The sequence below is a fragment of the Halomonas sp. ALS9 genome (assembly GCF_001651035.1).
GTDB lineage: Bacteria > Pseudomonadota > Gammaproteobacteria > Pseudomonadales > Halomonadaceae > Vreelandella.
The window spans coordinates 165,616-396,301 of sequence record NZ_LXRG01000110.1; the positions used below are offsets into that span (position 1 = coordinate 165,616).

Below are 230,686 nucleotides of genomic sequence, written 5' to 3' on the forward strand. Positions count from 1 at the left end.
GATGAAGGCCGAAGCGGAAGCCCAAGGCGCTAAGCTGACGCCGCTGCCGTTTATGGTCAAAGCCTGTGCCTTTGCGCTGCGTAAATTCCCGCAGTTCAATGTCAGCTTGAAGGGTGACGGTGAAACCCTGGTATGGAAGAACTATGTGCATATCGGTATCGCCGTGGACACGCCCGATGGCCTGATGGTGCCGGTGGTACGTAACGCCGATAAATTGTCCTTGATCGAGATTGCCAAGGAGATGGCGGAGCTAGGCAAGAAAGCGCAAACCAAAAAGCTTAAGCGCGACGAGATGACCGGTGGCTGCTTCACCATTTCGAGCCTTGGCTCGATTGGTGGCACGGCGTTTACCCCGATCGTCAACGCGCCGGAAGTGGCTATTTTGGGTGTTTCTAAAGCGCAGATGAAGCCGGTATGGGATGGTAGTGCCTTCCAGCCGCGCCTGATGATGCCGCTGTCGCTCTCCTACGATCACCGTGCGATCAACGGCGCAGACGCGGCACGCTTTACTGCCTTCTTGGCCGATGTACTCACCGATATTCGTCGTTTACTGCTGTAATTGGTAGCGATGAACTTTCACAAGCGGCGCCCTTCGGGGCGCCGCTTGTGTTTGTTAATAAGCAGGTTAAACCGATCACCGGGCGACCAAAGTGGTAGTTTTGCCTCACCTGACTGATTTAACGTTAAAAAAGTGACATAAAAGTGGGTCTATCAGGCTTTTGGGGAGTTGTGTCGCTTGAGAGGCGCGGTTATTGTCAGCTAACAGAATTTCAATACTCGTTTTCATATTCATTTTTCATACCTTTTTTCATACTAAGAACTTCAAGGAGCAGTGCCATGCGTTTAATCCTGTTGGGTGCCCCCGGCGCGGGGAAGGGGACTCAAGCTCAGTTTATTTGCGAGCAATTTAAGATTCCTCAGATTTCCACCGGGGACATGCTGCGCACGGCCATTAAAGATGGCACTGAGCTGGGCCTGAAAGTAAAAGAGATCATGAACAGCGGTGGCCTGGTGTCTGACGACATCATCATCGACTTGGTCAAAGAGCGCATCAGCCAGCCAGACTGCGAGAATGGCTTTCTGTTCGATGGCTTCCCACGCACGATTCCCCAGGCCGATGCCATGAAAGAGGGCGGCGTTAAGCTGGATCACGTGGTGGAAATTGCCGTACCCAATGAAGAGATCGTCAGTCGCTTAGCGGGGCGCCGTGTGCATCAGGCATCAGGGCGGGTATATCACGTAGATCACAATCCGCCCAAAGAGCCGGGCAAAGATGATGTCACTGGTGAAACGCTGATCCAGCGTGAAGATGATCAAGAAGCCACAGTACGTAATCGTTTGTCGGTTTACCACGATCAAACTGCACCGCTGGTCGATTACTACCAGCAGTGGGCTAAGCAGGATCCGCAGAGCGCGCCCCAGTACCACCGCATTGAAGGTGTAGGCAGCGTGAAAGATATTACCCGCCAAGTAAAAGAAGCCCTTAGCTGATAAGAGCCTCAAATGATAGAAGCGTTTTTCGCTTTTGCCGATGGCCCGCTTAATGCGGGCCATCGTCGTGTTAGCGTGACAAAGGTATAATGCTGCAACTTTTCTTTCGAGTGGCCATTTGCTATGCCGTTACACCTGCTTGCTCTGGACGCCTCTTCGAGCGCCTGCTCTGCAGCCTTGCTGCGCCAAGACGACTCGGGCACTGAGTGCCTGGCGCGCTTTGAGATGACGCCCCGTGCCCATACCCGTCGGCTGCTGCCGATGGTGGATGAAGTGCTTGCCGAAGCGCAGCTAACGCCTTCCCAGTTGGACGCCGTGGCCTTTGGCCGTGGTCCTGGGTCGTTCACTGGCCTGCGTATAGCGGCGGGAGCCGCTCAAGGGTTGGCGTTTGGCCTCGACTGCCCCTTGTTGGGTGTGTCTACCTTGGAAGCGTTGGCCCTGCAGGCCCATCGTCGCTACCACCTGCGCCATGTGGTGACCGCCTTGGATGCGCGTATGGGTGAAGTATACGCTGCGACCTGGCACTGTCTTAAAGACTCCCTTACACCGATGAGCAAGGAGGCTGTGCTTGCCCCTGAGACGCTGCGCCTGCCAGGCGAAGAGACTGACTGGGTCGGTGTGGGCAGTGGCTTTACGCTGTGGGAGCGTTTCACTGTCGATGTACAGCTCAGCATGCCCCAACATTTGGATGATTTAGAGCCCCGCGCCGAAGAGATGGCGTGGCTGGCGGCGCGTGATTTTGCCGTTGGGCTGGGGCAAGCGGCACACCTCGTTCAACCAGTTTACTTGCGCAACGATGTTGCTTGGAAAAAGCCTGCATGAGCTTTGTAGAGCGCTATGTTGGGAGCCTCGTTGAGGGCGACGTTGAGAGCATTGTTTTGCCTGCCGACCTGCGTTTAGAGCAGCGCGATGAAGGGTTAGTGCTGATCGGTGATGAGAAGCGCTACGGCAAGCCACTCAGCGTCGACTTTGCGGCGGGCAAAGCGGCTCATCGGCGTCGCTTTGGTGGTGGCCGTGGCCAGCTAATTGCCAAGGCCTGTGGGCTTGTCAAGGGCGTGACGCCCAGTATCGTTGATGCCACGGCAGGGCTTGGGCGTGATGCCTTTGTATTGGCCAGCCTAGGCGCCCAGGTGTTGCTAATTGAGCGAGTTGCGGCGATTGCGGCGCTGTTGGGGGATGGCTTGAAGCGTGCCTCCAGACATAGCGATACGGCGGAAATTGCTGCCCGTATGACGCTGCGCCACGGCGACGCCGCTCAAGCGTTGGCTGAACTGGTGGCCAGTGCTCACTTTTCACCGCAGGTGATACACCTGGATCCGATGTTTCCGCATCGTGAGAAATCGGCGCTGGTGAAAAAAGAGATGCGTCTATTTCGCGAGCTGGCCGGTGATGATGACGATGCCCCACGCCTTCTGGAAGCGGCGCTGGATGTCGCTACACATCGGGTGGTGGTAAAGCGTCCGCGTAAAGCGCCGCCTATTGCGGGCCCGGCACCGCAGCATACCCTTGAGGGTAAAACCAGCCGTTATGATTTGTATGTCCATCGTTCATTAGTGCGTTAATTGATGAGTTAGGCAGCTCATTAGAGCGCTAATCGGCTCGCTTTTTAGCGCTAACGCAAGGAGCATCCATGCAGAACGCGTGGCGAGAAGGTAATCGATTTACACTGCTGCCGGAGGCCACACGCTTTTTGCCCGCTATGTTTCAAGCGGTGCATACCGCACGGCACTATGTGCTGGTAGAGCTCTACCTGATGGAGTCGGGGGAGCTTGCAAATCAGGTCAGTGATGCGCTGATCAAGGCTTCCCAACGCGGAGTCTGCGTCTGTCTGCTGTTGGATGGCTATGGCTCCATGGGCCTCTCCAGTAGTGATCGCCAGCGCCTCAAGCAGGGCGGTGTGCAACTGCGCTTTTTTAATCCCATCGGCTTCCACTCCTTAGCGCTGAACTTGAGCCGTGACCATCGCAAAATAGTCGTTATTGACGGCGAGCTGGCGTTCACCGGTGGTTTTGGCGCGGTGGATGAGTTTTTGAACGCCTGGTACGAGATTGCGCTGCGTATTGAAGGTCCAGTGGTGGCCGATTGGGAACAGCTGTTTCGGCGCCTGTGGCACTCACGGCTGGCCCGTGGGGAGAAGGGCGATGGTCGCGCGGTTGCTCTCCCAGAGCGGCGTGCGCCTAAGGCGCTTGCCAATGGTGTGCCTGGGCGGGCAATGTCAGCCCGTGGCTACCGTTATCAAGCAATACGTCACTCACTGCACCACCGTGTCAGCCAGGTTGAGCAGCGTCTTTGGCTGTGTACGCCCTATTTTGTGCCCACCTTTGCCCTACGTCGGCGGTTGGTTAAGGCGGCTCGCCGCGGGGTTGACGTGCGTTTATTGTTGCCGGGGGCAAAACATGACCATCCCGGCGTGCGTTTTGCCGGCCAGCGTTTTTACCACACCATGCTCAAGGCTGGCGTACGCATTTTTGAGTTTCAACCGACCTTTATTCACGCCAAATTTGTGCTCGCCGATGAGTGGGTAAGCATTGGTTCGTGTAATTTTGATCACTGGAACTTGCACTGGAACCTAGAGGCGAACCAAGAGGCAAAGGATCCGCAACTCGCGGCTGACGTACGCGAGCTGTTTGAGCGTAACTTTGCCGCCAGCCAGGAGGTCGACGCCGCGGCTTGGGCGGCGCGACCCTGGGCGCAGCGAGCCCGAGAGTGGCTCTATGGCGTGCTGGATGCCGCAGTGACAAGACTTAAATAGTGACGCGGCTTAAGTAACGAAAAGTGCTTAGCGCTTTTTGCCCTTTGCCGGCGTTTTTTTACGCGGTTTGGGTTTGGGGGTTTCTGGCGGCACGCGGTAGTGCAGGTAAAGATCCAACACCAGTTCCGGCAACTGCACCACCAGCGACTCCTGGCGCGCTTGATCTTTCGCCAGCTCGGCCATATCCGGCTCTTCGTCGAATAGCCCAGAGAGCAACATAAACGGCAGCAGTAGCGTGGCAGCGGCCTCTTCGTCGTCCTGGAACCAGGCGCTCTCGTCACTGAAGACGCCCTCCATAAAGCCCGCACACCAATCGCCAATGGGGGTGTCTTCGGCGGGTTCGCCGCCGAGCGTTAGCTCAAAGGGGAGTTCCGGAAGACCCCCTTGTTCGAGTACCGCCACCGCGTTGTCACGCAATAGCGTGAGGAGGGTGATAATCTCATCACGCTCGGCGTCATCGGCATAGCGAGGCTCGCCCTGAAACAGCTCAGCCAGCCACTGGGTGGGCGGCACTTCGCTGGGAGCCACGGCAAGGGCCACTAAAAAGCCATGGGCGGAAATGAGATCCAGGGCGTCTTCATCGACTTGATCAGAATCGAGGAAGTCGTCCAGTCTATCCAGCTGCTCATCCTCGAGCAGTGGTTGCGGCGGCGTGTTGGTGTCGGGCGTGTCACTGCGCTCTGCCATGCGTAAAGCCTCATCTATACAATTTTTTCATTGATGAGTCGTTCATCAACGAATCGTTCATCAATGGTTATCTTTAACGGCTAGTTTATCACTAATGAAGACATTACCACTGCCCCCTTGGCCCGCCGCTGAATTGGCCGCCATGTCGGAAACAGCGTTACACCAGGCCGCACGGGCGCGCGTTGAGCAGGCGTGGCAGCGCTGCCGTGAAGTGAACCCTGGGCTGCCAGCCCCTAAGGTGTGGTTTAACCTACGCGGCGCGTCAGCGGGGCAGGCCCACCTTGGCCACGGTGGCCTACGCTTAAACCCGGTGCTGTTGAGTGAAAACCGCACGGCGTTTTTTGATGAGGTGATTCCACACGAAATGGCCCATTGGCTGGTGTTTCATTTGGACAATGGCCCGCGCTTAAAACCTCACGGCCGCGAGTGGAAAACGGTGATGCGCGATCTCTTCGGCTTAGTTCCTAGTGTGACCCATCGGTTTGATATTAAGCAGGCGCAGTCCGCACCTTATCGTTATCAGTGCGATTGCCGGTTTCATCAGTTTACCCCGCGACGTCATGCTTTAGTGGTAAACGGGCGTCGTTACCGCTGTCGACAATGCGCTAAGACGTTGGTCTACAGGCCGGAATAAGTGCTTTGATTCGTTTATAAATATCTGTTTTTTAAATGAAAAATGCTAATACCAATGTCTAAAGGGAAGCCTGCTCGAGGAGGTTTATGCTAAGGGCACATTACTGGGTGTCGATACGACCAATAACGTTCAATAATCCCTGGCACAACAGTATCGACTATTTTTTCTAGACTATATTTTCTAGAGAGTGCATTTCCACGGACAGAGGCAATTTCATGAGCAATCAACAGAACATCTATCCGGTGCGCGACGATTTCGCCGCCAATGCCTGGGCCGACCAAGCCAAGTACGAGGCCATGTATCAGCAGTCGATGGACGATCCGGAAGGCTTCTGGGCTGAACAAGCCAAACGCCTCGACTGGATTAAAGCGCCCAGCAAAATTAAAAATACCTCCTTTGCGCGTGACAATGTCGATATTCGTTGGTTTGAGGATGGTCTGCTGAACGTCAGCGCCAACTGCCTTGACCGCCATCTGGATAAGCGCGGTGATCAAACGGCGATCATTTGGGAAGGCGATAACCCCGATGAGTCCAAACATATTACCTATCGCGAACTCTATGCACGCACGAATCAGCTGGCCAACGCGCTGAAAGAGCTGGGTATCGGTAAAGGCGATACCGTCACGCTATATATGCCGATGATTCCCGAAGCGGCAATGGCGATGCTTGCCTGTTCGCGCATCGGGGCCGTTCACTCGGTTGTCTTTGGTGGCTTCTCGCCGGACGCCGTTGCCCAGCGTGTCATTGGTGCCGACTCCAAACTGGTTATCACCGCCGATGAGTCGGTGCGCGGCGGCAAGCACGTGCCGCTTAAGGAGAACGTAGACGCCGCGCTAACCCGTGACGGCACCGATGTGTGTAAAAACGTTCTGGTAGTGAAGCGTACCGGTGGTGAAATCGAGTGGAAAGACGGTCGCGATATCTGGTTTGATGAGCTAGTTGATAAGCAGTCCAGCGAGTGTGAAGCTGAAGCCATGGGCGCTGAAGACCCACTGTTCATTCTGTATACCTCTGGTTCTACCGGTGCGCCTAAAGGCTTGAAACACACCACTGGCGGTTACCTGACGTACGCAGCCATGACCCACCAGTACGTTTTTGACTATCAAGAGGGTGAAATTTACTGGTGCACCGCGGATGTTGGCTGGGTCACCGGGCATAGCTATATCGTTTATGGCCCCTTGGCCAACGGCGCGACTACCCTGATGTTTGAGGGCGTTCCCAGCTATCCCACCCATGGCCGTATGGGTGATATCGTTGATAAGCACAACGTAAATATTCTTTACACTGCGCCCACCGCGGTACGCGCTCTGATGGCCCATGGCGACAACGTCATGGATTCGAGCAAGCGCGATAGCCTGCGTCTGCTGGGCTCCGTGGGCGAACCGATTAACCCTGAAGCCTGGGAGTGGTTCTATCGCGTTATCGGCAACGAAAAGTGCCCGATTGTGGATACCTGGTGGCAAACCGAAACCGGCGGCATCATGATTGCTCCGCTGCCGGGCGCTACACCGCTTAAACCGGGCTCGGCAACCATGCCGTTCTTTGGTGTGAAGCCCGCGCTGGTGGATAATGAAGGTAACATCTTAGAAGGTGCCACCGAAGGTAACTTGGTGCTTCTTGACGCCTGGCCGGGGCAGGCGCGCTCTATTTGGGGTGACCACGAACGCTATACCCAGACCTACTTCTCGACCTACGATGGTATGTACTTCACTGGTGACGGCTGTCGTCGTGATGAAGATGGTTACTACTGGATTACTGGCCGTGTGGATGACGTACTGAACGTTTCCGGTCACCGCATGGGTACCGCCGAAATTGAGTCTTCTCTGGTTGCGCACAGTGCTGTTGCTGAGGCAGCCGTTGTTGGCTTCCCGCACGATATTAAGGGACAAGGCATCTATATCTATGTCACCCTGAACGACGGTATTGAAGAGTCAGACGAACTCAAAAAAGAGCTGACCCAATGGGTGCGTAAAGATATTGGCCCGATTGCGTCGCCGGATGTGATTCAGTGGGCGCCAGGCTTGCCGAAAACCCGCTCGGGTAAAATCATGCGCCGTATCCTGCGCAAGATTGCCGCCAACGAGTGTGATGGCTTGGGCGATACCAGCACGCTGGCGGATCCGTCGGTGGTCGATGAGCTGATTGAGCATCGCGTCAATCAATAGTGGCGACACCGATGTAGGCTGTCTAGCCGCAATAGACCATTGAAAAAACGTGCCGACCCGAGTGGGTCGGCACGACTGTGTCTACAGCTACGTGTTTACAGATACGTGCTTGTAGATATGGATTTATAGTTACGCGTTTCATTGGTATGAACTATCTATTATAAATTGTGCATGTGATGCTTGGGCATGATGAAGCCCATGGGGTACCATGCTTCACAACCGTAAGAGCCTAGCGTCGCGGCGGCAGACAACCCCGCTGCTCGAGGAACCGGAGGAATATCCATGGCAGTAGCTCATAAGTTTATCGTCGCTGACGATCACCCGCTGTTTCGTGCAGCGCTGACCCAAGCGTTACGCCAGTTGGCCCCCCAGGCGGAAATTGTCGAAGCGGATACCATGGAAGCCACCACTGACGTGGTGAATCGCCACCCAGACGCCGACTTGATTCTGCTCGATCTGCACATGCCGGGAGCCCACGGCTTCTCTGGTTTGATCCAACTGCGCGGCCAAATGCCTGATATCCCTGTCGCGGTAGTGTCTGGCAGTGATGAGCCCTACGTGGTTCGTCGTGCTATTGACTACGGCGCGTCGGGTTTTATCCCTAAATCATCGTCTCTACAACTAATTGCTGAAGCCGTTGGTGAAATTCTGCAAGGCGAAGTGTGGTTGCCTGAAGCGTTGGCCAACGTGCTGGAAGAGACCAGCGAAGAGGAGTCGCGTTTTGCCGAGGCGATTGCGTCGCTAACGCCTCAGCAGTTCCGCGTCTTGAATATGCTGACCGAAGGTCTGCTAAATAAACAGATCGCTTATGAACTGAGCGTCTCAGAAGCCACGATTAAGGCCCACGTGACCGCGATTCTACGCAAGCTGGGCGTACACTCACGTACTCAGGCGGTTATCGCAGCTCAGAAACTTGAAGTTGAGCCGCCAAAAGTCGTTTCCTAAGCAAGTAGCAAGCAACGACTGTGTTAACCGCGGCGCGCTTAGCGCGCCGCACGATTGGCCTGCAGCGTGCGCGTCAATAGCGCCCGCAGTGCCGCCGGTTTAACCGGTTTCAGCAGCAGTTGATAGCCCGCCCGCTTGATCTCCTCGGCCACTGCTTCGGTACGGTCAGCGGTAATCACAATCCCCGGTACCGCTCCTTCAAAACGCTCGCTGAGCGCTTCTAGCGCCATTAAGCCGGTGACTTCGTTATCCAGGTGGTAGTCCGCCAGAATAGCGTCCGGGTCGCCATCCATATTGCGCAGGATCGACTTGGCCCCGCCAATACTGGTGGCGGTAAACACCTCGCAGCCCCAGCCGCTCAGCATTGCGGTCATGCCTTCCAGAATCAGCGTCTCGTTGTCGATACATACAATCCGCGTACCGCTTAGCTTATGGCTACCGCGTCGGCCCTGGGGTTCAAACTCGGCACTGCTCGCTGCGTGGGCGGCAACAATCGGCACGCTAACCGAGAAAACCGCGCCTTTGCCTACCGTCGAGCGAACTTTAATGGGGTGATTCAGCACCCGGCTCATACGGTCGGCAATGGAGAGCCCAAGCCCTAAGCCTTTTTCGCTCTCTTTGTGGCGCGATACTTGATCCAAACGGCGAAATTCTTGGAAGATCTCAGTTAGTTTGGATTCCGGAATACCTGGGCCGCTATCCCAAACCTCAATCGACAGCCAGCCGTTCTGGCGGCGACAGCCGAGCAACACGCGGCCCTCTTGGGTGTAGCGAATGGCGTTAGACAAAAAGTTCTGCACAATGCGTCGTAGCATCTGAGGGTCTGAGTCGACCCAAAGCTTCGTAGGCACGACCTCTAAATCCAGCCCGCGGTCATCCGCCATCACCTCGAATTCGGCGCGAAGCGGGCGGAAGATATCCGCCAGGGCAAAGTGACTGCGCCTCGGCGTTAAGGCGCCTGCGTCCAGCTTGGAGATATCCAGCAGAGTACTCAGTAGCTCCTCGGCGGCCTGCAGCGAGTTATCGATATGCCCCACGATGCGCTGGGTATCGGTGGTGGTTACGTTTTGCATCAGCGCGGAAGTAAATAGCCGAGCCGCGTTAAGCGGTTGCAGCAAGTCGTGGCTGGCGGCGGCCAAAAAGCGTGTCTTTGAGGCGTTGGCATCTTCCGCCAACTGCTTGGCTTGGCGCAAAGCAAGCTCTGCTTCAGCGCGTACGCGGTTCTCCTGGCGCAGCGCGGCGTTAGCTTCAGAGAGCGCCTGAGTACGTTCGCGTACGCGCTCTTCCAGGGTTTCGTTGGTCTCTTTAAGGGCAATTTCGGCCTGGCGGCGCTCGGTTATGTCCTGATAAAGCGCGAAAAAACCGAGAATCGCCTGGCTGTCACCAAAGTGTGGCGTGTAGGTGACCAGCATATAGCGCATCGCCTCGTTGACCCGCAGCGAGACTTCAAAGCTGACCCGTTCGCCACTGAGCGCGCGGGACACCCAGGGGGCGCGTTCCTCCGCCTGTTTAACCGGTAGTACGTCTTCAAAGCGGCGACCAATCACTGCATTGCGGTCAATATTGAACGCTTGCTCGTAGGCGCGGTTGGTAAACAGGTAGCGGCACTCTTTATCGAAGTAGGCGATCAGGGCGGGCACGTTATCGGTATAGATACGGATATTGTTTTCCGAGCGAATCAGCGCCTCTTCGATGCGCTTCTGCTGGGTAATATCCTGATAGGTATACACAAAGCCGCCGCCGGGCATCGGGTTGCCCTGCACCTCCAGCACGCTGCCATCCTGGCGGTAGCGCACGTAGCGGTGGGGCTGGCCTTCGCGAATATTGTCGAGCAGTAGCTGTACGTGCTCCTCCGGATCACCCGGGCCGTATTCGCCGTTGTGGGCGTTGTAGCGGAAGATGCGGTCTATGGGAGCGCCAACGCGAATTAAGTGGTCAGGAAAGCGGAATAGCTCCAGATAACGCTGGTTCCACACCACCAGGCGCAGGTTTTGGTCGACCACGCTAATGCCCTGGTTAATGTTTTCAATGGTGGCCTGGAGCAGCGCTCGGTTGAACTCCAATACCTGGGAGGCTTCATCGACAATCGAAATCACATCCGAGATGCCGATGCCGCGCCCTTGAAGTGCTGAGTTAACCACGATGCGAGCCGAGGATGCGCCCAGCACCGAGGCCAGAAAGCGTTCAGTGAACTGGATAATATCGATTGAGGCGCGAGTGCCATCGTCCAACGGCTTACCCACCCGGCGGGCGTAGTCTTCAAAGGCACGATCCACCTGGCCCGCCCCCAGAAAGCGCTCGCACAGCACTTTTAAATCGCCGACTGTGGTCGCCCCGGTCCAGGGGCGGTTAACTGAGGTTTGGCGGGTTTCCACGCTATCCACAAACAGCGAAGCCTGAATACGCTCAACGACGCGCTGTGAGGTGACCTGAGAAACAAATATGTAGCAGAACAGATTAACCCCGAGGGACAGCATTACGCCGTGGGTAAAGCTGTCGCCTAAGTTGAGGCCGAATAGCGCCGTGGGAGATAACCAGTTAAGACCCAACGGACCGCCGTCAAGCCAACCGGTGGGCAGCACCCCGGCATTGATCATGGCCGGCATCAGCAGGCTATAGGCCCAGATTGCGAAGCCCGCATTCATACCGACAATCACGCCTAGCCGATTGCCACGCTTCCAGTAGAGCCCACCAATCAGCGCCGGGGCAAATTGGGCGGCGGCGGCAAACGAGAGCATGCCAATCGAAGCCAGCGAGGTAAATTCAGCAATCAGCTGATAGAAGCCGTAGGCCATGGCCAGCACGGCAACAATGGTTAAACGCCGCGCGCGCAGTACCAGGCGGCCATAATCCCGCGCCTTGGTATCAAACCAGCGCAGTCGGAACAGTGCCGGGATCACAATTTCGTTGGAGATCATGATCGACACCGCTACTGCGGCAACAATGACCATGCCCGTCGCCGCCGAGAAGCCACCGATAAAGGTAAGCAGCGTTAACCACTGATGGCCTGAGGCCATGGATAACGCGAGCACGTAGGTGTCGGGCTCTACGCCGCTTTCGGAGAACAGCAGCAAGCCAGCTGCAGCCAGTGGCACCACAAAAAACGCAATGGCCAGCAGATAAAGCGGAAACAGCCAGCGGGATTTGGTGGCGTCATCAGGATGAATATTCTCGACCACAGCCACATGAAACTGGCGGGGCAGACACAGAATCGCCAGCATCGCGAGCAGCGTTTGCGCCCAGAAACTTTGGCCAAAATCCTGATTGGCAAGCTGACGCTGGAGCTCGAGCTGGCTTTCGGCATGCCCCATCAGCTCGCCTAGGCCATCGAACATACCCCAGGTAACAAAAGCGCCAAGCACCACAAAGGCCAGCAGCTTGACCAGTGATTCAAACGCCACGGCGTGGATTAAGCCTTCGTGGTGTTCGGTGGCATCGGTATGACGAGTGCCAAATAGAATCGCAAAGATCGCCATCACGATCGCCACATAGAAGGCCGTATCGCCAAATAGCGGCGTATGGGTCACATCGGTGGCATCGGTCAGGACGCTAAAAGTGGTAGAAACCGCTTTTAGCTGTAGTGCGATGTAGGGCAGGGTGCCGACAAGGGCGACCAGGCTGGCAAAGGCGGCCAGCGACTGGGTTTTGCCATAGCGGGAGGCAATAAAATCGGCAATGGATGTAACGTTTTGGTGCTTGGCGACGCGAATCATTTTGGCCAACACCGGCCAAAACAGCAGAAACGTCAATATCGGCCCGACGAAGATGCTCGCAAACGACCAGCCCGCGGTCGCCGCTTGGCCCACCGCGCCGTAAAACGTCCACGAGGTGCAGTAAATTGCCAGCGCTAAGCTATAGATGATCGGGCGCCGACGGGTGGCGCCGTGGGTGCGCGCACGACGGTCACCGTACCAAGCAATGCCGAATAGAACGGCAATATAGAGTAACGAAACCGCTACCAGTAGCCCGCCGTGAAACATGCCTTTCTCCCCGCCAGAGTGTGGTGCGCTAATAAAAAGGCTTCATTCTAGGCGAAATGGAGGGTTCTGTACGACCATTCCCTCGGCTTGTTTACACCACAGACTTTATTTGTCTAAGTGCACACGTTGTTGAGTAGCGGTGATGTTTCGCGCAGCGTGCGGATCTCTTCCAGGATGGGGTCGCGGGAGTCTTCATCCAGCGGTACTAGCTCACGGTTATCACAGTTGAGCAGATAGTGTTGGGTGATCAATATATCGGTGTGATGACGCTCAAACTGATAAAGGATAAATTCTGCTAAACGGGCGCCATCCTGCTCGCTCATAAGAATGTTTTCACTATCGACCATGCTGAACTTGGTGATCATGGGGAATGCAAAGGTCCAGGGGCGCCACACCGCCGTGCTGCTCTCCGTTGATATCACCGTAGCGGTCTCGGGTAGCTGCGCCTGCTTGTGTTCAAACCAGCTGTACTCGACCTGTATTTGATAGCCCAACATCCCCAGCGCGCCACACACCGGCACTATCCACTTGGGCAAACGTTTGCCGCTCAACGTGCGCAGTATCAAGCCAATCCCGGCAGCCGCAAGGCCTGCAAAAACGGCGGCGATCAAATGCCAAATCATAAAATATCCTTTCAAAAAGCCGTTTATAAAAGCTATCGATAAAAAGCCATCTATAAAAGCCATCGGGCCTCCCTAAGGAAGCCCGATGGTAAGGTCAATTCCTAAGCGATATCACAACAGTGCGATAAACCGCCAGGATGGATTATGACTTAATGGTCGATTGCCATACCAGCACCTTTCGGATAGCGAACGCTTTCCACCAGATCCTGAATTTCCTGCGGCGGTGCAGCTGTCACTCTTGAAACCGCGAAGGCAACGGCGAAGTTGATCATCGCGCCTACGGCACCGAAGGAGAGCGGCGAAATACCGAAGATCCAATTATCCGGCGTGTTGGCCAGCGTGTTGGTATCGGGGATAAAGAACCAGCCCAGGTAAGTGAAGATGTACAGCAGGGTGCAAATCAAGCCCGCCAGCATACCGGCAATTGCGCCTGAATTGTTCATCCGCTTGGAGAAGATGCCCATCATCAGCGCAGGGAAGAGCGAAGCACCGGCAATACCGAAGGCGAGTGCCACCGTCTGTGCCGCAAACCCTGGCGGATTGAGCCCCAGATAGGTGGCCAGTAGTATCGCACCGCCCATGGAGATTCGCGCCGCTAACATCTCACCTTTTTCGGAAATCTTCGGATTGATCATGGTCTTGATCAAATCGTGACTGATCGCCGACGAGATCGCCAGTAGCAAACCAGCGGCGGTAGACAGAGCCGCGGCAATACCACCTGCTGCGATCAAGCCGATGACCCAGCCGGGCAAGTTGGCAATTTCAGGGTTGGCGAGTACCAAGATATCGTTATTAACGGTGAGTTCGTTGCCTTCCCAGCCACGATCAGAATAGTCGGCAGCATCATTATACATCTGGATACGGCCGTCATTGTTGAGATCATTGAAGCTGATCAGGCCCGTTTCTTCCCATGTGCGCACCCAATCTGGGCGCTCTTCGTAGAGAATCGGGTTTCGCGCAGCCTCTTCGTAGTTTTCAACCTGCCCCGCCATCTCTGGATACACGGTGGTCGCCAGATTCAAGCGAGCCATAGAGCCTACCGCTGGTGCAGTCAGGTAGAGCAAGGCAATGAAGACCAGCGCCCAGCCAGCAGACCAACGCGCATCGGCCACTTTCGGTACGGTGAAGAAGCGAATGATAACGTGCGGAAGACCGGCAGTACCGACCATCAGCGACAGGGTAAACAGCACCATGTTGAGCTTGTTATCCACGTCGGCCGTGTAGTCGCGGAAGCCGAGGGCACTGACGACGTCATCCAGTTTTTCAAGCAACGGAATGCCGGATTCAGTGTGGGTGCTGAACATGCCGAACATTGGAATCGGGTTGCCGGTTAGCTGAAAGGCAATAAACACCGCAGGAATGGTGTAAGCGATGATCAGAACGATGTATTGCGCTACCTGGGTGTAGGTGATGCCTTTCATCCCGCCAAATACGGCGTAGAGGAAAACGATCAACGCGGCTAACCAGATACCCCAGGTGTTGCTGACTTCAAGAAAGCGCGAGAACGCCACGCCCGCACCGGTCATTTGACCGATAACGTAGGTCACCGACGCCACAATCAAGCACACGATCGCCACTAGGCGAGCGGTGTTGCTGTAAAAGCGATCACCAATGAAGTCGGGCACGGTAAACTTACCAAACTTACGCAGGTAAGGGGCTAACAGCATCGCTAGGATAACGTAGCCACCGGTCCAGCCCATCAGGAAGGTGGAGTTAGCATAGCCACCAGAGGCCAGCAAACCCGCCATAGAAATAAACGACGCTGCTGACATCCAGTCCGCCGCAGTGGCCATACCGTTGGTGATGGGGTGAACCCCGCCCCCGGCGACATAGAAGTCTTTTGTAGAGCCGGCGCGCGCCCAAATCGCAATGCCTATATACAAGGCAAAGGAGGCGCCGACGAACAGTAAGTTAATTGCAAACTGGCTCATACCGGCTTACTCCCCAAGGCCAAATTTTTGATCGAGCTTATTCATCTTCCAGGCATAGAAGAAGATCAGCACGATAAACGTTAGGATTGAGCCCTGTTGTGCAAACCAGAAGCCAAGGTCAGTGCCGCCAACCGGAATGCCGGCGAGCAGTGGGCGAAACAGGATAGCGCATCCGTAAGAAACAAATGCCCAAACAACCAGGCATCCGAAAATTAATCGGACGTTTGCTTTCCAGTATTCAGCAGCATTGGTTTTGTCGTCTGCCATAGTGTTGCTCTCCACTTGTGATTTTTAAGGTTGGGAAAGTTCACGAGGAATAGCGTGTGACCCATCAGGGCAATCGCACGTCTAAAGCCACTCAATCGTAAGGAGTGGTGAGTCAGTTCCTGTTGGCACGCCACCTTATTATTCGATATGAAATGTCGAGTTAGTTAGTGACGTGCGATTACCCTGCATGACTCATTGTTAATACTGGGCAATAAACGTCAAAAAATAAATCCCAGACTTTGGTATCAATAAACAGAGTAGGGGATCTTTTTTAGCTGCATGTTGTTGAAAATAGTTGTATTTAGACGCCAGTTAAGCGAATTTTTTAGCTGTTTGCAGGGCTATGGGACAATAGTCTAGTAAGCAAATAAAGGTGGTTATTGGCTACTTTAAATACATGTACTGCGTTTAATGGGCAGTGGTGGTTAGTAACTATCGATACTTTGGTAGTGTATCAAAAGTCGCTTCGACCTTAGCGTGATAGCTAAAGGTATAACAACGTTCTACTTGCTACTTGGGAAGTGAATCCTTTATACCCGTACGGCCACCTTCATATAATAATCGATAACAGTTTTTGAAGAGCTGGAGTGACGTCGTTTATATGGGGAAATATCGAGCGGTTATACATTTAATGCTACTTATACTCTGTTAATTAGCCTTTAGTTGAACGAGGTCAAATCCCATGGTCGATGTGGATCTATCCCAGCTGCCGTTTACGCTTCTTGACGATGAGGGGCGCGAGCATATTCGCCGTGGCATTGACCTTGCCTATTTCGATCGTGACGAAATCATTTTAGAGACGGGGCAAGCAGGTGAGTTTGTTTTTCTGATTCATAAAGGCGAAGTGGCGGAAATCGACCCGACATTGCCCTCGTCTACCGCGCGTATCGGCCACTACACGGCAGGGGATCTGTTTGGCGCGATCAGTATTCTCAACGGTAAAAGCCGCTACCGCTTTAAAGCGGAGCAGGAGTGCCTGTGCTACCTGCTGCCCAAAGCGTTGTTTCAGCAGTTGTGTCGTCATTACCCCGATTTCAGCAATTTCTTTCGCCAGTCGCTGACCCATAAGGCTCGCCTGCTGACCGAAAAGCGTGCCGAAGGGGGTGTCACCATGGCGGGCTTTATGTTGGCCAAGGTGAGCGAGTGTATGCGCGAGCCGCTACTGATGGCAGCGACGACCGATATTGCCAGCGCGGTGAAACAACTCAACGAAAGCCACGCCGATAGCTTGCTGGTAGAAACCCAAGACACCCTGGGCATGGTGACCAAAACCGATCTGCTCAACGCGCTAGTGCTGGAGGGCCGCGCCGTTACATCACCGGTGGATGAGATCGCCCATGTTAATTTGGTGACCGCCGCGCCGGATCAGTATTTGTTTGAGGTTTTGGTACTGATGACCCGTCATAAAGTGGCGCGGGTGGTGGTGATGGAGCACAGCGTTTTGAAAGGCGTTGTCGAGCTCACCGATGTGCTTAGTTATTTCTCAAGCCGCAGCTATGTGGTGAGCCTGCAGGTGGAGCAGGCGACCAGCTTAGAAGCGCTTTCTGCGGCCAGTCAGCGCACTCCAGAGCTGGTCAAAGCGCTAATGGCCCAGGGCGTTAAGCTGCGCTTTGCGATGGATCTGCTTGCCGCGCTGAACGGTCGTATCATAAGTAAAGCCTGGGAGTTCACCATCGATGAGCGCTACCACGAACAGAGCTGCATGATGGTGATGGGCAGCGAAGGGCGCGGTGAACAGATTCTCAAAACCGATCAGGATAACGGCCTGATTCTGGCCGATGAAACCCAGTGGCCTGACCTTGCAAGCCATATGCAGACGCTCACCGATACGCTGATTCAACTCGGCTATCCGCCGTGCCCCGGCAATATTATGGTGTCTAATCCCGAGTGGGTGGCCACGGTATCGCAGTGGAAAGGCCATATCGCCAAGTGGGCTCGGGAGCGTGATGGCGACAGCCTGATGAAACTGGCGATTATGCTCGACGCCCATGCGGTGGCGGGTAACCCAAGCCTGCTTGAAAGCGTCCGTGATGAGCTGTTTGAACGCTGTTCGAACGATGAGCTGCTGCTCTCCTATTTCGCCCGCACGGCGCTGCGTTTCTCGACCCCGCTGACGCTGTTTGGCTCATTGAAAAAGCCCCAGCACGGTATCGATATTAAGAAAGGCGGCATTTTTCCGATTGTTCACGGTGTACGCACCATGGCACTTGAACGGCGAATTAAAGCCACCTCAACGCTAGACCGGCTTGACGCCCTGGCTGCCGATGGCCGTTTAGATCGCCGCTTTGCCGATGACTTAGGCGAAGCGTTGGCGCTGTTTTCCGAGCTGCGTCTTAAACAGCAGCTAAGTGCGTTGGAAACGTCTTCGGAGACAAAAGAAGCTAACCCCCAAAACGGCAGCCGCGCTAATCGAGTTGTAGTGCAAAACCTATCTTCCCTGGAGCGCGATCTATTGCGCGAGGCGATGCATATTGTCAAAGACTTTAAGCAGCGGCTTTCCCATCGTTATCATTTGGAGTATTCGTGAGCGGAATGCGGCTGTTAGATCGACATATGGCGCTATTTAGCGGCTCGCTGCGCACCTTATTGCGCCGCGAAAGCGACCGTCGGCGCTGTGCAGACTCGCCCTATGCTTGGCTGTTTCAGCCCTATATGGGTGAAGAGTTGGTGGCGCTCGCCTGTACGACAACGCCCACGACATCATCGCCCGTAATCAGCCTGGCAGCGGTTGTGCTAAGCCAGCAACAGGTGCGAACCAGCCGTGCTTTTGTGATGACGTTAGGCAATGCCAGACAGCCCGAGAGCGCGACGCTGCGTCGTCATCATTTGTTATGCGAGGCCGGGGAGATGCAGCCGCCAAGCAGTGATAACCTGAACGCGTTAGTCGAATTTATCGGCAATCGACCCATAGTGGGCTGGCAGTTGGAGCAGCGCATTGGGGCGTTGAATACACTACTGACTAAGCGGCTGAATTTTGCCCTGCCCAATGCCCAGGTCGATGTAGCGAGACTGCATCAGCGCCAGCTGCGGCGCTTACACCCGCAGGTAGAGGCGCCCAGCAGCTTCGCTCAGGCGTTGGCGTGCTGGCAGGTGCCCTATATGGGCGTGCAGAGCGTGCTGGGCGAGGCAACCGCCAGCGCACTGCTGTATATACGCCTGCAGCGGGTTATGGCGGAGGTGGCTTAGTAATATGGGTATTTTAAACGGCTAATGATGAGATACGAGGGGAGGTTGGAGCGAGGGTCTTTCGCCATGGCCGGAAAATGTTCCCAACAATTCCGCCATTTCCGCCATCCATGGCGGTCAGATGGCGAAAGTAGCGCCCATGGAGGGGTTCACAGCGCCCTCGCGGAAACCTCCCCTCGGCCTCGAGCTTGACGATTAGTTGGGTCAGGCGGTGAGTGTTGTTAGAATAGACACTACCTTTTTCTCTCACGCCTTCTACCCTCGGCAGTGCTTATACCATGCAATCTCTTGATCACTTTGACCCTGCTCACTATGACAACGTTATAGCCGAACCGGCTAACGCTGAGCACGACCAGCCAGAGCTGGTTGATGCGAAGCAGAAGCGCGAATTTAACAAGCTGCAAAAGCGACTGCGCCGGGAAGTGGGCAATGCAATTATTGATTACCAAATGATCAATGAAGGCGATCGCGTGATGGTGTGCCTCTCCGGCGGAAAGGACAGCTACACCATGCTGGAGATTTTGCGCAACTTGCAGCGCAACGCGCCGGTCAATTTTTCACTGGTAGCGGTCAACCTGGATCAGAAACAGCCGGGGTTTCCCGAGCACGTGTTGCCTGCCTATCTGGATAAGCAGGGCGTGGAGTATCACATTGTCGAGCGCGATACCTACTCAGTGGTGAAGGAGAAAACCCCCGAAGGCAAAACTACCTGCGCGCTCTGTTCACGGCTTCGCCGCGGCTCGCTGTATGGCTTTGCTGAAGAGATTGGCGCCAACAAAATAGCGCTGGGTCATCACCGGGAAGATATCCTCGAAACCCTGTTTCTGAATATGTTCTTCGGCGGCAATCTGAAAGCGATGCCGCCCAAGCTGCTATCTGATGATGGTAAGAATATCGTTATTCGACCGTTGGCCTACTGCAAAGAGGCAGATATCGCCGAATTCTCGCGGCTGATGGAATTCCCGATCATCCCCTGCAACCTCTGCGGCTCCCAGCCCAATATGCAGCGCCAGGTAGTCAAAGAGATGCTCGCCGAGTGGGACAAGAAGTTTCCTGGTCGCCTGGAAAGCATGTTCAAAGCGGTGACCAATGTTTCCCCATCCCAACTGGCAGACCGCAACCTGTTCGATTTTGAGGGTTTGGAAGCTAAACAGGCGGAACTGCTGGCGGGGCGCATCCAGGCCTTTAACGTCAGCTAACCGTTTGCTCTTCCTCTTCGGCGAGGGTAATCAAGCGCGGCATATCGAGAATATTGACCTCTCGCCCGGAAACCGCCACCACGCTCTGCTGCTGAAAGCGGCTTAAAATGCGGCTGACGGTTTCCACCGCTAAGCCCAGGTAGTTGCCGATATCGGCTCTGGGCATTGAGAGGCGAAAGCTATAAGGCGAGTAGCCCCGACGACGAAAGCGATCCGAGAGCGTGATCAAAAAGCTCGCCAGCCGCTGGTCGGCGGTTTTACGCGACAGCAGGCGCATCATACGCCGATCATCGCGTAACTCTTTGCTCATGCTGCGATACAGCTGGCCTCGTAGCTCGGGGATCTCTTCTGAGAGCAAATCCAAGCGGTCAAAGGGAATCTCGCAGATGGTGGTGGTTTCCAGGGCGATCACGCTACCGGGGTAGTGCTCTTCGTCAATGCCATCCAGCCCCACCAGCTCACTGGGTAGGTAGAAATTGGTCAACTGCTCGCTGCCGTTACCCTCGGCGGTGATCTGCTTCAAGCTGCCCGAACGTACTGCATAAACGCTGGTAAAGGCGTCACCCTGGCGAAACAGCGGTTCGCCTTTTTTAAGCGGCGCGCGGCGGCGAATAATCGCATCGAACTGCCCCATATCGTCCAACTCAAGGGCAAGCGGCAGGCACAGTGAGCTTAAGCTGCAGGTTTGGCAGCGCGCTTCGTGGAGTAGCGAGCGCCGACGGCTCATGGGTTCCAGCATGCGTTGCTCCTTGAGTGGGTCATGCTTATCAATTAGTAAATCCTTACTTATTATAGTCGCTTTAGCATGTTTGCCTAAAAGAGATTAGACAATTTTAGAGTAGCGCTGCCCCGTTTGCCCAGCAAGATGGGCATCAAAGGCCATGGCTAAATGGCGAATCAGCAGCCGCCCCATGGGCGTGGCATTAAGTTGATCACCACTACGCGTCAGTAAGCCATCTTGCTCGGCGCTCTGTAAACGTTCCAGAGCGGGTGCGAAATAGCGGGGGGCATCGATGTTCCAGCGCTGGCTGACCACAGAAAGGTCAATGCCCATATCGCACATCAGCCGTTCAATCACGTCCCGGCGGATAAGATCGTCGTCGCTCAACCGCACGCCGCGCAAGGTAGCAAGCTGGCCCTGATCCAGCGCCGCTTCATAGCGTGCCAGATCGCTCGGGTTCTGTGCGTAGACGTCATCAATGCGCGAAATCGCCGAAACGCCAAGCCCAATTAAGTCGCACTGCGCGTGGCTGGAGTAGCCTTGGAAGTTACGCTGCAACGAGCCGTCGCGCTGGGCAACGGCCAGGCTATCATCAGGCCGGGCAAAGTGATCCATACCGATATGTACATAGCCTGCCGCGGTGAGCATCTCAATGGTAGTGCGCAGAATCGCCAGTTTCTCTTCGCCACCCGGCAAATCATCGACATTGATACGCCGCTGGGGGGCAAAGCGCTCGGGCATATGGGCGTAATTAAATACCGAAAGGCGCGCCGGGTTTAGCTCAATCACCTGGCGCAGAGTGTCGGCAAAACTCTTTTCAGTCTGAAAAGGTAAACCGTAAATAAGATCGAGATTAAGCGAGCGAAAGCCCAGGCGGTGAGCCTCCTCCATTAGCGTTTCGGTAAGTACTCGAGGCTGAATGCGGTTAATGGCTTTCTGCACCAGCGGACTTAAGTCCTGCACCCCCAGGCTGATGCGATTAAAACCGAGGGATTCGAGGTGGCGTAGAGTAAACACATCCGCTTCGCGAGGATCTATTTCAATGGCGTAATCGCGATCCGTCGACGAGGAGAGGCCAAAGCGGGCATCCAGTCGATCGATCAGGTCGCCCATTTGGTTCAAGCTAAGAAACGTTGGCGTACCACCCCCCCAATGCAGCTGTTCTACCGGCCGTGATGTATCCAGGTGGCGTGCGGTCAGCACCATCTCACGGTCAAGCCTCGTTATGTAGGGCTCGGCCAGGGCGGTATTCTTGGTAGCAATTTTATTACATGCACAGTAGAAGCAAATCTTGCGGCAAAAAGGCACGTGAACATACAGCGACAGCGGTCGCTTACTGTTATTGCTCCGCTCAAGCGCTTGGATCAGGTCGCTGGGGGTAAATTGGTCGTGAAATGACAGCGCCGTAGGGTAAGAGGTGTAGCGTGGGCCACTGGTGTCGTAGCGGCGCAGCAGGGCTTCATCCCACACCGGCTGCGTGGGCGCTGCCGCCACAGACGAGGCAAGAGGTGAAACCACAGGGGCATGAACGGGCATGAAGGGGCGCTCCGACGTTAGGAAATGCCGCTAGCCTAACCCGTAGCGAAAACGTAAAGATTGAGCCATGTCATGCTAATGATGTGCAGTGAGCGTCCACAGTTGCCACAGCGCAAAAGCGATAATCGTTAGCGCCGCCACGCTGCGCGTCGCCGGGTGACGAATCAAGTGGCTTAGCTGGCGCGCTGCGAGGCCAGTGGCGAGCAGCGCAGGCAGAGTGCCTAGTCCAAAGGCACCCATGAGTAGGGCGCCTTGTAACGGGTCGGCAATGGCTAAGCTCCAAGCCAGCATGGAATAGACCAGCCCACAGGGTAGCCAGCCCCAAAGGGCGCCTAGCGCAAAGGCTTGAGGTATATACACCACCGGCATTAAGCGCCGCCCCACGGGCTCAATAAAGCGCCACAGGCGGCGGCCAACGGCCTCCACCTTGAGTAACCCTTTCCACCAGTTGGCGATATACAGCGCCATCAGGATCAGCATCAGCGCGGCAAATACTTGAAGCAGTAGTCGCGCCGTGGCAGAAAGCGAAAATAGCGTGCCCAGCAGCGCAACCAGCGCACCTGCGCTCATATAGCTCATAATACGGCCTGCATTGTAGCTAAGCAGTAGGCCGCCCATGCGCGCCGGATGGCGCATGCTGGGAGGCACTGCAAAGGTGAGCGCGCTCATAATGCCGCCGCACATGCCAATACAGTGGGCGCCGCCCATCAAGCCAAATACAAATGCCGCCAGCAGCGGGGGCAGATCAAGCCCTGTCGGGTTCATTGCCGACGCTCTTGGTCGTCGGGTGCGTCTTTATCTTTTGCTGCGTCGGGGTGTTGCTTGGATTGCTGTCGCTGTTGACGCTGCTCAGGACTCAGGTCGTTGTCATCCTCATCAAACAGAATGCGATGCGCCGGGCCTTCTAAGTCGTCAAACTGATCATTTTTAACCGCCCAAAAAAATGCCCATACGGCGAGGCCGAGCAAAATCAGCGAGAGTGGAATGAGTAAGTACAAAATTGTCATGCGGTTACCGGGGTTGAAGTGCCAAGCGTTGGCGCGGGCTGGGCGCGCCAACGTGACAGTCGCAGGGCATTACCCACCACTACTAGCGAACTAAGTGACATACCAATCGCGGCTAGCCAGGGCGGTACCAGCCCCATCGCCGCCAGCGGCAGCGCCGAAAAGTTGTAGCAGACTGACCAAATCATGTTCTGGCGCATGATACGCCGCGTCGCGCGGGAAATCTCGATGGCTTCAAAAATGCGCATCAGGCGGGGGCTGAGCAGCACTGCGTCGGCGCGTGTGCGGGCTAAATCCGTCGCCCCATTCATGGCAATCGCTACATCGGCACCGGCTAACACCGGTACGTCGTTGATGCCATCGCCTATCATCACCACGGTTTCGCCTGCGGCTTGAAGAGTTTTCATGCGCGCCAGCTTGCCCTCTGGACTGACTCCCGCGTGCCAGGTGGCAATGTTGAGCTGGTCGGCCAGGCTTTCCACCGCCTCCTGGGTATCCCCCGAAAGCAGCTCTACGTTTAACCCCTGGGCCTGCAGGGCTGTGATCGTCGCCGCAGCATCATCGCGAACGCCGTCGTGCAGGCCAAACCAGGCGCGGGGCGCGCCGTTTTCGCTAAGCAGCAACCACTGGCCCTTGGCAGGCGCCGCGAGAACGCTATCCACGCCGCTATTCATTGCGCTATCCATTATTGCAAAGTCGGGTTTTCCCAGACGCCAACGGGCGCCGTTTAAGCTGCCTTCAAGCCCTTGCCCGGTGTGGCTGCGAATATCGTTGGCTTGCAGCGTTGCATCCCGGAATGGCCGGAAGGCACGGGCAATGGGATGTTCCGAGTGGGCCTCAAGGGCAGCGGCAATGGCTCGGGCACGCTCAGCGGTTAATTCACCGATGGGCTGAGTTTGGGTCAGGTGCATTTCGCCGCGGGTCAGGGTGCCGGTTTTATCAAAAATTACCCGGGTAACGTTAGAGAGCGTCTCCATGGCATCAGCGCGGGTGATTAACACGCCACGCTTACGCAGTTGGCCGTGGCCTGCGGTCAGTGCCGCGGGGGTGGCCAGTGCCAGCGCGCAGGGGCAGGTCACGACCAGCACCGAGAGTAGCACCCAGAGCATCCGCGAGGGGTCGATAAACCACCAGGCGATCGTCACGCAGGCGGTCACTAGCAGCAGGCGTAGTACAAAGAGGTGGGCCATGCGCGCTGCCATCTGGGCAAGCCTAGGGCGGCTGGCAAAGGCGCGGTCGGTAAGATCGACAATGCCGGCCACTCGGGCATCGCGCCCGGCGTGGGTCACCCTGATCACCAATGGGTTTTCCATGTTTTGGCTGCCGCCGGTAATGCGGTCGCCCACCCGGCGGGTGACCGGTAGGTATTCGCCGGTCAGCATCGATTCATCCAGGCTCGATTCGCCTTCCTCGATAATGCCATCGGCAGGCACACCGTGTCCGGGCTTGATCAATACACGGTCGCCGGGGACGAGTTCACTGGCGGGTAGAATGCGCTCGCTGCCGTCGTTTTCCAGCCGCGTAGCCGAAATGGGTAACACGCCACTTAGCGCATTGCCGCTATGGCCGCTGCGGCGTCTGGCGCGGCCTTCTACGTAGCGGGCAAAAAGTAAAAAGAAGGTAAACATCGCCACCGAGTCAAAATAGACCTCGCCGACGTTAAACAGCACCGCGTAGCTGCTGGCAAGGTAAGCCCCGCCAATCGCCAGCGACACCGGCACATCCATGCCCAAAACGCCGGTGCGCAGGTCGCGTAGGGCGTTGCGGAAAAACGGTTGGGCGGAGAAAAACACCACTGGCGTGGCCAGCGCAAAGGAAAGCCAGTGAAACAGGGCGTAGAAGTCGTCGCTGATTTCTCCGGGGCCAGAGACATAAATCGGAATTGAGAACATCATCACCTGCATCATGCCCACAGCGGCGATAATAAGCCGCCGCACGTTCATGCGCTCCTCATGCTGCATACGCGCCTGGGCTTGATCGGGCTCGTAGGGCTGGGCGTCGTAGCCAATGGCGGCCAGTTCGGCCAGCAGTTGCGAGAGCTTTAGCTGCTGGGGATTCCAGCTCACGCGCAACCGGTGGTGGGTTAAATTCACCGCGCTGGAGATGATCCCCGCCATGGCATTTAAGCGGTGCTCGATCAGCCAGGCACAGGCGGCGCAGGTAATGCCTTCAATGGCGAGGGTGGCTTTGACATTGCCCTCATCGCCATCGGGGTGGACAAACTGTGCCTGCAAGCCGGGGTCGTCAAACACTGACCAGGTATCCGCTTTGGCGGCCTGGCGCTCATCCGGGCGTTCGGGCAGTTCGGTACGGTAGCGGTAGTAGCTCTCTAGGCCACCGTCGACGATGGCATGGGCCACCGCTTCGCAGCCGGGGCAGCAAAGTGGGTGGGTATGCTCATCTAGGGTAATCGACCACGGTGCCGCAGCGGGCACCGGGTTACCGCAGTGGTAGCAGGGCGCGGCAGTCGTTACATCGCTCATTCGCTTTCTGTACGCCCTCCTGGCAATAGCGCGACGCTGTTTTCATTGGGGAACGTTGCTTCACCAGTGAGACGCCAATCAGCATCTTCTTGTGCGGGCTGGATCTGCAGGTACCAGCGGTAACGCAGATTGTCGGGCCCTTGGGTGATATAGCGGCCATCACGGACGTGCTCAAGTACGAAAGATTGGTCACGGTTATCTTCGGTGGGGAAGATAAGGTCTAAATAGAGCGTATCCGGGCGCGTATCGCCGCTTAAATCGACCACGATATCGCTGGTAAGCGGATCAAGGCGCAGCTCGGCGCTCAAGTTCAGCGCGCGTGCCTGCTCCTGTTTGGCCAGCACCATGTTAATGGCTTTGCCATGTTCGTAATAATCTTCCTGAACGACCATGCCGTCGAAACTCTTGATCGACATAACTGCAAAGCCACTGCTGACAATAATCGATGAAAACAGAATGCCGAGTAAAAACCACGGCCAAAACTGCTTATACCACGGTGTTACCGGGGGGGATGACATAATCTTCTATCTCCTAATATCGCCCAGGAAGCTAGTTTCGCGCTCAAGGCGAATATCCGCATCCTGCTGAGCCTGTAGCGTAAATACAATGGCGTGGCTGGGTTGCTGTAAGTCGTCGGGGCTGGCTGTCACAGTGACCACTTCCAAGCGCGACGCCCCGGCGGGTACGCTAATTGTATGGCTATCCAGGGTTAAGCTGGGTAATCCTGCAACGCTTAGCTGGTAGGTGTGGTCTTGATCATCCAGGTTGCGGATGGTCAGACTAAATACATTGCTAATTTGACCGTCGCGGGTCATTTGGTAGAGCTGAGTGCGCTCGCGCTCAGCGTCAAAATTAAGCGGCATGCGGTCGTTAATGGCCCAGGCAAAGGTGCCCACCATCAGCACCAGAGCAGCAAAGTAGCCTAGCAGGCGTGGCCGCATAATATGGCTCTTGTTGCCCTCTAGGGCGTTTTCGGTGGTGTAGCGCACCAATCCCCGCGGGTAGCCCATTTTATCCATCACGCTGTCGCAGGCGTCGATACAGGCGGCGCAGGTGATGCACTCGTACTGTAGCCCGTCACGGATATCGATACCGGTGGGGCAGACCTGTACGCAAAGATCACAGTCGATACAGTCGCCATAGCCAGCCTCGCGGGCTTCCAGGTGGCTTAGGCTTTTCTTCCGGTGCCCACGCGGCTCGCCACGTGTTTCGTCGTAGGAGACGATCAGCGTGTCGCGGTCAAACATCACCGATTGAAAGCGAGCGTAGGGGCACATGTAAATGCACACCTGCTCGCGCAGCCAACCTGCGTTGAGGTAGGTGAACACTAAGAAAAAGCCGACCCAGAAGTAAGACCAGCCGTGGGCCTCTATGGTGGGCAGGTCTGTTACTAAATCGCGAACCGGCGTGAAGTAACCGACAAAGGTGACGCCGGTGGCCAAGGCAATCAGTAGCCAGGCGGTGTGTTTGGCCCCTTTGCGCCAGGCTTTATCAGCGCTCATCGGTTGATTGTCGAGCTTAATACGCCGATTGCGCGAGCCTTCAATACGGTGTTCAAGCCAGATAAACAGAAACGTCCAAACGCTTTGCGGGCAGGTATAGCCACACCATACCCGACCAGCAAAAACGGTAATAAAAAATAGCCCAAAGGCGCAGATAATCAGCAACCACGACAGCAGGATAAACTCCTGGGGGTAAAACGTGGCGCTAAAGATATGGAATTCTCGACTTGGTAAGTCGAATAGAATTAGTGGCCTACCGCCGATATTAATCCAGGGTAAGAGAAAAAATGCCAGCATTAACGCCCAGTTCGCACTGCGCCGTAGCTTCTGGAAAACGCCCTTGATTTCACGCACATAAATGTGGCGTCGTTTGGCATACATTTCCTGGCTAACCGTTTCACTTGAGGGGCTGTGATGCCCCACCGGGTTCGGTGTGACGTCGTGGCTTGGTATCTTTTCCATGGTGGTATTCCCGGCTCAGAAGGCAGGAGAGGTGGCACCCAGTGCTCATTTCAGCCAGATGCTAGTCGGTCTAAATATTTCGTTACTATTGTATCGGGTTGCGTAAAATCGTACTGGGTTGTGCATAAAGAAAGGGTGCGGTTTGGGGCCGCACCCTTGCTTGGCTAACGTTGCTGACATTGACCGCTGAGATCGATCGCTGTCAGTGGTCAATTAGTCCGCTAGGCGCAGGCTGTACACGTAGGCTGCGACCAGATGAACACGCTCTTCACCGATATACGCCGCTTGCGCAGGCATATGACCGTTACGGCCGTTCCGCAGCGTTTGACGGATAGAGTCGCCCACCTCTTGGCCAGGTGCCAGGTAAAGCCAGATGTCATCGGTCAAGTTAGGCGCGCCAAGTGCCGTGTTGCCAGTGCCACTGGGGCCGTGACAGGCAGCGCACACTGCCATAAAGGTGCTTTCGCCCTGTTCAGCCTGCGCCTCGTCATGCTCTTCATTAGACAGCGACAGAACATACTGGGTCAGGTTTTCAATATTGTTCTGGCCCAACTGTTGCCAAGCAGGCATGAGGCCGTTACGGCCATTGTTCAGGGTGGTCAGGATGTTTTCTGGCTCACCACCGTACAGCCAATCGTCGTCAGTCAGGTTGGGAAAGCCGTAACCACCCCGAGCGTTTGAACCGTGACACACCGCGCAGTTGTTTTGGTAGATACGCTCAGCGACCTGCATCGCCTCGGGATCTTCGGCAAGCTCAGGAATAGATACTTCCTGGTACTGGGCAAAAATAGGCGTAAAGCGCTCTTCGGCCTGGGCGACTTCCTCTTCCCATTGACCTTCCTGCGACCAGCCTAATAGCCCCGCGTAGTTGCCCAGGCCGGGGTAAAACACTAGATAGCCCAGTGCAAAGACCACTGTAAAGATGAATAGCTGGAACCACCACTTTGGCAGAGGGTTGTCATACTCTTCGATGCCATCGGCGGCGTGGCCTGTGGTTTCTACGTTTCCGTCCGCATCAGGCGTTTTGTCGGTGCGGCGGTTGGCCAGCAGTATCCATACGCTTAGCGCTATCGTGCCCAGCGTAATGATAATGATCCAGGCGCTCCAAAAGCCGGATAGGGAGTCACCCCATAAATTATTCATAACTTCTTATCTCCCCTGTCGTCGCGGGAACGCGCTTCGCTGTCGCGTTCACGCGAAGCGTGCTTGTCACTGGTCGGTAGCTCATCGTCGTCGGCAAAGGGCAAATTAGCCGCTTCGTCGAAATCTGGCTTGCGTCGCTTGGAGTACGCCCAGAGGGCAATACCGATAAACGCGATAATCAAGATCAGCGTGATGAGGCCGCGAAAAGTTCCCGTATCCATAACTTAACGAGTGCCCTCGAGCACGGTTCCGAGCTGCTGTAGATACGCGACCAGGGCGGTAATTTCCTGGGTGCCGCGGACGTCTGCAGTAGCGTTGGCAATATCTTCGTCGGTATACGGCACGCCCAGTTGACGCAGCGTACGCATCTTTTGGGGAGTGGCATCACCATCGAGGGTGTTTTCAAACAGCCAGGGGTAAGCCGGCATGATCGACTCGGGCACTACGTCGCGGGGATTGTAGAGGTGAGCGCGGTGCCAGTCATCGCTATAGCGGCCACCGACGCGCGCCAAATCTGGCCCAGTGCGTTTGGAGCCCCACAGGAAGTTATGCTCGTAAACCTGCTCACCTGCCACGTTGTAGTGGCCGTAGCGTTCGGTTTCAGCACGGAATGGACGCACCATTTGCGAGTGACAGCCCACGCAACCTTCGCGGCGATAGATGTCTCGTCCTTCCAATTCCAGCGCCGAAAGTGGCTCCAAACCTTCAACCGGCTCGGTAGTCTGCTTCTGGAAAAACAGTGGGACGACCTCAGCCAAGCCGCCGAAACTGATCGCAACCAGGATCAACACGGCAAGCAGGCCAACGTTCTTTTCGACAATCTCGTGTTTCATTGGTCTCAACTTCCCCGGTTTAGGCAGCTTGTGGCGCTGAATGGCTGATGGCCTCACGACGCTTAACGGTCATGTACACATTGAACGCCATGATCAGCATGCCGGTGACCCAGAAGAGGCCGCCGATTAAGCGAACAAAGTAGCCCGGTGCGCTGGCTTCAACGGATTCAACAAAGGTGTACATCAAGGTGCCGTCAGGGTTGATCGCACGCCACATCAGGCCCTGTAAAATACCGTTAACCCACATGGAGGCGATGTACAGCACGGTGCCGATCGTGGCTAGCCAGAAGTGCACGGCAATCAGGTTGACCGAGTACATTTCCGTGCGACCAAAGACGCGTGGGATCAAGTGATACATCGAGCCGATGGTGATCATCGCTACCCAGCCCAGCGCGCCGGAGTGAACGTGGCCAATCGTCCAGTCAGTGTAGTGCGACAGCGCGTTGACGGTCTTAATCGCCATCATCGGACCTTCAAAGGTGGACATGCCGTAGAACGACAGCGCCACCACCAAAAAGCGTAGCGTGGGATCCGTGCGCAGTTTATGCCAAGCCCCTGACAGGGTCATCATGCCGTTGATCATGCCGCCCCAGGAGGGTGCCAGCAGAATAATCGACATAATCATACCCAGCGACTGTGCCCAGTTAGGCAGCGCGGTGTAGTGCAGGTGGTGAGGGCCTGCCCACATGTAGATCATGATCAATGCCCAGAAATGGACGATTGAGAGGCGGTAAGAGTAGATCGGACGCTCAGCCTGCTTCGGCACGAAGTAGTACATCATGCCCAGGAAGCCTGCGGTCAGGAAGAAGCCCACCGCGTTGTGTCCATACCACCACTGCACCATCGCATCCACCGCACCGGCGTAGATCGAGGTGGAGTACATCGGGGTCACAGGGATCGCCGCGTTGTTGACGATATGCAGCACCGCAACGGTCAAAATAAACGCTGCAAAGAACCAGTTCGCCACATAAATGTGCGGCGTAGTGCGTTTTTTGATCGTCATTAGGAACACGATGGCATAGCTGATCCATACGACCGCGATCAAAATGTTGATCGGCCACTCCAGCTCAGCGTACTCCTTAGTCGTGGTGTAGCCCATTGGCAGCGACACGACTGCTGAAATGATGACCGCCTGCCAGCCCCAGAACGTAAAGGCCGCTAACTTGTCAGAGAAAAGCCGTGTCTGACAGGTGCGCTGGACAACGTAGTACGACGTGGCAAAGAGCGCCGAACCGCCAAAGGCGAAAATTACGGCGTTAGTGTGCAACGGACGCAGGCGCCCAAAGCTAGTCCAAGGTAGGCCAAGGTTTAGTTGCGGCCAAACCAGTTGCGAGGCGAGGATGACACCCACTGTCATTCCCACAATGCCCCACACAACGGTCATAATCGCGAACTGCCGAACTACCTTGTAGTTGTAGGTCGGGTGTTCAAATGCTGTGCTCATGTCATGTTCCCATCGAACGCGGTTAGGGGGTAACCCGTGGCATTTTGCACGGGTGCGGCCACCCGCTTGATGATGCAGGTCAAGATCCGGTCAAGATTCTAGCGCAGCAGAGGCTTAACCTGAACACACCAATTGGTTAAAGACTGAATTATTAGGAGCGGTGGGTGTCACATTACGCTTTGTCTGGATATATCGAAGTGCCTCCCCAGGCATTAAAAGAGGCCCTTAAGCGCCAGCCAAACGGCGCTTTCCTGGTGCAGGGCATGGGGCCGTTGGCCGTCCATGGTCAAGCCAGGCTAGGGCGATTGCTGTTTGCCCATGGCGCAGGGGCGGGTCAGCAGTCTCCCTTCATGCGTCAATTTGTCACCTCGCTGGCTGGTCGGGGTGTTCAGGTTTTATGTGTTGATTTCCCCTATATGCAACAAATGCAGGAAACCGGCAAACGCCGACCACCGCCTCCTATCGCCCAGACCCTCGACCAGTTTTCTCAGTGGTACGCACTGCTGAATTCTCTGTTTGAAGGGCCGTTATGGGTTGGTGGCAAATCGATGGGTGGCCGCGTGGCGACCCTATTGGCCAGTCAACCGCTAGCCAGTCAGCAGTTAGCGAGTCAACAACTAGCCAATCAACAGCGAGCCAGCAAAGAGCCATGCCCGGGTGGAGTGCCCGGCGTAGTCGTCGCTGGTTACCCGTTTCATCCCACCAAAGCGCCGGACAAGCTGCGCCTGGATCACTGGCCTGCGATTGCTTGCCCTATGCTGATTTTACAAGGCGAGCGTGACCCCTTTGGTACCCGGGAAGAGGTGGCTGGCTATGCGTTGCCGCCAAACGCACAGCTCAGTTGGTTAAAAGATGGTGACCACGATTTTAAGCCGCGGCGCTCTTCTGGACTAAATCAAACGGTTTTGATTGACGAAGCTACCCAGATTGCGGCATCCTTCGTCCGCGCTCAAACGCCAGACGCTGAGTGAAGAGCTTCGCAACTTGGATTAAAGCAACACACTGGTTTAAATAGCTGATTTTAGAAGTAGTTCTTAAAACCAGTTTTAAACACAGTTTTTGATCCAAGCAGGTTGACTTCCCTCAAGTATTCGGTAGAATGCAGCGCCACGTGACCAGCGGGTGGTTAGCTCAGTTGGGAGAGCACCAGCCTTACAAGCTGGGGGTCACTGGTTCGAACCCAGTACCACCCACCATGTTTAGTAATGACTAAAATGGGTTGGAAGCGTGTAGTGGAAAGTATGATTAAGCTTTGATGTGCATAACGGACCGGTAGTTCAGTCGGTTAGAATGCCGGCCTGTCACGCCGGAGGTCGCGAGTTCGAGTCTCGTCCGGTCCGCCAACATCAATTCATATCTGCTTAAGCTAGCTGTTTAAATGCGGTTGTTTGAAAAAGCTGTTATCGCAATTCGGACCGGTAGTTCAGTCGGTTAGAATGCCGGCCTGTCACGCCGGAGGTCGCGAGTTCGAGTCTCGTCCGGTCCGCCACGATAACTGCTAAGCTGAATTGGTAAGCATAGCAAATACTTACCAATAGATTGGGTGGTTAGCTCAGTTGGGAGAGCACCAGCCTTACAAGCTGGGGGTCACTGGTTCGAACCCAGTACCACCCACCATCGCCTACCCTTTGGAAGCGCCTCTGAACCGCTTGTAAATGTTAGCTTTGATGGTTGTTGTAGAAATGCTTTAACGTGGACCGGTAGTTCAGTCGGTTAGAATGCCGGCCTGTCACGCCGGAGGTCGCGAGTTCGAGTCTCGTCCGGTCCGCCATTAAGCATCTTGTTGTTAGCCATTTGTGTTGTTAGCAACATATCGGCATTAGCCGAACGAATCCTAAAAAGCCCGGATCATTGATCCGGGCTTTTTCGTATGTCTGCGCTTTAATTTGCCGCTTTTAGCCGGTGATAGCGGCAACGCCTGCTTTAGCAACCTGCACATCCTGGTCGGGCTTTACGCCGGAAATGCCCACCGCGCCGACCACATGGCCGTCAACAGTGATCGGGACGCCGCCGGAAAGCAGGCCTTGCAGCGGTGCGGTTACAAACGCCGTGCGTCCGCCATTGATCATCTCTTCAAATACCTGGGTTTCCTTACGACCTAGCGCTGCACTGCGCGCCTTGTGCGTCGCGACTTCGGCACTGAAAGGGGCGGCGCCATCCAAACGACGAAGCGCCAGCAGATGACCGCCATCGTCGGTCACTGCGATGGTCACCGGCCAGCTATTGCTGTCAGCCTCTTTCTGCGCAGCGTCTAGAACGTTGATCACATCGGCTTGAGCAAGAATAGCTTTTGTTTGCATGTTTAATTCCTTGTTAAGGGGGGGAGTAAAGTGGCCGCGCTGTTAAAAGTCAGCGTGGCCTAGCGTTAAATTTCAATGCTAAGTGAGCGCTGCATCGACGATCTCTACCCAATGACGTACCGGCGTGCGATGGGCGCCTGCCAAGTGGGTCTGGCAGCCGATATTTGCCGTTACGATCACCTCGGGGTCACCGGCTTCCAGTGCATTGAGCTTATTGTCACGTAGTTGGGTGGCCAGTTCAGGCTGGGTGATCGAGTAGGTGCCCGCCGAGCCGCAGCATAGATGAGCATCTTGCACCGGGGTTAATGAAAAACCAAGCTTGCTCAGGACGCCTTCAACCGCGCCGTTAAGCTTTTGAGCGTGCTGCAGCGTACAAGGGCAGTGGAACGCCAGGCGTTGTGAGGCGGTGACATTCAATGTGTCTAGCGGCTCATCGCGCAAAATCTCGACAATATCTTTGGCTAGAGCGCTGACTTTCTGCGCTTTTGCGGCGTAAGCGGGATCATCTTTGAGCATGTCGCCATACTCTTTGACAAAAGCGCCGCAGCCGCTGGCGGTTTGAACAATGGCTTCGGTGCCTTGTTCGATATACGGCCACCAGGCATCAATATTGGCGCGCATACGCGCACGTCCATCGTTCTGAGCGTTGAGGTGAAAATCAACGGCGCCGCAGCAGCCTGCTTCAGCCACCGGCGTGACGCTAATGCCGAGCCGGTCAAGAATCCGTGCAGTGGCTGCATTGGTATTGGGTGACAGCCCCGGCTGTACGCAGCCTTCCAGCATTAACACCTGCCGGGTATGGCGGTTGGTATCAGGGCGCACGCCGGCATCGACCGGGGCGGCGGGCATTTTGCTGCGCAATTTGCCAGGCACCAGCGGTTTAAAGGTTTGCCCCAGCTTGAGCAGTGCCTGAAAGCGCTTGGGGTCGACCAACATCTTGCGTAGCGCATAGCGCTGGGCACGTTCGGCCGCCGGGCGGGGCACACGGCGCTCAATTTCGGCACGGCCAATGTTGAGCAGCTTGTGGTACTCCACGCCCGAGGGGCAGGTGGTTTCACAGTTAAGGCAGGTCAAGCAACGATCAAGATGCAGGCGCGTCTCGTCGGTGACCTGATCGTCATCGTCGCGGCTCTCCAGCAGCTCCTTCATTAGATAGATACGCCCGCGGGGGCCATCGCGCTCATCGCCCAATAGCTGGTAAGTCGGGCAGGTGGCATTACAGAATCCGCAGTGAACGCAGGTGCGCAAAATGCGCTCCGCTTCCTGGATATGCGGCTTCTGAAGGTCGGCATCGGTAAAGTGCGTCTGCATGTCAGCTCTCCTGATTAAAACGCCGCATAAAGACGACCGGGGTTAAAAATGCCATGGGCATCCAGCTCCGCCTTTAGATTTCGATGATATTTTTCCACCACGGCATTGAGCGGTGTGAACGGCTCTATGGCGCCCCCTTGCGCCTGTGGGGTATAGCAAGTGGCATGACCACCCACTGCAGCACAGGCGGCGCGGAGAGTGTCGGCATCCAGGACTGTTTTCACCCAGCGCTGACTGCCCGCCCAATCGTAAAAAATATCGGTTTCGGGAATATCCAGCGCCAGCGGTGCGGTGTTAGGCGGTAGTGACAACCGCCACAGCGCTTGACCGTCGTTACAGGCAAAGAAAGCGTGAGAATGGTCGCGCAGCTCGCGCCAGAAATCGGCGCTAAGCGGTTCGCCGCCTAGGCTTGCCTGAGTCGCGCTGACAGAGCTTTTGCCGCCTTCCAAGCGCAAAAACAGTTCACCGTGGTGCCAAGCGGCAGCGGTAATCGGTAGCGGCTTTCTACCCAGCTCGGCGAGTTTTTTGAGTGCCTCATCCAGCCCCACGGCTAAGCGAAGGCTGTGAGTCGCGGTGGGAATAGGCAGCACTTTAAACGAGATGTCGGTCAATACGCCGAGCGTGCCCTGGGCGCCTGCCATCAGACGCGACAGGTCGTAACCGGCGACATTTTTCATTACTTCGCCGCCAAAGCGGAGCAGCTTGCCCTCTTGGGTGATGATTCGCGTGCCCAGCACAAAGTCACGCGCAGCACCTGCCCAGGGGCGGCGTGGGCCGGAGAGGCCGGTGGCCACAGCGCCGCCAATGGTAGACGCTTCACCAAACATGGGCGGCTCAAAGCCCAGCATTTGGTGCTTCTCCGCCAGTACTTCCTGCAAGTCACTAAGCCGCGTGCCAGCGCGCACGGTGACCACCAGCTCCACCGGGTCGTAGCTGACAATGCCACTGTGTCCGGCCATCTGTAGTGCTTGACCTTCTACCGGTCGGCCATAAAAGGCGCGGGTATCGCCACCTACAATGCGTAGCGGTGTGCGTGCGTCATAGGCGCTGCGGACCTGTTCACACAAGGCGTCAGCGATATCGCGGTCGGCAATCGCTCGTTCGGTCATGGTCTTTCCCACTATTGGTCTTTTCCATTATTCGTTTTGGCTAATTATTATCTTGGCCGTCTTTTTACTTAACTTGGCTCGTAACTAGAAGCGCGGCAGCTCTGGGTGCGGTAGTTCGTTGTTATGCACATGCATAGCGCCAAACTCGGCGCAGCGCGCCAGCGTCGGGATGTTCTTACCCGGGTTGAGCAGCCGCTGTGGATCAAAGGCGGCTTTCAAAGCATGAAAAACGCTGATTTCATCCGCCTGGAATTGGCTGCACATTTGATTGATCTTTTCGCGCCCAACGCCATGCTCGCCGGTGATCGAGCCGCCCGCGGCCACGCAGAGCTCTAGAATCTTGCCGCCCACCTCTTCGGCAAGCGCCAGCTGACCCTCTTTGTTGGCATCAAAAAGAATTAGCGGGTGCATATTGCCATCGCCGGCGTGGAACACGTTGGCTACCGACAGACCGCTCTCCTCGGAAAGCGCAGCAATGCCTTTAAGCACGCGGGGCAGCTCGCGGCGGGGGATGGTGCCATCCATACAGTAGTAATCTGGCGACATACGACCCACCGCAGGGAAGGCGTTCTTACGCCCGGCCCAGAACTTGGCGCGCTCGGCTTCATCGCGAGCCTGCTGAATATCGGTGGCGCCCGCGGCTTCCAGTACGCGGCGTACGGTAGCGCAGTCATCATCCACGTCGGCTTCAACGCCGTCTAACTCGCAAAGCAGAATTGCTTCGGCTTCCACTGGGTAGCCTGCTTTGATGAAATCTTCTGCAGCTTTGATGGCGAGTTTGTCCATCATCTCCAGGCCACCGGGAATAATGCCTGCGGCAATAATATCGCCGACGGCGCGACCGGCTTTCTCGATGTCATCGAAGCTCGCCATCAGCACTTTTGCGGTTTCCGGCTTGGGCAGCAGCTTGACGGTGATTTCCGTGACGACGCCGAGCATGCCCTCTGAGCCGTTCATCAATGCCAGCAGGTCAAAGCCCGGCGCATCAAAAGACTCAGCGCCCAGGGTCATGTTCTCGCCCTCAATGGTGAGTACATCGACGCGCATGACGTTATGCACCGTTAGCCCATATTTTAAGCAGTGCACGCCGCCAGCGTTCTCGGCCACGTTGCCGCCAATGGAGCAGGCAATTTGCGAGGAGGGATCCGGCGCGTAGTAAAGCCCATAAGGTGCCGCAGCTTCGGAAATGGCCAGATTGCGTACCCCGGGCTGAACCCGCGCCAGACGGGCATCTGGGTCGACTTTGAGGATTTTATTGAAGCGCGACATGACCAGAAGCACGCCCTGTTCCAGCGGCAGCGCGCCACCGGAAAGCCCGGTGCCCGCGCCGCGGGTGACCACCGGCACGCTAAGCGCATGGCAGCGCTTGAGTAGCGCTTGAACCTGGGCAAAGGTTTCCGGCAGCGCCACCAGCATTGGCAATACGCGGTAGGCCGCCAGCCCATCGCACTCGAAGGGGCGCAGGTCTTCTTCGCGATGCAGTAGCGTCATCTCAGGGATGGCTTGCTGCAGGTCGGTTAAGACCTCGTTTTTATCGCGCTGCACCAGTTTGCCGTCCAGGCGCTCATCAAAGAGGATATTCATTACGACATCCCATGCTTATTATCATTAAGGGTAAAGGCTGAAACGGTCTATGTGCCTGTGCTTCACGCGTCAATTCTTTCCACGTGTTTATTTTTCGCAACGTTAGCTCAATTTGGGCTTTTTTTGCTCGCCTGTCTAGGTCGTGGTGCATTGGTCTGACCAGTAATTAGTCGACTCCGTACGTTGGGAGCGAAACATAGATGTCTTCTACTGTGAGTAGTGGCAAGCTGTTAAAACAGTTTAACGAGAGTGATTGTCATGCCAGCGGAGAATCAAGCGTTGACACCCGGCCAGCGAATGCCTGAACACGTGGCCACCCGGCTTGAGCAGCTGATTCTTGATGGGGTTTTTCGCCCCGGCCAATTGCTGCCTTCTGAGCGGCGACTGTGTGACCGGCTGGGCGTCTCCCGCGCTTCGCTGCGTGAGGGGTTAAGAATCCTGCGCAGCAAGGGCATTATCGATACCCGCCAGGGCCACGGCTCGACGGTCGCCACACTTTTGCCGGTAGGCAACCAGAGCCCGTTGATGCATCTGTTTAAAGACCATCCACGCACGCTGTTTGATCTGTTAGAGGTACGCGCCCTGCTGGAGGGGGAGTCGGCGCGGTTGGCGGCAAGCCGTGGCACCTCCGCTGACCGGGTGCTGATCACCCGGCGCTATCGCGAAATGGCCGACTATGCGGAAAGCACTGAAACCATTGATGTCGAACGTCTAGCGCGACTGGATCACGCCTTCCACCTGGCGGTTTCCCAGGCGTCCCATAATCCAGTGCTGGTGCACACGCTGCAGAGCCTTACCGATTTACTGCTGAGCTCGGTATTTGCCTCGGTCAAACACCTCTATCACTTGCCAGCACCCAGGGCGATGATCAACCAGCAGCATGCGCAATTGCACGCTGCGGTCGTCAGTGGCGACACCGCGCAGGCGGAGCAGGTGGCGCTGGAGCACCTCACCAGTATTACTCAACTGCTGCGCGATTTAGAGGAGGAGCACGAACGGCTAGAGCGTTCATCCATGCGCCTTGAAGAGTGGCAGTAGTTCAAGCACTAATACATCAACAACGACCATTAATGCACCAACAACAACCATTAATAGTTCAACAACAACCCAGGAGATCAGCGTGGCCATTTACCAATACGGCGAGCACCAGCCCAACATCCATAGCGATGTCTATATTGCCGAAACCGCGGATGTGATCGGCCAGGTAACGTTACAAGCGCGCTCAAGCGTCTGGTATCAAGCGGTACTGCGCGGTGATACCGATCACTTGGAAATTGGCGAAGAGAGCAACATTCAGGATGGCGCGGTACTGCATGCCGACCCCGGTTTTCCGCTCAAAGTCGGTAAAGGCGTGACGGTCGGGCATCAAGCCATGTTGCATGGCTGCACCGTTGGTGATGGCTGCTTAATCGGTATTCAAGCGGTGGTGCTTAACGGTGCGGTGATCGGCGAAAACAGCTTAGTGGGCGCGGGGGCTTTTATTAAGGAGGGTGCGGTATTTCCGCCCAATTCGTTAATTGTTGGTTCGCCTGCCCGCGTGGTACGTGCACTTTCCGAAGACGCGGTGGCGGGTTTGAAGCAGAACGCCCAAAGCTACGTAGAGCGCGGCAAGCTCCACAGCCAAGAACTTAAACGCATCGGCTAATGCTTAAACAATCAATAAGCAGGGCTTGAACATTGAGCTAAAAGCACAAACCCCCGGGCTAACAGCCTGGGGGTTTGCGTTTGAACACTCGCTAACGAGTTTTACGGCTACATCAATGGATCCGTTACGCCAATCACGTAGAACGCCACTAGCGCGATAATGCCGGTAAAGACGAGGTAGTAGATCGTCGGCAGGATCGTTTTCCGGATCGTCGCCCCTTCACGACCCAGCAGACCCACCGTGGCGGAGGCCGCGACCACGTTGTGAATGGCGATCATGTTACCCGCCGCCGCGCCGACTGCCTGGAGTGCAATCATCATGGCCGTTGATAGGCCGAGCGTTTCCGCAACGCTGAACTGGAACTCTGCCAGCATCAGGTTAGAAACCGTGTTCGAGCCTGCAATAAAGGCACCCATCGCGCCAACTGCAGGAGCAAAGAACGGATAGATGCCGCCCACGCTATCAGCTACCGCCTGCGCCATCATCACCGGCATTGAGACCAGGTCAGCACCGTTAACGCCGGAGTTGATCAGTATGCGTACCATCGGCACGGTAAAGATCAACACGAAGCCCGCGCCAAAGATCGTTTTGGTCGATTCTGAAACGGCCGCGCTGATTTTTTGTGGGTTCATGCGGTGCAGGAAGTAGGTGACGATGACCACGGCAATGATAATACCGCCCGGCAGATAGAGCGGCTGAACGCCACCGCTGACGCCCGCTTCGCCAAGAATATTATTCCAACTCAGGTTAATCGAAGTAAGCGCTGCTTTAAGAGGCTCTATAGTGCGAGAAGCCACCAAGAACAGGGCGAGCAGCACATAGGGTACCCAGCCTTTAAAGGTCGACATTGGGGCTCTGCCCACCACGTCATCAAGTTTGATCTGCAGGTTGCCGATCCACTCGTCGGGCCAAGCGCTCTCTGCTGGAAAATCCCAGGTGTCTTTAGGCATTAGGAAGCCACGTTTGGCGGCAGGAACAACAATCGCCAGACCCACCATAGCGCCGATCATAGACGGGAACTCTGGCCCCAGCAGCACGCCGACCAGCATGTAAGGCACGACGAAGCAGATACCGGTAAAGATGGCGAAAGGAGTAATCGACAGCCCTTCTTTCCAAGACTTATTGGCACCGAAGAAGCGCACCATAACGGTCACCAAAATCAGCGGCATTAAAATACCCACGATGCCATGAGTAATCGCCACTTCGCTGGTGACTAGCTGGAAGAACACGTCCCAGCTTGAACCGACTGAATCAAGCTGAGCAGTGATGCCCGCGCGATCCACGCCGCTCCCGACGCCAACCACAATAGGCGTACCCACGGCGCCGAAGGAGACCGGTGTAGATTGAATCATCATGCCCACGACCACCGCCGCAAGCGCCGGAAAGCCAAGCGCCACCATCAGCGGTGCAGCAACTGCGGCTGGCGTACCGAAGCCTGACGCGCCTTCGATAAAGCAACCGAACAGCCAGGCAACAATCAATGCCTGTACGCGGCGGTCAGGGCTAATGCCTGAAAAGCCGTTACGAATAGCGGTAATACCACCGGAGTGCTTGAGCGTGTTAAGCAACAGGATGGCGCCAAAGATGATCCATAAAAGACCGGCGGTCTGGATCAAGCCCTGAATAGTCGACGCCGCTACGCGACTAAACGACATGTCCCAAGCGGTTAAGCCAATAATAGCGGCGGTCAGGAAGACAATCGGCATCGCTATCTTGGCCGGTATTTTAAACCCTATGAGCAAAATACCGGCCAGCAACAGCGGCAAAAAGGCCAGAAGTGCAAGTGTCGTTTCGTTCATGGAAGGAACTGCCCCTTGTTATTGATTTGGTATGCTCCGCAATAACCGTCTGACAGTCGTACCGCCAGTCGGGTGTAGGTGAAAGATACGATTAGGCTAACCATATGACTACATTGGAAAATTGGTCTTACCAGTGTAACGCTTGTTTGGCGTATCGATTTATGCCGATTTTGTTTTGGTAGGTATTTGTTTTTTAAAAAATTTCATGCGGTTTTGTAAAAGAGCTAGCAAGCAGTGCCATTAGACTAATAGACAGTACAGATGCCATTGGAAGGATAAGTACAGCGCTGGCTAGTTGCGTCGTAGCTGGCTTACGCTCATTGTTAGCGGCAGAAGTATTTTTTTACTCACTATGCTCAACCACACGGAGGTTATGACAGTGGCAATGACTCTTTATGATCTGTGCGGCCGGGATGAACGGCTACGCTTCTCACCCTACTGCTGGCGCGTGCGCATGGCGCTTGCCCATAAAGGTTTGGAATTCACCACCGTGGCATGGCGATTCCTCGATAAGAAAGCGCTTGAGTTTGCCGACTACGACAAAGTACCGGTGCTGTGCGATGGGGATCAGGTGGTTACCGATAGTTTCGAGATTCTGCGCTACCTGGATAAGGCGTACCCCGAGGCCCCCGTATTGGGCGAAGGCATCAGCTATCAACGGGCATTGTTGTTCAAATACTACGTCGAGCGAAGCGTAAATCCGGCGCTATTCCGCATTATCGCCATGGATTTATTCGCGGCCGTGCACCCAGACGACCGTGCCTATTTCCGTGAAACTCGTGAGGCGCGGTTTGGTTGCACGCTGGAAGAGTTCCACCAACCCGAACAGGGTATGCAGCAGCTTAAACAGGCGCTGGCGCCAGTGCGTGATTTACTGCGTGACAGCCGCTTTTTAGATGGTGACTCTCCCAGCGGCTCAGATTACCTGCTGTTCGGCAGTATGATGTGGGTTCATGTTGTATCTACTCAGGCAGTGGTCGACCCCGGCGACCCGGTAGATGAGTGGTTTAAGCGTATGCTGAACGTCCACAATGGTGCTGCAAGCAGTGCGCTGACTGTGCGCGATATATAGTATTTAGTGATAGTAATTAGTGATAGTAATTTGTGATAGGTACGTAGTGCTAGAAGACAGTGTTAGTACATAGTGTTAATAGCTAGTGTTAATAGAAAGTGGCGGCACAACGATGTGCCGCCTGATGTAATGCGAAAACATTGATAAGCTCACGAGTGAATCAACGTTTTCCTAAAGGAGATGGCAATGATTGACCTGTATTACTGGACAACCCCCAACGGCCATAAAATCTCCATCATGCTCGAAGAAGCCAACCTGGCGTACCGAGTGAAGCCGATTAACATTGGCCGAGGCGAGCAGTTTGACCCTGAGTTTCTCACTATCGCCCCCAATAACCGTATTCCCGCCATTGTCGACCACGCCCCGCAAGACGGCGGCCAGCCGCTGTCGATGTTTGAGTCGGGTGCGATCCTGGAGTATCTGGCCGATAAGAGCGGGCTCTTTTTGCCTTCAGCAGGGCGCGAACGCTATATCGTATTGCAGTGGCTGCACTGGCAAATGGGCGGGCTAGGGCCGATGGCAGGTCAGAACCACCACTTTTGCCACTATGCGCCGCAAAAGATTGAGTATGCCATTGAGCGCTACGTGCGCGAAACAAATCGGCTTTACAGCGTCTTGGATCAACGTTTGGCCCATCATACTTATGTGGGTGGCGATGACTACTCGATTGCCGATATGGCGATCTACCCCTGGATTGTGCCTTGGGAAAAGCAGCGTCAAACGTTAGAAGAGTTCCCAGACCTAGAGCGCTGGTTTGACATGATCAAAGCACGCCCTGCGGTGCGCCGAGCTTACGCATTGGTCGAAGATGTTAATCCCCAGACGGGCGTAGAAATGGACGAGCAGGCGCGTAAGCACTTGTTCGGTAACCGCTAATAATTGGCGGCGATTGGCCGTTCTAACGACCTGCGAGTGAGCATGCGCAGCATGAGAAAAAATCATGTTGCGCTGCACAAAAAGCACTGCTAGCTTTAAGTACAGCAGAGGTAAAAGCCTGACTAAGAACCGCCTAACCGAGGCGCGTTTATGTACTAGCTCACACCTGGAGATATACTGATGAACAGCAGCGCTAACAAAGCCAGTACCGAAAAAACCAAGCAACAGCTTGAGTCCGTTTTTGTATCACCCATGCGTTCCTACACGCTTACCGCGCTTGATTACTACGACCAGATGTTCAGTGCTCAACTGGATGCTTTCCGTGCCTACTCGGACATGGCGATTGCACAAGCGCGTACTTGGCTTGACGTAAAAGACGCTGACAGCTTCAAAAAAGCCATAGATAGCCAGCAAAAAACGGCTAGCGAATTTATGGAGCGAGTGAAGGGCGACACAGAAAAAGTCACCTCCATCAGCAAAAGCTTTGCTGAAGAGAGCCAGCAGCAAGTAGAAGAAACCACTAAGAAAGCGGTAGAGACTGCCAAGCAGTAATCGAGCAGACCGTCATCGAAAAGTAATACCGCTTAACAGCGCCGCGCCCAGAAGGGTGCGGCGTTTTTGTATACGAAAAATGATGGTTATATGCGATGTTTATATGCAATGCATAAGTCTAGGATTTTGTCGCCCGGTCAATTAAACGAAAGCGCGCAATGCGAATAATTTGCTCAATGGCCGTTTGCCGTTCGATGGCTGCGTCGTTGTTCAGGCGCTCCTCGAAGGCGGCTAATATGGCATGGCGATCCAGCCCTTTAACGGCAATGACAAAGGGAAAGCCAAATTTCCCCTTGTACGCCGTATTAAGCGTCTCAAAACGCGCAAACTCCTCGGGGCTGCACTGATCAAGCCCAGCGCCTGCCTGTTCGCTGGTTGAATCTTGCGTGAGTTCACCCGCCATAGCCGCTTTACCCGCCAGGTCAGGATGCGCTTGGATCACCTTGATTTGCTGTTCGCTGCTCGCCTGCTGCAACATAAGCCCCATAAGCTCGGCCAGTGCATCGGGGCTATCGTGGGCCTCAGTAAGACCGTGCTGCCAAGCGGCTTCGGCCACCCAGGGCGAATGTTCATACACATCCCCATAGTGATGGGTAAGCATTTCCAGGCTGCACTTGCTAGGCGCGGGTGAAAGCAGTAACGGATTAGATGTGGGCACTGAAATCTCTCCAAAGCGTAAGGCGAGTTAAAGCCTACTATGCTGGATTTGGTGTATACAATAAATAGCATCAAAGGTACTCTTTGACCAATCGGTCAAGCAATATGACAACTTGAGGAGTGGCTATGGGACGTTTAACCACCCACGTACTGGATACTGCCAAAGGCCAGCCCGGTCATGGTATTAACATTGAGGTGTTTCGCCTTTCAGGCAGCGAACGCCAGCATCTAACCACTGTAACCACCAATAGCGACGGACGTTGCGATGCGCCCATTCTAGACGGTGATGCGTTTACAGCCGGCGAGTACGAGCTGGTGTTCCATGCCGGTGACTATCTGCGTGCCCAGGGCGTTGAAGCGGCTGAGCCACGCTTTTTAGACGTGATTCCGCTGCGCTTTGGCGTCGCTGATGCCAGCCAGCACTACCATGTGCCGCTGCTGCTCTCGCCTTACGGCTATTCCACCTACCGCGGCAGTTAAGAGGGCCGAGCATGCAGTCATATATTATCGATTTTGTTAACTTGCTACTCCGCTGGCTGCATGTGATTGCCGCTATCGCCTGGATTGGCGAGTCGGTTTATTTTGTCATGCTGGATAACAGCTTGCGCAAGCCCAAAGCCGAGGAAGACCGCGAGAAGGGCGTGTTCGGTGAAATGTGGTCGGTTCACGGTGGTGGGTTTTATCACAATCAGAAGTACGCCACGGCCCCCGCCAAGCTGCCCAATGATCTGCACTGGTCGTTCTGGAAAGCCTATACCACCTGGCTTTCTGGCTTTGCACTGTTTGTTATTCTGTACATGGTCAACCCAGGGTTCTATCTGGTAAACCCCAACAGTGACTGGCAGTGGGCCGCTAATTTAACCGGTTGGCAGGCCAACCTTCTGGCGCTGGCATTCTTGCTGGGCGGCTGGGTGGTGTACAACGAGCTTTGCAAACGCATTAGCCCCAATATGGATCGCGATGGACTGCTCAGCGTGGCGGTTGCCGTGATGATGGTGATCGTTGCCTACCTCAGTACGCAAATGTTCACCGGTCGTGCCGCCTTCCTGCTCACCGGGGCGGTGATGGCAACGGCGATGTCAGCCAACGTCTTCTTCTGGATTATTCCCGGCCAGCGGCGCATGGTAAAAGCGATGAAGGCAGGGGATGCGCCCAACCCGCTGGATGGCAAACGCGGCAAACAGCGCTCGGTGCATAACACCTACTTCACGCTGCCGGTCGTGCTACTGATGGTGAGTAATCACTACTCGTTTATCTACTCCCATGAGCTGGCTTGGATAGTAATGGTGCTGTTTATCTTTGCCGGCGCCTTGATCCGCCAATTCTTTGTCCTGATGCATGCAGGCAACACCCAGCCAGCGTATCCGGCCTTTGGGGTAGGGCTTATTCTGCTAGCGTTTTGGGTGGCCGCACCCAGTGCGTCGTCGCCTGGCGGTGCTGACGGCGTTGACGCGCCCGACCAGGCACAAATCAGCACTTTAATAGAGCAGCACTGTGTTCAGTGTCATGCTCTCAATCCTGAGCATGCCGGTTTCTCAGCGCCGCCTGCAGGGTTTGCGTTGGATAGCTGGGATGAAATCCTGGGCCATAAAGGGCAAATTCAGCAGGTAGTGGCCAGCCGCTATATGCCATTAGGCAATATGACCAACATGAGTGACGAAGAGCGCGATATCATTGCCGCTTGGGAGGAGTGATCAGAGAGGCTAACTATGAGTGATACGCAGGCGCCGGAAAAGCGGCGCGCTCCTGTTAAAGAAGGCAAAGAGAGTAAAAAAGAGAGCAAAGAGGGCGATGAGCGCCACGAGGCGATCTACCGCGCGGTGAGTGACGCGATAGTTGAGCAGCGCCTTAAGCCCGGCGCACGGTTGCGCGAAGATGCGCTGGCGGACGTCTTTGGCATTAGCCGCACCGGTATTCGTAAAATACTGCAGCGTCTGGCGCTGGAACAGTTAGTTACCCTAACGCCACGCCGTGGCGCCAGCGTCACTCGGCCCACGGCTGATGAAGCCAAAGACGTATTTGATGCCCGCCAGTTAATCGAGTGCGGGTTAATGCCCGATGTAGCGCGGCGCATGGGTGAAAAAGAGGCGGCAGAACTGCGCGAAATGGCCCGCCAGGAGCGCCAGGCGCTGCGCAGCGGCCAACAGAGCGTGGCTATTCGGCTGTCGGCAGATTTTCATGTGCGTCTAGCCCAGCTCTCAGGCAACGCCACCCTGGCAGAGTTTGTCGAACGGCTTTGCTCGCGCTCATCGCTGATCCTTGCCGTCTACGGTCACCCCGGCCACCTGGGCTGCGAATCCCACGACCACGATGACCTGATCGGCTATCTAGAAACAGGCAATGGCGAGCGCGCGAAAGCCTTTATGAGCCGCCACCTAAAAGCCATCGAAGCCTCGCTCTCCATGGTTGAAGAGGAGGAGAGCGCACCGGATCTGCAGCAGATATTTGGCGGGTAAGGGCGGTTTCTGATCGCTAAAAAACAGCGTCTGGGGCTTATTAAGAAGAGCTTATTAAAGAGGCCTTACATTAAGCTCCAGAACGCATCGACCAAGGGGTTTTTTAGGTTTTTCTTTAGGGTAAACAAACCAATATCGTAGGGCTCTAGTTCCGGCGTTACGTCGAGTACACGAATGCGATCCACCAAGGGGCTGTTGTCGAGGACGATTTTGGGCACCACGCCAATGCCAAAGCCCAGGCTCACCATACTCACAATGGCTTCATTACCGGTGACCTGCGCATAAATGCGCGGGGAGACATCCAACTGGCGAAACCACTCATCCACGCGGGCTCGCGATACACCACTCTCCGATAGGATCATTGGAATATTCGCCCATTCGGCTGGTGTGATGGGCGTGTTGATGGGCACATTCGGCACCTGCTGCTCAAGAGGGGCAATAAACAGCAAAGGCGAGGTGGCGATGGGTTTAAACGCCAGGCCACGGGGCAAGTGGGCTGGCTGGGCCGCAATGCTAAGGTCTTCTTTACCATCCAGAACATGCGCAATCGCGTGTTCAGGATCCCCCGTGCGCAGCTTGATTTCAATGACCGGGTAGGCGATACGAAAGCGGCGTAATAGCTCGTGTAAAAAGCTGTAGCTGGCGGTGACGGAGCCATACAGGCTGATTTCACCGCTTAATTGATCAGGATTGTCGGTTAATTCATGACGAATCAAATGCCATTGGCGACTGGCATCACGGGCGTACTTGAGAAACTTTTGCCCTTCCTGGGTCAACACCACGGTACGGTTGTCGCGATTAAACAGCGACACTCCCAGCTCCTCTTCTAAATGACGGATGTTGCGCGACAGGGCAGAAATGCTGATATAGCACTCATCGCTGGCGCGCCCGAAATGTAGGGTTTCTGCCAAAGCGAGGAACTGTTTTAACGTTTTAAAATTCATAAACGCCATACTAATTGAGTTTTGCAAAAAATGGGATGCGCTGTTGCAAATATATCAATTTAAGAAATGGTCACTCTTGTATAGATTGTCCCTACTCACATGCCGCTGAATCTCGCATTGAGCGGCTATGTCTCTCTTTTTCGTGTCGGTGTGTCTCACATCGATATTGTGATCATAAATATTTAGGATGTTAACGATGGCTAACTACTTCAATACCCTGCCACTCCGCGAGCAATTAGCTCAACTCGCCAAATGCCGTTTTATGTACAGCTCTGAATTTGCCGATGGCGTAGAAGCGCTTAAAGGCAAGAAAATGGTAGTGATCGGCTGTGGCGCCCAAGGCCTAAACCAGGGCTTGAACCTACGCGACAGCGGCCTGGACGTCTCTTACGCACTGCGTCCTGATGCCATTGAACAAAAGCGCCAGTCGTGGAAAAACGCCACCGAGAACGGCTTCGTGGTAGGCACTTATGAAGAGTTGATCCCCACAGCAGACGTGGTGTTGAACCTGACGCCCGATAAGCAGCACACCGCTGTTGTAACGGCGGTAATGCCGCTGATGAAAGAGGGCGCCTGCCTATCCTACTCCCACGGTTTCAACATCGTGGAAGAGGGCATGAAGATCCGTGAAGACTTAACCGTCATCATGGTGGCGCCTAAGTGCCCGGGTTCAGAAGTTCGCGCTGAATACGTGCGTGGTTTTGGTGTTCCCACCTTGATCGCTGTTCACGAGGACAATGATCCCAAAGGCGAAGGCCTTGCCCTGGCAAAAGCCTACGCGGTGGGTACTGGCGGCCACAAAGCCGGTGTATTGATGTCTTCGTTCATCGCCGAAGTTAAATCCGACCTGATGGGTGAGCAGACGATCCTCTGCGGCATGCTGCAAACTGGCTCTATCCTTTGCTTCGACAAAATGATCGAAGAAGGCATCGAGCCTGGTTACGCCTCCAAGCTGATCCAGTACGGCTGGGAAAACATCACGGAAGCACTGAAGTACGGCGGCGTGACCAACATGCTGGATCGTCTCTCTAACCCAGCGAAGATCAAAGCCTTTGACCTTGCTGAAGAGCTGAAAGAGATCATGCGTCCGCTCTACAACAAGCACCAAGACGACATCATGAGTGGCCACTTTTCGCACACCATGATGGAAGATTGGGCAAACGATGACGCTAACCTGCACAAATGGCGTGCAGAAACAGCCGAAACCAACTTCGAGAAAACGCCTGCTGGTGATGTAGAAATCACTGAACAGGAATATTTCGACAACGGCATTTTGATGGTAGCGATGGTTAAAGCGGGCGTTGAGCTTGCTTTCGAAACCATGACCGCGGCAGGCATCATCGCTGAGTCGGCTTACTACGAGTCGCTCCACGAAACGCCGCTGATCGCCAACACCATCGCGCGCAAGAAACTGTATGAGATGAACGCGACCATCTCTGACACGGCGGAATACGGTTGCTACCTCTACAACCACGCCTGTGTGCCGCTGTTGGCTGACTTTATGAAAGGCATCAAATCCGACGTTATCGGTAAAGGCCTGGATGTAGATGACAACGGCGTTGATAACGCGCGGTTGATCGAAGTCAACGATGCCCTGCGCGCTCACCCGGTTGAAGCCGTTGGCTCAGTGCTACGTGGCCACATGGCGGATATGAAGAAAATCGTTTAATCGGCTGATTAAATGATAGACCGCTAAGTCATCTAAAAAGCCGAGATATCGCCACGATATTCTCGGCTTTTTTGTCTCATCTCATGCAAATACTGACTTTTCCCCAACAATAAGGAACACATTGATGGAGCCTTCAAGCCGCTTAGCGCGTATTCAGCTAAACAACGCGACGATCAGTTTTGATGATCGCTTCACCCTAAGCGAGATTGATTGGATCATCGAGCCTCACCAGCATTGGGTCATTACGGGTACCAATGGCTCAGGCAAATCGGCCCTGGCGGCGGCGCTTGCGGGCGTTGGTAAAATTGAAGCGGGCAGTGTGCAAGGGCTGCCCAAAAACATCGGGTTGGTTTCTTTCGAAGCGCAGGCCGAACTCATCGCCAAAGAGCTGAAAAAAGACGATGCCGATATCATGGATGTCATTTCACTCGGCACCCCCGTTAATGAAATGATTTTCGAGCAGTGCCAAGACCCTGAACTTGCAAGCGAACTGGTAGAAAAGTTCGGGCTGACGAAACTCCTCGACCGTGCTTTTCGTAAACTCTCCACCGGCGAAACCCGCAAAGTGATGCTAATTCACGCGCTGGCGAGCAAGCCGGACTTGCTGATTTTAGACGAGCCGTTTGATGGGTTGGACGTCGACACCCTCGCCATGCTGCAAGCCCATCTCGCTTCCATCATCGACACCGTTCCCATGGTATTGGTGCTGAACCGCTTTGATGAGATGCCGGACTTCATTACCCATGTGGCTTATCTAGATAAGGAACGTGGGGATAAAGAGCGCTTGGAGAAAAAGAGAGGCGATAAGCAGCGGGGAGATAGCGGGCGATTAGTGCTCACGGTAGACCGTCAGGATGAAGCTGCCTTCAATGAGCTGTACCAACTGCTGCATTTAAAAACCACCGACCTAAGCGTGCCCGAAGCCGACCCTGCCACTAAATTACCCGCTCTCGACCCCAGCCAGCCGCTAGTGAAACTCAAGCAAGCGACGATCCAATACGGCGACACCGTGATTGTCGATAAACTTGATTGGACGATAGAGCAGGGCCAGCACTGGCAACTAAGTGGCCCCAACGGTAGCGGCAAAACCTGCGTGTTGTCGTTGATCACCGGCGATCACCCTCAGTGCTACACCAACGATATTTTCGTGTTTGGCTTCCAGCGCGGTAACGGCGAAAGCATTTGGCAGATCAAACAGTTTATCGGCTATGTCTCCACCGCCCTGCAGTGGGAATATCGCGTCAGCACCAGCTGTAAAAACGTGATTATTTCCGGCTTCTACGACAGCATCGGCGTGTACACAAAAGCCACCGATAACCAGAAACACATTGCCGACCAATGGCTCGAACTACTGGGTATGAAAGACCGCGCCGACCAGCCCTATAACAAACTCTCCTACGGCGACCAGCGTCTGCTACTCATCGCCCGCGCCATGGTCAAGCACCCACCGCTGTTGATTCTAGACGAGCCCTGCCTCGGGCTAGACGATATGAATCGCCAGCTGGTGCTAGCGCTTATCGAGAAAATTTGTGCAGGCAAAGAAACCACCGTGCTCTACGTCAATCACCACACGGAAGACAAGATAAAAGAGATAGACAATCATTTGGCGCTGGAGAAGAATCACTAGTTGTAACCTCCGCTCGCGATATGCACCGAAAGGAGAGGGCTGTTTATGAGCAAGCTAAAAAAGATGCCTGAGTTCAAAACCGAGGCCGAAGAACGAGAATTCTGGGAAATCCATGATTCCTCCGACTATTTGGACTGGAGCCAAGCAAAATCTATTTCTTTCTCGAAGCTGAAGCCCTCAACCAAGACTATTTCACTCCGCTTGCCGGAAAATTAGGAGCGTAGCGATTAATTTTTCCGAATGCAGCTACTTGTTGGGGGCAAGGGCACGGGGCTTGATGGAGATCTTGAAGCAGCGCCGAAAATATAGCTCCCACTACTCCAGAAGCCTTTCCGGTGCATCCATGTCCTCGTGAAGCACACGAACAACGAGCACTTTCGATTTATACAGTTGATAAAAAACAGCGTGGTGCTCGACCTGTAATCTTCGATACCCAGAAAAAACATGGTCGTAGTTCGCGCCAAGTGATGGATGATCAATCAGCCGTTTCATGCCGGTCTCAAGCCGATCCAGGTAATTATCCGCCTGATCAACGCCCCATTCCTCACAGGTATATACCCAAATTCCGATGAGATCTGATTCCGCCTTTGGCGTGACATTCAACTCAAGCACTAATCAACCGCCTTGATCCGCTGACGGCCAGCCGCCTTGATAGCCGATATATCCAGGGGTTTCGGGTTCCCGCTTGACTCACCCTCGACGAGGGCTTGCCTCAGTATGGCAAGACGTTGTTTGGCCTGCTGATCCCTTCGGATGAGATCGCGGATGTATTCACTATCGTTGCCAAAGTGGCCGCTTTCAATCTGGGCTTTCACCCAGCCGTCTTGCTGTTCAGTCAGCGTGATGGTTTTCCGGTGCATGCTCATGGCTGATGCTCCAAACATGGGAAAGGTGTGATATTATCATGCCCAGCTCGCCCCCTGAATCAATGCTCTTATTACGCCGCGCTCTGCGGTAAATTTGGAGCGCAGCGGAAATGTTAGAGCAATCACATTGGACTCTTAAACGGCGAGTGTGCATGCCTATATCTTGGCTCTTCTTGTTTGGGGCTATAGGCTCTGGCTTTTGTGTCTTCAGCTACTCGACTACCTAGAATATCTCTGGCCTCACCAAGAGACCAAACCGTGGATAAATCTTGAGTAAGATTTCTGTAGACTGCACGGAACCCCCTGGGCTGCCGTAGGTTGTAAAAGAACTCAGGAACCTTAACTTTAAAGTTATATCCTGGGACTTTAGGAAGACTGTTCAGCGCCGCATATGTGTTATATACATGCACTAGTTTAGTTACGGGAACACCTTGACGAGTTTGGAGGCCATACTTGATGCGTATATCATTGGAGGCCTTTCCGATGTCTTGAATTATGCCCGACACAGCCCTATTTGCATCTGCAATATCCTGTTCGTCAAATAGCCTACGCACTTCTCTCATTTTTTCTCGCGCTTCAACAAACTCTGGGTTGTCTCGAATGTTGTAGGCTGCCTGAACAATTTGAGCTGGATCACCAGTTTGCTTTGCCAGCCAAGCTGAGAAGATGGGAAGCTCAGTTGAGGTTGAAGTAGTCAATCCTCCACTATGTACATCCATCAAGTCTGTACTTAGCGAAGTCGAGAAGTGTTCTACTATGTGTTTCGCATAATCAAAACCATAGTGGCAAGTCTGACTAATATAACTTTGCTGATAAGCCTGTCTGATTGGGTAGAGAAATGTGTCAGCTTGCAAATATTTGGCTGTTAAAGAATAGAAAATTGAGCGGTTGGCAAGCCAAACTAAAGACGCCACGAACGCTTTAATCGCGCCTGATGCCTCTCCACTTGATGTTCCATCCCCCCATTTAGCCCCAGGTACTTTGTACCCTCTCCCAATAGGATGTCCAAACCGATCAACTAATTCGACATTACCACTAGTTCTCTTCCCAGCGTCACTTGCATCACCGAGTTCAGCAAATATTGAAGCTGCGACAGTTCCATATCTATCAAATTCTTGCGGATTGTCAGAAAGGCTTTTAAGCGTAAGATGATAAACACTTGAGCTAATATCCCACGTGCATACAATGTGCGTCTGTAGAAGTTCAATTAGCTTCTTAAAATCATCGTTTACGAACTCACCACCTTGAAGCTTTGGTTGTAATTGATTTGCTTTAGCTGTAGCGGTAGCTTCAATTTCATCTAAATTGAAATCAGATTTAGTGAGGAACGTTATATCAGGGAATGAAGCAATTCTTGCGTCACGATGCGCATGAATATAATCATCTATCGCTACCAGTCTGTCATAAAATAGAATGGCTTGGATGTAATTCTCAAAAGCAACAATATCAGTGTCGACTGAGTCCCTTGACTTAGTCAGGACTTGCCCTGTCAACCTTTGAACAGCAGTTAACGTCGAATTATCGATCAATGCGTAGGTCAATTTATTTCCTCAATTGCCGACAAGCTCTAACGCTCAAAGCAGCGGCGCATTTATTATGCGTCCGACTGGCTTTGCTTGTTATGAGGTTTTAGACTACCAACTAAATTTGCAATGTAGTTGGCCGTTGACTCACCTAAACTTTTAGTTAACTCGTAGATTTCGTTATTTTTACTCATTCTCTCTTTCGTATCCACGGTTAAAAAACCTATCACATCTTCCGACTTAGGATCCTTTACAGGAAAGACCCAAACAGATAAATATTTTGACTTCCAATTCTCGTTACTAGTGTTGTAGTAAATCGCTTCTTTAGGGCTAGAGAAATTTTCAATGAAAACCGGCTGTTTTCTATACAGCGATTCCATGAAGAGCTTGTTCTCCGCGATTGGGTACACGTCCCTCAGAATCTCTCTGTTATTGGAGTTGTTAATATCTCGTAGGTATGTACGTATATTTTCGCTACCATCTCCAACAAATATTTTGAAGCTTGCAGATGCACCAAAGTCATGCTCATCGTTGATAATTTCACTTAGCCTGCTTAATGTTTCTTGTATTGCCTTAGATGACTTGTATATGTCTTCTTTATCAAGATTGGCGTTTAATACTTTTCGATAATACTGGTTGATTAGCGAAAGCTTACGCTCTTTCCTATCTATGGTTTTTCTTGCAGCGTAAAGGGAATACGCCACAGCAGCCACGCTAAGCACTACCGACAAATACGGTAGATAATTTTGTAGAAGTTCGATGTATTCAGACATCCTTCTCTACTCCCACACCAAGAAATATTTCTCCGTCGTTAACGTGACGCATGTATCTCTCGATAGTATGGACTATAAAAAATGCAATGATTGCGATTAGTGATGATGTCGGCACATCAAAGTTAGCTGTCGTCCCTGCCTTAAGGAAACCAAATGAACATACTGAGATCATTGAAACGAGCAGGGAGACTCCTAATATTGGCAACCAATTCGAGGATACACCAATGGCTATCGTGTACATGGCAGCGGTAATCGCCCAGGTTTCATTTGCGACTGAGCCTGTTAATAGCTTTTCTACTATCAAAGGCAATAGGGGTAACGTTAAGTGAGCAATTATGGAAAAAATGAACTGCTCCCATTTCTTATTCATGTTGTACTCTCCGAATACACGGTGCATTCTTCATAACAGTTTATTAATGCGCATGCTCGTTTTCCTGAGAATCCAAAATATACTAATAATTCGCAAATGACTGATATAGAGTAAAAAACTCACTCTATCTCGCTTTAGGCCACCAGAAAATTGCGCATAAATACACATAACCTTTTTACAGCTCATCGTTTGTAATAATTTTAATGAAATGCTATCCAGAAAAAATAGCACATGTTCCTCAGAGTCTACCAGAAAAGCGCGCACGACAGATCGAAAATATCTCACTCTGCTGAGTTTTGATACCGCTAAATACGTTGGTTGGTAGAGCCATGCCAGGATGCTGGCAGGTTCCAAACTGAACGCACCAGACCGAGATCCAAAAAAAGCGCCATCGGCAAAACCGATGGCGCTTGTATTAGCTTCTAATCAGCTAGTTACGGGACGCTTGTCTACTGCTGAGCCAACACAGGTGCTGCCTTAAACTGCTTCATCAAGCCGTAGTAGAACAGACCGCCCAGACCAGCACCGATCAGCCAGCCGTAGCCGCCCAGGCTGGATAGGGCAGGGACTAACACGGTAGATAGCGAGAACAGCGCCGCCACGCCAAAGGCGATAAGCGCGCGGGTGTTCCAGCCGTTGACGTAATAGTAGGCGCCGCCCGGGGCTGATGAGAATAGCTCCTGCATATTTAAGTGCTGGCGCTTAATCAGGTAGTAGTCGACGACGATAATGCCGTAGAAGGGCGCCACGACTGCCCCCAACGCATTCACAAAGCCGGGAACGCCGATCTGGCTGATCACCGAAAGCCATAGCGCACCGACGAAGAACGCGATCACCGCGGTAATCAGGCCGCCCATTTTGAAGCTGATTTTGCTGGGGAACAGATTGGCCAAGTCGTAGGCAGGGGGAATAAAGTTGGCGACCAGGTTGATGCCCACCGTGGCGGCAAAGAAGGTCAGGGCGGCGATAATCGTCAGCGGCAGCGAGTCGACCCGCTCAACGATATCGGCGGGGTTGGTCAGCGCCTCGCCAAACAGCACCAGGGTGCCTGCAGTAATAATCAGCGCGATAAACGAGAAGAACGCGACGTTAAGCGGTAAGCCCAGCAGGTTGCCCAGCTTCATCTGGCGCTCGGTTTTTACAAAGCGGGTAAAGTCGCCGAAGTTGATCACCACCGCTGCGAAATACGCCACCATGGTGCCCACAATCGCCATAAAGGCCGCGATTGAACTGCCGCTCGTTTCACTGCCACCGCTAAAAATAGTGCCAATGGCGGGAATCAGCTCGCTGCCTGCCTGGAACCAGACAATGATCATTAGCACCAGCATCACCACGTAGACCAGCGGGCCTGCCCAGTTGAGGAAGTGTTTAATACGCTCAATGCCCTGCCAGAAAATCGCGATCTGAAACAGCCATACAATCACAAACGACACCCAGGCCACGCCTGAAAGGCCTAGGAAAGTGCTGCCATCGCCTGCGCCAACAAAGGCGGTAATCAACAGGGTGACGGCGGTTGAGGCGAAGTAGGTCTGCACGCCGTACCAAAAAATCCCCACGATAGCGCGCAGCATCGCGGGCAGGTTGGCGCCGCGTACCCCCATGCTGGCCCGCACCATCACCGGAAACGGAATGCCGTATTTAACGCTGGGTTTACCGGTCAGGTTAACCAAAAACATCACGATCACACCGGCCAGAATAATCGCCGCCATCACCGCCCAGCCGTTGAGGCCGTAGGTTAAAAACAGCGAGGCGGCCAGGGTGTAGCCGAACAGGCTCTGAATGTCGTTCGACCAGACGTTAAAAATTTCAAACGCGCCCCAGTTACGATCCTGGGGTTTCAGTGGTGCCAGATCCTCGTTATATAGGGTGGGATCGATGTGCTTGATATCTAGGTCGCTCACGTCGTTGCTCTCTTTCATTGTATTGGCTCGCAGGTTGGCAAAAAGGGATTACTGGCTAAAGCGCTGGCAGGGTGCCCAGTACTTCATGAGCAGGTAGTAGCTAACGCCTGCGGGTATCAGGCTGGCGTACCACGAGATCGCCGAGAAAGAGAGTGCCGCCGCAATACCGATAGCAGTGGCGATAAACGCAGCGAGGTTGACGCCTTGGTAGGGGCCGTTGGCGTCGTATAGCTTGTCGATATCCAGCGTGCGGCGGCGAATAACGTAATAATCCACCACCAGAATGGCGAAGATGGGGCCTAGAAAAGCGGAATAGGTCTGCACAAACAGCTGCAGGCCCGCCGCAGAGCCCGGCTGCACCAGTTTCCAGGGGAAAGTGGCGAAAGCCAGTAGCCCCACGATCACTGTGGCGACCGAGAACTTGATTTTGAATACATCCATTAGCACGTAGGTCGGCGGCACCACGTTGTTGAGTACGTTGGTGGTGACCTGGGCAAAGGCGATGAAGAGCAGAGTGGTCATCAGCAGCGGGGTGTTATCCACCGCGTTGGCAAACACCTGGATAGGATCGGCGGTGCCGGTGGCCTGGGAGACCATATAGCCGATCAAGCCCATAAAAAGCGTGCAGGGTAGAATCGACATGGCATAAATAGTGGTCAGCAGGCTTTGGGCGGTGCCCTTTTTATGCTCGCGGGAGTAGTCGCTAACGTTGAGCATCATGGTGCTGTAGATGCCCAGAAACAGCATGGTCGCGCCCCAGAACGGCATGCCCCAGGAGCCTTCCATGGTCAGCAGGCTGGCGGAAAGCTCATCGCCATAGCGCTGCACCGTGGCGTAGAACATATACATCAACGAGACGAGGATAAAGGCGCTGCCGATATTCTCTAACCACTTGATGCCCTGAAAGCCCATTACCGACAGGCCAATTTGCAGAAACTGGAAGGTAATAAAGTAGAAGATAAGGTTGTCGAAGCCGAACAGCGTGGCCGACACCATATTGAGTGCCCCAGCGCCAATCCAGCTTTGAAAGCCGTACCACACTACCGCAGGCACCGCGCGGACTAAGCCGGGTAGCCGCGTGCCGGTAAAGCCAAAGGCACTGCGCGCCTGCACCATAAACGGGATGCCGTACTTGTAGCCAGCGGCCCCGTTAATGGCCAGCGCTATCCCTATCACAAAGCAACCAATGGCGATGGCCAGCGTCGCTTGCAACAGGTTCAGGGTGCCGACCACGCTTGAGCCCATGGCGAAGGTGCCAATGGAAACGCAGCCGCCGAACCAGGCCAGAAAATAGGAGCCGCGCCCCATAATTCGGGTGTGTTGCGGGGCTAGGCTCTCTGCCCCTAATGCCTTTGATCCGTCATCGGATCGGTCTTCTGACGCAAGAGCGGAGGTTGAAGCGCTCATGGTATCGTCCTCGCAAGATTATCGGTTTTATTAATCCCCGACTTAGCATCGGGAAACGCTTGCGGCGTGGCGTGCTACTGGACGTTCGTGTTTCTTAATCTGTTGTTATTAAATGTTTTTTCGAGTCATGCTTTTTTGGACATGCTTTTTTGAGACACTGTTTTTAGGCTTTATGACTTGAGCGGTAGCGCAAGATCAGAAAGCCCGGAAAACTTACCGGTGAAGGTTTTTGGCCGGGGGTAGTCAAGATCACCATGCTTACTGGTATGCAGTCCTAAACTGACCAACGATTCGGCCAGTTTGAGCGCGGCGGTGACACCTTCTATGACTGGCAGGCCGACTTCGCGGCTGATCTCTTGGGTCAAATTCGCCATGCCGCCGCAGCCTAAAACGATGGCGCCAATGCCGTCTTCATCACGGGCGCGGCAGCACTCTTCAACAATGCGGGTAAACGCCGCTTCAGGGTGGTGCTCAAGATCCAACACCGGAATTTCAGCGGCGCGAATGCGGCGGCAGTGGTGGCTAAAGCCGTACTGCTGAAGCAAGTGCTCGGCAATAATGCCGGTGCGGCCCAAGGTGGTCACAATAGAAAAGCGGGTGCTCACCAGCGTGGCGAGATGAAACGCCGCTTCGGCAATGCCAATCACTGGCGCCCGGGTAAGTTCGCGGGCAGCGAGCAAGCCGGGGTCGCCGAAACAGGCCACGATATAAGCATCGATGCCGCCTTCGCGCTCGCCTTTAAGCATCTCTTCGGCAACCCCAACCGCGCTGATCGCTTCGTCAAAATGGCTTTCAATGGAAACCGGGCCCGCGTCAGGCTGTGAGGCGCTAACGGTTGTTCCCGCGGCTGCCTGCTGCTGCGCTGCCTGACCCATCGCAGCGGTCATGGAAGCCGTGGTGTTCGGGTTAATAAGGCGTATATGCACGTTAAGAAATCCGTATGTAAACAATATAAATTTTCTTGTATACAAAAATAGGGCGGTTTCTAGCCTTGCGCAAGCTTCTGGGCGTGAATAGACGATAAAAATGTCGCTATAAAAGTTTGACCAATCGTTCAGGATTCAACGACTTAACGGCATTTAAACTAAAAAACGCTATGAGAGACAGGGGATTAGCGTCTGGCCGCGTTGCGGTTCGTTATTAATCTCGCTATTTTGTATACAAATAATTTTCTGTATCGCTGGGCTGCTTATTCGCCAGAGACGAGCCGGAAATAGGCATACCGGGAATAGGCATACTGGAAATAGATATAAAGGGAGCTAGCTATGTCGTCATCCTCTAAGGGCCACTACCCACGCGACTTAATCGGTTACGGGCGCAACCCGCCCCATGCCAACTGGCCCAACAAGGCCAAAATTGCCGTTCAGTTCGTGCTCAACTACGAGGAGGGCGGCGAGAACTGCGTGCTGCATGGCGACTCGGGCTCCGAGCAGTTTCTATCGGAAATTATCGGCGCACCGGCTTATCCAGATCGCCACTTGAGTATGGAGTCGATCTACGAGTACGGCTCCCGCGCTGGGGTTTGGCGTATTCTTCGTGAGTTTGAAAAACGTGATTTGCCGCTCACGGTGTTTGGCGTGGCCATGGCGCTGGAACGCAACCCGGATGTTGCCATGGCGTTTAAAGAGCTCGGCCACGAGATCGCCTGCCACGGCTACCGCTGGATTCACTATCAGGAAGTCTCTGAGCACGTTGAGCGGCAGCACCTTCAGCAGGCCATGGATATTTTTCAGCGGCTGTATGGTGAGAAACCTCAAGGCTGGTACACCGGTCGCGACAGCCCCAATACCCGGCGTTTAGTGTTGGATGAAGGCGGTTTCCTTTACGATAGCGATTACTACGGCGACGATCTGCCCTTCTGGACGCAAGTCACCGATAGTCAGGGCAGTGAGCATAACCATTTGATCGTGCCTTATACCCTGGATAGTAATGATATGCGCTTTGCCGCGCCGCAAGGTTTTAATACGGCGGATCACTTCTTTACCTACCTGCGCGATGCCTTTGACGTGCTCTACGCGGAAGGGGAGGAGGCGCCCAAAATGTTCTCCATCGGTATGCACTGCCGTTTATTGGGGCGCCCGGGGCGTTTTCGCGCGCTACAGCGCTTTTTGGATTACATCGAAACTCACGACCGCGTTTGGGTTGCTCGGCGGGTCGATATCGCCCGCCATTGGGCGGAGCACCACCCGCCCTCAACCCGCTAAATCAGATAGCTCAATAGGATGTTATGACGCCGCATATCGGACAGCGTATTACCGCCCAGTTTGACGCGCTAAGTGCCCAGGAGCAGCGGGTGGCGAGCTTTATCCTCGATCACTTTGATGATCTAGCGGTGTACAGTGCCGCTGATTTGGCGCGTTTGACCGGGGTATCCAAATCGACGGTCAGCCGCCTGTTCAAGCGGTTGGGGTTTGAGAGCTATCGCACGGTTAAAGATCATGCCCGCCAGCTGCGCAACCTGGGTGTTCCGTTGGTGATCGATGCCAACGCCATGCAGGAGGAAGCCGGCGCGCCGTTTCAGCGCCATTTGCAGCGCGAGCAGGAAAACCTGCAGCGCTGCTTAAACGGCATTGCGGCGGATCAATTTGCTGCGCTGGTAGAGCGCCTGGATAGCGCGCGTCATGTAGTCGTTATTGGTTTTCGTAACAGCTATCCGCTAGCGCTGCACTTTCGCCAGCAGTTGATTCAGGCGCGTACCCAGGTTCGGGTGGTTCCTCATCCAAACCAGTCGTTAGCGGAAGAGATTGTCGATCTCACCGAGCAGGACGTGGTGGTGTTGTTTGGTTTTCGCCGCCGCCCAGCGGCCTTTGCTTCGCTAATTGATGCGCTTGAGCGCTCACCTGCCAAGGTAACCTTACTGGCTGACCCCACCGCGGTTAATTTCGCCTCAAAGGTAACGTGGTTTTTTGAAACGCCGCTGGAAAGCCTCTCCGCCTTCGATAGCTACGCCGCTGCCAATAGCCTGATCTGCCTGATTGCCAACGGCGTTCTGCATCGGCGTCTGGCAGAAGGTCGAGAGCGCATCAGCGCGATCAGCGATGTTTACGCTGAGCTTAGTGAGCTGGAAGCGCCGACCATGAGCGTTGATTGGAATGCCCAGTAGGCTTTGCCGCCTAACATGGTGCATTTCTTCGTCCTGATGGGTTAAAGCTGCACCAATACGTTGCATTTATTTTTATTCAAACTCTCCTCCCGATGCGATTTCCACTGCGTTGCGGCTACCTGTGCTCGCTAAGCTGCTGTTATAAAAAATCTTAGTGACTTCTGGTATCGCGATTGCTCTTAGGTGATTAAGTGAAACGAAAGTTTCTTTGTTAGATTTTATGCAACAAAGCTTTCATTCGCTTTGCTTCCACTGCCAAGACCACCACTGATAATTAGCCAGCCAATTGTTTCTAGCAAAACCAAGAGTTTGCAGAACATGCGTCTGCCAGGAGAGTTTTATGAAATCGTTATCGCACCGCGTCAGTCACTCCCTTACCCGCCGCTTCAAGTGTCTGCAGTCCAGCGTTTTAGCCACGGGGCTGAGTGCCGCCGTCGCACTGGGGGCATTCGCCACCAGCCCCAGCGTTCAGGCGGATGCCCTTGAGGATATCGAGTCTCGCGGCACTATTCGGATTGCCGTGCCCCAGGATTTTCCGCCCTTTGGCTCGGTGGGTACCGACCTGCAGCCGCGCGGCTACGATATTGATATGGCCCAATACCTTGCTGATGAAATGGGCGTTACGTTAGAGCTGATTCCGGTAACTAGTGCCAACCGGATTCCCTATTTACAGACCGGCCAGGCGGATTTGGTGATTTCCAGCCTGGGTAAAAATCCTGAGCGCGAAGCGGCAATCGACTTTTCTGATGCCTATGCGCCGTTCTTTTTAGGGGTGTTCAGCGCTGATGAAGATGAAAGCGTGGATGGCCCAGAAGGCTTAGCCGATAAAACCATCGGGGTCACCCGCGGTGCCGTGGAAGATATGGAGCTATCAGAGATTGCCCCAGACTCCACCACCGTTCAGCGCTTTGAAGATAACGCCACTACCATTTCTGCGTTTCTGTCTGGTCAGGTTGATTACGTGGCTACTGGGAACGTGGTTGCCGCCGAGATCGCCGAGCGCAATAGCAGCCGTGCGCCCTCGTTGGTGTACCAGCTTAAAGATTCGCCCTGCTACGTGGGCATGAACAAAAATGAGCCCGCGCTGTTGGAAGAAGTAAATCGCCTGATCGCTCAAGGTCTGGAAGATGGCACTCTGAATGAGCTGTCCCAGCGTTGGTTTAGTGCTGACCTGCCTGAAAACTTCGGTAGCTGAGGTTCATTATGGGGCCAACACTCGACTTTCTTACCCTGTTGCCCTACGTCAGTGAACTCCTGAAAGGTCTTACCACCACGGTCATTTTGACCGTGGTGACCACCTTAACGGGATTGGCGCTGGCAGTGGCGGTAGCGTATTTACGTGTGAACGCGCAGCCATGGGTGCGTTGGGGGCTGGGTGGTTACGTTGAAGTGATCCGTAATACGCCCTTTATTGTGCAGCTGTTCTTTATCTTCTTTGGCCTGCCGGGGCTGGGTATCAAAATTGATGCCATTACTGCGGCCTTTATTGCCATGACCCTTAACCTGGCCGCCTACAGCGCCGAGATTTTACGCGCCGGTATTAGCGCCACGGCAAAAGGCCAACTGGAGGCCGGGCGCGCGCTGGGCATGACCACGCTGCAAAGCTACCGCCATGTGGTGCTGGTGCCCGCTTTTGCGCGGGTTTATCCCGCGCTCATCAGCCAGTCGATTATCGTCATGCTGGGTTCGGCGGTGGTGTCGCAGATTTCGGTATTTGATCTGACCTACGCGGCTAACTTTATCCAGTCGCGCAACTTCCGCAGCTTTGAAGTTTATCTACTGATCACGCTGGTCTATCTGCTTCTCGCCTTTGGTATGCGGCGCAGCTTTATGCTGGTGGGCAAGCGCATATTCGCCTATCAGCAAGGAGAGCAACGATGATTGAGTTCACCTTCTGGGATATTTTGCGCAACCTATTACTAGCGGCTCGCTGGACGGTGGTGCTGTCGCTAATTGCTTTTGTAGGCGGGGCGACGGTGGGGCTGCTATTGACCTTTATGCGTCTCTCCAGCAACCGCTGGCTGCAGCGATTAACGTCACTCTATGTGGATCTGTTCCAGGGTACGCCGCTGCTGATGCAGCTGTTTTTGATCTTCTTTGGCGCTGCCGCCATGGGGCATCCGATCTCTGCCTGGCTGGCCGCTTCCATCGCACTCACCCTGTTTACCAGCGCCTTTCTGTGTGACATCTGGCGCGGCTGTTTAGAGGCGGTGGCCAAAGGGCAGTGGCACGCGGCGCGGGTGCTGGGCATGAATTATTTCCAGACCATGCGCCATGTGATTCTGCCCCAGGCGCTGCGGCTATCGATTCCGCCCACGGTGGGTTTTTCGGTACAGGTGATTAAAGGCACGGCGCTTGCCTCCATCATTGGCTTTGTCGAGCTGACCAAAGCGGGCACCATGCTTAATAACGCCACCTTTGAACCCTTCACCATCTTTGCCCTTGTGGCGCTGCTTTACTTCGCGCTGTGCTTCCCCCTTTCCTGCTACGCGCGCTATCTGGAGAAAAAGCTCTATGACGCTGGTTTACGTTGATAACGTGCATAAAGCCTTTGGCGATCTGGAAGTGCTTAAAGGCATTAACCTTTCGGTCGCACAGGGCGAAGTCGTAGCGATTATTGGTCGCAGCGGTTCGGGTAAAAGTACCCTACTGCGCTGCCTGAATCAGCTTGAAAAACACGACAGCGGCCAGATCACCATCGCCGATAAGCAGCTGGATGCGGCGTCAATGTCGCCCAAAGAGTTGAGCGAAAACGTGGGTATGGTGTTTCAAAGCTTTAACCTGTTTCCGCATAAGACCGTGGGTGAAAACGTCTGCTTAGCGCCACGGGTGGTGCGCGGTGAGGCGAAAGCTGATGTTGAGAAAATTGCTCGGGAAGTGCTTGAGAAAGTCGGCCTCTCGGACAAATACGATGCCTACCCGGCCCAGCTCTCCGGCGGCCAGCAGCAGCGCGTGGCGATCGCCAGGGCGCTGGCGATGCAGCCCAAAGTGATGCTTTGCGATGAGGTGACTTCAGCGCTCGACCCCGAGCTGGTCGGGGAAGTGCTGCGGGTGCTGGAAGCCTTGGCAAAAGAGGGTATGACGCTGATTCTGGTCACCCACGAGATGAGCTTCGCCCGCGATGTGGCCGACCGCGTGGTGTTTATGCACCAGGGGCGCATCCATGAAGAGGGCGCCCCCAGCGAACTGTTCAGCAATCCACAAACGCCAGAGCTAAAGCAGTTTATCTCTGCGGTTCTTTAGCTTAGCACCGCCTCATACAGATGAGGCGGTGGTCTAGTCACTTATCCGATCCATTGCGCTGCCTGAGCAAAAATAAGGAAGCCCAGGGCGATCAGAATCCATACGCAAAAAAGTGGAAAGAAGAACTTGACCCATTTTTGCCATGGAACGCCAGCGAGCGCTAGGGTAGCCATAAAGTAGCCCGAGGTTGGGTATAAGATATTGCCAATGCCATCGCCAAGCTGGAAAGCCAATACCGCCGTTTGTCGCGTTACGCCAATGATGTCGGAGAGCGGCGCCATCAGGGGCATGGTGACCAGGGCCTGGCCGCTACCGGAAGGCACAATAAAATTGAAACCGAGTTGGGCGAAGAACATGCCAATAGCCGATAGCAGGGTGGGCAACTCCCCCACGAGATTGCCAAGCCCAAATACCAGCGTATCCATGATCTGGCCATCTTCCAGCATCACGGCAACGCCCCGTGCAACGCCTGCGATCATGGCCCCAACCAATACATCGCGGAAGCCCTGGTTGAAGCCTGCACATATTTCGTCAGTGTCGAGGCCTGCGATAAGGCCCACGACAATGCCCATGATGATAAATAGGCCCGCCATTTCCATCATGAACCAGCCTTGTTGCAGGACGCCATAGACGAGTACCGCGAAGAAGGCGAACGTTGCGATGGCGGCGAGCTTCTGGCGAGCAGTGGCGATTAATGCAGGGCTATTGTCAGCGTGTTGGTAAAGCGTGCGTTTTTCGGTTTCCCCTGTGTCGTTGCTCAGTAGGCTAAGCGAGGGTGTCTGGCGCACTATGCGGGCGTAGCGCATGACGAAGAAAATGGCCGCAGCTAACATGACTATAAACGCCATGACGCGCAGGCCATAGCCGGAGTAGAGAGGTAGGTCTGAGAGTTGCTGTGCAAGGCCGGTGTTGATGGGGTTGAGCACACCCGTTGTGAAGCCAACGGTGGTGGCGCAAAGTGCCACCGCGGCTGCAGTGACGGAATCAAAGCGCAAAGCAATCATTAACGGCAAGATGACCGGCACATAGACCAGCGCCAACTCTTGGGTACCGATCACGGTTGCTATCAGGGCAAATACGGTCATCAACACCGGGATAGTGAGCAGGCTCTGTCGCGCAAAGCGCCGCGTCAGCTTATCAACACCTATTTCTATAATGCCGGTGCGCCTTAGCACCATAAACATACCGCCAATCATAAAGGTGAAAAAGACAACTTCACCAGCACTCATCAAGCCATTAGGAATCGCCAGCATAAAGTCGACGATACCAATCGGGGTGGAGACGATCTGTTCATAAGAGGTTGGGTCAATGGTGATACGCCCGTTCGGGCCCGGAACGCGCTCGAACTGACCAGCAGGCACAAAATGCGTTGCTATCGCTGCCAAGGCGATAAAAACGAACAAAACCGCGTATATATCTGGTATCCGGCACCAGCTTTTCTTGGGTGTGGGGCTATCTGGGGAAGACGAAGAGGGGGTGTGTTGGGACATGCTAAGCCTCGCGTTATAGAGCTGCCATGCAGGATGGCTGTTGTTATAAATTGCTGACCCAGGCAACGATAGGGTTCGTGAGCGCAACGGTTTGCGGAAGCCAATTCGTGTCGAGGGTGCTGTTTGTGGACATGTTCGTATGGTTTTAGAATTATGAAACGAAAGTTTCTAAAGAAGTTACTATTGGGAGGAGTGTTTCACAAGCGTTTTGCTTAAGCGCTTCGCCAAAGATCGCTTTAATATGGTTCGCTAATATTGTATACAAGATAAATGTCTCTTGTTTTTACTAAGCAATATAGGTTTAAAAATGCCAGCTACTTACTACGCCCCCACCGGCGGGCACCCGCCGCAAACCCAGATCACTGCCGATCGTGCGGTATTTACCGAAGCCTATGCGCTGATCCCTAAAGGCGTCATGCGCGATATCGTTACCAGCAATCTGCCGTTCTGGGAAGGCACCCGGCTATGGGTGCTGGCGCGTCCGTTGTCGGGGTTTGCCGAGACGTTTTCGCAATACATTATGGAAGTACAGCCCCAGGGCGGTAGCGATAAGCCCGAGCCAGATCCCCAGGCCGAAGGCGTGCTGTTTATTGTTGAGGGTGAGTTAACGCTTACTTTGTCGGGTGAGCGCCATACCCTGCTGCCCGGCGGCTATGCGTTTATTCCCCCCGGCAGTGATTGGCTGGTGCGCAACGAATCTAACGCGCCGGTACGTTTCCACTGGGTGCGCAAGGCGTATGAGTTTGTCGAAGGGCTAGACGTGCCGCAGGCGTTTGTTACCAACGAGCAGGACATAGCGCCTATCGAAATGCCGGGCACCGAAGGACGCTGGGTCACCACGCGCTTTGTCGACCCCGCGGACGTCCGTCACGATATGCATGTCAATATCGTGACCTTTCAGCCCGGCGGCGTGATTCCCTTTGATGAAACCCATGTGATGGAACACGGTTTGTACGTGCTTGAAGGCAAAGCCGTTTATCACTTAAATCAAAACTGGGTGGAAGTAGAGGCCGGAGACTTTATGTGGCTACGCGCCTTCTGCCCTCAGGCCTGCTACGCCGCTGGCCCTGGGCCGTTTCGGTATTTGTTGTATAAAGACGTTAATCGCCATGCGTCTCTTAAACTGTCATCTCGCTAAGGAGCTGCAATGCTTGAGCTTAAAGCCGAACCGTTAACAGCAGAAGCCTTTGCCCCTTTTGGCGATGTGATGGATGCGCGTACATCAACGTCGTTTCCCATTAACGCTGGGCGCACCCAGCGCCATCACGATTTGGCGAAGGTGGAAACCCTGGGCGAAAACGCCCACACGCTGATTAATATCTTCGTGAGCCAGCCGATTACACTACCGCTGGAGCTAACGTTTCTGGAGCGTCACCCCCAGGGCAGCCAAGCCTTTATGCCGCTTCATCAGGAGCGTTTTATTGTCGTGGTGGCGCCACCCGGTGAACACATCAATCCAGAAGATGTACGAGCCTTTGTCACCGATGGCCGCCAAGGTGTGAACTACCGCGCGGGTACCTGGCATGCCATTCAGTCGGTGCTGGAGCGCGAAGGCGAATTTTTAGTGGTGGATCGGGGCGGTGATGGCAATAACTGCGATGAGTTTCCCCTCGCGATCACGGTGACATTGAAGTAATCAGCGCTTGAGTGTTGCACTGCTGTCATGTCGCACGCGTTAAACTGATAAGCTAGGGTGGAGAAATAAGGTCACTCTAACGAGTCACTACACGTTAATTCGCATGGTTGGAACATTATGAACGCACTGCACTACTCCTCGATCCGTCGTACCAAAATTGTCGCCACTCTTGGGCCTGCCAGCGACCGGGAAGGCGTGTTGGAAGCCATGCTCAAGGCGGGTGTCGATGTGGTGCGTCTTAATTTCTCCCACGGCACCGCCGATGACCATCGCCGCCGCTTGACCGAGGTGCGTGAAATCGCCGCCCAGCTAGGTCGCAGCGTAGCGGTTTTGGGTGATCTGCAGGGCCCCAAGATTCGTATTGCGCGGTTTAGGGATGGTGCCGTGGTGCTCAAAGAGGGCCAGCCGTTTATTCTCGATATGGAACTCGATGGCGATGCGGGCGATGTACACCAGGTAGGCTGTGACTATAAGACCTTGTCCCAAGACGTCACCGCCGGAGACCGCCTGCTGTTAGACGATGGGCGCTTGGTGCTTGACGTGGCCCGCGTTGAAGGCCAGCAGGTGCATACCACCGTGGTCGTGGGCGGCAAGCTTTCCAACCATAAAGGCATTAACAAACAGGGCGGCGGTCTCTCTGCTCCGGCATTGACCGATAAAGATAAGGTCGACCTCAAAACCGCTGTTGAGATTGGCGTCGACTATCTGGCCATTTCCTTTCCCCGCCATGCGGAAGACATGCTGGAAGCTCGCCGTTTGCTGGGCGAAGCGGGTAAGGAAATTGGCTTGGTGGCCAAGGTTGAACGTGCAGAAGCGGTCGCTGATGACGCCACCCTGGATGGCATTATCGAAGCGTCTGAAGCAGTCATGGTGGCGCGTGGCGATCTAGGTGTAGAAATTGGCGATGCCAAGCTGGTCGGCGTGCAAAAGCGCATGATCAAGCGCGCCCGCTCGCTCAACCGTGCTGTCATTACTGCCACACAGATGATGGAAAGCATGATTTCAGCGCCGCTACCTACGCGTGCCGAAGTCTTTGACGTCGCTAACGCGGTATTGGATGGCAGCGATGCGGTCATGCTTTCGGCAGAAACCGCCGCAGGTGACTATCCGCTGGAAACTGTAGAAGCGATGTCGCGTGTGTGTTTGGGCGCCGAGCGTGAAAAGTCCGCCCAGGAGTCTGGCCACCGTATGCATGAGGGCTTTACCCGTCCGGACGAAACCATCGCGCTTTCCGCCATGTATGCTGCCAACCACATGACGGGCGTCACCGCGATTGCCTGTATGACGTCGTCGGGCTATACGCCGCTGATTGCCTCGCGCATTAGCTCTGGCTTACCGATTGTGGGCCTGGCGCATAACCCCATCGCCCAGCGGCGCATGGCGCTCTACCGTGGCGTTGTCTCGCTGCCGTTTGACACCTCTGAAATGAGTGCCACGGAGCTAAACGGTCGCGCCCTTGAGCTACTGGTGAAGATGGGGATCTCCAAAGCAGGTGACCATGTGATCCTTACCCGCGGTGACCATATGAATGCTCACGGCGGTACCAATACCATGAAGGTAATGGAGATTACTGACGAGCATGCTAAAAGCTAAATTAGCGTATGGGTGGCTGCTAGCCTGCTCGCTTCTGATAGGCGCCCCCGCACAAGCGGGGGCGCCTATTGTGGCGGCAGCGTCTGATCTGCAGTTTGCGCTAACAGAAGCCGCCGAGCAGTTTGAGCAGCAAACCGGCCATGCCCTGCGGCTCAACTTTGGTTCGTCGGGCAACTTTCGCCGCCAAATCGAACAGGGCGCACCTTTTGAGCTCTATCTCTCTGCTGACGAGCGCTACGTTCAGGCGCTTTATGAAGAGGGCCACACCCAGGACGAAGGCGTGATCTACGCCATTGGCCGGTTAGTGTGGTTGCAGCGCAGCGGGCGTGACGATTTGCCTAGCGGGGATGCTCCGCTGGCGGCAGTACAGGATGCGCTGACAGCTCACGCAAGTGGCACCACTGAACGCATCGCCCTGGCGAATCCAGAGCATGCGCCCTACGGCGTGGCGGCGCAGCAGGCGCTTGAGCACGCCGGGCTTTGGGAGCCAACCGAGCCACTGCGGGTGCTGGGCGAAAACGTCTCCCAGGCGGCGCAGTTCGCGCTTTCCGACGATGCGCGCGGTGGTCTGGTGGCTTACTCCTTGGCACTGGCCCCCGCGTTGAGTGAGCGAAGTGAGTACGTACTTATCCCAGAGGGTTGGCATAGCCCACTACGCCAACGCATGGTGTTGACTAACCAGGCAGGAGACATCGCTAGCGATTTCTATCAATGGCTGCAAGAAGACGAAGGGCAAGCCATTCTGCGCCGCTACGGCTTTAGCGCCGAATAATGGCTGGTTCATGATGGGCTGCTCGTAATGGATGGTTCTTAATGGATTGGTCGGCGCTTTCGGTCTCGCTTCGCCTTGCCGGGTTTACCTGCTTGATTCTTATCCCTGTCGCCATCTGGCTAGGCCGCGCTCTGGCCTACGCGCGTTTTCGGGGCAAAGGTCTATGCGAAGCGCTTGTAGCGTTACCGCTGGTATTGCCGCCTACCGTCCTGGGCTTTTATCTGCTGTTGAGCTTTGGCCGCGATGCGCCGGTGGGCTCGCTTTGGGCAAACATCACCGGCAGCGGGCTGAATTTCACTTTCACGGGCATATTACTGGCCTCCCTGATCGCCAATTTGCCGTTTGCCGTACAGCCCATTCAGCGCGCCTTTGAGCACGTGCCCCACAACCTGCGGGAAGCGGCATGGTGTAGCGGGTTGAGCCCCTGGCAGACGCTCTTGCGCATCGAATTGCCCTTGGTGTGGCCAGGGATCATGTCCGCGGCAGCGCTCACGTTTGCCCATACACTGGGGGAATTTGGGGTGATTTTAATGGTGGGGGGCGCTATCGATGGCGAAACCCGCACCCTTGCCATTGCGATCTATGATCGCGTTCAAGCCTTCGATGAACAGGGCGCTGCACAAATGTCGGCGCTGCTGCTGCTGGTGTCGTTTATTACCTTGGGGCTTGTCTATGGATTGGCTGGGCGCAGACGGTGGGTACGTGGCTGATTCGCGCATCAACGTGCCGATCGAAGGACTAGACGTGGCGGTCCACCAAACGGGGCCGATTCCGCTGGCAGCCGATTTTGTTTGCCAACCCGGCGAATTGCTGGCGCTGGTAGGGCCGTCGGGTAGCGGGAAAACCACGCTGCTGCGCACCATTGCCGGGCTTTATCGTCCCCAAAGTGGGCGAGTGGCGTGCGCGGGAGACGTTTGGTTTGACGCCGAATGTAAGCATTCACTCTCGCCCCAGCGTCGGCAAGTCGGCATGGTGTTTCAGGACTATGCGCTGTTTCCGCACCTCACTGCGCTGGAAAATATTCAAGTACCCCTTCGTCATTTACCTCAACCCAAGCGCCGTGAGCAGGCTGAACAGTGGCTGGCCAAGGTGCGTTTAGACGGGCTGGGCAAGCGCTATCCCAATGCGCTTTCAGGCGGCCAGCGCCAGCGGGTGGCGCTGGCCCGCGCCTTGGCCCGCGACCCGAAAGTGCTATTGCTCGACGAACCGTTTTCAGCGGTTGATCAGGTCACCCGCCGGCGGTTGCAGCGCGAGCTGGCGCTGCTCCGACAGCAAATTGAGATCCCTATCGTGCTGGTAACGCATGACCTAGAGGAAGCCACTGCGCTTGCTGATCAAATTTGTGTGCTGCATAACGGTGTCAGCCTGCAGCAAGCCGCTCCCGAGGCGCTGTTTAGGCACCCTGCATCGCCTCTGATTGCTCGTTTGTTAGACAGGCATAATCTGTTTAAAGGCACCGTTGTCGAGGTAGCAGGGCAGCGCCGCCTGCAGTGGGGGAAAACTTACCTGGAAGTCGCCGAAGGCCTTGCCAATCTGCCGCTGGGAGAATCAGTGGCTTGGTATCTGCCACCGTCGGATATTGTGCTTCACCGCCGCGACCGGCCTTCGCAAGGCGAACGTGAGAACCCGCTGGCTGCCGCGGTGGAAGAGTTAGTAGTGCTTGGGGGCATTACGTCAGTTTCACTGCGCGTCAATCATGGCGATATGTTACGTTTCGATATCGCCACCCATGCCGCACGGCGTAACCAGTTAACCCGCGGCGCAGTGGTGAACGTTTCGTTGCTGGCGGCAGGCATTCACCTGATGCCAGGCCACCGAGTTCGCGCAGATGCGCATGACAAAAGGAAGTAAGCATGGATCCCACGCGTCGCACGCTGCTCAAAGCGTCGTTACTGTTACCGCTGGCGGCACTGCTGCCGATGTCGCTAATCAGCTCGTTTGCTTGGGGGCAGGCGACGGCGAAAGAAATGCAGACGTTGGCGCTGGCTATTCACAGCGAGGGCGGCCCACATCGTTTAGAGGTGGAAGTGGCCGAAACGGCTTCCCAGCGTCAGCGTGGATTAATGGGGCGTGAGAGCTTGCCGGAAGCGCGCGGTATGCTGTTCCGTTTTGAGAGTGAGCAGTCAGCCAACAATGCCTTTTGGATGTATCGCACCCTGATTCCCCTCGATATTGCGTTTATCGATAGCGACGGACGGATCGTGGCGATTAATACCATGCAGCCCTGCGAGTCCTCGTCGCCGAGTGACTGCCCCTCCTACCCGGCGGGTGCGGCTTACCATTCAGCGCTAGAGGTCAATGGCGGCTATTTTGCCGAGCGCGGCATCACCGTGGGTGACTGCGTGTCGATCCCTGATGAGGCCGGTTTCTGCCAGCCTGCCGATTAAGCAGGCTGTGGACGGCGGCGAAATCTAATCACAATTAGCGCAATACCCGCGACCACTAAGCCGCCGCCCACCAGTTTATGCACGCCTAGGCTGTCCCCCATTAACAGTGCGCCCAGACCGACTGCCAGTACCGGTACGAGTAGCGTCATGGGCACCACGCGATTAACCGGGTGGCGGCGCAACAGCGCGTACCAAATCCCGTAAGCAACAATCGATGACATCACGGCGGTGTAAATCATCGCCCCCCAGCCTAACCAAGTTGCCTGCTGCATCGCCTGCCACTGACCGCTCTCAAACAGCCATGAGCCTAGCGCTACCTGGGGCACTGCAAACAGGGCCATCCAGCCTGCCAGCGCCATCGGCGCAATCGGCGGGCCACGCTTGATCAATAGCTGCGATACCGCCCAGCCCATGGCACTGCACAAAAGAATCGCCAGCGGCAGCGGAGAGGGTAACGTTGGCCCACCCGCCAGCACGACGACCCCGGCAAACGACAGCAGCAGCCCGGCGATACGCTTGGGCCCCAGCTTCTCTTTTAGAAAGATCACGGCCAACAGCGTGGCAAAGGGCGTTCCCATCTGCACTAACAGCGCCCCGGTACCGGCCTCTGCGTGCTCCAGGCCAATAAACAGCAGAGCAAAGTGCAGGCTGCCAAACGTCACTGAGAGCAGCAGCAAAAAGGGCAGCTGTACCCGCGCCACTGGGTAGAAAGGCACCAGCAGTGCCGCCACTAACATAAAGCGCAGCGTGGTCATCAGCAGCGGTGGTAACTCCGCCACGCCGACCTTAATCACAATGATATTTAGCGCCCAAATGGCGATCACAAACAGGCCGAGCAGTAAATCGCGTAGTGGCACGTTGATGTCCGTAGGTAGAAGGAAATGATAGCCATTGTACCAGCTTGGCTGATGGCAAAAATAATAGTGCGACGAACGACTGTTTAGCATCGCAGCTGTGTGATACCAAAGTATTAAGTTTTTCTTTAATAGTCTATAAGTTGTTTATAACCAACTAGTTGTGAATTGATTTATGAGGGTGTTAAGTTTTTTTTGGCATCTTTTAAGCAGTAGAGCAGGCGGCTGGCTTGCACATTTAACTAAGATGATCTAAAAAAATGTAACCGATTACATTTTTGCATCGGCGCTTTCACAACCTATAACAATTCAACAACAACGAGGTGGATATGGATACCCCGCGACGTTTAAAACGTATGAGTTCACATGCTCTATTGGCTGCCAGCGCTGTGGCGCTGTCAGCGCTAAGTGCACCTGGCTTTGCCCAAGCACAAGGCAATTCAGCCGAGCTACCCATCGCCGTTCAAATGTACACGCTGCGTGATTTTGGCAGTTTGGAGGAGCAGTTAGCCGCCGTGAATAGGGCGGGCATTTCGGCGATTGAAACGGTGGGCACCCAGCAAGTAACGGCCGAAGAACTCAATGCGTTGTTAGAAGAGCACGCGCTTGAAGTGATCTCAAGCCACGTGCAACTGGATGACCTGCGCAATCGTTTAGATGAAACGGTGGCCTTTAATCAGGCGGTGGGCAACGACACCTTAACGATGCCTTATTTAGCCGAGGACGCACGCCCTAGCGACGCAGAAGGCTGGCAAGCGCTGGGTGAAGAGCTGGGTGAGATTGCCGCTGAACTAGATGCCGAAGGTTTCCGGTTGGCATATCACAACCATGATTTCGAGATGGAAGTGTATGACGGTAAAACCGCCTTGGAGCATCTGTTTGATGCGGCCGGATCTGACCTATTGGCGGAATTAGATATCGCCTGGGTAGCGCGGGGCGGGTTTGACCCGGTCGAGTACGTAACGCGTTTTGATGGGCAACTGTTTGCTGTACACGCCAAAGATAACGCGCCAGAAGGCACCGCTGAAGATGAGGGTGGGTTCGCCACGCTTGGCGCAGGCGTGCTGGATTGGGACGCGATACTGCCTGCTATCGAAGCCACTGATGTGGAGTGGTACATCATAGAACACGATATGCCGCTAGACGCTGAAGCGGTGATTACAGAAGGAAATAGCTTCCTAGCGGAGAAATTGGCAGCGCTTCGAGAAGAGTAATGCACGCATAGGCCATCTCATTTAGATGACAAACGCGAGGATGCTTTATGAAGCGCTACCTTATTGATCGGCGCAGCCTGCTGCGCCACTCCGTTACAGGTGCTATCGGCCTGGCTGGACTACCGCATCTTGGATCTAAAGCCCTAGCTGACGACACGCCTGAACCGCGGGCTTTAAAGGGCAATATCCACCATTCTGTCGCCCGCTGGACATTCGATTTTCTTTCGCTAAAGGAGCTTTGCCAGCTTTCAAATGAGTTAGGTATTAAGGCGATTGATCTGGTGGGCCCCGAGGAGTGGCCCGTGCTTCAGCGCTATGGGCTCGACTCTTCCATGTGCAATGGCGCCGAGCTGAGTCTTGAAGATGGCTGGGGCGATAGCCGTTTTCATGCCGAGCTGATTGATCGCTATCGCAGCCATATCGATTGGGTCAGCCAAGCGGGTTACGCCAACTTAATCTGCTTTAGCGGTAATGCCCGGGGCATGACCCCTGAGCAAGGTCTGGACAATGCTGAAGTGGGTTTAAAGCAGGTGATCGCCCATGCGGAGTCAAAGGGCGTGGTGCTGCAAATGGAGCTGTTCAACAGCAAAATCGACCACCCCGATTATCTGTGCGACCACTCTGCCTGGGGCATTGAGCTTTGCCGCCGCCTTGACTCACCCAACTTCAAGCTGCTCTACGACATCTATCACATGCAGATTAGTGAAGGTGATGTCATTCGCACTATCCGCGAAAACCATCACTTTTTTGGCCATTACCATACGGCCGGTGTGCCTGGGCGGCATGAAATAGATGACACCCAAGAGCTCAACTATCCGGCGATTTGTCGCGCCATTCGGGATACCGGCTTTAAGGGCTATATCGCCCAAGAGTTTCTCCCTGACCGGACTAGCCAACAGGCAAAGATAGCATCACTGCAGGCGGCTATTCAGCTCTGTGATGTGTGATTCGACGCCAACATAAAATCCCAATAACAACACAGTAAGGAAGATGACAATGCCAGATAATCACTACGATGCCATCGTGGTTGGTTCAGGTATTAGCGGCGGTTGGGCTGCTAAAGAACTCACCGAGAAAGGCTTAAAAGTATTACTGCTTGAGCGTGGGCGCAATATTGAACACGTGAAGGATTACCACAATGCCCATAAAGAAGCGTGGGATTATCCTCACCGCAATGAGCCTACCCAGGAGATGATCGCCAAGCATCCAGTGCTCAAACGCGACTACCCTCTCAATGAAGCTACCATGGGCATGTGGGCGGATGAACAGGCCAATCCCTACGTGGAAGAGAAGCGCTTTGACTGGTTTCGCGGCTACCACGTAGGCGGGCGCTCACTGCTGTGGGGGCGGCAAAGCTACCGGCTAAGCCCAATGGATTTTGAGGCCAATCAGCGTGAAGGCATCGCTATTGATTGGCCGATTCGCTACGAAGATATTGCCCCGTGGTACGATTATGTGGAGCGTTTTGCCGGTATCGCGGGCACCCAGGAGGGGCTGGATATCCTTCCCGATGGTGAGTTTCTACCGCCGATACCGCTTAACTGTGTGGAAAAAGACGCCGCCAAGCGCATTAAAGAGGCGTTTGGCGGCCAGCGCCATCTTATCCACAGCCGGGTGGCCAATATTACCCAGCCAAAACCGGAACAGAATCGAGTTAATTGCCAATACCGCAATAAGTGCTGGTTGGGCTGCCCCTATGGCGCCTATTTCAGCACCCAGTCCGCCACGCTGCCTGCGGCGGTAGCCACCGGTAATCTAACCTTGCGGCCCTTCTCGATTGTCAGCCAGGTGCTGTACGACAAAGACCGCCAACGGGCGCGAGGCGTTGAGGTGATTGATGCCGAAACTCATGAAGTCCACGAGTACACGGCCGACGTCGTATTCCTTAATGCCTCGACCTTCAATACCACCTGGATTCTGATGAACTCTGCCACCGATGTCTGGGAAGGTGGCTTGGGCAGTAGCAGCGGTGAACTGGGCCACAACGTGATGGATCACCACTTCCGCTGCGGTGCCAGCGGCGATGTGGAAGGCTATCTGGATAAATACTATTTTGGACGCCGCCCCGCAGGCTTTTACATCCCCCGTTTTCGCAACGTAGGCGATGAGCAGCGCAGCTATGTGCGTGGTTTTGGTTATCAGGGCGCAGCAAGCCGCCAGGGTTGGGATCGCGAAATTGCCGAGCTCAATATCGGCGCTGATCTAAAGCAAGCACTCACCCAGCCAGGCGGTTGGACGATCGGCATGACGGGCTTTGGCGAAATGCTGCCCGACCACGATAACCGTATTTCTCTGGATCATAGCGTTCGCGATAAGTGGGGGCTGCCGGTGCTGTCGATCAATGTGGAACTCAAGCAAAACGAGCGCGATATGCGCCGAGACATGGTTCAGGATGCGGTCGATCTGCTAGAAGCCGCTGGCGTAAAAAACGTCAAAGGCGACGTAGGTGATTACGCGCCGGGCATGGGCATTCATGAAATGGGCACTGCGCGGATGGGCCGTGACCCGAAAACATCCGTGCTGAACAGCCATAACCAGGTGTGGGACGCGCCCAATGTGTTCGTGACGGATGGTGCCTGCATGACGTCATCCTCTTGCGTGAACCCATCTTTGACCTACATGGCACTTACCGCTCGGGCGGTGGATTATGCCGTGGAAGAGCTTAAGCGGGGGAACCTGTCATGAATCGTCGCGAATTACTCAAAATGATCGCCCTGACGACCGGTACAGCAATGATCGGCGGTAAATCCCTATTTGCCTTTAGCGATGCTGGTCAGTCAGGTCACCCCTTTAGCAGCCAGGATGTAGAGCGACTGGACGAACTTGCCGAAACCATTCTGCCCAAAACGGATACTCCCGGCGCTAAGGACGCAGGCGTTGGGGAGTTTATGGCCGTGTTTGTTAGCGACTGCTACACGCCCTCTGAAAGAGAGGTGTTTTATTTTGGTTTAGCGCAGCTTGAGGCGCGTAGCCGCGCGGCCTATCAGCGTGATTTTATGGCGTTAAGCAATCAGCAGCGCTTAGAACTGGTAACGGAATTAGACCGGGAAGCGATGGCGCACACCGAGCAACAAGCCCGCAAACAGCCAACTCCCGCTGAAGCACTGACGATAGAAACCCAGACCGCTCAAAATCAAACCGCAGAAACCCTTGCATCCCAAGAGCATGCGGAGAGCGAGGAAGCACTGCCACACTACTTCACCATGATGAAGCAGCTAACGCTGTTCGGCTTCTTTACTTCTGAAGTCGGCGCGACAGAAGTCTTGCGCTACGAAGCGGTGCCGGGAAGCTACGACGGCTGTGCGCCTTATAACGGCGAGCCCGCCTGGGCAACCTAACGGAGCGGAGAGCATTGATGAAAAATCAGCATACTTACGGTCAAAAACCGCGTTTCTGTGCCCCGACGCTTTGCTTATTGGCCTGTGGAAGTTTATTGCCCTTCGACAGCGTGGCGCAGGAAGGCGCCTCACAAGAGGCATTAACACCCGAACAGCAATCTGCCAAAACCGAAGTGTGGGAACCAGTACCCACTGTCATTTCGGTACCCGAAACCGGCGCACCATCCGATGCGATCGTGCTGTTCGATGGCACCGATTTAGAGGCCTGGGAAGGCGAAGAGAGCGGGCCGGCTGAGTGGCACGTGGAAGAGGGCGCCATGACGGTGAATCGTGGCACGGGAGGCATTCGCACGCGTCAGGATTTCTGCGACGTGCAGCTCTACCTGGAGTGGCGAGCGCCATCTGATATCAAAGGTATGGATGGTCAAGATCGTGGCAATAGCGGCGTCTTCCTACAGGAGCGTTATGAAGTCCAGGTGCTGGACTCCTACGACAACCCGACTTATCCCAACGGCCAAGCGGCATCCATCTACAAGCAGAATATTCCGCTGGTCAATGCATCGCGCCCGCCGGGTGAGTGGCAGAGCTATAACATCCTCTACACCGCGCCACGCTTTGATGATGAGGGAGCTCTTGAATCTCCCGCCTACGTCACAGTTCTGCATAACGGGGTGGTGGTTCAGCACCATGCAGAAGTGCAAGGCACCACCGAATGGATTGGCGAACCCAACTACGACGAAGCCCACGGCTGCGCGCCCATTTACCTGCAGGATCACGATGCGGACGTTAGCTTTCGCAATATATGGGTAAGAGAGCTATAGCAGGGCGTTTATAGTCACTCTAAGCGCAAGCCCAGCCCGCTGATGCTATACAGCATCGGTGGTCTGGGCTTTTATGTTGCAGGGTCTGCCGTTAATTGGTGTATGTTGAGTTTTCCTTTTCGATGCTTGGTGCTGATGAAATATGAGTTTAGTGCCCTCTTTTTTAATATGTAAGCGCGTCGTGCAATAATGAGATGTTCAGCATAATCATTGCGAGCTACTACGGTTCACGCTGTCTATTACCCTAGTGGGAAGGTTGATCAGGCAATGGAGAGGAGTCGGCATTAATGCAGAACGCTCTATTGCTTTTTCGCTGCTCGTAGCTCCAAATTAACGAGTGATAGGGCGAGGAAAAATGAATATACACCCATCAATTGCAGCAGTGCTGTGCCCTATTCTGGGTTTGGTTGCGATCTCACCTTTTATTTTCTTCTCAACAGTAGCCGGCTTTATCATCGCTTTATTCTGGGTAAATGTTCTATTCGTTTGCTTGCTCGCCTATCCGGTCATGCTGTTTACCCACAGCTACCTTGTGTTTAAGGCTGCGTCGGGATACTGGCAATATAGTGCTATTGGATGTGCTTTAGCTTTTCCAGCTGTGGTCTTTTTGATTTTGGCCAAATCACCATGGGAGGCTCCTGTTCTGATTGTAGTCTGGGTGGTTCTCTCTTTTGTAATTTTTCGGGCGTTGGTGGGGCCTCTTTCGGGAAATTCTGCACGTGTCGAGCCCTATTCAAACGTTAAATGAGTGCATCAAAAATGTACTCTGCATATTTCTAACGATAGGGTTTAGTATTGTTAGCGAACCGAAAAAAAGAAGCTAGCATTCCATAGCTCTGGATTTTTCTATAGTCTTGAAACGTTTATACGAAAAGGAATTTTATGGACGGGTTTTTTGAAGAGATAGGCAAGGGGTTTTTTAGGGTAATAGGTTACATACTTGCAGAGATATTCTTTAGAACAATTTGTTACTGGGTTGGTTGGCCAATCTGTAAACTAGTTACTTTTGGTAAATATCCTTCGGTTACTAAAGTGGTATATCTTGAACAGCATAGGCATCGAGATGACGGCGTTTGGTGTAGCGTCGTTGGCTTGATTACACTGATTGTGTTGGGGTTGTATTTGCTAGGGCAGTTTTCGTACAACACATAATTAGCCGGGTGCTTTTAAAGCGCCCGGCTAACTTAATGCTCTATCACCTTAAACGTCAGGCTTAGTCGTTACGCTTTTATCATCTTTAAAGGTGAGGAAGAACAGCACCAGTACCGCGATAGCAAATGCCGCTGGGAACATCCAAATACCCTGCCAGTCGTGGGCGCCGTTGGTGGAGAAGTGGTCGGTAATCTGACCCGCGACCCAGAAGCCTATCAGCATGCCTACACCGTAAGTGGCCAGTGTGATCATGCCTTGGGCAGAGCTTTTGAATTTTTCACCTGCGCGGGCATCGGTATAGATCTGGCCGGTTACGAAGAAGAAGTCATAGCACACCCCATGCAGGGCAATGCCGATCAGGAGCATAAACACCATCTCATCGGCGTTACCGAAGGCAAACAGCGCATAGCGCAGCGCCCAGGCCAACATGCCAATCAGCAAGGTTTTCTTGATACCAAAGCGATGAATAAACACCGGTAGCAGCAGCATAAACAGCACTTCCGATACCTGACCCAAGGTCATTTTACCGGTTGGGTTGGTAACGCCGATTTCGGCTAGGAAGGGGTTAGCGTTTTGGTAGTAAAACGCCAACGGAATGCAGATCAATATCGAGGCAATAAAGAAGATGGCGTAGTTGCGGTCTTTCAGCAGGGCGAGCGCATCGAGCCCTAGCACTTCTTTTAAACCCACGGGGCCGTCTGCTTTAGGCGGCGTCGCGGGCAGGCTGAAGCTGTAAAGACCAAGGGCTAATGACGCGATGGCGCACATCAGGAAGGTGTTACGCAGCATGCCATCGGCAATGCCTTGGGATGAATCCCAGGCGAACAAGTAGCTTATACCCAGGCCGGCGATTATCCAGCCAATGGTTCCCCATACGCGGATTTTGGCAAACTCCTGGCCAGGGTCGCTCATTTGGCGGAAAGAGACCGAGTTGACCAGCGCCAAGGTGGGCATATAAACAATCATGTACATCAGCACCAACGGGTAAAAGGTGCTGAAATCGCTGGCCGTATAGAGGCCGTACATTAGCGCTGCGCCTGCTAAGTGCAGCACAGCGAGAATGCGTTCAGCGTTAAAATAACGGTCAGCGATCAAGCCGATAATAAAGGGAGCTATGATGGCGCCCCAGGATTGGGTGGAGAAGGCCATGCCAATTTGGCCACCGCTGGCGCTGAGGTTATTGGCCAGGAAGGTACCCAAGGTGACAAACCAGCCTCCCCAGATAAAGAACTGCAAAAACATCATGATGCTTAGTCGTGTGCGTATCATAGCCATGACGTGATCCTTTGTTGTGGTTGTGGTTGAGACTGCGGACGTGATTGCTGCCTTGATTTAAAACAATCAATTAGCGGTGTGGAGGAAGACCGAGAATTCGTCGGTTGCGAGAAGGGCTGGCAGCAACACCGGCAAAGTCGTCAAAGGCGCGACCGGCAGGTTGAATCAGGTGCGCCTCGATAAAAGCCGCGCCTTCTGCGGCGCCTTGGGCGGCATCCTTAATACAGCACTCCCACTCAAGCACCGCCCAGCCATCGAACCCGTACTGCGTTAAGCGGCTAAAAATCCCGCTGAAATCCACCTGTCCATCGCCTAATGAGCGAAAGCGGCCGGGGCGTTCTACCCAGCCTTGGTAGCCGCCATAAACACCGCTGCGGCCATTGGGGTTAAACTCAGCGTCTTTAACGTGGAACATGCCGATGCGCTCATGGTAGCGGTCGATAAAATCGAGATAATCCAGCTGCTGGAGCAGTAAATGGCTGGGGTCAAAAAGAATTTTTGCCCGTGGATGGTTGTCCACTGCGGCCAGAAAGCGCTCGAAAGAGGCGCCGTCGTGTAGGTCTTCACCGGGGTGGATTTCAAAGCACAGGTCAACGCCTGCTTCGTCAAAGGCATCCAGAATGGGCCGCCAGCGCCGGGCCAGCTCATTAAAACCTTCTTCGACTAGCCCCTCGGGACGCTGGGGCCAGGGATAAAAGAAGGGCCATAGCAGCGCCCCGGAAAACGTCGCGTGGGCGGTTAAGCCCAGCCGTTGGCTGGCTTTGGCAGCGAGTATCAGCTGCTCAATAGCCCATTCGGTGCGCGCTTGAGGGTTGCCGTGCAGTGTGGCGGGGGCGAAATCATCAAATAATTCATCACAGGCGGGATGCACAGCGACCAGTTGGCCCTGCAAGTGAGTAGAAAGTTCGCTGATCACAACGCCAGCCTTTTCACAGCGGGCGTTTAGCTCGTCGCAGTAAGCCTGGCTTTCAGCTGCTTTATGCAAGTCGATAAAACGACTATCCACAGTGGGTAGCTGAATGGCGTGATAACCCTGTTCGGCCGCCCAGCGGGCGATGCTGTCTAGGCTATCGAAAGGCGCTTCGTCGCCGATAAATTGGGCCAGGAAAATGGCCGGCCCGCGGATGCCTTGAAGAGTGTTTTGCATGGTTAAGCTCCAGGCAGGTTAGTGGTGGGCAGTGGCGTCCATTTCTGTTCGCTTTGGGCGCTGGTGGTGACGGCTTCGATAAACGCCATACCGCGTAGCCCGGAGGCCATGCCGGGAACACCTTCAACGTCGCCTTGCTGGCCCTGATAAATCGCCTGGGCAAAGTCGCGGTAGAGGTTGCCGAGTGCTTCCAGATAGCCTTCGGGGTGGCCGCCGGGTAGGCGCAGGCGCTGCATCGCGCTGGGGAAAAGGTCGGGTTGGTCGATGCCCGCACGGAGCGTGCGCATGGGGGCTTGAAGTGGGCGGTAGAACAGGCTGTTGGGTTCCATCTGGTGCCACTCCAGCGCTCCTTTGTCGCCGTAGATGCGTATTTTGAGCGCGTTCTCTTCACCGCTGCAGACCTGGCTGGCCACCAGGGTGCCGCTGGCGCCCTGGTCGGTGCGCAGCAATACATCGCCATCATCGTCCAATTGGCGGCCGTCAGCGTGGCTGGCAAGGGAGGCACACAGCTCGCTAATCCGATGCCCGGAGATAAACTCGGCAAGGCCAAAGGCGTGAGTGCCAATATCGGCCATGCAACCACTGATACCAGCGAGCGCCGGGTCGGTGCGCCAGGCGGCCTGTTTATTACCCTGCTGTTCTAAACGTTCACCTAGCCAGCCCTGGGGGTACTCAACATGAATTTTGCGGATGCTACCTAGTTGCCCAGCGCTGATCATTTCCTTGGCTTGCCAGACCATGGGGTAGCCTAAGTAGGTATGCGCCAGACCATAGAGGCAGCCGCTGGTTTGCCAGCTTTCTGCTAAGCGCTGGGCTTCGCGTAATGACACCCCTGCAGGCTTTTCGCAGAAGACGTGAAAGCCTGCCTGCATTGCCGCCTCGGCGATGGGCACGTGAAGGTGATTAGGCGTTGCGATCACCAATAGCTGCATGCGCTCTTCTGCGGGAAGTTGCTGCTCACTAGCCAGTAGCTGCTGCCAGTCGGCGTAAATACGCTCGTCGGGTAGGTGGCACGCTTCGCCGGTCAGTTGGTTGTTATCCGCTGAACGGCTAAAGGCCCCACACACTAGCTCACAGGCGTCGTCAAGGCGTGCGGCTAAGCGGTGAACCTGGCCTATAAAGGCCCCTTGCCCGCCGCCGATCATGCCGATGCGGGTACGTGATTGCTCGGGTCGCGGCATAGGTAGGCTCCTGTTTTAAATATTACGTTTGTTTATATGCGCGGTTATTGAAACTGTTCTTAACAGGGTTGTTAAAACCGTTATTAAAGCTGTTCGTAAAACCGTTCTTAAAAAAGCAATGTAACCGGTTACATTAAGGTTGAAACTAGGCCGCCACGCTTTAGTCGTCAATGCGACAAAGGTCTATCAGTGTTGGAGGAGTGTTGGAAAATAGCGCGCTGAGTTTAACGCTGGGATGCGTTAAGCTGAGATAAATAATGCCGCGCAATCATCTGCTAACGGCGATTAGATAACGTTAAGAGAGACCATGACCAATATACGTAAGGTTGCCGAGTTGGCGGGGGTGTCGGTAGCAACCGTATCGCGGGCATTGAAGTCGCCAGACATTGTCTCGCCCGCCACCCGTGAAAAAGTGCTCAAGGCAGTTGATCAAGCGGGCTATAAGCCTAACTTGATGGCGGTACAGTTTCGTTCTCAGCGCACTTATAATTTGGTGGTTTTGGTACCCACCATTGCCAACACCTTCTTTGCGCGGGTCATTAGCGGCATCCAGGAAGCTGCCCAAGAGCGTGGCTACGGCGTACTGCTGTGTAATACCCTAGGCGATGAGGCGATGGAAACCCAATACGCCAGCTTAGTGACGACGCGCCAGGCGGATGGTGTGATTCAGTTGCGCGCTTTCAATCCGTTTTCTGACAATGCCTTTCCCGCTGCGGCAGCATTGCCCATGATCAATGCCTGCGAGGTGCTGGACGACGCGCCATGTCCTACCGTCAAACTGGATAACCGTGCGGCGGCGCGTGAGGTCACCGAGCACTTGATCGCCTTGGGGCATCGACGAATAGGTATGATAAAGGGCCCACGACGCAGCCCGTTAACCCGCGACCGGCAACTGGGGTATCAGGATGCGTTGAGCGCGGCGGGTATTGCCTTGGATGAGCGCTTGCTGTGTCCTGGCGATTTCACCCCTCTTGCGGGTTATCAGGCGGCTGAAACGCTGATCGCGTTAACAGAGCGGCCCACTGCTATTTTTTGTGAAAGTGACGAGATGGCAATAGGCGCCATGAGTCGCATCAAAGAAGCAGGACTACGCGTGCCGGACGATATTTCAGTGGCGGGATTTGATGATATAGCGTTCGCTTCTTACACGGATCCACCATTGACCACCATTGCTCAACCGGCGGAAGCGTTTGGGCGCGAAGCCGTCGCGATGTTGATTGACGTGCTGGAAGGCCAAAAGGTCGATAACCTGGTGATGCCTTACACCCTGCTAACCAGGGCGAGCACTGCACCATGCCGACCTTAGGTGTGTTTCTTTCGCGCACTAAGTGCATACAATAAGTTGGGTTTCTTCAAAAGCCCCCTCATAAAAATAGCTAAAAAAGGATCTACCATGACGCTGACACGCTCAATAGCTCACTTTACCGCCGGCTTGGCCGGTGCGGCACTGCTGACTGCTTCCCTTTCTGCCCAGGCACGCGAACTCTCGGTTTCCACCGTTCTGTCTGACGCTTTCCCCTGGGGGCAGGCGGCGGAGAAATGGGCTGAACTGGTGAAAGAACGTAGCGGCGGTGAGTTAACGCTGCGGGTTTATCCGAATTCTCAACTGGTTTCCGGCGACCAGACCCGGGAATTTTCCGCGATGCGCTCTGGGTTGATCGACGCCGCGGTAGGTTCGACTATCAACTGGTCGCCCCAGGTGCCGGAGCTTAATCTATTCTCTTTGCCGTTCTTTATTCCCGATGAAGCCGCCGTGGATGCGGTCACTGGTGGGGAAGCGGGTGAGTTGGTCTTTGAAGCGATTGAGTCCCGCGGCGTTATTCCGCTGGCGTGGGGGGAAAATGGTTTTCGTCAGGTCTCCAACTCCCGCGGGCCGATTAGTCAGCCGGATGACTTGGACGGCCTGAAAATTCGTGTGGTGGGCTCGCCGCTGTTCCAGGACACCTTCTCGGCACTCGGCGCTGACCCGACCCAAATGAGTTGGACGGATGCGCAGCCCGCGCTGACCACCGGCGCGGTAGACGGTCAGGAAAACCCACTTTCAGTGTTTGATGTGGCGAGGATCGACCAAGTAGGCCAAGAACATTTAACACTTTGGAACTACATGAATGACCCGCTGATTTTTGCGGTCAATCAGCAGGTATGGCAAACATTGAGCGAAGAGCAGCAAACCATGCTGCGCGAAACCGCCCAGGAAGCCGGTGAGTGGGAAGTCGCCATGACCCGCGAAGAAGAGGGCGCTCGCCTAGCGGCGATTAAAGAGCGCGGCGTGACCGTGACTGAATTGACTGATGAGCAGTATCAGGCATTTGTTGAAGCCACGCAGTCTGTCTATGAAAAATGGGCGCCGCGGATTGGTGATGAGGTGGTCAACGCCGCTCAATCCGCAATCGACGCGCGCTAATCACTCTTGATGTTCAAGCTCCCGGCCCTTGGGGCTGGGAGCTTTTTGCTGTGAGGCTGCCATGAAAGGCTTTCCTGATGCGCGCCCTGAGCGCTGGCTGGGCGCGCTGGCGTTAATCATTATTTCTTTGATTAGTTTAGGCAATGTCATTACACGCTACTTAACCGGCGGCTCTTTTTCATTTACCGAAGAATTTTCCGTATTTCTGCTCGTGGTGCTGACTTTTGCTGGCGCTTCCGTGGCACTGCGGCGTAACCGGCATATTCGTATCGGCTTTCTGGAGCGGGCACTGCCGCCCAAGTACCGCCGTGCGTTGATTCTGTTTCAAGCGCTTTGCGGCGCCATCGTACTGGGATTGATTACTTGGTACGGCTGCAAGTTAGCCTGGCAAGAGTATCAGTGGGAGTCGCTTTCGCCAGGGCTTGGGCTGCCCCAGTGGTGGTATTTAGTCTGGCTGCCGGTGCTTTCCGCGGCCATGTTCTGGCGCCTGTTCCAGCAAACCGTTGACCGTTTGACCGGGAGGCTCACCGATGAGCCCTGATATATGGATGATTCTGGCCTTTGCGGGGCTGCTGATAGCGGGTGTGCCGGTGGCGTTTTCATTGGCGCTTTCCGGGGCAGTTGGCATCGTGCTGGGGTTGTCGCCCGATATGCTGGCCACTATGGGTACCAACACCTACAACAGCATCGCCAAGTACCCGCTCATTGCGATTCCGCTGTTTATCTTAACGGGGCTTATTTTTGAGCGCTCCGGTGTGGCGCTGCGCTTGGTGCGTTTTGCTCAGGCCTTAATTGGTCCGCGCCATGGTGGTTTGGCGCTGGTCGCGGTGCTGGTGTGCATGATTATGGGTGGCATGAGTGGGTCAGGCCCCGCAGATGCGGCGGCGGTTGCTATGGTGATGCTGCCGAGTATGACCAAAGCGGGCTACCCCAAGCCGTTTTCCGCCACGCTAATAGCCGCCTCGGCGTCTACCGCTATTTTGATTCCTCCTTCAGTGGCGTTGATTCTCTACTCGATTGTGGTGCCGGGTGTCGATTTGCGCGCACTTTTCGCAGCGGGGCTATTTCCCGGCATTTTGGCGGGGCTGGCGCTGCTGGTGCCCGCTATGCTCGTTTCCAAACGCTACGGCTGGGAGGGCGGTACGCCGGTAGAGGGCGCCGAACGGCTTAGCGTACGCACTACGTTTAAACAGGCGATACCGGCGCTGTTTGCGCCAGTGCTGATCTTGGGTGGTTTGCGTTCGGGCCTGTTTACCCCTACCGAAGCAGCGGTCGTAGCCGTGGCTTATGGCGCGATTGTCGGGCTGTTTTTGACCCGCGAGCTGTCGCTGCGCGATTTATGGGAGCTACTGGGTGAGGCAGCGATTATTTCTGGTGTGGTGATGCTGATTATTGCTCTAGCGGGTATTTTCGCTTGGGCGGGCACCATGCTGGGTACTTTCCGCCACTTGGCCGAGTGGATTATCAGCCTGACCGATAACGGCGTGCTGCTACTGATTTTGGTGATGCTGGCGGTGCTGGTCGCCGGAATGCTGCTGGATGCGATCTCGATTTATCTAATCATGATGCCGATTCTGATTCCTGTGATGCAGCACTTTGAGTGGAACCCGGTGTGGTTTGGGATTTTATTGGCGATGAACATTGCCATTGGCCAGTTTACCCCGCCGGTGGCGGTCAATTTGATGGTGACCACTGAAGTGGCCAAAATTCGTTTGGAGCAAACCATCGGGTGGGCGCTGCTGTTTGTGGTCGCCATGGGCTGTGCCTTGGCATTGGTGGCTATATTTCCGGCCATCGCGCTGTGGCTGCCCAGCGTGCTGGGCTATAACGTTTGATGGAGGCCGCTTAGCCCATTGCAACGGTGGCATAGTAATTAACGCTCCCTAAACGATGAAGACCGCTACACTGAGTATTAGACGTCAGCGAAGCGCATTTTTTAGCGCATTACATTTCGCTAATTAGGTTTTTTTCGCTAAAGTAGGGATATCAGGTAGTCCGAGGGATGCCTGTAACAGCTTGTCTTCAAAATAGATTGTCTTAAAAAAAGATCGTCTTAAGAAGCGTTTTGGAGCAAGGCCACCTGGGGAACGGTTCATCAGGTGAGACCAAAGCGCACGATGCTTGCACTGTCCAATACGCTCATAACATCAATATAAAGAGGTGTGTTCATGAAACGCCATGTATTTTCCACTACTGCCTTCTCCGGTGCGCTACTTGCCGCCGCTGCCTTTGCCTCACCGGCAATGGCACAGGATAACGAGCAATTCATCACCATCGGCACCGGTGGCCAAACAGGTGTGTATTACGTGGTCGGTCAGTCGATTTGTCGTCTGGTAAATCGTTTGGAAGACTCCAATATCAAGTGTAATGCACCTTCCACTGGCGGTTCCGTCGCCAATATTAATGGCATCAAGTCCGGCGAGTTGGACATGGGTGTCGCGCAATCCGATGTGCAGTATCAGGCCTACAATGGCACTGGGAATTTCGAAGGCGACGCCTATGAAGACCTGCGGGCCGTGTTCCGCGTTCACGGTGAGCCTTTGACCCTGCTAGCGCGTGCTGATTCAGGCATCGAGACCCTTGATGATTTGGAAGGCAAGCGCGTCAATATTGGTAATCCAGGCTCAGGCCAGCGCAACACCATGGAAGTGGTGATGAACGCCAAGGGCTGGACCGAAGATACCTTCTCGCTGGCATCTCAGCTTGATGCTGCCGAGCAGGCTGCGGCACTCTCCGACAATAATGTCGATGCCATGGTGTATGTGGTTGGCCACCCCAATGGCTCCATTCAGGAAGCGACCACCACCGTTGATTCCCGCCTGATTCCGCTGAATGACGAAGACATTCAGGGCATTGTTGAGGAATACCCCTATTACTCCGCATCGGTCATTCCGGGCGGTCTGTATCGCGGCAATGACGAAGATGTCGAAACCTTTGGTGTGGCAGCGACCTTTGTAACCACCGCTGAGGCCGATGAAGAGATTATTTATCAGACCGTTAAAGCGGTTTTTGACAATTTTGATCGCTTCAAGCGCCTGCATCCGGCCTTCGAAAACCTGGATCCGGAAGAAATGGTGACTCAGGGGCTTTCCGCACCGTTGCATGATGGAGCGGCGCGTTACTACCGTGAACAAGGCTGGATCGAGTAATCCTGTAGCCTGAGGTATTGCTACCTTTGTAAGGAATGCGCGGTGACCCGAGGGTGCCGCGCATTTTGGTTTTGAATGTTGATGGGGCATTTCGATATGGCAATTAAGCGTCAATCGACTCGGAGCAGGGCAGGCATATGACAGACGATAAGAACAGGCCTTCGGGAGCCGGAGTAGACTTGGAGGATATGGTCGCCTCCAGCGACACGGGAGCCCGTAAACCAGCCGGTATGCCTGGGAAGCTATTGGTAAGCATTGCGGCAGCGTGGTCTCTTTTTCAACTGTGGATCGCTTCCCCAGTGCCCTTTATTCTGGGTTTTGGTGTCTTTAATGCCACGGAAGCCCGCTCTATTCACTTAGCCTTTGCGCTGTTTCTGGCGTATATGGCCTATCCGGCACTCAAGCGCTCGCCTCGTGACCGTGTGCCAATCCAGGATTGGGTGCTTGCCGCGGCGGCGGCCTTTTGTGGCGCTTACATGTTCATGTTTTACGAGCAGTTATCTCAGCGCCCCGGTGCGCCGATACTGCAGGACGTCATTATTGGTATAGCCGGGATATTATTATTACTTGAAGCGACGCGTCGCGCGCTTGGCCCGCCGTTAATGATCGTGGCGTCGGTGTTTCTTATCTATAGCCTGGCTGGCCCTTGGATGCCGGGTATTCTTTCCCATGGTGGGGTAAGTCTCTTCGGCTTGATTAACCACCAGTGGTTGACGACACAGGGGGTCTTCGGCATTGCCCTAGGGGTCTCAACCAGCTTCGTTTTCCTGTTTGTACTGTTCGGTGCTTTGCTCGATAAGGCTGGCGCCGGTAACTACTTTATCAAGGTGGCGTTCTCGCTGCTCGGGCACTATCGCGGCGGGCCAGCGAAGGCCGCTGTGGTGGCCTCGGCCATGACCGGGCTGATTTCCGGCTCTTCGATTGCCAATGTGGTGACCACCGGTACCTTTACGGTGCCGATGATGAAACGTGTCGGTTTCTCAGCTGAAAAGGCCGGTGCTGTCGAAGTAGCGTCATCGGTCAACGGGCAGATTATGCCTCCGGTGATGGGGGCGGCCGCTTTCCTAATGGTCGAGTATGTCGGTATCTCTTATGTTGAGGTCATCAAACATGCCTTCCTGCCAGCGCTAATTTCCTATATTGCACTGGTCTATATCGTTCACCTGGAAGCCCTAAAGGCCAATATGCAGGGGCTTCAAAGCAGCAACCCCCCTAAGCCGCTGGTCAACAAAGTGATCGGTTTTCTCGGTGGTTTACTGCTCATGATGGTCACCGCCCTGGCGGTCTATTACGGCCTTGGCTGGCTCAAGCCGGTACTGGGCGATGCGACGCCCTGGGTGGTAGCGGTTGGGTTGACGGTCATCTATATCGCCCTGCTCAAGCTGGCGGCGGGTTACCCCGAACTCGAGCTTGATGATCCTAACGAGCCGATCTTTTCGCTGCCGCAAACCAAGCCGACGGTACTGGTGGGTTTGCAGTACATCCTGCCGGTTGTTGTGCTGGTCTGGTGTCTGATGGTAGAGCGTTTGTCCCCAGGGCTGTCGGCTTTCTGGGCCACGGTGTTTATGATCTTTATCATTCTCACTCAGCGTCCTATCACTTCCATCTTCCGAGGTCGCAGCGATATGCGTGCGGATCTGCGTGAAGGCGCTATGGATCTATGGAGCGGCCTAGTCACCGGTGCCCGCAACATGATCGGTATCGGCATCGCCACGGCCACCGCCGGTATTATCGTTGGGGCTGTATCGCAGACCGGGGTGGGGCTTGTGCTGGCTGAAGTGGTAGAAACCCTTGCTATGGGCAATCTAATGCTGATCTTGCTGCTTACTGCAGTGCTTAGCTTGATTCTCGGCATGGGGCTGCCCACGACGGCTAACTATATCGTCGTATCGGCGCTGTTGGCGCCGGTCATTGTCAGTTTGGGTGCTCAAAACGGCTTGTTGGTACCGTTGATTGCGGTACACCTGTTCGTGTTCTACTTCGGTATCATGGCTGACGTTACGCCGCCGGTGGGGCTTGCGTCCTTTGCAGCGGCGGCTGTATCGGGTGGCGATCCGATTCGAACCGGTTTCCAGGCGTTCTATTACAGCCTACGCACTGCGGCACTACCGTTTTTGTTCATCTTTAATACCGACCTGCTGCTCATTGATGTGACCTTCCTTCAGGGGGTGCTGATTTTTGTGGTGTCGACCATTGCCATGCTGATCTTCGCCGCGGCGACCCAGGGCTTCATGATTACCCGCAACCGCTGGTATGAGTCTGTCGTGTTGCTGCTGATTGCGTTTACGCTGTTCCGGCCCGGTTTCTGGATGGATATGATCCATGATCCCTACGAATCGATACCGCCTGCGCAGTTCGTCGAAGCGCTGGGCGAGGTCGACGAAGACTCCACCTTGCGCTTGCAGATCGCGGGTCTCAATGATTATGGCGATCCCATGACTACCTACATGACTCTACCGGTGCCTGATGGCGAAACAGGCCAGGAGCGGCTCGATAACCTGGGCATGGAGCTGTTTATTGAAGACGGCAAGACTACCGTTGATATGGTGACCTACGGCAGCCAGGCGGCAGAACTTGGTTTCGATTTTGATCAAGAAATCATCGAAGTACTGGCTCCCGTCGACCGCTGGACGAAAGAGCTCATGTGGATTCCTGCCTTCCTGGTCTTTGGGTTGATTGTTTTGATGCAGCGCCGACGTCGTGACAACACGTCAGCCACTGCCACTGCATGAAGGAGAGGGCTATGTATAGCAAGATCATGTTGCCGGTGGATCTGAACGAGGAGTCTTCTTGGTCGAAGGCGCTGCCTACCGCCCTGACGTTATGTCGGACGTTCGGTGCCTCGCTGCATGTGGTGACGGTGCTACCTGACTATCGCATGCCCATGGTGGGCTCCTATTTCCCCAAGGACTTCACTGAAAAAGCGCATGCGGCGATCACCGCGGCGCTTCACGCCTTCATCAAGGCGAATGTGCCTGACGACATTCAGGTACAAAGTGTCATTGTGGATGGTTCACCCTGGGAGGCGATTATTAAGTCAGGCAAAAAGTTGGATGTCGACCTGATCGTTATGGCCTCCCATACCAAGCGAAAATTTGTCGATTACGTGCTCGGCCCCAATGCAGAGCACGTGGTGCACCATGCCAAAATGTCGGTAATGATTGTGCGCTAGAAGCCGCGATTGTGCAGAGCGAACCGCATAGGAAAAACCAAGAACTCCGGGCAGCTAGCTCGGAGTTTTTTATGGCAGTCGATAACGCTTTTTGACTATATCTGTTTTTACTAACGCAGCAATTTAATTGGTGCTTTGTGGGCATTTCGTGGATTTTTTGTACGTGTATCTCAAAGTGCCACTCATTGAGAGCCCTGTTCAGCTACATTAATAAGGTATTAAAAGATAATGTTTAGCCATTAAATTGGCATTAATACCGTCAGCGGGTAACCAGCGTTGATGTGTTTGAGGTAAATCCTGAATCCAGGATCTATATCAGGAACAACAGGAGTGATGCCATGAATGCGGCTACAACAAAAACAAATCACCATGCGGATCAGCCCAGCGTTAAAATCAGTATCAATAAGGTCGGTTTGGATCGCCCCAGGGCGTGGTTGGCTGCAGGCGTCGAGGATTTTCGCCATGCGACGGTAGTGAGCCTCTCTTATGGCATGTTTTGGGTGGGCCTTAGTATTGCGATTACCCTCGGTGCTTTCACAATGGGATATTGGTACTGGCTGCTGCCCATGATTGCAGGGTTTATGTTTATTGGCCCGTTGGTAGCGGTTGGTTCTTATGGTATCAGCCGGGCATTGGAGCGAGGTCAAGTGCCTAACCTCGGTGATGCATTTGGCAGTTGGAAGCCCCATGCAGGGCAGTTGGCGATGATGGGCGTTATGATGATGATCTTCTTCCTCGCCTGGATTCGTTTGGCCACGCTGCTATTTGCGCTATTTTTTGGTTTTGAAGTGCCCAGTCCCGCTTCGCTCTATACCGCGTTACTGACCACCTCAGAAGGTTTGGGTATGTTGGCTGTTGGCACGGTAGCTGGCGGCATTCTTGCCTTTGGTGCTTTCGCTATCAGCGTTGTAGCGATCCCTACGCTGATGGATCAAGACTTAACCTTTATGGAGGGTATTGAGGCCAGCGTTCGTTGTGTCGCGCGTAATTTTCGCGTGATGCTGTTGTGGGCAATAATTCTTACCCTGTGTGTGTTGGTGGGTGTGATGACGTTCTACATTGGGTTGGCGTTGATCTTGCCCGTATTAGGCCACGCCAGCTGGCACGCCTATGAGGATTTAGTGCGCATTGAACCGTTTGAGAAAATTAAATCGTAACCCAACAGTAAACAGTTAATAACGCTCTGGTTGCTAAATGTAGCGCCGAAAAACAGTATTTACCCTGACCTTTTCAAGAAGATAGCGTAGTCTTTACGCTATCTTCTTCTATTGCCCCTGGCTGGTAAAACCAGAGGGTGATCTTGCCTGAGGTGTGCACTGTGAAAGCGTTGTTAATGGGGTGGGTCGTGCTGATGTTCAGCACTCCCCTGGCGGGGCTTGCTGAATCAGCCGACCACTTAAACGTGCCTGACGGGCCCGTAATATTAAGCGTCAGCGGTAATATTGAACACACGAACGTTGGTAGTGAGGCTCAATTTGATCGTGCCATGTTAGCGGAATTACCACAGCATGAGTTTGAGACCACCACGCCATGGACAGAGGGCAGTAGTCGCTATAGTGGCCCTTTAATGCGTGATTTAGTGGCATTGTTAAACCCAGAGTGTGATGCCGTTCACGTCTCCGCGCTGAACGGCTATGAAGCCGAAATCCCGGTCAGTGATTTTAAAGATCACGATGTCATTTTAGCCATGACAAAGGATGGTGAGGCGATCCCCATTCGGGAATACGGTCCTCTATGGGTGCTTTACCCCTTCGATCAAGATGAAACGCTATTAAGCGAAAAAATACGCTTTAGAGCGGTATGGCAGGTTATGCGTATTAATGTTCTCTAGTGCTTCTAATGCGCAGGCCTTGAGCCTACTGCGTTATCCCCGTCGGTTTAAGCTCGTTGCCATTATTGCGGTGTTGCTGTTTGCTGCGGCACTGGTCGTTGCCACCTTGGCTGCGTGGCGGCAGGAAAATCTCACTCAAAGCTTGCGGGAAGACACCGCTTGGGTTGTCTATAAGTTGGACCGCGATGCGGTACAGCTACTGAACCATTTATTGGCAGTGGCTCGGGAGCCGTTATCGCCTAGGGAACATGAAGAGCTAAATCTTCGCTTTGAGTTGCTCTATAGCCGCATAACGCTGCTTAACGATGGTGAAGTCAGCAATCTTATGCAGCAGATTGATACTGCCCGTGAACTGCTGAGCCAAATCCACCAGCAGCTCGATGTGCTGGATATTATGTTTACTCCCTACAATGCGCTCGAGCTTAATCAGTTGCCTGTAGCGGCGTTGGAGGATGAGTTACAGGCGTTAACGCGGCTAACTGAACGGTTGGTTATTGCGATTAACGGCTATTTAGCTGAATCGGCGACGGAAGAGCGTGCTCAGCTTAGCCTGCTTTACAAGCTACTCATGAGCCTGATTATTGGCATGAGCTTAGCGGCCTTCCTGGTGATTGCCTTTTTGGTACGTGAAATGCGTGAAAGCGCGGCGATTAGGCGGAGTCAGGAGCAGCTAGGCCGCCAGCTGGAAGTCACCGCCAAACAGGCCCAGGCGGCGAATCAAGCCAAGTCTGACTTTTTAGCCATGGTCAGTCATGAAATTCGCACGCCGCTCAACGGCGTTATCGGCATGAGTGAGTTGTTACGCGAATCAGCGAGCCCTGCCCAAGTAGAAGATTACGCCCATACGATCCACGATAGCGCCAATCAACTGCTGGCGATGATCAATGAGATTCTTGATTTCTCAAAAATCGAAGCCGGTCACTTAACCCTTGAAACATCGCCCACGGAACTCAAACCGCTAGTTGATAGCGTAGTGGTGCTATTTGCGCCACGAGCAAAAATGAAAGGGCTGGCGCTGACGGTTAACGTGGATACGCTGGTGCCAGCTTGGGTGCTAGTCGATGCCGGTCGATTGAGGCAAATTTTACTTAATCTTATTGCTAATGCGATCAAATTCACCGATCACGGTGAAGTCAGTGTGCGAGTCTCCTCAACGGTGGAGCAGCTACTTTTCGAGATCAGTGATACCGGCTGTGGTCTAAGCGAACAGCAACAGCAACGCTTGTTTGAGCCCTTTCAGCAGGCGGATGCGTCGGTGGCTCGTCGGTTTGGGGGCACGGGGCTAGGGCTAGCCATTTGCAAACGGCTAAGCGAAGCCATGCAAGGGCGCTTAGGGGTAAAAAGTGCGCCAGGCCAAGGTAGCACTTTCTGGTGCGAGTTGCCCTTGATCATCGCTGACCCCGTAACAACATCACTGCCCCCAGCACCCAAGCGGGACTTTACTGGCACGACGCTATTGCTGGTAGAGGATAACGCTGTTAACCGCAAAGTCGCGATGGGCCTATTGGCGCGCTTGGGTTGTGATATTGTCTGGGCTGAGAGTGGTCATGATGCCCTGGCCATGGCCCAGTCGCAGCAGGTGCATCTGATATTTATGGATATTCAATTGCCCGATATGGATGGCCTGACGGTCACTAAGCGTTTGCGCGAACAGGGCGGCTGGTTAGCCAATGTGCCGATCGTCGCCATGACGGCCGGTGGCGCCGAAGATGACCGACAACGCTGCCTGGCCGCGGGTATGAATGATTACATCACCAAGCCGCTGTCGCTTTCTGCATTAAGTAACATACTGGCATTACAGCTTTTTGCGACCCCGGATGCATCTTTAAGGGCGCTAGCGGCGTCTCCGACGCTATCCGGGGAGCACTCGTTGCTTAATAGCGACACCCTATGCATGCTGAAAACGACGCTGGGGGAAGCGAGCATGATCCAGCTAATCATGCTTTACCACCAGCAGGTAAGCGATTACTCCGCTCAATTGGCGGCGTGCTTGGCTGCAGCCCCCTTAACACCAGAACAGCAACAGCAGGTCGTGCGACTTGCTCACCAGTTGCGCGGCGAGTCACTGAGTATGGGGGCCGACCAGCTTGCCGAACGGGCAAAGCAGCTTGAGCTATTAGCCAAAACGCAGCGGGCCACAGCCACGCAGCTTGATGAAGTATTCAGCACATTAAGGCTCGCAGCGGCGCATACGCATGCTGCACTGGAGAGGTGGAGCCGTGACCACGTATCAGGCTGAGCAGGGTATTCTCACTGCGACCAGCCAGCAGACCAATGCTGACCAGGCCGCGCCGGAGCTAGCCGACGCTTTACGCCACGAATACTTGGGTTTCGTGCTGTTTTTCTGTAGCGCAGAGTATGATTTAGCGGCCCTGGCCGACGCACTGGAAAGCTGCTTCCCCACCACGCCGCTAAGTGGCTGTACTACTGCTGGAGAAATAACGCCTGCCGGGTATGATCGCGGCTCCATCGTGGCCATAGGATTTGATCGCCGCCTGTTTGCCATTGAAACGGCGCTGATTGATGACCTTGAGCATTTTGAACTGGCCAACGCTCAACCGCTGGTGGATACGCTGTTGGAGCAGTGCCGCCAACAGGCTATTGCGCCGATTAACGAGCATAGCTTTGCGCTGACCCTGCTGGATGGCTTATCCAGTCGTGAAGAACAGGTGCTCGCTACCTTGGACGCCGCGCTAGGGCGTATCCCCAGTTTTGGCGGCTCGGCGGGCGACGACAACCACCTTAGCCATACCCATGTGTATACTGCTGGGCGCTTTCATACCCGTGCAGCGGTGGTGGTGATGATCAATACTCGGCTGCCTTTTGAAGTTTTCTCAACCCACCACTTAATCCCATTGACCCACAAGCTGGTGGTAACCGAGGCTGATCGTGAGCAGCGGCGGGTTATTGAACTCAATGGGTTACCCGCCGCCCAGGTTTATGCTGAGCTGGTAGGTATGGCGCCTGCGCAGCTTAGCCCCGCCGTTTTTGCCCGCCACCCACTCGCCGTACGCATCGGCGGGCAGCACTATGTGCGCTCCATTCAGCGCGTTAATAGTGACAGTAGCTTGAATTTTTACTGCGCAGTGGAAAAAGGCATTGTGCTCACGGCCATGCAACCAACACCGCTGTTGGATGATCTCAAAGTGATGCTCGCCGGGGTGAACGCCAGGCTGGGAGCACCGAACATGATTATTGGCTGCGACTGTTTTTTGCGCCGCATGGAGCTTGAGGCGCTGCAGCAACTGGATCAGGCATCGCAACTGCTGCGCCAAGCAGGTGTCGTGGGCTTCAATACCTATGGCGAACAGCATCACGGCATGCATGTGAATCAAACGTTTACGGGGGTGGCGTTTGGATCTCTTCCAGCTAACGACAACCACTGACGCGGCTGAACGCGCAGTCGCTGCAGAGGGTACGAATGAGACGGACGTTGCAGCGCTGCAGGAAGAGAACCGCCGACTGCGTAAAGTGTGCCAAGCGCTGATGGAACGGGTGGAAACCGGGGGCGGTGCTGATCCGGCCCCCTATGCGGCGTTTGAGCGCTCTGTGTTACTTGCCGAGCAGGTGCGTGAGCGCACCGACGCGCTGCACCGGACCTTGGACGAACTGAGCCAAGTCAATACGCGCCTACTGGCCGCGAAAGCCGAAGCCGAAGCCGCTAATTTATCCAAAACAAAATTCCTGGCGGCGGTCAGCCACGACCTGCTACAGCCATTAAACGCTGCCCGGCTGTTCGCCAGCGCCTTAGAGACGCACTCCCTGCCGGACGCTTCGCAAGCCTTAGTGGGCCATATTGGGCGCTCGCTAAAAGATGTTGAAGGGCTTATCGGCACGCTAGTGGATATTTCGCGCCTGGACGCTGGGGTGCTTCACGCCGATAAAGCGCCTTTCGCGGTGAGCACGCTGCTTGATGCGCTAGCCGAAGAGTATCGCCAAGTGGCGGGGGTGCGGGGCCTGGCGCTTCATTATGTGCCTTCCAGCGCGGTGGTTGAGTCAGATTTGGCGCTGCTGGCGCGGGTGATACGCAACTTCTTAAGCAACGCAGTACGTTACACCGAGCAGGGCCGGGTGCTGCTGGGCTGTCGGCGCAGGCGGGATGGCCTGGAGATTATGGTGGGCGATACCGGCCCCGGCATTCCCGAACAGCAGCGCGACGCCATTTTTCTTGAGTTCCGACGCGCTAACCAGCCTAACAGCGCCCACAGCCGCGGCTTGGGTCTGGGACTGGCTATCGTCGATCGTATCAGCATCATGCTGGAGCAGCCGATATCGCTGACCTCACGCCCCGGCGTGGGCGCGCTATTTTCGATTACCGTGCCCTATGCAACGGCGTCGATTCCCTCAGTGAGCAACACGCCTAGCGCGATGCTGCCTGCTACTGGCGAGGATGCGTTGAGCGGCTGTGTCATTTGGGTAATTGATGACGACCTGGCCATTATTGAAGGCATGCAGGCGCTGCTGGGCAGTTGGGGGTGCAGGGTGAGGGCGGCTGCCACGGTAAGTGCATTGGAGGCTGCCAGCGACGGTGAGCGCCCGGCAGTATTACTGGTGGACTACCATTTGGGCGAGCATCGCGAAACCGGTATTGAGCTGGCCGCACGCTTGCAGCGGCGTTACCCAGGCCTGGCAGCGGTGGTGATTACCGCCAATCACGAGGCGGAAATTAAGCGTGCCACCCGTGAAGCAGGCATGCACTGCTTGCTCAAACCCTTAAAGCCCCTGCGGCTGCGCATGCTGCTTGGCACACTGCTCAATAAAACCTAAATAAAGACTAATAGCGCAGCCTAACGATCACGGTTGGCCCGGTGAAAGCTTAGATCCTCCTCGCCTGCGATAACGATCGCGTGAACCCGGCTAGTGGCATTCAGCTTACGTAAAATCGCCGAGACATGGGTCTTAACGGTGGTTTCGGCAATCAACAGCTCCCGGGCAATATGCTTGTTCGACATGCCGGTTGTCATGCACGCCAATACCTCTAACTGCTTATCCGTTAAGCGCGCTAAGCGCTCGCTGGACGTCGAAATTTGGGCGACGGGTTGTGCCAAAGCGGCGCGCGGCGCTGGGCGGCGCATAACATCGGGCGGTAAATAAAGCTGACCCTCAAGAATCTGCGTTAGTGCGGCCAGCAGTGTCTCCCGTGGAGTGGATTTGGGAATATAGCCCACCGCGCCCAAGGTGATCGCATCGAGCACCAGCTGGCGCTCTTGATGCGCGGACACAATCGCCACCGGCAGCCAGGGAAATTTCTCGCGCAGCTGCGTTAGTCCCTCCAGCCCCTCGGCATCCGGCAGGCTTAAATCCAGCAGCAGCAAGTCTAACTCGGTGTGCGCTTCAATCAGCGCTATGGCGTCAGCGAGACTATCTGCTTCGAGTAGCTGGCTACCTGCCAAGCCCCCGCTAATCACGGCTTGCAGCGCGTCTCGGAACAGCGGATGGTCATCCGCCACCAACAGGGAATACATGGCGTCTCCTACCAAGGGATGAGGGCTAATCCTGCCATCGGGCTATATCGCCATTTGCTTTAGTGAACAACACTGTCAATGCACCTTAAAAAAGCACCTTTAATAATCATAATACTCAGGAGCATGACAATGATCTACGCCAACCCTGGTGAAGCCGGTTCTGTGGTGTCATTTGAAAAACGCTATGGCAACTATATCGGTGGCGAATTTGTCGCCCCGGTGAAAGGCCAATACTTCGATAATATTAGCCCCGTCAACGGTCACGTTTTCTGCGAAATTCCCCGCTCCACGGCAGAAGATATCGATAAAGCCTTGGATGCTGCCCACAAAGCGGCACCTGCCTGGGGAAAAACCTCCGTTCAAGAGCGCAGCAATATTCTGCTGAAAATCGCCGACCGCATTGAGCAAAACCTGGAAATGCTTGCCGTTGCGGAAACCTGGGATAACGGCAAAGCAGTACGCGAAACCCTCAACGCAGATCTTCCGCTGGCGGTTGATCACTTCCGCTACTTTGCGGGCTGCTTACGCTCGCAGGAAGGCACAGCGGCGGATATCGATGCCAACACGGTGTCTTATCACTTCCACGAGCCACTGGGCGTAGTGGGCCAGATTATTCCCTGGAACTTCCCAATTCTAATGGCGGTTTGGAAGCTGGCGCCTGCACTGGCGGCGGGTAACTGCGTGGTCTTAAAGCCGGCTGAGCAAACGCCCGCGTCAATTTTGAAAGTGGCCGAATTAATTGGTGATCTTTTACCGCCTGGCGTACTCAATATCGTCAATGGCTTTGGTGCTGAAGCAGGTCAGGCGCTGGCAAGCAGCAAGCGCATCGCCAAAATTGCCTTTACCGGCTCTACGCCGGTTGGCTCGCATATTCTTAAATGCGCGGCGGAAAATATTATTCCTTCCACCGTAGAGCTAGGCGGCAAATCCCCCAATATTTACTTTGCCGATATTATGAACGCAGAACCGACGTTTATTGATAAAGCGGTAGAAGGCTTGGTGTTAGCGTTCTTTAACCAAGGCGAGGTATGTACCTGCCCCTCTCGCGCGTTGATTCAAGAGAGCATGTACGAAGAGTTCATGGCCAAGGTGATCGAGCGCACGAAAACCATCAAGCGCGGTAATCCGCTGGATACCGATGTACAGGTGGGTGCCCAGGCTTCCCAAGAGCAGTTCGACAAGATCATGTCGTACATGGATATCGCTCGCGACGAAGGGGCGGAGTTCCTCACCGGCGGCAACAAAGAGACCATGGACGACAGCCTTAACAGCGGTTACTACATTCAGCCCACGCTGTTGAAGGGTACCAACCAGATGCGCGTTTTCCAGGAGGAGATCTTTGGCCCGGTAGTGGCAGTAACCACCTTCAAAGACGAAGAGGAAGCGCTGGCGATTGCCAACGACACCGAGTTTGGTTTGGGCGCAGGTGTGTGGAGCCGCGATATCAACGTTGCCTTCCGCATGGGCCGCGGCATCCAAGCCGGACGAGTCTGGACGAACTGCTACCACCAGTATCCCGCCCATGCAGCCTTCGGTGGCTATAAGAAATCCGGTGTTGGCCGCGAGACCCATAAAGTGGCCCTTGAACATTACCAGCAAACCAAAAACCTGCTGGTCAGCTACGACATCAACCCACTGGGCTTCTTCTAAGCGTTCTGCTAGCCATACCGCCCGGTACATTCACCGGGCGTTTTTGTCAGTCCCCCTGACGCTGACTCTACCGATAAGAGCCGTTGTTAAATGGCCGTATTGACAACTATTAGGAGTTGGATCATGGATAGCACAATGCGCGCCGCGGTGGTTCGTGAGTTTGGCCAGCCGTTGGTCATAGAAGAAGTCGACGTGCCCCGCCCCAAGCAGGGCGAAGTGTTGATGAAAGTGGCGGCCTCTGGGGTTTGCCATACCGATTTACATGCCGCCCATGGGGATTGGCCGGTGAAACCCTCGCCGCCGTTTATTCCCGGCCATGAGGGCGTTGGGCATATCGTGGCGGTGGGTGCCGGTGTCACCCATGTCAAAGAGGGTGATCGCATCGGCGTACCCTGGCTCTACTCGGCCTGCGGCTACTGTGAACACTGTTTAGGTGGTTGGGAGACGCTTTGCGAGTCCCAGCAAAATACCGGCTACAGCGTTAACGGTGGGTTTGCCGACTATACCTTAGCGGATGCGGACTATGTCGGGCGCTTGCCGGATGCCATCGATTTTATCGAAATAGCCCCGGTGCTGTGTGCGGGTGTCACAGTCTATAAAGGCTTGAAGATGACCGATACCCGCCCCGGTCAGTGGGTGGTGATTTCGGGTATTGGTGGCCTGGGTCATATGGCGGTGCAGTACGCTAAAGCGATGGGGCTGAATGTGGCGGCTGTCGATATCGATGACAGCAAGCTAGCCTTGGCCGAGCGCTTAGGCGCTACGGTGACGGTTAACGCCATGAAAACCGACCCAGCTGCCTACCTGAAGAAGACCATTGGCGGTGCTCATGGGGCACTGGTTACCGCAGTATCGCCGAAGGCGTTCGATCAAGCGCAGAATATGCTACGTCGCGGCGGCACGCTGGTGCTCAACGGCCTACCGCCCGGCGACTTTCCGCTGCCGATCTTCAGCACGGTGCTCAACGGCATTACCATTCGTGGCTCTATCGTCGGTACGCGCAGCGATTTGCAGGAAGCGCTGGACTTCGCCGCCGAAGGCAAGGTTAAAGCAACGGTTGCGACCGACACGCTGGACAATATCAACGACGTTTTCCAGCGCATGATCGACGGCAAGATCGAAGGCCGTATCGTGCTTGATATGGCGAGCTGATAGCTGGCTATATCAGCAACCAGGGGAGGCAACTCCCCTTTTTAATGCCGACGTTTTCATTGCACCGCCGCTATTAAGTTCCCGCGGTTACCTCGCTGCTATATCTCCGGCCCAACCAACGTCGCGACATGCGCTCAGCGTGGGCAAGGTGGCTGACGACCGCTAACTTACCCGCTTCGCGCTTAATGCCCGCGCGTTTAATTTTCAGCGCCATACGCGGTGGCAGCCCAACAAATATAACGCCTACGTCTTGCTCGCCCAGTTCCCGACGCAGGCTGTCCAGCGCCACCATGGCGGTGGTGTCCAGGCTGGGCACATCGCGCATATCCAAAACGACAACTCGAACGCCGTGATCAATCACCCGCAGCGTGGCAATCGCCTTTTCTGCCGCACCAAAAAATAGCGGGCCACTGATTTTGTAGAGTGCTACTTCGGCGGGAAAGTGTTGGTCGGAATCGGGTGTGGCTAAACGCTGGGTATGGGTTAGCTGTGCCATACGGCGGATAAATAGTGCCGCCGCAAGGCCAATACCGACGGCCACCGCGATCACCATGTCGAAAATCACCGTGAGGGCAAAGCAGATCACTAGCACTGATACATCGCTGACGGGCGCGCTTTTCAGCGTATGTACAAAGTGGCGTGCTTCGCTCATGTTCCAGGCAATGATAAACAGCAGGGCAGCTAAGGCGGCCATGGGCACATACCCCAGTACACCCGCCAGCGCGACCACGGCAAGTAACACCACCAGCGAATGCACCACCGCGGCGACAGGTGAACAAGCACCGCTTTTGATATTGGTCGCCGTGCGGGCTAGGGCTGCCGTGGCGGTAATGCCGCCAAAGAAGGGCACCACCATATTGCCCAGCCCCTGACCAATCAGCTCCGCGTTAGGGTCATGACGGGTGCGGGTTAGGCCATCTGCTACCACGGCGCATAGCAGCGACTCAATGGCCGCTAAAAGCGCAATCGCCAGTGCCGGGCCAAGCAGCGCCTGAATCAGTGCAAAGTTGATCTCAAGTGGGGTGCCATCCGCGCCGGGTAAATGCCACGGCGCGGTAAAACTAGGCGCAAAGGGCGGAATGCCACTGCCGCTCTCACCCTCGAACTCCCAGCTAAACCGTGAAGCGATGGTATCGACTTCCACACCACTCATCAGCAACAGCGCAGCCGCCACCGTGCCCACCGCTAAACCTACCAGCGGGGCAGGTACGGGCGTATTCAAGCGGGGCCAGATTAACAGCGTCGCTAGGGTTATAAGCCCAATACTGATCTCTGCTGGTGAAAGTGTGGGTAGCGCCTGGCCAATCAGCATTAGGTTCTGCAGGGTGCTATCGCCAAGCTCGACCCCGGATAAACCGAGAAAGTCCGGCAGCTGTAATAGCGCAATCACCACGCCGATACCCGCCGTAAAGCCAAGAATCACTGGGTAGGGCACGTACTGAATCAGGCTGCCCAACCGAGAAAGCCCCAGTGCGACCAAGATAGCGCCCGCCATCAGCGTGGCAATCAGCAGCCCGCCCAGGCCATGGTTGGCCACGATGGGGAATAGGATGACCACAAAGGCGGCGGTGGGGCCGGAGATATTAAACCGCGAACCGCCGGTTAAGGCGATCACTGCCCCCGCAACGATGGCAGTGTAAAGCCCATGTTGGGGCGGCACACCGGTGGCGATTGCCAGTGCCATGGAAAGCGGTACTGCCACCACGCCAATCGTTAGCCCCGCCATCACATCACGCTTTAATTTGGCCAGCGTATACCCTTCACGCCAAGCGCTGACTAGCGCACTGCCAGGCAGCGGAAAAACGTAACCCGAAGAGCGATGGGCGCGGGACATGGAGCCGTCTCCTAAGAACAGTGAAAACAAGCCATTACGCTACGCCTGCGGTGAAATTTGCACAACAAGGCGTTAGTCGCGGGGAGAATTCGCGCAAAAAAAATCCCGGCACGCAGGCCGGGATTCGTCTTTTAGATTAAACGCTAACGCCGTTACATCTGCGAGTCTTCCGGCGGTTCGCCGATGGTGCCAGGCATTGCCTGCACATGGCCCATCTGCTGACCCGCCAGCGTCAGGAAGTGCAGGTGGCGCTCATACTCGGCTACTAAATCACCAATTACCTGACCACGGGTATAGCCGTTAAGGTCTTTATCCTGTCCACCTTCTGCCAGGTACACATCCAGACGCACATAAAAGTCATCGTCCGCCGGTATAAAGCTCGGCGTGCGCATGCGGTGAGGGCAGACTTGGTAGACAAAGCTGGTCGCTTCGCCGAAGTCGACCTGGAGCATCAGGTTAGGTAGCGATTCGCCCTCAACGTGCTCTTCGGTCACATTGGCGGTCTGGCCACGGCTCTCAAGCTCCTGGGCAAACTGGGTCATGGCCGGGCGAATAGAGTGTTCAAGGGTTGCCGCCGCACCGGCTCGCGTGGAGGTATCCAGGGCGCGATCCAGGCGCTCCTTCCAATCGCCGCCAGGGGCACCGCCGGCAATCATGCGGCGGGCATCGGCTTTTTTGCCTTCCAGTTTCAGCGCTTTATACATACCCACCATCACCGCAAAAATAACCAGAGAGAAGGGCAGTGCCGTGATAACGACAGCGCTCTGAAGTGCGTTTAAGCCGCCGGCCATGAGCAGAGCAATAGTGATCAAACCGATGACTGCCGACCAGAAAATACGCAGTTTTACCGGCGCATCGTGGTTGACGTCACTCAAAATAGACGTGAAGTTAGCCAGCACAAGCGCACCGGAATCCGCTGAAGTAATAAAGAACACGATACCCAAGACGGTGACCACCGCAGCGGTAAGACCTACATAGGGGTAGTACTCAAGCAGCGTGTAGAGCGTGGTTTGCGGGGTGTTAAGTGCCTGCTCACCCAGTTCGACAACCCCTTGGTTGGCCACCAGCTCTATACCGCTATTACCAAACACCGACATCCACACCATCATAAAGGCGAGCGGAATAAACAAGGCGCCTGCGACAAATTCACGAATGGTACGGCCACGGGAGATGCGCGCCAGGAACAGACCAACGAACGGTGTCCAGGCAATCCACCAGCCCCAGAAGAAGATCGTCCACCACATTTTCCACTCTTGGGCGCCTTCATCGGCAAAGGCGTAGGTGTCAAAGCTGGCACCGACAAACCCTGATAAATAATCACCGGCGTTATTAACCACTTTATCCAGCAGTACCAGCGTGTCGCCTGAAAAGAGTACAAACAGCATCAGCGCCAATGCCAACAGCATGTTGAACTCAGAGAGGCGACGAATGCCTTTTTCAACGCCGGTCACCACAGAAATCGTCGCTAATACCACCACCAAGACAATCAAAATCACCTGCACGGTGAGCGTTTCCGGCACGCCGAACATATAGGTAAGGCCGTAATTGAGCTGCATCACCCCAATACCCAGGCTGGTAGCAATGCCGAACACGGTGGAGATCACGGCTGTAATGTCGACAGCGTTACCAATGGGGCCGTGGATACGCTTGCCCAGAATCGGGTATAGCGCGCTACGAATCGCCAGCGGCAGGCGGTGACGGTAGCTAAAGTAGGCCAGCGCCATACCCATCAACACGTACAGCCCCCAGCCGGAGAGCCCCCAGTGCAGATAGGTTTGAACGACGGCGTTACGCATCGCTGCCTGACTCTCCGGGGTTAAATCCGGCGGTGCCAAATAGTGGGCAACCGGCTCGGCAACGCTGAAGAACAGCAGGTCGATACCGATACCCGCGGCGAACAGCATGGCCGACCAGGAGAGCAGCGAAAACTCAGGTCGTGAGTGATCAGGCCCCAGGCGGATACTGCCAAAGCGCGACATGCCAATCGCAATGACGAAGACCAGGTACGCCACAATGGCGAGCATGTAGTACCAGCCAAAGGTTTTGCTTACCCAAGCGAGGCCAGCATCAAAAAAGGCACCGGCTTGCTCTGTAAACAGCATAGTGAGCACAAGGAAGATGACAATACCCGCCACACTGCCGTGGAAAACCACGGGGTTGAGGCGGTCTCGGGAGGGGAGGGTGGGGTTGTCTTTCGCCATGCAGGCGGACTCCTGTTGTTGAAAGATGATTTTATTTTGAATGAACGTTCAAATAAAATACGCGATTAAGCGTCCTCCTTCAAGTTAAGCCCCCCTATTTGAGTTGAATTAGCGTGAAGTTAGCAATGCGCTGACGAACGTGCAGACGCAAAAACGCCCGGGAATACCGGGCGTTGGCTCGATTTTTGATGATTTACCCGCGTTTATTCACTGTCAGCACTCTCGTCTCTATCACCACTGTGGTGGCCACCCTTGCCATGTTTGCCACGATACTCTTCATGGGCTTCTTGCATGGCATTGCGCAGCGCTTCCTGCTCTTCTTCGGTGAGAATCTCGGCCACCCGCGCGTGATGCTCTTCACGCAGTGCCTGCATGGCTTCGCGATGTTCGGCGTGTGCTTCATTGAGCTCAGCCTGCTTCTCTGCTGAGATATCTGCGCGCTCGTACACCTCTTGGCGACGCTCCTCCATGCGCTCTTCCATACGTTCGCGATCAGGGCCTTGGCCTTCATGGTCACCGTGGCTATGCGCTTGAGCGGTAAACGCTAATGGCATAATGGCGATAGCCAGCAGGGCAGGGGCAAACAGTTGGCGAATTGAAACTTTGCTGGCGTTTGAAGTTTTCATAAATTCTCTCCTGGTGAGTTGACGATGCCAGTATTACCAGTCGGCGTGCAAACCGTTTGCAGATAGTGTGCAACAATCATGATCTTATTGGCTTGCTGCAGGTCGTAGTTAGTCGTTGAGAGTGGTAGGTGAGGGGTCACCTATTTATCCAGGAGATGCATAATGTCGCGTACCAAGCTAATTCGCGAGTGGCAACAGCATGGAGTGCTTCCCACCCTACGCCGTGCTACTGGCCTTGGGGCGGTTGTATTATTGCTGAGTGGCTGCAGCGCTGCCCAGCACGTTAGCCAAGGTGAACCCGCTGTTGAGAGCAGTGCGCTGCGTGCCCCCCAGCCCTTTACGCGCTTGGCGCCAAGAGTGTACACGCCAGAAGCGTGGCCCCAGGCGTTAATGGCTGACGTTTATCTCCCCGACGACCCGAGCGATGTGCGGCGACCTGCTGCCTTAGTGGTACATGGCGGCGGCTGGCGCAATCGTACGCCAGAAGATATGCATGGCATCGCCGAGCAGTTAGCCGGGCAAGGCTACGTGGCAGTGAATATTGAGTACCGTTTTGCGCCTGAGTATCGCTTCCCTAGCCAACTGCATGATTTGCAGCAGGCGATGGCCTGGATTCACGGCAATGCCGACGAGTGGCAAGTAGATACAAGCCGCATTGTAGGGGTGGGGTTTTCCTCTGGCGCGCATTTAGTAAGTTTACTGGCGGTGGCAGGAGCAGAAGGGCCGCTGTCCGAACCTTACGGTGGCGAGCAAAGCCGTTTAGCCGCGGTATTGGCTGGAGGGCTGCCGAGTGATTTGCTCAAATTTGATGATGGCCGCTTGGTCGTCGATTTTATCGGCGGTACCCGCGCTGAAGAAAACGAAGCGTATCGCCTAGCCTCACCCGCACGGCAAATTACCCCTCAGGCGCCGCCGTTTTTTCTGTTCCACGGCAAGTGGGATCAATTGGTGCCGGTGGATCACGCCACAGACTTCTACCAAGCACTGCAGGACAACAACATTGAAAGCGAGCTGTATCTGCAGCGCTGGCGCGGCCACATTACAAGCTTCCTGCTGCGCGGTGGCGCCATTGAAGCGGGCATCGCGTTTCTTAATCGGCAGGTCAATCCTTAATGCCCCTTAACTTCATCAAGCCATGGCCAACGACACCATTTCGATAACAGCGCCATCATCAAGATCCATCTGAGCGACAAGTTTGTTTAGTTGGCCCATGGCTTCTTGAAGAGCACTATTAAGGCTATTGATTTCTTGTTGCAGAGCGTCGAGTTTTACTTGGCGCTGTTCATCGCTCAGGGACTGGTCGCGCATAACATCTTCCAGTTCCTGCTGTTTCTCTTTTAATTTTTCTCTATATTCAACAATTCGCTTTAGTAGCTCCTTAATTTCCATTGGAAAATCACTTTCATCAATTTTGGCGTTCTTCGCTTCCTGGGTACTGCCAGCCTTTTCTGAGGCAGAGGCGATGCCTCTGGCTAGGGGTGACAGATCCAAATGAATGCTGGTATCGGCTTCCTTTGGGACAGCGTTAGACGCGGCCGGTGTTGACGTTACTTTCTCGACACTTAACGGCTCACTACGTAAAGAATATGCATCTAAAGAGGCACTTCCGGTAGATAAAGAGATGGTCATGGCAATCTCTCGATAGTATGAAAGGCTATGTAAAGCAGGCGCTATGGCGACTGCACAGGCTAGCTTAGGGAGATGGGTTCTAAGCAGGCTAATAGTGTTATCGACAGTTTGAGACGATACTTTAGCTTACGCTGATAAGGGTGAGTATCTCGCCTAGCTAATAGCCTTACCCCTCCGGCTGATACTTATAGCCTACACCGTATACCGAGCGGATAATTTCCAGTTCAGGGAGCGCTTCGTGTATTTTCTTGCGCAGCTTTTTAATGTGGCTGTCCACGGTGCGCTCCGAGACGATGCGATTGTCACGATACATGTGATCCATCAACTGTTCACGACTGAAGATTCGCCCCGGCGCCTGCATCATCACCCGCAGCAGCTGGAACTCCACTGCCGTCAGGCCTAAGTCCTGCCCGTGGGCAAGCGCCTGCCAGCCATCTTCGTTTAGTACCACCGGTGCATTTTGCACCTCAGCAGGGGCATCGGCCGCCGCTTGGCTGCGGCGAAGTACCGCCTTAACCCTGGCCACCACTTCCCGGGGGCTGAATGGTTTGCAGATGTAGTCATCGGCACCCAGTTCCAGCCCTAGCAAGCGGTCAACCTCTTCTACCTTGGCGGTGACCATAATGATCGCAATGCCCGGCCACTGCTGGCGTATTTCCCGGCTTAGGGTAAGACCATCTTTGCCTGGCAGCATAATATCGAGTAGCACCAACGCCGGGGAGTGGTGCGCCAGCCACGGCATTACCTCATCGCCGTGGCCTAGGGTCGTCACCTCAAAACCATGCGTGGTTAGGTAGTCCGCCATGAGGCGGGCAATCTTCGGTTCATCCTCAACAATCAGTAAAGAGGTAGCGTGCGACATAGCGGTAGACTCGCTTAACAGTGAACGTGAAGGCGTGGATTAACGGCTATTTAAATATGAGTGCTTGGTACATTAATCTGTTTTTAACAGTGGAAAATGCAGCGTCCAACGTAGCCCACCTAGCGTTGAGCTAGCGGGCGTCAGCGTTGCACCGTGTGCATTGACTAGGGCGCTGGCGATAGAGAGCCCCAACCCGCTGCCGCCGCTGGCACGGCTGCGGGAGCCTTCGACGCGATAGAGCCGCTCGGTCAAGCGGGCTAATTCACCCTCCGGCACGCCAGGCGTACTGTCTTCCCAGATGACGACGGCCATTCCCTGCTGAGCGGTAAGCGTGACGCGTAGCTCACCCGGCGGCTGGGTATAGGCGCAGCTGTTATCCAACAGGTTGTTCCACAGCTGGCGGAGGCGCTGGGCATCGCCACGAATCATAATGCCAGGTTCAATCTGTTCGGTCAGCGTTAACCCGCTTTCGACCAACCAGCGGTCGGCGTCGGCCAGGCGGCTGGCGAGGCAGTCGCTTAGATCCATCGGCGCCAGCTGGATATCCAGCGCGCCCGCGTCGCTCTGCGACAGCAGGCGCAAATCCGCGACTAAGCGCTCTAGCTGTCCCACCTCTTGGGCGAGGGAGCTTAGGTTCTCCTGGTTTAGCGGGCGAATGCCATCCTGCATGGCTTCGATCTCGCCGCGCAGCACCGCCAGCGGCGTGCGCAGCTCGTGAGCGGTGTCAGATACCCAGCGGGCGCGGGCATCGCGGCTAGCTTCCAGCGTGGCGGCAAGCACATTAAAATCCCGCGCCAAGCGCGACAGCTCATCGTGGCCACGTTCAGGCAGTCGGGTGCGATAGTCGCCTTCGGTAAGGCGCAGCGTGGCGCCCGCCAGTGCTCGGGTGCGCCGCCCCAGCCACCAGGAGAGACCGCCCGCCAACAGCAGTGAAGCAATGCAGAGGGAGACCACGATAAGCACCAGGTTGCGCTGCTGTCGCTCCAGAAAGCGACTCTCCATGCGCTCCATCATTTCTCGGGGAGGTCGAAAACCCAACGAGCCGATATGCGTATCACCGCTATGCAGTGTCAGCCAATGCCAACTGCCCGAGCCTTCCCGCCCACTTCTGGGCGGTACTACAAAACGGCCATCCGCTGCGCGCAGGGTGAAGTCACGCGCCTCGCCAAGTGGGGAAGGTCGGTCGCGGTGCTCTTGACCCAGTTCAAAGCGGACAATAAATGGCCAGCGTTCCGGTGACTGCTCCAGCCACTCCCAGCTTTGCTGAGTTTCCCAGCGTGTGACGAGTCCGTCAGCCAGCAATGTGGCGCGGCGCTCCTGGGCCTGGTTGAGGTAGTCGAGAAAGCCGCGGTCAATACTGTAAGAGACGGCCAGAAACATGCTGGCTGAAATCGCCACATTGACGCTGAGAATAATCACAAACAGCTTGAGCCCTAGCCGGGAGGGTCGCCATTGACGTATGGCGGTTAGTAAGGCCATCAGCGGACTCCCTCTGTTTGGCGAGGCTCTTTTTTAGTTGGATCAGGCTGGCGCGGCGCGCTGAGCCGTTCGCGAACATTCTCCATACCCAGATATAGGCAGGGCACCAGGATCAGCAGGATAACCGTGGCGAACAGCATGCCAAAACCTAGCGAAATTGCCATGGGGATCATAAAGCGCGCCTGCCGCGAGGTTTCCAAAATCATTGGCGCCAAGCCGAGAAAGGTCGTCAGCGTGGTCATCATAATTGGCCGTAACCGGCGAGTGGCCGCCGCCACAATGGCTTCCCGGGGGGCCATGCCTTCGCTGCGTTTTCGGTTGGCGTAGTCGATCAGCACTAGTGCATCGTTAATCACCACCCCGGAGAGCGCGAGCATCCCCAGCAGGCTGATAATTGAAAGCCCGAAGCCCATGATCATATGCCCAGCGACGGCGCCGACAATGCCAAAGGGGATCGCGGCCAGCACCAACAGCGGCTGTAGATAGCTTCTGAAGGGAATAGCGAGCAGGGCATAGAGCGCCGCAATCATTAACCACATTGAGGTTTTTAGCGTGGCTAGGTTGTCGGCGGTGTCCTGCTGACGACCGCCCATGCTGACTTCCAGCCCTGGCCAGGTTGCTTCCAGGTTGGGGAACTCCTCTTCCTCTAGCGTGGCAAGCACTTGATTGATGGCTAGATCACTTTCCGAGTCGGCGGTGACGGTAATAATCCGCCGCCCGTTAATGCGTTCAAGGCTGCTGGAGGCTTGGCTGATGGTAATGTCAGCGACCCGCGATAGCGGTACACTCAGCCCATCGGGCGTGCGCACCGGCATGCGGTAAAGCTCGTTCAAGCTGTCGCGATTATCGTTGGGCAAACGCACCTCAACGCTGATTTCGCTGCGCCCTACGTATTGCTCAAGCGCGGTGGCGCCCTGGAGCGGGCCGCGCAGGGCCTGGGCTAAGTTATTACCCGTGAGTCCCAGGGCGCGGCCCTCGGCAGAAAGGCGCATCTCTAACTGCGGTTTGCCGTCGCCCAGCCCACTGTCGATATCCGTGAGTCCGTAGCCGCCCAGTGTTTCCGCTAGCCGTTCGGCGGCGGCTTCAAGTACCTGGGTGTCCGGGTGGGAGAGTCGCAGGCTGAGCGCCGCGCCACTACCAGGGCCGCCGACGTCGGCTTCAAAACGTACCGACTGAGCACCAAGCAGATCGCCAGTGAGATCGCGCCACTCGCGGGCAATCCGCGAGGGTGGCCAAGCTTCCAGGCTCTCGCTAGCAATATCCAACCGTACTTCCAGGCTTTCGCCGTCCAGGCGGCTGCGTGAACTGCTGAAGCTGAGGGTCTCTTCGCGCTCGCTGAGGGCCTCGGCGGCGTCGAGTAGCTGTTGGCTTAGCTCGCGGCTAACGCTGATATTGCTGCCAATGGGCAGGGTGACCGTGGCCTGTACCTGATCCGATTCAACCCGAGGCATCAGCGAAAAGCCCAGCCGCCCGCTCATCGCCCACGAGAGCGCGATGAGCAGAATCGCGATTCCCAGTGAAATACTCAGCAGGCGTTGGTTAAGGGCGCGCTGCAGAAACGGCTCGAACTGGTGGTAGGTGAAGTGGTGCAAGCCGCCCTGAAGCCGCTGGCGCAGCGCTTCAAGGGGGCGCTGCCACGCCGGGGTTTGGCGGGGTTTACGGCTATGTGCCAGGTGGGCGGGCAGAATCACCAGGGCTTCCAGCCAGGAGATTAAAAAGACGGTGACAACGACCACCGGCACAGTGGCAAAAATCAGTCCCAAAAAGCCGGGTAGAAATAGCAACGGCAGGAAGGCGACGATATTAGACAGAATCGCAAAGGTGAGCGGGGTGGCGATTTCGCTGGCGCCTTTGACCGCCGCATCGCGCAGCGAATAGCCCTCTTCACGGTAGCTGTAGATATTCTCGCCAACGATGATGGCGTCATCGACGACAATCCCCAGGGCGATAATAAACGCGAACATCGACATCATATTGAGCGAGACGCCGATCCAGGGCAGAAACAGCATCGCGCCGAGAAACGCCGTTGGAATGCCCAGGGTGACCCAGAATGCTAACCGCGCTTCCAAAAACAGCGCCATCAGTACCAATACCAACGCTAGCCCCATCCAGGCATTTTTTAGCAGTAGACTGAGGCGGTCTTCGTATACTTCTGAGCTATCTCGGGAAATGTCCAGACTGACGCCTTCGGGCAGGTTCGCGCGCAGGCGCTCAAGCTCACCGTTGACCGCTTCCGAGATACTGGTCGGGGTTTGGTCGCCAATCTGGTAAACGTCCACAGAGAGGCCGGGCTGGCCGTTATAAAACTCCTCGCGGTCGGTTTCGGCAAAGCCATCGCTGACCTCGGCGATATCCCCAAGCGTGATGGGCGTGCCTTGGGTGCTGGTCAGAATCGGCAGTTCGGCAAAGGCCTCGGCGCTGTTACGCCGCCCCTGATAGCGAATCAGCCATTCGCCTTCGGCCGTCGTGAGCTGGCCGCTGGCAAGATCTAACGCCTCTTCGGCGATGCGGCTGGCCAATTCTTGGTGGTCAAGGCCATAGCGCTCAATGGCCTCTTCGTCCAGGTAGACTTGAATCTCCCGCTCACGGTTGCCGGATAGCTCCGCACGGGAAATGCCGGAGGTGGCTTGGAGCTCGCCACGTACATCTTCGGCCGCGTCGTGGAGTGCTTCCAGGCCGACTGGGCCGTAGACCTGCAAGCTCAACACGCTGCGAGAGCGCCCAGCAAGGGTAAAGCGTGGCGGGTCGGCAGCGCTGGGCAGGGTAGTGATGGCGTTTACCGCCTGTTGAATATCCTGATAGGCGCGCATCACATCCACGCCGTCAATCAGCGTGGCGTTGACGCTGGCGCTGCCTTCACTGGCGGTAGCGGTCAGCTCATCAATGCCTTCTACATCGGCAATGGCGGCTTCCATCGGTAGCAGCAGGCTCTGCTCCACATCTTCCGGCGTGGCGCCGGGGTAGCTGATAGTAACTTGAACGATTTCGGTGTCGAATTCGGGGAACACTTCTTTTTTAATCGCCAGCGAGGCCATTAGACCGCCGACGATAAACAGCACCATCAGTAAGTTGGGGGCTACCCCGTGATCCACCATCCAAGCTAACGGGCCGCGTGGCACTTTCATGACTTATCTCCCGGTTCATCTTCCGCTTGAGCCGGGGTGTCGTTGGGGCGGCGGATGCGTACTAGCTGACCCTCCCGGGGCTGAGCCAAGCCCGCGGTGACGACCTGCTGGCCGGTTTCCAAACCGCTACGAATCAAAGCGTCATCTTCACCGCGGAAAGCCAGGGTGACCGGCGTTCGACGCAGGCGATTTTCCTCATCTACCCGCCACGCCACGTCGCCTGGGCGCAGAGCCGCAGACGGCAGAGAAATAAGCTGCTCCTGAATAGCCGGTTGAAATGAGGCGCGCAGAACATCACCCAGGCGCAGGGCAGGGCCGTCGGTCTCCAGGGCGAGCGGGTCGTTAACGGCGATCAACAGTTGAGCCTGCAGGCCATTCTCTTCCAGGCTAGGCAGCATCGAGACCAGTGTCCCTTGGCGCGTGGCGCCTTCGGGCCAGCCGCGGCTGGTTAAGGTGACGGTAGTGCCCGCTTCCAACCACTCAGTCCACTCTGCAGGCAGCGAAGCGCGCACCCAAAATTGCTCGACACCCACAAGGTGCAGCACTTCTGTTCCTTGGCTGAGCAGGCTACCGGCGCCTACCAAGCGTTCTTGCACCATGGCTCGCCAGGGTGCGGTGAGGGTGGCGCGCTGCACATTGAGCGCGGCCTGGTCGCGTGCCACTCGCGCTTGGGTGACCTGAGACTGGGCTTGGCGCAACTGCGGTTCGCGCAGTACCAGCGCCCGCCGTTCGGCAGAGAGCTGGCGGCCAAAGGATTCGTACTCACTACGGGCCCGCTGCTGCTCTGCCTGCTCAAGTGCTAGCTGCGCTTGGGCGTTGGCTAGCTGCGCCTCGGCATCTTCCAGGGCTAGCTGTAAATCGGCTTGGTCAATATAGGCTACTGGGGCTTGCTGCTCGACCACCTGACCGGGCACAACGCCATCAGCGAAACGCTCCAACTGTCCCGCCACGCGGCTGGCCAGCATGGTCTCCTGCTCTGCTTCAACACGGCCAAAACCGTATAAGTTCGGCGCCTGGGCACTAGCGTTCACCGTGACAACATCGACCACACTAGGCAGAGGCTCAGGCGGTGGGGTACGCTCTATACGCGGCGGCTGGGTAATAATCCACCATGCCAGCGCCAATGTGGCAACAAGAATCAATAATGCAACCACGGCACCTAAACGAATGCGGCCATGTTGATGCGTAAGGTCATAGCGAGAAAGAATCATTACCGCGCGTCATCCATTGGGAGCGAAAATTCCAGAAAAATAAGCGTATGATGCTAGCATCGCGCATCGTTAAGCAGCCATTAGTCAAACAATGTGCAAATAACATGCAACTGCCACTTAGCTTGGTATCCGCTGGTTTGGTTTTAGCTTAACTTGGCTTTTATTCACTTGGTTCTCTCTTTTGGTTCTTTCACTTGAAAGCAATAGACTGACTGGTCTACTTTAAGATTATGAAAAACAACGCAACCCGTGACAAACTCATCGATAGTGGCGCCCAGTTGATTAGTCAGCAAGGCTATAATGCGACGGGCATTAATGCCGTGTTAAAAACCTGCGGTGTGCCTAAAGGCTCCTTTTATCACTACTTCTCCAGCAAAGAAGATTTCGGGCTGGCGGTGATCGAACGCTTTGCCAACCGCTATGATGAAACACTGGTAGCGCTGCTGGAAGATAGTGACACGCCTCCACTCGAACGCCTAAGACGTTATTTCGCGGCAGGGCGTGAGCATATGCATGAGTGCGACCATGCCACGGGCTGTTTGATTGGTAACCTGGGCCAAGAACTATCGGGCCAGAGTGATACCTTCCGTGATGCGCTAAATCTCGTCTTTCAGCGCTGGGAGCAACGCTTTGTGCACTGCCTGAAAGATGCCCAGGCGCAAGGAGACATCGCCATCCACACCACGCCGGAAGCCCTTGCCAGCTTTATTCTTACCGGTTGGGAAGGCGCTATTCTACGTGCCAAGACGTTGAAGTCCGTCGAACCCATGGTGCACTTTGAAACGATATTGTTTCAGCAGGTGCTGGTGCCGTCGCCTTAGCGCTTCTCTCGCAACTCACTTGTGCTCTAGTGGCGAGCACGGAAGTGATGCTCTTCAGCGGCCACATCGTTTCGGGTTGCGGCTATTAGGGCATCATTGAGCGAAGGATCATCTAGGGCTATTAAACCGCACTGGGCCAGCGCTTCGCGTAGGCTGACCTGTTCATCCAGGCGCTGATACACCACCCGAACACAGCAGGGCATGCGCTCGCTGTTATCTGCCACGCCCATTTTCAGACCGGTTAAACGCGTCACCTGGCTCTGAAAACTCGGAAATAGAATCGTCTGAGTGATCTCATGACCGTTAAGGGTTTCGTGATCGATTAAAAAGAGCCGATCTGCAAGTTTCACCGCGGTGCCCACATAGCGGTTGTGACATGAGCGGGCGCCGGGTACGGTCTGCATCCGCTCGGTGCGCTGATAAACCACGCCACCTTCACGCTGTTCTAGGCAAACCAAGGTACGCATTAACTGCCCCGGCCGGGACATTGAGTGATAAAGCTCAAAGTAGCGGCCAATATAGCGCTCCATGCCTTCGCTGCCGCGCTGAACCAGCGCGTTAGGCCAAGGCAGCGTTGCAGGGGTTGCTTCTCTATTGAGCTGGCCGGTTTGTACTAGGGCACGAAAATCGTGATGGGGGAGCGCGATGTCCTCCGCGCTAACGCCAAAAAAGTGGCAAATACGCTGAAGAGCGGCGTGGCTGGGGTGATAGCGTCCACTCAGGTAGCGGTTAAACTGAGCTCGGTTGATCGCTAAACGCCGACATACCTCAGCAATTGACGGATAGTAGCTGCAGAGCAGGCGCAGGTTGGCCACGAAATCGTCATGCATGGGTGACTCGTTTCTCTTGGTGTCGTGGCCGCCTAATGTGATGCTTTGTGCTAAAGAGTGCAATGCTTTCCCACTGCCGGATCACCCTTGCCGTCGCGGCTCCCTGGCGTAAAAAGCTATGCTATATAATAGATAGCTACATTACTAATAGGCACAGCAAAAGCTTTTACAGCAAACCAGGAGTACGCCATGTTTCATGGGTTTGAAAAATTGCAGCGCCAGGTTAACGGCGTCGAGATCGCGTTTCGCAAGGGCGGCAGTGGGCCTGCGTTACTATTGCTTCACGGCCACCCCCAGACCCATGTAATTTGGCACAAAGTCGCGGAAGAGCTGGCCCAGCACTTCACGGTGATAGCGGCGGATCTGCGCGGCTACGGCGACAGCAGTAAACCCGACGATGACCCTGAGCACATCAATTATTCCAAACGCGCTATGGCCAACGATATGGCCGAGCTGATGAGCGCGCTCGGCTTTGAGCGCTTCAAGGTGCTTGCCCATGATCGCGGTGCACGGGTAGCCCACCGTTTAGGGGTTGACCACGCGGCGCGCGTCGAGCGCATGGTGCTGCTGGATATAGCCCCCACACTGGCCATGTACCGCGGTACCACGGAGGCCTTTGCCCGCAGCTACTGGCACTGGTTCTTCCTGATTCGCCCTCAGCCGCTGCCGGAAATGCTGATCCAGAGCGACCCTGCTCAATACCTCAAAAGCGTAATGGGTGCCCGCAGTGCCGGTATGGCGCCTTTCTCCTCGGAAGCGCTAGCGGAATACGAGCGCTGCCTCGCGCTCCCCGGTACAGCCGCCGGTATATGCGGCGACTACCGCGCCAGCGCCACGATTGATTTGGCGCATGATCAGGCGGATATCGATGCGGGGGTAAAACTCACCTGCCCGTTAAAAGTGATGTGGGGCGCTGAAGGGGCTATTGAAGCCTGTTTTGATGCGCTCGGCGAGTGGCAAAAAGTGGCCACCGATGTAGAAGGCAAAGCGCTTCCTTGCGGTCACTATATTGCCGAGGAAACCCCTGAAATATTGCTTGAGGAAGCGCTGCCGTTTTTACGTCAATCAGGATGATGGCTGACGGCAGATCGGTTTATATACTTTCGCCATTAACGTTCCATACTGCTAATGATAAGCGCTGCATTGACGCCACCAAAACCGAACCCGTTGCACAAGACATGCTGGGTAATGTGCTTATGATGAGTTGCCGTGACGAAGGTTAAATCCTGCATATCCGCATCGCAGTGCTCAAGATTGATGGTAGGTGGCAGTGTCTGCGTATTGACGGCCAATACAGAAAAAATACTCTCTATGCCCCCCGCTGCACCTAATAAATGGCCTGTGGCGGCTTTCGTTGCCGAAATCGGGATGGCGGGCAAGCGCTCACCGAATACATTACGCAATGACGCAATTTCAGCCCGATCGCCAACGTGGGTCGAGGTGGCGTGGGCATTGATGTGATCAATAGCATCAGTAGATAGGTTCGCCATCCCTAGCGCTGCTTGAATCGCTGCGGCTGCGCCAGCCCCATCTTTTGGGCCTGCCGTCAGGTGGTAGGCATCCGCGCTGGTACCGTAACCACTAATCACCGCTAACGGCGTGGCACCCCGCGCGAGGGCATGGTCAAGGGTTTCGATCACCATAATGCCAGCGCCTTCTCCCATTACAAAACCGTTACGGGCTTTATCAAAGGGCCTGGACGCGCGTTCAGGGGCGTCCGCTTCTGTGGAAACGGCCTTTAAGGCGTTAAAGCTGGCGAGCGAAAGAGGATCAATGCACGCCTCGGCACCGCCTACCAGGGCAACATCGGCTTCTCCATTGCGGATGATGCGCATACCGTCGCCAATCGCCTGTAGCCCCGCTGCGCAAGCCGTTACTGGACACCCCAGTGGGCCTTGAAAGCCATAACGAATCGACAGATTGCCAGCAGCCAAATTGGCCAGAAAGGCGGGTACCGTGAAGGGGGAAAGTTTGCGATGGCCGCGCTCGGCAAGGGTTTTTTGCGCTTGAGTAATGGTAGGGAAACCGCCAATGCCAGAGCCAATAATGGTCGCCGTTCGACGTTTTTGCGCTTGCTCAACGGGGAACCAATTGGCTTGTGCCAGTGCCTCTTGGGCTGCCGCTAACGCATAAAGGCTGAACAGATCCATTTTGCGCTGCTCTTTGGGGTCGGCTATCTCATTCAGGTCAATTCCGCCACTGGGGTCATGGCTAATGCTTGGCACCACCCCGGCAATTTTGATCGGGATATTGCTGGTGTCAAAGCGCTCAATGGTGCTGATGCCAGACTGGCCGTTAACCAGTCGCTGCCAACTTGTATTGACGCTATTGCCTAGCGGGCTGACCATGCCCATGCCGGTAATCACGATAGGTGAGTGCATAGTGACTCCTAATTTATTGATATGGTCACCCTAGCAAGGGGCAGTATATGATCAAGATAATATTTAGCTGACGCACGACGAGGTGAATATGCCTTACCCCAAAAGCCATAAATCGAAAACCAAAGAGCGCATTTTGGCTTCGGCGACAGAGCTATTCAGCCGCAATGGGTTTCAAAAGGTGTCGATTGGCCAGATCATGAAGCTAGCGAAGATGACCCACGGCGCCTTTTATGCCCATTTCGCTTCAAAAGAGGCTCTTTACCATGAGTCTGTTCGCCTGACCATTGATAACAGCCGGGCGGCTAGATTGGTAAAAGGCCCGCTTTCGTTACAACACCTTACCGAATTAGTCGCCAACTACTGCAATCTCCAAGAGTTGGAAGCGAAGCATAAGCCGGGGCCTGAAGCGGTACTGTTCAACGAAATAGGCAGTGAAAAAGCAGAAATCCGCACCCTGTTTGAAGCGTCATATATGAGTATGAAAAAGATGCTTGAAACCCGGTTGATAGCGCTGAGTAAGCTGAAGCAACTCCCCTTTGCCACTGACCGCAACGCGATTGCTGATAAATCCCGGGTCATATTGGCCTCCTTGATAGGCGCTGTCGCCATTGCCAAGAGTTTGCCGGGGGAGGCAGAGCGAAAGCAGGTGTTGATAGCCACACAACGCCAGATTTTACTAATGCTCGGGGTCAGCGAAGCTGAGGCAGAGCGTATGATGCAAGCACAGTAACTCCTGCCTCTACTGAAATAATCTCTTAAATGCCTTAGAGCAAGCGCTGCTGTTCTTACCCAGCTTAGGGTAGGCGGTTCGAGAGACTCCCCAAGACGAAACGGGTAAAAAACTGGATAATGGCTGCCATTCGCCTACCGGCTTAAGTATTTAACGGCCCAGGCACACTCATTACCCCGGACGCCCGCTCATGGAAATCAAAGTTAACTATCTCGACAACCTCCGTCTGGAGGCCAAGTTCGACGATTTTACCGTTATCTCCGACCAGCCGATTCGCTATAAAGGGGACGGCTCGGCGCCTGGCCCGTTCGATTACTTCCTGGCCTCATCGGCGATGTGCGCCGCCTACTTCGTCAAGGTGTACTGCAACGCGCGGGATATCCCTACCGAAAATATCCGTCTTTCCCAGAACAACATCGTCGACCCGGAAGATCGCTATAAGCAGATTTTTAAAATCCAGGTCGAGCTGCCAGAAGATATTTCCGAGAAGGATCGCCAGGGCATTCTGCGCTCCATTGATCGCTGCACGGTTAAGAAAGTGGTGCAAACCGGCCCTGATTTCCAGATCGAGACGGTAGAGAACATCGACGAAGACGCCCAGGCGCTGCTGATGGGCGCGCCAGAAGGTAGCAGCACCTATATTGAGGGCAAAGACCTGCCGCTGGAGCAGACCATTGCCAACATGAGCGCGATTCTGGCGAATCTGGGCATGAAGATCGAGATCGCCTCCTGGCGCAATATCGTCCCTCACGTATGGTCGCTGCATATCCGTGATGCGGCCTCGCCAATGTGTTTTACCAACGGCAAAGGCGCGACCAAAGAGAGCGCGCTGTGTTCGGCATTGGGCGAGTTTATCGAGCGTTTGAGCTGCAACTTTTTCTACAACGACCAGTTCTTTGGCGAAGAAATTGCCAATAGCGAATTCGTTCACTACCCCAATGAGAAGTGGTTCCAGCCGGGCCCAAACGATGAACTGCCCGATGAGATTCTCGACGAGCACTGCTTGGCGATCTATAACCCGGAAGGCGAGCTTTGCGGTTCCAACCTGATTGATACCAACTCTGGTCGCGAGGATCGGGGCATCGTCTCGCTGCCTTTTGTGCGCCAAAGCGATGGCGAGACGGTTTACTTTCCTTCCAACCTGATCGAAAACCTGTTCCTCAGTAACGGCATGAGTGCGGGCAATACCCTGGTGGAAGCCCAGGTGCAGTGCCTGTCGGAAATCTTCGAGCGGGCGGTAAAGCGTGAAATCTTGGAGCAGGAGTTGACCCTGCCGGATGTGCCGCAGGAGGTGCTGGCGAAATACCCCAGCATTGTCGAAGGCATCAACGCTTTGGAAGCCCAGGGGTTCCCGGTGCTAGTTAAGGATGCCTCCATGGGCGGGCAGTTCCCGGTGATGTGCGTCACCTTGATGAACCCGCGTACCGGTGGCGTGTTTGCCTCCTTTGGTGCCCACCCAAGCTTTGAAGTGGCGCTGGAGCGCAGCCTGACCGAATTGCTCCAGGGTCGCAGCTTTGAAGGCCTGAACGACTTGCCGTTACCGACCTTCAACTCGCAAACCGTGGCCGAGCCGAACAACTTCGTTGAGCACTTTATCGACTCGGTAGGCGTGGTCTCCTGGCGTTTCTTTAGCGCCAAGCCTGACTTTGAGTTCAGCGAGTGGGACTTCTCCGGCAGCAATGAAGAAGAAGCCGAGACGCTGTTCGGTATCTTTGAAGACCTGGGCGCGGAAGTGTACATGGCCGTGCATGAAGACCTAGGCGCGCCGGTGTGCCGCATTCTGGTGCCGGGCTACTCCGAGGTGTATCCGATCGAGGATTTGATCTGGGATAACACCAACAAGGCGCTGGATTACCGCGAGGATATTCTCAACCTGCACCGCCTGGATGACGATCAGCTCACCGATCTTGTGGAGCGGCTGGAAGAGAGCCAGATGGACGACCACGCCGATATCATCACGCTAATCGGTATCGAGTTTGATGAAAACACCGTGTGGGGCCAACTGACCATTCTGGAACTGAAGCTGCTGGTTTATCTAGCGCTACAACGCCATGAAGAAGCGCTGGACTGCGTACAGATGTTCCTGCAGTACAACGATAACACCGTCGAGCGCGGCCTGTTCTATCAAGCGGTCAACGCGGTGCTGGAAATTGAGCTGGATGACGAGCTGGAGTTGGACGATTACTTGTACAACTTCCAGCGTATGTTCGGTGAAGAAACTATGACGGCGGTTGTTGGCTCGGTGGAAGGCTCCGTACGTTTCCATGGCTTAACGCCCACTAACATGCAGCTAGAAGGCCTAGAACGTCATCAGCGCTTGATCGAAAGCTATAAGAAGCTCCATGCGGCAAGGACAGCTAAAGCAGGTTTAAACAAGTAGCTGTAAACTTGTTTGGGCCATTAACTCAGTGGTTAGAGTCACTGTTTAATGGCCCCGATACTGCTATGCGTAGACTTTAGTTAAGGAGGTCTTCAATAAAAATTGCCAAGTCTTGGTTGAATCGGGCGCTCTCTTCTATAAAAGGTGCATGTCCTGAGTTTTTATAGATGAGTGTTTCGACATTGGGATTCACCTCTTTAGCCCTGTTGATTGACGCATCCACCTGCACCAATGCATCTTTTTCGCCATACAACATCAGGACGGGTTTATTTGTTCTGCCAAGCCCCGCAAGTGGAATGCTCATGGACAGAACGCTCTCTTTCATATCCCAGGAAGCTAGTGCTGCATTCGCCAGCAGTAGCTGAAAAGTGGCACTTTCTGGTTGCTGGTCAAAGCAAAGGCGTAGGAAAGCACGCGTTGCCTCTAAGTTGGTTTTCAGGTTTTCAGAGACCATTTCCTGATAAATTTCAGGGTGAGAAGTGATCAGTTCAGCACTGAGTTCGACAACGCCATCAACATACACTGCACCACTGATGTCGCTGTCATCGTAATAGTTCAGGTAGTTAGAAATGACCGCGCCTCCCAATGACCAGCCTACCAGTATGGGCTGCTGGGCGTTTGTGGCTTGGATGACCGCTGCAAGGTCATCTGCCCAACGGCGCCCATCGCTGTAAGCGATGGCTTCCTCTGGTTTGCCGGATAAACCATGTCCGCGAAGGTCATAAGTAATGAGCCGATATTTCTGCAGAAGCTCGCTATTGACCTGTGGCTGCCAATTGAGATGGCTGCCCAGATACCCGTGAATGAAGACAACCGGTTGCCCTTCAGGATCACCGGACTCTTGCACGGCAATTGAAATGCCGTCGGTTGAGGCCACCTCGTATTGGATTGTTTCTGCAGGCGCCGTTAATGAAAACGCTAGCAATAGACTTGCAGTCATCAATGTAAAAATTGCGCGATAGAACTTGGACACAGACATCCTTAACACCTCTTGGTTAATTGGTAGAGGTGAGCGTAAACTGTGACATTAGTGTGAGGGTCAAGCACTCAATGAGGGAGAAGGTGGTCTTGAAGAAAAGTAGTGTTAAATCGCCGCTCAAAATTGGTCAGCTTTCTCGGGAAACGGGTGTCAGTATCCGCTCGATCCGGCACTATGATGCACATGAGCTGCTTAATTCTTCGCGTTCAGAAAATGGCTATCGGGTGTTTTCTGTTATAGCAATCACACAGGTCAGGCAGATACAACGACTGATTAATAGTGGGTTCAACCTTAAAGAAATCAGTACGTTTCCGGAGTGTATGCGGCTGAAAGAAGGGGCAGCTTTTTGTCCGGAAACCATTGCAACACAGCGTCAAAGATTAACCAAAATCGAAGACCGAATTGCTGACTTGGAGGCTATCAGGAAGGAACTTTTAGACTCTATTCAAGCCAGTGAAATAAATGGCCCGTTTCAGCCATTATCTGTGACAAAAGATATTAACGCAGAAACCTGACCGCTGTTTAATGAGGTCTGTTCCTAACGGACAGCCTAACCAGCAGAGTGGAACCAGCTTTGGTGGCTGAGGAATTCGATTAACTCGCTTCGAAACAGCTTGGCCCGCGCTGAAAGGCTACGCCGGTAGGGCCATACCAAGAAGATCTCTCGGTGGCGCCCCCGCCATTCAGGGAGTACCCGTATTAACTCTCCCGTTTGTAAGCTATTCGCGACCATACTGGCGGGCATTAAGGTGACGCCTGCGCCCGATTTAGCGAGATTGAGCACAATATTCATATCGTTACTGATGTGAAAGTGGTTCTTATGACAAGCGTGCTGACTACCCGTTTGGTGGAACAGCTGCCACTCGCTAAACATCTTTGCTGCCACGCTGGGGCACGCCTGCAATTCTTCAACCGTATGGGGAAGAGAGTGCTTCATCGTCGCTGACGCCACCAAAATCGGCTCTATATAGCCTAGGTATTTCTGGATCAGGGTTGAATCTTTTTGTGGCCCAGAGCGAAGCGCAATATCCGCCTGATGGTCGCGAATATCGACCACGTTGTTATCGAGTTCGATCGTCAGTGCAATCTCAGGGTAGCGATCAATAAAGTGTCGCCAAAACACATCTAGCGGCCCGCTGCCCAGATTGACGGGTGCCATAATCTTCAACGGCCCGCTTAGGCTATGTAGTGCCTGATCCAGATCCAAAATACGCTGATCAAGGGCGAGCACCAGTTCCTCGCACTCGCGATAATACGACTCGCCGTGGGGCGTTAACGTTAACCCTTTGGTTGAGCGATAGAGTAGCTCTACGCCTAGCGTGGCCTCCAGTGCACTAATGCGCCGCGACACGGTAGCAATAGTCATCTTCAGCGTTGCCGCCGCTGCGGTAAGGCTGTGCTGATTGGCAGCCACGATGAAGATGTTTAGATCATCCAAAGACGGTTTGCGCATTTTGCAATTCTGTAAAATGGTTTCTTATATATTGGCATATATTACCGTAATAGGTATTTGCTAGCCTTGGCGCAGGTAAATAATGCTCTTAAGGATGCCCCATGAAACATAGAATTATTTTCGCGCTACTGATGTCTTTTACCCTCTCACTGATTATGTCGGCGTGGGTGACTTACGTGAATATCGGTGCTCATTCCGATTTTGTGGCTATTTGGATGCATGCATGGCTCCTTGCTTGGCCTGCCGCTGGGATCATCGCCTTTATCAGCGGCCCCTTTATCCATAAGTTAGCCCACCGCATTGCCGAGAAGATCTGATCGCGTGACTGATGCACTCTGGCGCACCCGCTGATGCAGTGAGTGCACACAACTGCACCGCTGCGCCAAATTTAATCCTGCCCCACGCTTGGTAAAACATTCTCCGCGGCGCGAATTCCAAACGCGCGATCTTAAAAGCGACGCGAATTCCAACATAACGCTAATACAAAAACGCGGAGAGAATCACATGCTCGATATGCTCAATGACCTCCTTTGGGGGAAGGTTCTGCTAGTGCTGCTGGTGGGCGTTGGCATCGGTTTTACCGTTGCATCCCGCTTTGTGCAGTTTCGCTATTTCGGTGAGATGTTTCGTATCCTGGGTTCCGGCCAAGCCTTTAAACGCAACCAGCACGGTCACTTAAGCTCGTTTCAGGCGCTGGTGCTTTCGGTGGCCGGGCGAGTAGGTGGCGGCAACATCGCCGGTGTCGCAGTGGCGATTACGCTGGGTGGCCCAGGGGCGATTTTCTGGATGTGGCTGGTGGGCTTGATGGGCATGGCCACCAGCTTCCTGGAGTGTACCCTGGCACAGACCTATAAAGAGGCCGAAGGTGATGGCACTTACCGTGGTGGCCCAGCGTACTATATCGTTAAAGGGCTAGGTAAGCAGTGGCGTTGGCTGGCAGCGTTCTACTCGGTATTGCTGCTGTTGACCTTCGGCTTTGCGTTTACCGCGCTGCAATCATATTCGGTAGCGACCTCTTTCGGTGACGCTTTCGGCGTGCCGGTGCTGTATAGCGGCATTGGCCTGGCCATGCTGGTCGGGCTGATTATTTTCGGCGGTATTAAGCGTATTGCGCGTATTTCCGAGGTATTGGTGCCCTTTATGGCGGTGAGCTATATCGCCATTGCGCTGCTGGTTATCGCCATGAATATTACTGAAATCCCTGGTGTGATAACGCTGATCGTAAAAAGCGCTTTCGGCCTTGAACCGCTGATTGGTGGCGGTATCGGCGCGGCAATCATGATGGGTCTGAAACGTGGCCTGTTCTCAAACGAAGCGGGTCTGGGTAGTGCGCCCAATGTGGCGGCAGTGGCTTACGTACCGCACCCAGCGAACCAGGGCATCGTGCAAGCGTTTTCAGTCTTTATCGATACCGTGATTATTTGTTCTGCTACGGCTTTTTTGATTCTACTCAGCGGTGTGTACGACCCTGCTGCGGGCGCTGGGGTTGAGGGCATCGCCCTGACTCAGGCAGCGTTGGCCGACCATGTGGGCGAATGGGGCCGCACCTTTGTCAGCCTGGCACTGCTGCTGTTTGCCTTCAGTACGATTCTTTATAACTACTACCTGGGTGAGAACAGCCTCAACTTCTTCAGTCGCGACAACCAGAATCTGTTTAACGCCTTCCGCGTCGCCATTGTGCTACTGGTGTGCTGGGGCGCGACCACCGATTTGGGCACCGTATTCGGTTTTGCGGATGTCACCATGGGGCTATTGGCGGTCGTTAACCTGTTTGCGCTGATTCTGCTGTTCAAGTGTGGCCTGCGCATTTTGAAGGACTTCGATGTGCAGCGTCGGCAGGGCATCAAACAGCCGATTTTTGATGCTAACCAGCACCCAGATCTCGATTTGGATCCCAAAGCCTGGGAACTGGACCCTGAAGAGGCTGCAGCGTTAAAACAGCGACTGGAAAGCGCCTCTGCTAAGTAAGTGAGTATCTAGATTGTATTAATAAAGAAAGGAGTGCCCATGCCCCGCGTACTGATGCTCTATACCGGTGGGACGATTGGTATGCAGCCATCGCCACAAGGCTACGTGCCCTGCGCGGGGCTGGCCGAACGTCTATCAACGCATTTGGCCCTGAGTGACCCTTATCGGCTGCCAGCGTTCGATGTGCTGGAAATGCAGCCGCTAATTGATAGCGCAGAGTTAATGCCCGAGGCCTGGAATCGCCTGGTGGCGCTGCTGGAAAGCCACTGGCCGCGCTACGATGCGTTTGTGGTACTCCACGGCACCGATACCATGGCTTACAGCGCTGCCGCGCTTTCGTTTATGCTCGGTGCGTTGAACAAGCCGGTAATCTTCACCGGCTCCCAAATTCCACTGGGTGAGCCAAGAAGCGATGCGCTGAATAATGTGGTCAGCGCGCTGCAGCTTGCGGCTCATCCCGCGACCCCTTGCGAAGTAAGCCTGGCATTTCACGACCGCCTGCTGCGTGGTAACCGGGCGCGCAAGGTGCGCACTCAAGGCTTGGATGCCTTCGACTCACCCAACTTCCCCTGGCTTGCCGAGCTGGGCATTGGTGTAAGCTTCCCCCAGCCCTCGGCACTGCTGAGCGGTCTACCCAATTTTGCGCCTATTGAGGTGGACGACGAGGCTGTCGCAGTACTGCCGCTGCACCCAGGGATGTCGCTGCGCCGCGCGAAAATGCTGCTGGAAGATGAAACGCTAAAAGGACTGGTGCTGCATAGCTACGGGGTGGGCAACCCGCCTAGTTTTGAAGGCGAGCTGCTTAACGCCTTGAAGACGGCCACCGAGCGTGGCGTAGCGCTGCTCAATGTGACTCAGTGTGCCCAAGGCGAAGTGGTACAGGGGGCTTACGCCACCGGCGCCGAGCTTAATCATGTGGGCGTTATTCCTGGAAGCGATATCACCCTGGAAGCCGCTATCGCGAAGCTTACTGTGCTGCTAGGTCGTGGGTTAGCTGGCGGGGCTCTTCGGCAGGCCTTGAAGAGTGCTATGCGGGGCGAGTGTAGCGCATTAGGTATTCAGTCTCAGCTTACCCAAAAAACCAATAGCACACAGCAATAGCAGTGGTAATCCCTGCGAAGTCAGCCACCAGCGCGCAGCCTAGCCCATGGCGAATGCGCGTGATGCCCACCGCGCCAAAGTAGACGGCTAACACATAGAACGTGGTTTCAGTGCTGCCCTGCATGGTGGCTGCGAGTAGGCCTGGAAAGCTATCGACGCCGAAGGTGTCCATGGTTTCGATCATCATGGCGCGGGCGCCACTGCCGGAAAGTGGCTTCACAAAGGCGGTAGGCAGCGCATCCACAAAGCGGGTATCCCAGCCAAAGCCCTCTACCAGCCAGCGGATGCCGCTAAGTCCCGCGTCTAGCACGCCACTGGCGCGCAGCACGCCGACCGCCACCAGCATGGCAATCAAATAAGGAAGCAGCGTAATGGTAAAGCTCAGCCCCTCTTTAGCACCTTCGATAAAAGCGTCATACACCCTTACACCACGCAGCGCGCCGACTACCAGAAACATCATCACGATGCTAAAGAGCGTCAGGTTGCCGACCAGTGTAGAGGCCGCGGCCAGCGCTTGAGCGGACATTCCCGCTAGCGTGGTAATTAAAAGCCCCAAGGCAAGTGCAGCGGCGAGTAAGTAAGCCAGCACGATGGGCTGCCATAGCTTTAAGCGCTGCATTACTGAGACAGCTAGCAGCCCTGCAAAGCTAGAGGCGGTTGTGGCTAAAAGAATAGGTAAAAACACCAGCGTGGGGTCGGCAGCCCCTTGCTGAGCGCGATACATAAAAATGGTTACCGGTAATAATGTTAGCGATGAGGTATTGAGCACCAGAAACAGAATTTGCGCGTTGCTGGCGGTCTCGCTGCTGGGGTTAAGGCTCTGAAGAGAGTGCATCGCCTTGATGCCAATCGGCGTGGCGGCGTTATCCAGGCCCAGGATATTAGCCGCGAAGTTCATACTGATTAGCCCCATAGCAGGGTGGCCGCGGGGAACCTCAGGCATTAAGCGGCAGAACAACGGGTCGAGCACCCGCCCCAGCAAGCGAATCAAGCCGGCTTTTTCGGCAATCGAAAGAAACCCCAGCCATAGTGTCATGGTGCCTAGCAGCACCAGAATAATATCGACGCTCACTTTCGCCATATCGAACAGCGACTGCACCAAGCGGGCAAACACCTCGCTGTCGCCACCTACCAACCACTGCCAGAGGGAGGCCGCAAAGGCCGCGATAAAGAAGCTTAACCAAATTCCGTTGAGCATAGGGGGCTGGCATCCAGGGCGGTGATCGGTTAGACAGGCAGTGCTGCTTATCCTAACCAATCAATGCACAACATCGCTAACCCGACAGCGAAAGAAAAAACAGAATCAGTGGCGGTGATAGCAGCGAGAGAATAAACCCGCTGACCACGGCAATAGGAACGCAAGCTACGCCGCCGTGCTGCTGAATGACGGGCAGGGTGAAGTCCATGGAGGTGGCGCCGCCGTAGCCAATCGCCAGCGCGGTGTGGCGGTGTATGACCAGCGGAATCAGGATAAACGCCAGCAGCTCACGGGTGAGGTCGTTAAAAAATGCCACGCCGCCCATTAAAGGGCCCAGCTGGTCGCCGATCAAGATGGCGGAAAGCGAGTACCAGCCAAAGCCTGACGCCATCGCCAAGCCTTCGTTCCAGCTTAGCGAGAGCAGCGGCGCGGCGGCTAAGCCTGCCAACAGCGAACTGATTGCTAGTGTTACCGCAATTGCCAGCCCCATGCGGTTGAGCAAAATCTGTTTGAGCGGCATGCCGGAATTTCGCAGTTGGCAGCCAATCAGCGCTAGCAGCACATAGAGTACCCATTCGGCCAATACGTCTGCGGTGTTGAAAAGCTTTTCACCCAGGTGTGGCCCCAGCAGCAGGCCAGCGATAATACCCCCAGCCACTACGGCGACCAATAACAGTGAACCCTGCATGGCCGCTAGCTTGCTGGTGGGAGCGTCTTTTATCACTGGCGAGTTGCCTGCCTTAAGTGTTAACCGGCGCGATAGCCACCATAGCGCTGCTAAGTTAAACAGCGTGGTAATGCTAAACAACAGCAAAGCGTTGCCGCCCAAACGCGAAAGCTGACTAGACAGATTCTCAAGGCCAGCAAGGCTTATTCCCATGAACAGTAGGATCAAATAGACCGAGCTATTGACTGCGCTGTTGATTAGGCTCTGTAGCTGAGCGGAGCGAACACGAACCAAATAGCCGAGTAAAAGCGGTAGTAGAACAATCAATAAACCCGATAGCATTTAGGGCGTCGCGCCCCCGTTTGGTTGGAAGTTAGTCAGTGTGAGCTGAGTTTCACGGCTGCCTTCTTTTTGGTACACCACCGATAGAATCAGGCCGGGCCAGTCAGGGTGAAAACGGATCTGGAGAAGACGGTCAGGCTTTTCAACATCAATCAGGGAGACGTTTAGCGCTTCAAACTCGTCGCCGGACATGCCAATGCTGCCGGGATCAGTTATCCGTTGTTTATCAACATAGTATTGGAAATGCTCATCACGCCCTTTGTGATCGACAAACTCAATGTCGCAGGGGGCGCTTTCCGTGCAGTTTTCATGCCCTGCTCGGCGCGAAAGGTCAAATAGCGCTGTTTGCCGGTCTAATGTGGGAATATCCCGCTCGCTCAATTGATAGCTGTCACCGACGCCGAGCAATGAATAGCTACTGCTATAGAGCAATGCGTGGGTATCATTATCATTTAGCGAAAAACGGCTGAACTCCTGTCCACGCGCCACAGTGACCGAAAAGCGCATATCGCTTAACCAGTGATTCCCTTCGTTAGAGAGGCGATGGGTAATGGTAGCCCCTGGCCAACCGCGAACCTCAAGCCGGTACTGTGCTTCAAAAGGCCTGGGGGCTTCAAAGAGCTGCGGGTCTTTGAGTGTGTTTGCTGCTAAGGCAATGTCGCTAGAACACAAGACGGCAAAACTCAGCCCCAACCCTGCTAGCGCGCGGCCAGACAGTCGTACGAGAACATTGACCAAGAGCCTTTCCTCCATAAAAACGTATCTTCCTAAGAGCCTTTAGGCTGCACTTGGTTCCCAGCGCGCCAGTATAGCCCGGGTGGGGGCGTCAGTAACCTGCCTCAGGGTTGATCGTGGCAAGTTTTTCACCCGATTCAAAGGCATGCAAGTAAGAGATCACTTGGTCAATGGCATCGTTAAGCGGAGTAGGCGCGGCCATGTGCGGCGTGACAATGACCTTGGGGTGTTGCCAGAGCGGATTGTCAGTGGGCAACGGCTCTTCATGGAATACATCCAACAGTGCACCCCGCAAGTGCCCCAGCTGGTGTCCACTACCCAGTGCTTCCAATAGTGCCTGTTCATCAATCAGGCTGCCACGGCCAGGGTTAATCACGCTGGCGCCTTGGGGCAGTTGGGCCAGCCGCTCGGCGTTGAGAATGTGTCGAGTGGCGGCGGTGTCGGGGAGAATAGTGATCAGGCTCTGTACTTGGCCAAGCAGTTCGTTGAGCCCATCATCGCCGTGAAAACAGCGTACTCCGCTGATCTGCTTGGGTGAGCGGCTCCAGCCCAGCACTGGGAAACCCGCTTGCTGCAAGGCGCTGGCGACAAAGCTGCCAATCGCGCCCAGACCTAATACGCCCACCGGCCACTGGGACTTCTCCACGACCTCTTGCGGCTTCCAAATGGCGCTTTGCTGCTGTTCCGCGTAACGATCCATGCTGCGGTAGAAGTGCAGCACGCCATAGAGGGCGTAATCGGCCATCAGCTCGCCCATGCCCGCATCGCGTAGTTTTACGATTGGCACACCGCTGGGCAGCCCTGGGGTTTTTAGCAAATAATCCACCCCCGCACCCAAATTGATGATGCCTTTTAGCTGGGTCTGCTCTTGCAGCAAATGCTCGGGGGCCTTCCAGATAGCGAGATAGTCGGCCCCTTTACGCTCATCCGCTGGCGCTTTGCTGGTCAGCACGGTGGCTTGGGGCAGTGCCTCAGCAAGCGCTGCTTGCCATTGATCAGCCTCATCAATATGCACAACAATTTTCATCCCGCACCCCTCTTCTAAAAGTATTATCACTGCAGGTTATCATGGTGAGTGGTAAAGGCTGTTGCAAGCTTGCTTAGTGCAAATAACGAGGCCGTATGCACTTTTTGTCATAAAGCCTTTGACCGCTGACCAAGGGTCGGTGCTAGTATCGGCTTAAGACGACATTGGCGGGCCTGCTGCAACGGCAGCAGATGCAACCCCGACGCCTGATCGGTGGTGGCCAGGTCGATCCTGTGGCCCAGCGTTGCGTGCCTATAGTGGGCAGTGCGCTGGCTCTTGGTGATCTTTAATGGCGAGTTGGCCGATGACTCAGGTTTCCCTGCCTTTCACGCGCGAAGAGTACGCTACACGCCTGTGGAAAGTGCGTGCTGAAATGGCCAGTCGTGGCATTGACGTATTGATCGTCAGTGACCCTTCCAATATGGCTTGGCTAACCGGCTACGACGGTTGGTCGTTTTATGTGCATCAGTGTGTGCTGGTGGGCCTTGAAGGCGAGCCGGTATGGTTTGGACGGCGCATGGATGCCAACGGTGCTCTGCGCACCTGCTGGATCGACCCTGACAATATTACCTACTACCCGGATTACTACGTACAGAATCCGGACATGCATCCGATGGAGTATCTGGCGCAGTCGATTATGCCTGACCGCGGCTGGCATTTGGGTGTGGTGGGTATGGAGATGGATAACTACTACTTCTCCGCCAAGGCCTATCTAAGCCTACTTAAAGAGCTGCCCCATGCGCGCTTTATGGATGCCAATTCGCTAGTGAACTGGTGTCGGGCAATCAAATCGCCCCAAGAAGTCGCCTATATGCGCATTGCCGCCAAAATTGTGGAAGGCATGCACACGCGTATTCTGGAAGTGATTGAACCAGGCTTGCCCAAGAGCAAACTGGTATCGGAGATTTATCGCGTTGGCATCGAAGGCTTTGTGGATGAGAACGGCAAAGTCTTTGGCGGTGACTATCCCGCCATTGTGCCCATGCTGCCCACCGGCAAAGACGCTGCGGCGCCGCACCTGACTTGGGACGACACGCCGTTTCGCAAAGGTGAGGGCACGTTCTTTGAGATTGCCGGGGTGTTTAAGCGCTACCACGCGCCGATGTCGCGCACGGTCTTCCTGGGCACTCCGCCTATGGACTTTATTCGTGCGGAATCCGCCCTTTTGGAAGGCATCGAAAACGGCTTGGCGGTGGCCAAACCAGGGAATCGCACGGCAGATATCGCCATGGCGCTGGGTGCGGCGATGGATAAATATGGCTTTGACCGTGGCGGCGCTCGTTGTGGTTACCCCATCGGCATTTCGTACCCGCCCGACTGGGGTGAGCGCACCATGAGCCTGCGCCCCTCGGATGACACCATTCTGCAACCGGGCATGACGTTCCACTTTATGCCGGGGCTATGGGTGGAAGAGTGGGGCCTGGAAATTACCGAAAGTATTTTAATCACCGAAGACGGCTGCGAAACCCTGGCCAATTTTCCGCGCCAGCTGTTTGTTAAATAACCGCCTATACGAACACCGAAGGAAACCGTAATGACCCAGCGACCCAGCCCTATTTCTGCCACCGTGGATTTTGACGCCGATGGTGTACAGCACGGTTTTTTAAAGCTGCCGATCTCAACCGATGAATCTGCTTGGGGCGCGGTGATGATCCCCGTCACCGTAGTGAAAAATGGCGACGGCCCCACGGCGCTTTTGACCGGCGGTAACCACGGCGATGAATATGAGGGTATTACCTCGCTGTTGAAGCTCTCTTCAACGCTGAAAGCAGAGGATGTCACGGGCCGGGTAATTATCGTGCCGTGCATGAATACCCCAGCGGTGATGGCGGGCAAACGCACCTCGCCGATGGATAAGGGCAACCTAAATCGAAGCTTCCCAGGTGACCCCAACGGCAGCGTGACACCGCAAATTGCCGACTACTTCACCCGCGTGTTGGTGCCCATGGCGGATGTAGTGCTCGATCTGCACTCCGGTGGGCGCACGCTGGACATTCTGCCCTTTGGTGCGTCCCACGTGCTGGACAATAAAGCACAGCAGCAGGCCGCCTTGGAAGGTGCCAAAGCCTTCGGCGCCCCTTACGCCATGGTGATGTTCGAATTGGATGCGGAAAGACTCTTTGACACCGCCTGCGAGCGCCAGGGCAAGGTATTTGTGGCTACTGAGCTGGGCGGCGGTGGTACCTCGACGCCCCAGAGTATCGCCATTGCTGAACGCGGTGTGCGTAACTTCTTAATTCACTACGGTCTGGTAGAAGGCGAAGTGGAAATGCCCGCAGGTGGGCAGATGTACCTCGATATGCCGGATGCCAGCTGCTACGTGCAGAGCCAACACTCTGGTGTTTTAGAACTGTTAGTGGCGTTAGGTGACGAAGTCAAAAAAGGCCAAACCATCGCCTACGTGTACGACATGACCCGTAGCGGCACCGACCCGGTCGCTTACAAAGCGGAGCGCGATGGCATTCTAATGGCCCGGCGCGCGCCCTCGCTGATCAATATGGGGGATACCCTGGCGGTGATTGCCGATGTTGTTGAACGCCTGGAGGCGTAGCCCTCGGCATGATGAAACTTGACCGTTACGATCTGAAAATTCTCGACATCCTCTCCCGCGATGGGCGAATCACCAAGTCGAAGCTGGCCGAGGCGATCAACCTCTCGGTCAGCCCCTGCTGGGAGCGGGTAAAGCGGCTGGAAAAAGCTGGGGTGATCCAAGGCTATAGCGCACGCATCAATACCGATGTGCTGGTGCCCCGCAACCCTGTATGGGTGCAAATCGAGCTCAAACAGCACAACGCCGAAAGCTTCACCCGCTTTGAAGCCCTGGTGATGCAAACCCCGGAAGTTACCGAGTGTGTGGCGGTAGGGGGAGGGGTGGATTACCTGGTGAAATTTGAAGCGCGCACCATCGATAGTTATCAGCGTTTGATGGATAAATGGCTGGTCTCCGAGGCTGGTATAGAACGTTATTTCACCTACATCGTGACGAAGACCGTTAAGCAGGAGCCGTTGGGAATTGAAACCGACGGCTCTATGTAGGGCTTTAAACCTCAGTAAGCTTTAATGCTAAGTGTCTATTTCTTTGTTTTCCAGGTATCCAGCCATGCTTGGAAGCGGTTTCGTTTTCTGGAGATGGCATCGCCTGCAGCGCTAAAGTTATCGCTGACCCCATCAAAAGCGGGCGATAAGCGGTCACGGCGAAAGCGTCTCCAGCGGTAGTAGCCGTATCCAAATAGGCCGCCAAAGGTGACCAGAAAAAGTGTCGAGAACCAGTTAAAGGGCTTATCTTCAGGGCCATCAACGGGCGTAATTGAAATGGCGTTGGGGAAAATAGAAAAGAAGATGCTTCTCCAGCCAAAGTATCTGACAGCAACCCACTGGGGATCTGTTTTGGTGGAGACTAGGTCGTTGGCCTCGGTGTAAAGGTTCGCCGTATCGAATTTGAAATAGGGTGGCCAGCCCCAGCCGGTATCCTCATTGCGGTACACAATGGTACGACCGTTACTCCGTACACCCTGAATAAATTGCACGTCACGGTTCATCAGCCGCTTCGACTGGGCGGTTGGGTCAGACCAAAAAATCCGTGTCCAATCATCCAGGTCGATACGCTCTTCGTGGGTGTTGACGATACGCACCACATCATATTTGGGTAAGCTGTAGTGTAAAAAGGCAGCGAAAAGTGTCCAGAAGGCAAGCAAAACAAACCATTTAACATAGACCATCAGGTCTCCTCACATGTAATTGGTAACGTAGAGGGTAAGCAAGATGGCACTTGGCGGTATAACGTAGACCAAGTGGATCAGCTTGCGTCGTAAAGAGCGGTCGTACTGCTGCATACCTTGGCGTATAAAGCTGGCACGACATGTGTTTGAAGCTTTTCGCTCCCAACGCTTTTGTAGTGCTAAGCGATGCCTGAAACGCATATAGACGGCGAGTGCGTTATACAGAAGCGCCAGTGTCAAAATGAACGTCAGAACAAGTCGCATAAAGGGCAACACCGAGTGCTCCTCCGTAGAGCTTGTAAACGGAGGCGCAACATCATTCGTCTGCACCGAAAAGGTATGCACGTGCGCCGGCCTTATCAGGTGCATACTCGCGCGAGAGAAAGTCGCAGCAGTAGGCTTGTTTCGCCTCAGGCCAAGTGCGGTATTGACGGTAAAATTCGTTTTTATGGCAGATGAACAGCTGGCGGGTATCAAGGGGCGATAGCTCGGCTAGCAGCATATTGACGAGGTCTTTGTTCGCCGTGTTCGTCGCACGCATCAAGTAGAAATAGCTGGGGTGTTCCATCTCGATTCTGGGTTTGGCGCCGCGGGTTTCGGCCCACCGCATCATAGCCGCTAGGCCATCGTACTCATGGGGTAGCTCGCTTGCATAGCGTGAGGCGCGGCGCCGCATATCTGTATACGAGAGGCCCGTTACGTCCATTCCCTTTTGCGTTAGGATTTCTGCCAGTATAAAGGTGATTTTTTGGCGCAGGATATCGACTTCCTGGGTATCTCGCCCTTTGATAATGGGCTCGGCAAGCTGATTGTCTTGTAAAAATTGCCCTATCTTCTTGCGCTCATCCAGGCTCATTATTTGCTTAACTGGAAATTTCCCTAACGGTTTTTCGGTGCTGGCGATTAAAGCCGTGCTATCGATATCTTGAAAGAGATAAAGGCCGCCGAAATGCGCCGTCCAGAAGTTCTTTTGCTCAAATGCCGCATGTTCCAGTCGCACTGGGTTGCGTGAAATGTTGCCCGTACGCTTGACGGTATCGACCATATCGTCAATCAGGTCGTTATCGAACCAGCTGTCCTCTTCCTCCATAAAGCGATCGATTAGGGACTCCAAGCGCTCAGCTTCTGCGATGGTGCCCGTGGTCGTGTCGGCCTCAATGACGATGCGTCGAATATCAAATAGCCGTTCTGGTATAGCAACATCCAGCACAGAGTTTTCCAGCTCGCCCGCCACCGCATCGGTTGCTGTTAAGGCAAAAAGCTGCTGTTCGTTAGCATCGATAAAACGGCGCAGTATGTCTCGGTTGGTAGAGAACTTGGCGTTGAGAAGTGGGCAATACTTCTGCTCGATCGAGAGCAGGATAAACTGCCGATTGACGCCGCCGTGATTCAAATAGTAGTGATCTTCTAGCTCATCACCGATCTCCGGCGAATAGCCGGAGATATCGATATGGAACTCTGTCAGCGCAGTGGTTCTCCCGGTGAGATGCTGCAGTGCACGGCCATAACGCTCGACCAGCGCTTGCGAACTGACATGAAAGAGGTTGCCAAACATCAGCCCCTTTTCGATCAAGCGTTTCATGTTTGCTGCTCCTCCAGGTAGCGCCGACGCGCCGCTTCCTGAAGACCTAGGTCGCGAACCATGGTGTCGATGGCAGCAGCATCGGATTTACCTGCATAACGGAATTCGCTGTCGGCGTAACGGTTGATCTCCTGTAGCACCATATCGGTGGTAATAGGAACCCTCAGCTCGGTAATCATGTTGGATTTTGTATCGTAATCTTTAAACAAGAAAAGCTCTGGGTTCTCCATCCATTCGTCCGGGAGCTCGAAATCCATCGAGCGCACCTTGACGGCATCAGTGATGTTCTTGATAGCGCGTCCGGTGAAGCGCTCGTCGGCCTCCTGAATGGCTTTCAGGTACGTGCCGAGCTTGGCGATGGTATCAAGCTCGCCGACTTGCGAATGAACACGATCAAAGACCGCCAGCAGTGCCTCTTCTTGAGGGCGGCTATGGGCTTGAAAAGAGTTGGCCACTGCCTTCTGGATTTCCTGGGCAGCGTAAAGCGCGTGCTCGCCCAGCGGTATCTGGTGATCCTTACCTAGCAGAAGGTGAAGAACGTCGATGTAATCTTCGCGGGTTTGCGGGCCATCGACCAAAAAGCGCGCACCGGAACGTTGGCGCAAGGCATCGTCGACGTTTTCGGGGTAGTTAGAAAACATGCCGAAGGAACAGTTGCCGCGCACGACCGTGTTAGCGCCCGCAAAGGCATCCATCAACACTGCAGTCACTTCCTGTTGGCCTGCGGAAGATTGACGATCTCCACGTTTTCCCGCGATCTGGTCGATATCATCGACGGTGCCGAAGCCGATAACACCTGGATCCATCAGGTTGCTGATGAATGCCTTAGCGTTTTGGCCGGATTTCCCCTGATAGCTGTCAATGTTGTCGATACCGAAATTTTGATAACGAAACGGATACCCAGCCGCCTGGCAGTAGTCGTTTAGTAACCCTGCCATCATCTGAATCAAAGTGGTTTTACCTGTCCCTGGCTTACCGTCACCCATAAACGTGAAGATAAAACCACCCATCTCGGCGAAGGGGTTTAAGCGGCGCTCGAAATCGTAAGCCATCAACATTTTGGCGAGCCGCAGCGACTGGTATTTGGCAATATGGTTGCCCACCACCTCATGAGGCTTTTTGAAGGTCATGGTTAGCGTGGTGGATTTAGCTTTGGTGGCAGGCTCAAACCCACGCAGCGTCAGGTCATCGGCCTCTACACGCCAAACTGCGTCGCTAAACGGTGAGAGTCGCGGTGCACTTTGTGCGCGCAGCGCAACTTTTTCCATGCACTGCTCTGCAAAGGCACTGAGCGCTGCTGGCAGTTGGCTCTCATCGGTGGCATGCAGCGTAAGCTTTTGGTCGAGTTCCCAGAGCGTTCCGTTCAGGGCGAGGGGCGCATTGTCAGTTAGTAGCTCCGCTACCTCACCAATTTCGACGCTGGTCTCGTTAGTATGAGGTGCCATCAGGAAGGCCGTGGCATTGGCAAATACGTGCACGACAGCAAGTGCTTCGCCTGCCAGTAGCTGCGTAAATTCAGTTTTACGTGCGGTGTCCAGGGTGCCTGCCAAATTAGCCCGCTTAAGTTCGCTAAGGCCTGATGAATCAGCGTAGGCTTCGCCCACCGCCAATGCGATAGCCAATGCCCGTCTCAGTTGATGGAGAGCGGTGGCTTGGAGCGGTGAAACAAAAGGATCGTCTGTTTCGACCCCTTCGATGCGTGCGCGCAGATGTACGCCATCGGGGCGGGCGGTTGAACGGGTCACCAAGCCAGGCGTGGTTGAGCGCAAACGGCGAGTCTGACCGATACCGGGTGAGCGCTCTGGCGCTGCTGTTTGTTCTGAGGCCTGGGGTTTGGCCAACCGTGGCGTGTGGTCTATTCCTTCTAGCATCGTGGTGGCGGTGCCGTAATGCTTGCGAATATCCTCTTCTCGAAGTTCCATCTGGTCGCTGGTAAAACTCATGACATCCTCGGTTATAGGGCTATCCTGCCCTAATGACATTGCTTCAATACCGTTAGCGCGCAACATTGCTGCTTGTATCTGTGGGCGCCAGGATCGGTAATTTTGATTTGCGGTAATTTAGTAACTCAGTACTTGCCCCTTCGGGCTAACCACAAACTTGCGCACATCTAGAAAGCCAGGGGGATCAAGCTCGGCAAGCACTTGAAAAGGGTGCTGCGGCAATATAATGGCGCGCTCTGTGCGCGTGGCACCGGTATCAACTCCTCGACTGCCGAAGGGGTCAAGGGCAAAAACTTCGCGCTCTACTTTGCTGAACCAACCAGCGCGCTCCTCGCGCACCTGTTCGCTATTTAATTCTTCAAGCGTCCAAGCGAGCGCCCAGTCTTGGCCCTCCTGGGTAGCTGCCTGTTCAAGCACTTGATGCAAGGGGCCTGACTGCTCGGTATAAGCCGACGAGTACATCGGGCCTAGGTGGTAGCGGCTCAACTGTTTGGGGTGAAGGTCACTGAAATCCTTATCGAAGCCCTGCGCGATAGTAAGTAGCTTCAAACCCACTAAAGATTGCGACATAAGATGTGACTGCACCTGGGGCCAACGGCTTTGATCCTGGGGCAGGGGCGTCTTGCCACTATCTTCCAGCTCTACCAAATAGATGACGGGTAGGTTGACTTGGCTGTCGTAAACCGCCCAATGGATAAGGAATTGGCGGCGGCCATTGTCGCTGGTGCCCTGCCAAACAAGGCTTGGATCATTGCGTGCCCAAAACAGGCCGCCTTTCGTCAGCGTCTCATAGTAAAGACGCTGCGACAGCGCAAACTGTAGCTTGGTGGGTGTTTGTCGTTCAGTAAGAATGGTGTGAAGCATTTGCTTCTTCAGGGACTTCTCAGAAGGCAGGCTGGCAAGATGAAGCGCCGCTTGATGAACATCATTGCCCATGGTTAACAGTTCGGATGCCACCGGGAAGCCGCTGTCCCGCTTATCCATCGTCAGGCTATCCATCGGAGGGCCTTGCTCATTGCCGACGAGTAGATATTTCATGCTCAATGCCTTAAAAGTACGGTTCAGTCTAATTAGATAGTCCGTTAATACCTTGGCATTGGTTTTGGTAAGCCTTCCTTCTGCCTGCAGCGTGACCGCAGTTCTAGCGAGGTAATGGATAATATGCTCGAACTTGCGAAAATAACGACGCGAGGCAAAAGGGTCTGCCAAGTCAGTATGATCGCGGCTAAGCTCTGTCATTGGTTTCCCTCTCGAGAACAGGCGTGTTCTCGATCATCCTTTCGTTGACTAAGAGCGCCAATCGGCGCATTGGGTGGTATTCACCCAATGCTGATTGATCACTCTGTTAATAAGCTGTGTTGGGGGCAAAGATTGGGCGAAGATTAGCCCCCGTACAGGTTCTTATCATGCTTCTCAACGATGGCGGAGAAACGACGGGCAAAACGGTCGTCGGCTTTGGCTTTTTTCTCAATAATGTCGCGAGCAAATACCATGCTGTCTTCATGCGCTTCCATCATGTCGGCCATGCGCTGATTTGTAGCTGCACCAATACCCGCCATCGCTGTTTGTGCTTCCTTGTCGGTCTCAACACCGATTTCGTTGATGCGGTGGGCGACTTCCTGTTGCTGGGCCGTTTTGAGCGACTTCGTCAGTGCGTCATAAAGCACAACGCGCTGCTGGGTATCCGTCTGTAGTTTATTGATTAGCACCATTTGGGTAGCCGCTTGGTTTTGCAAGCTATCGACCCAGGTTTTACCCTTTTCGACATAGCGCTCAAGCGTCTGAGATTTCGCGATTTTGACCTGCTCTAGCTGTACCAGCGCATTATATTTTTCGTTCAGACCGGCCAGTTCAGATTCAAGCTGGGTGCGTGAAGTAGCATCCTGCTCTACAGAGATTTTGTTTTCCAACTCAACAATTGCTGGGTCAAGTTTCACTAACTCAGCGCGAGCGGCTTCAAGCTCGTGTACCGTCGCCTCGCGGTCGTCAAGAGTGGAAGTGAGGTTTTGTTGAACTTTTTCCTGCTGTTCTTGTAATGTTTCTAGCTGGTCTTTTAATAGGCTGACAATAATGTCTGATTTAGAAATCAGGTCTTGCAGCTTATCGTCGATATTTGCACCACGAATACGCTCTTGACGCAGTGATTCAGACTTTCCTTTACTGAAAATACCGACAAAGTTTTCCCAGCTTGATTTCGAACGCATGCCGTCAAAATCTTTCGAAAATGCCGCGGTGGTATCGTCCAAACCCATAATAAGTTCGGCGATGTTGGCGTTCATCAGATCAGCGTGAGCCTGCACATCATCAAGAGTGGCATTCTCGATATCAAGACCAATATCTTCACCAGCCTCAATTTTTTCTCGCGCGGTGTCCAATTGCGATGTCACTGCAGATATCTTGGCTTTGGAAGCCTTAACAGTATCTTGCGAGTCCTGGATCATTTTGTCGAATTGAGATGCACTCATGATTTCGTCCTTAATGAAGTATGGTGAAGATCCTTATAAAAGAGGCTTTATAGGTGATTTTAGTTTCACATGTCAATGTTATACAGCTTAAAAAGGTCGATGAAATCCGGGCAATTAGTTGCCCGGCAATGAAGCAATAAGCGTATATCCGTAATAATAAAGGCGTGGAGTAACGGCAGAAAAAAAGTCTGTTTATACTTCGTTTACAAAAAAAAATGCAATTTTACGCAGTCTTTTCAAAAACACTTCGTGGCTCCTCTCCGTTAACCTGGGGGCATTCGAGGGCAAGGCTAATGAGCGCTTGCTAGCAATGCCACACAGTTTCTGCAGCGCTAGGTTAGCCTGACTGCATTTAAGGAGAGGTTCCCATGACCACACTTTCGACCACGCTCGCCAAGCGCCTGGAAGATCCGCGTCTGTTCCGGCAGTACGCCTACGTGAACGGCAAGTGGACCCACGGGGAAGGCGGTCGCGAAGAGGCGGTGTACGACCCCGCTACCAATGAAGTGATTGGCCATATCCCGCTTTTAGAAGCCGAGCAGATTACCGCTGCGGTCGATGCCGCGGAAGACGCATTTGTGCAGTGGCGGGCACTGCGCGCGGATGAGCGTTGCGAGAAACTGTTGGCATGGTATGACTTGATTCAAGCCAACCGCGAAGACCTGGCTACCATCATGACGCTGGAGCAGGGCAAGCCGCTGCCCGATGCCCGTGGTGAGGTCGAGTACGGTGCCAGCTTCGTGCGCTGGTTCGCTGAAGAAGGTAAACGTACTTACGGCGAAACTATTCCTAGCCATATCCCCAACGCATCACTCGGTACCATTAAAGAGCCGGTCGGCATTGCGGCGATGATTACGCCGTGGAACTTCCCGCTGGCGATGATTACCCGTAAAGCCGCTGCGGCGCTGGCGGCGGGCTGCCCGGTGATCGTCAAACCCGCCAATGAAACGCCATATTCTGCTTTAGCGCTGGCGGAGTTGGCCGAGCGTGCGGGGATTCCAGCGGGGATTTTCAACGTGGTGCTGGGCGACCCGGCGGAAGTCTCGAAGATTCTCTGCGCTGAGTCGCGCATTCGGGCGTTGTCATTCACCGGTTCCACCCGAGTCGGTCGCCTGCTCATTGAGCAGAGCGCCAACACCGTCAAGCGGCTCTCCCTGGAATTAGGTGGCAACGCGCCCTTTATCGTGGGGCCAGATATGGATCCTAAAGAGGCGGCCTTCGCAGCAATCGACGCCAAGTTCCAAACCGCGGGGCAGGACTGCTTGGCCGCCAACCGTATTCTGGTTCACGAATCCATCCATGATGAATTTGTCGAGTATTTCAGCGAGCGTATGCTGGCGCTAACCTTGGGCAACGGGTTGCAGAGTGAGATTGATCTTGGCCCGCTGATTCACCGCCAGGCGGTGGAAAAAGCGGCCGCGATTGTCGATGACGCTGTTTCCAAGGGTGCCACTATGATCGGTGGTGATCAAAGCCAGGCGCCCGGTGAGAACTTCTTTATGCCGGTGATGCTGACCGGCGTAACGCCAAAAATGAAGGTATGGCGGGAAGAGAACTTCGCGCCGGTGGCTGGTATTACCGCTTACAGCACCGATGACGAAGTGATTGAGATGGCCAACGACACCGAGTACGGCCTCGCTGCGTACATCTACACCCACGATATTCGCCGCATCTGGAAGCTAATGCGCGCGCTGGAATACGGCATGGTCAGCGTCAACTCCGTTAAGATGACCGGCCCGCCAGTGCCGTTTGGCGGCGTAAAGCAGTCTGGCCTTGGCCGTGAAGGCGGCGCTACCGGCATCGATGAGTATCTGGAAACGAAGTATTACTGCCTGGGCGCGCTGGGTTCCGTCTCCGGTAGCTAGCGGCGCTTTTATTCCCAGCCGTAAGCAAACCTTTAAAATGCCCTCCCCAAACATTGGGGAGGTTTACTGTATAGAGAGAACGCTATGAGCTTGCATCAGGATTTAATCGAACGCGACCGTAAAGTCACTTTTCACGCCTCTACCCACCTGCGTGATTTCGCCCATGGCGATTCGCCGGGCCGCGTAATTACCGGCGGTAAAGGCATCAATATCGTGGATAAAGATGGCCGCGAGTTTATCGACGGCTTCGCTGGGCTTTACTGCGTCAATATTGGCTATGGTCGCACTGAAGTCGCCGAGGCGATCTACAAGCAAGCCTTAGAGCTCTCTTACTACCACACTTATGTGGGGCACTCCAACGAGCCGCAGATTGAGCTTTCCGAGCGCATTCTGAAAATCGCTGGCATGAACATGTCCAAGGTCTACTACGGCATGTCCGGCTCGGATGCCAACGAAACACAGCTCAAGATCGTGCGTTACTACAACAACGTGCTGGGTCGCCCGCAGAAGAAAAAGGTCATCTCACGCATGCGCGGTTATCACGGCTCGGGCATCGCCTCGGGTTCGTTAACCGGCCTAAAAGCGTTCCACGACCACTTCGATCTGCCCATCGACACCATTCGTCATACCGAAGCGCCGCACTACTACCTGCGTGCCGCTGAACAGCACGGTATGACCGAGCTCGAGTTCTCCGCGTTTTGTGCCGAGAAACTGGAAGCGATGATTCTGGAAGAAGGCCCGGATACCGTGGCCGCCTTTATCGGCGAGCCGGTGCTGGGTACTGGCGGTATCGTACCGCCGCCGGAAGGCTACTGGGATGCCATTCAAAGCGTGCTGGCGAAATACGACGTGCTACTAATTGCCGATGAAGTGGTGTGTGGTTTTGGCCGTACTGGCTCTGATTTCGGCAGCCACCACTACAATATGAAGCCTGATCTGGTCACTATCGCCAAAGGCCTCACCAGCGCCTATCAGCCGCTTTCTGGCGTGATTGTCGGTGAGAAAGTCTGGCAGGTACTTGAACAGGGCACCGGTGAATACGGACCCATCGGCCATGGCTGGACTTACTCCGGTCACGCTTTGGGCTGCGCAGCGGGCCTTGCCAACCTGGATATCATTGAACGTGAAAACCTGGTCGGTAACGCGGCAGAAACCGGCAGTTACTTCCAGCAGCAGCTAAAGGCTCACTTTGGAGGTCACCCGCTGCTAGGCGACGTACGTGGCGTTGGCCTAATGGCAGCGTTGGAATTCTCGCCAGATGCCAAGCAGCGCCTGCATTTCGACCCGGCCCTCAAAGTTGGCCCCCGAGTTGCCGCTGCCGCCATGGAAGAGAATCTGATTGCTCGTGCCATGCCCCAGGGCGATATTCTCGGTTTCGCACCGCCGCTGACCATCAACCGTGATGAAGTGGACGAGATGATTGGCCGTGCCAAGCGTGCCATCGACCGGGTGACCGATGAACTGGTTCGTTCCGGCGATCTGAAAACTGGCCAGCAAGAGGCGGCATTTACCGTTTAATAACAGCTTGAAGCCTTATGAGCGCCGCTGCCTGTGCAGCGGCGTTTCTGTTTTTGAAAGGGGCAGCTATGCTTAATAGCATGACGCTTGAGAGCGTTATAAGTCATTTAATAGTTAAGGAGTAGCCACTGATGCAGCCGGTCTTAGCCTTCGATGTATACGGTACGCTGATTGATACTCAGGGCGTTACGGTTGAACTGGAGCGCCGCTTAACGGATGCTTCCAAAGCAGTTGACTTTGCCCGCCGCTGGCGGGAAAAACAGCTGGAATACAGCTTTCGTCATGGCCTGATGGGCGCCTACGTGCCGTTTTCGGAGTGTACCCGCGAAGCGCTGGTGTTTGTCGACCGCGCCCTGCAAACAGGGCTTTCGGATAACGATCATGACCATCTGATGGCGGTGTACGGTGAACTGCCCGCTTTTGGTGATGTAATACCTGCGCTCGATCAGCTTCGTGATGCGGGCATACGCTGCGTGGCATTTTCGAACGGCACCGCAGAAGCCGTGTCCAAACTGCTAACGCGGGCGGGCGTTGAGAGCCATATGGACGATGTGATCAGCGCCGATGAGGTAAAACGCTTTAAGCCAGACCCAGCGGTTTACTCTCATCTGCGTAGTCGCTTAGAGACGCGCCCAGAGCACACATGGCTAGTGTCCAGTAACTCCTTTGATGTGATTGGCGCCGCCCATGCAGGGTTACGCAGTGCCTGGATACGCCGCAGCTCAGATGCCCCCTTTGACCCATGGGGAGTCGAGCCGGATATGACGGCTACCGATCTAGAGACATTGGCGGAACGCATCATCCGCTAGGTTGTTAACCTACGTCGACAAGCCGCATAATGACGCACGCTTAACGACTTAGGAGATGAGCATGTCAGAAAAAATTTACTGTGTTGCCGGTTTTAAACCCAAACCGGGTAAAGAAGAAGCGGTATTCAAAGCGCTTCAGTCGTTAGAGCCGAATACCCACCGTGAAGACGCGTGCATTCACTACACCGTGACCCGGCAGATCGATAATCCCTTCGCCCAGGGCACCAGTTACCCGATTGTTTTTCATGAAATCTGGGCCAGTCGTGAAGAGTTTGAAGCGCACTGCCAGCGCAAAGAGATTCAAGACTTCTTTGCCAAACACGTGGAAGCACCGGATGGCGATATCGAAGACGCCAATGTGTGCGTTTACACCGATGAGCCATGGAATTTTGACGCGCCCAAGGTATAAGCTAAGAAGGAGCTAACATGACCGATAAAAAGATGAACGTTGAGAGCTTTAACCTGGATCACACTAAGGTAAAAGCCCCGTACGTACGGTTAGCCGATATCAAGGAAGGCCAGAATGGCGATCGTATCCATAAATACGACCTGCGTATCTGCCAGCCCAACAAAGCGCATATGGATATGCCCGCGCTGCACTCCCTTGAGCACTTAATGGCTGAGCTGTCGCGCAATCACACCGATAAAGTGGTTGATATAAGCCCCATGGGCTGCCAAACCGGCTTCTATATCGCGATGATCAACCACGACGACTACGACGGCGTGATCACCATCATCGAACAAACTCTGAACGATGTGCTAGAAGCCACCGAAGTACCTGCCTGCAATGAAATGCAGTGCGGTTGGGCCGCCAGCCACAGCTTGGAAGGTGCCCAGGAACTGGCCCGTAACCTGCTCGCCAAGCGCAGCGAGTGGACTGAAGTATTTGCTTAAGCGTTATGTGAAACTGCTAGCGTAGTCATCAAAACGCCTTCCTTGTGTCAGATATAGCAGGGGAGGCGTTTTTATTGTCTGGGCATTAACGAATGGATAACGCCCACCAACGGTGACATGCTGGCACAACGCACGCATTTTCCAAGGGTGAGGCACCAATATGTTGTTGGACACTTGGCTTTTATACCTAATTGCCTGCATTGGCCTGTCGCTTTCACCCGGGCCTAACGGTCTGCTGGCGCTGACCCACGGCGCCATGCATGGCAGCCGTAAAACCCTGTTTACCATCATCGGCGGTGCGACAGGGTTTATGCTAATTATTGCCCTGTGCATGTTTGGGATTGGGGCGCTGCTTAAGTCGTCGGTGGTATGGCTGACAGTGCTGAAGTGGGTCGGCGGGGCCTATCTTATTTGGCTGGGGATTCAGGTATGGCGCTCACCGCCGATTACTGGCGAGCTTGATATGAAGGCAGGCCAAGCAAGCGGCTGGCAGCTTTATCGCCAAGGCGTACTGGCATCGATTACCAACCCCAAAGTACTGCTGTTTTTCAGCGCTTTTCTATCTCAGTTTATCGACCCGCAAAGCAGCTTGATGCTGCAATTTTTCCTGCTGGCTGGCACCTTTGTCGTTATCGAGTGCGTTGTAGAAGGTTTGCTCGCCAATATGGCCAACCGTATTCGTCACTGGTTAAAGCGCGTGGGCCGCGGATTCAACCGCACCTGCGGCGGCATCTTCATCGCTATTGGCGCTGCGCTGCCGCTTAGGGCTTGAGGTTGAGAACACGCAATCGGTAAAAGCATCTATATAGAGTGCTCTTCTAATAAGCTCACGCTTCAATCTCCCCTTGCTGATTGGCCTCGTTAATATGCATTGTTGTTAACTAAGCTTTTACGCATATATATCCTTCAGCTATTTCTACACTTAATTAATTAGCTTGTTAATTAGCTACTTAGCTAAAGTATTAATTACGATTCCCTTATGTAAATATAAATTGTTTTTATTTACATAGTGATTACCTTTTGGTAGTTTTGCCGCAAATAAAACAACACGGCATTCCCTTTAGTGGAACAGCGGTGGAAACGTCTGGGTTGGCTCATCGACGTTAATAAGATTCATCTAAGGGAATAAAAAAGCATGCTAACTATTAAGAAAAAGGCGCTACCCTGCGCGATTGAAACGCTCGCTTCCAAGCCCCGCTATTTCTCGTTTAATCGTAAGCTGCTCGCCGCCAGTGCCTGCATGCTGACCGCGATGAGCGTCAATGCACAGGCGCAATCCGACGATGCCCCAGCGGCGGAGCTGAATACCGTAACGGTAACCGGCTACCGTGGCACCTTTATGGATAGTGTGAAGTATCAGCGGGATGTGCTGGAAACTCCCCGTATCGTTACAGTGCTGACGAGCGATCTACTCGAAGACCAGAACGTTACCGAGTTACGCGATGCGTTACGCAACGTGTCGGGCATCAGCCTGCAGGCCGGGGAGGGCAATCCGCCCGGTGGAGACCAACTGAAGATTCGTGGCTTTAATGCCCGCGACGATATCAATGTGAACGGCTCGCGGGATTTGGGTAATTATTTCCGCGATCCGTTCTACGTTGATCAAATCGAAGTGATTAAAGGGCCTAACTCTGCGTTCTCTGGCCGTGGTTCTGCGGGTGGTACGATTAACTTCGTCACTAAACAGCCTTTGATGGAAGACCGCAACCGTTTGGAAACCTCCGTTGGGTCTGATGAGTTGTTTCGTGTCACCGGTGATTTTAACCGGCGTATCGACGATAACAGCGCGCTGCGTCTGAATGTGATGAGCCACACGCAAGACAATCCTGGCCGGGACGTGGTGGATCAAGAGCGACAGGGTGTTTACGCCGCCTATGTCTGGGGCCTTGAAAGCGATACCCAGGTTGAAGTCGACTTTTTACATACTCGGCAAAACAATACACCCGACCAAGGTATCCCCATTGATCGGGAAGGGTTTAGTGGCGACACCAGTCAGCTGGGCTCCAATGGGCGTACCTCGGGCGGCCAGCGTGCCAGCGACGGCTACTATACGGGAGCATTGCCGCCAGGCATTGATTACAGCGACTATTTTGGCCATGTCGATGACTACCAAGATATCGATGTTAACCAGCTAGGGCTTGCCGTTGAACACCGATTTAGCGATAGCCTGAGTCTGCGTAACCAACTGCGGGTAAGTCGGGTCGAAAATGATTCATTAACCTCATCGCCGCGTTTAATTGTTCCTGAAGCAGCCTTTGGCAGCGGTGATTTTTCCCAGGTTCAGGTGCGCGGCGATTTAAAACCACGCGACCAAACGGATACGTCGTTCTTCAACCAAACGGACTTAACCGTCAACTTCGATACAGGCTCGCTGAAGCATGATTTAGTGCTGGGTGCGGAAGTTGGCTATGTCGATATTGAAAACCGTCGCCGCCCCGACGTTAGAGGCCCAGCCACTAATCTTTATAACCCCACACGCCGTACCCGGCCGGAAGTGCCCTATGATGGCACCCGTCACCGCTTGGAGTCTGAGCAGCTTGGCCTTTATGCATTAGATACCATCGCCTTTTCGCCGCAGTGGGATTTACATGCCGGGGTGCGCTGGGATCACGTTGAATCAACCGCGATGGATTACGGCTGGGAAGACCCAATAGGCCCAATTTCGCGTACCGACAGTGAATGGAGCGGTAATCTTGGCCTGGTGTTCAAACCCACCGATAACGGCACGCTGTATGCCTCGGTAGGGACGTCGTTCGATGTCACCGGCACTTTTGACCGCGGTCTTGTCCAGCTTGCCGGGGGTGGCAGCGCCTTAACCGGTAACCGAGAAGACATTGTCGATCTCGATGCTTTCAATACCGACCCCGAGCAAACGGTGGCTTATGAGTTGGGCACCAAGTGGAATGTTGCGGATAACCTGTTAGTCAGCGCGGCACTGTTTCGCACCGATAAAACCAATGCGCGTACCCCCGCTGTGGGTGGCGGTGACCTGCTCAACGTGCTGGATGGCGAGCAGCGTGTAGAAGGCTTTGAAATTGGTGCCATGGGTAGCCTGACGCCCGAATGGAAACTATATACCAGCTATACCTTTATGGACTCCGAGGTGCTTAGCTCTAATAACCCATGGGAAGTAGGTTCACGCCTAGGCGGTACGCCTGAGCATACGTTTAACCTGTGGAGCGATTACGCCGTTACCTCTCAGTGGAGCATCGGTGGGGGCATGGAGTACGTCGCTGATCAGGTCAATAACGTCGCGTCTGAGCCGGGAGCACGCCGTCGGCAGGTGGAAATTGATAGCTACACGTTGCTCCATGCGTCGACCGCATACCGCTTTAATGAGGAGCTACAGCTGCGTATTAATGGCTTTAACCTAGCGGATAAAGAGTATATCTCCCAGTTGGCGGAAGGCGGTGCTCAAGGCATCCCCGGGCCGGGCCGTCATGTTATTGCCACGCTACGCTACGACTTTTAAGCATTAGCGTTTAATCAGGTGACATTATGATTGTCAGTTTTGAAAATATTCTGACACCTGAAGAACTGGCGGCGGTGCGCCGCCAGTTGCACAGTGCCGAGTGGGCGCGTGGAATCAGTGCCGGCCCGCAGGCCAAACAGGTGAAAAAGAATCTGCAAATGCCTGAAGGCTCTGAGGTGCTTAGAGAGCTGCGCGTACTTGTGATGCGAGCGCTTAATCGTACTCCTGAGCTGATGAGCGCGGTGATGCCGTTTAAGATCATCCCGCCCAACTTTAACCGTTACACCGTTGAAGATAGCCACTACGGCAAACATATCGACAGTACGCTGCGCTCGCTGCCTGATGGCAGCTACCTGCGTACCGATGTGTCGGCCACGCTGTTTTTGTCAGAACCGGATGAATACGAAGGCGGTGAGTTAAAAATCATCGACACCTTTGGTGAACAAACGGTGAAATTACCCGCAGGCAGCCTGGTGGCATATCCATCAGGCTCGCTGCATGAAGTCACCCCGGTGACCAAAGGGGAGCGCTTGGGCTGCTACATGTTTATGCAGAGTCTCATCCGCGACACTGAGCAGCGTCGCTTACTTTATGAGATGGATACATCGCTGCGTAAGCTGCGTGCTCAATATGGCGAGCAGAGCACCGAGCTTGTGCAACTAACAGGTACTTATAATAACTTGGTTAGAATGTGGTCTGAGTGCTGATGTAAAGGTGTTAACTGTTTCTATCTCTTGGCCAGCAAATAGACGTGCTGGCTCTTTTATTGCGATTAAAAACATTTATTGACAAAGATTAGCCATGCTCCTATAAACGCCTTATAACCCATCACCCTAGGCGACCATGTTCCTCCTGATCTCGATTGCTACACTAGCGATTGCCCTGTCTTTTTTGTGTTCCATACTCGAAGCAGCTCTTCTCTCTATAACGCCCAGCTATATTGCGAAGCTAAAAGAAGATAACCCCAAGCTACACGCCTCGCTGACCAAGCTGAAAACCAATATCGACCGGCCGCTTGCGGCTATTTTGACGCTTAATACGATTGCCCATACCGTGGGGGCTACAGCGGTAGGTGCTCAGGCCGCGATCGTGTTTGGTGAAGCCTCTATTGCCATTGTCTCAGCAGTAATGACGATGCTGATTTTGATACTGTCGGAAATTATCCCAAAGACTATTGGCGCGACTTACTGGCGCGGTTTATCACCGTTTCTGCCACGTTTTTTAAAGCCGATGATTATAGGCCTGCTGCCTTTTATCTGGATGTCGGAGCAGATCACTCGCCGACTAGGTAAGTCGGAGCACGATGTTGATCTCCGCGATGAAATTAAAGTACTGGCCCGCGTCGGACTAGAAGAGAAGGTGCTGGATGCGGACGAGTCGCGCACCATTATAAATATGCTAAACCTGCACGATATCGTGGTTAGCAAAGCGATGACCCCGCGCACGGTATGTGAAACCGTGCTACCGGACATGACCGTGAAAACGTTCGATGAACAGTATGGCAAAGCGCCGTTCACGCGTTTCCCGGTGATGGACAACGGTGAGCAAGCCTTTGGCTATGTACATAAAGCGGATATGTACCACGCCGACGATGCCAAAACGATGCGCGAGCTGATGCATCCGATCGGCAGCGTGGACGTCTCACATAACGTTGAGCAGGTATTCACTTCTATGCTGAAAGATCACCTGCACATGCGGGTGGTCTACGACGAGCACGGTACCTTTGTAGGTTTAATCACGTTAGAAGACATTATCGAAACCATTTTGGGACAAGATATTGTCGATGAGACCGACAACGTGGCCAATTTACGCCACTACGCAAAACAGCAGTGGATCAAGCGGGTTAAGCGGGAAGATAAAGACGCCACAGCAGAAGAGTAATCCCTAACAAGGGCCTCACTGTTTGTTGATCTAAAGCGGCGCCTTTGGGCGCCGTTCTGCTTTTTTACAGCTAGTTATATTCAGGCTTTGGCGCCGTTGGGCTTCGCTTGGCTGAGCGATTGAACGTTGTGTTACGACTCGCTGTCTTAGCGCAAAATGATCTATAGTGAAGGTGCTGTAAGTCAATTAAGCTATTAGGGCACCCAATGCCCATTAAGGAGGAAAGCATGTCATTACGTATTAATGCCGTCGTGCCCGATTTCGAAGCGGAGACTAGCCAAGGGCCGATTCGTTTTCATGACTGGATTGGTGATAGCTGGGCGATCCTGTTTTCACATCCTAAAGACTTCACCCCGGTTTGCACGACGGAATTCGGTGCCGTTGCGCAGCTGAGTGCCGAGTGGAAGAAACGCGGTACCAAAGTAATCGGTGTTTCCGTGGATGGCGTTGAAGACCACAAACGCTGGGGCAATGACATCCAAACCGTTAGCGGCAGTGAGGTCGATTTTCCGATCATCGCCGATGACGGCCTAACGGTGTCAAAGCTTTATGACATGCTGCCGGAAGATGCCTACCTGCCTGATGGGCGTACACCGGCAGACAGCGCCACGGTGCGCTCGGTATTTATTATTGGGCCGGATAAGCAGCTGAAGCTATCCATGACCTATCCAATGACCGTAGGGCGCAACTTTGCGGAAATCCTACGTGCTCTGGATGCGCTGCAAACCACGTCGAAACACGGCGTTGCTACCCCGGCTGATTGGACAATAGGTCAGGACGTGATTATTCCGCCTAGCGTCTCTGACGCGGATGCCAAGCAAAAGTATGGCGATTACGAAACAGTTTTGCCCTACCTGCGTAAGACGCCGCTGCGTTAATCAAGAGTGGTATGAAAAGCGAAAAGCCAGCGCCGATGCGCTGGCTTTTGCATTGCGCCATCAAGCGGATTCGAGAGCCAGCTGCTCAATCGAGGTCGAAACACTGCGCGCCCCGGTGAGTATCTCATTGACGATAATTTCAATTTCACCAACGCTGACTTGGCTCGATTTGCCTTGTTCCACTACCTGTTGCATGGCCTGGGTAGTGCGTTCCACTAAGGCGCTGTTCTCTTTCAGTACCCGAGTAATATCCTCCACCGCTTCACTCGACCCTTTGGCCAAGCGGCGCACCTCGCTAGCGACCACCGCAAACCCGCGACCCTGTTCGCCTGCACGTGCGGCTTCTATCGCTGCATTGAGTGATAGCAGGTTGGTTTGATTGGCGATTTTGGCAATTGACTCGGTAATGCTATTGATACTCTGTGCCTGCTTGTTAAGCGCAGCGATTAGCTGCTGCGCTTCAGCCAAGGTTAGCGCCGCCTGCTCAGAGTCACGTACCACCCGCTGTAGGTGGCTAAGACCGTTTTGGGCGATCTGCTCTGTTTGCGAAGAGGTGCTTTGGGCGGCAGTGACGGCGCGAGTGGCGGATTCAGCTGCCTGAACGGAACGGGTAATATCGGTGGCGAACTTGACCACTTTTACTACGTTTCCATTGCTATCTTGAATTGGATTATAAGTCGCCTCTAGCCACACGCTGGTGCCACGAGAATCCAAACGCTCGAACTTACCCTGCATGTATTCGCCTTGAGCAAGCCGTTCCCAGAAACGCGGGTTGGCTTGAGAGAAGTTGGCGGGACAAAACATTCGGTGGTGTGCACCCACTAATTCATCATTTCGATACCCCATCGCCTGCTCAAAATTTGAATTCGCATTGAGAATCTCACCGCTGGGGGTAAATTCAATCACCGCCATGGAGCTATTTAACGCGTCTAGCACAGCGTTTTTGCGTTCCGCCTCTTGGTGGGCAGCGGTAATGTCATTGGCAATTTTGAGCACCTCGACAACCTTACCGCGCCGATTACTGATCGGTATGTAGGTGGCCTCTAACCAGATTTCCTCTCCCAGGGCATCCGAACGCCGAAAGCGGCCATGCTGACTATGCCCTGCTGCCAGTGCTTGCCAAAACGCTCGGTACTCTTGGCTATTGCTCTCTTCAGGAAAGCAGAATACACGGTGGTGTTGACCCTTCACTTGGTCAAGGGTGTAACCGACGACGTTTAGAAATTGCTCACTTGCCTTCTTGATAACCCCTTCAGGTGTAAAAGAGATACAAGCGGTATGTTGGCACAGTGCACTGTGTAAACCATTAGAAGCGAGGCGCGTGAACATTGCTAATCCTGTCAAAAAGGCTATTTGAGTCATTTGTACAAGGTTAGAGCAGTCCCGGTTTGTAAGCATCATTTTGTATCTGTATGACACAAAATGTTGCAATTGTGGGTTTTTAGGTGTTTTTTGACATAAGTTTCGGCTAATCATCAGGGCATCTAGCCAGACTGTTCATGATAAATAGCGTTAGCTGATGTCACCTGAAAAGCTGCTTGTTCGAGCAATTTGGAAAAAGCAGTGGAGGCCAACCGATTCTTTTAACTTCTTGTACAGTATGTGTATAATTTTAATTGTAGAGAAAATTCTAAACAAAAGCACTTCAATGTATAGATTTTGTATAATATTTTTGTTGGGCGCACGCAAGTTTCTGCTGATGGGAAGCGTAAGAGGGGCGTGAGGTGGTTTGCAGTGCCTGGTTGAAGGGGCTAATCGTCTAACGTTTGGCGAGAATTATACTGGCAGGCCGGATGATGTTTGCCAGCTTGATGCAACAGGTCGAATTGGCGGGCGCAGGTGCGGCAGGCCTGGCACATCGACAGGTGAATACGCAGCGCCATCTTTTCACGTAACGTTAGGGTTTTGTCCTGCTTTAAGGACATCAACGCCGTGGCTTCGCGGCACATAAGCATATCAGGCTCCTTTTCAACTAATTTAACCAACCATGATCCAAGCACTCTCTTAGCCGCAAACGCGCACGGTGTAAGATAACCCAGCAGTTGGTTTCAGTAATGCCGGTTTCCTTACAGATATCAGCGGTGGAAAGCCCCATGAGTTCACGCAGGGTAAATACCCGTGCAATGCTTTCCGGTAAGGCGATTAGGCAGGCATCAAATACTTGCCAAAAACGCTGGTTTTCTAATACCTGCCCAGGCTCGCCCCAGTGGCTAGGGCGGGCAGCGCTCTGCCAGTGACCATCCTGTTGAAATAGACGATCAAGGGTATCGTCGTCTAAGTCCTGGTCTAGCGGTTGCCAAGTCCCTTGACGGCGCTGCTGACGCAGTTGATCCAGAATTTTGTACTTTAAAATGCCAAATACCCACGTCTCGAACTCGGAGCGACCTTCAAAGGTAGCGCTTTTCTCAAAGGCGGTGAGCAAGGTTTCCTGTACCGCATCTTCAGCGGCGGTTGCATCACGTAGCTGCAACCGCGCAAAGGCCACTAAGCGAGGTCGTAGCTGGGTAAAGTGGGCGGCGGCTAAGGTAGCGGAAAGAGGCACAAGGATCCCTTTATTGATGTCCCCAGGGCACGCACTGACATCGTGCTGATGAAGGCCATCATTATTTATTCATTAGGTGTTAGTGCGTTAAAGTACGTGTTGAGGTCACGTTAGACAACAACGTGGCGTTCTCTTTGATGCCTTTCTGTTTGCCAATTGAGTTTATGCTGTCCATGGAAAATACATTGTTACTGGGGTTTTTGGGCAGCTTAATTGCCGGATTGTTGACGGCGGTGGGCGCACTACCGGTGCTGCTAGGTAAAACGCCTAGTCGAGGCTTTCGCGATTTAGCGCTGGGCTTTGCGGCGGGGGTAATGCTGGCGGCGTCATTTTTCTCACTGATTATCCCCGCCCTGGACGCTGCAGAAATCTACTATGCCGGTGGCCCCGTGCCCGCTGCAATTGTCTGTGCGGCTATTTTGCTGGGCATGGGCGCCATTGCGTTGCTTAACGAGCACCTTCCTCATGAGCATTTTGCCCAAGGCCGTGAGGGCCCTGAGGCCGCCTCATTGCGCCGTGTCTGGCTGTTTGTATTTGCCATTACTATCCACAATCTGCCGGAAGGAATGGCAGTGGGGGTCGGCTTTGGCGCCAATGGTTTAGAAGGCGGCATGCCGCTGGCGATCGGTATTGGGCTACAGAACATGCCGGAAGGCCTGGCCGTAGCGGTCGCTTTGATGGGAGAGGGCTACTCGAAATGGCGCTCCTGGTCGATTGCCGCCCTGACCGGTCTTATAGAGCCCGTCGGTGGGCTGTTTGGTGCCAGTATTGTCAGCGTTTCGCAAATACTGTTGCCCTGGGGGCTGGCGTTTGCCGCCGGTGCCATGTTGTATGTCATCAGCCACGAAATCATCCCCGAAACCCACCGCTGCGGGCACCAGAAAAAAGCCACCTTCGGTTTGGCGATGGGGCTGGTGATTATGCTGTTTTTAGATGTGTGGCTGGGTTAATCCAGTTTAACTCACCCCTAGCCGATGACATCCGCGCCACCGTGAGGCTCCACTTGATGGCACAGCCGGTGGTCGCTGAGCACGTCAATGATATGGCACTGGCCAACACTGCCCCCTGCGCACTGGTTGATCATGCGTTGGAGCTCATCGCGCACCGCGGTGAGTCGCGCAAGACGTGCCTCGACTTCGGCAAGGTGACGCTTCGCCAGCGTATCCACCTCCTGGCAAGGCATCGCTGGGTGGTCGGCCATTTCCAGCAATTCCCTTACCGCTTCCACCGAAAAACCAAAGTCCCGTGCATGACGAATAAACGTCAAGCGGCGGATGGCGGCCGTGGTGTAGCGCCGCTGGTTACCTTCATTGCGCGGCGCTGAAGGTAGTAGCCCAATCTGTTCGTAATAGCGCACCGTTTCGGGCTTGCAGCCGGACTCCCGTGCCAGTTCGCCAATGCCAATATAGCGCTCAGTAGTGGATGGCGCTGGTTTTTGCTCTTTCATTACTTGAACCTCTAGTAACTACAGGTATTACGCTGCTCCTAAGATAGACGAACTTGGAGCACCGTGCGATGAGTAACTCAAAATCCGCTACGACGACCACCCTGCGTGTGCAGGGCATGGACTGCGGCGGCTGCGAACGTAAAGTCGAATCAGCGCTAAAGCGCTTAAACCACGTTGATCAAGTCTCCGCGAGTTCACTGGCGGGGTCGGTACAACTCACCCCATCGCCAGGGCAATCGCTGGCACGCACTGAAATTGAGGCGACGATTAGCGCTCTCGGTTACCGGGTGTTAGATGAGTCGGCGGACACGGCTGAATCGAAAAAATCGCCTTCTTGGTGGCAATCGCCAAAAGGGCGACTGGTGATAGTCAGTGGCGCATTGCTGGCGCTTGCCTGGGGGCTTAAATTTGCCTGGCCTGCGCTGGGCAGTTGGCCCTTTATCGCGGCGACGCTGGTTGGCCTGGTGCCGATTATTCAGCATGCCTGGCAAGCGCTCAAATTGGGCAACCCCTTCACCATTGAAATGCTGATGAGCATTGCCGCCGTGGGGGCGCTGGCCATTAACGCCGCAGCTGAAGCGGCGGTGGTGGTGTTTCTGTTTGCCGTGGGTGAGCTGCTGGAGGGTGTTGCTGCTGCTCAAGCCCGGCGCAGTATCTCGGCACTTTCCAAGCTGACGCCCTCCAGCGCGCGATTACTCGATCAGGGCGAAGTGCGCGAGATAGCCGCTGCTTCGCTTCAGCTGGGGCAACGGGTACAGGTACGCCCCGGGGACAGGCTGCCCTGCGATGGGCAAATTACCGCCGGCCGCTCCTCAATCGATGAGTCGCCGGTCAACGGCGAGTCGGTGCCACGGGAGCGTGGCGAAGGCGATACGGTGTTTGCTGGCACCGTCAATCTAAACGGTGTGCTTGAAGTCGAGGTAACCCGCAGCGCTGAAAATAACACTATCGCCCGGGTGATTAAGCTAGTCGAAGAGGCCCAGGCAGCGAAAGCGCCGGTGGCGCGCTTTATTGACCGCTTTGCGTTTTACTATATGCCTGCGGTGGTGGGTGTGGCGCTGCTGGTGGCTATCGTGCCGCCGCTGGTGTCGTCGATGCTATGGTCAGAATCCATCTACCGCGCCTTAGCGCTGCTGCTGATAGCCTGCCCCTGTGCGCTGGTGATTTCGACGCCCGCGGCGATTGCGGCGGGGTTATCGGTGGGTGCCCGCAACGGCCTGTTAATGAAAGGTGGTGCGGTGTTAGAGCAGCTAGGCAAGCTCAAACGGGTTGCGCTGGATAAAACCGGCACGCTGACCGCGGGCAAGCCCATGGTAACGGATGTAGAGAGCTTTAATGGCGGCCTTGCCGTTAAAAACAGTAGCGATGAAATAGTGCGCCTAGCCGCCGCCCTGGAGCAGGGGTCAAGCCACCCCCTTGCCGTCGCTATTAGCGACTATTTTCATAAGGTCTGTTTTCAAAATAATGGCGCCCAGCAGCCAGAAGCTATGTTGCCCAAAGTAGACGGCGGACGGGCGCTAGCGGGGCAGGGCGTAGCCGGGCAGGTGGAAGGGCGTGAGCTGATGCTCGTTAGCCCACGCTACTTGCAACGTTCAAGTAATTCAGCACATGAATGGAGCGCACGTATCGAGGCATTGGAAACTCAAGGTAAAAGCCTCGCGGTATTGGTAGAAAACGAACGGCCTATTGGGTTGATCGCCCTGCGTGATGAGCCTCGTGAAGATGCACAAAAGGGTCTTCAAGCGTTAGCGCGCTTAGGTGTTCAAGCCGTTATGTTAAGCGGAGACAATGCCCGCACCGTAGCCGCTATAGGTGAACAGTTAGGCATTGAAGCGGAAGGCGAGTTAATGCCCGAAGACAAAGCTCAGCGCGTGCGCCAATGGCAAGCACAAGGGCTGGGGCCAGTTGGCAAAGTAGGCGATGGTATTAACGATGCACCGGCACTCGCCGCGGCAGAGGTGGGCATCGCCATGGGCAGTGGCACCGATGTGGCGCTTGAAACCGCCGACGCCGCGCTGCTTAAAAACCGGGTAGGCGGGATTGCCGAAATGATCGCTCTCTCCCGGGCCACCATGCGCAACGTCAAAACCAACGTGGCGTTGGCGCTTGGCTTTAAAGCGCTGTTTTTGGTCTCGACGGTGCTGGGGTTTACTGGGATGTGGGTCGCGGTAATGGCAGACACTGGGGCGACCGTGTTGGTCACCCTCAATGCGTTGTACCTATTGCGTTACCGCTTTAATGACCTGGGCTAGCAAGTGATCGGTTAGAAAGTGATCAGCTAGAAAGAGGCGGACTAGTTGCTCTGTACGCCTTAGCCCTGAACGTATTCCACCAGCGCCTGGGCGAAGGAGTCGGTAGAGCCAGTGCCGCCCATATCGGGGGTGACCATATCGCGGCGAGTTTCCAGCACGGTACGAATACCCTGGCGGATAGCGGTACCTTTCTCCGCCATGCCCAGGTGATCAAGCATCTGGGCAGCGGCTAGCAGCAGCGCGCAAGGGTTGGCGATATTTTTGCCTTCGATATCCGGTGCTGAGCCGTGCACGGCCTCAAATATCGCCGCCTTTTCTCCGATGTTCGCACCTGGGGCCAAGCCCAAACCGCCCACTAAGCCAGCGCAAAGGTCAGAGAGGATATCGCCAAACAGGTTGGTGGTGACGACCACATCAAACTGATGCGGGTTCATTACCAGCTGCATGCAGGCGTTATCGACGATCATCTCCTGGAATTCGATCTCGGGGTACTCTTTGGCGATTTCGCGCGCCACGTCCAAGAAAAGGCCAGAGCTGGTTTTGATGATATTGGCTTTATGTACCGCGGTGACTTTTTTGCGACCGTTGCTTTTGGCCAGTTCAAAAGCGTAGCGAACAATACGCTCAGAGCCTTTGCGAGTGACTTTGATGACTGAAATACCCGTATCGCCGCCGTCGATCATCTCCTGGCCGTCGGAAAGATACGCGCCTTCGGTGTTTTCGCGCACGGTGATCATATCAATGTCGTCGTAACGCGAACGGGTGCCGGGGAAGCTAATCGCCGGGCGCACGTTAGCGTAAAGATCAAAGTGACGACGCAGCTGTACGTTAATCGAAGAGAAGCCTTTGCCAATCGGCGTAGTCAGCGGGCCTTTAAGCGCTATGCCGTATTTTTCGATGGCATCTAACGATTCTTGAGGGATCAGCGTGCCATGTTGCTCAAGTGCCCCTAAGCCCGCATCAATATGCTGGTAGGTTAAGCCGCAATCTAACGCGTCGAGTACACGCAGCGTGGCATCCATAATTTCTGGGCCGATGCCGTCGCCCTTGATGACTGCAATAGATTGGCTCATGTACTGCTCCTCTTTAATCGACTTATCGGCGGAAAAACCGTGCCGCTTCAACGTGAATAGTTGGCAATCAACGTCTCTTTTAACGGCGCAATGATACGTCAAAAGCGGGACTAAGGTCACTCTTCCTTAAGTAGGAGGATTATTTACTAAACGCGGGAACTTATTCGGTTACGTTAGACGTTAGGTGCAATGCAACACGATTGCTGGTAGGATACGCCACTTTGTCGCACCGTGCTTTCTGCAATGCTCTGTTCGCAACACTCTTTTGTAACAGGAAAGAATCTTGCCAATGACCATATTCACACAGCGTTTCTCTGGGTTGATGACTCCACCCTAGCCCTCCAAGCCCCCCTTTAAGGTGCTGATAGTGCTTTCACTGCTCTGTCATAGCTTTCTGGTACTTGTTTTTAGCGGCCAAAGTTCTTAACGGCTAGTTTTTAACGCTCAAATTTCAAGCACCTGAATTTAGCCGTACCTAACGCTAGCTCATCATTATTTAAAATAAAAAGCTGATCATCCCAGCGTGCCAATGTGTTGGCGGTGCTTCCTATAGTTGGCTGCGCTGTTCTACTGCTTTTGGCCTGTTATTAACCTAAAACCGTGGACCCCTCGCATGTACGAAAAGTTTAAACAATCTTGGCTCTCTAACCTCAAGGGCGACACCCTTGCGGGGATTGTCGTGGCGCTAGCGCTTATACCCGAGGCCATCGCGTTCTCGATCATCGCAGGCGTTGACCCCAAGGTCGGCCTTTACGCGTCCTTCGCTATCTGTGTGATTATCGCCTTTACCGGCGGCCGTTCTGGCATGGTGTCAGCGGCAACAGGCGCCATGGCGTTACTGATGATCACACTGGTGAAAGAGCACGGTTTGGAATACCTGCTGGCCACCACGATTTTAACCGGTGTGTTGCAGATTATTGCTGGCTATCTAAAGCTCGCTGAGTTGATGCGCTTTGTATCGCGCTCGGTGGTCACTGGCTTTGTCAACGCGTTGGCTATTCTAATCTTTATGGCCCAGTTGCCAGAATTAACCGACGTTACTTGGCACGTTTATGCCATGACCCTTGCAGGCTTAGCCATCATTTATGGCTTTCCTTATGTGCCGGTCGTCGGCAAAGCAATTCCTTCGCCACTGGTATGTATTGTTGTTCTTACCGTCGTGTACATGATGACCGGTATGGAGATTCGCAGCGTTGGCGATATGGGTGAATTGCCGGATAGCCTACCGATGTTTTTGTGGCCCGATGTGCCGCTAAATCTCGAAACCTTGATGATCATTCTACCGACCGCACTGATGCTAACCGTAGTGGGCCTGCTTGAGTCCATGATGACCGCAACAATCATTGATGACTTAACCGATACCAAAAGCGATAAAAACCGCGAGTGTAAAGGCCAGGGTATTGCCAACATCGGTTCAGGCTTAATTGGTGGTATGGCAGGCTGTGCCATGATTGGTCAGTCGGTGATCAATATTAAATCAGGTGGTCGTCGTCGTACCTCAACGTTAATTGCCGGTATTTCATTGTTATTGATGGTAGTTTTCCTGGCCGACTGGGTATCACAGATTCCCATGGCTGCTCTTGTAGCGGTAATGATTATGGTGGCGATCGGTACCTTTAGCTGGGAATCGATCCGCGATCTGAAGAAGCACCCCATGAGTACTAACTTTGTCATGGTGGCTACCGTTATCGTGACTGTCGGTACTCACAACTTGGCGATTGGCGTATTTGTTGGCGTGTTACTAGCGGCAATGTTCTTTGCCAACAAAGTTGGCAACATCATGTACATCGGCTCTAAAGAAATTGAGGCTGGTAAAGAACGTGAATACGATGTTGTGGGTCAAGTGTTCTTTGCTTCATCCGAGCGCTTTATCGCCGCCTTCGACTTTAAAGAGAGCATTGATAAAGTCACCATCAATCTTTCCCGTGCGCACTTCTGGGATATCACTGCCGTTCAGGCGCTGGATCGCGTGGTGATTAAATTCCGCCGTGAAGGTACCGAAGTAGAGATGGTGGGCTTGAGCGAAGCCAGCGCGACGGTGGTGGATCGCTACGCGGTACACAATGACCCCGAAGCGGTTGAAAAGTTAATGGGCGGCCACTAATCAAGACAAGGAGAGCGATATGTCAGAACAGGTATTAGCCGCCATTGACGGCTCCCAGTTTTCCGAAGGTGTGTGCGATTACGCCGCCTGGGCAAGCTTAGCCATGGATGCACCGTTAACCTTTGTGCATGTGGTCGACAACCACTCAGAAGTACCCGAAGAGCAGAACCTTTCCGGCAACCTGCGTTTCGGTGCCCGCGAACGGCTGATGAAAGAGCTTTCTGAGCTTGATGAGCAGCGCGCTAAGGTCAATCGCGAACAGGGCAAGCTGATGCTGGAAGCGGCCAAAGCGCGAGCTTTGGAAGATGGGATCAGTGATCCCATTACCCGCCAGCTCAACGGTACTCTGGTTGAAACGCTAGTAGAACTTGAAAAAGACGTACGGTTGCTGGTGGTGGGTAAGCGCGGAGAAACTGCACACCAGGCCAGTGGCCACCTCGGCTCTAATCTTGAGCGGGTAGTGCGTGAAATGCACCGCCCGATCCTCATGGTGCCGAAGACTTTCAAGCGTCCTGAAAAGATCCTGATGGCCTTTGACGGTAGCAAAACCGCCCGCAAGGGCGTTGAAATGCTGGCGCGTTCACCGCTATTTACAGGCACTGAATGCCACGTGCTCATCGTGGGAGCAGAGACGGCTGAACGCCGCTCTGAACTTGAGTGGGCGTTAAATACATTACGTGACGGCGGTCATCAAGCCGAAGGCGCGATTCGTGCCGGTGAAGTAGACGAAGCGCTACAGGCTTACGAAAAAGAGCACAGCATTGATCTACTGGTGATGGGTGCCTACGGGCACTCGCGTATTCGGCATCTACTGGTTGGCAGCACCACCACGGCGATGCTACGCGGCAGTCGCATACCGGTGCTGATTCTGCGCTAAGACGCACTGAGAAAAGCGCGAACAATTTTAGCTCGCATTGCGTAATTTACCCCGCAGCCGGCCCTCACTTATTGAGTGTGCCGGCTTTTTTGATGAGATTAGAAAATTAAGCCGCTTGAGTTAGGTGTTCAATAAAATGCGAGGGCTGATCATGGTAAGTCAGGTCAAGCTGGTGCATCGCCCGTGTACAGGCCACGTAGAGTAAGTTGCGCTCCATATCCGTTGCGTAATGGGTGGCCGTTACCTCGGGCACAATCACACGGTCAAATTCCAAGCCCTTCGCCATATGGGCAGTACAGATAATAATGCCTTGCCCAAAAGCAGTGCTTTGCTCAGTGAGTAACTGTAGCTTATCGAATTGTCCTTCTAACGCTTTAAAAACGAGACTGGCCTGCTTTTGGGTTTTGCACACAATACCTAAGGTGTTATGCGTTGAGGCTGTAAACTCATGGGCTAGTTGCTGAATGGCAGTGTGCGATTGCTTACGCGATGAGCAGCGGTGAATGGCAGGCGGTTTGCCATGGCGCTCGATCGGTTCTAGATCGGGGTTATAGGCGATATGCTGGGCGAAGCGGGTTATTTCGATACTGGAGCGGTAACTTTTATTCAGCGTCACGTACATGGACTGACGCAGCACCTGGCGTATCTGCTCGGCTTTCGAGGCGCTATAGGGGTTAACCGATTGGTAGCTATCGCCTAGCACGGTTTTTTTGCAACGAAACAGCTGACCAATCACCGCGTACTGGACTGGCGTATAGTCCTGCATTTCATCGATTAACAGATGCTTGGCATTCCGCCAGCGGGAGTGCACGCCCTCTAAGCGCATCTTTAGGTAGATCAGGGGGAAAACATCGGCGTACTCAAGGCGCCCCCGGGAAGCCGTTTTGAACAGTTCGGGTTTTCCCAGCCAAGTGTAAAACTCCTTATAGGTCTCGCGCAGGGTTTTCTGTTTTAGCATACCCTTAATGGTGGCTTTTAACGTCTTGCGCTCGTCGGGCTCTAAATCATAGTTATACTGATTGCCTATTTTTTGCTCTATTTCCCAGCTCACCTGCCTGAGTCGCTCATTGGTGGGTAGGTTGCGATGCTTTTTAAACACCTCCTCCAGTAACCAGCCAGGCACCAATCGCCGTGCAATCCAAATATCTTCAGCCGTGAAACGCGTTGCCTCTACTTCGGCTGCATAACGATCGAGCTCCTTAAGGAATTCTGGTGAGGCTTTGAAATACAGGCGTGCTTTCATGGCCTCGTCATTCTTTTCCAGTAGTGCCGTGGTTTGCTCAAAGAATGTCTCAAACCGGTACTGACTGCTGAGAAGCTCATCGGCCAGGGTTTCCATACCCACCTGATTAACCGTCTCTTCCCCCAGTTCGGGTAGCACGTTGGCGATGTAGTCGGAAAATACTTGGTTGGGCGAGATAATCAAAATATCTTCGGAGGTGAGCGTGTCTTTAAATCGATACAGCAGAAAAGCAATTCGATGTAGCGCAATCGAGGTTTTTCCGGAGCCTGCTACCCCTTGAATAATCAAGGTATGGGCTTCGTCGTTACGGATAATCGCATTTTGATCACGCTGAATAGTGGCGACGATGTTCTTCATGGTGTCGTCAGAGGCTTGGCTCAGCGTGTCCTGAAGCACGTCATCGACCACATGCACATCGCTATCGATCATTAGCTCGATGTTGGCTTTTTTGATTCTGAATTGACGCTTAAGGGTGATGTGGCCACTAATCTCCCCCTTTGGGCTCTGATAGCTGGCGGGCCCGGTTTCGTAATCGTAAAACAGTGATGCAATGGGTGCCCGCCAGTCATGTACACGGCTGTGACCGGTCAAATCATCATAAAAGTGGTGAATGCCGATATAGATAGGCGTGGGAGCTGCGTCAGAAGTGCCTTGCCGGGAAAAATCGAAACGCCCAAAGTAGGGAGAATGCCTGAGTTTTTCGAGCTTATGGCGACGTGCCAGCGCATTATCGCCGGTCATCACCGCCTGCTCAATGGACTCGCGGGCGGAGATCTTCTCGATGTGATCCATTTCATCCCGGCTTGTCCATAAATACTCTTTCTGGGCCTGTATATCCTCTGCATAAGCCGCTAAGCGCTGATTAATTTCTTCTATGTTAAGGTCAATGCGTTCAAGGGTGTGCATTAATTGGCGGTGTTCGGCGTCGCGTTGGGAGGTCTCAGTTTTAGTATCCATGGTGCCTGTTAAGTAAGAAAATAGTGATGTTGTATCGGACTAGAAAGGCCGTTAGAAAAGCTTATTCATCCATGTAACGCCAAGCCTGCACGCCGCGTACCAAGGCGCGGTTGGTAACGCTCAAAAACCGCCCGCGCTCTAAAATAGCCGATGTCACGCCAGCTCCATGGATATCGCGATAAACCACAAGCAGGGGTGCTTTGGCGTTGGTGGGTAAATAACTGTGCACGCTAGTCCACTCAGTGGATGTTGTTAATTCGTCGATGTTGGGGATAAAGGCGTTTTGTACTTGCATGGTCGCTCCACTCACAGGTCGTTTTGGCAAAGTCATTGCGTTTTGAAACGCAATGAATGCATAGCGTTGTCTGGATGGAGTAGCGCTAGGGTGGGGTAGGGCAGAAGCCGTTGTGTAACCGTGCCATTGAGTTGCCTCATGCAGTTACCAGCGACCTTAAGCAAAGGTATCTGGGGTAGGTTGAAGGGTCGACTCGTTAAAATTGACCGCTAGACAGGGCCGACGTTCATAAAGATGATTCTGTGCGCACGATGGGAGCTGTTCAGGTTGCCGCTGAGCCGTGATAGTTATGCTCGCGGCTCCCCGGCTTAAGTTGTTAGCTAATGCGGTTATAGCCACCGACGACACCCTTTTTACTGAGCACAAACTGCCAAAGCTGTATTTCACGTGCACGAAATGCGCCAGCACAGCTCAGCAGGTAGTAACGCCACATACGGTAAAAACGCTCGCTGAATTGGTCTTTAAACTGGGGCCAATTGGCTTCAAAGTTATCGTGCCAAGCCATCAGTGTGCGATCGTAATCCGCCCCGAAGTTGTGAACATCCTCCACCACAAACAGCGATTCCGCTGCGTTAGTCACTTGGCTCAGGGCTGGGAGTTCGCCATTGGGGAAGATATATTTATCAATCCAGGGGTCGGGGGAGGTGTGGCGCACATTTTTGCCAATGGTATGCAGTAAGAAGAGACCGTCATCTTTTAAACAGCGGTTAGCGACTTTCATGTACTCACGGTAGTTTTTACGGCCCACATGCTCAAACATGCCGACGCTGACAATGCGGTCAAACTGCTCTGTCTCATCGCGATAATCTTTTAACCGGAACTCAACGGGAAGCCCGCTCTGCATTAGCTGTTTGCCGTACTCGGTTTGCTCTTTTGAAATCGTCAGGCCCACGCACTCAACGCCGTAATGTTCGGCGGCGTAAGCCATAAAGCTGCCCCAACCACAGCCAATATCCAGCACGCGCATACCGGGTTTTAGTTCGAGCTTGCGGCAAATTAGATCAAGCTTTGCTTCCTGGGCTTCGTCGAGTGTCTTGGCATCTTTCCAGTAGCCGCAGGTATAGGTCATGCGCTTATCGAGCATGGCAGCGTAAAACTCGTTGCCAAGGTCGTAATGCGCTTCACCTACTTGAAACGCACGTTTAGCGGTTTGTAAGTTAACTAAACGTGTTTTTAGGTGGTGAAACACCAATTTGCTGTGATTGACCTGATCTGGCAGCCGTGCACGCATCAGTTTGAAAAAGAACTTGTCAAGCTGTGCAGCGTCCCAATCACCGTCCATATAACGCTCGCCGAGGCCGAGATTGCCTCTTGCTAAGGCGTCTTCTATCACCCCATGGGCATTTAGCTGCATATCCCAGGGACGATCACCATTGATCTGAATATCTGCTTTTTCAAGCAGGCTAGCCACAAACCGCTGGGAGGAGGAGGTTTCGTCGAAGAATGCCGTATGGGGGATGGGTAAATTTTGCAATTCGATAGCCTTGTTTGAAGATTAAAAAAACTTACCAATCAAGGGGTAAGCGCTTTTAGTCTGAGTGGTCAAACAAAGCTTAGGGAGGGTCAGTAGTCATCATTGCCAGCACTTATTGCATTTGCCAATAAATAACTGATTGTTTTTCATGTGATTAGACATGAGAAACAATCAAGCGGAGTGCATAAATGTCAGGCAATCAGCTAGGGTGGAGTCATCAACCCTGAGAGTAGGTGGGGCATGTTTTATGGTCCTGTTGATGTTCAATCGACAGCGAAAAATCTTCGCTAAAGAAGCCTGTTAGCCAGGAACCGCGACAATAATGTTAGCAGAATAAAGATCCGTTGGCACCCTGGGGTCGCTTAAGTATAGGTACCATAGTGGGTAACTATTTATGTGCTGGCAGTCCCTTACTGGGTAGCTAGCCAGGGGAAGCCAGCATGCCAGCGCTGCGTTAAAAGACATCGCTTAGAGCTTGTAGGGTGTCAGTCGTCTCCATCAAAAAATGCTTATATTGCAATGCGCTTCTATGCTGATAGACAGGTTGTGATCCATTCACTCACAGGAATAGCGCGAGGAGCCTGCTGTGAACATGCCTATGTTGGAAAAACCACCTGTTGGCTTCGATGGAGCGTCGACTTCTCACCGGTTTGTTGCCGATTTGCTGGCCCAGGCCGATATTCAGCTCGACGGCAATCGCCCCTGGGATATGCAACTGAAAGCGCCTGGCGTTATCGATAGCGCCCTTTCGCGAGGTAATCTTGGGCTTGGCGAAAGCTACATGAAGGGGGAGTGGGACGCTGAACGACTGGATGAACTATTCTATCGGTTAATGCGTGCTCGGCTTGGGCAGCGCATCAAGCCTACCCAGTTGGTTTATCACTCGCTGCGGTCGCGTTTGCTGAATCGTCAAACGGCTAAGCGCGCCTGGGAAGTGGGCGAAAAGCATTACGATCTTGGTAATGACTTCTACGCTGCCATGCTAGACCAGCGCATGACCTATACCTGTGGCTACTGGAAACATGCTCAAACCTTGAACGAGGCCCAGGAAGCCAAACTCGACTTGGTCTGCCGTAAATTGCAATTAAAGCCTGGCATGCAAGTGTTGGATATCGGCTGCGGCTGGGGGAGTTTTATGGCCTACGCTGCTGAGCATTATGGTGTTGAGTGCGTGGGTCTGACGATCTCCAAAGAGCAAGCTGAGTTCGGACAGCGACTGATCAAAAAAGGGTTGCCGGTAGCGTTTCGCTTGCAGGATTACCGTAATGAGAGCGAGCAGTTTGACCGTATCGTTAGTATCGGCATGTTCGAGCATGTGGGGCATAAAAACTACCGTGAATATATGAGCGTTGCTAACCGCTGCTTAAAAGATGAAGGGCTGTTTTTGCTGCATACCATCGGCAAGAACGTAAGCCACACGGTGACTGACCCCTGGATTGATAAGTATATTTTTCCCAATGGTGAACTCCCCACTTTGGGGCAAATCACGGATGCCGCTGAAGCGCTGTTTGTGGTGGAGGATGTTCATAACTTTGGGGCCGACTATGACCGAACTCTAATGGCTTGGCACCATAACTTTGAGAAGCATTGGCCGTCATTTAAAGCCCAGTATGGCGAGCGTTTTTATCGCATGTGGCGCTACTACTTGCTTATGTGCGCAGGGGCTTTCCGGGCCCGGGAGCTTCACCTTTGGCAGTTGGTGATGAGTAAGCAGGGTGTGCTGGGAGGATACACTCGCGTTAGCTAATGGCTATTTAACCTTAAGCTTTTCAAGCTAGGGTTTTGGCAGTAACTTACTGGGCACCCAGCGTAAGAACGCCACCATGCCAAATAGCTCAACCAATGATTGAAACACAATCACCACGACAGCGGCCTGCCAGGCGCTAGGTAGCGTCAGGGCGATAGGCAGCATCACAAAAGAGTTACGCGTACCAAAACTAAACGCCAGGGTTCGGGCGCTAGTGGTTGGCAGTTTAAACAACTTGCCAAGCCCCTTACCCAATAGTGCTGCAAAGAGTAGAAAGCCGATAAAAATAAACACAACCTGAACTAATACCTGACTAAGTCCCAGCACTGTTTTAATTTGCGATGCAGCGATGATGAACACCACTAACGCCAATAAAGGTACCGGCAGTAACCCCAGTTTATGCACGCTACGTTCAACTGCTTTATGTCGTTGGGCGGCGTATTCCGTTAACCAGGCTAGCGCTAAGGGCGTAAGGATAAGCCCCGCAAAAGCGCGAAGCAGCTCGGTTGAAAGCGTTAACTGAAACCATTCACTGCCTAAAAACAGCCATAAATAAACCGGGAGTGCGATCATCTGCACCAGTAGCAGTAGCGGAGTGGCAGCAACCGCCCGAGCGGTATCCCCTTTGCCTAAATGCGTGAAAGTAATAAACCAATCGGTGCAGGGCACCAGCAAGACCAGTAAAACGCCAGCCAAGACAGGAGGGGAGAGCGGTAACCAAACTACTAAAAGCGCTAAAAAGGCTGGAATGGCGATAAAATTACCGACCATCAGCGCAGCCATAAAACGCTTATCTTTCATGCTCTGAGCAATATGCAGCAGCGGAATTTGGGTAAACGTGACGTACAGTAATAGGCCAAGGAGCGGCCATAGTAGTTGCTGCAGCGTCGCAGATAGCGCTGGCAGCCCACTACCCAGCGCGAGCCCCAGGCAGATAAAGCCCAGATAGATCCAAGACTGCTGCTGTTCTAACTGGTCGCGCATAAACGTTGCTTCATTGGAGGTTAAGCTTGCCGATGAGCAAGCGCGATACGCTCGCCGACGATAGCTGCTAGCAGCCATAAAGGTAAGCTGATTGCGATGTATATAAGCGCCATCCCCAACTGGTCTTGCGCTATAAAGTGCATGGTTTCTAAGCTAAACAGTGAAAAGGTAGTAAAACCGCCGCAAAACCCGGCCACCCAGAAGGGCTGCCAGCGAGTCATGCTGCTGTGAGGGCTGCGGCTAATCCTTGCTGCCAGCCAGCCAATCAGGCAAGAGCCCAGTACGTTAACGGCTAGCGTGCCCCAGGGAAAGGCCCCTCCAAGCGTTGCAAAAGCGCCAAGCGAGACACCGTAACGCAATACGCTGCCAAGTCCACTGCCCACTCCTACGGCTAAATAGGCTTTCCAGACGCTCATAGGGAGCCTCCAGTGACCAGCCAGCCTAATGCTACCATGGCTAAACCGAGCAGCAGGGTAGCGCCCACATTGAGCCCCGCGCGCAGCGCTTGGCCGCTCTGCCATAGCTCAATGGTTTGTAGGCTAAAAGAAGAAACCGTGGTGTAGCCCCCTAGCAGCCCGGCCACCATAAATAGCCAAATAAGCGAAGGTTGCTCGCTGGGTATGCCCTGGCTGCCTAATAAACAGCCTGCGATAAAGGCACCGCTGGCGTTAACGATTAGTGTTCCCCAAGGAAAGGCTTTACCGCACCAGCGCGCCATCAGGTTAGAAATGCCAAATCGCCCCATGCCACCGAGTGTGCCGCCCAACGCCACTAGCAGTACGCTTATTAAGCCATGCCCCATGCTCGCGCCCCCTTCGATCACTTAATGAATAGGTCACTCAATGAATGAGTTACTCAGTTAATGGGCTGCTAAATTAATAGGCTGCTAAGTGTAGCATGCACGTTTTAGAGTGTCCGAACAGTACGAAAGAACGTTTTAGACTGTCGCTGGTCAATGAGTTCGTGTAGAAAAGGATGAGAATATAACAACAACGTTGATGCACCCGCTCAAGGAGAAGTAATTCATGTCAGATCGCGTGTTGGCAGCTATTGATAGTTCTCAATTTTCAGAAGGTGTGTGTGATTACGCGGCCTGGGCCGCCAAAGCGCTCAACGCCCCGCTCAGTTTTATTCATACGGTAGATAACCATGTCCAGGTAGCCGAGCCCGATTTAACCGGTAATCTAGGCCTGGGTACCCGGGAACATCTGCTGGAAAAGCTCTCCGGCATTGAAGAGCAGCATGCGAAGGTTTCCCGTGAACGCGGTCGCCTGCTGTTGGATGCCGCCAAGGAGCGTGCGGCCAACGCCGGTATTGCTGACCTTTTATGCTTGCAGCGCAATGGCACCCTGGTGGAAACCCTGGTTGAGAACGAAAAAGAAGTGCGTTTGTTGGTGGTGGGCAAGCGCGGCGAGACGGCGCACCAAGCCAGCGGCCATTTAGGTTCCAACCTTGAGCGCGTGGTGCGGGAAATGCACCGGCCGATTCTTATGGTGCCCAAACAGTTCACTCAACCGCACAACGTGATGATGGCCTTCGACGGCAGTAACACGGCCCGTAAGGGCGTCGAAATGCTGGCCAAAAGCCCACTGTTTGAGGGTGCCACCTGCCATGTGGTGATTGTCGGTGCAGAAACCGCTGAAAACCGTTCGCAGCTTGCCTGGGCACTGGAAATCCTGCGTGAAGCTGGGCACACCGCGGAAGGAGCCATACGCGCAGGCGAGGTGGAAGAGACGCTGCGTACCTATAAGCAAGATCACGATATCGATATGCTGGTGATGGGGGCCTATGGTCACTCGCGGATTCGCCACCTGTTAGTTGGCAGTACCACCACCACGATGTTGCGTAAGGCGCAGCTACCGGTGTTGATTTTGCGCTGATTGAAGAAAGCTACTGCTCAGCCGTGATGTTGGATGCTTCCCGTAGTACGCGCTGGGCCAGTAACCAACCGGCGATGATAAACCCCAGCATGCCTAATAGAAGTGCATGAAACGGAGCGCCTGCGCTGATGGCTAACCCCAGCACAGCAGGCGCGATGCCGGTGGAAAATACCATGGCAGCGCTAAGCGCGGAACGTACCCGACCCAGATGCTCAGCCCCCCATAGCTTAATCAACAGGCCAGAGGCAATCAGCTCCTGCGCGCCCATGGCTAAGCCACCGCCCACCATCAGCGCCCAAATACTGATATTTCCGCCGATGGTTAACGCCATTAGCATGGCGATGGCGTAGGGCAGCAGGTACAAGCGCGCGAGCTTCACCGGGCCAAGTTTATCTACCCAGCGGCCGCCCAATAACGCCCCTGGGAGTTTGGCGATCCCCATGCCAGTTAGCGCCAGGGCATAAACGGCCAGCGAGCTATCGAGGGCTGCGGTCAATTGGGCCTGATAAATAAACAGCCCGGTCATGGTGATAGGCAGGGCCATGAGCAGCGGCATGAGCAGCCAAAAGCGTTTTTCCCGAAAGGGGCGAGGGCCGTGGGGCGTTTGTTTTGTCGGTTTAACGCCCGGTGCGCTGGGCCATGGCACTTTGAATAGTAGCCACAGCCACGGCAGGGCGATAACGCCACACATCAGCCACCAGAAGGTTTGCCAACTGCTCCAAATAAGCGCAGCAGCTACCAATGGAGGTAGTAGCGCTTCACCCAGTGGGATTCCCAGGTTAGCCAGCCCAATGGCGCGGCCGCGCATGGTGGAAAACTCACGCGCAGCTAGGGTATTGCCCAAGTGGGTCAACATACCCTGGCCACATAGCCGTACTATGCCAAGGCCGACTATCCCTAGCCACCACCAGGGCGATAAGGTAAGCAGCACAACGCCGGTTAATAGCAGGGTTAAAACGATGGCCGCAAAGCGCCGGGGGTTAATCCAGTCAATGGTAGGCCCAAAGCGCAGCATGCAGAACCCCGCTATTAGGGTAACCACGGCATAGGCAGTGCCGAACTGGCCAACGCTGAGCCCGAGGCTGTCTGAAAGGGGCGCTTGAAAAAGGCCAATAAAATAGCTCTGCCCAAGGCTAGAGCTAAACATTGCTAGAAAAGCGATACTGAGTACGCTGCGGTGATCGCGCAGCAGGGTGCGATAGCCCATCGTAACGTTCCCTTCGCGATCAAATAATTAGTAGGTTAACGATTGTTGGTTAATGATTGTAGGCTAACTGGAGGCGCAGATGAATCACCCTGAGGTGGATATAGCCGTTATCCGTGAGAAATTGCTGTCGCTAGATGCCACGCTGCGCGAGGAAAGCGCCAGCAGTGAAGACTCCCGGGATACGGTGATGTTGGATCAAACGTCGGTAGGGCGGCTGTCGCGGATGGATGCGATGCAGGGGCAGGCGATGGCTAAAGCAGGCGAGCAGCGCCGCCAGTTAAAGCTGAAGCAAATTGCCTCTGCCCTGCAACGCATTGACAGTGAAAGCTTTGGTGAGTGTATCGAGTGCGGCGAGTGGATTGGAGCCAAACGCCTCACCTGGGATCCGTTAGTGCTTAAGTGTATTGAGTGTGCTGATTAATCCTTAAAACTTAGTCCTCAAAACTTGATCCTTAAAACTTGGTTCTTAAAACTTGGTTCTTAAAACTTAGCCCTGAGACCTTAGCCGCCTAGGCTTCGGCAGCCGCTTCTTTATGCTGGCGCTTTTCCACTGTTAGGGCTGAGTTAATGCCTGACAGCAGCGCTTTGAGCGATGCGCTTACTGTGTCGCTATCCTCGGCCACCGCACAGAGCCGCTGGCCATCGATATTGAGCTGAACGAAGGCGATCGCATTGGCTTCGCTGCTGGCACCCAGCGAGTGCTCGCTGTAATCGATAATCCCCACGCTGCTGCCGGAGTGGCGCTGCCATGCATCGGTAAACGCGGACATGGCACCGTTCCCTTTGCCTGAGAGGCGCAGCGTTTCGTTACCCTGTTGCAGCGTGACCTCAATGCCTTCCTGCTGACCTTTGGAAAGCCGATAGTCGACAAGCGTGAGCGGCGCCTCTTGAGTGAAATTATCGAACATCACCTGGCGAATTATTTCGCTGGAAAGCTCGCTGGCGCGCTGTTCGCTCTCTTGCTGCACGTAAGGCGCCAAGGCGAGCATCATCCAGCGCGGGAGGTTGATGCCGTAATCGCGCTCCAGCAGGAAAGCCATGCCGCCCTTGCCGGACTGACTGTTGACGCGAATCACCGCCTGGTAGTCGCGGCCGATGTCATGGGGATCGATGGGCAGATACGCCACTTGCCAGGGCTCGTCGGGCTTTTGATGCTTGAGGGACTTACGAATCGCATCCTGGTGGCTGCCCGAGAAGGCGGTATACACCATTTCACCTACCCAGGGGTGGCGCGGGTGCATGGTAATACCGGTGCACTCGTGAACCACCTGAATGATTTCATCGGGGTTGGAGAGATCCAGTTGCGGGTCGATGCCTTGGCTATAAAGGTTCATGGCCAGGGTAACGATATCCATATTGCCGGTACGCTCGCCGTTGCCCAGTAGGGTGCCTTCCACCCGCTCGGCACCCGCTAGCAGGGCGAGTTCAGCCGAGGCGACGGCGCCACCGCGGTCATTATGGGTGTGCACCGAGATAATTACGCTGTCGCGGCGGCTGATATGCTGGCAGAAGTACTCTATCTGATCGGCGTGATGGTGCGGCCCCGCCACCTCCACCGTGGTGGGCAGGTTGAGAATACACTTGTTATCCGGCGTTGGCTGCCAGACATCCATCACCGCTTCGCATATCTCCAGCGAGAAATCGATCTCGGTACTGGAAAAACTCTCTGGGGTGTATTCGAAACACCATTCAATGTCTGGGTACTGATCGGCGTAGGTTTTGACCCAGGTGGCCCCTTGCACCGCGATATCGACAATCCCGGCGCGATCCATCTCAAACACCCGCTCGCGCTGAATGGTCGAGGTAGAGTTATACAAGTGAACAATGGCGCGCTTGGCGCCGACCAAGGAGGCAAAGGTCTTTTCGATCAGGTGTTCACGGCACTGCACCAGTACCGCAATGGTGACGTCATCGGGAATTTGATTCTCTTCGATCAGCCAGCGCACAAAGTCGTAGTCGGGCTGGCTGGCGGAAGGAAAGCCGACCATGACTTCTTTGATACCCACTTTAACGATCTGCTGCCAGAAGCGCTGCTTCTGCTCAACGGTCATCGGCTCAAGCAGCGCCTGATTGCCGTCGCGTAGGTCTTCGCTCACCCAGATCGGGGCGTGATCTAGATCACGATCCGGCCATTGGCGATTGAAGGCAGGCACACGGGGCGCAGGACGATATTTGCGATGATCGAAAGCAGACATTGTGAACTTCCTGAAAGTAGTGGTCTTCCTGAAATAACCGTTTTATGGATCGCGGCTGCTTGTGGCGGCCGTACTGAGTGATTGGCTGCTTTTGGCAACGGGTACAGTGTAAAGGGTTTGCTGCGCTAGGTTCTTGCGAAGATAGGGTGTGTAAGGCAATATTTGGCAGGAAGTTTCTTCTATATTTTATTTTTTGGCAGGAGATGCCTTTTATGTCGATATCGCCACTGGTGTTGGATCGTTTTGATCGCCATATCTTGGATATTCTCCAGCAAGAGGGGCGCATCAGTAACCAGGAGCTGGCTGATCGAATCGGGCTTTCGCCTTCGCCCTGTTTGCGCCGGGTGCGGGCCTTGGAAGAGCACGGTTTAATACTGCGCTACCGCGCGGAGGTCGATACCCGCCAACTGGGCTACCAGCTAATGGCGCTTCTGCATATTTCCATGGATCAACACACGCCGGAGCGCTTCGATAATTTTGAACGCCATATTCGCGAGATACCTAACGTTGTCGAGTGCCTGATCATTACCGGCCAGGCGGCTGATTTTCAGCTCAAAATCCTGGTGCGCGATATGGACGACTATCAACATCTGCTTCTACATGTGATTAATCGTATCGAGGGCGTGACCGGCGCCCATACCAGTTTTGTATTGCGGCGGGTATTTGAACATCGTCCGGTACCGACGGATCGGGTTTGAAAAACGTGCCATAGCCAACCACCGGTGTGGCGGTTTAGACTGCTTTTTTTCAACCTGTTAGGAGTTTGCACTATGACTATTCAACGTTACGATACAAAAGCCCGCATGAGTCGTGCGGTAATTCACCAGGGCGTGGCTTATCTGTGTGGCCAAGTGACTGGCCCTGAGGCCCGTGACGGTGATATCACGGCCCAAACCGAAAGCATGCTGGCGCGGGTGGATGCGCTGCTGAAAGAGATCGGTTCAAGCCGTGAGCAGCTGCTTAGCGCGACGATTTATCTTAAGCATGGCAGCGACTTTGCCGCGATGAATGAGGTATGGGACAACTGGGTGCCAGAAGGCTACGCCCCAGCGCGCACCTGCGTATGCGCGCCACTGCCCGCTGATGAGCTTAAAGTGGAAATTACCGTGACTGCCGCAGTGAGCTAGCCCCTCACACCTCACCATTCACCCCTCACTATTTTCCATTCACTTCCCAGGCTTTTCCACCGGAAAGCGGGTATCGCGCAGGCTGTCTTTGATTTTCTTAAGGTGGGGTAAAAAGTCTTCACCACGCCTTAATGTCACCCCAGTGGCCAGCGCATCAATCAGGGTTAGCTGAATCACTCTCGAAGTCATCGGCATGTAGTGGTCGGTGTCTTCGGGAGTGGCGACTTCAAGCGTGGCGGTACACTCGCTAGCCAGCGGTGAATTGGGCGCGGTAATACCAAGAACGACCGCCCCGGCATCCCGCGCCAAACGGGCGATATCCACCAGCTCCCGGGTGCGTCCGGTGTAGGAGATAATCACCACCACATCCCCGGTATGGCAGGCGGCGGCGACCATGCGCTGCATCAACACATCAATATAGGCCATCACCGGCAGGTTGAAGCGGAAGAACTTGTGCTGGGCATCCTGGGCCACCGCCCCGGAGGCGCCCAGGCCAAAAATGTGGATCTGCTTGGCCTGGGTGAGGTAGTCGACCATGCGTTCGACGGCGCCCATATCGATTTCGCGCTGGGCTTCATCAAGCGCGGCGATGGTGGCGCCAAAAATTTTGTGGGTGTACTGGGTGGCAGAGTCACCGGGCTCCACCGCACGGGTTACATAGGGCGTGCCACCGGCTAAGCTCTGGGCCAGTTTAATTTTGAAATCGGGATAGCCCTTGGCACCAAAGTTACGGCAAAAGCGGTTAACCGTGGGTTCGCTGACGCTAGCCGCCTGAGCGAGGCTGGCAATGCTTAGGCTGGTGGCGACCGTCGGGTCTTCAAGAATTACATTGGCGACTTTACGCTCCGAGCGGTTGAGTTCTTCTAAACGTTCGCGTAAGCGGTCAAGTAAGTCATGAGCCATTAACGGTCTCCGAAGGGGGGGATGGAAAGTGGAGGTGTAGAAAGCAGTGGCTTCCATTCGCTACACCAGGTCACAAATGCCTCAGCGGGCAGCGGGCGGGCGTAGAAGTAACCTTGCGCGGCTTCGCAGCCGATAGAGCTTAAATAGGCCGCCTGGGCTGAGGTCTCGATGCCTTCCGCCACCACATCGCAGCCCACGCTGTGGGCCAGCTGGGTAATGGTGTGGGCCAGTTGGCGATCAATCGCGCTGGTTTCCAGATCCATCACAAAGGCACGATCGATTTTCAGCGTCGAAAACGGTAGCGTTTTAATATACGCCAGTGACGACTGACCGGTACCAAAATCGTCGATGGCGACGGCAATATTCATTTCGGCCAATTGGGCAAGCTGCTGGCGAGCGTGATTCATATCGCTCATCAGACCCGATTCGGTCACTTCCAAGGCCAAAAAGCGTTGGGGAATTTGCCGCTGCTCTAGGCGAGCAAGCAATTGATGGGCAAAGTCTTTGCGGCTCAATTGGCGCGCGGCTACATTCACCGCGATATGAAAATCGTCATTGAGCAGCCCTTGTGCCCGCCAGAGGCTGATGTAGCGCATGGCTTCATCTAGCACCCAGTCGCCGATCGAGAGAATATCACCACTGGCCTCGGCCAGCGGAATAAATTCGCCGGGAGAGATAAGCCCGAATTCCGGGTGCTGCCAGCGCAGCAGCGCTTCTGCGCCCAGAATTTTGTGGTCAGCTAGCGATAGTTTGGGCTGGAAGGCGAGTGACATCTCGCCGCGCTCGGTGGCACCGCGAATCGCCTGTTGCAGTTGCAGCCGGTGGCGTTGCTTGGTCTCAAGCGCCGGCGTGTAGAGTTGAACCTTGAGCGATTCCAAAGACGGCAGCGCTAACGCCGCCATATGTACCAACCGTTCTGTCTCAAAATAGCCTGCTTCGGCGCTAATGCCGATACGTGCACTGAGGGGAAGTAAAAGCTCCTCCAGCGCCTGATCCTGATCGAAACAGTCAAGCAGTTTCTCGGCCAGGTGCAACAGCGTGGTTGGGTTTGCTGTGGGGGAAATGACCAGCAGCTCGCTTCCCCCCCATAAGCCGAGCAGATACTCGACGTCGAGCTGTTGACGAAGCCGTTGGCTAATGAGTCGCAGCAGTTGGTCGGCCACCCGGTAGCCATGCAAGCGCACCACATCATCGAGCTTATCAATAGCGATAAACAGTAGCCCAGTGCCCGAGGCCTGGAGAGCAGCAGCGTACAGCGCTTGGCTTAACCCACGTCGGTTGGGGAGCTGGGTAATGGGGTCTGTGCGAGACTGGCGGTCTAACTCTTGAGTGCGCTTGGCAACCATTAGCTCTAGGGTGTCGACCTGCTTCTCGCGCACCTGATAGCGGTGCTCAATGTTTAAGGTGTTGCGTATGCGTTGTAATACTTCATCCTGCTTAAACGGTTTGGTGATGAAATCACGTACGCCCATACTCAGGGCCCGCTGGCGGGTTGTGTCATCAATTTGCGCCGTTAGCACGATAATCGGCGGCATCTGCTCGGCGAAGTATTCACTTAATTCTTCAATCACCGCGTAGCCGTCTAGGTGCGGCATACGGATATCCAGCAGCAGTAGATCCGGCAACTGCCGCTGGCAGTGAGCAAGCACCTGACGTGGGTCGTTGATACCATGGATGTTCTCGAAGCCATACTCGTCAAGAAGATCAAACATGAGTTCAATGTTAACCGTGCTGTCATCCACTATGAGCAGGTGTTTTTCAGTAAGGCTCATGGTTCCTTCCCCGACGCGGTCTGCATAAACTGAGTAATGGTGGCTTCTAGTTTATCAAGTTCAAGCGGTTTCGTGAGGTAAGCATTAAAGCCCGCTTCCAGACCGCGCTTGATGTCGCCAGGCATGGCATTGGCCGAGAGGGCGATCACCGGCAAGGTTTGCAGCTGTGGGTCGCGGCGCATTGCTTCTAATGTCTGGTAACCGTTCATACCCGGCAGGTGGACATCCATGAGTACCAGGGCAGGCGAGCAGTGACGCATTATTTCCAGGCCAATTTCAGCGCTGGACGCAATCTGCAGCGTTATCTCGCCCATCTCTTCAATGATATCTTCCATTAGCCGCTGATTGGCGGGGTTGTCCTCAATATACAGCAGTGTAAAGGCGTTGCTGGGCTGAGCATGAATCGGATGGGTCGCAGGATGCGCGTCGGCGCTAGTGTCTGCGTTAGCGCCTGGGCTAGCAGTGGGCAAGGTAAACCAAAAGGTGGCGCCTTGGCCGGGCTGGCTGTCTACCCCCAGCTCGCCGCTCATGCGCTCGACTAGCTCGCGGGTAATCGCCAGGCCAATACCGGAGCCTTCTATGCTGCCCCCTTCGGCATCCAGGCGATTAAAGGGCTCAAATAGTTCGTGCTGGCGTTCCGGGTCAATGCCAGGGCCTGTATCGGTTACGCTGATACGCACATGATCGACTAAATGCGCCACGCTAATATCGATTGAGCCGTTGGGGCTGTTGTACTTAATCGCATTAGAGAGCAGGTTTAAAAGAACCTGTTTGGTGCGCGTGTAGTCGGCGTTTACTTGCCAGCGATCATTTGGCGAGGTGTAGCGAAGCTGGATGCCTGCCGCCTCGGCGCAGTCTTCTAAAGTGGAGCAGGCGTCGTTAAACACATTGGCGAGAATGATAGGTTCGATGGAGAGCGTCATGTGACCTGCTTCGATTTTAGCCAAATCAAGTACTTCATTAATCAGGCTGAGCAGGTGCTGGCCGCTTCTCTCGATTTGGGAGACCTGGCGTTGCTGCTTAACGCTAAGTGGTTCTCGGCGGCTATTAGCCAAAATCTGCGAGAACCCGATAATCGCATTTAGCGGGGTGCGCAGTTCGTGGCTCATTGATGAGAGAAATTCACTTTTCGCCCGGCTGGCGGTTTCCGCCTGGTCGCGGGCGGCGGCCAGATCGAGCATGACCTGTTCGCGCTCAGCCATTTGGCTGTAAAGATTGATCAACAGCGAGCAGGTGTCAGTAAACGGTTGTAGCCAATCCAGCAGCGCCTGGTTCAGTGGCTGCTGGCTATTGGCGATGGCGTACATACCAATCAGATGTTCGCCGCTGAAAATAGGAACGCCCAGGTAGTTATGGAACGGCGTGTCCGCGATGGGAAAACCACTGCGTTTAATATGAGGGGCAATGTCGTCGGCAATGATCACTTCACCATAGGCAAAAACACGCCCTAACATTGAATCTGGGTCGGTGAGTTTTAAACTGCCATTACGCAGTTGGTCTACCAGACTACGTGATTCTTCGTTCCAAGTGAGGTGGGTAATCGCATGAACTTTAAGTGCGTTGGTGGCGTTGGACGGCAATACCTCGCCAATCAGTGCGTAGTCACTATCGGTGAGCTCACGCAGCGCTTCCATCAAAAATACCCAAAGCCGTTTTTCCGACATCAGCGCCTGATAGTCGGTAATACCTTGATGGAGAATTTTGAGCAACTGCTGCTCTTTTTGCATCATGCTAGCGGTCTGGGTGAGTTCCACCTGCAGCTTGTGTTGGCGGAGTAGCTCTTCAACCTGCCCCGCTAAACTGCCCAGTCGCTTTAAATCACGCTCGCTGAACTGACGCGGCTGGTGGTCAATAATGCACAGGGTGCCAATGGCTATGCCTTGGAGTGGCCGTATGGGGAAACCCGCGTAAAAACGGATGTTCGGCGAGTCTATGACCAGTGGGTTGTCTGCAAAGCGCTTGTCCTTATGGGTGTCTTCGATGACCAGCGGCCCATCGATGACGATGGCATGGGCGCAGAAAGAGAAGGCCCGGTCGGTTTCACACACCTCAAGCCCTTGGTGTGATTTAAACCATTGCCGTTCTTGGTCTATTAACGACACTAAGGCGATAGGCACATCGAACAGGTCGCGGGCGAGTTGCGTCATGCGCTCAAACGCCTTGTCACTGGGCGTATCGAGTATCTTTAAATCATGCAAGGCCGCCAGGCGCTGTGTTTCATTTTGAGGGATGTCTGGGGCTTGCATGGCCATTCCAAAGTAGAGAATTATTAAAACATTCTAAAAGGTCGTTAGACCAATAGGTAATTACCTATCGGTTATTAATCTATCAGCTTTAGCCAAGACCTATAAGTTTTATTAGCCAGCGTCGGTAAGGTGGGTAAAGTAGTCGGCTCGTGGCTCGTTTAGCCTGATAAAAAACGCCGCGCAAGTGGCTAAAACGCTCAAAGCCGTGGCGCCCATGGTAAGCCCCCATGCCGCTCTCACCGACGCCGCCAAAGGGCAACGAAGGCACTGCGTGATGGAGCAGCGTAGCATTAAACACCAGCGCACCAGAGCGAGTTGCTTGCAGCAACTGCTGCTGTAAACCCTTTTCATGTGTGAAGGCATACAGCGCAAGGGGGTGAGGGCGGGCATTCACATAGCGTATTGCCGCGGCCATGTCACTAACGCCAATCACCGGTAGGCAGCGGCCAAAAATCTCCTCGCGCATCACCTGAAGCCCCTGGTGGGGGTCGATAATCAGCGCCGGGGCATAAGAGCCGTGATCAATAATTCTGCAGCCGTGGTCATGGGCTTCTTGTAGCATGGCATCCAGCCGTTGCTGATGGGCCGCATTAATCGCATGGGTGGCCGCGTTGGCAGAGGGGCGCTGCTGTTGAATAGCCTCGCTTAACGCTTTAACCAAGGCACTAATATGGCGGCTCTCAACCAGCACGTAGTCGGGGGCGATACAGGTTTGTCCGCCGTTCATGCCTTTCCCGAAAATAATATCCGCTGCCGCTTTAGCGAAATCTGCATCGCCTGCCACAATAGCAGGTGACTTTCCGCCCAGCTCTAGTGTCACCGGGGTTAAATTCGTGGCGGCCGCCTGGGCGACTTGGCGGCCCACCGCCGTAGAGCCAGTGAATACCAAGTGGTCGAATGGTAGCTCGCTAAAGCGACGTGCTACTTCTATATCGCCTTCGATTACTTTGAACTCTTCATGGGTGAAGTATTGCGGCACTAGGCGCTTTAGCAGAGCGCTGGTGGCGGGGCTGTGCTCGCTGGGCTTTAGCATTACCACATTGCCCGCTGCAAAGGCATCCACGACCGGCATGAGTGCCAGGCTCCAGGGATAGTTCCAGGGCGACATCACGCCGACCACGCCCAGCGGTTGAGGTGCGATGCGGGCCCGGGCAGGCATTAAACGCCATGGCATACTGGCCGAACCAGGGCGCATCCAGCGCCATAGATGCAGTCTGGCGTGGCGAATAGCGTGGAGCACCGCGCTAATTTCAGCCATGCGTATTTCCACGTCGCTGCGCTGACCAAAGTCCGTTTGAATCGCGCGGATAATCTCAAGCTGATGATGCTTGGTCATGCGCGCTAGGCGGGCTAACCGTTCACGCCGCAGCGTTAGCGTCGGGTAGGGCATTTGATCGGCAGCTTGGCGCTGCGTTTGAAAATCACCGGTCAGATCACGCGTCATGGCCTTTCCTTATATGCCGTTACCGGCATGGCGTTAACGTTTAGTACGGCAGTTCAATCGCCGCATCTGCTTTCGTTGGCATAGCCCGTTAATCTAGCCCGTTAATCTAGCCCGTTGATTTATCCCGTTGATCTAGCCAGTGGGTATAGATGATGAGTGTAAACGGTTTATATAAACAGTTAGTGTAAAGTGGTCTTTTCGCTTCTACACGCTCGGGAAGGTGCTATGCCGTTACCCCCACTGTCGATCACTATTCTACCCACCATTGAGGCCGTTACAGCAAGCCAGTGGGATGCACTGGTAGATGACGATCAACCTTTTTTGCGTCACGCGTTTTTACACGCCCTGGAGGCCAGTGGATCTGTTAGCGAGACCACGGGTTGGGAGCCTTGTCACCTGAGTGTATGGCAAGACGCACAGCTGGTCGCGGCGATGCCGATGTATCGCAAGCATCACTCCTATGGTGAGTATGTGTTTGATTGGGGTTGGGCGGAAGCCTTAGAGCGTGCTGGCGGCCGCTATTACCCCAAAGCTCTCAGCGCAGTGCCGTTCACGCCGGTGCCCGGCGTTCGTACGCTCATCGCCAAGCACGCCGATGCCCGAGCCGTTCGCGCTCTGCTGGCCGACGCTTGGCGTGAACAGTGTGAAAGCCTTGATCTGTCTAGCTGGCACTTGCTGTTTGCCGATGAAGCGGACGTCGCCGCCTGGCAGGCCCAGTGCCCCGAGCTGATCAGTCGCGAAGGTGTGCAATTTCAATGGCGTGATCGCGGCTTTGGTGACTTTGAGGGCTTTCTGGCCAGCCTTACCTCGAAACGGCGTAAGATGATCAAGCGCGAGCGGCGCTTGGTCGCCGAGCAAGGCTTGAAGGTTGCCTATGTAGAGGGCGATGCGATTACCCCAGCGGATATGGCGCATTTCTATCGCTGCTATGCGATTACCTACCATGAGCGTGGTCGCCCACCTTATTTAAACCATGACTTTTTTGAACGCCTGCGCCAAACCATGCCCGAGGCAATGGTGCTGGTGCAGGCCTATATTGAAGATCGCCCGGTGGCGGCAGCGCTCTATTTCCGTGGCACTGAGTCGCTTTACGGACGTTACTGGGGAAGTGAAGTGGTGGCTGACTGCCTACACTTTGAGGCGTGTTACTACCAGGGCATTGAGTACTGTTTGCAGCATGGTTTAGCGCTATTTGATCCGGGTACCCAGGGTGAGCACAAACTGGTGCGCGGCTTCGCTCCCCAGCGGGTGCGTTCGCTGCACTACATTAGCCACCCTGGGCTGGCTGCCGGTGTCGCCCAGTTTTGTCATCAAGAAGGCGAACATGTCAGCGCCTACCGCGAAGCGGCCCATCAAGCATTGCCATTTAAGCTGTTATTTGAGCTGCCATTTAAATGACGCGCGGCTCGCTGGTGTTGCGCCTTGATGGCATAATGCGCGCCAATCAGCGCGTCTAGTGGAAGCAATTGCTGTTTTAATACGTCTTTTTTTATATTCAGCCTATTCAATCAGTTCTAAGGGATAGGCTGGAAGAGATAGGTTATCGGAGAGCAGTGATGCGCAAATGGTTAGTAATGACATTGCTCGCTGTCTTGGCGCTGCTTCAATACGAGCTATGGTTAGGCAATGGCGGCTGGCGCGATTTGCAGCGCGTGGAGCAGCGGGTGGCAGTGCAAGAGGCGGCCAATGTGCCTATGCGCGAGCGCAATGCGCGGCTGGCGGCCGAAGTAACGGATTTAAAAACCGGGTTAGACGCCATTGAGGAGCGGGCGCGAAGCGATATGGGCATGGTTCGCACCGACGAACAGTTCTTCTGGGTGCCGGGAGTCGCTATTCAAAATGAGCTGATCGGCATCAATGCCGGGTTGGTCGCACCCCAGGGGCCGCGTCAATGAGCCAAACTTGGCTAATTGTTCCCGCGGCGGGTCAAGGTCGCCGTATGGGGGCCGATAAGCCCAAACAGTACCTGAGCTTAGCCGACGAGCAGCCGGTGCTGGCGCATACCTTGGCGCGTCTTCATAGCGCTTTTCCAGCCGCTCGTTTGATGCTCTGTTTAGACGCCAGCGACCGCTGGTTTTCGCCACACTGGGTGCCTTTCGCAAAGTGGCAGCGGGTGCCGGGTGGCAGCGAGCGAATGGACAGCGTATTAAATGCGCTGCATGCCATGGCGGCTGCAGATGATGACGTTGTGATGGTGCACGATGTGGCCCGCCCCTGTATTACCGTGGGCGACCTTCAGGCGCTTTATCAAGCGGTGGCGACACACCCCGCGGGTGCGCTCTTGGCGATGCCAGTCGCTGATACCATGAAGCGTGCCGATGACCAGTGCCTAAGCGCGCGAACCGAACCCCGGGATGGCTTGTGGCACGCGCTAACGCCCCAAGGCTTTCGCTATGCACTGCTGCGACGAGCCCTGGAAACCGCTCGCCAGAAGCAAACGCTGGTGACCGATGAAGCCTCGGCGGTTGAAGCCTTGGGCGAGCATCCGCAGTTAATAAGCGGGCGCCGTGACAACCTTAAAATTACCCACCCGGACGACTTGGTGCTAGCAGCCGCGATTATGGCGGCCCAAACCGCTAACACTCCCGGCGGGCTTTAATCACTAGGAGCTTAGTAATGCGTATCGGCCACGGATTCGATGTACACCGCTTCGGCCCCGGTGATCATTTAATGATTGGTGGCGTTAAGCTGCCGTTTGAACACGGCTTCGTCGCCCACTCCGACGGTGATGTACTGCTCCACGCGATTAGCGATGCGCTGTTGGGAGCCTGCGCGCTGGGCGATATTGGCCGCCACTTTCCCGATACCGACCCGACGTGGGCCGGCGCCGACAGCCGCGAGTTGTTGCGTCATGTGGTCACGCTGGTGCAAAAACAGGGCTATGGAGTCGTCAATATCGACACCACGCTGATGGCCCAAGCACCTAAAATGGCGCCGCATATCGAAGCCATGCGGGAAGTCATTGCCGCTGATTTAGGCGTTACGCTTGGTCAAGTCAATGTTAAAGCCACCACCACCGAACGATTAGGTTTCACCGGGCGTGGTGAAGGCATTGCCGCGGAGGCGGTGGTACTGCTTAACCGTGCTGAGGCGCTGAATGATTAATATGCCTGAGTGGCAGCGCTGCCTGGATGCTCATTTCGGCCCACCCAAACCGGGCCAGTACCGTGCCCAGCCGGAGGACTTCTGGGTCGATGAGCAGCTTGATTTTACTCCGGAGGCACACGGTGAGCATCTATGGTTGCGCGTTGAAAAGCGCAATCAAACCACGTTAGATGTGGTTAAGACCTTAAGTCGGCTTTGCGGCGTGACGCCCCGTGATATTGGTTACTCGGGCATGAAAGACCGTATTGCCGTCACCCGCCAGTGGCTGAGTGTGCATTTGCCCGGCCGTGACGCGCCGCCTGAGCTTGAGCAGTCGCTTACGGCGCTGGGCATCACTATCGTTGAGCAGGCACGCCACCCCCGTAAGCTGAAACGTGGCGTTCACCGCACCAATCGGTTTGTTTTGCGCCTGAGCGGTGAGGCCGTTGAGGCTGAAGATTTTGTCGGCCGCTGGGAAGCCCTTTGTCAGCATGGCGTGCCTAACTATTTTGGCCCCCAGCGCTTTGGTCTTGAAGGACGTAATCTTCAGCGTGCCGAAGCACTACTTAACCGAGGTTGGCGCAAACGCGACGATCGCCAGGGTATGATGCTCTCCACGGCGCGCAGTTTTCTGTTTAATGAACTGCTTAGCGCGCGAATAGTGGATGGCACCTGGGCGCAGCCGCTGGCGGGCGATACGTTAATGCTGGACGGCACGCAAAGCGTGTTTCGTATCGACGCCTGCGATGCGACGCTACTGGCCCGCGCCGCTGAGCTAGATGTTCATCCCACCGGTGTGCTCTGGGGCGTTGGCGACGCTGGCGAAGGCGACGCTGCTGGTTATGAGGCGCGTTTGTTGCAGCACTACCCTGGGCTATGTAATGGCTTAGAACGTAGCGGGGTCAAACAGGCGCGCAGGGCGCTGCGCATGCGGTTGCTGGATTCCCAGATTAGCTGGGAACCTGGGGCTGTCCGGCTTTCGTTTTCACTGCCGCGGGGCAGTTTTGCCACCGCCGTGCTGGGTGAGCTGATGTTAGCGAACTGATGCTATGAGCTGAATTTTGAGAATTGATAGCGGTGGGCTGATCCAGTCGTTAGTGCCTGTTTAAATAATAAGGCCTAGAGGTTAGTAAAAGTGATGGATATAAGCCGCCTCGTTACGAGCTTATGATCAAGGAGACCCGCCATGCGGCGACTACTGCTTTCAAATGATGATGGTGTGCACGCACCTGGACTGCGTGCGCTGCACGATGCGCTGTTGGCCCATGCCAATATTCGCGTAGTGGCGCCTGATCGAGACCGTAGCGGTGCCAGCAACTCGCTAACTCTGTCACGGCCACTCTCGCTGACAGCATTGGATACCGGCTTTTATAGCGTCGATGGCACGCCCGCGGATTGCGTCTATTTGGGCGTGCATGGGGTATGGGACGAAAAGCCCGATTTAGTCATCTCAGGTATTAATCACGGCAGTAACCTGGGGGACGATGTGCTTTATTCAGGCACCGTCGCGGCGGCGATGGAGGGGCGCAACTTGGGAATGACGGCGATTGCCATGTCGCTATGTGGCGAGCGCCATTTTGCCACTGCCGCTAGAGTGGCCGCTACCTTAATCGGTGCTGCGGATCAGCTCTCGCTACCGCCGCGGACGCTGCTGAACGTCAATGTGCCCGATGTACCCTGGGAGGAGATTAAAGGCGTTAAAGTGACTCGCTTAGGCTATCGTGGGCCGGCAGAAAAACCGTTAGCAGTGCAAGACCCGCGCGGGCGCACGCGCTACTGGATTGCGCCGGTAGCGGCCAATGCTGATGACGGTGATGATACTGATTTTGCTGCTGTCGAGGCGGGCTATGTGTCAATTACCCCCCTTCAAACAGACCTAACGCGGCACCCCGCGCTTAACGATGTGCAGGATTGGTTGGATGTTTTTGCCTGATATCTCTCCAGGAGAGCTGCGCGGTCGCGGCATGACCTCCCAGCGCACTCGTGACCGTATGGTCGAACGCCTCATGCAACAAGGCATCAGCGATGCCCGGGTACTGGAGGTAATGGCGGGTGAGCCGCGTCACCTGTTTGTTGATGAAGCGCTGGCCCATCGCGCTTACGAAGATACCGCGCTACCGATTGGCTTTAGCCAAACGCTGTCGCAGCCGTTTATTGTGGCGCGGATGACCGAGCTTGTGTTGCGGGCCTCGCCGCGCCGCGTCTTGGAGCTGGGTACGGGGTCTGGCTATCAGACGTTAATACTGTCGCGATTGGTAGAAGAGCTCTACTCCATCGAGCGCATCAGCGCGCTACACGAGCGTGCGGCAGAGCGGTTAAGACGGCTAGCAGCACCTGCCACGCTGGCGGTGGCTGATGGCGGCTATGGTTGGCCTGACGCCGCACCGTTTGACGTTATTTTGCTAACCGCTTGTGCTCAGACACTGCCGACAGCGCTGCTAGAGCAATTGAGCCACGACGGGGTGCTGATCGCCCCGTTAGAGGAGCCTGACGGTAGCCAGTGGCTTACTCAGGTAAAGCGCATCGGCAGTGCCTTTGAAAAGCGTCGGCTTGAGCCCGTGCGTTTTGTACCCTTACTGCAAGGAGTAGTGGATTGAAGCGGCAACCCTTAGGAATATTTTTACGCGGCGCAGGGATGGGCGCCGCCGACGCGGTGCCTGGCGTGTCGGGAGGAACAATTGCGTTTATTAGCGGTATTTATGAAGAGCTGATTAACACCATCAAACAGTTTGGGCCCAGTGCTATTGGCGTATGGCGTCGGGGTGGCTGGCGGGCCTTGAGCCAACATTTAAACCTCGCCTTTCTGGTGCCGCTGCTAGCGGGGGTTGCTGTTAGCCTGTTTAGCGTGGCGCATTTAGCGCTCTGGTTGATGGAAGCGCACCCGCTGATGCTGGATGGATTCTTTTTTGGCCTGGTGGCCGCCTCTGCACTGGTGGTAGGGCAGGCGAGTAATGGCTGGAAACTGTGGTATTTAGTGCCGCTATTGGTCGGGCTGGTACTAGCTCGAGCGTTGCCAGGCATGATGCCGTTGGTGTTATTAATGGGTAATGAAGCATTGGTAGTAATGGTGGCAGGCTGTATCGCCATTAGCGCCATGCTACTGCCGGGCGTGTCAGGCAGCTTTCTATTGCTGACCATGGGTCTCTACGGCACCATCATGGGCGCAATTCGCAGTTTCGATTTGGGCATTATCGTGCTGTTTGGCATGGGCTGTGTAGTGGGCTTGGCGCTGTTTTCACGGCTGCTGTCCTGGCTGTTACGGCGCCACCACACCCCAACGATGCAACTGCTATTGGGGTTTATTGTCGGTTCGCTACCGGTTCTCTGGCCATGGCGGGAGCTGTTACGCTACCAAATAGGGCCAGAAGGGCAAATGATTCCTCTGGAGTACCGCTATTTATTGCCCGCTGACTATGCCGTATTGACCGATGCTTCGGCTCAAGTGGTCGGTGTTGTCGCGCTAATGGCCGTGGGCGCACTGATTGTCGTGTTACTTAACCGACATGCGGATCGTCGGCCAATCGATACCCAGCTTGGCGCTGAAAAGGAGTAAGGTTTTTATGTGTAAAGGTTATCTACCTAAAGTACTGATGATGTCGGCGCTGGCACTCGCAATTGCTGGCTGTGCCAGCCAGCAAGGCGGAAGTCCCCAAGTGCGGGATTTAAGTCAAGCACGCCAGGCAGTGGAAAACTCGCCCCAATATACGGTCAAAGCAGGCGATACCCTGTATGGCATCGCGTGGCAGCACAATTTGGATTATCGCCAGCTCGCGGCGATGAATAACATTAATCCGCCTTACCAAATTCGGCCAGGGCAAACCATTGCCCTGCGCGAAGGCGCCGCGTCAGTGGCCAGCAGTAACCAGCCCGCTACGAGTGCCTCCGGTGGCAGTAGCGCTGTGGCGAGGGGGCTGAGCCCACAGACCGCTTCGGTGGCGAGTGATGACCAGGAGCTGGATTGGCTGCTGCCCGATGAATCGGCAATTCAGCGCAACCAGCGCCTAACGGCTGAACGCAATGCTGCAGATCAGGATGCGTCGTCCTCAACGCCTCAGCCTGAAGTGGTCGCGGCGGCTGATCCTGAGCCCGCCCAACAGCCCACACCTCAACGATCACCAGAACCCGAACAAGCGCCAGAGCCGCAGCCAGTATCGGAACCTGAACCAAAACCCGAGCCGAAACCTGAACCGCAGCCCGAAGCTGCTCCGGCTCAACAAAGCGCCAGCGTAGACCGCTCTTCGCGAACCTATACGCCCGCTGAAACCATCGCCTGGCAGTGGCCTGCGAACGGCAATGTGGTCGGGGCATTTGGGCAAGGTAATAGCATCACCGCCGGGATTGATATCGCCGGTGAAAAGGGGCAACCTGTTAAAGCAGCAGGCCCTGGAATCGTGGTCTATGCGGGCAGTGGCGTCAGGGGCTATGGCAACCTCATCCTGCTCAAGCACAACGATCAATTCCTGAGTGCGTATGCCCATAACGACAGCTTACGAGTCAGTGAAAATGACGTGGTCGAGGCTGGTGAGGTGATTGCCACAATGGGGGATAGCGACGCAGAAAACGTCAGGTTACATTTTGAGGTTCGCCGTGATGGGCAGCCTCAAGATCCCATGGACTTTCTGCCTTCCCGCTAGTGCACTCACCAAAAGAGTGAGCAAACAGCGTTTAACTTGGACGTTGCCCGAATGGCTGTATTCGAGCGTCATATAACAATCGTCACATAACAATAGGGTGTGTGTCCTAGAACGCACCCCTTTGATTTTTAAATGGCGGGTAGGCGACAAACGAGGGGTAAGGCCATGAGTATGTTGGAGAAGGATCTACAGGAGGTTGACCTGGATGCTGTTGAGGAGGCGCTTGATGAAACCGATGACGACATCACGGTAGAAGAAGACGCTTTCGAGAAAGCACTAGGGCGTGAGGATCGTCAATCGACTCAAAGCTTGGATGCGACGCAAATCTACCTCAACGAAATCGGCTTTTCGCCACTGTTAACGCCAGAAGAGGAAGTCTACTACGGCCGCCTGGCCCGCAAGGGTGACCCACTGGGTCGCTCGCGGATGATTGAGTCCAACCTGCGGCTGGTAGTGAAGATTGCCCGCCGCTACCTCAACCGCGGCTTAACGCTGTTGGACTTGATCGAAGAGGGCAATTTGGGCTTGATCCGCGCGGTGGAGAAATTCGACCCCGAGCGGGGCTTCCGTTTTTCAACCTATGCAACGTGGTGGATTCGTCAGACCATCGAACGGGCGCTGATGAACCAAACACGCACGATCCGACTGCCTATTCATGTGGTCAAAGAACTCAATATTTACCTACGTGCAGCGCGGGAATTAACCCAGAAGTTTGACCACGAAGCCACCGCCGAAGAGATCGCTGATCATCTCGATAAACCGGTCGATGTGGTCAAAAAGATGCTGGGCCTTAATGAGCGAGTGTCGTCGGTCGACTACCCCATGGGAGGCGAGAGCGATAAGCCGCTGATTGATACGCTGGCTGACGATGAAGTGCAGGGCCCAGAAGCGCGCCTGGTGGATGGTGATGTCAAAGAGCATGTGGATCTGTGGCTTGATGAGCTGAGCGAAAAGCAGCGCGAAGTGGTGGTGCGCCGCTTTGGCTTACGCGGCCACGAGTCGGCTACCCTGGAAGAAGTGGGCGCCGAAATCGGTTTAACCCGTGAGCGGGTGCGCCAGATCCAAGTCGAAGCACTTAAGAAACTGCGCCGTTCACTGGAAAAGCAGGGTCTTTCTCTGGAAGCTCTGTTCGAGACCTAAAGACACATAAGCGAGACCACGCATGCGCCCCCTTGTGGCTGATATTGACCTGGACGCGCTGCGTCATAACTATCAATTGGCGTGCCGCTGCGCGCCACACAGCCGCTCAGTGGCGGTGATTAAAGCCGACGGCTACGGGCATGGAGCCTTGGCCTGCGCCCAAGCGCTGGAAAGCCAAGCACCGGCGTTTGCTGTCGCCTGTATAGAAGAGGCCCTTACGTTGCGCCAGGGCGGCATTAACCGCCCCATTATCCTGCTGGAAGGCATCTTCAGCGCTGACGAACTGGCGCTAGTCGATGCCCATGGCTTTTGGATCGCGGTACACAGCCAGTGGCAGGTTGATGCGCTGCTAGCCGCCACACTTCAGGCGCCTATTCCGGTCTGGTTAAAAGTCGATTCAGGGATGCACCGTCTGGGGTTTGCCATCGACGAAGCCGCCGCCATCTGGCGCCAGCTCAGTGATTCGCCGAGTGTGGCCTCGCTCCATCTGATGAGCCATTTTGCCAGCGCCGACGCCCAAGACAATCGCTACTTCAACCAGCAAATGACCCGGCTCAAGGGGCTGGCCAGTGAGCTAGACGCGCCGCTGTGTCTGGCTAACTCACCGGCTACCCTGGCGTGGCCGGTGTCCCACGGCGACTGGAACCGACCGGGCGTGATGCTCTACGGCAGTGACCCTTTGGAAGTGGCCAATGACATCACCCGGCAGCTGCAGCCGGTAATGACCCTGCGCTCGCAAATTATTGCCCTGCGCGAGCTGGAAGCGGGTGAACCCGTGGGCTATAGCGGCCGCTGGCGAGCGCAGCGGCGTTCACGTATTGCCGTGGTCGCCTGTGGTTATGGCGATGGCTATGACCGTCATGCCCGCGATGGTACGCCGGTACTGGTCAACGGCCAACGTTGTGCCATTGCCGGTAAAGTCTCCATGGATATGCTCACCGTTGATGTCACGGACGTCCCCGACGCAGTGATTGGCAGCGACGTTGTGCTGTGGGGCCGGGCCAGCAACGGCGAAGTGCTGCCGGTGGATGAAGTGGCCCGCTACTGCGATACCATCAGCTATACGCTGCTCACAGGGGTACTGCCTCGGGTGCCTCGGCGTTATCATGGGCGCTCTGTTTAAACGGTTGTTTGCATGTCGAAATCACGTTATCCGCGCTCTTTCGCCCATCCGCGATATTGGCCCACCTGGCTGGCTATTGGTGCGATGCATGTTGCTGCCTGGCTGCCTTGGCGATTGAAAATGGCCATCGGTAAAGGCCTTGGTTTACTTGCCTGGCGGTTTGCCAAACGGCGTCGGCGTATTACTGAAACCAATATCGCGCTGTGCTTTCCCGAAAAGAGCCCAGAACAACACCATCAGTTGGTCAGAGATACCTTTATTGCCAATGGCATCGGCCTGATTGAAACCGCCACTGGCTGGTGTCGCGATGGCGAAAGCCTGCGTCACCGGGTTGCTTACATCGGCGAGGAGCATATGGCCCGCGCCGAGGCCCAAGGCAAAGGGGTAATTGTCGTCGGCGTTCACTTTTCGACACTAGACTTAGGTGGTGCTCTTCACGCGCTGTTTTTCTCTGCTGATGCAGTCTATCGCCCGCATAATAACCCGCTATTTGAGCGCTTTATGACCCGCGCCCGGGGGCGCAACTTTGGCGTCGCCATTGACCGTTACGACCTGCGTGGCGCGGTGCGTCAGCTCAAAAAAGGTCGCATGGTGTGGTACTCACCGGATCAGGATTTTGGCCGCGATGTGAGCGTATTCGCGCCACTATTCGGCCAGCAGGCTGCTACCATTCGTTTAACGGCCAAGCTGGCGCGCATGACCGGCGCGCAGGTGGTGCCGATGATGTTTCACCGCAACCCGGATAACACCACTTATACGATTGAAAGCCTGCCCGCATTGGAAGGCTTTCCCAGCGGCGATGAAGTAGCCGATGCCAAGCGGATCAACCAGTTTATTGAACTGGCCATTCGCAAGCACCCCGAGCAGTACCTGTGGCTGCATCGGCGTTTTAAAACCCGTCCTGAAGGTGAGCCCAGCGTTTATTAAGTAATAGCCGCCATAAAAAAAGCCAGCATTAGCTGGCTTTTGGCGTTCTGGTACTGCGTTTGGTTTAGATTTGGGCTTAGTCCAGATTACGGGAGTAGAAAATTTCCAGCATCTCTTTACGCAGACGGCCTTCAATGTCGCGGGCTTCTTCAAAGGTTATGTCGCGACGCGACGTGCCGAACAGGTAGTTATCCAGCGCAAAGTCTTTGAGCAGCATTTTGGTGTGGAACATGTTTTCCTGATACACGTTGACGTCCATCATCTGATACGCATGCTTGGTGTCTTCAGCAAGGTAGTCTTGGATGGAAGTAATACCGTGATCGATAAACAGTTTTTTGCCATCCACATCGCGGGTAAAGCCGCGCACCCGGTAGTCCATGGTGACAATATCGGAGTCGAAACTGTGAATCAGGTAGTTCAGTGCCTTTAAGGGGCTGATATGACCACAGGTGGAGACATCGATATCCAGACGGAAGGTGCTGATGCCGTTGTCAGGGTGTGACTCAGGGTAGCTATGCACGGTGACGTGGCTTTTATCCAAATGCCCAACCACCGTCTCCGGCAGCGGGCCAGGGCCCGGCTTAACTTGCTCAGGAGCCGCCTCGTCAAGCTCATGCTCGGCAATCAATATCGTCACGCTCGCGCCATGGGGCTCGTAGTCCTGACGGGCGATATTAAGCACATGGGCGCCAATAATATTGGTGACGTCTTTCAGTATCTGCGTTAAGCGTTCGGCATTGTAGAGTTCATCGATATAGTCGATGTAAGCTGCCGTTTGCTCTTCAGTTTTGGCATAACAGATATCGTAAATATTGAAGCTTAATGAGCTGGTTAGGTTGTTAAACCCGTGGAGTCGGAGATTGTCGGTCACGTCCGAACCTCGTCAATAATCTCAAAGGAGTGGGTGATCTTAACGCCGCCGTTAACAAGCATGATTGATGCACTGCAGTACTTTTCAGCGGAGAGTTCAACTGCGCGGGCCACCTGTTTCTCTTTCAGCGCGCGTCCAGTGACCACGAAATGGACGTGGATCTTGGTAAATACGGCGGGCACCTCATCGGCGCGTTCGGCGTCTAGCTCAGCGACGCAGTCGGTCACATCGGCACGTGCTTTATCCAGAATATTCAAGATATCAAACGCGGTGCAACTGCCCATGCCCATCAGCAGCATTTCCATTGGGCGAGGCCCTGTGTTGCGGCCACCGTGGTCGGGCGGGCCGTCGATCACAACGCTGTGCCCGCTGCCGGATTCCGCCACGAATTGGCGGCCTTCTGTCCATTTTACCCGTGCTTTCACGTTGCTCTCCTCATCTAGGCGACGAAAGGTAAGTCGCGCAGCATAACATTTCTTGGCCTATGCGCCCCACCAATTGCTCAGCCCTGTAGCTGGCTTTCCAGCGCGGCTAGGCGTTCAGGGGTACCCACGTCGACCCAGGGCCCTGTGTAACGTTCACCGCTTACCCGTTGGTTATCAATAGCGGCTCTGAGCAGTGGCGCCAAGGCAAAGGCACCCTGTGGCTGACCGGCTAACAGGGCAGGGTGAATCACACTGATGCCTGAATAGGTCAAACGCTCAGTGCTGGTTTGATTAACGCGCCCTTCCACTAGGCCAAAATCCCCATTCGTGTGGTGTGGCGGATTTTCCACCAGCACCAGGTGCGCCAGGTCGTCGCCTTGCAACGCCTGTGGGCCAGGAATTGCTGCGCACCAAACGTCACCGTTGACGAGCAGAAACGGCGCCTCGCCCAGCAGCGGCAGCGCTTGCTGAATACCGCCGCCGGTTTCCAGTGGCGTTGTTTCCCGGCTCCAGTGAATGCGCAGCCTGTAGGCGTCACCATCGCCGAGTGCTTCGATAATCTGCTCAGCACGGTAGCTAACGTTGATGACTACCTCATGAATACCCGCCTCGCGAAGTCGTTCCAGATGGTGCACGATTAGCGGCTTACCCGCGACGGGCAGTAGTGGCTTAGGGCAATGGTCGGTGAGCGGGCGCATGCGCTTGCCCAGGCCTGCGGCTAAAATCATCGCTTTCATGACGGCATTTCCGCTAGTCGTTGCATGATGGCAGGCCGTAATGTGAGCTTCACCCACTCAGCAAACTCAGCCTGGTCGGTCAACAATGCAAGGCTGTCTTCCAGATGATCCAGGAAGTGCGGTAAGCGCTCTAGGTAGCCACTTTTTTGATCGCGCAGGGTTAAGCGGCAGAAAATTCCCAGCACTTTTAGCGAGCGCTGGGCGGCCATGGCGTGGCACTGGTTCAGAAAAGTGGCAAAATCTACGCTGCCGGGCAAACGGCCATCGCTGCGGGCCTGGTGATAAAAGGCATCAACAAAGGCGGCGAACTGCTCGCTGCTAAAGCGGCAGTAGCGCCCCCGCAGCAGCGAGATAACATCGTAGCTGATTGGGCCCGCCACCGCGTCCTGAAAGTCGATCATAAACAGCCGCTGGTCATGCACCATCAGGTTCATGGCATCAAAATCACGGTGCACAGTGACCACCGGCTGCGCTAAAGCGTGCCGGATGAGTTGCTCGCGAACGGCGTGCCAGCTAGCTGGCGGTGGCAGCGTTAACCAAGCGCTGAGACACCACTCGGGAAACAGATCGAGCTCGCGGCCCAGCAGTGCCGTATCATAAACAGGCAGTGACTCAGGGCCTGCACGGTTTTGCAGCTCGGCAATCAGCGTGAGAGCCTGGGCGTGATAAGCCTGTGTGGTAGCGTCGTCGCTAAATAAACGCTGCAGCGGCGTATTGCCCAAGTCTTCAAGCAGCAGAAAACCATCCGCCAGGTTGGTCGCGTGCACCTTGGGAACCGGCAGCCCGGCGCTGCGCCAGCGCTGGGCGATCGCCACAAACGGCTGGGAGTCCTCTTGCTCAGGCGGGGCATCCATGACCACTTGGGTGGTGCCGTCGGGCAGCGTGAGGCGAAAATAGCGCCGAAAACTCGCATCGCCCACGGCGGATGAAAGTGAAATATCGGCCTGGGAAAGGCCATTTTGTTGGGCAGCCCACATGGTGAGGGCGTTAATCCGATATGAGGACATGCAAGCTCCTTGCTGGTCGGGCATCATGCGGGCTGTATAATACCGATTCTGGATGCCAAGGATAACGAACATGGGCAAGCGATTTTCGCGCACCTTGCCGGTTGCGCATACGCTGATGGGCAGTTTGCTTGCTGGCGCCTCGTTTACGGCGGTGGCTCAGGGTCAAACCATGTCCGCTGAAGCGTTGGATTGGCAACCCTGGGGGGAAGAAGAAGCGGCTAACCAATTGTGCCGTGGGCGCTACGTCATGCCCAGCTACCGCTTGCCAGCGGAGGATAACCCGGAAACGCTCTCGCTTGAGGCCAGTGACGTTGATTACGCCGCTAATGGCGAGGCGTTGCTGCGTGGTGATGTTGTTCTGCGCCGCGGTAATGAAGAAGTGGAAGCGGAGCGGGTCTTTTTACCCGCTGACCGCCAGCAGGTCGATGCTGAAGGCAACATTGCCATACGTGACGGGCGCGCTTTAGTGCGTGGCGAGCAGGCGATGCTACGGTTAAACGAAGACCGGGCCACGCTGGGCAACAGCCACTTTGTGCTCTACGAGCAGCATTTGCGGGGCCAGGCCAGTCAGCTAGAGCAGACCGGAGAAAATGAGTACCGCCTGCAAGACGCCAGCTTTACCACCTGCGACCCGGGCGCCAATAGCTGGCAATTAGTCAGCAGCGATATTCGGTTGGATCAAGCCGCCGGCTTTGGTACAGCCCGCCATGCCCGCCTGGAAGTGAAAGACGTGCCGGTATTTTACTGGCCATGGCTACGCTTTCCGATTGATGACCGCCGCCATACAGGGTTGCTCTCCCCATCGATTGGCTTTTCAACGGACGGTTTTGACTACGCCCAGCCGTTCTATTGGAATATCGCCGCTAACCACGATGCGACGATCACGCCGCGCTGGATGAGCGACCGCGGGCTGTTGATGAACGGTGAGTACCGTTACCTGTTTGAGGAGAGCGCGGGCATCGTTGAAGGCGGCTATCTAAATAGCGATGATGGCGGCTCTGGCGGCGGAGAAAATCGCTTTGAGGGCGATGATCGCTGGTACGTGGATGCCCGTCATGCAGGGCGGGTAAGTGAGCGCAGTAATTATCAGCTGCGCTACGGAGCCGCCAGCGACGGGCGCTATTTTGATGACTTTGGTGGCGAGTTTGGCGAAAGCGAGCGCGCCAGTATGGAACGCCTGGCCCAGGTCGATTACCGCGGCCAGCGCTGGCAGTTAGACGCCCGTGCCCAGGGCTTCCAGCGTTTGGAAGACCCACTTAGCGATAGCGATAAGCCCTTCTATCAACTGCCGAGTCTGAGCGCGAATGCCAACTGGCAGTTCGACAATGGGCTATATACCCAGTGGCGATCTAACGCGACTTATTTTTGGCGCGACGTGGATGAGCGCCGCGTGCCAGAGCGCGAAGCGGCCACCGGGAGCCGTTTACACCTTATGCCTGCGGTTGGCTGGCGTTATGAGCGGCCCTGGGGTTACCTTGAGCCGCGCACCGAACTGTGGAATACCGCCTATGAGCTGGATTACGGTGAGCGCGACACAGAGCGTAGCGATTCACCCAGCCGCAGCGTTGCGCTGACCTCCATCGACAGTGGGCTCGTCTTTGAGCGTGAGCTGGCACTCGGTGGGCGCGACTACCGCCAAACGCTAGAGCCACGCTTGAACTACGCCTACGTGCCGCGCACCGATCAGACTGAGTTGCCCGACTTCGACAGTCGCGAACGGGCTTTCTCCTGGGATCAGCTCTGGTCAGCCCAGCGCTTTTCCGGCACTGACCGGGTGGGTGATCTCAATCGACTCTCGTACGGCGTGCAGTCGCGCTTATTGGAAGATGCGTCTGGCCGTGACCGGCTCTCATTCGGGGTAGGTCAAAGCGTTTACTTCGCTGACCGCCGAATCGATAGCGAAGGCGATGCTGATACGCTGCCGGATCGACCGGAAGACAACGCTAGCGTCAATCCGGAAAGCCGCTACCAGGCTACCCGGGATCGTTCGCCGCTGGTGACCCGTCTTGACTGGCAGATCAATGATCGTTGGAGCAGTGGCGCAGAGTGGCTCTACGATGATCACCGGGAACGCACCGAACGTTCAAGCGTTGACGTAGGTTATCGGCACCCTGAAGGGCACGTAGTGAACCTTGGCTACCGTTGGGAGATCGAAGGGTTCGACCCAGGCGTATTGCCGGGCGATGATGGCTTTCGCGACTATAACCGCGAAGAGTGGGATCTCTCGTTTGCCTTGAAAGCCACCACCAACATTGATTTGATTGGCCGCTACCTGCACGATCAAGCCAATGAGCGCTCCCTGGAGCAATTGGCCGGCGTGCAGTGGAACAACTGCTGCTACGGTCTGCAGTTGGTGTGGCGCGAATGGGTAGACGACAATGACACCGCCCGCATTAATGATGACTTTAATGATCGTGGGCTATTTTTGCGCTTCGTTTTCCGTGGTTTAGGCGGCGTTGGTCAGGATGCGGATAGCTATTTTGAACAGACCATTCCTGGCTATCGTCCGACTGCCCTGTAAATGACTTCCATCTAATGGCGAATGAAGCTAATGAAAGAGACGTTTGATATGAAAATGAGAAAGCCCCTGCTAGGCCGTATGAAGCAGCTCTCTGCTGGTAGCCTGCTCGCGTTGTGTCTAGGTGCAGGCCTTGCGCTGGCCCCACTAACGGTACAGGCGCAGAACTTCCAGTCCACTCAGCGCCAGACGCTAGATAGCATTGTGGCTGTTATCAATGACGGTGTGATTATGCGTAGCGAATTAAATGATCGCATGACGCAAATCGAGCAGCAGGCGCAAGCCCAGGGCGGCAATCTTCCGCCGCGCTCCCAGTTGGAGCGGCAGGTGCTCGAGCGCATGGTGATGGAAGAAATTCAGCTGCAAATGGCCAAAGATGCCAATTTGAGCATTGATGATACCGAGCTCAATGGGCAGGTTCGCTCGATTGCTGAATCCAACGGCATGACACTGGACGAGTTTGCCGATGCTGTTGAAGCTGATGGTATGACATTGGCTGGCGTGCGCGAAGATATTCGCCGCGAAATGCTCATGCGTCAGGTGCAGCAGCGCCAGATTAGCAACCGGGTATCGGTCAGCGACCGCGACGTTGAGCGCTTCCTAAACCAGCAGCCCGGCCAATCCGGCGAGCAGAATTTTATTGAAGAGACGCGTGCCCGCCACGTGCTGATTGCACTGACCCCTAATCGCGATGAGAACCAAGCCCGTGCACGAGCGGAGGAAGTGCGCCAGCGCCTTGCACAAGGCGAGGATTTTGCCTCTCTAGCGCGTGAGATGAGCGACGATAGTGGCACTGCCCTCAACGGTGGTGAGCTGGGCTGGGTTCGCCCAGGGCAGACCGTTCCTGCCTTTGAAGAAGCGATGCGCGAACTAGGCGTTAACCAAGTATCTCAGCCGGTTCGCTCTCAGTTTGGCTACCACGTGATTGAAGTGGAAGAGCGCCGTCGTCAAAATGTCACCCAAGAGAGCCAGCGTGAGCAGGTGCGTCAAGCGATCTTCCAGCGTCGCGCTAACGAAGAGTTAGAGACATGGCAGCAAGAGATCCGCTCACAGGCCTTTGTTGATATTCGTCTCTAATGGTAGCGGGCGCTTTATCATCCGGCAGCACTTTGCCTGATAGCACTTTGCCTGATAGCACTTTGCCTGATAGTACTTTGCCGGTGGTCGTCACCACCGGTGAACCGGCAGGTATCGGCCCGGAGTTAACGCTGATGCTGGCGGCTCATGGCCAGCTCCCAGCGAATACGGTGGCGATTGGCGATCCTGCCATGCTGCGCCAGCGGGCAGTTGCCTTGGGGCTTAATGTCAGCGTGGTGGAGTGTGCACCAGGCGAGTTTCCAAACGGCGCCAAGGGCTTGCCGGTTTGGCCGGTTAAGCTGAATCAACCGGCTACGCCGGGCGTTCTCGATCCGGCTAACGCCGATTATGTCTTGGCCACTCTGTCGCTGGCTGTCGATGCCTGTCAGCGGGGCCTCGCTGCTGCCATGGTTACAGCGCCGCTGCACAAAGGCGTCATTATCGAGGGCGGCCACCCAGGCTTTACCGGCCACACCGAGTGGCTGCGCGATGCCTGTGGCGTCGATGAGGTGGTGATGATGCTGGCCACCGACGCGGCGCTGCATGCCAGCGCACCAAGCTGGCAAGGCAGTGGCGATCTGCGTGTGGCGCTGGTGACCACCCACTTGCCGCTGCGCAACGTTGCCGACGCCATTACTTTTGGGCGGGTAACGCGTATCAGCCGACTGCTAGAGGCCGATTTGCAGCGCCAGTTTGGGATTGCCAAACCACGCATCGCAGTGTGTGGTTTAAACCCCCACGCCGGTGAAGATGGCCACCTGGGGCGCGAAGAGCTGGATGTGATTATTCCCGCCCTTGATGCGCTACGCGCGGAGGGTATTGATATCCTTGGCCCGTTGCCCGCCGACACGCTGTTTACTCCCAGGCACTTGGCAGGTGTCGATGCGGTATTGGCGATGTATCATGACCAGGGTCTGGCGGTGTTAAAATACGCGGGCTTTGGTCAGGCCGCTAACATTACCCTGGGCTTGCCATTGGTACGCACTTCGGTCGACCATGGCACCGCGCTGGATCTAGCCGGTAAGGGCGTGGCAGACCCCGGCAGCCTAAAAGTCGCTATCGACCTTGCGCGCCGTTTGGCTGTCCAGCGGTTGTCTGTAAAATCTCCCGATTGAATCCGCACTCCAAGGAACACCGTTTGATGTCTACTGTGCCCCAACACCGCGCTCGTAAACGCTTTGGTCAGAACTTTTTACGCGACCTTGGCATTATCTCGCGGATCGTTCGCGCCGTTGGCCCGCGCTCGACGGATCGTCTCGTCGAAATTGGCCCAGGCCAGGGCGCGCTGACCGAGCCGCTGCTAGAAGCCGCGGGGCATTTAGAAGTGATTGAACTCGACCGCGACCTGATCCCGGGCCTGAGAGTGCAGTTTTTCAACTACCCCGACTTTGTGATTCATGAAGGCGATGCGCTGAAGTTTGATTTTGCCGCGCTGAAAGGTGATGGGCCAGCGCTACGTGTGGTGGGCAACTTGCCCTATAACATCTCAACACCGCTGATTGTGCATCTGTTAGCAGCAGGCAGTGCCATAGAAGATATGCACTTTATGCTGCAAAAAGAGGTGGTTGAGCGCTTAGCGGCAGAGCCCGGTGGCACGGATTGGGGGCGTCTGTCGGTGATGGCCCAGTACTACTGCCAGGTCGAACAGCTGTTTATCGTGCCACCGGAAGCCTTCGTGCCACGGCCCAAGGTCGACTCGGCCATCGTGCGGCTAACCCCCCATGAAACGCTGCCCCATACCGCGGATGATCCAGCGCTGCTGTTTGAACTGGTCAAGCTCGCCTTTGGTCAGCGACGTAAAACGCTGCGCAATAATTTCAAAGGGCGGGTGAGTGCAGATACTTTGGAAGACCTGGGCATTGACCCCATTCGCCGTCCGCAAACCTTGACCGTGGCGGAGTACGTGACTATTGCCAACCGTGTCGCTGCCGACGAGCAAGCGAGCGGTGAGCGGGGCAGCCAAACGTGAGTGACCTGGCGATCAATATAAGCGTTGTGCCTAGCTATCGTGCCGATGAGTCTAACGACGGCGAGTCGCGCTACGTGTTTAGCTACACCGTAACCGTGCACAATCAAAGCCCCCACAGCGTTCAACTGATGGCGCGTTACTGGAAAATCACCCAAGGCGGAGGCGAGTACCAAGAAGTGCGCGGCAAAGGCGTCGTCGGCCAGCAGCCGCTGATCGGCCCTGGTCAAAGCTTTCGCTACACCAGCCGGGCGATTCTCCAGACGCCGGTGGGGGTTATGGAAGGCGCCTATACGCTGCTAGACACCTCCACCCAGCGTGTTTTTGAGGCGGAGATCAATCCATTCAGGTTGGCCGTGCCAATGCAGCTGCATTAGGCACTCTGCGTTAGTCTATCCTCCAGATGGTCGCAAAGCCGCAGCGCCAACTGTACAAGGGTTAACGTGGGGTTGGCGTGCCCCGCGCTGGCAAAAACGCTGGAACCCGCCACGTAGAAGTTGTCCTGGGCAAACAGGCGGCAGTCAGCGTTAACGATACCTTCCTCGGCATTTAGACTCATGCGCGTGCCGCCCATATGGTGACGCCCGGCAAGTTCGCCGTCGGTGGGCAGCTGCACCGGCGTATCGGCGAGCCAATCAGCCAACTGCAGCCTACCCACCTCGTTATCGCGCAGATACTCTCCTAGTAGCAGCATACTTTCGCGAATAGTGCGGCGATCCAGCTCAGATTGCCGCCATACCAAGCGGCTTCTTGGTACCCCTAATTTGTCCAACTCATCGCTCAGCTCAATACGGTTATCATAGCGTGGTTCCTGCTCCCAGGCGGCTCTAACTACTGCGCCGTGGATTACCCGACCTTGGGCCTGCCAAACACGCAGTCGGCCAGCCAGCGTTGGCGCCTGATCGGCGAGCTCGTCAGCCAGCTCCTGAGTAGCCTCTGGGTTCATGCGGTGCAAGCGCAGTCCGCAATTCAGTATTTGCCGTGCGTTGATGGCGTCAGCGGTGGGGGAGAGGAACACATTGTACTCGTCGTCCAAGCCCAGTGCTGCGGGCTCGAAAAGCAACGCTTTGCCCACCGTGGCGTGGGGGTGCTCCATCCAGTAGCGCCCCAGGGTGTCGGCTTGAGGTATTAGCTGGCCATTTAACTGCTGGTTGCACCACAGCAGCAGGCGAGAGTTTTCGATGCCGCCGCAGGCGAGCACGAAGTAGCGTGCCTGCACTTTGCGATAGTCGCCCTGGTAATTGCTGAAAGTAGCATTGGTGACCGCGCCGTCATGGGTTTCCAGCGCCACCAAGTTAGCCGTTAGGCAGCACTCAAGAGTGGTCGAATCGCTCAGCGTAGCGGCATGCTTCTCCTTCATGCGGGTGGGGTGGCCCAGCGAAAAATAGATGCGCTTGAGCCCTGCGTCAGGGATCAAATGATCGTCGGGGGTAGGCTCCAGACCGAGCGTGTTAACGGCTGCGCTGTAGTAAGGCGCCAGCGCATCGCGCCCTATAGGCCAGGCCGTTTCGCTGGCGGCTGCTTTGGCATTGAAGTCGTAGCGATCCAGGGGGCGACAAATGCCGCCCCAGTGATTGGTCGACCCGCCCAAATGGCGCAACCGAGCGCCATACAGGGGTATGTAGGGGTCGCCGACGACTTCGCCTTTGTAGCACTCTTGGGAGCGTTCGCTGTAGTCCGCATCACCACCTTCGCAGAGCAGTACGCGGTGCCCCCGCCCCGCCAGGGTAACCGCCATAGAAATGCCCGCGGCCCCCGCGCCGATAATGCAGACATCCCAGCTGTCGGTGTGTTCGCTGATATCCTTAAAGTCGATATACATCAGCGGTCACTGCTGCGCAGTAGCCAACCATTAACCGTCACCGCAACGGGCGGCGGGGCAAGCTTGGGAACGGCGGCTTGCGCGCTTGGTAGTAGCGCTGTGCCAGGCAGTATGAGTGCGCCAAGGCCTGCCAGCGTTGCCGCTCGCAGCAGCCCGCGTCGAGAATGATCCATTGTCATAGGCGTATCGTTTTCCTTAACAGTGATGGCGAGGTGGGTAAGTTGGCGAGAGGCTTAATAGCGCCAAAGCGTACTTTTATAGTGATCCAGGCTGGTCATTTTCACCAGCGTTAATCATCAACATAAACCGCCAACGACAGGCAGAGGATGTCGCTGAAGTGATAGTATTCAGATCATTCACTTCATTAAAAAGGCCCTACGCATGAGCACTTATGCGATCGGCGATCTGCACGGCTGCCACGCCGAATTTTTAGCCTTGCTTGAAAAGCTCAGTTTTAACCCTACACGGGATACGCTATGGCTAGTGGGCGATTTGATTAATCGGGGCCCAGGGTCGTTAGCGTGCCTGCGCGAAGTACGCGCGCTGGGTAGCGCCGCACGCAGCGTATTGGGCAACCACGATTTTCATTTGCTGGTCGTGGCGCGCGGCGGCGGAAAGCTGAAAAAAAACGACACCCTGAGCGATATTCTTGACGCCCCAGACCGCGAAGCGTTACTGGATTGGCTACAGAGCCAGCCGCTTAGCGTGTTTGAAGACGCTACGCTAATGACCCACGCCGGGCTGCTTCCCCAGTGGAGCGTTCCCCAGACGGAGGCGCTTGGGCGGGAAGTGCAGGCGGCGCTTGCCAGCGAAACATCCGGTGAGTTTTTAACCCAGCTATTTGGCAACCAGCCGGATGTCTGGCGTGACGACCTCGACGGCATGGATCGCCTACGTCTGATTGTTAATGTACTCACCCGTATGCGCTTTATTGATGGCCAGGGGCGTTTGGATTTTGCCGCCAAAGAGGGCCTGGATAGCGCCCCAGAGGGCTTTCTGCCCTGGTTTCAATACCCGCGTAGCGATGACGCCCAGTTGCTCTTCGGCCACTGGGCGGCGTTAGAGGGGCGTACCCCCGAGGCACAGGTGCCCGTTGAGGCACTGGATACGGGCTGCGTTTGGGGCGGTCGATTAACCGCACTCAATCTGGATAGCGGCGAGCGAACCAGTGTGCCCAGCCAACAGGGAAGATAAAATCGTAATGGAAAAAAAAGTTACTCAACAAGGCGCTGATTCTCGCTTGGCGGGACTAAACGTCTATCGGGTCGGCGGCGCCGTGCGCGACGCGCTGCTGGGCTGGCCGGTTTACGACAATGACTGGGTCGTCGTGGGCGCCACGCCAGATGCTATGCGCAAGCGCGGCTTTAAACCGGTGGGGCGTGACTTTCCGGTCTTTCTGCATCCGGATACGGCCGAGGAGTACGCTTTGGCCCGAACCGAGCGTAAGTCTGGACACGGTTATGCTGGCTTTGAGGTTCACGCCAGCCCCGATGTGAGCCTGGAAGAGGATCTACTGCGCCGCGATCTAACCATTAATGCCATAGCCCAGAGCCCTGAGGGCGAATTAACCGACCCATTTAATGGCCAAGGCGATATCGAACGGCGCGTACTTCGGCATATTTCAGCCGCCTTTAGCGAAGACCCGCTGCGTGTGCTGCGTACCGCGCGCTTTCTGGCCCGCTATGCCTCGCTGGGCTTCACCATTGCCCCTGAAACCCTGGCGCTGATGCGCCAAGTGAGCCAGAGTGGCGAACTTGAGCACCTGGCCGCCGAGCGGGTGTGGGTCGAAACCGAAAAAGCGCTAGGCGAGCCAAGCCCCGCGATCTATTTCACCACCCTTGAACGCTGCGACGCCCTCTCCGTATGGTGGCCAGAATTGCTGGGCGGATCGCTAGAAGAGGGCCTGGAGGCATTAGCTCAAACGCCTTCCAGCAGTGCTCCGGCGTTGGCCCACTGGCGCTATGCGCAGCTGGTATCGCCGCTAAACGCTGAGCAGCGTGATGTCCTGGCGCAACGACTCAAGCTACCCAATGCCGTTGCTCAGCTTGCCCGCCATACCGCGCTGACACATGCGCTATTGGCCGTTGGGTTAGAAGGTTCGAAGGTGTTGCATTGGCTGGAGCGTTTGGATGGCTGGCGTAAGCCCGAGCAGGTCGAGGCGCAACTGGCGTTAGTCAAGGTGTTGGCGCCTGATCAGCTTGGTCAGCTTGAAAGCGCTTGGCAAGCTGCCCTAAAGGTTAGCCCCCGGGTGTTGATTGCCGAAGGGTATCAAGGCGCGGCGTTAGGAGAAGCCTTGCGTGAGCGCCGCGGGCAGGCGGTAACGACTGCGCTAGCGGATTAGTCGTCGAGAGGTTTATCGGCGTGCCGCCGCCAGTAGAGGTTGTTGATCTGCTAGCGAGATCCAGCGGCCACGCCAGCTGAAATCCACCGCCCAGAGGCGTTGACTGCCTAGCTCGAAGGCGCTCCATAGCGCGGCATAAGGGGTGCCGCAGCGAGGGTGGCGCTGCTCGGGCAGCAGCTCCGCAAGTGGCTGTAGTACAAAGGCGTTGTGGGTAATTTCGCTGCGCGGTAGGGCAATGTCGTCAACCGTGCCACACAGGTTGCCCACGGTGAGCAAGTCGATGTCCAGTGCGCGGGGGCTGAATTTGGCAATATCGGGCAGGCGACCATGCTCAATTTCGAGCTGTTTGCCCCACGCCTGCAGTTCGCCTGGCGTCCAGGTGCTGCGAAACGCCACCACCAGATTATAGAAATTGCGGTTGTCGGTGAAACCCACCGGCTCGCTTTCAAACACCCGGGATATCTGCAGGGGCCCGAAGGTATCGGCAAGCGCATCGAGGCAGCAGCGAATATGCCGTGTGGGGTGGATATTGCTGCCTAAACTGACCGTCACCAGGTTCATGCGCTGACCTCCTGGGTTGCCTCCGGCAGGCTGCCGCGGGTAATTTCTAGACCGACACTGGCAGCGTTGGGGACTGCCCCTGGTTTGCGCACCGTTAAGCGCAGCCAGGTGATCGGGAACTCCGTGCGCAGGCACTCCGCGAGGCGCTCGGCAAAGGTCTCTACCAGGGCGAATTGATGTGCGTCGGCAAATTGCTGGATGCGCTGGCAGATAGCGGCGTAATCCAGGGTAAGGCGTAAGTCGTCGGTGGCTGCCGCCGAACGGATATCGGTCGCCAACACCAAGTCTAGGCTTAGCGACTGTTGAATCGAGCGCTCCCAATCGTAGACACCAATGACGGTGTCGACACTTAACGCTTCAATAAAAATGCGATCCATCCAGCTTCCCCCTACGGTAACAAGCGGGCGATTGTACGTTAGGATGGGGCTAAACGACAGTAAGCCGGGCTATCGAGACGGCCTATAAAGCGAGCATATAGCCATGGGTTGGATAGTGGTGGGGTATTTAAGCGGCAGTTGGCTGGCAGCGTTGAGCGTTTGCCGCCTGGCTGGCGTGGGTGACCCACGCCAATATGGCTCATTTAATCCAGGTTTTTCCAACGTACTGCGCCTATACGGCCCTCGCTTAGCGGCAGCGACGCTACTGTTAGACGCCTTAAAAGCCATGCCCGCAGTGCTGGGCGCCAAGCTATTGGACTACCCAGTCTGGCTGCAGGGGCTGGTGGGGTTGGCAATATTACTAGGTCATAGCTTTCCGTTGTGGCACGGCTTTCGTGGCGGTAAAGCGGTCGCCAGCGCCTTCGGCGTGCTGCTGGTATTGGTGCCTCAGGTGGCGCTATTGAGTGCAGCGATATGGGCGCTGCTGGCGTGGCGACTAAAAACGGCGGCGTTGGCTTCGTTAGTGAGCGCACTAGTGGCGCCGCTGGCCTGTGGCTGGCTAGCGCCGGAATACGTCATGGTGGTGGTTGGGTTCAGCCTGCTGGTGTTGGCCCGCCACGGGCTCAATATACGCCGACTGCGGCGCGGTGAAGAGCCGCCGTTTGGCGACTCTTAAGGCGCAACTAGGTTAAGGGTACTACTCGCTATTAGAGGTAGCCGGGGGGCTCAGTTGATCCAGTGGCCAGCGGGGTGTTGCCTGCATCATGCCGGGGGTGTCGCACTCTCCCGCTGCCAGGCGTTGAGCACCTACATAGGCAATCATGGCGCCGTTGTCTGTACAGAACCGCCCGCGCGGGTAGTAGGCGCGGGCTTGGCGTTTTTCACACTCAGTCTGCAGTCGTTCGCGCAGGCGATGATTGGCGCTGACCCCGCCCGCCACCACTAAGCGCTTCAAGCCGGTTTGATCCAGCGCCCGACGGCACTTAATCACCAGCGTATCGACAACGGCCTCTTCAAAGGCGCGGGCAACGTCGGCGCGGGCCTGGGCGTCGAGTTCGTCGGCTGTTTCCAACTGACGAATGGCCGTCATGGTGTGGGTTTTAAGCCCTGAAAAACTAAAATCCAGCCCTGGCCGGTCGGTCATGGGGCGCGGAAAACGAAAGCGCTTGGGGTCTCCCTGTTCTGCTAGCTTGGCGACCTGAGGGCCGCCAGGGTAGGCCAACCCTAGCATCTTGGCGGCTTTGTCAAACGCTTCACCTGCCGCGTCATCCACCGATTCGCCGAGCAGTTGATAACGCCCCAGCCCCTGCACTTCGACGAGCTGGGTATGGCCGCCGGAGACCAGCAGCGCCACGAAAGGGAACTCGGGTGGCTCATCTTCCAGCATGGGTGCCAGCAGGTGACCTTCCATATGGTGTACGCCGAGCACCGGGATGTTTAGGGCGCGGGCCATGCCGTGTGCGGTGCTGGCACCCACCATTAATGCACCGACCAAACCTGGCCCGGCGGTGTAAGTGATGCCATCCAAGTCGCGGCGTGTCAGCTTGGCATCGCTGAGCACTTGCTCAATCAACGGCAGCAGTTTGCGAGTGTGATCGCGCGAGGCGAGTTCGGGAACCACGCCGCCAAACTCAGCGTGCATGGCGATTTGGCTATACAGCGCGTCGGCAAGCAGCCCCTTGCCACCGGTTAACGAGGTGTCATAAAGCGCGACACCCGTTTCGTCGCAAGATGTTTCAATGCCCAGAACTCGCATAAAAAGGGACTCTCAAAGGCTATTTTAAAAGATGAAAAAGTGAAAAACACAACCGCGCTAGTTTAGCATTGTCACTGCAGTTCAGCGTAAGCATTTGCAAACAGGGTCAACGACGACTAAACTACTGTGCGCTGTAAAACTGGGTCGTACACCGCTTTGTTAGTCGCAATATGAACCGCGATATCGCAGTGTACGTACTATCCGAACTCAAGACTCCTTAAGGTAGGTGAGTGCTTAATGCCTTCTGTAAAAGTACGTGATAACGAGCCGTTTGACGTCGCCCTGCGTCGCTTCAAGCGTTCTTGCGAAAAAGCCGGTGTTCTTTCTGAAGTACGCCGCCGCGAGCACTATGAGAAGCCGACTGCTGAGCGTAAGCGCAAAGCGGCAGCTGCCGTAAAACGCCACGCTAAGAAAGTTCAGCGTGAGCAAAAGCGTTTCGAACGGCTCTATTGATCCGTACCCGAGGGGGCCGGAGCAGTTAGCTGGTCGTCTCAAGAGGGATGCCAAGCGGCCGCCACTAGGTGGCCGTTTGTTTTTGACTGTTGTTTTTAAAGTCGTCGTTCAAGACCGTCGCTGTTTACGATGATCTGATCTGGAAATGGGTCTGATGACCTTAGGCAGTGCTTAAAAACAGAGCTTTTAAAACAGAGCTTTTAAAACACAGCTTTTAAAACACAGTCTCGAAAGTTAGCGCTATGCGCGAGGATGCCCGTAGTTCATGGCAGGCCAAATTCCACAGCGTTTCATTGATGACCTGTTAGGCCGCGTTGACGTGGTCGAGGTGGTTGGTGAGCGTGTGCAGCTTAAAAAGGCTGGCCGCAACTATTCCGGGCTATGTCCCTTCCATCAAGAGAAGACCCCATCGTTTACCGTCAGTGCTGATAAGCAGTTTTATCACTGCTTTGGCTGCGGAGCTAATGGTAATGCACTACGCTTCTTGATGGAGTATGACAAGCTGCCGTTTCCTGAGGCGGTCGAGCAGCTAGCCGGGCGATTGGGGATTGAAGTGCCGCGTGAGGGCGCTGATGACCCGCGTGCTCAGCAGCGTGAAAAGAAGCGCAAAGAGGGCGTTAACCTACTCGAGCTTGCCGCCAGCTTTTATCGCGAGCGATTAAAGATGCAGGAGGGGCAGTCCGCCCAGCGTTATTTGTCGGGTCGTGGACTCTCGGACGACGTGATCAAGACCTATGGCATTGGTTACGCTCCGGCAGTCTGGGAGGCGCTGAAACAGCACCTCAGCGAGCGCGGTATTGGTGAGCCGGTTCAGGTCGAGTACGGCCTGTTGATTCACCGCGAAGATACCGGACGTACCTATGACCGTTTTCGTGATCGGGTAATGTTCCCGATTCGCGATTTGCGTGGTCGCACGATTGCTTTTGGCGGCAGGGTGATGGGTGATGATCAGCCCAAATACCTGAATTCGCCGGAAACGCCCGTGTTCCATAAGGGCCGTGAACTATACGGTTTGTATGAGGCGCGCCAAGCCTCCAGCAAGCTTGAGCAGCTGGTCATGGTCGAAGGCTATATGGATGTAGTGGCGTTGGCGCAGTACGGTATTCATAACGCTGTAGCGACACTGGGTACGGCCACTACGGAAGACCATTTGACCCGCCTGTTTCGGCTAGTGAGTCGCGTAGTGTTCTGCTTCGACGGTGACCGTGCGGGAAGGCAGGCGGCTAGCCGGGCATTAGAAACCGCGCTGCCGCAAATGATTGATGGCCGAGAGGCGCGCTTTCTGTTTCTGCCCGAAGGTGACGACCCGGACACCCTGGTGCGCCGTGAAGGCACTAAGGCGTTTCAGGATCGCGTCACGTGTGCCATGCCGCTGTCGGAGTTTCTATTCGAGCAAGCCGCCCAGGGGCGCGACTTAAAAACAGTGGAAGGGCGTGAGCGATTTGCCAGTCAGGTGCTTGAAGCATTGAACAAAGTGCCCGAAGGAATGCTCAAATCGTTATTGCTGGAGTCACTGGCGCAGCGTAGCGGGCTAGCGCAAGAGCAGTTAAAAGTGCTGCTCGAAAAGCGTGCCCAGTCATCGCAGCGGGCTTTATCCAGGGGCGATGTTTCCCATGGGCAGGCAGAGCAGGGAGAAGTTGATCCGGCGTCATCCGCGATGTCCGGAGCTGTTTTAGCAGCGCCAGCTCAGACGTCGCGTTCACGCTCTCGGGCGCTCTCCCCGGTTGGGCGTATTGTGCAGCTGTTGTTGCATGAGCCCAACCTGGTGGCCACGCTTCCTGAGCAGATGGAGTGGTTGCCGGAAGATGACGATGCGCCGCTATGCCGGGAGCTGATTGAGTTGCTCAAGGCGGGGCGCTACCGCAGCCCTCAAGTGGTGTTGGCGCATTTTCAAGGCAGCCAGCAGGGGCAGGCCTTGGCGGCCTTCGCTAAGCGCGAGCTGTTAATTCCCAAGGCCGACCGGGAAGCGGAGCTGAAGGGCTTGGTGGAACACTTGCAGTATGTTCAGCGTCAGCGTTCTCCCCAAGAGGAGTACACGGCGTTGCTGGCGCAGGAGCGCGCCGGGCAAAAGTTAGATAAGGAGCAGCGCCAGCGTTTGGCAAGTTTGGTAATGGAGCTTGCCCAGCGTCAATGAGGCGGTGTCTTGGGCGATGGGGGTTGAATTCCTAGCGTTTTAGCACCAGATATAGGGCTAGCCACCGAGCGCTGGCCTAACCGAACAAACTAACACACCTGAATTACCGCGCAAATACGTCTAGCTGGAAAAATTCCTGCTATTTACGCTATACTGTACGGCTTGTTGAGTTTAATCGATTCAGCGCTCCAGGTGTTTCATTCTTCTTCGTCGAGATAGGGTTTCTATGGCTGGAAATGCGCAGCAGCAGTCGCGTCTGAAGGAGTTGATCGCTCGAGGCAAGGAACAGGGTTACCTGACCTATGCCGAGGTCAACGACCATCTACCTGAGGATATCGCCGACCCGGATCAAGTGGAAGACATCATTGGCATGATCAACGACATGGGTATAAGTGTCGCTGAAGAAGCGCCAGATGAAGACACTTTGATGATGTCGGATCAATCCACGGACGAGTCCGCTGCGGAAGAGGCCGTAGCGGCCCTTGCCGCCGTGGAAAGCGATGTAGGCCGCACCACTGACCCCGTTCGCATGTACATGCGAGAAATGGGCACGGTTGAGCTTCTGACCCGTGAAGGCGAAATTGAAATCGCCAAACGGATCGAAGAGGGCACCCGTGAAGTGATGTCGTCTCTGGCCTATTTGCCGGGGGCCGTCGCGTCCATTCTGGACGCCTATGACGCCACCCAGGACGAAGAAGCGCCAGGGCGTCTTTCGGATCTGTTTTCTGGTTTCATCGATCCTGATGAGGGCATCCCCGGCGTCGCCGAAGCAGAGGTGCCCGAGCCAGAGCCTGAAACCGACATTGACGACGACGTTGAGAGCGACGGCGACGATGAAGACGAGGATGCTACGGCCAGCGAAGGTGGCCCGGATCCCGAAGAGGCGCGTGCGCGCTTCGAGCAGATTCGCGAGCAAAACGCTTTAGTCGAAGCGGCGTTTGCCAAGCATGGCCGTGGCAGTGCCGAGCTAAAAGCGGAACAAGCGCGTTTAGCCGTGCTCTTCTCGCCGATCAAGCTGGTGCCCAAGCACTTTGAACGCCTGGTGGGCCAAGTGCGTATCAGCGTTGAGCAGGTGCGCGCCCAAGAAAAAGCGGTCATGCAGCTATGCGTGAAGAAAGCTAAAGTGCCGCGCAAGACGTTTATTAAGTCGTTTCCGGGTAACGAATCGAGCAAATCATGGCTCGATGAATTCCAGGCAGCGCAAAGCAAGTATGCCGACCGCCTTGAGCCGCTGCGCGCTGATATCGCCCGTGCCCAGCGCAAGATTGCCTTTGAAGAAGATATGGTGCAGCTGTCTGTTGCCGATCTCAAAGAGGTCAATCGCAAGCTCTCTATTGGTGAGGCGAAAGCTCGCCGCGCCAAGAAAGAGATGGTCGAGGCTAACCTGCGCTTGGTGATCTCGATTGCCAAGAAGTACACCAACCGCGGTTTGCAGTTCTTGGATCTCATCCAGGAAGGCAACATCGGCTTGATGAAAGCGGTCGACAAGTTCGAATACCGCCGTGGTTATAAGTTTTCAACCTATGCTACTTGGTGGATTCGTCAGGCAATCACTCGCTCGATTGCTGACCAAGCGCGCACCATCCGTATCCCAGTGCATATGATTGAGACGATCAACAAGCTCAATCGCGTATCACGCCAGATGCTGCAGGAAATGGGCCGCGAGCCGACGCCTGAAGAGCTCGGCGAGCGTTTGGAGATGCCCGAAGATAAAGTACGCAAGGTGCTCAAAATCGCCAAAGAGCCGATCTCCATGGAGACGCCGATTGGTGACGACGACGATTCACACCTGGGCGACTTTATCGAAGATGGCACTATGCTACTGCCCATCGATATGGCCACCGGTGAAGGTCTTATTGAAGCCACGCGCAACGTGTTAGGCGGCTTGACTGCCCGCGAAGCGAAAGTGCTGCGCATGCGTTTCGGTATTGATATGAATACCGACCATACGCTGGAAGAGGTGGGCAAGCAGTTTGACGTGACGCGTGAGCGAATCCGTCAGATTGAAGCCAAAGCGCTGCGCAAGCTGCGTCACCCCAGCCGCTCGGAGCCGCTGCGCTCGTTCCTCGACGAGTAAATGGCGTGATTGGTGAGTAGTAAATGATGAATAGAGAGCGGTAAGTAAAAAGTAGTCGCCGCTAAGATCAAAAAGCCCGCCGTTCTATGAACGGCGGGCTTTTTGCGTTATGCCATACTCCTATAGCGTGTAATAAGTGGCAGAGCCTGGGCCAACGGGTAGCCCAAGCACGAACACCCACACGAAGAACAGCAGGCTCCAGCCAATCAGCATAAACAGCGTGTAGGGAAGCATAAGAGCAACCAGCGTGCCAATGCCCATATCTTTCCGGTAACGGCTTGCTACAGCTAGGATCAGGCCAAAGTAACTCATCATCGGGGTGATCAGGTTGGTGACTGAATCACCAATACGATAGGCTGCTTGAATGACTTCCGGAGCGTAGCCCATCAGCATTAACATGGGCACAAAAATAGGCGCTGTTACCGCCCACTGTGCCGAAGCGCTGCCCAGCGACAAATTGACGAACGCACACATAATAATGAACAGAGCAAACAGGCCTGGGCCGCGTAGCCCTATAGACTCCAGTAGATCCGCCCCAGCTATCGCGGTCACGGTACCAAAGTTACTCCAGTTGAACAGCGCCACGAACTGAGCGGCGAAGAACACCAGGACGATATATAAGCCAAGGCTACTCATGCTTTTAGCCATGGCGTTTACCACGTCGCGGTCATTGTGCATGGTGCCCGCTAGGCGGCCATAGACGAAGCCTAATAGGGTGAATGACACCGCTACAATCACAACAATTCCGCGTAAAAACGGCGAGCCGCTTATTAGCCCCGTTTCAGGGTTGCGTAGTATGCCGCTTTCCGGGACTACCATTGCAGCGACCAGCGCGATTAATGCCAGTGTGGCTAAGCCGGTACCTTTTAGGGCGCGTTTTTCCGTTGCAGAGAGACCGCCCATACTTTGATGGTTAATATCGCTATCGGCTTGATCAGAGTCGAATTTGCCCAGTTTGGGTTCTACGATACGCTCGGTGACTAAGCCACCAATCAGCGTCACAAAGAAGGTGCTGGCGAACATAAAGAACCAATTAGCTTCGGCGCCCACTATATAAGCAGGATCGAGAAGTCGTGCCGCTTCCTGGGTAATACCTGAAAGTAATGGGTCAACTGTGCCGATTAGCAGGTTAGCACTGTATCCTCCAGAAACACCACAGAACGCAGCAGCTAGGCCCGCAAGGGGATGCCGGCCCAGCGAATGGAATATCATAGCGGCAAGCGGAATCAGTACTACATAGCCAAGCTCTGCAGCCATATTAGACATAATGCCTGCAAAGACTACTGCGTAAGTAACAATTCGGGGTGAGCGGTTGAGCACTAAGGCGCGCATGCTTGCGGAGAGTAGTCCTGAATGCTCGGCAACGCCTACGCCCAGCATAGCTACCAACACGGTGCCAAGTGGGGCGAAGCTGGTGAAATTGGTAACCATTTCAGTGACTAGTCGGCGTAAACCTTCGGCATTAAGCAAAGAGTTAACGGCGATCCATTCGCCTTCATTAGCAGGCCGAGGGTCAGCCACGGAAATCCCAAAAGCTGCCGCGATCCCGCTAGCAACAACTACTAATACGCACAGTATTGCAAATAGAGTAACGGGGTGAGGAAGCAGGTTGCCTAGCCACTCAACGCTATCTAGAAAACGGGTGAAAAAACCACGCTGCAGGTTTTTTTCATCTTGTTTGATTTTATTCATGAGGTTTATGTCGTCAATGTAAGGGTTTTTGGTAAAAGATATTGCTTTGAAGCATAGCGAGCGACACTACGTTGAAGCGCAGCGGGTCGCAAACGGCTTTTTGCATAACGAGATTTGAAAAATGAAACGCCGCCTTGCTACGCAAAGACGGCGTTTGTCAGTGATTATCTGGGGGAGGGGCCAGCAAGCGGGAGTAGGTGGGTGTTAAGACGACGTTTGCCGAGCTTTGTAAATACGCCGGGCCAGTAGCAATAGCTCCAGGGTGGCAATCAAAATTAAGCTGTAACCGAGCAGTTCAACGACTTCCTCGGCAACGCTTTTGAAGGTACCCGAGTAGCTGTCTTCCAGAATGGCTTGCCAGAATTCCTGCCGTCCATATAAGCGCGAGAATATATAAGTGGTCAGCACGCCAGCTGCAAACAAACCAAAGGCGAAGGTGTTGCTGTAATGGGTGAACTCCTCAAAAAAGCGTTGACGTTGTTTAATCACCCAGAAAAGCGAGGGGAAAATAATCAGCGCAACAAGTACCTTCCAGGTATTGTCAGCGACATAGGTATCTAAAAAGTGATCTTGCTCACGCACTAGCGAGGCGGCCAAAAACGCTAACAGTAGCAGCGTGACGTTGGGCCAGACTCTAAGCACCTGGCGAATATAAATCAGCATGGTACAGCATATGGCCAGCATCAGCGTTTGGGTAAATTCAGTGAAGCCCCACTCGGAAAAGCGTACTGAGGACAGATAAAGAGCTTCTAGATAGGTTCCTTGGGTAATCGCAGCGATAAACAGTACGTAGAGTACGGCACGCACTAAGAGGGTTCGAAAGCCGATAGGCCAGGAAGGGGGAGGAGACATACCAACATCCTTTGTGGGTAGGCAGCGGCGCTGTTCGCAGACACAAACATGCATGGGTGAATGTTCATTATATCGTCACAGTTATTTGTTAGCACGTCGATATTGCGGTTAAACACTCGACGTTTGGTCATCGGCGCTGCAAAGTGACTAATTGGCAGGTAATAACAGCGTTGTGAGGCGCAAAAGATATGGCTATTAGTGTGTTTGATCTTTTCCGAATTGGCATCGGGCCATCAAGCTCCCACACGGTAGGGCCAATGCGCGCGGCGCGAGACTTTACTTTGGCCCTTGGCGATATCCGCGTTACCCGGCTGGTGGTAAGGCTACATGGTTCACTTGCCGCCACTGGGGTGGGGCACGGTACTGATCAGGCAGTGATCATGGGGCTAATGGGCGAAGCGCCAGAAAGTATCGACCCGGATACGATAGCGTCGCGCTTAAAACAACTTGCTGAAGGTGAACCGCTGCTATTGGCCACTGGGCAACAGATTACTTTTGACCCCTCTGTTGATGTGGAGTGGGATGATACCTGCCTGCCGTTTCACCCCAACGCCATGGTATTGAGCGCTTATTGTGATGATGCACTGGTGGCGACCAATACCTTTTACTCCCTTGGCGGCGGTTTCTATGTCGATCAAGCAAAAGCAGATCAAGGTGAGGTTGGCGAAGACGCCACTGAACTACCTTTCCCCTTCAATACCGCCGCTGAGCTGCTCGCACTATGCCAGCAGCACCAGCTGCGCATTAGCCAGTTAATGTTGGAAAATGAGAAAGCCTGGCGTACTGAAGCGACCATTCGTGAAGAGCTGCTAACCATTTGGCACGCCATGAGCGACAGTATCGAGAATGGCCTACGTGCCACTGGGCATTTGCCCGGCGGATTAAATGTACGTCGGCGTGCACAGCCACTCCATCAGCAGTTGCTTCACCCGCCGGAAAACCAGCGGCTGATTGTGTCGAGTTTTACCGTAATGGATTGGGTCAACGTGTTTGCGCTGGCGGTGAATGAAGAGAACGCCGCCGGACGACGCATGGTCACTGCACCCACCAACGGTGCGGCAGGTATCGTCCCTGCGGTGTTGGCGTACTACCTAAAATTCGAACCTGACGCCAGTGAGAGTGATGTGGTCGATTTTCTGCTTACCGCGGGGGCGGTGGGCATCCTATGTAAAAAGAACGCCTCCATTTCCGGTGCAGAAGTTGGCTGCCAGGGCGAAGTGGGCTCTGCCTGCGCCATGGCGGCCGCTGGGCTTGCTGAGGTGCTGGGCGGGACGCCGGGGCAAGTGGAGAACGCCGCCGAGATTGGCTTGGAGCATAACCTGGGGTTGACCTGCGACCCAGTAGGCGGCTTGGTTCAAGTACCTTGCATTGAGCGCAATGCGATTGCCTCCGTCAAAGCCATTAATGCCGCGCGTATGGCGATGCACGGCGATGGCGAGCACTTTATATCGCTGGATAAAGTGATCCGCACCATGCGCGATACTGGCCGCGATATGCAGGACAAATACAAAGAGACCTCTAAAGGCGGGCTCGCGGTCAATGCTATCGAGTGCTAGGCAAGCGGATTGCTGGGTAGCAGAGTGTCTATATGAGCGACCAGGTAGTCGACCAGCTGGCGGATTTTGGGTGACAGGTGGCGGTGGCGGGGGTAAACCGCCCAAACGGCGGTATCGTGGTGCTGAAAAGGTTCAAGCACGGCCACCAGCTCACCGCTGGCCAAGTAGGGAGTAACGTAGTAGTCCGGCAGTTGTGCAAGGCCGAGCCCCTTGCGTGCCGCATCCAGCAGCGCTGGGCCAGAATTGCCCGTCCAGCAGCCCTCGACACGCACTTCACGGCGTTGCCCGTTGACTTCAAATAGCCAGTTGTGCCGTGAGCCAATCAGGCAGCGGTGCTGGCTAAGCTCTGCCAAGGTGTGGGGGCGCGGGGCTTGGCGAAAGTAGCTTTGCGAGCCGACGATATACTCGCGACGGTCGCATAGGCGTCTGGCGATCAAGCTGGAGTCCTTTAATACCCCCATCCGAATGGCAATATCGTAGCCCTCTTCGATAAGCTCCACGGGGCGGTTAGTGAAGTGCATATGAACATCCAGCTGCGGATGCAAACACTGAAAGTCATTCACCAGCGGGGCGATAAAGCGCTCGCCAAAGGTCGTGGCCGAGGTGAGTTTAAGTAGCCCGCTGGGTTTGGCCTGGAGTTCGCTAAGCGCCTGCTCGGCATCCCGCAGCCCGTCAAATAGATGGCGGCAGTGCTCCACGTAGGTGGCACCCGCATCGGTTAAGCGGATCTGGCGGGTAGTGCGGTAGAGCAGCTGTACACCTAACTGGTTTTCGAGCTGACTAACCAAACGGCTAATATGCGAGGTCGACACCTTCAGGTGACGGGCCGCAGCAGAGAAGGTGCCTAATCGCACCACTTCAACAAAGGCTTCGATACGGCTCCAGTGCTGCATGCTAACTCCTTGGTCACGAGCAATTGTTGCTGTGTAGCAATAATCTTATGAGTGTATCCCGGTTTATCAAGAGCGCCTAGCTGGCCTACACTGCAACCATTGAAAACATACCGAGCAGCAGGGAAATGCCTGCTGCGGGCGATGCAAAAAAGGAGCAGGCTTAATGAAATCACGCGCAGCTGTAGCATTAGAGGCGGGTAAGCCGCTGGAACTGGTTGAGATTGATGTGGAAGGCCCGAAGGCGGGGGAAGTGCTGGTTAAAATGGCCGCTACCAGCGTCTGCCACACGGATGCCTACACGCTCTCCGGCGCTGATCCGGAAGGTAACTTTCCTGCCGTGCTGGGCCATGAAGGTGCTGGCGTCGTTCAGGAAGTCGGCGAGGGAGTTACTAGCCTTAAGCCGGGTGACCATGTGATTCCGCTCTACACCGCCGAGTGCGGCAAGTGTAAATTCTGTCTGTCGGGTAAAACCAACCTGTGTGGCAGCGTGCGCGCTACCCAAGGTAAAGGGGTAATGCCCGACGGTACCTCGCGGTTTTCACTTGATGGCAAGATGCTGCATCACTATATGGGCACTTCTACCTTTAGTGAGTACACCGTATTACCCGAAGTCTCCCTGGCGGTCGTCTCTAAAGACGCCCCCATGGATAAAATCTGTTTGCTGGGCTGCGGTGTGACTACCGGTATCGGTGCGGTGCTCAATACTGCCAAAGTAGAGCCGGGCGCCACGGTGGCGGTGTTTGGTCTCGGGGCTATTGGTTTGGCCGTCATTCAAGGCGCGGTAATGGCCAAGGCGGGGCGTATTATTGCCATCGACGTTAATGCCGATAAATTCGAGCTGGCCAAACAGTTTGGTGCCACCGATTTTGTGAACCCGAAAGAGTACGCAGATCCGATCCAGCAGGTGATTGTCGATATGACCGACGGCGGTGTTGACTACTCCTTTGAGTGTATCGGCAACGTCAATGTGATGCGTTCGGCGTTAGAGTGTTGCCACAAAGGTTGGGGCGAGTCGATCGTGATCGGTGTCGCCGGTGCTGGCGAGGAAATCTCCACACGTCCGTTCCAGCTGGTCACCGGGCGGGTCTGGAAAGGCTCTGCTTTTGGTGGCGTAAAAGGACGCAGCGAACTGCCGGGCTATGTTGACCGTTATATGAACGGTGAAATCAATATCGACGATTTCATTACTCATGATATGCCGTTTGAGAAGATCAACGAAGCGTTTGAGCTACTGCATGCGGGCAAGAGCATTCGTACCGTGCTGCATTACTAGGTTTTGCACGGCTAAGTGCCAGGGCAGGTTTCCGCGAGGGCGCTGTGAACCCATCCGTGGGCGCTACTTTTGACATCTGACCGCCATGGATGGCGGAAATGCTGGAATTGTCAGGAATACTTTCCGGCCCTGTCAAAAGACCCTCGCTACAACCTGCTCTGGCACTCCGTTATCGGCAGTTTTACAGTCAGCCATTTGCTCTGTGCGTTAGCATGACTAGGCCTAGCATTATTAAGTAGTATACAAAGCACGTTTGAAACGCTAAAACGCGGTAGGGTAGACCTGCCGCGTTTGTTGCATTTAAAGGAACCTGCCCATGAGCATGAGTGAAACGCTAGAACTGGTGTCCGCCAACCGTAGCTTCGGTGGCTGGCATAAACGCTACCGCCACTACTCCCGTGCGCTGGACTGCGACATGATCTTCGCCGTTTACTTGCCTCCCCAGGCGGAAAACGAGCGCGTACCGCTGTTGTGGTGGCTCTCGGGGCTGACCTGTAACGACGAAAACTTTATGCAGAAAGCCGGTGCTCATCGTATCGCCGCTGAGTTGGGGGTGGCCATTGTTTGCCCTGACACCAGCCCACGGGGTACAGACTTGCCCGGTGAACACGAAAGCTTTGATTTGGGCTCCGGGGCTGGGTTTTATGTCAACGCCACCGAGTCGCCGTGGAAGTCGCACTACCGCATGTACGATTATGTGATTGAGGAGCTGCCTTCCGTGGTGCGTCAGCACTTTCCGGTCAACGGCCGCGAATCAATCAGCGGGCACTCCATGGGTGGGCATGGCGCATTGATTCTGGCGCTGCGTCATCCTGGGCGTTTCCGCTCGGTATCGGCGTTTTCGCCGGTGGTCAACCCGATGAATAGCCCCTGGGGGCAACAGGCGTTTACCGCTTACCTAGGTGACGATCAGTCTCGCTGGCGCCAGTACGATGCCTGCGAACTGGTGGCCAATGGTGCTTCCCGCCAGCGGCTGTTTATCGACCAGGGCGAAGCAGATCAATTCCTGGAAGAGCAGCTTCAGCCTGAGCGTTTAGAGGCCGTTTGTGAACAGCACGATCATCCGTTAACGCTGCGTCGTCAACCGGGCTACGATCACAGTTACTTCTTCATTGCCTCGTTCATTGAGGATCATCTGCGCTATCATGCAGACCACCTCATGAAGCGTTAAGGATAACGGGATGCTCAATCGCTCGCTGCGCCGTTTTATGCGTCTGCTATGGCGGATTATTTGGCGTGGCGTCTTAGCCTTTGTGCTGCTGTCAGTCGCGCTGGTACTACTGTTTCGCGTCGTTCCGCCACCGGGGTCGATGGTGATGGTCGAGCGCAAAATACAGAGCTGGATCAACAGTGAGCCGATTCGTATACAGCGCGAGTGGCGAGGCTGGGATTCGCTCCCCGTTAACGCCAAGCTGGCAGTGATTGCGGCAGAGGATCAACGCTTTCCCCACCATAGCGGGTTTGACCTGGTCGAATTGCAGCGTGCGTGGCAGGCCAGCCAAGATGGGGGGCGGTTGCGCGGTGCCAGCACCTTAAGCCAGCAAACGGCCAAAAACGTTTTCCTATGGACAGGTCGCAGTTGGACGCGGAAGGGGTTAGAAGCGTGGTTTACGCTACTGATTGAGATACTCTGGAGCAAGCAACGTATTCTGGAGGTCTATCTGAATGTCGCCGAGTGGGATCGCGGTGTATTTGGCGTAGAAGCCGCTGCCCAGCACTATTTTGGCGTCTCTTCCAGTTCGCTGACTGAGCGACAGGCAAGCCTGCTTGCGGCTATATTGCCCAGCCCGCTGACGCGCAGTGCCGCACGTCCCGACGCCCAGGTTGAGCGACGAAGCCAGTGGATACGCCAGCAAATGCGCAATTTAGGCGGTGCTGATTATTTGCAACATCTGTAGCCACTTCCATCCACGCTAGTCGTATTTGGCGTCGTCAATTTCCGCAAGTGCTTCCAGGTTCGGGTGGGAAAAGTAAAAGCCTTGCTGCATAGGAATACCCAGTGCTAGCAGGCAGCGCGACTCCTCGCGGGTTTCCACACCCTCAGCAATCAGCTGTGTTTCTAATGTACCTGCTAACGCCACCAGGCTACGTAGTATGGCCTGGCGGCGCTTGTTGCTGTCGCACGCCATTACCAAGTCGCGATCGATTTTCAACGTATCCGGGCGTAGATCGGTTAGTAGATCGAGGTTGGCATAACCGTTACCAAAGTCATCCAGCGAGGTGGTAAAGCCCATCTCGCGGTAACTCTCGATAATAGTGCGCATATGGAGGCGGTCTTTGACCCGCTCGGTTTCGATAATTTCGAAATTGAGCCGCTCGGTGGGCCAGCCAACGCGGTGCGCTGCTTCGAGAGTCGCTTGAATGCACGCCTGAGGCTCATAAACTGCATTAGGCAGAAAGTTAATTGAAAGTCGTTCTTGCATGCCCAGTTTGCTGGCTAGTTCTATGGCTTTGATACGGCATGCCTGGTCAAAGCGATACATTAGCTCATCCGTTACTTGGCCTAGTATTGAGAAAGCGGATTCACCATTGGGGCCACGTACTAATGCCTCGTAGTAAATAATTTTCCGTTTACTCACATTAACGATTGGTTGAAACGCCATCGTAAAGGTAAAAGGTACCGGTGAATCACAACGATTACAGTGGTCGTTCACCCTGGCACAGTGATGTTGTGCTGACATGTTATCCAAGCCCTGTTATGCAAATCTCGTTATCGTCGAGTCGCCTTAATTAGGCGGGTTTTCGAATAACCATCACCACCCCAGTGATGGCGACCAACATCCCCACAAGCCCTAGCAGGGGAAGACGTTCGTCAAATAGCCACCACGCCTGAAGCGCCGTGACCGGCGGCACAAGATAAAAAAGACTCGCCACACGCGAGGCTTCCCCCTTTTTAATCAAGGCCATGAGTAACAGGATAGCGGCAATTGAGAGAATCAACACCAGCCAACCCAGCGTCAGCACAAAGGTGCTGCTCCACTCCACTTGGCGAGTTTCAAACAGCAGGGCGCCTATCCCGAGCAGAGCGACCGCCGCCACGTACTGAATAACCGCCCCAGAAAGCAGTGGCATACTGGTGCAATATCTTTTCTGATACAGAGTGCCTATGGAAATACCGATCAAAGCGGCGGTGACACACAGCAGAGCACTAATCCCGAAGCCATCAAAGAGTGACTCACCAATCTCAAGCTTACTGCCGAGCACTAAGCTGATGCCAATCAGCCCCAGACCTAAACCGAGCCACTGGCGCCAGGAGAGCTGCTCACCTAATAACGGCCCGGCAAAGGCCGCGGTCAGCAGTGGCTGAAGCCCCACCAGTAATGCCGCTAAACCGGCCGGCATGCCAAGGTAAATACCGTAGAAGACGCCACCTAAGTAAGTGCCGTGGACTAGAGAGCCTGATATGGCGATGTGTGTCCATAACCTGGGTGATGTAGGCCAGGGTATACGCATAACGATGACCAGTGGGATCAGTAGCAGCAGCGTGAGGACAAAGCGAATAAACAAAAACGTAAAAGGTTCTGCATAAGGCAGGCCAAATTTGGCGCCGATAAAGCCCGTACTCCAAAGCAGCACAAAAAGTATAGGCATGGCGGCCAATCCTGCCGAGGATAGATCATTGGTACGTAACTTGTTGAAAAAGCTTGGCATGTCGTTTCCATAGTAGAGTAATTTAGCTATTTTTCTGATACATAAAGTTCTTATTGTTACTATGTTTTACATAATAAATTGAACCTGCTTGAATTAGGCGCGTCACAGTGGGCACATACATAACGCAATATTGAGGTTTCTTACTATGCAACGTATGACTGCTCTGTTCTCCGCTGCCCTGCTCGCCACTGGTCTGATGACGGCTACTGCCCACGCCCAGGAAGAGCAAGGCGCTGCACAAGATCCAATGGCAACCCAGCAAGCGCCCGCCCAGGATTTTTCTGATGACCAGCTCCAGCAGTTTGCCGATGCTTCTCAAGAAATTGCGGTTATTTCTCAGGAATATACCCAGCGTCTGCAGGAAGCGGAAGATGAAACAGCGCAACAGGAAGTGCGCACTGAAGCTAACGACCGCATGATCGAAGTGGTCGAAGATAGCGGCCTAGATGTTGATACTTTCAACGCTATCGGTCAATCCATTCAGCAGGATCCAGAAATGATGCAGCGTGTGCAGGAAATGGCTAGCCAATCGTAAGCCATATCGCTGACAGTGTCTGATTTTGATTTTGCTAACACAGTATTTACTAACATAGTAACTGTTATTTAGCAGAGTGATTATCAGCATGGCTTCGGCCAACAAAGCCCGGTGCATAACTGCACCGGGCTTTTTTTTGACGGCTCGCTTCGCCAACGATTCGTTTTATTATGCTTGTTGGGGTTTACCTAACTTAACCTTCCCGCCACACTTTAGGTTATCTACCCCGACACGCCCGAGGAGTCCGTATGGATGTCGAACTGTTAGAAATACGCCAGCATATGGGCCGGTTCCCCCCGTTTGATGGGCTGTCGGATGATCTTCTCGATGCCATTGCTGAACAGGTGGAAGTGAGCTACTTCAAAACCGGCAGCAGCATTTTAGCCCTAAACGATATCCTCAATGATCTATGTTATATCCGCAGTGGCGCTGTGGAGGTCTATCGCAGCCAGGGGGAGCTATATAACCGGTTAGGTGAAGGCGATATTTTCGGCCATTTCAGCCTGCTGCGGAATCATAAAGTGCGCCTCCCTGCGAAGGCGATTGAAGATACCTTGCTCTATTTTATCCCTAAAGCGGTCTTCCAAAGGCTGTGCGATGAGGATGAGCATTTTGCCGATTTTGTCGAGTTGGAGCGGCCGCGGCTAGAGAGCGCCGCCGAGCAGCAAAAGAAGTCCAACGACATGATGGTGACGCGGATACGTAAGCTGCTGACCCGCTACCCGGTAATGGTGGAAACGTCTACCAGCGTTCAGCTTGCCGCGCAGCAAATGAGCGACGCCCAAGCCTCCGCGCTGCTGGTAATAAAAGAGGGCAGCGATAACCCGCGCTACAGTTTTAAAGATAGCGAAGGCCAAACCTGGCAAATGTGCGGGATTTTAACCGACAGTGATTTTCGTACCCGCATTGTCGCCGAGGGGCTATCGCCACAAACCTCGGTCGGCGAGGTTGTTTCCTCGCGGCTAATTACCATTCAATCGGACGCCTCTGTTTATGAAGCCATGCTGACGATGCTGCGCAGTAATGTGCATCACCTGCCGGTGCTTTATCGTCAGCGCCCGGTGGGCGTGGTGCACCTTTCCGATATTATCCGCTACGAAACCCATAGCGGTCTTTATTTGGTCAGCAATATCTTCAATCAGTCCAGCGCCCAAGGGCTGGCGCGTTTAGCGCCGGATGTACGCGCGGCGTTTGTGCGCATGGTGCAAGAGGGCGCCAATTCTCAGATGGTAGGTAGCGCGCTCTCTACCATCGGGCGTAGCTTTACACGCCGGTTGCTGGAAATGGCTGAAGCCGAGCTCGGGCCGCCGCCGGTGCCTTACTGTTTTATGGTCAATGGCTCCATGGCGCGCAACGAGCAGAGCATTGTCACCGATCAGGATAATGCGCTGATCCTCTCCGACGAGTTTAATCCTGAAGAGCATGACGACTACTTTTACGCCCTGGCAAAAATGGTTAGTGATGGCTTAGACGCCTGCGGCTATACCTACTGCAAGGGCGATGTCATGGCGACCAATACGCAATGGCGTCAGCCGCTCAGCGTTTGGAAGGGGTATTTCCAGGATTGGATGGCCAACCCCACGCCCGAACGGCTGCTGCACAGCTCGATTTTCTTTGACCTGGATAGCTGCTACGGCGAAGACCTCTTTGTGGAAACGCTACAGGATTTGATTGCCGAGACAGCGCCAACATCACCACTATTTTTAGCCGCCATGGCGCGTAATGCCTTAAACCGTACGCCACCGCTAGGGTTTTTCCGTACCTTTGTGATGGAGCAAGATGGTAAGCACAATAACTCCATTAACTTGAAGCGCCGCGGTACGGCGCCAATGGTGGATTTGGTGCGGATTCATGCCTTGGCCTGCGGTTCCAAAGCGCAGAACTCCTTTCAGCGTTTGAATGACATCAGCAAGACCCAGCTGTTGGCGACCGGCATGAGCGACAAGCTAAGCTATGCGTTTGAGTTTTTATGCATGTCGCGGGTTCGCCATCAAATGATCGATCTGCAAGAGGATCGCCTGCCGGACAACAATATCGAGCCTGAAAACGTTGCCGATAGCGAACGGCACACCCTCAAAGACGCTTTTCAGGTGTTGAGCAACGCGCAAAAGTTTCTCAAATACCGCTACCCTATGCCCGCTCAGCGGCAGGGGCGTTAAGATGTTCGGTATACGCCCACGTCAGAAAATTACCCAGGCCGACTGGAAGGCCTATATGGCTCAGCAGGCTCAGCGGGTGAAAAATCCCGCTATCCAACAATTTTTTGGGACGCCATTGCCTGACCCTGAAACACCCATTTCCGAGGTACCTATGGTGGCGCTGGATATGGAGACCACCGGGCTGGATGAGCGGCGTCACGCGATTGTCAGCGTTGGTGTCGTCCCCTTCACGTTAAACCGTATCAAGTTAGCCGAGCGGCGCTATTGGGTCGTCAAACCGCCCAGGCCCCTTGATGAAGCCTCGATTGCTTTCCACCATATTACCCACTCAGAGATCGCCCAGGCGCCGGATCTAGACGACATCCTTGATGAACTACTGGCTCAGCTAGCGGGGCGATTGGTGGTCGTACATTTTCGTAATATCGAACGACCCTTTTTAGATGCAGCGGTCAAAGCCCGTCGTGGGGAGGGAGTGCTGTTTCCGATGATTGATACCATGTCGTTGGAAGCGCGGTTGCACCGCCAAACGCTATGGGCGCGCTTTCGCCGCTGGCTGGGACGCCCGCCGGTTTCCATCCGCCTGCACGCTAGCCGTAGACGCTACGGCTTACCCGCTTATCAAGGGCATCATGCTCTGGTAGATGCGCTGGCGACCGCGGAGCTGTTGCAGGCGCAAATTGCCACCCACTATCAACCTGAAACGCCACTTAAGGATATATGGTGTTAAAGGCTATCTTTCAACATATCGACAAAAAAACGGGCAACCCAGTGGGTTGCCCGTTTTGCTTACTAAACCAAAAGATCGGTTTAAAGCAATGCTAGACGGCTTTGGGTTCGCTCATCAGTCCCTTGATGATGGCATAGCAGGCCACCAGCAAGATGATGGTGAACGGGAAGCCGGTAGACACCGCCATGGTTTGTAGCGCGGTCAGGCCACCGCCGAGCAGCAGAGCAATCGCAATCGCGCCTTCAATGATCGCCCAGAACACACGCTGTGGCGTCGGTGCATCGACCTTACCGCCTGCGGTAATCGAGTCGATCACCAGCGAGCCGGAGTCAGATGAGGTAACGAAGAATACAATTACCAGCACAATGGCGACAAATGAGGTGATTTGTGACAGCGGTAGCTGCTCCAACATAACGAATAGCTGCAGGTCGACACCCGCATCACGTACGGCTTCAATGCCCTGACTCAGATATTGGTCGATTGCCGTGCCACCAAAGGTGGTCATCCATAGTACTGATACTGTGGATGGCACCAGCATGACCGAGACCAAAAATTCACGCACTGTGCGGCCACGGGAAACCCGCGCGATAAACATACCGACGTACGGAGACCAGGAGATCCACCAGGCCCAATAGAAGGCTGTCCAGCCTTGGCTAAAGTTAGCATCTTCACGGCCAAAGGGATTCGACAGCGCAGGTAGATGAACCGCATAGTTCCACAGGTTTTCAAAGAAGCCCGTGGCAATCATTAGGGTAGGGCCAACTGCAATCACAAAGAAAAGTAGGATTGCCGCGAGGACAATGTTGATTTTGGAGAGCAGCTGTACGCCCTTATCAACGCCCGCAATGATAGAGCAAATGGCAATCATCGTAATGCCGATGATCAACAGGATCATGGTGATATCACTTTCCGGCGCGCCAAACAGGTAAGTTAAGCCCGCTGCAGCCTGGGTGGCACCTAGCCCTAGAGAGGTAGCCAAACCAAACAGCGTGGCAAACACGGCCAGAATATCGATCACGTGACCCGGCCAGCCCCAAACGCGTTCCCCCAAAATGGGGTAAAACACCGAACGCATGGAGAGCGGCAAGCCCTTATTGAACGAGAACAGCGCTAGCGAAAGCGCCACGACGGCGTAAATCGCCCAAGGGTGTAGGCCCCAGTGGAAGATGGTGGCCGCCATAGCCAGTGCCGTCGCACCGTCAGCGTCGCCTTCCGCGCCTGCTAACGGTGCCCAGCTGCCGCCGTCAAAGGATGTGCCAAAGTGGGTCAGTGGCTCATTGACGCCGAAGAACATCAGGCCAATGCCCATGCCCGCTGCAAATAGCATCGAAAACCAACCCATATAGGTAAAATCAGGTTTGGCATCAGCGCCGCCAATGCGAATTTTACCTAAAGGGGAAAAGATCAGGCCAATACATAAAATAACGAAGATGTTCGCCGCTAAAATAAAGAACCAGGATAGATTGCCGGTCAAAAAGCTGAAAATATTGTCATAAATAGGTGCAATCGTATCTTGCAGCGCGAGGGTCAGCACCACAAACAGCAGCACGATAACGGCTGATATACTAAATACCTTGCCGTGCAGGTCTAGATTGAGACCCATGGTGTTAGTGGTGATGTTGTCTTGGCCGATGACATAATCGGTATCAATCAGGTTCGCCGGGCCATCTGGAGCAGGTATGCCCTCAGAGACCGGCTCTTCAGGGGGACGTTTATCGTCGTGGTTATCCACAGTAGCCTCTCTATTTTTAACAGCAGTCTGCTGAACAGATACATGTCGAGCAAAGGGATCGTTATAACGACAACAGAGGGCCGAAGCCCCCCGTTGTATTGCTTACTTGGATAGCTTAGCTATTGAGCCACTGCTCAACGACGTCCTGGTTATCTTCAACCCACTGCTTAGCATTCTCGTAGGGGTCGCTGCCATCTTCCTGGTTCATCAGCATGACTTCACCCATCTGCTCAGGCGTCCACTCGAAAGCATCGAGAATAGCATAGGCTTCCGGCATGTCATCTTCCAGCCCTTGACGAACGGCCGTATGGATTTGCTCCGCACCACCATAGACATTCTCAGGATCTTCTAGATATTTGACATCAAAGCGAGCAAACATCCAGTGGGGCGTCCAGCTGGTAACAACAATATCTTCTTCGTTATTAATCGCGCTGGCGAGTGCAGCCGTCATGGTCGCACCACTGCCGCTACGCAAATTCAGCTCAAGGTCATAGGTATCCACAACCTCTTCAGTGAGGCTCATGAGGCCTGCACCGGGGTCAATACCGATGATCTCGCCATTAAAGCGGTCGGCGTTATCGTTCAGATCAGCAATCGAGTCGACGTCGGTGTATGAAGGAACAACGAGGCCTAGCTTGGTGCCGTCCAGGTTAGGGCCAAGATCCTCAATACTATCACCCAGTCGCTCCATGTAATCGGCGTGAGTGGTCGGCAGCCAAGCGGCAACGATGGCATCCGCATCGCCAGTCGAGAGTGCTTGGAACATGGCCGCTGCTGAGAGTGATGTTAGGTCAACCTCATAGCCTGCTTGCTCAAGTACCGCGGCAATGACGTTAGTAGAAGCGACTTCTGAAGACCACTCCACGTAGGCCAGGTTAACTGTGCCTTTCTCTTCTTCGGCTTGCGCCGCGCTGCTGACGGCAACGCCGGCACCCGCTAACAGTGCCAGTGAAGCAAGACGGATACGGAGGTTCAATGTGCGATTTTTCATTCACTTTCTCCCTTGGGTATAAATTTTAATGTGGTAAATGTTTACTGCTCAATACAGCATGAATAGCCAGAAGCGACTTAGCAAACGCGTGGCTCAACGCAGCCGCTTCAGTTGCTTTGCCTTATTTGCGCGTTTTGCGTAGCGATTGCGTTAAACGATCCAACAGCATTGCCAATATCACCACCGCAATACCTGCTTCAAATCCATCGCCAGGGCGCAAGCGTTGAATCGCACGCCATACTTCGCTGCCTAAACCATCTGCCCCAATCATGGCGGCAATGACCACCATGGAGAGGGCCAGCATAATGGTCTGGTTGATACCCGCCATTACTGTGGGCAGTGATAGCGGCAGCTGCACTTTAAACAGTTTCTGACTACGGGTGGCGCCATAGGCATCGGCGGCCTCAATCAGCTCTACCGGCACTTGACGAATGCCCAGAGTGGTAAAGCGAATCGCCGGCGGCATCGAGAAGATCACCGTAGCAAAAATCGCCGAGACTGAGCCAATACCGAAAAATGGAATAGCCGGAATCAAATAGACGAACGCGGGCATGGTCTGCATAAAGTCCAGAAGCGGCATAATGACCCGGTAAAGCCGGTTAGACAGCGCCGCGGCAATACCCACCGGTAGCGCGATAACGACTGCCACCAGGGTGGCAAACACCACCAATGTGAGCGTCTCAATCATGGGCTCCCACAGGCCCAGGTTCCAAATCAATGCTAAGCCCGCGATGGCACCAATAGCTAAGCGAACGCCGCCTAACCGCCAGCACAGCAGGGCGATCAAGCCTAGCAGTGCCCATTCAGGTAACCAAAAAAGGCCATCGTTTAAAATATCAATGCCGGTTTGGGTGAAGCGAGAAATGCCCCGGGTAACCATGGAGAATTCGCTGGTCAGCCAAGTCAGACCGCTCTCAATCCAATCACCTAGCGGGATGCGTGGGATCTCCATTATTGCTCTCCTGCTCGTGCCAGTTCATCGAGTACTGCGCCTTTTACCACCACGCCAAGTAGCTGCTCCTGCTGATCAATAACAGCGATGGGGAAGCTCTTTTCACTGAACATGGCAAACAGGTTATGCAGCGGCTCATCCATGGGGACTTTGCGAAAATCCTGAGTCAGGTAAGGAATAATCGAGTCGGCTCCCTCTTCGATCGCCCGGCTGGCGGCATCGGCCTCAAGTAAGCCGAGTAGACGCCGATTGCGATCAACGACATAAATAGAGTCGATAGCATGGTCACGCATACGGTGCAGCGCCGTGCGCGGTCCGTCGCTTTCGCGAGCGGTAGAGCGCAGCGGCCGCATAGCGCTTTCGGCGGTTAAAATACGCGCTCGGTCAACGCCTTGAATAAAGCGTCGCACGTAGTCATCGGCAGGCTTGGTCAGAATTTCTTCCGGCGTGCCGATCTGCACCACTTCGCCATCTTTCAACAGTACGATCCGGTCGCCAATGTTGAGCGCCTCATCCAAATCGTGGGTGATAAAGACCGTGGTCTTTTGCATTTTGGATTGCAGCTGCAAAAGCTCTTCCTGCATGTCCTTGCGAATTAGCGGGTCGAGCGCTGAGAAGGCCTCATCCATTAACAGCACGGTGGCATCGTTAGCTAGAGCGCGTGCTAGACCCACGCGTTGCTGCATGCCGCCGGAAAGCTGGTTGGGATAGGCATCTTCCCAGCCCTCTAGACCTACTTGCTTTAGTGCATCATGAGCAATCTTGTGTCGCTCAGCTTTCTCTACGCCACGGATTTCCAAACCGAACTCGG

The 230,686-nt window shown here is 54.8% G+C and carries 210 protein-coding genes and 5 tRNA genes (2 of these 215 running past the window's edge); 122 read left to right on the top strand and 93 right to left on the bottom strand.

Annotated elements, in window-relative coordinates; genetic code table 11:
- The 5 genes from aceF to A6R74_RS08975 all read left to right on the top strand — a co-directional run.
- On the top strand, positions 1-559 hold the end of the coding sequence (aceF, locus tag A6R74_RS08955; protein ID WP_064234172.1) for a pyruvate dehydrogenase complex dihydrolipoyllysine-residue acetyltransferase. The gene continues 1,466 nt to the left of window position 1, outside the view; only the last 559 of its 2,025 coding nucleotides appear in the window; its start codon lies beyond the left edge, outside the window; it ends in the stop codon at positions 557-559.
- A 278-nt stretch (positions 560-837) separates the two neighbouring features.
- Positions 838-1,491, top strand: coding sequence for an adenylate kinase (gene adk, locus A6R74_RS08960; RefSeq protein WP_064234173.1), 654 nt, complete (start codon positions 838-840; stop codon positions 1,489-1,491).
- A 123-nt stretch (positions 1,492-1,614) separates the two neighbouring features.
- Entirely contained in the window at positions 1,615-2,313 is a 699-nt protein-coding gene (gene tsaB / locus A6R74_RS08965; RefSeq protein WP_064234174.1) for a tRNA (adenosine(37)-N6)-threonylcarbamoyltransferase complex dimerization subunit type 1 TsaB, read from the top strand.
- Entirely contained in the window at positions 2,310-3,053 is a 744-nt protein-coding gene (locus A6R74_RS08970; RefSeq protein WP_064234175.1) for a class I SAM-dependent methyltransferase, read from the top strand. The genes tsaB and A6R74_RS08970 overlap by 4 nt, the downstream gene beginning before the upstream one ends.
- A 68-nt stretch (positions 3,054-3,121) precedes the next feature.
- Entirely contained in the window at positions 3,122-4,243 is a 1,122-nt protein-coding gene (locus A6R74_RS08975) for a phospholipase D-like domain-containing protein (protein ID WP_064234176.1), read from the top strand.
- A 27-nt stretch (positions 4,244-4,270) separates the two neighbouring features.
- Here the strand turns inward: A6R74_RS08975 and A6R74_RS08980 are convergent, their stop codons facing one another.
- A complete protein-coding gene (locus A6R74_RS08980) occupies positions 4,271-4,930 on the bottom strand; it encodes a YecA/YgfB family protein (protein ID WP_064234177.1) in 660 nt (219 codons plus the stop codon).
- Between the two features lie 94 nt (positions 4,931-5,024).
- On the opposite strand from A6R74_RS08980, the gene A6R74_RS08985 reads away from it, so the two are divergent.
- The 3 genes from A6R74_RS08985 to A6R74_RS08995 all read left to right on the top strand — a co-directional run bounded on the left by A6R74_RS08985 (position 5,025) and on the right by A6R74_RS08995 (position 8,674).
- The gene (locus A6R74_RS08985; protein ID WP_064234178.1) at positions 5,025-5,564 is read left to right on the top strand and encodes a SprT family zinc-dependent metalloprotease; all 540 of its coding nucleotides are present in this window, start codon (positions 5,025-5,027) and stop codon (positions 5,562-5,564) included.
- Positions 5,565-5,779: 215 nt separating this feature from the next.
- Positions 5,780-7,729 (top strand): acetate--CoA ligase, encoded by a 1,950-nt coding sequence (acs, locus tag A6R74_RS08990; RefSeq protein WP_064234179.1) that lies wholly within the window; start codon positions 5,780-5,782, stop codon positions 7,727-7,729.
- 282 nt (positions 7,730-8,011) lie between these two features.
- Positions 8,012-8,674: a response regulator gene (locus A6R74_RS08995; RefSeq protein ID WP_007113812.1), complete on the top strand. Its 663-nt coding sequence runs from the start codon at positions 8,012-8,014 to the stop codon at positions 8,672-8,674.
- Between the two features lie 38 nt (positions 8,675-8,712).
- Here the strand turns inward: A6R74_RS08995 and A6R74_RS09000 are convergent, their stop codons facing one another.
- From A6R74_RS09000 to A6R74_RS09015, 4 genes are all read right to left on the bottom strand, one after another.
- The gene (locus tag A6R74_RS09000) at positions 8,713-12,654 is read right to left on the bottom strand and encodes a hybrid sensor histidine kinase/response regulator (protein ID WP_064234180.1); all 3,942 of its coding nucleotides are present in this window, start codon (positions 12,652-12,654) and stop codon (positions 8,713-8,715) included.
- A gap of 113 nt (positions 12,655-12,767) precedes the next feature.
- Positions 12,768-13,277, bottom strand: a complete 510-nt coding sequence (locus A6R74_RS09005) for a hypothetical protein (protein WP_007113810.1) — start codon at positions 13,275-13,277, stop codon at positions 12,768-12,770.
- Between the two features lie 149 nt (positions 13,278-13,426).
- The gene (locus A6R74_RS09010) at positions 13,427-15,208 is read right to left on the bottom strand and encodes a sodium:solute symporter family protein (protein WP_064234181.1); all 1,782 of its coding nucleotides are present in this window, start codon (positions 15,206-15,208) and stop codon (positions 13,427-13,429) included.
- A 6-nt stretch (positions 15,209-15,214) separates the two neighbouring features.
- The gene (locus A6R74_RS09015; protein ID WP_064234182.1) at positions 15,215-15,475 is read right to left on the bottom strand and encodes a DUF4212 domain-containing protein; all 261 of its coding nucleotides are present in this window, start codon (positions 15,473-15,475) and stop codon (positions 15,215-15,217) included.
- A gap of 682 nt (positions 15,476-16,157) precedes the next feature.
- Here A6R74_RS09015 and A6R74_RS09020 point away from each other — a divergent pair.
- The 3 genes from A6R74_RS09020 (at position 16,158) to ttcA (ending at position 19,860) form a co-directional block, all read left to right on the top strand.
- Positions 16,158-18,002 carry a DUF294 nucleotidyltransferase-like domain-containing protein gene (locus A6R74_RS09020; RefSeq protein WP_064234183.1) on the top strand — a complete coding sequence of 615 codons (1,845 nt, stop codon included), beginning with the start codon at positions 16,158-16,160 and terminating at the stop codon, positions 18,000-18,002.
- 5 nt (positions 18,003-18,007) lie between these two features.
- Complete coding sequence (locus A6R74_RS09025) at positions 18,008-18,661, top strand: hypothetical protein (protein WP_064234440.1); 654 nt, start codon at positions 18,008-18,010, stop codon at positions 18,659-18,661.
- A 278-nt stretch (positions 18,662-18,939) separates the two neighbouring features.
- Positions 18,940-19,860 (top strand): tRNA 2-thiocytidine(32) synthetase TtcA, encoded by a 921-nt coding sequence (gene ttcA, locus A6R74_RS09030; RefSeq protein ID WP_064234184.1) that lies wholly within the window; start codon positions 18,940-18,942, stop codon positions 19,858-19,860.
- Here the strand turns inward: ttcA and fnr are convergent.
- The 11 genes from fnr to ccoN form a co-directional block, all read right to left on the bottom strand.
- Complete coding sequence (gene fnr, locus A6R74_RS09035) at positions 19,853-20,599, bottom strand: fumarate/nitrate reduction transcriptional regulator Fnr (RefSeq protein ID WP_064234185.1); 747 nt, start codon at positions 20,597-20,599, stop codon at positions 19,853-19,855. The genes ttcA and fnr overlap by 8 nt on opposite strands.
- Before the next feature lie 84 nt (positions 20,600-20,683).
- Positions 20,684-22,117 (bottom strand): oxygen-independent coproporphyrinogen III oxidase, encoded by a 1,434-nt coding sequence (hemN, locus tag A6R74_RS09040; protein WP_064234186.1) that lies wholly within the window; start codon positions 22,115-22,117, stop codon positions 20,684-20,686.
- Positions 22,118-22,192: 75 nt separating this feature from the next.
- Positions 22,193-22,882, bottom strand: a complete 690-nt coding sequence (locus tag A6R74_RS09045; protein ID WP_064234187.1) for a sulfite exporter TauE/SafE family protein — start codon at positions 22,880-22,882, stop codon at positions 22,193-22,195.
- The gene (ccoS, locus tag A6R74_RS09050) at positions 22,879-23,124 is read right to left on the bottom strand and encodes a cbb3-type cytochrome oxidase assembly protein CcoS (protein ID WP_064234188.1); all 246 of its coding nucleotides are present in this window, start codon (positions 23,122-23,124) and stop codon (positions 22,879-22,881) included. Before ccoS ends, A6R74_RS09045 begins: the two co-directional genes overlap by 4 nt.
- On the bottom strand, positions 23,121-25,604 hold the full coding sequence (locus tag A6R74_RS09055) for a heavy metal translocating P-type ATPase (RefSeq protein WP_064234189.1): 2,484 nt from the start codon (positions 25,602-25,604) through the stop codon (positions 23,121-23,123). Before A6R74_RS09055 ends, ccoS begins: the two co-directional genes overlap by 4 nt.
- Positions 25,601-26,122, bottom strand: a complete 522-nt coding sequence (locus tag A6R74_RS09060; RefSeq protein WP_064234190.1) for a FixH family protein — start codon at positions 26,120-26,122, stop codon at positions 25,601-25,603. Before A6R74_RS09060 ends, A6R74_RS09055 begins: the two co-directional genes overlap by 4 nt.
- A gap of 6 nt (positions 26,123-26,128) precedes the next feature.
- The gene (ccoG, locus tag A6R74_RS09065; RefSeq protein ID WP_064234191.1) at positions 26,129-27,568 is read right to left on the bottom strand and encodes a cytochrome c oxidase accessory protein CcoG; all 1,440 of its coding nucleotides are present in this window, start codon (positions 27,566-27,568) and stop codon (positions 26,129-26,131) included.
- Positions 27,569-27,781: 213 nt separating this feature from the next.
- A complete protein-coding gene (gene ccoP / locus A6R74_RS09070; protein WP_064234192.1) occupies positions 27,782-28,711 on the bottom strand; it encodes a cytochrome-c oxidase, cbb3-type subunit III in 930 nt (309 codons plus the stop codon).
- On the bottom strand, positions 28,708-28,932 hold the full coding sequence (locus A6R74_RS09075; protein WP_064234193.1) for a CcoQ/FixQ family Cbb3-type cytochrome c oxidase assembly chaperone: 225 nt from the start codon (positions 28,930-28,932) through the stop codon (positions 28,708-28,710). The genes ccoP and A6R74_RS09075 overlap by 4 nt, the downstream gene beginning before the upstream one ends.
- A 3-nt stretch (positions 28,933-28,935) precedes the next feature.
- Complete coding sequence (ccoO, locus tag A6R74_RS09080; protein ID WP_064234194.1) at positions 28,936-29,544, bottom strand: cytochrome-c oxidase, cbb3-type subunit II; 609 nt, start codon at positions 29,542-29,544, stop codon at positions 28,936-28,938.
- Positions 29,545-29,563: 19 nt separating this feature from the next.
- Complete coding sequence (gene ccoN, locus A6R74_RS09085; RefSeq protein WP_064234195.1) at positions 29,564-30,988, bottom strand: cytochrome-c oxidase, cbb3-type subunit I; 1,425 nt, start codon at positions 30,986-30,988, stop codon at positions 29,564-29,566.
- Positions 30,989-31,152: 164 nt separating this feature from the next.
- On the opposite strand from ccoN, the gene A6R74_RS09090 reads away from it, so the two are divergent.
- The 6 genes from A6R74_RS09090 (at position 31,153) to A6R74_RS09115 (ending at position 32,759) form a co-directional block, all read left to right on the top strand.
- Entirely contained in the window at positions 31,153-31,959 is an 807-nt protein-coding gene (locus A6R74_RS09090; RefSeq protein ID WP_064234196.1) for an alpha/beta fold hydrolase, read from the top strand.
- Positions 31,960-32,108: 149 nt separating this feature from the next.
- Positions 32,109-32,184 (top strand) — tRNA-Val (locus tag A6R74_RS09095).
- 70 nt (positions 32,185-32,254) lie between these two features.
- Positions 32,255-32,331: transfer RNA gene (locus A6R74_RS09100), tRNA-Asp, on the top strand.
- Between the two features lie 69 nt (positions 32,332-32,400).
- Positions 32,401-32,477 (top strand) — tRNA-Asp (locus tag A6R74_RS09105).
- A 52-nt stretch (positions 32,478-32,529) separates the two neighbouring features.
- Positions 32,530-32,605, top strand: a tRNA-Val gene (locus A6R74_RS09110).
- Between the two features lie 77 nt (positions 32,606-32,682).
- Positions 32,683-32,759: transfer RNA gene (locus tag A6R74_RS09115), tRNA-Asp, on the top strand.
- Between the two features lie 124 nt (positions 32,760-32,883).
- On the opposite strand, the gene A6R74_RS09120 is transcribed toward A6R74_RS09115, so the two are convergent.
- From A6R74_RS09120 to glcD, 4 genes are all read right to left on the bottom strand, one after another.
- A complete protein-coding gene (locus tag A6R74_RS09120) occupies positions 32,884-33,288 on the bottom strand; it encodes a heme-binding protein (RefSeq protein WP_064234197.1) in 405 nt (134 codons plus the stop codon).
- A 78-nt stretch (positions 33,289-33,366) separates the two neighbouring features.
- The gene (gene glcF, locus A6R74_RS09125; protein WP_064234198.1) at positions 33,367-34,599 is read right to left on the bottom strand and encodes a glycolate oxidase subunit GlcF; all 1,233 of its coding nucleotides are present in this window, start codon (positions 34,597-34,599) and stop codon (positions 33,367-33,369) included.
- Positions 34,600-34,613: 14 nt separating this feature from the next.
- Positions 34,614-35,708, bottom strand: a complete 1,095-nt coding sequence (glcE, locus tag A6R74_RS09130; RefSeq protein WP_064234199.1) for a glycolate oxidase subunit GlcE — start codon at positions 35,706-35,708, stop codon at positions 34,614-34,616.
- An 84-nt stretch (positions 35,709-35,792) separates the two neighbouring features.
- Entirely contained in the window at positions 35,793-37,292 is a 1,500-nt protein-coding gene (gene glcD / locus A6R74_RS09135; protein WP_064234200.1) for a glycolate oxidase subunit GlcD, read from the bottom strand.
- Between the two features lie 258 nt (positions 37,293-37,550).
- On the opposite strand from glcD, the gene glcC reads away from it, so the two are divergent.
- Positions 37,551-38,330 (top strand): transcriptional regulator GlcC, encoded by a 780-nt coding sequence (gene glcC / locus A6R74_RS09140; RefSeq protein WP_064234201.1) that lies wholly within the window; start codon positions 37,551-37,553, stop codon positions 38,328-38,330.
- A gap of 82 nt (positions 38,331-38,412) precedes the next feature.
- Positions 38,413-38,937: a gamma carbonic anhydrase family protein gene (locus tag A6R74_RS09145; RefSeq protein WP_064234202.1), complete on the top strand. Its 525-nt coding sequence runs from the start codon at positions 38,413-38,415 to the stop codon at positions 38,935-38,937.
- Positions 38,938-39,044: 107 nt separating this feature from the next.
- Here the strand turns inward: A6R74_RS09145 and A6R74_RS09150 are convergent, their stop codons facing one another.
- Complete coding sequence (locus tag A6R74_RS09150) at positions 39,045-40,736, bottom strand: L-lactate permease (RefSeq protein WP_064234203.1); 1,692 nt, start codon at positions 40,734-40,736, stop codon at positions 39,045-39,047.
- A gap of 379 nt (positions 40,737-41,115) precedes the next feature.
- Here A6R74_RS09150 and A6R74_RS09155 point away from each other — a divergent pair, with 379 nt between their 5' ends.
- From A6R74_RS09155 to A6R74_RS09165, 3 genes are all read left to right on the top strand, one after another.
- Positions 41,116-41,808, top strand: a complete 693-nt coding sequence (locus A6R74_RS09155) for a glutathione S-transferase family protein (RefSeq protein WP_064234441.1) — start codon at positions 41,116-41,118, stop codon at positions 41,806-41,808.
- Between the two features lie 186 nt (positions 41,809-41,994).
- A complete protein-coding gene (locus A6R74_RS09160; RefSeq protein WP_064234204.1) occupies positions 41,995-42,684 on the top strand; it encodes a glutathione binding-like protein in 690 nt (229 codons plus the stop codon).
- 180 nt (positions 42,685-42,864) lie between these two features.
- Positions 42,865-43,236, top strand: coding sequence for a phasin family protein (locus A6R74_RS09165; RefSeq protein ID WP_064234205.1), 372 nt, complete (start codon positions 42,865-42,867; stop codon positions 43,234-43,236).
- A gap of 118 nt (positions 43,237-43,354) precedes the next feature.
- Here A6R74_RS09165 and uraD read toward each other — a convergent pair whose 3' ends face one another.
- A complete protein-coding gene (gene uraD / locus A6R74_RS09170; RefSeq protein ID WP_064234206.1) occupies positions 43,355-43,894 on the bottom strand; it encodes a 2-oxo-4-hydroxy-4-carboxy-5-ureidoimidazoline decarboxylase in 540 nt (179 codons plus the stop codon).
- Positions 43,895-44,019: 125 nt separating this feature from the next.
- Here uraD and uraH point away from each other — a divergent pair, with 125 nt between their 5' ends.
- Genes uraH through A6R74_RS09185 form a run of 3 tightly spaced genes read left to right on the top strand, consistent with a single transcriptional unit; the run spans position 44,020 to position 46,349 of the window.
- Positions 44,020-44,373, top strand: coding sequence for a hydroxyisourate hydrolase (uraH, locus tag A6R74_RS09175; protein WP_064234207.1), 354 nt, complete (start codon positions 44,020-44,022; stop codon positions 44,371-44,373).
- Between the two features lie 11 nt (positions 44,374-44,384).
- A complete protein-coding gene (locus A6R74_RS09180) occupies positions 44,385-45,587 on the top strand; it encodes a urate hydroxylase PuuD (protein WP_064234208.1) in 1,203 nt (400 codons plus the stop codon).
- A gap of 15 nt (positions 45,588-45,602) precedes the next feature.
- Positions 45,603-46,349: a GntR family transcriptional regulator gene (locus A6R74_RS09185; RefSeq protein WP_064234209.1), complete on the top strand. Its 747-nt coding sequence runs from the start codon at positions 45,603-45,605 to the stop codon at positions 46,347-46,349.
- Between the two features lie 65 nt (positions 46,350-46,414).
- On the opposite strand, the gene ilvY is transcribed toward A6R74_RS09185, so the two are convergent.
- The gene (gene ilvY / locus A6R74_RS09190) at positions 46,415-47,293 is read right to left on the bottom strand and encodes an HTH-type transcriptional activator IlvY (RefSeq protein WP_064234210.1); all 879 of its coding nucleotides are present in this window, start codon (positions 47,291-47,293) and stop codon (positions 46,415-46,417) included.
- A 196-nt stretch (positions 47,294-47,489) separates the two neighbouring features.
- Between ilvY and ilvC the strand changes: the two genes are divergently transcribed.
- The 3 genes from ilvC to A6R74_RS22295 all read left to right on the top strand — a co-directional run bounded on the left by ilvC (position 47,490) and on the right by A6R74_RS22295 (position 50,805).
- Positions 47,490-48,962, top strand: a complete 1,473-nt coding sequence (gene ilvC, locus A6R74_RS09195) for a ketol-acid reductoisomerase (RefSeq protein ID WP_064234211.1) — start codon at positions 47,490-47,492, stop codon at positions 48,960-48,962.
- 124 nt (positions 48,963-49,086) lie between these two features.
- Positions 49,087-50,589 (top strand): molybdate ABC transporter ATP-binding protein ModF, encoded by a 1,503-nt coding sequence (gene modF, locus A6R74_RS09200; RefSeq protein ID WP_064234212.1) that lies wholly within the window; start codon positions 49,087-49,089, stop codon positions 50,587-50,589.
- Positions 50,590-50,634: 45 nt separating this feature from the next.
- Positions 50,635-50,805, top strand: a complete 171-nt coding sequence (locus A6R74_RS22295; protein ID WP_082906638.1) for a CopG family antitoxin — start codon at positions 50,635-50,637, stop codon at positions 50,803-50,805.
- A gap of 99 nt (positions 50,806-50,904) precedes the next feature.
- On the opposite strand, the gene A6R74_RS09205 is transcribed toward A6R74_RS22295, so the two are convergent.
- The 8 genes from A6R74_RS09205 to A6R74_RS09240 form a co-directional block, all read right to left on the bottom strand.
- Positions 50,905-51,201: a type II toxin-antitoxin system RelE/ParE family toxin gene (locus A6R74_RS09205; RefSeq protein ID WP_064234213.1), complete on the bottom strand. Its 297-nt coding sequence runs from the start codon at positions 51,199-51,201 to the stop codon at positions 50,905-50,907.
- Entirely contained in the window at positions 51,201-51,455 is a 255-nt protein-coding gene (locus A6R74_RS09210; RefSeq protein WP_064234214.1) for a type II toxin-antitoxin system ParD family antitoxin, read from the bottom strand. Before A6R74_RS09210 ends, A6R74_RS09205 begins: the two co-directional genes overlap by 1 nt.
- Positions 51,456-51,577: 122 nt before the next feature.
- Positions 51,578-52,996 carry a hypothetical protein gene (locus A6R74_RS09215; protein ID WP_064234215.1) on the bottom strand — a complete coding sequence of 473 codons (1,419 nt, stop codon included), beginning with the start codon at positions 52,994-52,996 and terminating at the stop codon, positions 51,578-51,580.
- Positions 52,997-53,049: 53 nt separating this feature from the next.
- The gene (locus tag A6R74_RS09220; RefSeq protein ID WP_064234216.1) at positions 53,050-53,751 is read right to left on the bottom strand and encodes a GAF domain-containing protein; all 702 of its coding nucleotides are present in this window, start codon (positions 53,749-53,751) and stop codon (positions 53,050-53,052) included.
- Complete coding sequence (locus A6R74_RS09225) at positions 53,744-54,121, bottom strand: hypothetical protein (protein WP_125410293.1); 378 nt, start codon at positions 54,119-54,121, stop codon at positions 53,744-53,746. Before A6R74_RS09225 ends, A6R74_RS09220 begins: the two co-directional genes overlap by 8 nt.
- A gap of 449 nt (positions 54,122-54,570) precedes the next feature.
- Entirely contained in the window at positions 54,571-56,040 is a 1,470-nt protein-coding gene (locus A6R74_RS09230; protein ID WP_064234218.1) for an NCS1 family nucleobase:cation symporter-1, read from the bottom strand.
- Between the two features lie 30 nt (positions 56,041-56,070).
- Positions 56,071-57,429 (bottom strand): NCS1 family transporter, encoded by a 1,359-nt coding sequence (locus A6R74_RS09235; RefSeq protein ID WP_064234219.1) that lies wholly within the window; start codon positions 57,427-57,429, stop codon positions 56,071-56,073.
- Positions 57,430-57,599: 170 nt separating this feature from the next.
- Positions 57,600-58,355 (bottom strand): aspartate/glutamate racemase family protein, encoded by a 756-nt coding sequence (locus tag A6R74_RS09240; RefSeq protein ID WP_064234220.1) that lies wholly within the window; start codon positions 58,353-58,355, stop codon positions 57,600-57,602.
- 339 nt (positions 58,356-58,694) lie between these two features.
- Here A6R74_RS09240 and puuE point away from each other — a divergent pair, with 339 nt between their 5' ends.
- The 6 genes from puuE (at position 58,695) to A6R74_RS09270 (ending at position 63,775) form a co-directional block, all read left to right on the top strand.
- Positions 58,695-59,633, top strand: a complete 939-nt coding sequence (gene puuE / locus A6R74_RS09245) for an allantoinase PuuE (protein ID WP_064234221.1) — start codon at positions 58,695-58,697, stop codon at positions 59,631-59,633.
- Positions 59,634-59,656: 23 nt separating this feature from the next.
- Positions 59,657-60,532 carry a MurR/RpiR family transcriptional regulator gene (locus A6R74_RS09250; RefSeq protein WP_064234222.1) on the top strand — a complete coding sequence of 292 codons (876 nt, stop codon included), beginning with the start codon at positions 59,657-59,659 and terminating at the stop codon, positions 60,530-60,532.
- Between the two features lie 340 nt (positions 60,533-60,872).
- Positions 60,873-61,727, top strand: a complete 855-nt coding sequence (locus A6R74_RS09255; protein ID WP_205634167.1) for a transporter substrate-binding domain-containing protein — start codon at positions 60,873-60,875, stop codon at positions 61,725-61,727.
- Between the two features lie 8 nt (positions 61,728-61,735).
- Positions 61,736-62,413: an amino acid ABC transporter permease gene (locus A6R74_RS09260; RefSeq protein ID WP_064234223.1), complete on the top strand. Its 678-nt coding sequence runs from the start codon at positions 61,736-61,738 to the stop codon at positions 62,411-62,413.
- Positions 62,410-63,066 (top strand): amino acid ABC transporter permease, encoded by a 657-nt coding sequence (locus A6R74_RS09265; RefSeq protein ID WP_064234224.1) that lies wholly within the window; start codon positions 62,410-62,412, stop codon positions 63,064-63,066. The genes A6R74_RS09260 and A6R74_RS09265 overlap by 4 nt, the downstream gene beginning before the upstream one ends.
- Positions 63,047-63,775, top strand: a complete 729-nt coding sequence (locus A6R74_RS09270; RefSeq protein ID WP_064234225.1) for an amino acid ABC transporter ATP-binding protein — start codon at positions 63,047-63,049, stop codon at positions 63,773-63,775. Before A6R74_RS09265 ends, A6R74_RS09270 begins: the two co-directional genes overlap by 20 nt.
- 41 nt (positions 63,776-63,816) lie before the next feature.
- Here A6R74_RS09270 and A6R74_RS09275 read toward each other — a convergent pair whose 3' ends face one another.
- On the bottom strand, positions 63,817-65,265 hold the full coding sequence (locus tag A6R74_RS09275) for a YfcC family protein (RefSeq protein WP_064234226.1): 1,449 nt from the start codon (positions 65,263-65,265) through the stop codon (positions 63,817-63,819).
- 307 nt (positions 65,266-65,572) lie between these two features.
- On the opposite strand from A6R74_RS09275, the gene A6R74_RS09280 reads away from it, so the two are divergent.
- The 7 genes from A6R74_RS09280 to A6R74_RS09310 all read left to right on the top strand — a co-directional run bounded on the left by A6R74_RS09280 (position 65,573) and on the right by A6R74_RS09310 (position 71,653).
- The gene (locus A6R74_RS09280) at positions 65,573-66,403 is read left to right on the top strand and encodes a bifunctional allantoicase/(S)-ureidoglycine aminohydrolase (RefSeq protein ID WP_064234227.1); all 831 of its coding nucleotides are present in this window, start codon (positions 65,573-65,575) and stop codon (positions 66,401-66,403) included.
- Positions 66,404-66,412: 9 nt separating this feature from the next.
- Positions 66,413-66,901 carry an ureidoglycolate lyase gene (locus A6R74_RS09285; protein WP_064234228.1) on the top strand — a complete coding sequence of 163 codons (489 nt, stop codon included), beginning with the start codon at positions 66,413-66,415 and terminating at the stop codon, positions 66,899-66,901.
- A gap of 117 nt (positions 66,902-67,018) precedes the next feature.
- On the top strand, positions 67,019-68,494 hold the full coding sequence (gene pyk, locus A6R74_RS09290) for a pyruvate kinase (protein WP_064234229.1): 1,476 nt from the start codon (positions 67,019-67,021) through the stop codon (positions 68,492-68,494).
- Complete coding sequence (modA, locus tag A6R74_RS09295; protein WP_064234230.1) at positions 68,481-69,266, top strand: molybdate ABC transporter substrate-binding protein; 786 nt, start codon at positions 68,481-68,483, stop codon at positions 69,264-69,266. Before pyk ends, modA begins: the two co-directional genes overlap by 14 nt.
- Positions 69,267-69,307: 41 nt before the next feature.
- Entirely contained in the window at positions 69,308-69,976 is a 669-nt protein-coding gene (gene modB, locus A6R74_RS09300; protein WP_064234231.1) for a molybdate ABC transporter permease subunit, read from the top strand.
- Complete coding sequence (locus tag A6R74_RS09305) at positions 69,939-71,117, top strand: ABC transporter ATP-binding protein (RefSeq protein WP_064234232.1); 1,179 nt, start codon at positions 69,939-69,941, stop codon at positions 71,115-71,117. The genes modB and A6R74_RS09305 overlap by 38 nt, the downstream gene beginning before the upstream one ends.
- A 2-nt stretch (positions 71,118-71,119) precedes the next feature.
- Positions 71,120-71,653, top strand: coding sequence for a DUF192 domain-containing protein (locus tag A6R74_RS09310; protein WP_064234233.1), 534 nt, complete (start codon positions 71,120-71,122; stop codon positions 71,651-71,653).
- On the opposite strand, the gene A6R74_RS09315 is transcribed toward A6R74_RS09310, so the two are convergent.
- Complete coding sequence (locus A6R74_RS09315) at positions 71,650-72,510, bottom strand: DMT family transporter (RefSeq protein ID WP_064234234.1); 861 nt, start codon at positions 72,508-72,510, stop codon at positions 71,650-71,652. The genes A6R74_RS09310 and A6R74_RS09315 overlap by 4 nt on opposite strands.
- A 326-nt stretch (positions 72,511-72,836) precedes the next feature.
- Here A6R74_RS09315 and A6R74_RS09320 point away from each other — a divergent pair, with 326 nt between their 5' ends.
- The 6 genes from A6R74_RS09320 to A6R74_RS09345 all read left to right on the top strand — a co-directional run bounded on the left by A6R74_RS09320 (position 72,837) and on the right by A6R74_RS09345 (position 78,628).
- The gene (locus tag A6R74_RS09320; RefSeq protein ID WP_064234235.1) at positions 72,837-73,721 is read left to right on the top strand and encodes a sugar phosphate isomerase/epimerase family protein; all 885 of its coding nucleotides are present in this window, start codon (positions 72,837-72,839) and stop codon (positions 73,719-73,721) included.
- Between the two features lie 47 nt (positions 73,722-73,768).
- On the top strand, positions 73,769-74,668 hold the full coding sequence (locus A6R74_RS09325) for a hydroxypyruvate isomerase family protein (protein ID WP_064234236.1): 900 nt from the start codon (positions 73,769-73,771) through the stop codon (positions 74,666-74,668).
- Between the two features lie 49 nt (positions 74,669-74,717).
- The gene (locus A6R74_RS09330) at positions 74,718-76,406 is read left to right on the top strand and encodes a GMC oxidoreductase (protein ID WP_064234237.1); all 1,689 of its coding nucleotides are present in this window, start codon (positions 74,718-74,720) and stop codon (positions 76,404-76,406) included.
- The gene (locus A6R74_RS09335) at positions 76,403-77,059 is read left to right on the top strand and encodes a gluconate 2-dehydrogenase subunit 3 family protein (RefSeq protein ID WP_064234238.1); all 657 of its coding nucleotides are present in this window, start codon (positions 76,403-76,405) and stop codon (positions 77,057-77,059) included. Before A6R74_RS09330 ends, A6R74_RS09335 begins: the two co-directional genes overlap by 4 nt.
- A 17-nt stretch (positions 77,060-77,076) precedes the next feature.
- Complete coding sequence (locus A6R74_RS09340) at positions 77,077-77,880, top strand: 3-keto-disaccharide hydrolase (protein WP_064234239.1); 804 nt, start codon at positions 77,077-77,079, stop codon at positions 77,878-77,880.
- A 355-nt stretch (positions 77,881-78,235) separates the two neighbouring features.
- Entirely contained in the window at positions 78,236-78,628 is a 393-nt protein-coding gene (locus A6R74_RS09345) for a hypothetical protein (RefSeq protein ID WP_064234240.1), read from the top strand.
- A 452-nt stretch (positions 78,629-79,080) separates the two neighbouring features.
- Here the strand turns inward: A6R74_RS09345 and A6R74_RS09355 are convergent, their stop codons facing one another.
- The 3 genes from A6R74_RS09355 to A6R74_RS09365 form a co-directional block, all read right to left on the bottom strand.
- Positions 79,081-80,307: a nucleoside permease gene (locus tag A6R74_RS09355; RefSeq protein WP_064234242.1), complete on the bottom strand. Its 1,227-nt coding sequence runs from the start codon at positions 80,305-80,307 to the stop codon at positions 79,081-79,083.
- Between the two features lie 70 nt (positions 80,308-80,377).
- Positions 80,378-81,454, bottom strand: coding sequence for a sugar phosphate isomerase/epimerase family protein (locus A6R74_RS09360; RefSeq protein ID WP_064234243.1), 1,077 nt, complete (start codon positions 81,452-81,454; stop codon positions 80,378-80,380).
- A 2-nt stretch (positions 81,455-81,456) separates the two neighbouring features.
- Positions 81,457-82,635, bottom strand: coding sequence for a Gfo/Idh/MocA family protein (locus tag A6R74_RS09365; RefSeq protein WP_064234244.1), 1,179 nt, complete (start codon positions 82,633-82,635; stop codon positions 81,457-81,459).
- 307 nt (positions 82,636-82,942) lie between these two features.
- Here A6R74_RS09365 and A6R74_RS09370 point away from each other — a divergent pair, with 307 nt between their 5' ends.
- The 12 genes from A6R74_RS09370 (at position 82,943) to A6R74_RS09425 (ending at position 97,958) form a co-directional block, all read left to right on the top strand.
- Positions 82,943-83,941 carry a LacI family DNA-binding transcriptional regulator gene (locus tag A6R74_RS09370; protein WP_064234245.1) on the top strand — a complete coding sequence of 333 codons (999 nt, stop codon included), beginning with the start codon at positions 82,943-82,945 and terminating at the stop codon, positions 83,939-83,941.
- Between the two features lie 87 nt (positions 83,942-84,028).
- Positions 84,029-85,039, top strand: coding sequence for a DctP family TRAP transporter solute-binding subunit (locus A6R74_RS09375; protein WP_064234246.1), 1,011 nt, complete (start codon positions 84,029-84,031; stop codon positions 85,037-85,039).
- 61 nt (positions 85,040-85,100) lie between these two features.
- Positions 85,101-85,580, top strand: coding sequence for a TRAP transporter small permease (locus A6R74_RS09380; protein WP_064234247.1), 480 nt, complete (start codon positions 85,101-85,103; stop codon positions 85,578-85,580).
- Positions 85,570-86,874, top strand: coding sequence for a TRAP transporter large permease (locus A6R74_RS09385; RefSeq protein ID WP_064234248.1), 1,305 nt, complete (start codon positions 85,570-85,572; stop codon positions 86,872-86,874). The genes A6R74_RS09380 and A6R74_RS09385 overlap by 11 nt, the downstream gene beginning before the upstream one ends.
- 333 nt (positions 86,875-87,207) lie before the next feature.
- Positions 87,208-88,188 (top strand): TAXI family TRAP transporter solute-binding subunit, encoded by a 981-nt coding sequence (locus A6R74_RS09390; RefSeq protein WP_064234249.1) that lies wholly within the window; start codon positions 87,208-87,210, stop codon positions 88,186-88,188.
- A gap of 137 nt (positions 88,189-88,325) precedes the next feature.
- The gene (locus A6R74_RS09395; RefSeq protein WP_064234250.1) at positions 88,326-90,920 is read left to right on the top strand and encodes a TRAP transporter permease; all 2,595 of its coding nucleotides are present in this window, start codon (positions 88,326-88,328) and stop codon (positions 90,918-90,920) included.
- Between the two features lie 11 nt (positions 90,921-90,931).
- Positions 90,932-91,360, top strand: coding sequence for a universal stress protein (locus A6R74_RS09400; protein WP_064234251.1), 429 nt, complete (start codon positions 90,932-90,934; stop codon positions 91,358-91,360).
- Between the two features lie 338 nt (positions 91,361-91,698).
- A complete protein-coding gene (locus A6R74_RS09405; protein WP_064234252.1) occupies positions 91,699-92,517 on the top strand; it encodes a DUF2189 domain-containing protein in 819 nt (272 codons plus the stop codon).
- A gap of 176 nt (positions 92,518-92,693) precedes the next feature.
- Positions 92,694-93,191, top strand: coding sequence for a molybdopterin-dependent oxidoreductase (locus A6R74_RS09410; protein WP_064234253.1), 498 nt, complete (start codon positions 92,694-92,696; stop codon positions 93,189-93,191).
- Positions 93,181-95,430 carry a hybrid sensor histidine kinase/response regulator gene (locus A6R74_RS09415; protein ID WP_064234254.1) on the top strand — a complete coding sequence of 750 codons (2,250 nt, stop codon included), beginning with the start codon at positions 93,181-93,183 and terminating at the stop codon, positions 95,428-95,430. Before A6R74_RS09410 ends, A6R74_RS09415 begins: the two co-directional genes overlap by 11 nt.
- On the top strand, positions 95,411-96,577 hold the full coding sequence (nosP, locus tag A6R74_RS09420; protein ID WP_205634168.1) for a nitric oxide-sensing protein NosP: 1,167 nt from the start codon (positions 95,411-95,413) through the stop codon (positions 96,575-96,577). Before A6R74_RS09415 ends, nosP begins: the two co-directional genes overlap by 20 nt.
- The gene (locus tag A6R74_RS09425; protein WP_064234256.1) at positions 96,546-97,958 is read left to right on the top strand and encodes a hybrid sensor histidine kinase/response regulator; all 1,413 of its coding nucleotides are present in this window, start codon (positions 96,546-96,548) and stop codon (positions 97,956-97,958) included. Before nosP ends, A6R74_RS09425 begins: the two co-directional genes overlap by 32 nt.
- Before the next feature lie 20 nt (positions 97,959-97,978).
- On the opposite strand, the gene A6R74_RS09430 is transcribed toward A6R74_RS09425, so the two are convergent.
- A complete protein-coding gene (locus A6R74_RS09430) occupies positions 97,979-98,656 on the bottom strand; it encodes a response regulator (RefSeq protein ID WP_064234257.1) in 678 nt (225 codons plus the stop codon).
- A gap of 129 nt (positions 98,657-98,785) precedes the next feature.
- Between A6R74_RS09430 and exaC the strand changes: the two genes are divergently transcribed.
- Positions 98,786-100,306 carry an acetaldehyde dehydrogenase ExaC gene (gene exaC / locus A6R74_RS09435; protein ID WP_064234258.1) on the top strand — a complete coding sequence of 507 codons (1,521 nt, stop codon included), beginning with the start codon at positions 98,786-98,788 and terminating at the stop codon, positions 100,304-100,306.
- A gap of 123 nt (positions 100,307-100,429) precedes the next feature.
- Complete coding sequence (gene adhP / locus A6R74_RS09440) at positions 100,430-101,458, top strand: alcohol dehydrogenase AdhP (protein WP_064234259.1); 1,029 nt, start codon at positions 100,430-100,432, stop codon at positions 101,456-101,458.
- Positions 101,459-101,531: 73 nt separating this feature from the next.
- Here the strand turns inward: adhP and dauA are convergent, their stop codons facing one another.
- The 3 genes from dauA to A6R74_RS09455 all read right to left on the bottom strand — a co-directional run bounded on the left by dauA (position 101,532) and on the right by A6R74_RS09455 (position 106,119).
- The gene (gene dauA / locus A6R74_RS09445) at positions 101,532-103,292 is read right to left on the bottom strand and encodes a C4-dicarboxylic acid transporter DauA (RefSeq protein WP_064234260.1); all 1,761 of its coding nucleotides are present in this window, start codon (positions 103,290-103,292) and stop codon (positions 101,532-101,534) included.
- Positions 103,293-103,444: 152 nt separating this feature from the next.
- On the bottom strand, positions 103,445-105,493 hold the full coding sequence (gene betT / locus A6R74_RS09450) for a choline BCCT transporter BetT (RefSeq protein ID WP_064234261.1): 2,049 nt from the start codon (positions 105,491-105,493) through the stop codon (positions 103,445-103,447).
- Between the two features lie 203 nt (positions 105,494-105,696).
- Positions 105,697-106,119, bottom strand: coding sequence for a hypothetical protein (locus A6R74_RS09455; RefSeq protein ID WP_064234262.1), 423 nt, complete (start codon positions 106,117-106,119; stop codon positions 105,697-105,699).
- A 162-nt stretch (positions 106,120-106,281) separates the two neighbouring features.
- On the opposite strand from A6R74_RS09455, the gene A6R74_RS09460 reads away from it, so the two are divergent.
- A complete protein-coding gene (locus tag A6R74_RS09460) occupies positions 106,282-107,232 on the top strand; it encodes an alpha/beta hydrolase (protein WP_064234263.1) in 951 nt (316 codons plus the stop codon).
- A 15-nt stretch (positions 107,233-107,247) separates the two neighbouring features.
- Here the strand turns inward: A6R74_RS09460 and A6R74_RS09465 are convergent, their stop codons facing one another.
- From A6R74_RS09465 to A6R74_RS09485, 5 genes are all read right to left on the bottom strand, one after another.
- On the bottom strand, positions 107,248-107,748 hold the full coding sequence (locus A6R74_RS09465) for a hypothetical protein (RefSeq protein WP_064234264.1): 501 nt from the start codon (positions 107,746-107,748) through the stop codon (positions 107,248-107,250).
- Positions 107,749-107,914: 166 nt separating this feature from the next.
- Positions 107,915-108,610 carry a response regulator gene (locus A6R74_RS09470; protein ID WP_064234265.1) on the bottom strand — a complete coding sequence of 232 codons (696 nt, stop codon included), beginning with the start codon at positions 108,608-108,610 and terminating at the stop codon, positions 107,915-107,917.
- 72 nt (positions 108,611-108,682) lie between these two features.
- Positions 108,683-110,089, bottom strand: a complete 1,407-nt coding sequence (locus tag A6R74_RS09475; RefSeq protein WP_064234266.1) for an ATP-binding protein — start codon at positions 110,087-110,089, stop codon at positions 108,683-108,685.
- Positions 110,089-113,214: an efflux RND transporter permease subunit gene (locus A6R74_RS09480; protein ID WP_064234267.1), complete on the bottom strand. Its 3,126-nt coding sequence runs from the start codon at positions 113,212-113,214 to the stop codon at positions 110,089-110,091. Before A6R74_RS09480 ends, A6R74_RS09475 begins: the two co-directional genes overlap by 1 nt.
- Entirely contained in the window at positions 113,211-114,425 is a 1,215-nt protein-coding gene (locus tag A6R74_RS09485) for an efflux RND transporter periplasmic adaptor subunit (RefSeq protein WP_064234268.1), read from the bottom strand. The genes A6R74_RS09480 and A6R74_RS09485 overlap by 4 nt, the downstream gene beginning before the upstream one ends.
- 230 nt (positions 114,426-114,655) lie before the next feature.
- Here A6R74_RS09485 and A6R74_RS09490 point away from each other — a divergent pair, with 230 nt between their 5' ends.
- Positions 114,656-115,246, top strand: coding sequence for a TetR/AcrR family transcriptional regulator (locus A6R74_RS09490; RefSeq protein WP_064234269.1), 591 nt, complete (start codon positions 114,656-114,658; stop codon positions 115,244-115,246).
- A 26-nt stretch (positions 115,247-115,272) separates the two neighbouring features.
- Here the strand turns inward: A6R74_RS09490 and A6R74_RS09495 are convergent, their stop codons facing one another.
- On the bottom strand, positions 115,273-116,076 hold the full coding sequence (locus A6R74_RS09495; RefSeq protein WP_064234270.1) for a helix-turn-helix domain-containing protein: 804 nt from the start codon (positions 116,074-116,076) through the stop codon (positions 115,273-115,275).
- 189 nt (positions 116,077-116,265) lie between these two features.
- On the opposite strand from A6R74_RS09495, the gene A6R74_RS09500 reads away from it, so the two are divergent.
- Complete coding sequence (locus A6R74_RS09500) at positions 116,266-117,150, top strand: alpha/beta fold hydrolase (protein ID WP_064234271.1); 885 nt, start codon at positions 116,266-116,268, stop codon at positions 117,148-117,150.
- Positions 117,151-117,185: 35 nt separating this feature from the next.
- On the opposite strand, the gene fabF is transcribed toward A6R74_RS09500, so the two are convergent.
- The gene (gene fabF, locus A6R74_RS09505; RefSeq protein WP_064234272.1) at positions 117,186-118,457 is read right to left on the bottom strand and encodes a beta-ketoacyl-ACP synthase II; all 1,272 of its coding nucleotides are present in this window, start codon (positions 118,455-118,457) and stop codon (positions 117,186-117,188) included.
- An 88-nt stretch (positions 118,458-118,545) separates the two neighbouring features.
- Here fabF and A6R74_RS09510 point away from each other — a divergent pair, with 88 nt between their 5' ends.
- Entirely contained in the window at positions 118,546-119,187 is a 642-nt protein-coding gene (locus A6R74_RS09510; RefSeq protein ID WP_064234273.1) for a TetR/AcrR family transcriptional regulator, read from the top strand.
- Between the two features lie 190 nt (positions 119,188-119,377).
- Positions 119,378-121,567 (top strand): OsmC domain/YcaO domain-containing protein, encoded by a 2,190-nt coding sequence (locus tag A6R74_RS09515; RefSeq protein WP_064234274.1) that lies wholly within the window; start codon positions 119,378-119,380, stop codon positions 121,565-121,567.
- Positions 121,568-121,643: 76 nt separating this feature from the next.
- Here A6R74_RS09515 and A6R74_RS09520 read toward each other — a convergent pair whose 3' ends face one another.
- A complete protein-coding gene (locus tag A6R74_RS09520; RefSeq protein ID WP_064234275.1) occupies positions 121,644-122,546 on the bottom strand; it encodes an alpha/beta fold hydrolase in 903 nt (300 codons plus the stop codon).
- An 89-nt stretch (positions 122,547-122,635) separates the two neighbouring features.
- Between A6R74_RS09520 and A6R74_RS09525 the strand changes: the two genes are divergently transcribed.
- Positions 122,636-123,061 (top strand): MerR family transcriptional regulator, encoded by a 426-nt coding sequence (locus tag A6R74_RS09525; protein ID WP_240488194.1) that lies wholly within the window; start codon positions 122,636-122,638, stop codon positions 123,059-123,061.
- 35 nt (positions 123,062-123,096) lie between these two features.
- Here the strand turns inward: A6R74_RS09525 and A6R74_RS09530 are convergent, their stop codons facing one another.
- Positions 123,097-123,999 carry a LysR family transcriptional regulator gene (locus A6R74_RS09530; protein ID WP_064234277.1) on the bottom strand — a complete coding sequence of 301 codons (903 nt, stop codon included), beginning with the start codon at positions 123,997-123,999 and terminating at the stop codon, positions 123,097-123,099.
- 101 nt (positions 124,000-124,100) lie between these two features.
- Between A6R74_RS09530 and A6R74_RS09535 the strand changes: the two genes are divergently transcribed.
- From A6R74_RS09535 to A6R74_RS09545, 3 genes are all read left to right on the top strand, one after another.
- Positions 124,101-124,316, top strand: a complete 216-nt coding sequence (locus tag A6R74_RS09535; protein ID WP_064234278.1) for a DUF2798 domain-containing protein — start codon at positions 124,101-124,103, stop codon at positions 124,314-124,316.
- A gap of 187 nt (positions 124,317-124,503) precedes the next feature.
- Positions 124,504-125,967, top strand: coding sequence for an alanine/glycine:cation symporter family protein (locus A6R74_RS09540; RefSeq protein WP_064234279.1), 1,464 nt, complete (start codon positions 124,504-124,506; stop codon positions 125,965-125,967).
- A 39-nt stretch (positions 125,968-126,006) separates the two neighbouring features.
- Entirely contained in the window at positions 126,007-127,068 is a 1,062-nt protein-coding gene (locus A6R74_RS09545; RefSeq protein WP_064234280.1) for an asparaginase, read from the top strand.
- On the opposite strand, the gene A6R74_RS09550 is transcribed toward A6R74_RS09545, so the two are convergent.
- The 4 genes from A6R74_RS09550 to A6R74_RS09565 all read right to left on the bottom strand — a co-directional run bounded on the left by A6R74_RS09550 (position 127,037) and on the right by A6R74_RS09565 (position 131,037).
- Complete coding sequence (locus A6R74_RS09550; RefSeq protein WP_064234281.1) at positions 127,037-128,266, bottom strand: nucleoside recognition domain-containing protein; 1,230 nt, start codon at positions 128,264-128,266, stop codon at positions 127,037-127,039. The two genes, A6R74_RS09545 and A6R74_RS09550, sit on opposite strands and share 32 nt — an antisense overlap.
- Before the next feature lie 76 nt (positions 128,267-128,342).
- Positions 128,343-129,275: a lysine exporter LysO family protein gene (locus tag A6R74_RS09555; RefSeq protein WP_064234282.1), complete on the bottom strand. Its 933-nt coding sequence runs from the start codon at positions 129,273-129,275 to the stop codon at positions 128,343-128,345.
- Positions 129,276-130,013: a hypothetical protein gene (locus A6R74_RS09560; RefSeq protein ID WP_240488195.1), complete on the bottom strand. Its 738-nt coding sequence runs from the start codon at positions 130,011-130,013 to the stop codon at positions 129,276-129,278.
- Positions 130,014-130,101: 88 nt separating this feature from the next.
- Entirely contained in the window at positions 130,102-131,037 is a 936-nt protein-coding gene (locus A6R74_RS09565; RefSeq protein ID WP_064234284.1) for a 2-hydroxyacid dehydrogenase, read from the bottom strand.
- Between the two features lie 304 nt (positions 131,038-131,341).
- Here A6R74_RS09565 and doeA point away from each other — a divergent pair, with 304 nt between their 5' ends.
- The 3 genes from doeA to A6R74_RS09580 are packed head-to-tail and all read left to right on the top strand — an operon-like array spanning position 131,342 to position 134,073.
- The gene (gene doeA, locus A6R74_RS09570; protein ID WP_064234285.1) at positions 131,342-132,541 is read left to right on the top strand and encodes an ectoine hydrolase DoeA; all 1,200 of its coding nucleotides are present in this window, start codon (positions 131,342-131,344) and stop codon (positions 132,539-132,541) included.
- A 30-nt stretch (positions 132,542-132,571) separates the two neighbouring features.
- A complete protein-coding gene (doeB, locus tag A6R74_RS09575; protein WP_064234286.1) occupies positions 132,572-133,588 on the top strand; it encodes a N(2)-acetyl-L-2,4-diaminobutanoate deacetylase DoeB in 1,017 nt (338 codons plus the stop codon).
- A gap of 8 nt (positions 133,589-133,596) precedes the next feature.
- Entirely contained in the window at positions 133,597-134,073 is a 477-nt protein-coding gene (locus A6R74_RS09580) for an Lrp/AsnC family transcriptional regulator (RefSeq protein WP_064234287.1), read from the top strand.
- Between the two features lie 35 nt (positions 134,074-134,108).
- Here A6R74_RS09580 and A6R74_RS09585 read toward each other — a convergent pair whose 3' ends face one another.
- From A6R74_RS09585 to A6R74_RS09610, 5 genes are all read right to left on the bottom strand, one after another.
- A complete protein-coding gene (locus A6R74_RS09585; protein WP_064234288.1) occupies positions 134,109-134,756 on the bottom strand; it encodes a DUF1523 family protein in 648 nt (215 codons plus the stop codon).
- A gap of 316 nt (positions 134,757-135,072) precedes the next feature.
- A complete protein-coding gene (locus A6R74_RS09595; protein WP_064234289.1) occupies positions 135,073-136,338 on the bottom strand; it encodes a DUF6638 family protein in 1,266 nt (421 codons plus the stop codon).
- A complete protein-coding gene (locus tag A6R74_RS09600) occupies positions 136,335-138,281 on the bottom strand; it encodes an AAA family ATPase (protein ID WP_064234444.1) in 1,947 nt (648 codons plus the stop codon). Before A6R74_RS09600 ends, A6R74_RS09595 begins: the two co-directional genes overlap by 4 nt.
- A gap of 117 nt (positions 138,282-138,398) precedes the next feature.
- Positions 138,399-139,520 carry a hypothetical protein gene (locus A6R74_RS09605; protein WP_064234290.1) on the bottom strand — a complete coding sequence of 374 codons (1,122 nt, stop codon included), beginning with the start codon at positions 139,518-139,520 and terminating at the stop codon, positions 138,399-138,401.
- 143 nt (positions 139,521-139,663) lie between these two features.
- Positions 139,664-140,746, bottom strand: a complete 1,083-nt coding sequence (locus A6R74_RS09610; RefSeq protein ID WP_064234291.1) for a hypothetical protein — start codon at positions 140,744-140,746, stop codon at positions 139,664-139,666.
- 368 nt (positions 140,747-141,114) lie between these two features.
- Here A6R74_RS09610 and A6R74_RS09615 point away from each other — a divergent pair, with 368 nt between their 5' ends.
- From A6R74_RS09615 to A6R74_RS09660, 10 genes are all read left to right on the top strand, one after another.
- Complete coding sequence (locus A6R74_RS09615; RefSeq protein WP_064234292.1) at positions 141,115-142,611, top strand: NAD-dependent succinate-semialdehyde dehydrogenase; 1,497 nt, start codon at positions 141,115-141,117, stop codon at positions 142,609-142,611.
- Between the two features lie 84 nt (positions 142,612-142,695).
- Positions 142,696-144,129, top strand: a complete 1,434-nt coding sequence (locus A6R74_RS09620; RefSeq protein ID WP_064234293.1) for an aspartate aminotransferase family protein — start codon at positions 142,696-142,698, stop codon at positions 144,127-144,129.
- A gap of 131 nt (positions 144,130-144,260) precedes the next feature.
- On the top strand, positions 144,261-144,938 hold the full coding sequence (locus A6R74_RS09625) for a haloacid dehalogenase type II (protein ID WP_064234294.1): 678 nt from the start codon (positions 144,261-144,263) through the stop codon (positions 144,936-144,938).
- A gap of 61 nt (positions 144,939-144,999) precedes the next feature.
- The gene (locus A6R74_RS09630; protein WP_022522330.1) at positions 145,000-145,347 is read left to right on the top strand and encodes a putative quinol monooxygenase; all 348 of its coding nucleotides are present in this window, start codon (positions 145,000-145,002) and stop codon (positions 145,345-145,347) included.
- Between the two features lie 17 nt (positions 145,348-145,364).
- The gene (locus tag A6R74_RS09635) at positions 145,365-145,832 is read left to right on the top strand and encodes an S-ribosylhomocysteine lyase (protein ID WP_007113703.1); all 468 of its coding nucleotides are present in this window, start codon (positions 145,365-145,367) and stop codon (positions 145,830-145,832) included.
- A 160-nt stretch (positions 145,833-145,992) separates the two neighbouring features.
- Entirely contained in the window at positions 145,993-146,604 is a 612-nt protein-coding gene (locus tag A6R74_RS09640) for a LysE family translocator (protein WP_064234295.1), read from the top strand.
- A gap of 363 nt (positions 146,605-146,967) precedes the next feature.
- Positions 146,968-149,304 carry a TonB-dependent receptor gene (locus A6R74_RS09645; protein WP_205634169.1) on the top strand — a complete coding sequence of 779 codons (2,337 nt, stop codon included), beginning with the start codon at positions 146,968-146,970 and terminating at the stop codon, positions 149,302-149,304.
- 26 nt (positions 149,305-149,330) lie between these two features.
- Positions 149,331-150,011, top strand: coding sequence for a Fe2+-dependent dioxygenase (locus A6R74_RS09650; protein WP_064234296.1), 681 nt, complete (start codon positions 149,331-149,333; stop codon positions 150,009-150,011).
- A gap of 136 nt (positions 150,012-150,147) precedes the next feature.
- Positions 150,148-151,185 (top strand): CNNM domain-containing protein, encoded by a 1,038-nt coding sequence (locus tag A6R74_RS09655; protein ID WP_064234297.1) that lies wholly within the window; start codon positions 150,148-150,150, stop codon positions 151,183-151,185.
- A gap of 227 nt (positions 151,186-151,412) precedes the next feature.
- Entirely contained in the window at positions 151,413-152,063 is a 651-nt protein-coding gene (locus A6R74_RS09660; RefSeq protein WP_064234298.1) for a peroxiredoxin, read from the top strand.
- 60 nt (positions 152,064-152,123) lie between these two features.
- Here the strand turns inward: A6R74_RS09660 and A6R74_RS09665 are convergent, their stop codons facing one another.
- From A6R74_RS09665 to A6R74_RS09675, 3 genes are all read right to left on the bottom strand, one after another.
- Positions 152,124-153,392, bottom strand: a complete 1,269-nt coding sequence (locus tag A6R74_RS09665) for a methyl-accepting chemotaxis protein (RefSeq protein ID WP_064234299.1) — start codon at positions 153,390-153,392, stop codon at positions 152,124-152,126.
- Between the two features lie 422 nt (positions 153,393-153,814).
- Positions 153,815-154,018, bottom strand: a complete 204-nt coding sequence (locus A6R74_RS09670; protein ID WP_064234300.1) for a zf-HC2 domain-containing protein — start codon at positions 154,016-154,018, stop codon at positions 153,815-153,817.
- Between the two features lie 17 nt (positions 154,019-154,035).
- The gene (locus tag A6R74_RS09675) at positions 154,036-154,605 is read right to left on the bottom strand and encodes a sigma-70 family RNA polymerase sigma factor (RefSeq protein ID WP_064234301.1); all 570 of its coding nucleotides are present in this window, start codon (positions 154,603-154,605) and stop codon (positions 154,036-154,038) included.
- A gap of 173 nt (positions 154,606-154,778) precedes the next feature.
- Between A6R74_RS09675 and A6R74_RS09680 the strand changes: the two genes are divergently transcribed.
- The gene (locus tag A6R74_RS09680) at positions 154,779-155,555 is read left to right on the top strand and encodes a ZIP family metal transporter (RefSeq protein ID WP_064234446.1); all 777 of its coding nucleotides are present in this window, start codon (positions 154,779-154,781) and stop codon (positions 155,553-155,555) included.
- Positions 155,556-155,572: 17 nt separating this feature from the next.
- Here the strand turns inward: A6R74_RS09680 and A6R74_RS09685 are convergent, their stop codons facing one another.
- Positions 155,573-156,052, bottom strand: a complete 480-nt coding sequence (locus tag A6R74_RS09685) for a MerR family transcriptional regulator (protein WP_064234302.1) — start codon at positions 156,050-156,052, stop codon at positions 155,573-155,575.
- Positions 156,053-156,120: 68 nt separating this feature from the next.
- On the opposite strand from A6R74_RS09685, the gene A6R74_RS09690 reads away from it, so the two are divergent.
- Positions 156,121-158,304: a heavy metal translocating P-type ATPase gene (locus A6R74_RS09690; RefSeq protein WP_064234303.1), complete on the top strand. Its 2,184-nt coding sequence runs from the start codon at positions 156,121-156,123 to the stop codon at positions 158,302-158,304.
- Between the two features lie 59 nt (positions 158,305-158,363).
- Here the strand turns inward: A6R74_RS09690 and A6R74_RS09695 are convergent, their stop codons facing one another.
- Positions 158,364-159,377, bottom strand: a complete 1,014-nt coding sequence (locus tag A6R74_RS09695; RefSeq protein WP_064234304.1) for an isocitrate dehydrogenase — start codon at positions 159,375-159,377, stop codon at positions 158,364-158,366.
- Between the two features lie 613 nt (positions 159,378-159,990).
- Here A6R74_RS09695 and A6R74_RS09700 point away from each other — a divergent pair.
- A complete protein-coding gene (locus A6R74_RS09700; RefSeq protein ID WP_064234305.1) occupies positions 159,991-161,481 on the top strand; it encodes a SulP family inorganic anion transporter in 1,491 nt (496 codons plus the stop codon).
- 19 nt (positions 161,482-161,500) lie between these two features.
- On the top strand, positions 161,501-162,358 hold the full coding sequence (locus tag A6R74_RS09705; protein WP_064234306.1) for a universal stress protein: 858 nt from the start codon (positions 161,501-161,503) through the stop codon (positions 162,356-162,358).
- A gap of 106 nt (positions 162,359-162,464) precedes the next feature.
- Here A6R74_RS09705 and A6R74_RS09710 read toward each other — a convergent pair whose 3' ends face one another.
- The 3 genes from A6R74_RS09710 to cfa (A6R74_RS09720) form a co-directional block, all read right to left on the bottom strand.
- Positions 162,465-164,558 (bottom strand): HelD family protein, encoded by a 2,094-nt coding sequence (locus A6R74_RS09710; protein ID WP_064234307.1) that lies wholly within the window; start codon positions 164,556-164,558, stop codon positions 162,465-162,467.
- Between the two features lie 61 nt (positions 164,559-164,619).
- Positions 164,620-164,853 carry a hypothetical protein gene (locus A6R74_RS09715; RefSeq protein WP_064234308.1) on the bottom strand — a complete coding sequence of 78 codons (234 nt, stop codon included), beginning with the start codon at positions 164,851-164,853 and terminating at the stop codon, positions 164,620-164,622.
- A 316-nt stretch (positions 164,854-165,169) separates the two neighbouring features.
- Positions 165,170-166,327: a cyclopropane fatty acyl phospholipid synthase gene (gene cfa / locus A6R74_RS09720; protein ID WP_240488196.1), complete on the bottom strand. Its 1,158-nt coding sequence runs from the start codon at positions 166,325-166,327 to the stop codon at positions 165,170-165,172.
- A gap of 586 nt (positions 166,328-166,913) precedes the next feature.
- On the opposite strand from cfa (A6R74_RS09720), the gene cfa (A6R74_RS09725) reads away from it, so the two are divergent.
- On the top strand, positions 166,914-168,074 hold the full coding sequence (gene cfa, locus A6R74_RS09725) for a cyclopropane fatty acyl phospholipid synthase (RefSeq protein WP_064234309.1): 1,161 nt from the start codon (positions 166,914-166,916) through the stop codon (positions 168,072-168,074).
- A 27-nt stretch (positions 168,075-168,101) separates the two neighbouring features.
- Here cfa (A6R74_RS09725) and A6R74_RS09730 read toward each other — a convergent pair whose 3' ends face one another.
- The 3 genes from A6R74_RS09730 to crcB are packed head-to-tail and all read right to left on the bottom strand — an operon-like array spanning position 168,102 to position 169,860.
- The gene (locus A6R74_RS09730; protein WP_064234310.1) at positions 168,102-169,058 is read right to left on the bottom strand and encodes an arsenic resistance protein; all 957 of its coding nucleotides are present in this window, start codon (positions 169,056-169,058) and stop codon (positions 168,102-168,104) included.
- Positions 169,059-169,078: 20 nt separating this feature from the next.
- Entirely contained in the window at positions 169,079-169,474 is a 396-nt protein-coding gene (locus A6R74_RS09735; RefSeq protein WP_064234311.1) for a fluoride efflux transporter FluC, read from the bottom strand.
- Positions 169,471-169,860, bottom strand: coding sequence for a fluoride efflux transporter CrcB (gene crcB, locus A6R74_RS09740; protein ID WP_064234312.1), 390 nt, complete (start codon positions 169,858-169,860; stop codon positions 169,471-169,473). The genes A6R74_RS09735 and crcB overlap by 4 nt, the downstream gene beginning before the upstream one ends.
- 223 nt (positions 169,861-170,083) lie before the next feature.
- On the opposite strand from crcB, the gene A6R74_RS09745 reads away from it, so the two are divergent.
- Complete coding sequence (locus A6R74_RS09745) at positions 170,084-170,938, top strand: universal stress protein (RefSeq protein ID WP_064234313.1); 855 nt, start codon at positions 170,084-170,086, stop codon at positions 170,936-170,938.
- A gap of 10 nt (positions 170,939-170,948) precedes the next feature.
- Here A6R74_RS09745 and A6R74_RS09750 read toward each other — a convergent pair whose 3' ends face one another.
- The gene (locus A6R74_RS09750) at positions 170,949-172,145 is read right to left on the bottom strand and encodes an MFS transporter (protein WP_064234314.1); all 1,197 of its coding nucleotides are present in this window, start codon (positions 172,143-172,145) and stop codon (positions 170,949-170,951) included.
- A gap of 79 nt (positions 172,146-172,224) precedes the next feature.
- Between A6R74_RS09750 and A6R74_RS09755 the strand changes: the two genes are divergently transcribed.
- Entirely contained in the window at positions 172,225-172,566 is a 342-nt protein-coding gene (locus tag A6R74_RS09755; RefSeq protein ID WP_064234315.1) for a TraR/DksA family transcriptional regulator, read from the top strand.
- 88 nt (positions 172,567-172,654) lie between these two features.
- On the opposite strand, the gene A6R74_RS09760 is transcribed toward A6R74_RS09755, so the two are convergent.
- Positions 172,655-174,340 carry a 2-isopropylmalate synthase gene (locus A6R74_RS09760; protein ID WP_064234316.1) on the bottom strand — a complete coding sequence of 562 codons (1,686 nt, stop codon included), beginning with the start codon at positions 174,338-174,340 and terminating at the stop codon, positions 172,655-172,657.
- A 212-nt stretch (positions 174,341-174,552) separates the two neighbouring features.
- Here A6R74_RS09760 and A6R74_RS09765 point away from each other — a divergent pair, with 212 nt between their 5' ends.
- Entirely contained in the window at positions 174,553-175,038 is a 486-nt protein-coding gene (locus A6R74_RS09765; protein ID WP_064234317.1) for an Lrp/AsnC family transcriptional regulator, read from the top strand.
- 72 nt (positions 175,039-175,110) lie between these two features.
- On the top strand, positions 175,111-175,467 hold the full coding sequence (locus A6R74_RS09770; protein WP_064234318.1) for a RidA family protein: 357 nt from the start codon (positions 175,111-175,113) through the stop codon (positions 175,465-175,467).
- Between the two features lie 39 nt (positions 175,468-175,506).
- Here A6R74_RS09770 and A6R74_RS09775 read toward each other — a convergent pair whose 3' ends face one another.
- The 4 genes from A6R74_RS09775 to A6R74_RS09790 all read right to left on the bottom strand — a co-directional run bounded on the left by A6R74_RS09775 (position 175,507) and on the right by A6R74_RS09790 (position 181,832).
- Positions 175,507-176,370 (bottom strand): MurR/RpiR family transcriptional regulator, encoded by an 864-nt coding sequence (locus A6R74_RS09775; RefSeq protein WP_064234319.1) that lies wholly within the window; start codon positions 176,368-176,370, stop codon positions 175,507-175,509.
- On the bottom strand, positions 176,370-178,142 hold the full coding sequence (locus tag A6R74_RS09780) for an EAL domain-containing response regulator (protein WP_064234320.1): 1,773 nt from the start codon (positions 178,140-178,142) through the stop codon (positions 176,370-176,372). Before A6R74_RS09780 ends, A6R74_RS09775 begins: the two co-directional genes overlap by 1 nt.
- On the bottom strand, positions 178,139-180,388 hold the full coding sequence (locus A6R74_RS09785) for an ATP-binding protein (RefSeq protein ID WP_064234321.1): 2,250 nt from the start codon (positions 180,386-180,388) through the stop codon (positions 178,139-178,141). The genes A6R74_RS09780 and A6R74_RS09785 overlap by 4 nt, the downstream gene beginning before the upstream one ends.
- A gap of 88 nt (positions 180,389-180,476) precedes the next feature.
- A complete protein-coding gene (locus A6R74_RS09790; protein ID WP_064234322.1) occupies positions 180,477-181,832 on the bottom strand; it encodes an aldehyde dehydrogenase family protein in 1,356 nt (451 codons plus the stop codon).
- 225 nt (positions 181,833-182,057) lie between these two features.
- On the opposite strand from A6R74_RS09790, the gene A6R74_RS09795 reads away from it, so the two are divergent.
- The 12 genes from A6R74_RS09795 to lpxL all read left to right on the top strand — a co-directional run bounded on the left by A6R74_RS09795 (position 182,058) and on the right by lpxL (position 192,740).
- Complete coding sequence (locus A6R74_RS09795; protein ID WP_064234323.1) at positions 182,058-183,230, top strand: GNAT family N-acetyltransferase; 1,173 nt, start codon at positions 182,058-182,060, stop codon at positions 183,228-183,230.
- Between the two features lie 158 nt (positions 183,231-183,388).
- Entirely contained in the window at positions 183,389-183,727 is a 339-nt protein-coding gene (ftsB, locus tag A6R74_RS09800; protein WP_064234324.1) for a cell division protein FtsB, read from the top strand.
- Positions 183,724-184,431: a 2-C-methyl-D-erythritol 4-phosphate cytidylyltransferase gene (ispD, locus tag A6R74_RS09805; RefSeq protein WP_064234325.1), complete on the top strand. Its 708-nt coding sequence runs from the start codon at positions 183,724-183,726 to the stop codon at positions 184,429-184,431. Before ftsB ends, ispD begins: the two co-directional genes overlap by 4 nt.
- A gap of 17 nt (positions 184,432-184,448) precedes the next feature.
- On the top strand, positions 184,449-184,937 hold the full coding sequence (gene ispF / locus A6R74_RS09810; RefSeq protein ID WP_064234326.1) for a 2-C-methyl-D-erythritol 2,4-cyclodiphosphate synthase: 489 nt from the start codon (positions 184,449-184,451) through the stop codon (positions 184,935-184,937).
- Complete coding sequence (gene truD / locus A6R74_RS09815) at positions 184,930-185,961, top strand: tRNA pseudouridine(13) synthase TruD (RefSeq protein WP_064234327.1); 1,032 nt, start codon at positions 184,930-184,932, stop codon at positions 185,959-185,961. The genes ispF and truD overlap by 8 nt, the downstream gene beginning before the upstream one ends.
- A 141-nt stretch (positions 185,962-186,102) precedes the next feature.
- A complete protein-coding gene (gene surE / locus A6R74_RS09820; RefSeq protein ID WP_064234328.1) occupies positions 186,103-186,849 on the top strand; it encodes a 5'/3'-nucleotidase SurE in 747 nt (248 codons plus the stop codon).
- Positions 186,836-187,513 carry a protein-L-isoaspartate(D-aspartate) O-methyltransferase gene (locus A6R74_RS09825; protein WP_064234329.1) on the top strand — a complete coding sequence of 226 codons (678 nt, stop codon included), beginning with the start codon at positions 186,836-186,838 and terminating at the stop codon, positions 187,511-187,513. The genes surE and A6R74_RS09825 overlap by 14 nt, the downstream gene beginning before the upstream one ends.
- Complete coding sequence (locus tag A6R74_RS09830) at positions 187,510-188,469, top strand: DUF368 domain-containing protein (protein WP_064234330.1); 960 nt, start codon at positions 187,510-187,512, stop codon at positions 188,467-188,469. The genes A6R74_RS09825 and A6R74_RS09830 overlap by 4 nt, the downstream gene beginning before the upstream one ends.
- A gap of 7 nt (positions 188,470-188,476) precedes the next feature.
- Entirely contained in the window at positions 188,477-189,550 is a 1,074-nt protein-coding gene (locus A6R74_RS09835) for a peptidoglycan DD-metalloendopeptidase family protein (protein WP_064234331.1), read from the top strand.
- Positions 189,551-189,715: 165 nt separating this feature from the next.
- Positions 189,716-190,690, top strand: coding sequence for an RNA polymerase sigma factor RpoS (gene rpoS, locus A6R74_RS09840; RefSeq protein WP_064234332.1), 975 nt, complete (start codon positions 189,716-189,718; stop codon positions 190,688-190,690).
- 22 nt (positions 190,691-190,712) lie between these two features.
- Positions 190,713-191,813 carry an alanine racemase gene (gene alr / locus A6R74_RS09845; protein WP_064234333.1) on the top strand — a complete coding sequence of 367 codons (1,101 nt, stop codon included), beginning with the start codon at positions 190,713-190,715 and terminating at the stop codon, positions 191,811-191,813.
- 12 nt (positions 191,814-191,825) lie between these two features.
- Positions 191,826-192,740, top strand: coding sequence for an LpxL/LpxP family Kdo(2)-lipid IV(A) lauroyl/palmitoleoyl acyltransferase (gene lpxL / locus A6R74_RS09850; protein ID WP_064234334.1), 915 nt, complete (start codon positions 191,826-191,828; stop codon positions 192,738-192,740).
- A 76-nt stretch (positions 192,741-192,816) separates the two neighbouring features.
- On the opposite strand, the gene speD is transcribed toward lpxL, so the two are convergent.
- The 4 genes from speD to A6R74_RS09870 form a co-directional block, all read right to left on the bottom strand.
- Positions 192,817-193,611, bottom strand: coding sequence for an adenosylmethionine decarboxylase (gene speD, locus A6R74_RS09855; RefSeq protein ID WP_064234335.1), 795 nt, complete (start codon positions 193,609-193,611; stop codon positions 192,817-192,819).
- The gene (locus A6R74_RS09860) at positions 193,608-194,036 is read right to left on the bottom strand and encodes an OsmC family protein (RefSeq protein WP_064234336.1); all 429 of its coding nucleotides are present in this window, start codon (positions 194,034-194,036) and stop codon (positions 193,608-193,610) included. The genes speD and A6R74_RS09860 overlap by 4 nt, the downstream gene beginning before the upstream one ends.
- A 77-nt stretch (positions 194,037-194,113) precedes the next feature.
- Positions 194,114-194,773 carry an N-acetylmuramate alpha-1-phosphate uridylyltransferase MurU gene (gene murU / locus A6R74_RS09865; protein WP_064234337.1) on the bottom strand — a complete coding sequence of 220 codons (660 nt, stop codon included), beginning with the start codon at positions 194,771-194,773 and terminating at the stop codon, positions 194,114-194,116.
- Entirely contained in the window at positions 194,770-195,780 is a 1,011-nt protein-coding gene (locus A6R74_RS09870; RefSeq protein ID WP_064234338.1) for an aminoglycoside phosphotransferase family protein, read from the bottom strand. The genes murU and A6R74_RS09870 overlap by 4 nt, the downstream gene beginning before the upstream one ends.
- A gap of 70 nt (positions 195,781-195,850) precedes the next feature.
- On the opposite strand from A6R74_RS09870, the gene A6R74_RS09875 reads away from it, so the two are divergent.
- From A6R74_RS09875 to apaG, 5 genes are all read left to right on the top strand, one after another.
- Entirely contained in the window at positions 195,851-198,301 is a 2,451-nt protein-coding gene (locus tag A6R74_RS09875; RefSeq protein WP_064234339.1) for an LPS-assembly protein LptD, read from the top strand.
- Between the two features lie 48 nt (positions 198,302-198,349).
- Entirely contained in the window at positions 198,350-199,375 is a 1,026-nt protein-coding gene (locus A6R74_RS09880; RefSeq protein ID WP_064234448.1) for a peptidylprolyl isomerase, read from the top strand.
- A 62-nt stretch (positions 199,376-199,437) separates the two neighbouring features.
- The gene (gene pdxA, locus A6R74_RS09885; RefSeq protein WP_121499373.1) at positions 199,438-200,490 is read left to right on the top strand and encodes a 4-hydroxythreonine-4-phosphate dehydrogenase PdxA; all 1,053 of its coding nucleotides are present in this window, start codon (positions 199,438-199,440) and stop codon (positions 200,488-200,490) included.
- A gap of 26 nt (positions 200,491-200,516) precedes the next feature.
- The gene (rsmA, locus tag A6R74_RS09890; protein WP_064234340.1) at positions 200,517-201,344 is read left to right on the top strand and encodes a 16S rRNA (adenine(1518)-N(6)/adenine(1519)-N(6))-dimethyltransferase RsmA; all 828 of its coding nucleotides are present in this window, start codon (positions 200,517-200,519) and stop codon (positions 201,342-201,344) included.
- The gene (apaG, locus tag A6R74_RS09895; RefSeq protein ID WP_064234341.1) at positions 201,341-201,718 is read left to right on the top strand and encodes a Co2+/Mg2+ efflux protein ApaG; all 378 of its coding nucleotides are present in this window, start codon (positions 201,341-201,343) and stop codon (positions 201,716-201,718) included. The genes rsmA and apaG overlap by 4 nt, the downstream gene beginning before the upstream one ends.
- Here apaG and A6R74_RS09900 read toward each other — a convergent pair.
- Positions 201,715-203,163, bottom strand: coding sequence for a GMC oxidoreductase (locus A6R74_RS09900; RefSeq protein WP_064234342.1), 1,449 nt, complete (start codon positions 203,161-203,163; stop codon positions 201,715-201,717). The two genes, apaG and A6R74_RS09900, sit on opposite strands and share 4 nt — an antisense overlap.
- Positions 203,163-203,342, bottom strand: coding sequence for a hypothetical protein (locus A6R74_RS09905; protein WP_064234343.1), 180 nt, complete (start codon positions 203,340-203,342; stop codon positions 203,163-203,165). Before A6R74_RS09905 ends, A6R74_RS09900 begins: the two co-directional genes overlap by 1 nt.
- 202 nt (positions 203,343-203,544) lie before the next feature.
- On the opposite strand from A6R74_RS09905, the gene A6R74_RS09910 reads away from it, so the two are divergent.
- A complete protein-coding gene (locus tag A6R74_RS09910) occupies positions 203,545-204,357 on the top strand; it encodes a symmetrical bis(5'-nucleosyl)-tetraphosphatase (protein ID WP_064234344.1) in 813 nt (270 codons plus the stop codon).
- 7 nt (positions 204,358-204,364) lie between these two features.
- Positions 204,365-205,504 (top strand): polynucleotide adenylyltransferase, encoded by a 1,140-nt coding sequence (locus A6R74_RS09915; protein WP_064234345.1) that lies wholly within the window; start codon positions 204,365-204,367, stop codon positions 205,502-205,504.
- Between the two features lie 12 nt (positions 205,505-205,516).
- Here the strand turns inward: A6R74_RS09915 and folK are convergent, their stop codons facing one another.
- Together folK and folB are read right to left on the bottom strand one after the other, a co-directional pair.
- Entirely contained in the window at positions 205,517-206,065 is a 549-nt protein-coding gene (folK, locus tag A6R74_RS09920) for a 2-amino-4-hydroxy-6-hydroxymethyldihydropteridine diphosphokinase (protein WP_064234346.1), read from the bottom strand.
- Entirely contained in the window at positions 206,062-206,442 is a 381-nt protein-coding gene (gene folB, locus A6R74_RS09925) for a dihydroneopterin aldolase (RefSeq protein WP_064234347.1), read from the bottom strand. The genes folK and folB overlap by 4 nt, the downstream gene beginning before the upstream one ends.
- Positions 206,443-206,545: 103 nt before the next feature.
- Between folB and plsY the strand changes: the two genes are divergently transcribed.
- Entirely contained in the window at positions 206,546-207,118 is a 573-nt protein-coding gene (gene plsY / locus A6R74_RS09930; protein ID WP_064234348.1) for a glycerol-3-phosphate 1-O-acyltransferase PlsY, read from the top strand.
- Between the two features lie 21 nt (positions 207,119-207,139).
- Here the strand turns inward: plsY and tsaD are convergent, their stop codons facing one another.
- Positions 207,140-208,198, bottom strand: coding sequence for a tRNA (adenosine(37)-N6)-threonylcarbamoyltransferase complex transferase subunit TsaD (gene tsaD, locus A6R74_RS09935; protein WP_064234349.1), 1,059 nt, complete (start codon positions 208,196-208,198; stop codon positions 207,140-207,142).
- Positions 208,199-208,435: 237 nt separating this feature from the next.
- Between tsaD and rpsU the strand changes: the two genes are divergently transcribed.
- From rpsU to rpoD, 3 genes are all read left to right on the top strand, one after another.
- Positions 208,436-208,651, top strand: a complete 216-nt coding sequence (gene rpsU / locus A6R74_RS09940) for a 30S ribosomal protein S21 (RefSeq protein ID WP_008956349.1) — start codon at positions 208,436-208,438, stop codon at positions 208,649-208,651.
- A 265-nt stretch (positions 208,652-208,916) separates the two neighbouring features.
- Positions 208,917-210,785, top strand: coding sequence for a DNA primase (gene dnaG, locus A6R74_RS09945; RefSeq protein ID WP_064234350.1), 1,869 nt, complete (start codon positions 208,917-208,919; stop codon positions 210,783-210,785).
- Positions 210,786-211,011: 226 nt separating this feature from the next.
- A complete protein-coding gene (rpoD, locus tag A6R74_RS09950; protein WP_064234351.1) occupies positions 211,012-212,862 on the top strand; it encodes an RNA polymerase sigma factor RpoD in 1,851 nt (616 codons plus the stop codon).
- Positions 212,863-212,982: 120 nt separating this feature from the next.
- On the opposite strand, the gene A6R74_RS09955 is transcribed toward rpoD, so the two are convergent.
- Positions 212,983-214,554 (bottom strand): AbgT family transporter, encoded by a 1,572-nt coding sequence (locus A6R74_RS09955; protein ID WP_064234352.1) that lies wholly within the window; start codon positions 214,552-214,554, stop codon positions 212,983-212,985.
- 204 nt (positions 214,555-214,758) lie between these two features.
- On the bottom strand, positions 214,759-215,406 hold the full coding sequence (locus A6R74_RS09960) for a hypothetical protein (RefSeq protein ID WP_064234353.1): 648 nt from the start codon (positions 215,404-215,406) through the stop codon (positions 214,759-214,761).
- 188 nt (positions 215,407-215,594) lie between these two features.
- On the opposite strand from A6R74_RS09960, the gene A6R74_RS09965 reads away from it, so the two are divergent.
- Entirely contained in the window at positions 215,595-216,962 is a 1,368-nt protein-coding gene (locus tag A6R74_RS09965) for an L-serine ammonia-lyase (protein ID WP_064234354.1), read from the top strand.
- Here A6R74_RS09965 and A6R74_RS09970 read toward each other — a convergent pair.
- Positions 216,959-217,855, bottom strand: a complete 897-nt coding sequence (locus A6R74_RS09970; RefSeq protein WP_064234355.1) for a LysR family transcriptional regulator — start codon at positions 217,853-217,855, stop codon at positions 216,959-216,961. The genes A6R74_RS09965 and A6R74_RS09970 overlap by 4 nt on opposite strands.
- Before the next feature lie 163 nt (positions 217,856-218,018).
- On the opposite strand from A6R74_RS09970, the gene A6R74_RS09975 reads away from it, so the two are divergent.
- The 3 genes from A6R74_RS09975 (at position 218,019) to mtgA (ending at position 221,026) form a co-directional block, all read left to right on the top strand.
- Positions 218,019-219,128, top strand: a complete 1,110-nt coding sequence (locus A6R74_RS09975; protein WP_064234356.1) for an S-(hydroxymethyl)glutathione dehydrogenase/class III alcohol dehydrogenase — start codon at positions 218,019-218,021, stop codon at positions 219,126-219,128.
- 316 nt (positions 219,129-219,444) lie between these two features.
- On the top strand, positions 219,445-220,299 hold the full coding sequence (gene fghA / locus A6R74_RS09980; protein ID WP_064234357.1) for an S-formylglutathione hydrolase: 855 nt from the start codon (positions 219,445-219,447) through the stop codon (positions 220,297-220,299).
- Positions 220,300-220,309: 10 nt separating this feature from the next.
- Positions 220,310-221,026, top strand: coding sequence for a monofunctional biosynthetic peptidoglycan transglycosylase (gene mtgA, locus A6R74_RS09985; RefSeq protein ID WP_064234358.1), 717 nt, complete (start codon positions 220,310-220,312; stop codon positions 221,024-221,026).
- Positions 221,027-221,041: 15 nt separating this feature from the next.
- On the opposite strand, the gene A6R74_RS09990 is transcribed toward mtgA, so the two are convergent.
- Together A6R74_RS09990 and A6R74_RS09995 are read right to left on the bottom strand one after the other, a co-directional pair.
- Complete coding sequence (locus A6R74_RS09990; RefSeq protein WP_441294764.1) at positions 221,042-221,809, bottom strand: EAL domain-containing protein; 768 nt, start codon at positions 221,807-221,809, stop codon at positions 221,042-221,044.
- A 49-nt stretch (positions 221,810-221,858) separates the two neighbouring features.
- Positions 221,859-222,779 (bottom strand): DMT family transporter, encoded by a 921-nt coding sequence (locus tag A6R74_RS09995; RefSeq protein WP_064234359.1) that lies wholly within the window; start codon positions 222,777-222,779, stop codon positions 221,859-221,861.
- A gap of 145 nt (positions 222,780-222,924) precedes the next feature.
- Here A6R74_RS09995 and A6R74_RS10000 point away from each other — a divergent pair, with 145 nt between their 5' ends.
- From A6R74_RS10000 to A6R74_RS10010, 3 genes are all read left to right on the top strand, one after another.
- Complete coding sequence (locus A6R74_RS10000) at positions 222,925-223,314, top strand: DUF4168 domain-containing protein (RefSeq protein WP_040480826.1); 390 nt, start codon at positions 222,925-222,927, stop codon at positions 223,312-223,314.
- Positions 223,315-223,562: 248 nt separating this feature from the next.
- Positions 223,563-225,473, top strand: coding sequence for a DUF294 nucleotidyltransferase-like domain-containing protein (locus A6R74_RS10005; protein WP_064234360.1), 1,911 nt, complete (start codon positions 223,563-223,565; stop codon positions 225,471-225,473).
- 1 nt (position 225,474) lies between these two features.
- The gene (locus A6R74_RS10010) at positions 225,475-226,200 is read left to right on the top strand and encodes a 3'-5' exonuclease (protein ID WP_064234361.1); all 726 of its coding nucleotides are present in this window, start codon (positions 225,475-225,477) and stop codon (positions 226,198-226,200) included.
- 91 nt (positions 226,201-226,291) lie between these two features.
- Here A6R74_RS10010 and A6R74_RS10015 read toward each other — a convergent pair whose 3' ends face one another.
- The 4 genes from A6R74_RS10015 to A6R74_RS10030 all read right to left on the bottom strand — a co-directional run.
- Positions 226,292-227,932, bottom strand: coding sequence for a BCCT family transporter (locus A6R74_RS10015; protein ID WP_064234362.1), 1,641 nt, complete (start codon positions 227,930-227,932; stop codon positions 226,292-226,294).
- 115 nt (positions 227,933-228,047) lie between these two features.
- Positions 228,048-228,923, bottom strand: coding sequence for a glycine betaine ABC transporter substrate-binding protein (locus tag A6R74_RS10020; protein ID WP_064234363.1), 876 nt, complete (start codon positions 228,921-228,923; stop codon positions 228,048-228,050).
- 121 nt (positions 228,924-229,044) lie between these two features.
- Positions 229,045-229,875, bottom strand: a complete 831-nt coding sequence (locus A6R74_RS10025; protein ID WP_064234364.1) for an ABC transporter permease — start codon at positions 229,873-229,875, stop codon at positions 229,045-229,047.
- Positions 229,875-230,686 carry the 3' portion of a quaternary amine ABC transporter ATP-binding protein gene (locus A6R74_RS10030; RefSeq protein WP_064234365.1) on the bottom strand. Its footprint extends 391 nt past the window's final position, so the window shows 812 of its 1,203 coding nt (coding positions 392-1,203); its start codon lies beyond the right edge, outside the window; the stop codon is at positions 229,875-229,877. The genes A6R74_RS10025 and A6R74_RS10030 overlap by 1 nt, the downstream gene beginning before the upstream one ends.

Coding starts and splice junctions, on each gene's coding strand:
- A6R74_RS09625 (WP_064234294.1), top strand. CDS start 144,261: ATGCAGCCGGTCTTAGCCTTCGATGTATACGGTACGCTGATTGATACT.
- A6R74_RS09770 (WP_064234318.1), top strand. CDS start 175,111: ATGACTATTCAACGTTACGATACAAAAGCCCGCATGAGTCGTGCGGTA.
- modA (WP_064234230.1), top strand. CDS start 68,481: ATGCTAAAAGCTAAATTAGCGTATGGGTGGCTGCTAGCCTGCTCGCTT.
- A6R74_RS09470 (WP_064234265.1), bottom strand. CDS start 108,610: ATGTCGCACGCTACCTCTTTACTGATTGTTGAGGATGAACCGAAGATT.
- fnr (WP_064234185.1), bottom strand. CDS start 20,599: ATGCTGGAACCCATGAGCCGTCGGCGCTCGCTACTCCACGAAGCGCGC.
- ccoP (WP_064234192.1), bottom strand. CDS start 28,711: ATGAATAATTTATGGGGTGACTCCCTATCCGGCTTTTGGAGCGCCTGG.
- A6R74_RS09600 (WP_064234444.1), bottom strand. CDS start 138,281: ATGAGTTTTACCAGCGACCAGATGGAACTTCGAGAAGAGGATATTCGC.
- A6R74_RS09695 (WP_064234304.1), bottom strand. CDS start 159,377: ATGAGCCAATCTATTGCAGTCATCAAGGGCGACGGCATCGGCCCAGAA.
- A6R74_RS09150 (WP_064234203.1), bottom strand. CDS start 40,736: ATGAACGAAACGACACTTGCACTTCTGGCCTTTTTGCCGCTGTTGCTG.
- ccoG (WP_064234191.1), bottom strand. CDS start 27,568: ATGGAAAAGATACCAAGCCACGACGTCACACCGAACCCGGTGGGGCAT.
- A6R74_RS09875 (WP_064234339.1), top strand. CDS start 195,851: ATGGGCAAGCGATTTTCGCGCACCTTGCCGGTTGCGCATACGCTGATG.
- ispF (WP_064234326.1), top strand. CDS start 184,449: ATGCGTATCGGCCACGGATTCGATGTACACCGCTTCGGCCCCGGTGAT.
- A6R74_RS09410 (WP_064234253.1), top strand. CDS start 92,694: ATGGGGTGGGTCGTGCTGATGTTCAGCACTCCCCTGGCGGGGCTTGCT.
- A6R74_RS09730 (WP_064234310.1), bottom strand. CDS start 169,058: ATGCGCGACCAGTTAGAACAGCAGCAGTCTTGGATCTATCTGGGCTTT.
- murU (WP_064234337.1), bottom strand. CDS start 194,773: ATGAAAGCGATGATTTTAGCCGCAGGCCTGGGCAAGCGCATGCGCCCG.
- A6R74_RS09530 (WP_064234277.1), bottom strand. CDS start 123,999: ATGCGCAAACCGTCTTTGGATGATCTAAACATCTTCATCGTGGCTGCC.
- rpsU (WP_008956349.1), top strand. CDS start 208,436: ATGCCTTCTGTAAAAGTACGTGATAACGAGCCGTTTGACGTCGCCCTG.
- A6R74_RS09270 (WP_064234225.1), top strand. CDS start 63,047: ATGACGCTGGTTTACGTTGATAACGTGCATAAAGCCTTTGGCGATCTG.
- A6R74_RS08970 (WP_064234175.1), top strand. CDS start 2,310: ATGAGCTTTGTAGAGCGCTATGTTGGGAGCCTCGTTGAGGGCGACGTT.
- A6R74_RS09580 (WP_064234287.1), top strand. CDS start 133,597: ATGATGAAACTTGACCGTTACGATCTGAAAATTCTCGACATCCTCTCC.
- A6R74_RS09375 (WP_064234246.1), top strand. CDS start 84,029: ATGACGCTGACACGCTCAATAGCTCACTTTACCGCCGGCTTGGCCGGT.
- A6R74_RS09250 (WP_064234222.1), top strand. CDS start 59,657: ATGACGCCGCATATCGGACAGCGTATTACCGCCCAGTTTGACGCGCTA.
- A6R74_RS09565 (WP_064234284.1), bottom strand. CDS start 131,037: ATGAAAATTGTTGTGCATATTGATGAGGCTGATCAATGGCAAGCAGCG.
- A6R74_RS09055 (WP_064234189.1), bottom strand. CDS start 25,604: ATGAGCGATGTAACGACTGCCGCGCCCTGCTACCACTGCGGTAACCCG.
- A6R74_RS09330 (WP_064234237.1), top strand. CDS start 74,718: ATGCCAGATAATCACTACGATGCCATCGTGGTTGGTTCAGGTATTAGC.
- rpoS (WP_064234332.1), top strand. CDS start 189,716: ATGAGTATGTTGGAGAAGGATCTACAGGAGGTTGACCTGGATGCTGTT.
- A6R74_RS08985 (WP_064234178.1), top strand. CDS start 5,025: ATGAAGACATTACCACTGCCCCCTTGGCCCGCCGCTGAATTGGCCGCC.
- A6R74_RS10025 (WP_064234364.1), bottom strand. CDS start 229,875: ATGGAGATCCCACGCATCCCGCTAGGTGATTGGATTGAGAGCGGTCTG.
- doeA (WP_064234285.1), top strand. CDS start 131,342: ATGACTCAGGTTTCCCTGCCTTTCACGCGCGAAGAGTACGCTACACGC.
- A6R74_RS09905 (WP_064234343.1), bottom strand. CDS start 203,342: ATGACAATGGATCATTCTCGACGCGGGCTGCTGCGAGCGGCAACGCTG.
- A6R74_RS09775 (WP_064234319.1), bottom strand. CDS start 176,370: ATGGCTCATGACTTACTTGACCGCTTACGCGAACGTTTAGAAGAACTC.
- modF (WP_064234212.1), top strand. CDS start 49,087: ATGGAGCCTTCAAGCCGCTTAGCGCGTATTCAGCTAAACAACGCGACG.
- A6R74_RS09520 (WP_064234275.1), bottom strand. CDS start 122,546: ATGTCTGTGTCCAAGTTCTATCGCGCAATTTTTACATTGATGACTGCA.
- ftsB (WP_064234324.1), top strand. CDS start 183,389: ATGCGCAAATGGTTAGTAATGACATTGCTCGCTGTCTTGGCGCTGCTT.
- A6R74_RS09915 (WP_064234345.1), top strand. CDS start 204,365: ATGGAAAAAAAAGTTACTCAACAAGGCGCTGATTCTCGCTTGGCGGGA.
- A6R74_RS09455 (WP_064234262.1), bottom strand. CDS start 106,119: ATGAAAACTTCAAACGCCAGCAAAGTTTCAATTCGCCAACTGTTTGCC.
- A6R74_RS09280 (WP_064234227.1), top strand. CDS start 65,573: ATGCCAGCTACTTACTACGCCCCCACCGGCGGGCACCCGCCGCAAACC.
- lpxL (WP_064234334.1), top strand. CDS start 191,826: ATGTCGAAATCACGTTATCCGCGCTCTTTCGCCCATCCGCGATATTGG.
- A6R74_RS09305 (WP_064234232.1), top strand. CDS start 69,939: ATGGATTGGCTGGGCGCAGACGGTGGGTACGTGGCTGATTCGCGCATC.
- A6R74_RS09045 (WP_064234187.1), bottom strand. CDS start 22,882: ATGAACCCGACAGGGCTTGATCTGCCCCCGCTGCTGGCGGCATTTGTA.
- A6R74_RS09160 (WP_064234204.1), top strand. CDS start 41,995: ATGATTGACCTGTATTACTGGACAACCCCCAACGGCCATAAAATCTCC.
- A6R74_RS09955 (WP_064234352.1), bottom strand. CDS start 214,554: ATGAATAAAATCAAACAAGATGAAAAAAACCTGCAGCGTGGTTTTTTC.
- A6R74_RS09020 (WP_064234183.1), top strand. CDS start 16,158: ATGGTCGATGTGGATCTATCCCAGCTGCCGTTTACGCTTCTTGACGAT.
- A6R74_RS09555 (WP_064234282.1), bottom strand. CDS start 129,275: ATGCTATCGGGTTTATTGATTGTTCTACTACCGCTTTTACTCGGCTAT.
- A6R74_RS08995 (WP_007113812.1), top strand. CDS start 8,012: ATGGCAGTAGCTCATAAGTTTATCGTCGCTGACGATCACCCGCTGTTT.
- A6R74_RS09650 (WP_064234296.1), top strand. CDS start 149,331: ATGATTGTCAGTTTTGAAAATATTCTGACACCTGAAGAACTGGCGGCG.
- A6R74_RS09000 (WP_064234180.1), bottom strand. CDS start 12,654: ATGTTTCACGGCGGGCTACTGGTAGCGGTTTCGTTACTCTATATTGCC.
- ccoN (WP_064234195.1), bottom strand. CDS start 30,988: ATGAGCACAGCATTTGAACACCCGACCTACAACTACAAGGTAGTTCGG.
- ispD (WP_064234325.1), top strand. CDS start 183,724: ATGAGCCAAACTTGGCTAATTGTTCCCGCGGCGGGTCAAGGTCGCCGT.
- tsaD (WP_064234349.1), bottom strand. CDS start 208,198: ATGCGAGTTCTGGGCATTGAAACATCTTGCGACGAAACGGGTGTCGCG.
- A6R74_RS09975 (WP_064234356.1), top strand. CDS start 218,019: ATGAAATCACGCGCAGCTGTAGCATTAGAGGCGGGTAAGCCGCTGGAA.
- A6R74_RS09910 (WP_064234344.1), top strand. CDS start 203,545: ATGAGCACTTATGCGATCGGCGATCTGCACGGCTGCCACGCCGAATTT.
- A6R74_RS09630 (WP_022522330.1), top strand. CDS start 145,000: ATGTCAGAAAAAATTTACTGTGTTGCCGGTTTTAAACCCAAACCGGGT.
- glcD (WP_064234200.1), bottom strand. CDS start 37,292: ATGAATATCCTCTTTGATGAGCGCCTGGACGGCAAACTGGTGCAGCGC.
- A6R74_RS09275 (WP_064234226.1), bottom strand. CDS start 65,265: ATGTCCCAACACACCCCCTCTTCGTCTTCCCCAGATAGCCCCACACCC.
- A6R74_RS09680 (WP_064234446.1), top strand. CDS start 154,779: ATGGAAAATACATTGTTACTGGGGTTTTTGGGCAGCTTAATTGCCGGA.
- A6R74_RS09465 (WP_064234264.1), bottom strand. CDS start 107,748: ATGACCATCTCTTTATCTACCGGAAGTGCCTCTTTAGATGCATATTCT.
- A6R74_RS09640 (WP_064234295.1), top strand. CDS start 145,993: ATGTTGTTGGACACTTGGCTTTTATACCTAATTGCCTGCATTGGCCTG.
- A6R74_RS09380 (WP_064234247.1), top strand. CDS start 85,101: ATGAAAGGCTTTCCTGATGCGCGCCCTGAGCGCTGGCTGGGCGCGCTG.
- folK (WP_064234346.1), bottom strand. CDS start 206,065: ATGAACCTGGTGACGGTCAGTTTAGGCAGCAATATCCACCCCACACGG.
- folB (WP_064234347.1), bottom strand. CDS start 206,442: ATGGATCGCATTTTTATTGAAGCGTTAAGTGTCGACACCGTCATTGGT.
- hemN (WP_064234186.1), bottom strand. CDS start 22,117: ATGCCCGTTCATGCCCCTGTGGTTTCACCTCTTGCCTCGTCTGTGGCG.
- A6R74_RS09690 (WP_064234303.1), top strand. CDS start 156,121: ATGAGTAACTCAAAATCCGCTACGACGACCACCCTGCGTGTGCAGGGC.
- rpoD (WP_064234351.1), top strand. CDS start 211,012: ATGGCTGGAAATGCGCAGCAGCAGTCGCGTCTGAAGGAGTTGATCGCT.
- A6R74_RS08980 (WP_064234177.1), bottom strand. CDS start 4,930: ATGGCAGAGCGCAGTGACACGCCCGACACCAACACGCCGCCGCAACCA.
- A6R74_RS09595 (WP_064234289.1), bottom strand. CDS start 136,338: ATGAAACGCTTGATCGAAAAGGGGCTGATGTTTGGCAACCTCTTTCAT.
- A6R74_RS09685 (WP_064234302.1), bottom strand. CDS start 156,052: ATGAAAGAGCAAAAACCAGCGCCATCCACTACTGAGCGCTATATTGGC.
- surE (WP_064234328.1), top strand. CDS start 186,103: ATGCGGCGACTACTGCTTTCAAATGATGATGGTGTGCACGCACCTGGA.
- crcB (WP_064234312.1), bottom strand. CDS start 169,860: ATGGGGCATGGCTTAATAAGCGTACTGCTAGTGGCGTTGGGCGGCACA.
- A6R74_RS09795 (WP_064234323.1), top strand. CDS start 182,058: ATGCCGTTACCCCCACTGTCGATCACTATTCTACCCACCATTGAGGCC.
- A6R74_RS09610 (WP_064234291.1), bottom strand. CDS start 140,746: ATGAGTGCATCTCAATTCGACAAAATGATCCAGGACTCGCAAGATACT.
- A6R74_RS09210 (WP_064234214.1), bottom strand. CDS start 51,455: ATGAGCATGCACCGGAAAACCATCACGCTGACTGAACAGCAAGACGGC.
- A6R74_RS09615 (WP_064234292.1), top strand. CDS start 141,115: ATGACCACACTTTCGACCACGCTCGCCAAGCGCCTGGAAGATCCGCGT.
- A6R74_RS09540 (WP_064234279.1), top strand. CDS start 124,504: ATGCTCGATATGCTCAATGACCTCCTTTGGGGGAAGGTTCTGCTAGTG.
- exaC (WP_064234258.1), top strand. CDS start 98,786: ATGATCTACGCCAACCCTGGTGAAGCCGGTTCTGTGGTGTCATTTGAA.
- A6R74_RS09485 (WP_064234268.1), bottom strand. CDS start 114,425: ATGATTCTTTCTCGCTATGACCTTACGCATCAACATGGCCGCATTCGT.
- A6R74_RS09735 (WP_064234311.1), bottom strand. CDS start 169,474: ATGAGCGTCTGGAAAGCCTATTTAGCCGTAGGAGTGGGCAGTGGACTT.
- alr (WP_064234333.1), top strand. CDS start 190,713: ATGCGCCCCCTTGTGGCTGATATTGACCTGGACGCGCTGCGTCATAAC.
- A6R74_RS09335 (WP_064234238.1), top strand. CDS start 76,403: ATGAATCGTCGCGAATTACTCAAAATGATCGCCCTGACGACCGGTACA.
- A6R74_RS09165 (WP_064234205.1), top strand. CDS start 42,865: ATGAACAGCAGCGCTAACAAAGCCAGTACCGAAAAAACCAAGCAACAG.
- A6R74_RS09750 (WP_064234314.1), bottom strand. CDS start 172,145: ATGGGCTATCGCACCCTGCTGCGCGATCACCGCAGCGTACTCAGTATC.
- A6R74_RS09705 (WP_064234306.1), top strand. CDS start 161,501: ATGTCAGAACAGGTATTAGCCGCCATTGACGGCTCCCAGTTTTCCGAA.
- A6R74_RS09255 (WP_205634167.1), top strand. CDS start 60,873: ATGAAATCGTTATCGCACCGCGTCAGTCACTCCCTTACCCGCCGCTTC.
- fghA (WP_064234357.1), top strand. CDS start 219,445: ATGAGCATGAGTGAAACGCTAGAACTGGTGTCCGCCAACCGTAGCTTC.
- A6R74_RS09320 (WP_064234235.1), top strand. CDS start 72,837: ATGGATACCCCGCGACGTTTAAAACGTATGAGTTCACATGCTCTATTG.
- A6R74_RS09025 (WP_064234440.1), top strand. CDS start 18,008: ATGCGGCTGTTAGATCGACATATGGCGCTATTTAGCGGCTCGCTGCGC.
- A6R74_RS09545 (WP_064234280.1), top strand. CDS start 126,007: ATGCCCCGCGTACTGATGCTCTATACCGGTGGGACGATTGGTATGCAG.
- A6R74_RS09345 (WP_064234240.1), top strand. CDS start 78,236: ATGAATATACACCCATCAATTGCAGCAGTGCTGTGCCCTATTCTGGGT.
- ccoS (WP_064234188.1), bottom strand. CDS start 23,124: ATGACAATTTTGTACTTACTCATTCCACTCTCGCTGATTTTGCTCGGC.
- A6R74_RS09415 (WP_064234254.1), top strand. CDS start 93,181: ATGTTCTCTAGTGCTTCTAATGCGCAGGCCTTGAGCCTACTGCGTTAT.
- A6R74_RS09225 (WP_125410293.1), bottom strand. CDS start 54,121: ATGAATAAGAAATGGGAGCAGTTCATTTTTTCCATAATTGCTCACTTA.
- modB (WP_064234231.1), top strand. CDS start 69,308: ATGGATTGGTCGGCGCTTTCGGTCTCGCTTCGCCTTGCCGGGTTTACC.
- ilvY (WP_064234210.1), bottom strand. CDS start 47,293: ATGAATTTTAAAACGTTAAAACAGTTCCTCGCTTTGGCAGAAACCCTA.
- A6R74_RS09285 (WP_064234228.1), top strand. CDS start 66,413: ATGCTTGAGCTTAAAGCCGAACCGTTAACAGCAGAAGCCTTTGCCCCT.
- A6R74_RS08975 (WP_064234176.1), top strand. CDS start 3,122: ATGCAGAACGCGTGGCGAGAAGGTAATCGATTTACACTGCTGCCGGAG.
- A6R74_RS09220 (WP_064234216.1), bottom strand. CDS start 53,751: ATGTCTGAATACATCGAACTTCTACAAAATTATCTACCGTATTTGTCG.
- A6R74_RS09635 (WP_007113703.1), top strand. CDS start 145,365: ATGACCGATAAAAAGATGAACGTTGAGAGCTTTAACCTGGATCACACT.
- tsaB (WP_064234174.1), top strand. CDS start 1,615: ATGCCGTTACACCTGCTTGCTCTGGACGCCTCTTCGAGCGCCTGCTCT.
- A6R74_RS09340 (WP_064234239.1), top strand. CDS start 77,077: ATGAAAAATCAGCATACTTACGGTCAAAAACCGCGTTTCTGTGCCCCG.
- ilvC (WP_064234211.1), top strand. CDS start 47,490: ATGGCTAACTACTTCAATACCCTGCCACTCCGCGAGCAATTAGCTCAA.
- mtgA (WP_064234358.1), top strand. CDS start 220,310: ATGCTCAATCGCTCGCTGCGCCGTTTTATGCGTCTGCTATGGCGGATT.
- A6R74_RS09835 (WP_064234331.1), top strand. CDS start 188,477: ATGTGTAAAGGTTATCTACCTAAAGTACTGATGATGTCGGCGCTGGCA.
- dnaG (WP_064234350.1), top strand. CDS start 208,917: ATGGCAGGCCAAATTCCACAGCGTTTCATTGATGACCTGTTAGGCCGC.
- A6R74_RS09765 (WP_064234317.1), top strand. CDS start 174,553: ATGTCGATATCGCCACTGGTGTTGGATCGTTTTGATCGCCATATCTTG.
- A6R74_RS09365 (WP_064234244.1), bottom strand. CDS start 82,635: ATGCCGCGACCCGAGCAATCACGTACCCGCATCGGCATGATCGGCGGC.
- adhP (WP_064234259.1), top strand. CDS start 100,430: ATGGATAGCACAATGCGCGCCGCGGTGGTTCGTGAGTTTGGCCAGCCG.
- A6R74_RS09605 (WP_064234290.1), bottom strand. CDS start 139,520: ATGACAGAGCTTAGCCGCGATCATACTGACTTGGCAGACCCTTTTGCC.
- A6R74_RS22295 (WP_082906638.1), top strand. CDS start 50,635: ATGAGCAAGCTAAAAAAGATGCCTGAGTTCAAAACCGAGGCCGAAGAA.
- A6R74_RS09535 (WP_064234278.1), top strand. CDS start 124,101: ATGAAACATAGAATTATTTTCGCGCTACTGATGTCTTTTACCCTCTCA.
- glcC (WP_064234201.1), top strand. CDS start 37,551: ATGCCAGCGGAGAATCAAGCGTTGACACCCGGCCAGCGAATGCCTGAA.
- A6R74_RS09185 (WP_064234209.1), top strand. CDS start 45,603: ATGAGTGATACGCAGGCGCCGGAAAAGCGGCGCGCTCCTGTTAAAGAA.
- A6R74_RS09960 (WP_064234353.1), bottom strand. CDS start 215,406: ATGTCTCCTCCCCCTTCCTGGCCTATCGGCTTTCGAACCCTCTTAGTG.
- A6R74_RS09260 (WP_064234223.1), top strand. CDS start 61,736: ATGGGGCCAACACTCGACTTTCTTACCCTGTTGCCCTACGTCAGTGAA.
- A6R74_RS09585 (WP_064234288.1), bottom strand. CDS start 134,756: ATGGTCTATGTTAAATGGTTTGTTTTGCTTGCCTTCTGGACACTTTTC.
- A6R74_RS09310 (WP_064234233.1), top strand. CDS start 71,120: ATGGATCCCACGCGTCGCACGCTGCTCAAAGCGTCGTTACTGTTACCG.
- A6R74_RS09325 (WP_064234236.1), top strand. CDS start 73,769: ATGAAGCGCTACCTTATTGATCGGCGCAGCCTGCTGCGCCACTCCGTT.
- A6R74_RS09265 (WP_064234224.1), top strand. CDS start 62,410: ATGATTGAGTTCACCTTCTGGGATATTTTGCGCAACCTATTACTAGCG.
- A6R74_RS09995 (WP_064234359.1), bottom strand. CDS start 222,779: ATGCCAAGCTTTTTCAACAAGTTACGTACCAATGATCTATCCTCGGCA.
- A6R74_RS09670 (WP_064234300.1), bottom strand. CDS start 154,018: ATGCTTATGTGCCGCGAAGCCACGGCGTTGATGTCCTTAAAGCAGGAC.
- ttcA (WP_064234184.1), top strand. CDS start 18,940: ATGCAATCTCTTGATCACTTTGACCCTGCTCACTATGACAACGTTATA.
- A6R74_RS09460 (WP_064234263.1), top strand. CDS start 106,282: ATGTCGCGTACCAAGCTAATTCGCGAGTGGCAACAGCATGGAGTGCTT.
- fabF (WP_064234272.1), bottom strand. CDS start 118,457: ATGCACTCACCTATCGTGATTACCGGCATGGGCATGGTCAGCCCGCTA.
- A6R74_RS09660 (WP_064234298.1), top strand. CDS start 151,413: ATGTCATTACGTATTAATGCCGTCGTGCCCGATTTCGAAGCGGAGACT.
- plsY (WP_064234348.1), top strand. CDS start 206,546: ATGGGTTGGATAGTGGTGGGGTATTTAAGCGGCAGTTGGCTGGCAGCG.
- A6R74_RS09385 (WP_064234248.1), top strand. CDS start 85,570: ATGAGCCCTGATATATGGATGATTCTGGCCTTTGCGGGGCTGCTGATA.
- A6R74_RS09620 (WP_064234293.1), top strand. CDS start 142,696: ATGAGCTTGCATCAGGATTTAATCGAACGCGACCGTAAAGTCACTTTT.
- A6R74_RS09965 (WP_064234354.1), top strand. CDS start 215,595: ATGGCTATTAGTGTGTTTGATCTTTTCCGAATTGGCATCGGGCCATCA.
- A6R74_RS09390 (WP_064234249.1), top strand. CDS start 87,208: ATGAAACGCCATGTATTTTCCACTACTGCCTTCTCCGGTGCGCTACTT.
- A6R74_RS09760 (WP_064234316.1), bottom strand. CDS start 174,340: ATGTCTGCTTTCGATCATCGCAAATATCGTCCTGCGCCCCGTGTGCCT.
- acs (WP_064234179.1), top strand. CDS start 5,780: ATGAGCAATCAACAGAACATCTATCCGGTGCGCGACGATTTCGCCGCC.
- A6R74_RS09370 (WP_064234245.1), top strand. CDS start 82,943: ATGACCAATATACGTAAGGTTGCCGAGTTGGCGGGGGTGTCGGTAGCA.
- rsmA (WP_064234340.1), top strand. CDS start 200,517: ATGTCTACTGTGCCCCAACACCGCGCTCGTAAACGCTTTGGTCAGAAC.
- A6R74_RS09180 (WP_064234208.1), top strand. CDS start 44,385: ATGCAGTCATATATTATCGATTTTGTTAACTTGCTACTCCGCTGGCTG.
- A6R74_RS09550 (WP_064234281.1), bottom strand. CDS start 128,266: ATGCTCAACGGAATTTGGTTAAGCTTCTTTATCGCGGCCTTTGCGGCC.
- A6R74_RS09395 (WP_064234250.1), top strand. CDS start 88,326: ATGACAGACGATAAGAACAGGCCTTCGGGAGCCGGAGTAGACTTGGAG.
- doeB (WP_064234286.1), top strand. CDS start 132,572: ATGACCCAGCGACCCAGCCCTATTTCTGCCACCGTGGATTTTGACGCC.
- A6R74_RS09500 (WP_064234271.1), top strand. CDS start 116,266: ATGTTTCATGGGTTTGAAAAATTGCAGCGCCAGGTTAACGGCGTCGAG.
- pyk (WP_064234229.1), top strand. CDS start 67,019: ATGAACGCACTGCACTACTCCTCGATCCGTCGTACCAAAATTGTCGCC.
- A6R74_RS09755 (WP_064234315.1), top strand. CDS start 172,225: ATGAATCACCCTGAGGTGGATATAGCCGTTATCCGTGAGAAATTGCTG.
- A6R74_RS09785 (WP_064234321.1), bottom strand. CDS start 180,388: ATGCAAGCCCCAGACATCCCTCAAAATGAAACACAGCGCCTGGCGGCC.
- A6R74_RS09495 (WP_064234270.1), bottom strand. CDS start 116,076: ATGCATGACGATTTCGTGGCCAACCTGCGCCTGCTCTGCAGCTACTAT.
- A6R74_RS09230 (WP_064234218.1), bottom strand. CDS start 56,040: ATGAAAGAGAGCAACGACGTGAGCGACCTAGATATCAAGCACATCGAT.
- A6R74_RS09665 (WP_064234299.1), bottom strand. CDS start 153,392: ATGTTCACGCGCCTCGCTTCTAATGGTTTACACAGTGCACTGTGCCAA.
- A6R74_RS09060 (WP_064234190.1), bottom strand. CDS start 26,122: ATGTCATCCCCCCCGGTAACACCGTGGTATAAGCAGTTTTGGCCGTGG.
- adk (WP_064234173.1), top strand. CDS start 838: ATGCGTTTAATCCTGTTGGGTGCCCCCGGCGCGGGGAAGGGGACTCAA.
- dauA (WP_064234260.1), bottom strand. CDS start 103,292: ATGTCCCGCGCCCATCGCTCTTCGGGTTACGTTTTTCCGCTGCCTGGC.
- A6R74_RS09715 (WP_064234308.1), bottom strand. CDS start 164,853: ATGCAAGTACAAAACGCCTTTATCCCCAACATCGACGAATTAACAACA.
- A6R74_RS09655 (WP_064234297.1), top strand. CDS start 150,148: ATGTTCCTCCTGATCTCGATTGCTACACTAGCGATTGCCCTGTCTTTT.
- puuE (WP_064234221.1), top strand. CDS start 58,695: ATGTCGTCATCCTCTAAGGGCCACTACCCACGCGACTTAATCGGTTAC.
- A6R74_RS09790 (WP_064234322.1), bottom strand. CDS start 181,832: ATGACGCGTGATCTGACCGGTGATTTTCAAACGCAGCGCCAAGCTGCC.
- A6R74_RS09360 (WP_064234243.1), bottom strand. CDS start 81,454: ATGCAAAACACTCTTCAAGGCATCCGCGGGCCGGCCATTTTCCTGGCC.
- A6R74_RS09405 (WP_064234252.1), top strand. CDS start 91,699: ATGAATGCGGCTACAACAAAAACAAATCACCATGCGGATCAGCCCAGC.
- A6R74_RS09490 (WP_064234269.1), top strand. CDS start 114,656: ATGAAAAACAACGCAACCCGTGACAAACTCATCGATAGTGGCGCCCAG.
- A6R74_RS09515 (WP_064234274.1), top strand. CDS start 119,378: ATGGAAATCAAAGTTAACTATCTCGACAACCTCCGTCTGGAGGCCAAG.
- A6R74_RS09700 (WP_064234305.1), top strand. CDS start 159,991: ATGTACGAAAAGTTTAAACAATCTTGGCTCTCTAACCTCAAGGGCGAC.
- A6R74_RS10000 (WP_040480826.1), top strand. CDS start 222,925: ATGCAACGTATGACTGCTCTGTTCTCCGCTGCCCTGCTCGCCACTGGT.
- A6R74_RS09880 (WP_064234448.1), top strand. CDS start 198,350: ATGAAAATGAGAAAGCCCCTGCTAGGCCGTATGAAGCAGCTCTCTGCT.
- A6R74_RS09015 (WP_064234182.1), bottom strand. CDS start 15,475: ATGGCAGACGACAAAACCAATGCTGCTGAATACTGGAAAGCAAACGTC.
- A6R74_RS09825 (WP_064234329.1), top strand. CDS start 186,836: ATGTTTTTGCCTGATATCTCTCCAGGAGAGCTGCGCGGTCGCGGCATG.
- glcF (WP_064234198.1), bottom strand. CDS start 34,599: ATGCAGACGCACTTTACCGATGCCGACCTTCAGAAGCCGCATATCCAG.
- A6R74_RS09510 (WP_064234273.1), top strand. CDS start 118,546: ATGCCTTACCCCAAAAGCCATAAATCGAAAACCAAAGAGCGCATTTTG.
- glcE (WP_064234199.1), bottom strand. CDS start 35,708: ATGACCGAACGAGCGATTGCCGACCGCGATATCGCTGACGCCTTGTGT.
- A6R74_RS09710 (WP_064234307.1), bottom strand. CDS start 164,558: ATGGATACTAAAACTGAGACCTCCCAACGCGACGCCGAACACCGCCAA.
- A6R74_RS09480 (WP_064234267.1), bottom strand. CDS start 113,214: ATGAAAGTGCCACGCGGCCCGTTAGCTTGGATGGTGGATCACGGGGTA.
- A6R74_RS09235 (WP_064234219.1), bottom strand. CDS start 57,429: ATGAGCGCTTCAACCTCCGCTCTTGCGTCAGAAGACCGATCCGATGAC.
- A6R74_RS09870 (WP_064234338.1), bottom strand. CDS start 195,780: ATGTCCTCATATCGGATTAACGCCCTCACCATGTGGGCTGCCCAACAA.
- A6R74_RS09075 (WP_064234193.1), bottom strand. CDS start 28,932: ATGGATACGGGAACTTTTCGCGGCCTCATCACGCTGATCTTGATTATC.
- A6R74_RS09970 (WP_064234355.1), bottom strand. CDS start 217,855: ATGCAGCACTGGAGCCGTATCGAAGCCTTTGTTGAAGTGGTGCGATTA.
- betT (WP_064234261.1), bottom strand. CDS start 105,493: ATGGCGAAAGACAACCCCACCCTCCCCTCCCGAGACCGCCTCAACCCC.
- A6R74_RS09745 (WP_064234313.1), top strand. CDS start 170,084: ATGTCAGATCGCGTGTTGGCAGCTATTGATAGTTCTCAATTTTCAGAA.
- A6R74_RS09430 (WP_064234257.1), bottom strand. CDS start 98,656: ATGTATTCCCTGTTGGTGGCGGATGACCATCCGCTGTTCCGAGACGCG.
- A6R74_RS09355 (WP_064234242.1), bottom strand. CDS start 80,307: ATGGCTATGATACGCACACGACTAAGCATCATGATGTTTTTGCAGTTC.
- A6R74_RS10010 (WP_064234361.1), top strand. CDS start 225,475: ATGTTCGGTATACGCCCACGTCAGAAAATTACCCAGGCCGACTGGAAG.
- A6R74_RS09005 (WP_007113810.1), bottom strand. CDS start 13,277: ATGATTTGGCATTTGATCGCCGCCGTTTTTGCAGGCCTTGCGGCTGCC.
- A6R74_RS09400 (WP_064234251.1), top strand. CDS start 90,932: ATGTATAGCAAGATCATGTTGCCGGTGGATCTGAACGAGGAGTCTTCT.
- A6R74_RS09900 (WP_064234342.1), bottom strand. CDS start 203,163: ATGTATATCGACTTTAAGGATATCAGCGAACACACCGACAGCTGGGAT.
- A6R74_RS10020 (WP_064234363.1), bottom strand. CDS start 228,923: ATGAAAAATCGCACATTGAACCTCCGTATCCGTCTTGCTTCACTGGCA.
- A6R74_RS09010 (WP_064234181.1), bottom strand. CDS start 15,208: ATGAGCCAGTTTGCAATTAACTTACTGTTCGTCGGCGCCTCCTTTGCC.
- A6R74_RS09780 (WP_064234320.1), bottom strand. CDS start 178,142: ATGAGCCTTACTGAAAAACACCTGCTCATAGTGGATGACAGCACGGTT.
- ccoO (WP_064234194.1), bottom strand. CDS start 29,544: ATGAAACACGAGATTGTCGAAAAGAACGTTGGCCTGCTTGCCGTGTTG.
- A6R74_RS09475 (WP_064234266.1), bottom strand. CDS start 110,089: ATGGCCTTACTAACCGCCATACGTCAATGGCGACCCTCCCGGCTAGGG.
- A6R74_RS09645 (WP_205634169.1), top strand. CDS start 146,968: ATGCTAACTATTAAGAAAAAGGCGCTACCCTGCGCGATTGAAACGCTC.
- A6R74_RS09120 (WP_064234197.1), bottom strand. CDS start 33,288: ATGCAAACAAAAGCTATTCTTGCTCAAGCCGATGTGATCAACGTTCTA.
- truD (WP_064234327.1), top strand. CDS start 184,930: ATGATTAATATGCCTGAGTGGCAGCGCTGCCTGGATGCTCATTTCGGC.
- A6R74_RS10005 (WP_064234360.1), top strand. CDS start 223,563: ATGGATGTCGAACTGTTAGAAATACGCCAGCATATGGGCCGGTTCCCC.
- uraH (WP_064234207.1), top strand. CDS start 44,020: ATGGGACGTTTAACCACCCACGTACTGGATACTGCCAAAGGCCAGCCC.
- A6R74_RS09990 (WP_441294764.1), bottom strand. CDS start 221,809: ATGTCAGCACAACATCACTGTGCCAGGGTGAACGACCACTGTAATCGT.